Source organism: Ruminococcus flavefaciens AE3010, from assembly GCF_000526795.1.
Lineage (GTDB): Bacteria > Bacillota > Clostridia > Oscillospirales > Ruminococcaceae > Ruminococcus > Ruminococcus flavefaciens_D.
The window spans coordinates 971,716-1,202,401 of record NZ_JAGT01000001.1 but is presented as its reverse complement, the minus strand read 5'-3'; the positions used below and the strand labels follow the sequence as shown (position 1 = coordinate 1,202,401).

General features: G+C 42.4%; 173 protein-coding genes, 1 tRNA gene, 1 other RNA gene, 4 pseudogenes and 1 riboswitch (2 of these 180 running past the window's edge). Of the genes and pseudogenes, 113 read left to right on the top strand and 66 right to left on the bottom strand.

Going from position 1 to position 230,686, the window contains the following annotated elements:
* The 7 genes from N774_RS0105065 to N774_RS0105035 all read right to left on the bottom strand — a co-directional run.
* Positions 1–388, bottom strand: partial view of a hypothetical protein gene (locus tag N774_RS0105065; protein WP_024860198.1) — the 5' portion only. It extends 233 nt beyond the left edge of the window; 388 of the gene's 621 nt are visible here — the first part of the coding sequence; the start codon lies at positions 386–388; its stop codon lies beyond the left edge, outside the window.
* Between the two features lie 238 nt (positions 389–626).
* On the bottom strand, positions 627–1,985 hold the full coding sequence (rlmD, locus tag N774_RS0105060) for a 23S rRNA (uracil(1939)-C(5))-methyltransferase RlmD (RefSeq protein WP_024860197.1): 1,359 nt from the start codon (positions 1,983–1,985) through the stop codon (positions 627–629).
* Positions 1,949–3,406: a coproporphyrinogen dehydrogenase HemZ gene (hemZ, locus tag N774_RS0105055; protein ID WP_024860196.1), complete on the bottom strand. Its 1,458-nt coding sequence runs from the start codon at positions 3,404–3,406 to the stop codon at positions 1,949–1,951. Before hemZ ends, rlmD begins: the two co-directional genes overlap by 37 nt.
* A 10-nt stretch (positions 3,407–3,416) precedes the next feature.
* The gene (locus N774_RS0105050; RefSeq protein WP_024860195.1) at positions 3,417–4,058 is read right to left on the bottom strand and encodes an MBL fold metallo-hydrolase; all 642 of its coding nucleotides are present in this window, start codon (positions 4,056–4,058) and stop codon (positions 3,417–3,419) included.
* 11 nt (positions 4,059–4,069) lie between these two features.
* Positions 4,070–6,367, bottom strand: a complete 2,298-nt coding sequence (locus N774_RS0105045) for a RelA/SpoT family protein (RefSeq protein ID WP_024860194.1) — start codon at positions 6,365–6,367, stop codon at positions 4,070–4,072.
* Between the two features lie 25 nt (positions 6,368–6,392).
* Positions 6,393–8,417, bottom strand: coding sequence for a single-stranded-DNA-specific exonuclease RecJ (gene recJ / locus N774_RS0105040; RefSeq protein WP_024860193.1), 2,025 nt, complete (start codon positions 8,415–8,417; stop codon positions 6,393–6,395).
* A gap of 244 nt (positions 8,418–8,661) precedes the next feature.
* Complete coding sequence (locus N774_RS0105035; protein ID WP_024860192.1) at positions 8,662–10,584, bottom strand: substrate-binding and GGDEF domain-containing protein; 1,923 nt, start codon at positions 10,582–10,584, stop codon at positions 8,662–8,664.
* 394 nt (positions 10,585–10,978) lie between these two features.
* Here N774_RS0105035 and N774_RS0105030 point away from each other — a divergent pair, with 394 nt between their 5' ends.
* From N774_RS0105030 to N774_RS0105020, 3 genes are all read left to right on the top strand, one after another.
* Positions 10,979–11,509 (top strand): inorganic diphosphatase, encoded by a 531-nt coding sequence (locus N774_RS0105030; RefSeq protein ID WP_024860191.1) that lies wholly within the window; start codon positions 10,979–10,981, stop codon positions 11,507–11,509.
* 77 nt (positions 11,510–11,586) lie between these two features.
* Entirely contained in the window at positions 11,587–12,732 is a 1,146-nt protein-coding gene (locus N774_RS0105025) for a ribose-phosphate pyrophosphokinase (RefSeq protein ID WP_024860190.1), read from the top strand.
* 180 nt (positions 12,733–12,912) lie between these two features.
* A complete protein-coding gene (locus tag N774_RS0105020; protein WP_024860189.1) occupies positions 12,913–15,921 on the top strand; it encodes an ABC transporter ATP-binding protein/permease in 3,009 nt (1,002 codons plus the stop codon).
* A gap of 107 nt (positions 15,922–16,028) precedes the next feature.
* Here N774_RS0105020 and N774_RS18045 read toward each other — a convergent pair whose 3' ends face one another.
* Positions 16,029–18,431: a glycoside hydrolase family 11 protein gene (locus N774_RS18045; protein ID WP_024860188.1), complete on the bottom strand. Its 2,403-nt coding sequence runs from the start codon at positions 18,429–18,431 to the stop codon at positions 16,029–16,031.
* A gap of 515 nt (positions 18,432–18,946) precedes the next feature.
* Between N774_RS18045 and N774_RS0105010 the strand changes: the two genes are divergently transcribed.
* From N774_RS0105010 to bglS (N774_RS18715), 6 genes and pseudogenes are all read left to right on the top strand, one after another.
* A complete protein-coding gene (locus N774_RS0105010) occupies positions 18,947–21,928 on the top strand; it encodes a family 43 glycosylhydrolase (protein WP_024860187.1) in 2,982 nt (993 codons plus the stop codon).
* Positions 21,929–22,140: 212 nt separating this feature from the next.
* Positions 22,141–22,893: an AraC family transcriptional regulator gene (locus tag N774_RS0105005; protein ID WP_024860186.1), complete on the top strand. Its 753-nt coding sequence runs from the start codon at positions 22,141–22,143 to the stop codon at positions 22,891–22,893.
* Positions 22,894–23,091: 198 nt separating this feature from the next.
* Entirely contained in the window at positions 23,092–23,883 is a 792-nt protein-coding gene (locus N774_RS0105000) for a helix-turn-helix domain-containing protein (protein ID WP_024860185.1), read from the top strand.
* 79 nt (positions 23,884–23,962) lie between these two features.
* Positions 23,963–25,126: pseudogene (bglS, locus tag N774_RS20060) on the top strand (beta-glucanase); the annotation flags it as partial.
* A gap of 165 nt (positions 25,127–25,291) precedes the next feature.
* A pseudogene (gene bglS, locus N774_RS18720) lies at positions 25,292–25,942 on the top strand (beta-glucanase); the annotation flags it as partial.
* 156 nt (positions 25,943–26,098) lie between these two features.
* Positions 26,099–26,737: pseudogene (gene bglS / locus N774_RS18715) on the top strand (beta-glucanase); the annotation flags it as partial.
* A gap of 128 nt (positions 26,738–26,865) precedes the next feature.
* On the opposite strand, the gene N774_RS0104985 reads toward bglS (N774_RS18715), so the two are convergent.
* On the bottom strand, positions 26,866–27,729 hold the full coding sequence (locus tag N774_RS0104985; protein ID WP_024860184.1) for an AraC family transcriptional regulator: 864 nt from the start codon (positions 27,727–27,729) through the stop codon (positions 26,866–26,868).
* Between the two features lie 224 nt (positions 27,730–27,953).
* Between N774_RS0104985 and N774_RS0104980 the strand changes: the two genes are divergently transcribed.
* The 12 genes from N774_RS0104980 (at position 27,954) to upp (ending at position 40,345) form a co-directional block, all read left to right on the top strand.
* A complete protein-coding gene (locus N774_RS0104980) occupies positions 27,954–28,844 on the top strand; it encodes a hypothetical protein (RefSeq protein WP_024860183.1) in 891 nt (296 codons plus the stop codon).
* Positions 28,845–28,903: 59 nt separating this feature from the next.
* The gene (locus N774_RS0104975; protein ID WP_024860182.1) at positions 28,904–30,982 is read left to right on the top strand and encodes a glycoside hydrolase family 3 C-terminal domain-containing protein; all 2,079 of its coding nucleotides are present in this window, start codon (positions 28,904–28,906) and stop codon (positions 30,980–30,982) included.
* Between the two features lie 19 nt (positions 30,983–31,001).
* Positions 31,002–32,315, top strand: coding sequence for a xylose isomerase (xylA, locus tag N774_RS0104970; protein WP_024860181.1), 1,314 nt, complete (start codon positions 31,002–31,004; stop codon positions 32,313–32,315).
* Positions 32,316–32,370: 55 nt separating this feature from the next.
* Positions 32,371–33,828, top strand: coding sequence for an ABC transporter substrate-binding protein (locus N774_RS0104965; protein ID WP_024860180.1), 1,458 nt, complete (start codon positions 32,371–32,373; stop codon positions 33,826–33,828).
* Positions 33,829–33,899: 71 nt separating this feature from the next.
* On the top strand, positions 33,900–34,889 hold the full coding sequence (locus N774_RS0104960) for a carbohydrate ABC transporter permease (RefSeq protein ID WP_024860179.1): 990 nt from the start codon (positions 33,900–33,902) through the stop codon (positions 34,887–34,889).
* A complete protein-coding gene (locus N774_RS0104955) occupies positions 34,877–35,731 on the top strand; it encodes a carbohydrate ABC transporter permease (protein WP_024860178.1) in 855 nt (284 codons plus the stop codon). Before N774_RS0104960 ends, N774_RS0104955 begins: the two co-directional genes overlap by 13 nt.
* A 159-nt stretch (positions 35,732–35,890) precedes the next feature.
* Positions 35,891–37,564, top strand: coding sequence for a formate--tetrahydrofolate ligase (locus N774_RS0104950; RefSeq protein ID WP_024860177.1), 1,674 nt, complete (start codon positions 35,891–35,893; stop codon positions 37,562–37,564).
* Positions 37,565–37,579: 15 nt separating this feature from the next.
* Positions 37,580–38,020 carry a tRNA (adenosine(37)-N6)-threonylcarbamoyltransferase complex ATPase subunit type 1 TsaE gene (tsaE, locus tag N774_RS0104945; RefSeq protein ID WP_024860176.1) on the top strand — a complete coding sequence of 147 codons (441 nt, stop codon included), beginning with the start codon at positions 37,580–37,582 and terminating at the stop codon, positions 38,018–38,020.
* On the top strand, positions 37,992–38,684 hold the full coding sequence (tsaB, locus tag N774_RS0104940; protein WP_242836562.1) for a tRNA (adenosine(37)-N6)-threonylcarbamoyltransferase complex dimerization subunit type 1 TsaB: 693 nt from the start codon (positions 37,992–37,994) through the stop codon (positions 38,682–38,684). The genes tsaE and tsaB overlap by 29 nt, the downstream gene beginning before the upstream one ends.
* A 19-nt stretch (positions 38,685–38,703) precedes the next feature.
* Positions 38,704–39,138: a ribose 5-phosphate isomerase B gene (gene rpiB, locus N774_RS0104935; protein ID WP_024860174.1), complete on the top strand. Its 435-nt coding sequence runs from the start codon at positions 38,704–38,706 to the stop codon at positions 39,136–39,138.
* Positions 39,138–39,713, top strand: coding sequence for a GNAT family N-acetyltransferase (locus tag N774_RS0104930; protein WP_051463374.1), 576 nt, complete (start codon positions 39,138–39,140; stop codon positions 39,711–39,713). Before rpiB ends, N774_RS0104930 begins: the two co-directional genes overlap by 1 nt.
* Positions 39,714–39,715: 2 nt before the next feature.
* Entirely contained in the window at positions 39,716–40,345 is a 630-nt protein-coding gene (upp, locus tag N774_RS0104925) for a uracil phosphoribosyltransferase (RefSeq protein ID WP_024860172.1), read from the top strand.
* A gap of 44 nt (positions 40,346–40,389) precedes the next feature.
* Here the strand turns inward: upp and N774_RS0104920 are convergent, their stop codons facing one another.
* Genes N774_RS0104920 through N774_RS0104880 form a run of 9 tightly spaced genes read right to left on the bottom strand, consistent with a single transcriptional unit; the run spans position 40,390 to position 46,866 of the window.
* Positions 40,390–41,046: an HAD family hydrolase gene (locus N774_RS0104920; protein WP_051463373.1), complete on the bottom strand. Its 657-nt coding sequence runs from the start codon at positions 41,044–41,046 to the stop codon at positions 40,390–40,392.
* Entirely contained in the window at positions 41,046–41,513 is a 468-nt protein-coding gene (gene ribH / locus N774_RS0104915; RefSeq protein ID WP_024860170.1) for a 6,7-dimethyl-8-ribityllumazine synthase, read from the bottom strand. The genes N774_RS0104920 and ribH overlap by 1 nt, the downstream gene beginning before the upstream one ends.
* Before the next feature lie 19 nt (positions 41,514–41,532).
* Entirely contained in the window at positions 41,533–42,051 is a 519-nt protein-coding gene (locus N774_RS0104910; protein ID WP_024860169.1) for a hypothetical protein, read from the bottom strand.
* Between the two features lie 15 nt (positions 42,052–42,066).
* The gene (locus tag N774_RS0104905) at positions 42,067–42,549 is read right to left on the bottom strand and encodes a hypothetical protein (RefSeq protein ID WP_024860168.1); all 483 of its coding nucleotides are present in this window, start codon (positions 42,547–42,549) and stop codon (positions 42,067–42,069) included.
* Between the two features lie 10 nt (positions 42,550–42,559).
* Entirely contained in the window at positions 42,560–43,759 is a 1,200-nt protein-coding gene (locus tag N774_RS0104900; protein WP_024860167.1) for a bifunctional 3,4-dihydroxy-2-butanone-4-phosphate synthase/GTP cyclohydrolase II, read from the bottom strand.
* Between the two features lie 5 nt (positions 43,760–43,764).
* Positions 43,765–44,679, bottom strand: coding sequence for a hypothetical protein (locus N774_RS0104895; protein WP_024860166.1), 915 nt, complete (start codon positions 44,677–44,679; stop codon positions 43,765–43,767).
* A gap of 14 nt (positions 44,680–44,693) precedes the next feature.
* Positions 44,694–45,338: a riboflavin synthase gene (locus N774_RS0104890; RefSeq protein WP_024860165.1), complete on the bottom strand. Its 645-nt coding sequence runs from the start codon at positions 45,336–45,338 to the stop codon at positions 44,694–44,696.
* The gene (gene ribD, locus N774_RS0104885) at positions 45,319–46,428 is read right to left on the bottom strand and encodes a bifunctional diaminohydroxyphosphoribosylaminopyrimidine deaminase/5-amino-6-(5-phosphoribosylamino)uracil reductase RibD (protein ID WP_024860164.1); all 1,110 of its coding nucleotides are present in this window, start codon (positions 46,426–46,428) and stop codon (positions 45,319–45,321) included. Before ribD ends, N774_RS0104890 begins: the two co-directional genes overlap by 20 nt.
* A 60-nt stretch (positions 46,429–46,488) precedes the next feature.
* Complete coding sequence (locus tag N774_RS0104880; protein ID WP_024860163.1) at positions 46,489–46,866, bottom strand: hypothetical protein; 378 nt, start codon at positions 46,864–46,866, stop codon at positions 46,489–46,491.
* A gap of 69 nt (positions 46,867–46,935) precedes the next feature.
* Positions 46,936–47,050: riboswitch (FMN riboswitch) on the bottom strand.
* 299 nt (positions 47,051–47,349) lie between these two features.
* On the opposite strand from N774_RS0104880, the gene N774_RS0104875 reads away from it, so the two are divergent.
* Positions 47,350–48,180 (top strand): Mrp/NBP35 family ATP-binding protein, encoded by an 831-nt coding sequence (locus N774_RS0104875; RefSeq protein WP_024860162.1) that lies wholly within the window; start codon positions 47,350–47,352, stop codon positions 48,178–48,180.
* A 258-nt stretch (positions 48,181–48,438) separates the two neighbouring features.
* On the opposite strand, the gene N774_RS0104870 is transcribed toward N774_RS0104875, so the two are convergent.
* The 9 genes from N774_RS0104870 to N774_RS0104830 form a co-directional block, all read right to left on the bottom strand.
* Positions 48,439–49,458 (bottom strand): rod shape-determining protein, encoded by a 1,020-nt coding sequence (locus N774_RS0104870; protein WP_024860161.1) that lies wholly within the window; start codon positions 49,456–49,458, stop codon positions 48,439–48,441.
* A 16-nt stretch (positions 49,459–49,474) separates the two neighbouring features.
* Entirely contained in the window at positions 49,475–51,697 is a 2,223-nt protein-coding gene (gene recD2, locus N774_RS0104865) for an SF1B family DNA helicase RecD2 (RefSeq protein WP_024860160.1), read from the bottom strand.
* A gap of 48 nt (positions 51,698–51,745) precedes the next feature.
* A complete protein-coding gene (locus N774_RS0104860) occupies positions 51,746–52,090 on the bottom strand; it encodes a hypothetical protein (protein ID WP_024860159.1) in 345 nt (114 codons plus the stop codon).
* A 78-nt stretch (positions 52,091–52,168) separates the two neighbouring features.
* Positions 52,169–53,215, bottom strand: a complete 1,047-nt coding sequence (locus tag N774_RS0104855; RefSeq protein ID WP_024860158.1) for an acyltransferase — start codon at positions 53,213–53,215, stop codon at positions 52,169–52,171.
* Entirely contained in the window at positions 53,208–54,011 is an 804-nt protein-coding gene (locus N774_RS0104850; RefSeq protein ID WP_024860157.1) for a hypothetical protein, read from the bottom strand. Before N774_RS0104850 ends, N774_RS0104855 begins: the two co-directional genes overlap by 8 nt.
* A 17-nt stretch (positions 54,012–54,028) precedes the next feature.
* On the bottom strand, positions 54,029–55,435 hold the full coding sequence (locus tag N774_RS18035; RefSeq protein WP_024860156.1) for a dockerin type I domain-containing protein: 1,407 nt from the start codon (positions 55,433–55,435) through the stop codon (positions 54,029–54,031).
* A 130-nt stretch (positions 55,436–55,565) separates the two neighbouring features.
* Entirely contained in the window at positions 55,566–56,729 is a 1,164-nt protein-coding gene (locus N774_RS0104840) for a hypothetical protein (protein ID WP_024860155.1), read from the bottom strand.
* The gene (locus tag N774_RS0104835) at positions 56,726–57,187 is read right to left on the bottom strand and encodes an RNA polymerase sigma factor (RefSeq protein ID WP_024860154.1); all 462 of its coding nucleotides are present in this window, start codon (positions 57,185–57,187) and stop codon (positions 56,726–56,728) included. The genes N774_RS0104840 and N774_RS0104835 overlap by 4 nt, the downstream gene beginning before the upstream one ends.
* A gap of 383 nt (positions 57,188–57,570) precedes the next feature.
* Positions 57,571–59,118, bottom strand: a complete 1,548-nt coding sequence (locus N774_RS0104830) for a serpin family protein (protein WP_024860153.1) — start codon at positions 59,116–59,118, stop codon at positions 57,571–57,573.
* A gap of 741 nt (positions 59,119–59,859) precedes the next feature.
* On the opposite strand from N774_RS0104830, the gene abc-f reads away from it, so the two are divergent.
* Both abc-f and N774_RS0104820 read left to right on the top strand, forming a co-directional pair.
* On the top strand, positions 59,860–61,383 hold the full coding sequence (gene abc-f / locus N774_RS0104825; RefSeq protein WP_024860152.1) for a ribosomal protection-like ABC-F family protein: 1,524 nt from the start codon (positions 59,860–59,862) through the stop codon (positions 61,381–61,383).
* 177 nt (positions 61,384–61,560) lie between these two features.
* Positions 61,561–61,632: transfer RNA gene (locus N774_RS0104820), tRNA-Gly, on the top strand.
* A gap of 48 nt (positions 61,633–61,680) precedes the next feature.
* Here the strand turns inward: N774_RS0104820 and N774_RS0104815 are convergent.
* The 4 genes from N774_RS0104815 to N774_RS0104800 all read right to left on the bottom strand — a co-directional run bounded on the left by N774_RS0104815 (position 61,681) and on the right by N774_RS0104800 (position 67,300).
* The gene (locus N774_RS0104815; RefSeq protein WP_196231530.1) at positions 61,681–62,196 is read right to left on the bottom strand and encodes a cysteine hydrolase family protein; all 516 of its coding nucleotides are present in this window, start codon (positions 62,194–62,196) and stop codon (positions 61,681–61,683) included.
* A gap of 11 nt (positions 62,197–62,207) precedes the next feature.
* Positions 62,208–62,780, bottom strand: coding sequence for a TetR/AcrR family transcriptional regulator (locus N774_RS0104810; RefSeq protein WP_024860150.1), 573 nt, complete (start codon positions 62,778–62,780; stop codon positions 62,208–62,210).
* Between the two features lie 222 nt (positions 62,781–63,002).
* Positions 63,003–65,738 carry a CotH kinase family protein gene (locus tag N774_RS0104805; protein WP_024860149.1) on the bottom strand — a complete coding sequence of 912 codons (2,736 nt, stop codon included), beginning with the start codon at positions 65,736–65,738 and terminating at the stop codon, positions 63,003–63,005.
* A gap of 374 nt (positions 65,739–66,112) precedes the next feature.
* Positions 66,113–67,300, bottom strand: coding sequence for an EAL domain-containing protein (locus N774_RS0104800; protein ID WP_024860148.1), 1,188 nt, complete (start codon positions 67,298–67,300; stop codon positions 66,113–66,115).
* Between the two features lie 746 nt (positions 67,301–68,046).
* Here N774_RS0104800 and N774_RS0104795 point away from each other — a divergent pair.
* From N774_RS0104795 to N774_RS0104765, 7 genes are read left to right on the top strand one after another with little or no spacing between them, the layout of a single operon-like run.
* The gene (locus N774_RS0104795) at positions 68,047–68,805 is read left to right on the top strand and encodes an EAL domain-containing protein (protein ID WP_024860147.1); all 759 of its coding nucleotides are present in this window, start codon (positions 68,047–68,049) and stop codon (positions 68,803–68,805) included.
* Positions 68,806–68,835: 30 nt separating this feature from the next.
* Positions 68,836–69,549 carry a hypothetical protein gene (locus N774_RS0104790; protein ID WP_024860146.1) on the top strand — a complete coding sequence of 238 codons (714 nt, stop codon included), beginning with the start codon at positions 68,836–68,838 and terminating at the stop codon, positions 69,547–69,549.
* Positions 69,550–69,569: 20 nt separating this feature from the next.
* Positions 69,570–70,475, top strand: a complete 906-nt coding sequence (locus tag N774_RS16870; protein WP_024860145.1) for a signal peptidase I — start codon at positions 69,570–69,572, stop codon at positions 70,473–70,475.
* Positions 70,476–70,517: 42 nt separating this feature from the next.
* On the top strand, positions 70,518–72,089 hold the full coding sequence (locus N774_RS0104780; RefSeq protein WP_024860144.1) for a hypothetical protein: 1,572 nt from the start codon (positions 70,518–70,520) through the stop codon (positions 72,087–72,089).
* A gap of 26 nt (positions 72,090–72,115) precedes the next feature.
* Positions 72,116–75,070, top strand: a complete 2,955-nt coding sequence (locus tag N774_RS0104775) for a signal peptidase I (protein ID WP_024860143.1) — start codon at positions 72,116–72,118, stop codon at positions 75,068–75,070.
* On the top strand, positions 75,051–75,485 hold the full coding sequence (locus N774_RS0104770; RefSeq protein WP_242836560.1) for a hypothetical protein: 435 nt from the start codon (positions 75,051–75,053) through the stop codon (positions 75,483–75,485). Before N774_RS0104775 ends, N774_RS0104770 begins: the two co-directional genes overlap by 20 nt.
* 18 nt (positions 75,486–75,503) lie before the next feature.
* Positions 75,504–75,731, top strand: a complete 228-nt coding sequence (locus N774_RS0104765; RefSeq protein WP_024860141.1) for a hypothetical protein — start codon at positions 75,504–75,506, stop codon at positions 75,729–75,731.
* A gap of 93 nt (positions 75,732–75,824) precedes the next feature.
* Here N774_RS0104765 and ssrA read toward each other — a convergent pair.
* From ssrA to N774_RS0104725, 9 genes are all read right to left on the bottom strand, one after another.
* Positions 75,825–76,194: a transfer-messenger RNA gene (ssrA, locus tag N774_RS18710) on the bottom strand.
* A 96-nt stretch (positions 76,195–76,290) separates the two neighbouring features.
* Complete coding sequence (locus tag N774_RS0104760) at positions 76,291–77,412, bottom strand: S66 family peptidase (protein WP_024860140.1); 1,122 nt, start codon at positions 77,410–77,412, stop codon at positions 76,291–76,293.
* 15 nt (positions 77,413–77,427) lie between these two features.
* Positions 77,428–77,976, bottom strand: a complete 549-nt coding sequence (locus tag N774_RS0104755) for a hypothetical protein (protein WP_024860139.1) — start codon at positions 77,974–77,976, stop codon at positions 77,428–77,430.
* Between the two features lie 26 nt (positions 77,977–78,002).
* A complete protein-coding gene (smpB, locus tag N774_RS0104750) occupies positions 78,003–78,467 on the bottom strand; it encodes an SsrA-binding protein SmpB (protein ID WP_024860138.1) in 465 nt (154 codons plus the stop codon).
* Positions 78,468–78,586: 119 nt separating this feature from the next.
* Positions 78,587–79,336, bottom strand: coding sequence for an NAD(+) synthase (gene nadE, locus N774_RS0104745; RefSeq protein ID WP_024860137.1), 750 nt, complete (start codon positions 79,334–79,336; stop codon positions 78,587–78,589).
* Between the two features lie 16 nt (positions 79,337–79,352).
* On the bottom strand, positions 79,353–79,880 hold the full coding sequence (locus N774_RS0104740; protein ID WP_024860136.1) for a cysteine hydrolase family protein: 528 nt from the start codon (positions 79,878–79,880) through the stop codon (positions 79,353–79,355).
* Positions 79,881–79,928: 48 nt separating this feature from the next.
* Positions 79,929–80,531, bottom strand: coding sequence for a bifunctional phosphoserine phosphatase/homoserine phosphotransferase ThrH (gene thrH / locus N774_RS0104735; protein WP_024860135.1), 603 nt, complete (start codon positions 80,529–80,531; stop codon positions 79,929–79,931).
* A 247-nt stretch (positions 80,532–80,778) separates the two neighbouring features.
* The gene (locus N774_RS0104730; RefSeq protein ID WP_024860134.1) at positions 80,779–81,255 is read right to left on the bottom strand and encodes a COG2426 family protein; all 477 of its coding nucleotides are present in this window, start codon (positions 81,253–81,255) and stop codon (positions 80,779–80,781) included.
* Positions 81,256–81,321: 66 nt separating this feature from the next.
* Positions 81,322–81,798, bottom strand: a complete 477-nt coding sequence (locus tag N774_RS0104725) for a COG2426 family protein (protein WP_037280136.1) — start codon at positions 81,796–81,798, stop codon at positions 81,322–81,324.
* Positions 81,799–81,967: 169 nt separating this feature from the next.
* On the opposite strand from N774_RS0104725, the gene N774_RS0104720 reads away from it, so the two are divergent.
* The 9 genes from N774_RS0104720 to N774_RS0104680 all read left to right on the top strand — a co-directional run bounded on the left by N774_RS0104720 (position 81,968) and on the right by N774_RS0104680 (position 97,215).
* Positions 81,968–83,422, top strand: coding sequence for a penicillin-binding transpeptidase domain-containing protein (locus N774_RS0104720; RefSeq protein WP_024860132.1), 1,455 nt, complete (start codon positions 81,968–81,970; stop codon positions 83,420–83,422).
* A 223-nt stretch (positions 83,423–83,645) separates the two neighbouring features.
* Positions 83,646–85,091, top strand: a complete 1,446-nt coding sequence (locus N774_RS0104715) for a penicillin-binding transpeptidase domain-containing protein (RefSeq protein WP_024860131.1) — start codon at positions 83,646–83,648, stop codon at positions 85,089–85,091.
* A gap of 68 nt (positions 85,092–85,159) precedes the next feature.
* A complete protein-coding gene (locus N774_RS0104710; RefSeq protein WP_024860130.1) occupies positions 85,160–87,154 on the top strand; it encodes a metallophosphoesterase in 1,995 nt (664 codons plus the stop codon).
* Between the two features lie 127 nt (positions 87,155–87,281).
* Positions 87,282–87,545 (top strand): spore coat associated protein CotJA, encoded by a 264-nt coding sequence (locus tag N774_RS0104705; RefSeq protein ID WP_024860129.1) that lies wholly within the window; start codon positions 87,282–87,284, stop codon positions 87,543–87,545.
* On the top strand, positions 87,542–87,790 hold the full coding sequence (locus N774_RS0104700) for a spore coat protein CotJB (protein ID WP_024860128.1): 249 nt from the start codon (positions 87,542–87,544) through the stop codon (positions 87,788–87,790). Before N774_RS0104705 ends, N774_RS0104700 begins: the two co-directional genes overlap by 4 nt.
* A 169-nt stretch (positions 87,791–87,959) precedes the next feature.
* Positions 87,960–88,523: a sigma-70 family RNA polymerase sigma factor gene (locus tag N774_RS0104695; protein WP_024860127.1), complete on the top strand. Its 564-nt coding sequence runs from the start codon at positions 87,960–87,962 to the stop codon at positions 88,521–88,523.
* 11 nt (positions 88,524–88,534) lie between these two features.
* Positions 88,535–89,884 (top strand): hypothetical protein, encoded by a 1,350-nt coding sequence (locus tag N774_RS0104690; RefSeq protein ID WP_024860126.1) that lies wholly within the window; start codon positions 88,535–88,537, stop codon positions 89,882–89,884.
* Between the two features lie 128 nt (positions 89,885–90,012).
* Entirely contained in the window at positions 90,013–94,980 is a 4,968-nt protein-coding gene (locus N774_RS0104685) for a S8 family serine peptidase (protein ID WP_080770431.1), read from the top strand.
* A 261-nt stretch (positions 94,981–95,241) separates the two neighbouring features.
* Positions 95,242–97,215: a hypothetical protein gene (locus N774_RS0104680; RefSeq protein ID WP_024860124.1), complete on the top strand. Its 1,974-nt coding sequence runs from the start codon at positions 95,242–95,244 to the stop codon at positions 97,213–97,215.
* Positions 97,216–97,391: 176 nt separating this feature from the next.
* Here the strand turns inward: N774_RS0104680 and N774_RS0104675 are convergent, their stop codons facing one another.
* Complete coding sequence (locus N774_RS0104675; RefSeq protein ID WP_024860123.1) at positions 97,392–98,183, bottom strand: NUDIX hydrolase; 792 nt, start codon at positions 98,181–98,183, stop codon at positions 97,392–97,394.
* Positions 98,184–98,453: 270 nt separating this feature from the next.
* On the opposite strand from N774_RS0104675, the gene N774_RS0104670 reads away from it, so the two are divergent.
* Genes N774_RS0104670 through N774_RS0104660 form a run of 3 tightly spaced genes read left to right on the top strand, consistent with a single transcriptional unit; the run spans position 98,454 to position 101,572 of the window.
* Positions 98,454–99,425: a J domain-containing protein gene (locus tag N774_RS0104670; RefSeq protein ID WP_024860122.1), complete on the top strand. Its 972-nt coding sequence runs from the start codon at positions 98,454–98,456 to the stop codon at positions 99,423–99,425.
* Positions 99,426–99,451: 26 nt separating this feature from the next.
* Positions 99,452–100,360, top strand: coding sequence for a hypothetical protein (locus N774_RS0104665; RefSeq protein WP_024860121.1), 909 nt, complete (start codon positions 99,452–99,454; stop codon positions 100,358–100,360).
* Between the two features lie 9 nt (positions 100,361–100,369).
* Positions 100,370–101,572: an adenylosuccinate synthetase gene (locus tag N774_RS0104660; RefSeq protein WP_024860120.1), complete on the top strand. Its 1,203-nt coding sequence runs from the start codon at positions 100,370–100,372 to the stop codon at positions 101,570–101,572.
* A gap of 50 nt (positions 101,573–101,622) precedes the next feature.
* On the opposite strand, the gene N774_RS0104655 is transcribed toward N774_RS0104660, so the two are convergent.
* Positions 101,623–101,880 (bottom strand): hypothetical protein, encoded by a 258-nt coding sequence (locus N774_RS0104655; protein ID WP_024860119.1) that lies wholly within the window; start codon positions 101,878–101,880, stop codon positions 101,623–101,625.
* 117 nt (positions 101,881–101,997) lie between these two features.
* Between N774_RS0104655 and N774_RS0104650 the strand changes: the two genes are divergently transcribed.
* Positions 101,998–103,461: a recombinase family protein gene (locus N774_RS0104650; RefSeq protein ID WP_024860118.1), complete on the top strand. Its 1,464-nt coding sequence runs from the start codon at positions 101,998–102,000 to the stop codon at positions 103,459–103,461.
* A complete protein-coding gene (locus tag N774_RS0104645) occupies positions 103,445–104,014 on the top strand; it encodes a manganese catalase family protein (RefSeq protein WP_024860117.1) in 570 nt (189 codons plus the stop codon). Before N774_RS0104650 ends, N774_RS0104645 begins: the two co-directional genes overlap by 17 nt.
* A 330-nt stretch (positions 104,015–104,344) precedes the next feature.
* On the opposite strand, the gene N774_RS18030 is transcribed toward N774_RS0104645, so the two are convergent.
* The gene (locus tag N774_RS18030; RefSeq protein WP_024860116.1) at positions 104,345–105,826 is read right to left on the bottom strand and encodes a leucine-rich repeat protein; all 1,482 of its coding nucleotides are present in this window, start codon (positions 105,824–105,826) and stop codon (positions 104,345–104,347) included.
* Positions 105,827–106,738: 912 nt separating this feature from the next.
* On the opposite strand from N774_RS18030, the gene N774_RS0104635 reads away from it, so the two are divergent.
* From N774_RS0104635 to N774_RS0104550, 18 genes are all read left to right on the top strand, one after another.
* Positions 106,739–108,382 (top strand): polysaccharide biosynthesis tyrosine autokinase, encoded by a 1,644-nt coding sequence (locus tag N774_RS0104635; protein WP_037280132.1) that lies wholly within the window; start codon positions 106,739–106,741, stop codon positions 108,380–108,382.
* Entirely contained in the window at positions 108,379–109,056 is a 678-nt protein-coding gene (locus N774_RS0104630; protein ID WP_024860114.1) for a CpsB/CapC family capsule biosynthesis tyrosine phosphatase, read from the top strand. Before N774_RS0104635 ends, N774_RS0104630 begins: the two co-directional genes overlap by 4 nt.
* A gap of 253 nt (positions 109,057–109,309) precedes the next feature.
* The gene (locus N774_RS0104625) at positions 109,310–109,954 is read left to right on the top strand and encodes a sugar transferase (protein ID WP_024860113.1); all 645 of its coding nucleotides are present in this window, start codon (positions 109,310–109,312) and stop codon (positions 109,952–109,954) included.
* Between the two features lie 466 nt (positions 109,955–110,420).
* Positions 110,421–111,533 (top strand): glycosyltransferase, encoded by a 1,113-nt coding sequence (locus N774_RS0104620; protein ID WP_024860112.1) that lies wholly within the window; start codon positions 110,421–110,423, stop codon positions 111,531–111,533.
* 14 nt (positions 111,534–111,547) lie between these two features.
* A complete protein-coding gene (locus N774_RS0104615; protein ID WP_024860111.1) occupies positions 111,548–112,675 on the top strand; it encodes a polysaccharide pyruvyl transferase family protein in 1,128 nt (375 codons plus the stop codon).
* A complete protein-coding gene (locus tag N774_RS0104610; protein ID WP_024860110.1) occupies positions 112,668–113,804 on the top strand; it encodes a Coenzyme F420 hydrogenase/dehydrogenase, beta subunit C-terminal domain in 1,137 nt (378 codons plus the stop codon). Before N774_RS0104615 ends, N774_RS0104610 begins: the two co-directional genes overlap by 8 nt.
* Positions 113,805–113,806: 2 nt before the next feature.
* Positions 113,807–115,045: a glycosyltransferase family 4 protein gene (locus N774_RS0104605; RefSeq protein WP_080770430.1), complete on the top strand. Its 1,239-nt coding sequence runs from the start codon at positions 113,807–113,809 to the stop codon at positions 115,043–115,045.
* A gap of 29 nt (positions 115,046–115,074) precedes the next feature.
* The gene (locus tag N774_RS0104600) at positions 115,075–116,175 is read left to right on the top strand and encodes a glycosyltransferase family 1 protein (RefSeq protein ID WP_024860108.1); all 1,101 of its coding nucleotides are present in this window, start codon (positions 115,075–115,077) and stop codon (positions 116,173–116,175) included.
* Positions 116,176–116,557: 382 nt separating this feature from the next.
* A complete protein-coding gene (locus N774_RS0104595; RefSeq protein ID WP_024860107.1) occupies positions 116,558–117,730 on the top strand; it encodes a hypothetical protein in 1,173 nt (390 codons plus the stop codon).
* 29 nt (positions 117,731–117,759) lie between these two features.
* Complete coding sequence (locus N774_RS0104590; protein WP_196231529.1) at positions 117,760–118,887, top strand: CDP-glycerol glycerophosphotransferase family protein; 1,128 nt, start codon at positions 117,760–117,762, stop codon at positions 118,885–118,887.
* A gap of 2 nt (positions 118,888–118,889) precedes the next feature.
* Positions 118,890–120,410, top strand: coding sequence for a lipopolysaccharide biosynthesis protein (locus N774_RS0104585; RefSeq protein WP_024860105.1), 1,521 nt, complete (start codon positions 118,890–118,892; stop codon positions 120,408–120,410).
* Positions 120,411–120,650: 240 nt separating this feature from the next.
* The gene (locus N774_RS0104580) at positions 120,651–121,493 is read left to right on the top strand and encodes a LicD family protein (protein WP_024860104.1); all 843 of its coding nucleotides are present in this window, start codon (positions 120,651–120,653) and stop codon (positions 121,491–121,493) included.
* An 88-nt stretch (positions 121,494–121,581) separates the two neighbouring features.
* A complete protein-coding gene (locus tag N774_RS0104575) occupies positions 121,582–122,655 on the top strand; it encodes a pyridoxal-phosphate-dependent aminotransferase family protein (RefSeq protein WP_024860103.1) in 1,074 nt (357 codons plus the stop codon).
* Positions 122,656–122,685: 30 nt separating this feature from the next.
* Complete coding sequence (locus N774_RS0104570; protein WP_024860102.1) at positions 122,686–124,011, top strand: Gfo/Idh/MocA family oxidoreductase; 1,326 nt, start codon at positions 122,686–122,688, stop codon at positions 124,009–124,011.
* Entirely contained in the window at positions 124,008–124,433 is a 426-nt protein-coding gene (locus N774_RS0104565; RefSeq protein WP_024860101.1) for a GNAT family N-acetyltransferase, read from the top strand. The genes N774_RS0104570 and N774_RS0104565 overlap by 4 nt, the downstream gene beginning before the upstream one ends.
* Before the next feature lie 156 nt (positions 124,434–124,589).
* On the top strand, positions 124,590–129,803 hold the full coding sequence (locus N774_RS18025; protein WP_051463372.1) for a hypothetical protein: 5,214 nt from the start codon (positions 124,590–124,592) through the stop codon (positions 129,801–129,803).
* Between the two features lie 242 nt (positions 129,804–130,045).
* A complete protein-coding gene (locus N774_RS20110; protein WP_024860099.1) occupies positions 130,046–130,513 on the top strand; it encodes a VanZ family protein in 468 nt (155 codons plus the stop codon).
* 354 nt (positions 130,514–130,867) lie between these two features.
* Positions 130,868–131,245, top strand: a complete 378-nt coding sequence (locus N774_RS0104550) for a hypothetical protein (RefSeq protein WP_024860098.1) — start codon at positions 130,868–130,870, stop codon at positions 131,243–131,245.
* Positions 131,246–131,633: 388 nt separating this feature from the next.
* On the opposite strand, the gene N774_RS18705 is transcribed toward N774_RS0104550, so the two are convergent.
* From N774_RS18705 to N774_RS19750, 5 genes and pseudogenes are all read right to left on the bottom strand, one after another.
* Positions 131,634–131,801 (bottom strand): mobility-associated LCxxNW protein, encoded by a 168-nt coding sequence (locus tag N774_RS18705; protein ID WP_155250350.1) that lies wholly within the window; start codon positions 131,799–131,801, stop codon positions 131,634–131,636.
* Positions 131,802–131,942: 141 nt separating this feature from the next.
* Positions 131,943–133,190 (bottom strand): IS4 family transposase, encoded by a 1,248-nt coding sequence (locus N774_RS0104540; protein WP_196231528.1) that lies wholly within the window; start codon positions 133,188–133,190, stop codon positions 131,943–131,945.
* 256 nt (positions 133,191–133,446) lie between these two features.
* Positions 133,447–134,153 (bottom strand): annotated as a pseudogene (locus N774_RS16850) (ATP-binding protein).
* A gap of 25 nt (positions 134,154–134,178) precedes the next feature.
* Positions 134,179–135,429 (bottom strand): IS21 family transposase, encoded by a 1,251-nt coding sequence (gene istA / locus N774_RS18700; RefSeq protein ID WP_242836555.1) that lies wholly within the window; start codon positions 135,427–135,429, stop codon positions 134,179–134,181.
* Complete coding sequence (locus tag N774_RS19750) at positions 135,389–135,739, bottom strand: hypothetical protein (protein WP_242836554.1); 351 nt, start codon at positions 135,737–135,739, stop codon at positions 135,389–135,391. Before N774_RS19750 ends, istA begins: the two co-directional genes overlap by 41 nt.
* A gap of 1,128 nt (positions 135,740–136,867) precedes the next feature.
* Here N774_RS19750 and N774_RS0104520 point away from each other — a divergent pair.
* From N774_RS0104520 to N774_RS19925, 4 genes are all read left to right on the top strand, one after another.
* Positions 136,868–141,478: an InlB B-repeat-containing protein gene (locus N774_RS0104520; protein WP_024860095.1), complete on the top strand. Its 4,611-nt coding sequence runs from the start codon at positions 136,868–136,870 to the stop codon at positions 141,476–141,478.
* A 239-nt stretch (positions 141,479–141,717) separates the two neighbouring features.
* The gene (locus N774_RS0104515; protein ID WP_024860094.1) at positions 141,718–143,949 is read left to right on the top strand and encodes an InlB B-repeat-containing protein; all 2,232 of its coding nucleotides are present in this window, start codon (positions 141,718–141,720) and stop codon (positions 143,947–143,949) included.
* Between the two features lie 479 nt (positions 143,950–144,428).
* Positions 144,429–151,517: a leucine-rich repeat protein gene (locus N774_RS0104510; protein WP_024860093.1), complete on the top strand. Its 7,089-nt coding sequence runs from the start codon at positions 144,429–144,431 to the stop codon at positions 151,515–151,517.
* A gap of 27 nt (positions 151,518–151,544) precedes the next feature.
* Positions 151,545–151,667 (top strand): hypothetical protein, encoded by a 123-nt coding sequence (locus tag N774_RS19925; protein WP_278245150.1) that lies wholly within the window; start codon positions 151,545–151,547, stop codon positions 151,665–151,667.
* Positions 151,668–151,898: 231 nt separating this feature from the next.
* Here N774_RS19925 and N774_RS0104500 read toward each other — a convergent pair whose 3' ends face one another.
* The 3 genes from N774_RS0104500 to N774_RS19420 all read right to left on the bottom strand — a co-directional run bounded on the left by N774_RS0104500 (position 151,899) and on the right by N774_RS19420 (position 154,288).
* Positions 151,899–152,126 (bottom strand): hypothetical protein, encoded by a 228-nt coding sequence (locus N774_RS0104500; RefSeq protein ID WP_024860092.1) that lies wholly within the window; start codon positions 152,124–152,126, stop codon positions 151,899–151,901.
* A gap of 315 nt (positions 152,127–152,441) precedes the next feature.
* Positions 152,442–153,686 carry an IS256 family transposase gene (locus tag N774_RS0104495; RefSeq protein ID WP_024860091.1) on the bottom strand — a complete coding sequence of 415 codons (1,245 nt, stop codon included), beginning with the start codon at positions 153,684–153,686 and terminating at the stop codon, positions 152,442–152,444.
* 77 nt (positions 153,687–153,763) lie between these two features.
* On the bottom strand, positions 153,764–154,288 hold the full coding sequence (locus N774_RS19420) for a transposase (protein ID WP_024860090.1): 525 nt from the start codon (positions 154,286–154,288) through the stop codon (positions 153,764–153,766).
* Positions 154,289–154,917: 629 nt separating this feature from the next.
* On the opposite strand from N774_RS19420, the gene N774_RS0104485 reads away from it, so the two are divergent.
* From N774_RS0104485 to N774_RS18010, 13 genes are all read left to right on the top strand, one after another.
* Positions 154,918–155,235 (top strand): helix-turn-helix domain-containing protein, encoded by a 318-nt coding sequence (locus N774_RS0104485; protein ID WP_024860089.1) that lies wholly within the window; start codon positions 154,918–154,920, stop codon positions 155,233–155,235.
* A 98-nt stretch (positions 155,236–155,333) separates the two neighbouring features.
* On the top strand, positions 155,334–156,509 hold the full coding sequence (locus N774_RS0104480) for a glycosyltransferase (protein WP_024860088.1): 1,176 nt from the start codon (positions 155,334–155,336) through the stop codon (positions 156,507–156,509).
* Positions 156,510–156,808: 299 nt separating this feature from the next.
* Positions 156,809–157,882 carry a hypothetical protein gene (locus N774_RS0104475; protein WP_024860087.1) on the top strand — a complete coding sequence of 358 codons (1,074 nt, stop codon included), beginning with the start codon at positions 156,809–156,811 and terminating at the stop codon, positions 157,880–157,882.
* Positions 157,883–158,005: 123 nt separating this feature from the next.
* Positions 158,006–158,626 carry a CatB-related O-acetyltransferase gene (locus tag N774_RS19920; protein WP_024860086.1) on the top strand — a complete coding sequence of 207 codons (621 nt, stop codon included), beginning with the start codon at positions 158,006–158,008 and terminating at the stop codon, positions 158,624–158,626.
* Between the two features lie 33 nt (positions 158,627–158,659).
* Positions 158,660–159,604, top strand: coding sequence for a glycosyltransferase family 2 protein (locus N774_RS0104465; RefSeq protein WP_024860085.1), 945 nt, complete (start codon positions 158,660–158,662; stop codon positions 159,602–159,604).
* 10 nt (positions 159,605–159,614) lie between these two features.
* Positions 159,615–161,069 (top strand): flippase, encoded by a 1,455-nt coding sequence (locus N774_RS0104460; protein WP_024860084.1) that lies wholly within the window; start codon positions 159,615–159,617, stop codon positions 161,067–161,069.
* A gap of 2 nt (positions 161,070–161,071) precedes the next feature.
* Positions 161,072–161,854, top strand: coding sequence for a glucose-1-phosphate cytidylyltransferase (gene rfbF / locus N774_RS0104455; RefSeq protein WP_024860083.1), 783 nt, complete (start codon positions 161,072–161,074; stop codon positions 161,852–161,854).
* On the top strand, positions 161,854–162,906 hold the full coding sequence (gene rfbG / locus N774_RS0104450; RefSeq protein WP_207640559.1) for a CDP-glucose 4,6-dehydratase: 1,053 nt from the start codon (positions 161,854–161,856) through the stop codon (positions 162,904–162,906). Before rfbF ends, rfbG begins: the two co-directional genes overlap by 1 nt.
* 1 nt (position 162,907) lies before the next feature.
* Positions 162,908–164,251: a lipopolysaccharide biosynthesis protein RfbH gene (gene rfbH, locus N774_RS0104445; RefSeq protein WP_024860081.1), complete on the top strand. Its 1,344-nt coding sequence runs from the start codon at positions 162,908–162,910 to the stop codon at positions 164,249–164,251.
* Positions 164,252–164,268: 17 nt separating this feature from the next.
* Positions 164,269–166,050, top strand: coding sequence for a thiamine pyrophosphate-binding protein (locus N774_RS0104440; protein WP_024860080.1), 1,782 nt, complete (start codon positions 164,269–164,271; stop codon positions 166,048–166,050).
* An 11-nt stretch (positions 166,051–166,061) separates the two neighbouring features.
* Complete coding sequence (locus N774_RS0104435; RefSeq protein ID WP_024860079.1) at positions 166,062–166,973, top strand: NAD-dependent epimerase/dehydratase family protein; 912 nt, start codon at positions 166,062–166,064, stop codon at positions 166,971–166,973.
* 119 nt (positions 166,974–167,092) lie between these two features.
* Positions 167,093–168,349 carry a glycosyltransferase family 4 protein gene (locus N774_RS0104430; RefSeq protein WP_024860078.1) on the top strand — a complete coding sequence of 419 codons (1,257 nt, stop codon included), beginning with the start codon at positions 167,093–167,095 and terminating at the stop codon, positions 168,347–168,349.
* A gap of 239 nt (positions 168,350–168,588) precedes the next feature.
* Positions 168,589–170,028 (top strand): exopolysaccharide biosynthesis polyprenyl glycosylphosphotransferase, encoded by a 1,440-nt coding sequence (locus tag N774_RS18010; protein WP_024860077.1) that lies wholly within the window; start codon positions 168,589–168,591, stop codon positions 170,026–170,028.
* 114 nt (positions 170,029–170,142) lie between these two features.
* Here the strand turns inward: N774_RS18010 and N774_RS0104420 are convergent, their stop codons facing one another.
* From N774_RS0104420 to N774_RS0104410, 3 genes are all read right to left on the bottom strand, one after another.
* On the bottom strand, positions 170,143–170,706 hold the full coding sequence (locus N774_RS0104420) for an NAD(P)H-dependent oxidoreductase (RefSeq protein WP_024860076.1): 564 nt from the start codon (positions 170,704–170,706) through the stop codon (positions 170,143–170,145).
* A gap of 137 nt (positions 170,707–170,843) precedes the next feature.
* Positions 170,844–171,467 carry a GNAT family N-acetyltransferase gene (locus N774_RS18005; protein ID WP_024860075.1) on the bottom strand — a complete coding sequence of 208 codons (624 nt, stop codon included), beginning with the start codon at positions 171,465–171,467 and terminating at the stop codon, positions 170,844–170,846.
* A 241-nt stretch (positions 171,468–171,708) separates the two neighbouring features.
* Positions 171,709–171,993, bottom strand: a complete 285-nt coding sequence (locus tag N774_RS0104410) for a hypothetical protein (RefSeq protein ID WP_024860074.1) — start codon at positions 171,991–171,993, stop codon at positions 171,709–171,711.
* Positions 171,994–172,483: 490 nt separating this feature from the next.
* Between N774_RS0104410 and N774_RS18000 the strand changes: the two genes are divergently transcribed.
* Both N774_RS18000 and N774_RS17995 read left to right on the top strand, forming a co-directional pair.
* Entirely contained in the window at positions 172,484–175,213 is a 2,730-nt protein-coding gene (locus N774_RS18000) for an endo-1,4-beta-xylanase (RefSeq protein WP_155250348.1), read from the top strand.
* 335 nt (positions 175,214–175,548) lie between these two features.
* A complete protein-coding gene (locus N774_RS17995; RefSeq protein WP_024860072.1) occupies positions 175,549–178,896 on the top strand; it encodes an endo-1,4-beta-xylanase in 3,348 nt (1,115 codons plus the stop codon).
* Between the two features lie 262 nt (positions 178,897–179,158).
* Here N774_RS17995 and N774_RS0104395 read toward each other — a convergent pair whose 3' ends face one another.
* The 6 genes from N774_RS0104395 to N774_RS0104375 form a co-directional block, all read right to left on the bottom strand.
* Positions 179,159–180,085: an aldo/keto reductase gene (locus tag N774_RS0104395; RefSeq protein WP_024860071.1), complete on the bottom strand. Its 927-nt coding sequence runs from the start codon at positions 180,083–180,085 to the stop codon at positions 179,159–179,161.
* A gap of 19 nt (positions 180,086–180,104) precedes the next feature.
* Positions 180,105–180,617 carry a nitroreductase family protein gene (locus N774_RS0104390; RefSeq protein WP_024860070.1) on the bottom strand — a complete coding sequence of 171 codons (513 nt, stop codon included), beginning with the start codon at positions 180,615–180,617 and terminating at the stop codon, positions 180,105–180,107.
* Positions 180,618–180,635: 18 nt separating this feature from the next.
* The gene (locus N774_RS0104385; protein ID WP_080770424.1) at positions 180,636–181,217 is read right to left on the bottom strand and encodes a cyclase family protein; all 582 of its coding nucleotides are present in this window, start codon (positions 181,215–181,217) and stop codon (positions 180,636–180,638) included.
* A 26-nt stretch (positions 181,218–181,243) separates the two neighbouring features.
* Positions 181,244–183,394, bottom strand: a complete 2,151-nt coding sequence (locus N774_RS16805; protein ID WP_242836553.1) for a CotH kinase family protein — start codon at positions 183,392–183,394, stop codon at positions 181,244–181,246.
* A gap of 48 nt (positions 183,395–183,442) precedes the next feature.
* Positions 183,443–183,937 carry a lamin tail domain-containing protein gene (locus tag N774_RS19740; protein ID WP_242836552.1) on the bottom strand — a complete coding sequence of 165 codons (495 nt, stop codon included), beginning with the start codon at positions 183,935–183,937 and terminating at the stop codon, positions 183,443–183,445.
* Positions 183,938–184,379: 442 nt separating this feature from the next.
* On the bottom strand, positions 184,380–185,009 hold the full coding sequence (locus N774_RS0104375) for a hypothetical protein (RefSeq protein ID WP_024860068.1): 630 nt from the start codon (positions 185,007–185,009) through the stop codon (positions 184,380–184,382).
* Positions 185,010–185,830: 821 nt separating this feature from the next.
* Here N774_RS0104375 and N774_RS0104370 point away from each other — a divergent pair.
* The 8 genes from N774_RS0104370 (at position 185,831) to N774_RS0104335 (ending at position 194,341) form a co-directional block, all read left to right on the top strand.
* On the top strand, positions 185,831–187,027 hold the full coding sequence (locus N774_RS0104370; protein WP_024860067.1) for an ATP-binding protein: 1,197 nt from the start codon (positions 185,831–185,833) through the stop codon (positions 187,025–187,027).
* 13 nt (positions 187,028–187,040) lie between these two features.
* Positions 187,041–187,586, top strand: coding sequence for a prolyl-tRNA synthetase associated domain-containing protein (locus N774_RS0104365; protein WP_024860066.1), 546 nt, complete (start codon positions 187,041–187,043; stop codon positions 187,584–187,586).
* A 1,045-nt stretch (positions 187,587–188,631) separates the two neighbouring features.
* On the top strand, positions 188,632–188,811 hold the full coding sequence (locus N774_RS0104360; RefSeq protein WP_024860065.1) for a hypothetical protein: 180 nt from the start codon (positions 188,632–188,634) through the stop codon (positions 188,809–188,811).
* A gap of 50 nt (positions 188,812–188,861) precedes the next feature.
* Positions 188,862–189,122 (top strand): helix-turn-helix domain-containing protein, encoded by a 261-nt coding sequence (locus tag N774_RS0104355; protein WP_155250347.1) that lies wholly within the window; start codon positions 188,862–188,864, stop codon positions 189,120–189,122.
* Entirely contained in the window at positions 189,119–189,691 is a 573-nt protein-coding gene (locus N774_RS0104350; protein WP_024860063.1) for an ssDNA-binding protein, read from the top strand. Before N774_RS0104355 ends, N774_RS0104350 begins: the two co-directional genes overlap by 4 nt.
* 63 nt (positions 189,692–189,754) lie before the next feature.
* Complete coding sequence (locus N774_RS0104345; protein WP_024860062.1) at positions 189,755–191,722, top strand: DNA polymerase; 1,968 nt, start codon at positions 189,755–189,757, stop codon at positions 191,720–191,722.
* 11 nt (positions 191,723–191,733) lie between these two features.
* The gene (locus N774_RS0104340) at positions 191,734–191,949 is read left to right on the top strand and encodes a hypothetical protein (protein WP_024860061.1); all 216 of its coding nucleotides are present in this window, start codon (positions 191,734–191,736) and stop codon (positions 191,947–191,949) included.
* A 133-nt stretch (positions 191,950–192,082) separates the two neighbouring features.
* Positions 192,083–194,341, top strand: a complete 2,259-nt coding sequence (locus N774_RS0104335; protein ID WP_024860060.1) for a phage/plasmid primase, P4 family — start codon at positions 192,083–192,085, stop codon at positions 194,339–194,341.
* Positions 194,342–194,694: 353 nt separating this feature from the next.
* On the opposite strand, the gene N774_RS0104330 is transcribed toward N774_RS0104335, so the two are convergent.
* The gene (locus tag N774_RS0104330; RefSeq protein WP_024860059.1) at positions 194,695–194,898 is read right to left on the bottom strand and encodes a hypothetical protein; all 204 of its coding nucleotides are present in this window, start codon (positions 194,896–194,898) and stop codon (positions 194,695–194,697) included.
* A 786-nt stretch (positions 194,899–195,684) separates the two neighbouring features.
* On the opposite strand from N774_RS0104330, the gene N774_RS0104325 reads away from it, so the two are divergent.
* Entirely contained in the window at positions 195,685–198,108 is a 2,424-nt protein-coding gene (locus N774_RS0104325; protein WP_024860058.1) for an extracellular solute-binding protein, read from the top strand.
* A gap of 188 nt (positions 198,109–198,296) precedes the next feature.
* Here the strand turns inward: N774_RS0104325 and N774_RS0104320 are convergent, their stop codons facing one another.
* On the bottom strand, positions 198,297–199,679 hold the full coding sequence (locus N774_RS0104320; RefSeq protein WP_024860057.1) for an MATE family efflux transporter: 1,383 nt from the start codon (positions 199,677–199,679) through the stop codon (positions 198,297–198,299).
* A 633-nt stretch (positions 199,680–200,312) separates the two neighbouring features.
* Here N774_RS0104320 and N774_RS0104315 point away from each other — a divergent pair.
* The 4 genes from N774_RS0104315 (at position 200,313) to N774_RS17990 (ending at position 206,504) form a co-directional block, all read left to right on the top strand.
* Entirely contained in the window at positions 200,313–202,736 is a 2,424-nt protein-coding gene (locus N774_RS0104315) for a CotH kinase family protein (protein WP_207640547.1), read from the top strand.
* A gap of 408 nt (positions 202,737–203,144) precedes the next feature.
* Positions 203,145–203,690, top strand: coding sequence for an RNA polymerase sigma factor (locus N774_RS0104310; protein ID WP_196231527.1), 546 nt, complete (start codon positions 203,145–203,147; stop codon positions 203,688–203,690).
* A 2-nt stretch (positions 203,691–203,692) separates the two neighbouring features.
* Positions 203,693–205,192: a hypothetical protein gene (locus N774_RS0104305; RefSeq protein ID WP_024860054.1), complete on the top strand. Its 1,500-nt coding sequence runs from the start codon at positions 203,693–203,695 to the stop codon at positions 205,190–205,192.
* Positions 205,193–205,325: 133 nt separating this feature from the next.
* Entirely contained in the window at positions 205,326–206,504 is a 1,179-nt protein-coding gene (locus tag N774_RS17990) for an S-layer homology domain-containing protein (RefSeq protein WP_051463370.1), read from the top strand.
* Positions 206,505–206,676: 172 nt separating this feature from the next.
* Here N774_RS17990 and N774_RS19735 read toward each other — a convergent pair whose 3' ends face one another.
* A complete protein-coding gene (locus N774_RS19735; protein ID WP_196231526.1) occupies positions 206,677–209,607 on the bottom strand; it encodes a dockerin type I repeat-containing protein in 2,931 nt (976 codons plus the stop codon).
* A gap of 373 nt (positions 209,608–209,980) precedes the next feature.
* On the opposite strand from N774_RS19735, the gene N774_RS0104290 reads away from it, so the two are divergent.
* The 8 genes from N774_RS0104290 (at position 209,981) to N774_RS0104255 (ending at position 216,074) form a co-directional block, all read left to right on the top strand.
* Positions 209,981–210,610: a flavodoxin family protein gene (locus N774_RS0104290; RefSeq protein ID WP_024860052.1), complete on the top strand. Its 630-nt coding sequence runs from the start codon at positions 209,981–209,983 to the stop codon at positions 210,608–210,610.
* Positions 210,611–210,625: 15 nt separating this feature from the next.
* Entirely contained in the window at positions 210,626–210,922 is a 297-nt protein-coding gene (locus tag N774_RS0104285) for a putative quinol monooxygenase (RefSeq protein WP_024860051.1), read from the top strand.
* A 90-nt stretch (positions 210,923–211,012) separates the two neighbouring features.
* Positions 211,013–211,852, top strand: a complete 840-nt coding sequence (locus N774_RS0104280; protein ID WP_037280128.1) for an aldo/keto reductase — start codon at positions 211,013–211,015, stop codon at positions 211,850–211,852.
* Positions 211,853–212,137: 285 nt separating this feature from the next.
* Positions 212,138–212,515 carry a hypothetical protein gene (locus N774_RS0104275; RefSeq protein WP_024860049.1) on the top strand — a complete coding sequence of 126 codons (378 nt, stop codon included), beginning with the start codon at positions 212,138–212,140 and terminating at the stop codon, positions 212,513–212,515.
* A 16-nt stretch (positions 212,516–212,531) separates the two neighbouring features.
* Positions 212,532–213,008 (top strand): SMI1/KNR4 family protein, encoded by a 477-nt coding sequence (locus N774_RS16790; protein ID WP_051463369.1) that lies wholly within the window; start codon positions 212,532–212,534, stop codon positions 213,006–213,008.
* Between the two features lie 81 nt (positions 213,009–213,089).
* A complete protein-coding gene (locus N774_RS0104265) occupies positions 213,090–213,806 on the top strand; it encodes a hypothetical protein (RefSeq protein ID WP_024860047.1) in 717 nt (238 codons plus the stop codon).
* A 42-nt stretch (positions 213,807–213,848) separates the two neighbouring features.
* Positions 213,849–214,466: a hypothetical protein gene (locus N774_RS0104260; RefSeq protein WP_024860046.1), complete on the top strand. Its 618-nt coding sequence runs from the start codon at positions 213,849–213,851 to the stop codon at positions 214,464–214,466.
* A 360-nt stretch (positions 214,467–214,826) separates the two neighbouring features.
* Positions 214,827–216,074 (top strand): IS4 family transposase, encoded by a 1,248-nt coding sequence (locus N774_RS0104255; protein WP_155250345.1) that lies wholly within the window; start codon positions 214,827–214,829, stop codon positions 216,072–216,074.
* Between the two features lie 152 nt (positions 216,075–216,226).
* On the opposite strand, the gene N774_RS0104250 is transcribed toward N774_RS0104255, so the two are convergent.
* Positions 216,227–216,691 (bottom strand): hypothetical protein, encoded by a 465-nt coding sequence (locus tag N774_RS0104250; RefSeq protein ID WP_024860044.1) that lies wholly within the window; start codon positions 216,689–216,691, stop codon positions 216,227–216,229.
* A gap of 161 nt (positions 216,692–216,852) precedes the next feature.
* Between N774_RS0104250 and N774_RS0104245 the strand changes: the two genes are divergently transcribed.
* From N774_RS0104245 to N774_RS0104230, 4 genes are all read left to right on the top strand, one after another.
* On the top strand, positions 216,853–217,614 hold the full coding sequence (locus N774_RS0104245; protein WP_037280127.1) for an SDR family NAD(P)-dependent oxidoreductase: 762 nt from the start codon (positions 216,853–216,855) through the stop codon (positions 217,612–217,614).
* Positions 217,607–218,809, top strand: coding sequence for a hypothetical protein (locus N774_RS0104240; protein ID WP_024860042.1), 1,203 nt, complete (start codon positions 217,607–217,609; stop codon positions 218,807–218,809). Before N774_RS0104245 ends, N774_RS0104240 begins: the two co-directional genes overlap by 8 nt.
* 43 nt (positions 218,810–218,852) lie before the next feature.
* Positions 218,853–219,407: a hypothetical protein gene (locus tag N774_RS0104235; protein ID WP_024860041.1), complete on the top strand. Its 555-nt coding sequence runs from the start codon at positions 218,853–218,855 to the stop codon at positions 219,405–219,407.
* A 376-nt stretch (positions 219,408–219,783) separates the two neighbouring features.
* The gene (locus N774_RS0104230; RefSeq protein ID WP_024860040.1) at positions 219,784–221,127 is read left to right on the top strand and encodes a leucine-rich repeat domain-containing protein; all 1,344 of its coding nucleotides are present in this window, start codon (positions 219,784–219,786) and stop codon (positions 221,125–221,127) included.
* Positions 221,128–221,337: 210 nt separating this feature from the next.
* On the opposite strand, the gene N774_RS0104225 is transcribed toward N774_RS0104230, so the two are convergent.
* Both N774_RS0104225 and N774_RS0104220 read right to left on the bottom strand, forming a co-directional pair.
* The gene (locus tag N774_RS0104225) at positions 221,338–222,585 is read right to left on the bottom strand and encodes an IS4 family transposase (RefSeq protein WP_155250330.1); all 1,248 of its coding nucleotides are present in this window, start codon (positions 222,583–222,585) and stop codon (positions 221,338–221,340) included.
* Positions 222,586–222,833: 248 nt separating this feature from the next.
* Positions 222,834–224,924, bottom strand: a complete 2,091-nt coding sequence (locus tag N774_RS0104220; protein WP_024860039.1) for a dockerin type I repeat-containing protein — start codon at positions 224,922–224,924, stop codon at positions 222,834–222,836.
* 332 nt (positions 224,925–225,256) lie between these two features.
* On the opposite strand from N774_RS0104220, the gene N774_RS0104215 reads away from it, so the two are divergent.
* The 6 genes from N774_RS0104215 to N774_RS0104190 all read left to right on the top strand — a co-directional run.
* A complete protein-coding gene (locus N774_RS0104215) occupies positions 225,257–226,282 on the top strand; it encodes a serine hydrolase domain-containing protein (protein WP_024860038.1) in 1,026 nt (341 codons plus the stop codon).
* Positions 226,283–226,297: 15 nt separating this feature from the next.
* Complete coding sequence (locus N774_RS0104210) at positions 226,298–226,774, top strand: hypothetical protein (RefSeq protein WP_024860037.1); 477 nt, start codon at positions 226,298–226,300, stop codon at positions 226,772–226,774.
* A 60-nt stretch (positions 226,775–226,834) separates the two neighbouring features.
* Complete coding sequence (locus N774_RS0104205; RefSeq protein ID WP_024860036.1) at positions 226,835–228,400, top strand: hypothetical protein; 1,566 nt, start codon at positions 226,835–226,837, stop codon at positions 228,398–228,400.
* 49 nt (positions 228,401–228,449) lie between these two features.
* Positions 228,450–229,361, top strand: coding sequence for a hypothetical protein (locus N774_RS0104200; RefSeq protein WP_024860035.1), 912 nt, complete (start codon positions 228,450–228,452; stop codon positions 229,359–229,361).
* 239 nt (positions 229,362–229,600) lie between these two features.
* Positions 229,601–229,819, top strand: a complete 219-nt coding sequence (locus tag N774_RS0104195; protein ID WP_155250344.1) for a hypothetical protein — start codon at positions 229,601–229,603, stop codon at positions 229,817–229,819.
* Between the two features lie 530 nt (positions 229,820–230,349).
* A protein-coding gene (locus N774_RS0104190) for a hypothetical protein (protein WP_024860033.1) crosses the window boundary here: on the top strand, positions 230,350–230,686 show its 5' portion. It continues 5 nt past the right edge of the window; 337 of the gene's 342 nt are visible here — the first part of the coding sequence; the start codon lies at positions 230,350–230,352; the stop codon falls past the right edge of the window.

The following is a 230,686-nucleotide window of genomic DNA, read 5'->3' as shown; positions in this document are numbered from 1 at the left end:
AATCTGAAAATTCTTCTTTGCTATATGAATGATTCAGATCAAAATCAGGGTGTTTCCGCAGGAATTCCGGATTCACCATATTAGGATGTTCCCAGAATGGGTAACCGCAGGCTTCAAAATCATTAAAAAGCTGGAAAAGGAACTCATCATTGAATTGCTGAATATGCTCTTGTATATGTGCTTCTGCCGCATTGTAGAATGCCGCTATTTCCGCTGCAAGTTCTTCATCCGAGTATTCAGAGACGTCTTTGCCCTGTAATCCGTCACCGCGGACATCATCCGGATCGCCGTTGAAAATGATTTGATCATCACGGTATAGCCCTGCGTATCCGCAGTCAAAAGTACCGTGAAACTTGAATTTGTTGTTTTCAATTGTTACTGTTACCATAGTATTTTCCTTTCCCTATCACGCGGATTTATTCCCACTTTGTACATTTTGACGAATGACAACCAATCTACGAAGTATCGAACCCTCTGTTATCCAATCTACGCATTAACCTCACTGAGCAGATTGGTTGTCAGGCGATTTCAGTTCGTAGATGTTTTTCCAAATACAGTAAAAAGCCGGTTAGGGTTGACTTCGCAGATTGACTGTATAGCCGAAAACTGCCGTAAAACCGGCACTTTTAAGTCTTATTCCTTGACATCAAAACTACGCACTCAACGTGCCCCGTTCTTGGGAATAGGTCAACGCCGCAGACCTTATCCACGCTGTAGCCCTTTTCGGAGAGAAGCTTAGCGTCACGGGCGGCAGTTGCGGGATTGCAGGATATCATGACTATCTTCCGCGGAGCAGCCTCCGCCATGACTTCAATTGTCTCGGGAGAGCAGCCCTTTCTGGGCGGGTCTACCACGATGATATGGGGCTTGCAGCCCTGCCTGCGGAGCTTCCCGAAAACCTCGCCTGCGTCGCCGCAGTGGAACTCCGCATTGGCTATATTATTGCGGAGCGCGTTTTTCTTGGCGTTTTCAACGGCTTGGGGAACTATCTCCACGCCGACAATCTTTGCAGCCTGCCTTGCCATTGAAAGTCCTATGGTGCCTGCGCCGCAGTAAAGGTCCGCAATGACCTCGTCCTTTTCTGGAGCGGCATATTCCAGCGCTTTTGCGTAGAGCCTTTCCGCCTGCACGGTATTGACCTGATAAAAGGACAGGGGAGATATCTCCACGGTATTTCCGCACATGGTATCGGAGATAACGTCGCTTCCCCACAGGGTAACGCACTCATCGCCCAGTATCACGTTGGTCTTTCGGGAGTTTATATTCATGACGATACTTTTGATATGGCTGTATTTTTCGGTGAGAACTCTGTACAGTGCCGAGAGCTGACGCGATATATCCTTGCGGACAACAAGACAGACCATTATCTCGCCCGAGTGAGCTCCTCTGCGGAGGTAGATATGGCGGATAATGCCTGTGTTTGTTTCCTCGTCGTAAACTGAGAGCTTCTTCTCGTTTATGTAGTCAAGGACAGTTTTCAGTATCTGACTGAATACCTCTGGCTGCAAGGCACAGTCCTCAACGGGTATCACCCTGTGGCTTCGTGGAGCAAAAAAGCCGCACACAGCCCTGCCGTCCTGAACAGCAAGTGGGTACTGAGCCTTATTTCGGTAGCGCTCGGTAGCTTCTGCACCGAGAAATCCGTCAAACTGAGGTGACAGTCCGCCTATGCGCTCAAAGGCGTCGCGGACTATGCCGTTCTTGGTGCGGCACTCAGCCTCATAGGAGATATGTCTCAGCAGACAGCCGCCGCATTTTTTATACACGGGGCAGTTATTCTTGATACGGTCAGGAGAGACTGTAATGAGTTTTTCAACGATGCCGAAAGCATAGCTTTTCAGCACCTTGACTATCCTGACCTTACAGACATCGCCCACAGCGGTCTCAGGCACAAAAACAGCCATGCCGTCAATGCGGCACACGCCGCTGCCCTCGGAGGTGAGCCCTGTTATCTCGGCTGTATGGACTTGATTTTTTTCAAGCATTCCTTGATCTCCTCTTTTTTCTCCATGAGCTTGTCGAAGCTTTTTATGTACTCATATGGGAATTTATAGTTGTGTATGCGTTCTATCCTGTTGCCTGCGTAGAGCAGCTTTGTTGAAGCTGCACAGCCTGCGCCGAGAATGGTCTGGGTCTCGTCCATTATGAAGATGTTGTAGTAGCTCTCAAAGCCCTTCTTTGCGTAGCCCACGTTTTCAAGGTTGTCCACGGTGTTCTTCTGTCGGTACATATAGTAGGGCAGATAGCCGTGGGACATCAGTGTGGGTATGCTGTAGTCCACCATTTCAGCCGCAGGATTTGCATTATTTGCGTTTCCGTCGGCAAAGAGCGTAGCCGAGCGCTTTATGGTCAGGGTATGGACGGTTATGCTCTCTGGGTCAAGCTCTATCATGCGGTCAAGGGTATTGCGGAAGCTCTCCGCAGACTCCGTGGGCAGACCTGCAATGAGGTCGGTATTTATGTTCCTGAAGCCTACCTTGCGGGCAAGCTCAAAGGCTTTTATGGCGTCCTCCCCCGAGTGTTTTCTGCCGATGACCTTGAGCACATCGTCGTTTAGGGTCTGAGGGTTTACGGAGATACGCTCCGCACCAAGCTCCTTTATAACGCGGAGCTTTTCCTCGGTGATAGTATCGGGACGTCCTGCCTCGACGCTGTACTCGCGGACTTTTGTAAGGTCGAAGTTCTTCTCCACGGCTTCCATGATAGTGCGGAGCTCCTGAGCTGAAACAGATGTGGGAGTTCCGCCGCCGAAATAGATAGTATCTATTTTGGTATCGGTCTCTTTCACTATTCTGCCCAGTATCTCAAGCTCTCGGCATAGGGCGCCTATGTACTGGGGCATGAGCTTTATAGCCGAAGCCATTGAATGAGATACAAATGAGCAGTAGCTGCATCTTGTGGGACAAAAGGGGATAGACACGTACAGGCTTGCGGCTGTGCTGTCTATTTTATCAAGTATGGGGAGCTGGTTTATCGCCGTATCATAGGCGAGCTGGAGCTTCTTGTCCGTGACCTCGTACTTGTCCCTCATTCTGCGGAATATCTCCTCCTTGGGGATATCCTCACGTATGAGCTCTACTACTTTTTTTACGGGGCGTATGCCTGTCATAAGTCCCCATGGCGGAACGATGCCCGTTTTATCCGAGAGGATATGGAACAGCACTCTGCAAAGCTCTATCTCCATGCTCTGCGATTCATCAATAACAGCTTCCCGAACTTCGGGAGCGCCGCCGCCAAGCTTTACCTCAACGCGGAGCTTGTCACCATTCGTCTCGGCAATGACGTATTCGTCGCCCGCGGCTTCTTCACGGGAAGTGCCGAAGCTGTACCGAGCCGTACTGAAAAAGAGCTTCATTGTAGCTTCGATTTCGTATTTATAAGAATTGCCGATGAGAATTATCGGCATTTTAGTCTCATTAGTCGTCATTTTTGCCTCTGAATGGTCTCATATATGGGTTGGACTCGCGCTCGTATTGGAGGGTAGTGCTCTCGTTATGACCCGGGTATACCGTATAGTCGCCCTCAAGGTTGTAGAGCTTGTTGAGGGAATAGGTCATGCCTGCGGAGCTGCTGTCTGGGAAGTCGGTCCTGCCCACTGAGCAGCAGAAAAGGGTATCTCCGGAGAATATAACGTCTCCGCAGATATAGCACACGCTGCCCTGTGAGTGCCCTGGGGTGTGCATAACGCGGAATGTGCACTCGCCGTCGTTTATGAAGCTGTCGCCGTAAACGCAGGTCCAGTCCGTAACGGGAGTGAATGTGAAGAATGACATATTTGAAGCCAGTGAATCCACGGCGCTGGTGAGCATATGAGCGTCCAGCTCGTGAATGTATATCTCTGCGCCCGTAGCCTTGCGGACCTCCTCTGCGCCGCCCATGTGGTCGAAATGACCGTGGGTGAGCAGTATCTTTGTAAGGCGGAGCTTCTTCATTTTCAGAAATTCCAGAAGCAGACGGCTGTCGCCGCCGATATCAACTGCCACGCAGCGTCCCGGGGCAGTCTCGATTATATAGCAGTTTGAACGGAGAGGTCCAAGCTGTAAATGATGAATTTTCATGTGTTTACTCCTTAAATAGCGGCTCTCTCCACGGAGATGACGCCCTTTATCTTTCTGAGCTTCTCAAAGAGGTTTTTGAGCTGCTCTGTGCTTGAAATAACGATAGTACCCTCAAAGAGAGCATTGCCGTTTTTCAGGACTCTCGAAGCGGAATGAACGATAGGAACTCTTGCTTCCAGAAGAACGGCGGAAATATCGTAAACAAGACCAACGCGGTCAACTGCTGTTACCTCAAAGCTGGTCTGGAGCTGCGTATCGCTGCTGTCTGTCCACTGTATATCCACCCAGCGGTCAAGCTCCTCGGGATTGTTGCGTGCAAGGGCTGCCTTGTAGTTGGTACAGCTTGTGGTGTGTACCGATACGCCGTAGCCTCTTGTGATAAATCCGATGATGTCGTCGCCGGGGAGGGGATTGCAGCACTGTGCAAACTTTATGAGCATATCGTCTATCTGGTCGAGTATGATACTGCTCCTGCCGTTTGGCTTTGGCTTTATAAGGGGAGTTACCGAGGGCTCATTGCCGTTTTCGTAGAGCTTTTCGTACTTGTCCTTCCAGCGGGGCAGCATCTTTGAGAGAAGTATACCGCCGTAGCCTATTGAAGCGTAGAAGTCGTCGAGAGTCTCGCAGTTATGGCGTTTGAAGTCGTCCTGCAGGAACTCTGTGTACTGCTCCTCCTTGAGGTTTATCCTGTGGCGCTTGAATTCGCGCTCCAGCTGAGCCTTACCCTCGACGATGTTCTCCTCACGGCGCTCTTTCTTGAACCATGAGCGTATCTTTGAGCGAGCCTCGTTGGTCTGGACTATATTCAGCCATGCACGGTTAGGTCCCTTTTCGGGGTCCTTGCTGGTGATTATCTCGCATATCTGTCCTGTCTGGAGCTTGTAATCGAGAGGCACTATCCTGCCGTCTACCTTTGCACCTACTGTCTTATGACCTATTTCCGTATGGATACGGTAGGCGAAGTCGATAACAGTTGAATTTATAGGCAGGCTTACGGACATACCCTTTGGAGTCATGACAACTATGTCCTCGGGGTCAAGGTCTGTCTTGATTATGCGGACAATTTCCTCAACGTCGTCGGAGGTCTGCTGTGCCTCGATGACCTGACGCACCCATGCAAGACGCTGTTCCATTTTGTCCTTGCCCTGTATGCCCTCCTTGTACTTCCAGTGAGCGGCGATACCGTACTCAGCGGTCTCGTGCATATCCCATGTTCGTATCTGCACCTCAAAGGGGATACCTTCCTTACCGAGAACAGTTGTGTGGAGAGACTGGTACATATTATTCTTCGGGGTGGAGATGTAGTCCTTGAAGCGGTTGGGCAGGGGCTTGAACATATCGTGGATAAGACCGAGAACATTGTAGCACTCGGCGATAGTGGTAACTATGATACGGACTGCATATTTATCGTATATTTCGTCGATATCCTTGTGCCCGATGAATATTTTGCGGTATATGCTGTAAATGCTCTTTACACGTCCGTCTATCTGAGGGGGCTGTGTAAATTCCTCGGACTTGAATCGCTGAGCGATACGGCTCTTGATTATCTCGATGAAGGCTTCACGCTCTTCCTTTTTGTTTTCGAGAATGCTCTCGATCTCGGAATAAGCATAGGGATCGAGATAGTGGAATGCGAGGTCCTGAAGCTCCTCTTTCATGGCTCTGATACCGAGGCGGTGAGCGATAGGAGCGTATATATTCATGGTCTCAAGAGCAGTATTGCGCTGCTTTTCAAGAGGACGGTATTTCAGTGTCCGCATATTGTGGAGACGGTCACTGAGCTTGATTATCATTACGCGGATATCCTGAGACATTGCAAGGAGTATCTTTCGGATATTCTCAGCCTGCTGCTCCTCTTTTGTAGAGGTGGGAATTTTACTCAGCTTTGTAACGCCGTCCACCAGCAGGGCAACGTCCTGACCGAAGCGCTTTTTCAGGTCGTCAAGAGTTGCGTCGGTGTCCTCAACTACATCATGGAGCAGGGCAGCACAAATAGTATCCGTGTCCATGCCAAGCTCCAAGAGAGTATAGGCAACTGCAAGGGGGTGGGTGATATAGGGCTGTCCCGAGGAGCGGACCTGTCCCTCATGAGCCTTTGCAGCAAACTCATAAGCCGAGATTATCTTGCTCAGGTCGTACTGCTTATCGTCGGTGAGTATCTTTTGTATTATCTTCTCAATAGTGAAATTATCATTGAAATCGGGAATATTGCTGAGAAGCTCCTTGGGGTCTTCGGGCAGAGCTGACTCGGGTATCGGCACTTCCACCTCGTGATGCATGAGATTTGATACATTCATGTTGTCGGGCATATCTATTCTCCTTTATCTATGGCTGTCAGCCGAGCCTGCTTCTGAGAGACACAAGCACGGGAGCTGAGTCGAGGTCGGCTTTCTGTGTGACCTTGACTCTTTTTATCTTTGATTCAGCGCTTGACACCGTAACGAGCCCCAGCTGTCTGAGAGCTTCGGCGGCAACGCAGAATTTGCAGTAATTGATTTTTGGGTCGTTGAGCTTTATGTACAGGGTATCCGTACATATTCCCTGTTCGGGGATAGCCTTGTATATCTTCACCACGTCGTCCCTTGTGGGATTCATGTGGGAGTAGTAATTTTTGGGCAGCTCCTCGCCGCGGAGAAAGGCTTCAAATGCGGACAGAGCCGCGAAGTACTTGCTCTGCTCGAAGCTGTGGGGGCGCAGGTCGCTGACGATTATGCCCGGGGACACGTTTCCGCGGTATTCGTTTACCTCGGCAGTTACTATCATATCGCAGACATCGCCCTTTGAGACTATGAGCTCATCGGGAGACTTTCTGAATACAAGAGCGTCTGCCTGAGTGAAGCCCACCTTTACCCTGAGCTTTGAGTGCGCTCCGTCTGACAGCGGCATAATATCCGTTACCTGTGCGTTTTCAATATAGAAGAGGGGCTTTTCGTTGTCTGCGCCAAAGGGCTCCAGCAGGTCAAGTCCCTGTATATTCTGTACATTCAGCTCCTGCGGTGTCAGTGGAGCGTCGGCTTTCAGCTCCATAACGGGCATCGTTATGTGGTTTTCAAGGGCGTATTTTTCAAGAAGCTGTCTGAACTTTTCCGCCATGCCCTCCTTTATGGTGAAGCCTCCTGCGGCAGGGTGTCCGCCGAACTTTTCAAGCACCTCGGAGCAGGCAGTAAGTGCGCCGAATACGGAGAACTCGCCGAACGAACGTGCCGAGCCCCGTATCTCGCCATCGGTTTCCGAGGCTATGAAGCAGGGCTTGCCGAAGCGTTCAACTATACGTGAGGCAACGATGCCGATAACGCCGTGGTGCCAGTCCTTACCGCAGAGGAATATTACTCTGCCGCGGACGAGGTCGGGCTTTTCGTCTATCATGGAGAATATATCCGAAACAATGGCGTTTTCCGCGTCCTTGCGCATATTATTGAGCTTGTCCAGCTCACGGGCGGCTGTGAGAGCTTCATCACAGTCCTCACATAGAAAAAGCTCTGCCGCTTTTTTCGGGGAGCCGAAGCGTCCTGCGGCATTTATCCGCGGAGCGATACCAAATCCGATAGACTGGGTATTCACAGCCTTGTCCGTAAGACCGCAGACCTCTTTCAGTGCTATGAGGGCAGGGCGGTCGGTATTGCTTATGAGCTCCATGCCGTAGGCTGCAAGGAAGCGGTTCTCGCCTGTAAGGCTTACTATATCGGCAACAGTAGCTATTGCGGCAAGGTCGCCAAACTGCTCCAGAGCCATGGTGTAGTCGCCGCCGTCAAGAGCAGCCACAAGCTTCAGGGCGATGCCTGCACCGCACATATGCTTGAATGTGGAGAAGCAGTCGTGACGGTGTGGGTCTACTACAGCTTCCGCTTTGGGGAGCTGCTCGCCCTGCTGGTGGTGGTCGGTGACTACAAGCTTCATGCCCATAGCGTAGATGTATTCTGCTTCGGGAATAGCCGATATGCCGTTGTCCACAGTGACTATCAGTGAAACTCCGTCGTCGGAGATCCTGTCAACGGCTTTCATGTTGAGACCGTAGCCCTCCGAGCGCTCGGGGATATAATAAGTAACGTCCGCCCCTGCTTCCATAAGGTATGAGTACAGAATGACTGTGGACATTACGCCGTCGCAGTCGTAATCGCCGTAGATACAGATACGTTCGCCGTTTTCAATGGCGGAGTTTATGGTATCCGCAGCCTTCTGCATATCCTTTATGAGAAATGGGTCGGACAATTCGTCCGTATTAAGGCTCTCCGCCACAGATTCGGGAGAGGAATAGCCCTTTGCTGCCAGTGCGGAGGCTGCAAGGGAGGTAACTCCGCAGCCCAGCATAAGAGCAGAGACCGCTTTTTTGTCGGGAACGCCGACGGTCCATTTTTTCATACAATGACTCCTAAAGATATATTTAAACTATTATATCACAAAATGGACTTTTTTTCAATAGGAGTGCGACAAAAAAATCCAATTTGTTGAAAAGAAGAAATTGTATATAAGGGACGCCCTCTCGTGCGGGGGGGTGCAGCGCCCAAAATACGTCAGGCGCTCCGCAAGATAGGACGTCCCTTATATGCTTATCTGTTCGCCAACGAAAAACAAAAAACCGCAGCCTGAGCTGCGGTTTTAGCCTTTATGCGTAGCGGAGAAGCTTCTTTTTGCGCTTGGCGTCGTACATCTGCTTATCGGCAGCTGTCACGAAGCTGAAAATGTCCTCGCCCTCCTTTGGCGAAGCGATGACATAGCCTGTACTTGCGCTGAGAATAAACGGATTATAGCCTGATTCGTTTACTCCGTTTATGTTCTCCTGAATGATATCGGTGAGCTGCTGTGCTTTTTCAGCGGTATAGTCCGCACCGAAAACTATGAACTCGTCACCGCCGAAACGGCAGAATATCTCGCCGTTCTGACAGGATTCCACAAGCACGTCGGCAATGCTGCAAATGGCTTTGTCTCCCGTGCTGTGACCGTAGGTGTCGTTTATGCCCTTGAGACCGTCAAGGTCGATGAACATGAGCATGATGTCGCGGTGCTTTTCGATGCATTCATTGTATATATCCTCAGTTGCCTGCATGAAGCCGTTCCTGTTGAATATTCCCGAGAACGTGTCCATAGTATAGAGGCTGCCGAGCCGTTTTACAGCATATTCAAGACACATGAGCTTTCTGATATTTTCAAGTGAATTGGAGATATTTATGCAGAAGGTCTCGAACATGATGTTCTGCAGGGGCAGATTGGTGCTCCTTATGACCATATAGCCGAGACAGCGCTCTCCGAAGTGGAGAGGATTTATCAGGTACAGCTTTCCCTCTTTGCTGCTGTCGGCAACAGGCGGGAAAATGTCCTGAGAGCGTATGCGGCAGCACTCGTGGAACTCGCCGTTGTTATACGCGATAGGCACTATAACATAATCGGTATATGCCACGGGGACCGATGTGCGCCTGATATGTCTGCTGGTGGTGCGGTCAACGTCATTTTCCGAGTCCCAGTTCTCACACAGGCAGAAGTAAAACTCGTCGGGGTGTATATCCACGGCTATGCGCTTCAGACAAGCGATATACTCGTCAAAATTATTGCATTCGAGAAGCTGTGTGGACATTCTGTTCAGCACCGACATGTAGGTCTGTATGTTCTCGAAATTTGAGAAATTGCGGTAATTGAGCTCCTTGAGCTCTGTAAGGTCTGAAAGTGCGTTGTGTCCGCAGCCGCAGCTCTCCGTGAATCTCGGGGACATATTGAGGGTAACATCTCTGTCCTGCGGTATATTATTAAAATGATTATACAGCATTTTGCAGGCAAGCTCGCCTGACTGCTCCAGAGGTCTCTCCACTGAGGTGAGCTCCATCTGGTAATTATGGCTGTTGTAGGTGTTATCAAAGCCTGTTACGGCAATGTCCTCGGGAACTCTCAGCCCATGGGACATTAGTGTGGTAATGGCAGAAGCTGCCATTACATCGTTTGCACAAACGATAGCCTCTGGCATTTCGGGCATTTCATCGAGGAACTGTTCAACAGCAGCTTTTCCCGACGGAGCGCGGAAATCTCCCTTAGCCACAGCCTTTTCGTGGAGCGTGAGCCCGTGCTCATTGATGACTTCGAGGAAGGCCTCAAGTCTGTCAGCGCTTTCGGGATTTGAAGCAGGTCCTGATATATAGGCAAATCGCTTGTAATTATGCACGTTTATCATGTGCTCGGTAATGATGCGCATGGCACTTTTGTTGTCGATACCTATGTGGTAGAAGCCTTCGAGGTCGTTGTCGATGCTTACGGCAGGTATCCCCGCTATCTTTATGCGCTCAAGGATATCGTTTACCACAACTTTATGGGAAAGGGTGTTTGTCAGCAGTATAGCTCCGTCAAAGTCGCTGAAGTCGGGGAGGCTGAAAACGTTGAATTCTCCCATGTCATGGCGCGGATTGTTCATGTCGCCGCTGAATGATGTGAATGCGGAAACATTGAGGCCGTACTTTTCTGCACCCGCATATATTCCACTTATGATAGCGCTCTGGTAGCTTTGTCCGATTTCCTGAATGATGACCGCTATCTTGTAGCTCAATTACAATACCCCCTTTATCCTTTTTTTGCTCTACAAACGGTTTATATATTCTGTTTTCTGCTAAAAATAGCATATATATATTTTACAACATTTTATATAAAAAATCAATAGTGTTTTATTATAATTTTTATTGGATATATTCACGATTTATTAATATTCACTTTGATATTGATATATCATAGTTAAATATTCTGACGGTTGAAGTCGAAAAGACGAAAAATCTCCGTGATTTTTGGATAATTTATCAGATTTGCCGAAAATGAATGGTCATATTGACAAATCACAAAAAAAATGGTATACTAATTAGTAGGGGATAACGTCATGTTTAATGGCTTTATCAAATCATTTCCGTTCCGATGCCCGATGCACGGACGGATCGCTGCGGAGGAATCCTATGAATATTTGGCATAAGATCAGTCCAAAAAGAATAAGTCCCGATGATTTCATCGCCGTTATCGAGATCGGTAAGGGAAGTAAGATCAAATACGAGCTGGACAAGGAGACAGGTCTCATAAAAATGGACCGTATCCTCTATACTTCCACTCACTATCCCGCTAACTACGGATTTATCCCAAGAACCTTCTCTGACGACAACGACCCCCTTGACGTTCTCGTACTCTGCTCGGAAAAGCTCATGCCCCTTACACTGGTAAGATGCTATCCTATCGGAGTTATCAGAATGCTTGACAACGGTCACCACGATGAGAAGATCATCGCTATACCATTCGACGATCCGAATTACAATATGTATAAGGACATCGAGGAGCTTCCAAAGCACGTTTTTGATGAAATGACGCATTTTTTCACAGTTTACAAGGAACTTGAAAACAAAACAACAGCCGTTAACGAGGTCGATCATGCGGATATTGCGAAACAGATAATCAGTGAGGATATCGAGCGATATATCGAGAATTTCTGCAAGTGAGCAATGCTCTGACCGAAAGTGACTAAAAAGCGAAAGGAGTATCGTGCGTAACCAAATATACGTGCGAAAAAGTGTTTATGACAGCTTCAAGTGAAATTTTATTCGGCAGCGATTCAAATGTCGCACCTATCGGCATTATCGCTATGAACAGCGTTACCGAGCTCGGTAAGAAGATCGACGACTATCTCGTTGACTGGGCAGGCAAGGGCGGTATCAATGTTGATTCCTTCCTCGTTGAGAGCGAATGCCCCCGTTTTTCTTCCGGTGACGGCAAGGGTCTCATCAAGTCCACTATCCGCGGCAAGGATCTCTTCATTATCATCGATGTAGGAAACTACAGCATAAAGTACGATTACTTCGGCATGCAGAACGCTATGTCCCCTGACGATCATTTCCAGGACCTCAAGAGAATAATACAGGCTGCAAGCGGTAAGGCTCACCGTATAACTGTCATCATGCCTACTCTTTACGGCGGACGTCAGCACAGAAGAAGCTACCGCGAGTCACTTGACTGTGCCTGCGCACTCCAGGAGCTGGAGGCTATGGGCGTTTCAAACATAGTTACATTCGACGCTCACGACCCAAGAGTCCAGAACGCTATCCCGCTTATGGGCTTTGATAACGTTATGCCTACTTATCAGGTGCTCAAGGCTATGCTCAAGGACGTTAAGGATATAAGCTTCAGCAAGGACAAGTTCATGGTTGTCAGCCCCGACGAGGGAGCTCTCAACAGAAATATGTACTATGCTTCCGTTCTCGGCGTAGAAATGGGTATGTTCTACAAGAGAAGGGACTACTCAACTATCGTAAACGGCCGAAATCCTATCGTTGCTCACGAATATCTGGGAAATCCCGTTGAGGGCAAGGACGTTTTCGTTTCCGACGATATCATCTCATCAGGCGAGTCCATGCTGGACGTTGCTTCTGCTCTTAAAGAGAAGAAGGCAGGCAGATTCTTCGCTTATGCTACTTACGCTATCTTCACCAACGGTCTTGAAAAGTTCGACAAGGCTTATGAGGACGGCATAATCGACGGTATATTCGGTACAAACCTTACTTACAGAACTCCTGAGCTCCTCAGCAGACCATGGTTCCACGAGGTAGATGTTTCCAAGTATATCGCATACTTCATTGAAGCTATCAATCACGACGTTTCTATCAGTAAGATAATCGACCCTCACATAAAGATCGACAACCTGCTGAAGAAGTACGGCATGAAGTAATAAATAACACAGGGACACTGTTCACAAACGGTGTCCCTTTATTTTGTGAAATTTGTGTGAAGCACTTGTGAAATAATTACAAGCTGATTGACAATTATTCGTCAAAGTGCTATAATGATGTGTGTAAAATTTAATATGCATATAGGATTAAATGTAAAATGTTTTACAGGAGGGGAATCAATGCTTCAGCTTAAAGACATTGTAAAAAAGTATGGCAGCGGAGACAACATTGTAACGGCTCTTGACGGGGTGAGCGTTACATTCCGCGAAAGTGAATTTGTAGCTATCCTCGGTCATTCGGGCTGCGGAAAGACTACGCTGCTCAACATCATCGGCGGTCTCGACCACTACACCTCGGGAGATCTTATCATCAACGGCACTTCCACAAAGGAGTACAAGGACAGGGACTGGGATGCTTACAGAAACCACTCTATCGGTTTCATCTTCCAGAGCTATAACCTTATCCCGCATCAGACGGTATTATCCAACGTGGAGCTTGCACTTACTATCTCGGGCGTGTCAAAGTCCGAGCGCCGCAAGCGTGCCAAGGAGGCTCTTGAAAAGGTGGGACTGGGAGATCAGCTCCACAAGAAGCCCAACCAGATGTCGGGCGGACAGATGCAGCGTGTTGCTATTGCCCGTGCTCTTATAAACGACCCTGATATACTCCTTGCGGACGAGCCTACGGGAGCTCTCGACTCCGAGACTTCCATACAGGTAATGGAGCTCCTCAAGGATATAGCCAAGGATAAGCTGGTCATTATGGTAACTCATAACCCTGAGCTTGCCGACCAGTACGCTACACGTATCATCAAGATAAAGGACGGAAAGCTCACTGGTGACAGTTCACCTGTTGACGGGGCCAAGTCCAAAAAGGAAAAGAAGAAAAAGGATAAGGAAGTCAAGAAGGATAAGGCTGAAAAGACTGAAAAGAAAAAGCGCGTATCAATGTCATTCGGTACGGCTGTTTCGCTCTCTCTCAATAACCTGCTGACCAAAAAGGGAAGAACCTTACTCACAGCCTTTGCAGGCTCTATCGGTATCATCGGTATCGCACTGATACTCTCCCTTGCGACGGGTATCAACGAGTACATTGACAACGTGCAGGAGGAGACCCTTTCCTCGTATCCGCTGGAGATAATGCGTGAAAATACCGATACCACCGGCATGCTGAATGCTCTTATGGACAACCAGCAGGAGTATGAGAACCGCGTGTTCAAGGACGATACCGTCTATGCAAATACGCAGGTCTATGATATGTTCAACTCCTTCAATGCTTCCGCCAAGCAGATAAACAATATGAAGGACTTCAAGACCTTCCTTGACAATGACAGTGTTATCAAGGAGAAATCTACTGCTATAGGCTACAGATACGACGTTAAAATGCCGATATTTACGGAGTCTCCCTCAGGTGAGATAGTCAAGGTGGACTTCATGGATATGTACAGCAAGGCTGTGGGCATGAGCGACTCTGATATGATGGCGGCTTCTATGAACAATCCAATGGCGGATATGGAAATGCAGGCATTCGGTCTCAATATCATGGAGGAGATGCTGGCAGGTGAGAACGGCGAACCTGTAAGTGATATCGTCAAGGAGCAGTATGAGGTCGTAAACGGCAGATGGCCCGAGAATTACGACGAGGCTGTAGTAGTTCTCACCAGAAACAACGAGCTTCCCGATATCATGGTCTATCCTATGGGCTTGAAGGACAAGGAAGGCTTCAACGAAAAGCTGAAAGCCGTTATGAGCAATCAGGAGATAAAGGACTACGGCAAGACAGAGTGGGGCCTTGACGAGATATTAAACAAGAAGTTCAAGATGATACTTCCCTGTGAGTACTACCAGAAGGATCCCACAGGCAGCGGCTTCAATGATATATCTGCTACTCAGACAGGTCTTGATTACCTGTTTGATTCCAATGATATCGGTACTGATATAAAGATAGTGGGCTTTATCCGTCCCGCAGAGGACGTAAAGGTGCCTATGCTCAAGGGCTATTTGTGCTACACGAGCCTGCTGACGGATTACGTTATAGACAAGACCAACAACAGTGATCTTGTAAAGTCTCAGACTGAGGACAAGGAGCATGACGTGCTGACAGGCACAAAGTTCATGACCGACGATTATGTTGCTCCCACAGCTAAGGAAAAGGCAGACACAGCCAAGGAGTTCATAAAGAATGCGGACACTGACACAAAGGCTGATATCTACAGGCTCGTTGCTCAGCAGCCCGACCCTGCTCAGGCAGACGCTCAGGTGCAGGCGGCTATGAAGGACTTCGACCGCAATAAGTTCATCAGTCAGATAACCGAGATGTACTCTGCAGAGCTTGGTGTTGATGCTTCTCAGATAACATCATTCGTTGCTCAGATGAGTGATGACGAGATAAAGGGCTATGCCGAGGAGGCTATCCGCGCTCAGATCGCCGAGGAATACGCTAAGGCTGTTCAGGAGCAGCTGGGCTCACTTCCAAATGCTGAGCTGGCAAAGATGCTGGATTCAATGACCATAAGCGAAGATGCTTACGGACTTGTATTCGATAAATATACTCCCGAGGAGATATCGGATTCCACATATGACGATAACCTCAAGCTTCTCGGCGTTGCAGACGAGAGCGACCCGTCACTGATACGTATTTTCGTTAAGAGCTTTGAGGACAAGGACGATATTGCTGATGCTATCACGCGCTACAATGACGGCGTAAGCAAGGAAGCAGATGAGATACATTATACTGATATGGTTGCGCTGCTCATGTCGTCTATCACAGGTATCATAAGCGGTATATCCTACCTGCTTATCGCCTTTGTTGGTATCTCACTTGTAGTTTCGTCTATCATGATAGGAATCATCACCTACATCTCAGTCCTTGAAAGAACACGAGAGATAGGTATCCTCAGAGCTATCGGTGCTTCAAAGCACAATGTAAGGACTGTTTTCAATGCGGAGACTCTTCTTGTAGGTCTTGCAGCAGGTCTTATCGGTATCGGAGTTTCAGTGCTCCTGACTATACCTATAAATGGTATTATCCACAGTGTGACCAGCCTTGATACGCTCCGTGCTCATGTTCCTGTTAAGGGAGCAGTGATACTTGTTATAATAAGCATGGTGCTCACTCTTATCGCGGGACTTATCCCGTCGGGAGTTGCTGCGAGAAAAGACCCTGTGGAAGCTCTCAGGACAGAATAAGCTATACTATATATAAGCCATTGCGGTCTCGAAGCTGCAATGGCTTTTGTTATGCCAAAAAGAAAAGCAGTGCATTATGCACTGCCTTTCTTATATGAACTATATCATTACTTGAAAGCGTATCTCATAAATGTGTAGAGATGCGGCTTTACAGAATCTGCGCCGTGTCCTCCGTTAGGAATGGACTGGTAAACGTGGTCAACGCCGTTTCTTGTAAGTATGTCACTGTACTGCTTCGGGAATGTACCAACGACTGAGTCATTAGTACCGCCTGTTATCATGAATACGTTAGGCTCGGGACCTACGTCTCTGAACTTCATTTCGCTCTCCTGCATGCAGCCGGGATGCTCCATGAACATATCCTTGCCCGGTGTGATACCGGGAGCAGGGCAAGCTCCGCCAACGTAAGCGAAGAGGTCGGGACGCATGAGACCAATGTAGATAGCTTCACGTCCGCCCATTGAGAAGCCTGTGATAGCACGGTTCTCTCTGCCTGTCTTAACGGGGTAGTTAGCCTCGATGTAAGGGATAAGGCTGTCGGAGATATCATAGAGGAAGTTATCGTAAGCTGCACATGTCTCCTGATTGATACCGAAGCCGCCGCCCTGTGAACCGTTCTTGCTGGTGTACTGGCTCGGGAGAACGATGATCATTTCCTCAGCCTTGCCGTTGGAGATAAGACCTGCAAGAAGCTCCTGAACGCCCATGCCGCTGACCATTGAGTTCTCGTCACCGCCGATGCCGTGGAGAACGTACATTACGGGGTACTGCTTGCTTGAGTCGTAGTTAGGAGGCAGAACGACGTTGCAGCTCTTCTGACCGCCTGTGAATTTACAGTTGTATGTCTTCTTCTCTACCTTGCAGGCGTTGCTCTTCTCGTTGCCGCCGGGGACTGATGTAGGCATATCCTTGCGGATATCTGCATTGAGGTTTTTGCCTGAGCTTGAAGAAGATGAAGAAGTAGTTGTAGTAACTATCTTCTCTGTAGTTGTAGTAACGGGCTTTGTGGTAGTAGTTGTTACAGGATCGGGGAATTTCTTTTCCGCACCGAGGATATACTTCTGGAGAAGCAGAAGGTCTGCAACATTCACTGAACCGTCGCCGTTAACGTCTGAATTCTCGGGAACTGTACCGCTTCCTGCCATCATCTTGAGGATACCTCTTCTGAGGGGAGCGAGATCGAATGAGTCGATAACGCCGTCGCCGTTGATATCGCCTCTGATGCCCTTTGAGGGCTGAGTGCCTGGAACTACAACGGTATGACTTCCTGTGTCCTCAATAGGAGATGTATTCTTTACAGCTCCGAAAGCGTTGTCGATATAGAAGTCCGTCAGGCTGTCGGGAGCCTCAACGTAGAGGATCATACCCGTAGCGCCTTCGGGGATAGTGTATGATGTGTTGGAAAGGTCTGCCCATTCGCCCTTTGAGACTGTCTGCTCAGCGACCTTGTCGTAGCTTGTTTTGCCGCTTGCGTCGTTATACTGAAGGGTGAGCTTCATTGTTGTTGATGCCTCGGTATCCTGCTTTACAAGCACACCGAAGCTGTATGTATCGCCTGCGGCGAAAGCGCTTTCGTCAAGATCGATAGCTGCGCCGTTCCACTCGGCGGTACGTCCTGTAACGGATATGCATTTGCCTGAGAAGCCGTCTGCTGCTGTATCAACAGCGGCATTTCCGCGTCCTGACCAGCTGCCTGCACCGCTCTCAAACTTCTCGGCGAAATAGTAGCCGTTCTCGTCAGCCTTAACAGGCTCCTGAGTTGTGGGCTGTGTGGTCGGCTCGTCTATCTTGCCGTCGAAAGATATGGACTTTACATTAGCAGAGCCGCTTGATCTGTAGCCCTCGATGTTCAGTGATACCTCGTAAAGAGTACCCGACATATCGAGACCTGCCTGCGACCATGCGTCAAAATGCTTGGATACGCTGATAGTACCCGTCATGTAGTTTGTGGTATTGTTCTTTGAACCGCTTGTCTGGCGCACGCTCCAGTACTGAGGGAATGTCTGGGTACCGTCAAGAGAAGGCTGATTATAGCGCATTGTCTTGCGGATATCGTATTTGTTGCCGTTCAGAGTCACACTGCCCTTGTTCTCGCCGTCATTTCCGGGTGGACGCCAGTCGCCCCAGCCTTCGACGATGTAGTACTCCATGAGCGGATTCCTCGTCCAGCCGTATACGCACATGTAAGAGTTGCCCTTAGGGGTATACTCTACATCGTAGCTGAGGGTGATATCTCCGAAAGCCTTGTAATTCTTTTTCTGGCTGTCGTAGTTCTTGCCCATACGTGCGAGGAAGTTTTCAATGTTGCTCCATGAGCAGGTGAAAGAGCCTGCACCTGGGTTCATTGATACCTGTCCCTGACCGTTCTGGTTCCACATTTCGTAATCGAAACCGCCGATATTTCCGCGTGTCTGCTGATCGGCAGCATTAGTCGGAACAGAAGGCAGGCTTGCAGCCACCATTACAGCTGTAACGGCACTGCTGATGAATTGTCTGACTGTTTTTTTCACTTCAATCACTCCTTTGTTTTTTGAAAAAGCAAACGTCATGATTAAAGTAATCCCCATAAGGAGCCGAGTGCCCCTTTTATTTCTATAGTATTATTATAATTTGTCCTACCTATTAAATGCAAGCTAAAATTTGCGGACTTTGTTAATCTTGACTGAAAATTGCTGGTTCAGCCTGCTGTTATTATGCTGATAGAACGAAAAATGGTATTTTTATGTACAAACTATGGCTCCCGTGTGAAGCTCAGATAATATGCGTAGCAGGTGGATATTTTAAAGAAATGTATTTACTATGACGAGTTTTGAAATGGTAAAAAGTAAAATTTAGGTGATAATTACTAATTGGCATAGAAAAATTACCATTTCAATCAGGATTTTGATATATTGTGCATAAATTATACATTATAATATAGACAATATATAAAGAAATTGTGAACTCAGACCGTTATGAAGTTCACAGCAAACAGAAGGGTAATTATAGGTAAGTATCTAAAAAACTTAATAATGGGGGCGTACTTATGAAAAAATTCATTTCATTCGCTGCAGCTGCTGCAATGTCACTGACATCGCTGACAGCTCTCGCCGACAGCAGTATTGTCAAGGCAGACAATCCTGCTATCCAGACCATCTACAGTACCGATCCTGCACCTATGATGTACAACGACACTGTGTACCTCTACACAGGCCGTGACAAGGATAACTCCGACTTTTACTACATGCCTGACTGGCACTGCTATTCCTCCACGGATATGCAGAACTGGACAGATCACGGCATGATACTGTCGTGGGACTCCTTTACATGGGGCAAGGAAGACTCAGCATGGGCTGCACAGTGCATAGAGCGCAACGGTAAGTTCTATTACTATGTAACTCTTGAGCACAAGAACGGCGGCGGACGCGCTATCGGTGTTGCAGTTGCCGATTCTCCCACAGGACCTTTCAAGGACGCTTTGGGCAAGCCTCTTGTGGGACCTAACTGGGACTACATCGATCCTACTGTATTCATCGACGATGACGGACAGGCGTGGCTCATGTTCGGCAATCCTACCTGCTACTATGTAAGGCTCAATGAGGATATGCTGAGCTATTCGGGTTCCATCGGAAAGTTCGACATGAACGCTCAGACCTTCGGTCCTTCCAGCAAGGCTTCGTCCTACGGCGAGGGTCCGTGGTTCTATAAGCGCAATGATAAATATTATCTTGTATTCGCTGCATTTTACGGCAGCGACGGCGGCGAGAGCTTAGGCTACTCCACCGCACCGTCACCAACAGGTCCCTGGACATACGGCGGACAGGTCATGAAGACGCATAACTGCTTCACAAACCACCCCGGCGTTATCGATTATAAGGGACATTCGTACCTGTTCTATCACGATGCGAGCCTCCCGGGCGGCGGCAGCTTCGACAGAAGCGTCTGCATCGATGAGTTCCAATATGGAGCTGACGGTTCTATCCCGACTATTTCGCCTACAAAGACAGGTCCCAAGCAGCTTGAGACCCTTGATCCCTATCAGAGAGTAGAGGCTGAGACTATCTGCTTCTCAAAGGGCGTCAAGACCGAGACCTGCACCAACGGCGGCATGAATATAGGCAATATCCAGAACGGCAGCTATATCAAGGTCAGCGGCGTTGACTTCGGCAGCGGCACTGACAAGTTCACAGCAAGCGTTTCCTCCGATACTGACGGCGGCAACATCGAGATATATCTCGACAGCCTTACAGGCAAAAAGATCGGTACCTGCAAGGTATCGGGCACAGGCGGCTGGCAGACATGGAAGGAAGTATCCTGCGATATCAGCGGCGCAAGCGGCGAGCACGACCTGTACTTCAAGTTCACAGGCGGCAGCGGCTATCTGCTGAATATGGACTGGTGGAAGTTCGGAAGTGATGAAAGCGCTGCAACGACTAAGCCTGCTGTGACAACTGCGACCACAGCTCCGAAGAAGGATATGACAACAACTGCAACTTCGGCAGTGACTTCTTCGGATTCAGGGGATTATATATTTGATTACTCATTTGAGGACGGCATCGGCGACTGGGAGGGCAGATTCGGTGCCTCAGCCGAGGGCTCCTCAAAGAATGCATTCAAGGGCAGCAAGTCCCTTTACTGCTCGGGCAGAAGCGAAGCCTATCAGGGGGCTGCCATATCGGCAAGCGGCTTGAAAGCGGGGGAGACCTACAGCCTCAGTGCTAACGTAATGTATGACAGCGGCAAGGACAGTGATACCTTCCATTTCACCATGCAGTACGATATCGGCGATGAGACCAATTATGCAAAGATAGCTACCGCACAGCCTATGAAGGGCAAGTGGGTACAGCTGGCAAATACCGGATTCAAGGTTCCCGAGAGAGCTGAAAATATCGTTATATACGTTGAGACTGCAAAGAGCACAGTAAGCTTCTACGTTGACGAAGTTAAGGCTGCCAAGGCGGGTACAGTCATCGAGGGTGCTGTTGGCGGACAGTACATTCTCGGCGATATAAACTCCGACGGAAACGTTGATATCTTTGATATCCTGAGAGCAAGAAAGCTCATCGTAGCAAACGCTTCTTCCGAAACGGAGCTTGCAGACGTTGACAAGAGCACAAAGTTCGAGCTCAACGACATTGTTCTTCTCCAGAACTACGTTCTCGGAAAGATCGCGGAGTTCCCCGATAATTCACCTGAGCCTCCGAAGAGCGACTTCGATTACAATCCTAATCTCCAGTACAGGGCAGCTCCTGACAGCTACTTCCGTCAGCCTGCTAACCACGGTACTGTTGTAAAGGAGAACTACAACGGCATCAACGGCAACAAGAATATGTATGTATATCTGCCTTACGGCTATGACGAGTCCAAGAAGTACAACGTATTCTACCTGATGCACGGCGGCGGAGAGAGCGAGGAGACCTGCTTCAACGATGATAATATCAACATTGATATCATGCTGGACAATATGATCGCAAACGGCGATATCGAGCCCATGATCGTTGTAACTCCTACCTTCAACAAGGCTCCCAGCGCTGACGGTGTATGGGAGGAAATGCGCAAGAGCATCATCCCTTACGTTGAGAGCAAGTATTCCACATACGCTGAGAGCACAACACTTGACGGACTCAGAGAGTCAAGGTTCCATCGTGCATACGGCGGCTTCTCAATGGGCGGCGGCTCAACATGGGCAAACTTCAATAACAACCTTGACATCATAGCATACTTCATGCCGCTGTCAGGCCACTGCTGGGACGGCGCCGGTAAGGTATGCAATGCGGCAAGAAATTCAGGCTTCAAGCAGAATGAGTATTTCGTACTTGCTGCAACAGGTACTGACGACCTTGCATACGGCAACATGGTTCCTATGATAAACGAGCTCAAGAAGAACACAGATGTATTCACATACTCTTCTGACTTCTCGCAGGGCAACCTGTACTTCCTGGAAGCGAGAGGAAATGTACACTGGTGGCCGCAGGTGCGTCACTATATCTACGATGCACTGCCTTACTTCTTCCACGAGAACCAGTAAAGCCGCATAAAATCCAATAATTACAGTTGTTCAAGCTCACCATGCACAAAATGTGTGGTGAGCTTGAATCGGGTACTGCACTTTTTCTTATTCAGGGGATAAAAATATGTAAAATTGCAAGAAAAAGTGGTATGATTCTTACCAAAATACTTGAAAAATTCACAATTTAATGATATAATAGGGGTAGAGTATCAAATTGCGAGGTGACCTACATGAGCGATTACACAGAAAAGTATATTTCTTCACATCTTTTCCTCAAACGTGAAGAAGGATTTGAGCATGCCCCCTTTGACCGTGAAATAGCTTGCTATGAGAGCATTTGCTCGGGTAATATCGAGCTCGTAAAGGTGTTTGCTACTCCGCTTTGCAGTGAGGGATACGGTATTCTCAGCAAGGACCCGTTAAAAAATCTGAAATACCATTTTGCTATCTCTGCGGCACTTATTGCCCGATTCTGCATCAACAGCGGTATGACTCTCGAGGAAGCGTACAACCTCAGCGACATCTACATCATGAAGGCTGATGAGTGCCGCACCGAGGCGGAGGTGCACGCTGTTCATCAGGAGATGATCGAGGGCTACACACGCCACATGAGAAGAGTCAGAAACAGCGGTATCTATTCCAAGCAGATAGTCCGCGCTCTTGACTACATCAGTGAGCATCTTCACGGAAAGATCATGATAGAGGACGCAGCGGCGTATCTGAAAATAAGCCCTGCATATCTGTCAAGACTCTTTAAGGCGGAAACGGGTATTGCGTTCAGCAACTACGTCAGCAAGACCAAGGCTGAGGAAGCTGCCAATCTGCTGACTTTCTCGGAGTTCACCGACTCTGAGATAAGCAATCTTCTTGGCTTCAGTTCTCAGAGCTATTTTATCAAGATATTCAAGAAATATCTTGGGGTTACTCCGAAGGAGTACAAAAAACGATATAAGTTCCCGGACTTCACGAAAGAAAATCAGTAATTTTCAGCTTACCCCCTGCATATGCAGGGGGTAACTTTTTGTGCAAATATCATAATTGTACCAATTTTGACATTATTGTAATATATTTATAGGTTGGAAAGTAGTATAATCTAATCAATAAATGAACGTTTCGTGAATGTTTGAGCGGGAATCTGTCACAAAATCAAATGATAAAACTTAAAGAATGAGGGTTTGACAATGATCATTAACAATGTTGGTTTTGACCACTGCCATGACGCAGACTTTTTTATCGACAGACCTGACGGAAGCGGCGATTATCTCCTGCTTCTGCTTCGGACACCTGCGATATTTGAAGTGGACGGAAAAGAAATACTAACTCCTGCGGGTTCTGTTTTCATCTACCCGAAGGGCAGGGCACAGCGCTATCGCTGCGTGCCCCTTAACGTGTTTGAGAACGACTGGGTGCATTTTGACTTTGACGACATTGGTGAGGAAGAGGAGTTCCTCGGTATGGGCGTACCGATGGAAACTGTTGTGACTATGCCTCTTGAGTTCCTCAGCTACTGCGTTAAGTCCATAGCTTATGAGAGATATTCGGATAATCCGTGCAGGAGCGAATCCGCGGAGCTCTTTATGCGCCTTATGTTCATAAAGATACGCGAAAAGACTCAGGATAAGATCTCGGGCAGACGCAGCAGCCAGTTCGAGCTTATCTCCACAGTGCGCAATAAGATATACAGCAGACCTTATGAGCAGCGCAGTGTTGACAGTACGGCCCATGAGGTTCGTATGAGCCGCTCGGCTTTCCAGCACGCATATAAGAAGCACTTCGGCATGACCTTTATCGAGGACCTTGTCCGCAGCAGGGTCAGCTATGCGAAAATGCTTCTTTCAACTACAAATATGAACATCAATGACATCTCTGTGAGCAGCGGCTACCACAGCTATGTACATTTTGCAAGACAGTTCAAGGAACAGACAGGCTTTACTCCCTCAGAGTACCGAAAAAAGGCACAGAATGCAATGTGACCCCCGATGCTTCGGAGCTGCACTGCATTGATATAAACGAAAAAAATAGTGGCTACGGTCACGGAATGAGAGGCATATTATGAAAGAGCACACATTCAGACGGTGCGCGGCTGCTTTTGCTGCGTTCACAGTCATGGCTACGGCTGCTTCCTTTGGCACAGCATCTGTTTCTGCAGCTGACGTCACATTATGGGGAGATGCCAACTGCGACGGAGTTGTCGATATGAGCGACTGCGTCCTCGTTATGCAGGCGCTGGCTAATCCGAACAAGTACGGTCTTAACGGAAGTGATTCCAATCACATCAAGGAGCAGGGCATTAAAAATGCCGATGTTTTCGAGAACGGCACTCAGCTCACAAGCAGTGACGCTCTGTCTATCCAGAAGTATCTGCTCCGCAGCATTCCAAATCTTCCCGAGTCCTACAAGCAGGGAAATGATCCTGTAAACAATACTACAACAACTTCAACAACAACTTCTACCACCACGACCACAACAACTACTACAACATCTACCACTACGACCACCACAACGACTACTACCACAACTCCTACAACTACTACCACCACAACAACAGCTCCCAAGCTGAATATAGAGGATAAGGGCACACCTATGAATTCTTCTGCTACTATGGTAGAGGACTTCCGCGACGGCAATTCAAGATATTTCATCGCTTCCGACGGCTGGGAGAACGGTGACCCCTTTGACTGCGGCTGGTACAAGAGCCAGACCTCACTTGACAAGGGCTGCCTGACACTTTCCATCGATAAGGACAACAGCGGCAAGTATAACTACGCAGGCGCTGAGTACAGATCTACTGATTTCTATCACTACGGCTACTATGAGACCTCAATGAAGGCTATCAAGAACGACGGCGTTGTTTCATCGTTCTTCACATACACAGGTGAGTCCGACAAGAATCCTTGGGACGAGATCGACATCGAAATTCTCGGCAAGGATACAAGAAAGGTTCAGTTCAACTACTATACCAACGGACAGGGCAAACACGAGTTCATGTATGATCTTGGATTTGATTCCTCTGAGGCTTATCATACATATGGCTTTGACTGGCAGCCCGATCATATCACATGGTATGTAGACGGCAGGGCAGTTTACACAGCTAACCAGAACATTCCTAAGACCGCAGGCAAGATCATGATGAACACATGGCCGGGCAGAGGAGTTGACGGCTGGCTCAACCACTACAACGGAAATACACCTCTTACTGCATATTATCAGTGGGTAACATACGATAAGAACGGTGCTCCGAACGGCAATAACAACAACAATAACAATAATAATCAGCAGCAGAATCCATGGGAGCAGAACAATAACAATAATAACAATAACAATAATAACAATAATAACAACAACCAGCAGAACGGTTCTATCAAGGACTACGGTACCGCTATGGATACCTCTGCTACAATGGTAGAGGACTTCCGCGACGGAAATTCAAGATACTTCATCGCTTCCGACGGCTGGGAGAACGGCGATCCCTTTGACTGCGGCTGGTACAAGAGCCAGACCTCACTTGACAAGGGTTGTCTGACACTCTCTATCGATAAGGACTACAGCGGCAAGTATCACTATGCAGGCGCTGAGTACAGAACCAACGATTTCTACAGCTACGGTTACTATGAGACCTCGATGCAGGCAATAAAGAATAAGGGCGTTGTTTCTTCATTCTTTACATACACAGGCGAGTCCGACAACAATCCTTGGGACGAGATCGATATCGAGATCCTCGGCAAGGATACTACAAAGGTACAGTTCAACTACTATACCAACGGACAGGGCAACCACGAGTATATGTATGACCTGGGCTTCGATTCTTCTCAGGGCTATCATACATACGGCTTCGACTGGCAGCCCGATCACATCACATGGTATGTAGACGGCAAGGCAGTTTACACAGCTAACCAGAACATTCCTAAGACTGCTGGCAAGATCATGATGAACACATGGCCCGGCAGAGGCGTAAACGAGTGGCTCGACCAGTACGACGGCAAGACACCTCTTACTGCATATTATCAGTGGGCTACCTACAACAAGAACGGTAAGTCGGGCAGCAGCAATAATAACAACAATAATAATAACAATAATCAGCAGCAGAATCCTTGGGGACAGAATAACAATAATAACAACAACAACCAGAACAACAATCAGCAGCAGAGCAACAAGACTGCTTCCGGACTTACAGACTACGGCACAGCAATGAACAAGTCGGCAACAATGGCTGACGACTTCAGAAACGGTTCTTCACGTTACTTCATTGCTTCCGACGGCTGGGAGAACGGCGATCCCTTTGACTGCGGCTGGTACAAGTCACAGACTGCTTTCAAGGACGGAGCTCTCCAGCTCAGCATTGACAAGGACTACAGCGGCAAGTACAACTATGCAGGCGCTGAGTACAGAACCAATGATTTCTACGGCTTCGGCTACTATGAGACTTCAATGCAGGCTATAAAGAACAACGGTGTTGTATCATCGTTCTTTACCTACACAGGACCTTCCGACAACAATCCCTGGGACGAGATCGATATCGAGATCCTCGGCAAGGATACTACAAAGGTGCAGCTCAACTACTACACCAACGGACAGGGCAACCATGAGTACATGTACAGCCTTGGCTTCGATGCTTCTCAGGGCTATCACACATACGGCTTTGACTGGCAGCGCGACCACATCACATGGTATGTAGACGGCAAGCCTGTTTACACAGCTAACCAGAACATTCCTCAGACTCCCGGAAAGATCATGATGAACACATGGCCCGGCAGAGGCGTTGACGAGTGGCTCGCACACTATGACGGAAAGACTCCTCTTACAGCTCGTTATCAGTGGGCAACATACAACAAGTAGTAAGCTTACGGGAAGAAAACCTCAAAATTTCATTTATACATGCGCGAAAGCGGCACTTTTCAGTGCCGCTTTCGTGTTATATAAAGAAAGGCTGCGATATCTCTGTCGCAGCCTTGGTTTTATGTATCTGATATTTTGTAGAGAGTCTTGAATTCGGTTGGTGTGCAGTTCTTAGCCTTTTTGAACGCACGGTTGAAGGTGGTGAGACTTGCAAAGCCTGCTCTCATGGCGACCTCCGTAACTGACAGCGACGGGTCGATGAGAAGTCTCTCGGCAGCCTTGATGCGCTTGCCGTTTATGTACTGTATATACGATACATTGTTGTACTTCTTGAAAATACGCGAGAAGTGGTATTTGCTGTAGCCTGCGATATCGGCGATTTTCTCCAGAGGTATCTCAAACATGTAGTTCTGATTGATATACTTCATTACCATATTGAACTTCTTGGAGTCGTCCTTGCCCGGCATTTCGCCTGCAAAAGCGTCGGCAGCCTGAGTGAGCTGGTACTCGCGGACAGCAGTAAGCATTTTTATGAGGCAGAGATATATCTTTACGTCTGCCAGAGTCGATTTTGAATAATACTCGGAATAAATATCAAGTATACTTTTGCGTGAGAGTATATACAGCTCCTTGCTGACATTTGGAGTTATATAGAAAGCTTCGGAAAAAACGGGCAGTATGGCTTCGAGGGCAGGGATATCGCTGATTATGCTGTTATCGCACTGGAAGATTATTCTTCTGCCTTCCTGAGCAGGCATTGAATGGAGCTCTCCGGGAGGGATAATAATGATCTCTTTTTCATTAAGATGGTAATCAGTTCCGCCTACAGTAACTGTGAACCCGTTATGGAGAGGTATTATGACTTCGACGGCGTTGTGCCAGTGAGTCGGATATTCCTCGATCTCATCATTATCATAGAGCATTACGAAACGTTGATTTTCGTATTCGACTGTCTCGTATTCGCCCGACAGATTCTTAATCATGATTAGCCTCCTTAATCAAAAATTGTTGTGAATTTTATGTCAAACTTCGCAGTTTCACCTTTAAACTGGATATATTATACACTATTGCAATAGTATTTGTAAAGTGAATTTGAATAATTTGTGCAATGTTCGCATTTTTTGAATACCAAAGCGCAATAATTGACTGGTATTAATTGCGAAAGTGTAATATAATATCGATAGAGCAAACGAAAGGTGATGTATGAATGTCTGTAAAATGCTATGAGACCGAATATAAGAATTTCGGGAAATGTCAGTGCCTCGAGAACGGCAGCATAAAGCTTATTGCTACTACTGATGTCGGACCGAGGATCGTTTTTTTCGGCTTTATTGACGGGAAGAATGTGCTTTTTGAGGATATTGACAGGAATTTCTACGAGATGAACAACGGCTACGGCGTGTGGTACGCTTACGGCGGACACCGTATCTGGTGCGCTCCCGAGGAGATGCCCGAGACCTATCTTCCTGATAATTCTAAGGTCGAGTCGTTTTTTGACAATGGTACACTTACCCTCAGACCTGCAAGAACAAAATTCGATAAGCAGTTTGAGCTTGTGATAACTATGGGCGACGACAATACTGTGACTATCGACAACAGGATCACAAATTGCTCGGATAAGCCGTCAAGGTTTTCACCGTGGTCCGTTACGGGACTGGCAGCAGGTGGAACGGAGATCGTTCCGCTGTGCAGAGATGACAACGGCTATCTTCCGAACAGAACAATGGCTCTGTGGAGCTACTCTGACATAAAAGATGAGAGATTCACTCTCACTGACAGATACGCCCTGCTGAAACAGGACACCAAGGCAAAAAAGCCTTTCAAGACAGGCTTCAATGTTACGGAAAAACAGATAGTATATGTAAACGGCAGCAATATCCTTAAAGTCAGCTTCGACGGATATGAAAATGTTGAGTATCCTGATTTCTGCTGTAACTTTGAAACCTATACAAACAGCCTTTTCCTTGAGTGCGAGATACTCGGCGAGTTGAGAAGCTACAAGCCGGGAGAGACCGCTTCAATGAAGGAAACATGGGAGCTGTCAGCTTCCGATAAGCCTGCTGAAAAAGCTGTAGAAGAGATTGTAAGTAAATTGTAACAAAAAAATAATTGCATTGTAAACAAAATATAGTATAATTTAAGAAAGGAGAATGCTTAATGGAAAAATATTTGAATGAAGCATTATCCGCACTTGAAAGAGCCGAAGATCTTACGGACAGGCTTTCAGTGGAGGAACAGGCAGAGCAGCTCAAATATGACGCGCCAAAGGTAGACCGTCTTGGGATACCCGCTTACAACTGGTGGAGCGAGGGTCTGCACGGCGTAGCAAGAGCAGGAACAGCTACAATGTTCCCTCAGACAATAGGTATGGCAGCAATGTTCGATGAGGAGGCTGTACATAAGGCAGGAGAGATAACTTCTGTTGAAGCGAGAGCTAAATATAATGAATATTCCGCTCACGGTGACCGCGATATCTACAAGGGACTTACTCTTTGGTCACCAAACGTAAATATATTCCGCGACCCGAGATGGGGAAGAGGTCAGGAGACCTACGGTGAGGACCCGTTCCTTACTGCCAGACTCGGTGTTGCTTATGCCAAGGGCTTACAGGGCGACGGCAAGGTACTGAGAACAGCTGCCTGTGCCAAGCACTTCGCAGTTCACAGCGGTCCCGAGGCTACAAGACATGAGTTTGACGCAAAGGCAACCATGAAGGATATGACCGAGACCTATATGGCGGCTTTCGAGGCTCTCATAAAGGAAGCCAAGGTAGAGAGCGTCATGGGCGCTTACAACCGTGTAAACGGCGAGCCTGCCTGCGCAAGCAAGTTCCTCATGAAAAAGCTTGAGGAATGGGGCTTTGACGGTCACTTCGTTTCAGACTGCTGGGCGCTGAGAGATTTCCACACCAACCACGGTGTTACAAAGACCGCTCCCGAGTCCGCTGCACTGGCACTCAAAACAGGCTGCGACCTCAACTGCGGAAATACATATCTTCATCTTCTTATTGCATACAACGAGGGTCTTATCACCAAGGAAGACCTGAGACGTTCCTGCGTAAAGCTGATGAGAACAAGAATAAGGCTGGGTATGTTCGACAAGTCCACAGAATTTGACGGACTTGATTACGACATCGTAGCCTGCGACGAGCACAAGAAGTTCGCTCTGGAATGCTCGGAGAGAGCGATGGTGCTCCTTAAAAACAACGGTATCCTGCCGCTTGACGGCAAGAAATACAAGACTATCGGAGTTATCGGACCAAATGCCGACAGCGTTCCCGCACTTGAGGGCAACTACAACGGCAGAGCCGACGAGTACGTCACATTCCTTGACGGAATCCGTGAGGCATTTGACGGCAGAGTTCTTTTCTCCGAGGGAAGTCACCTCTACAAGGACAGATGCATGAATCTGGCGCTCCCCGACGACAGACTCGCCGAGGCTGAGATAATTGCAGAGCATTCGGACATCGTAGTGCTTTGTGTAGGTCTTGACGCTACTATCGAGGGCGAAGAGGGCGACACAGGAAACGAGTTCTCGTCAGGTGACAAGAACGACCTGAGACTTCCCGAGTCACAGAGAAAGCTTGTAAAGACGGTAATGGCTAAAGGAAAACCTGTCATCATAGTAACTGCTGCAGGCAGTGCCATAAATGTTGAAGCAGACTGCGATGCACTTATCCAGGCATGGTATCCGGGTCAGCTGGGCGGAAGAGCTCTTGCGAATATACTCTTCGGCAAGACATCTCCATCAGGAAAGCTTCCCGTTACATTCTATGAGGACGCTTCAAAGCTGCCCGATTTCTCGGACTACAGCATGAAGAACCGTACTTACAGATATTCCGAGGGCAATATTCTTTATCCCTTCGGCTTCGGACTTACATATTCCGAGACAGAGTGCTCGGAGCTCACTTTTGAGAACGGCGTTGCTTCAGTGAAGATAACAAACACAGGCAGCCGCGCTACAGAAGATGTAGTCCAGTTCTATATCAAAGGTTATTCGGAGAACGCAGTTCCCAACCACAGTCTCTGCGGCTTCAAGAGAGTCGCACTTGACGCAGGCGAGAGCAGGATCGTACAGATCACTCTTCCTGAAAGAGCCACAATGGCAGTCAACGAAAAGGGCGAGTGGGTCAAGGAAGGCAGTGAGTTCACCCTCTATGCAGGAACTTCACAGCCCGACGAACTCAGCGAAAAGCTGACAGGCAAGAAATGCACTACTCTGAAAATAAATGTATAACAATGGAGGAAAATCATTAATGGAATTTTTCAAGAATATCGGCAAGATCGAGTATAAGGGCAAGGACAGCACAGATCCCCTCTCATTCAAGTACTACAATCCCGATGAAGTGATCAACGGCAAGAAGATGCGCGACCATCTCAAGTTTGCTCTTTCATGGTGGCACACAATGGGCGGCGACGGAACAGATATGTTCGGCTGCGGCACAACAGACAAGTCATGGGGTCAGACTGATCCTGCTGCAAGAGCTAAGGCTAAGGTAGACGCAGCTAAGGAGATCATGGATAAGCTTTCCATCGACTACTACTGCTTCCACGACCGTGACCTTTCTCCCGAGTACGGCAGCTTAAAGGACACAAATGCTCAGCTCGACATCGTTACAGATTACATGAAGACAGCTATGGGCGACAAGAAGTGCCTCTGGGGTACAGCTAAGTGCTTCGATCACCCAAGATTCATGCACGGTGCAGGTACTTCACCTTCCGCAGACGTTTTCGCTTTCTCAGCTGCACAGATCAAGAAGGCTCTTGAGTCTACTGTAAAGCTCGGCGGTAACGGCTACGTATTCTGGGGCGGCCGTGAGGGTTACGAGACTCTCCTCAACACAAACATGGGTCTTGAGCTTGACAATATGGCTCGTCTTATGAAGATGGCTGTTGAGTACGGACGTTCAATCGGCTTCACAGGTGATTTCTACATCGAGCCTAAGCCAAAGGAGCCTACAAAGCACCAGTATGATTTCGATACAGCTACTGTTCTGGGCTTCCTCAGAAAGTACGGTCTCGACAAGGACTTCAAGATGAACATCGAGGCTAACCACGCTACACTTGCTCAGCACACATTCCAGCATGAGCTCCGTGTTGCAAGAGACAACGGTGTATTCGGTTCTATCGACGCTAACCAGGGCGATCCGCTCCTTGGCTGGGATACAGACCAGTTCCCGACAAACATCTATGACACAACAATGTGCATGTACGAGGTTATCAAGGCTGGCGGCTTCACAAACGGCGGTCTCAACTTCGACGCTAAGGCAAGAAGAGGAAGCTTCACTCCCGAAGATATCTTCTACAGCTATATTGCAGGTATGGACGCATTCGCACTCGGCTTCAGAGCTGCTCTCAAGCTCGTTGAGGACGGACGCATCGACAAGTTCACAGAGGACAGATATGCTTCATGGAAGTCAGGCATCGGCGCTGACATCATCGCAGGCAAGGCAGACTTTGCATCTCTCGAAAAGTATGCTCTCGAAAAGGGCGAGGTTACAGCTTCACTCTCAAGCGGCAGACAGGAAATGCTGGAGTCTATCGTAAACAACGTTCTTTTCAGTCTGTAATTTAAGCGGACTGTCAAGATATATATCAATTTTAAATAATTGGAGGTCAAGAAAAATGAAAAAAGCATTATCGTTCATTTCAGCACTTGCACTGCTCGCAACAGCTACAGCTTGCGGCGGTACAAAGTCATCATCCGATCAGGGCAACGGCGATACAGGTACAAGCCAGTCCGAGTCATCTAATGGTGGCGGTGAAAAGAAGGAAGGCAAGCAGACTATCAATCTGTGGTCTTTCACAGACGAAGTTCCAAAGATGGTTGAAAAGTACATCTCACTGCACCCTGAGTTTGCAGAGAAGTACACAGTAAAGACAACTATCGTTCCTACAACAGAAGGTGCTTACCAGCCTGCACTTGACAAGGCTCTTACAGGCGGCGGAAGCGATGCACCTGATATGTACTGTGCAGAGGCTGCATTCGTTCTCAAGTATACACAGGGCGAAATGGCAAGCTATGCTGCTCCTTACAAGGATCTCGGCATCGATGTTGACAACGAGATCAAGGCTGCTGACATCGCTCAGTACACAGTTGATATCGGTTCAAACAACGGCAATGTAGTTGGTCTTGGCTACCAGGCTACAGGTGGTGCATTCATCTACAGACGTTCAGTTGCTAAGGCTGCTTTCGGTTCAGACGATCCTAAGACAGTTGAGGAGAAGATCGGCGGCGGTTCAAACAGCTGGGATAAGTTCTTTGAGTGCGCAGAAGAGCTCAAGGGCAAGGGCTACGGAATCGTATCAGGCGACGGTGATATCTGGCACGCTGTTGAGAACAGCTCACCTACAGGCTGGGTTGTTGACGGCAAGCTCAATATAGATCCTAAGCGTGAGGAATTCCTCGACCTTTCAAAGAAGCTCAAGGACAACGGCTATCACAACGATACAGAGGACTGGGGCGATGCTTGGTTCGCTGATATGAAGGGCGAAGGCTCTAAGGAAGTTCTCGGATTCTTCGGTCCTGCATGGCTCATCAACTACACACTTTCACAGAACTGCGGTTCTTGGAAGGAGACAGGTGAGAAGGACGAAAACGGCGATCCTATCAAGGAGCTCGATACTTCTATCGGTACATACGGCGACTGGGCAGTTTGCCAGCCACCAATCGGCTTCTTCTGGGGCGGTACATGGGTATTGGCTAACAAGGATTCCAAGGTCAAGGAAGGCGTTGGAGAGCTCATCGACTGGATCACTCTCAACTGCACACAGGACGGTCTCCAGTACATGTGGGCTAACGGTACATTCGATACTTCTAACCCAACTAAGGACTGCGTAGCTTCCGGTACTGTTCTTAAGATGTCCAACGGCGAAGTTGACTTCCTCGGCGGTCAGAACATGTTCGACGCTTTCGAGGCCGGTAACAAGCTTGCAAACGGTAAGAACCTCACACCTTACGATGAGACTATCAACCAGAAGTGGCGTGGACAGGTTCGTCAGTACACAGCTGGCAACAAGTCAAGAGACGAAGCTATCAAGGACTTCAAGCAGGAAGTTGCTGACGAGCTCGATATTCACTAATTTTTAAGCATTGCAGAGCTGTACCGCCGATATGCGGTACAGCCCTGTAAAAATAAAGGAGGCTTACGGCTTTGAAGACGAAGCTTAAAGGTATTAGCTATTCCAAATACGGATACCTATTCAGTATTCCTTTTGTTGTTGCTTTCTTGATATTTACGCTGTACCCGACTATTTATACAGCGATCCTCGGCTTTACAGACTGTAGAGGTGTTAACAACGAAAACTTCCACATTCTGGAGCATCCGTTAGAAAACTATAAACTTATATTACAGAATGATTCTTTCCGTGTATCTCTGAAGAATACCGTTCTGATCTGGGTAATGAACTTTATCCCTCAGATCACTATAGCACTTCTTCTTACTGCGTGGTTCACATCACACAGCAATGAGATCAAGGGAAAAGGCTTCTTCAAAGTCGTTTTCTATATGCCGAACATTATTACGGCTGCAACAGTTGCGATCCTGTTCCATTCGCTTTTCAACTATCCTATCGGACCTGTCAATGACCTGCTCACAAGATCAGGCATCAGAGACGAAGCTTACTACTTCTTTACCAGTAAGATGGCTTCACGACTGATAGTTGTATTCATTCAGTTCTGGACATGGTACGGAAATACCATGATAGTTCTTATATCGGGCGTTCTGGGTATAAGCCCTGATATTTACGAAGCAGCAGAGATCGACGGAGCAAATGGTGTTCAGACCTTCTTCCGTATTACAATACCTAACATAAAGACTGTCTTACTTTACACACTCGTAACAAGCCTTGTCGGCGGACTTAATATGTTCGATATCCCGTTCCTCTTCTTAAAGGGCGGTCCTGACAGAGCTACACTTACGACCAGTGTATTCATTTACAATCAGGCTTTCGCAGGAAGCTACTTGTATAACAGAGCATCTGCTGCAAGTATGCTGATGTGGATCATTATCGCTGCACTCTCGGGTGTACTGTTCTTTATAATGCGAGATAAGGAACAGATAAAGATGGATAAGGAGATCAAGAGAGCCAAGAAAGAAGCGCGCAGAGCGTCGAAGGGAGGAGTAAACCAATGGCAGTGGTAAATAAAAAGCCAAGTACATACGGCTTTAAGATCATTGCGTATGCATTTTGTATACTTCTCACTGTTCTGAGTATTTTTCCGTTTATTATCATGATCGTGAACGCCACGAGAAGTACAGGTGAGATCCAGAGCCACGCGGTATCATTCATACCCGGTCTGAACCTCAAAACAAACTGGGGTATACTCATGAAGAGCAAGACCTTTGATCCGTTCCTGGGTTTCAAAAACTCACTGATCGTTTCTGTTGGTTCAACAGCTTGTAATGTTTATTTCTCAACAATGACAGCATTCGCACTCGTTGCGTATGACTGGAAACTCAGAAAACCGTTCTTTACTGTTATCATGGCAGTGCTTATGATCCCTGCTCAGGTAAGCAGTATCGGTTTCTACACATTCATGTATAAGATACACCTGACGAACAGTTTTCTGCCTCTTATACTTCCTGCGATCGCAGCACCTACTACTGTATTCTTTATGAGACAGTACATGATACCCTCGCTTCCTATGGAGATACTCCAGTCTGCGAGAATCGACGGTGCAGGCGAATTCAGAATATTCAACCAGATCGTTCTTCCGATGATGAAGCCCGCTATGGCTACACAGGCTATCTTCTCGTTCGTAACCAGCTGGAACCAGCTGTTTATGCCTCAGATCCTTAACACGGATATGAAGAAGTACACCATGCCGCAGATGGTATCTCTCCTCAACGGAGACGCTTACAAAACCGAGTACGGTTCAGTTTATCTGGGACTGTTACTTACCGTAATACCGATCCTTATTGCATACTTCCTGCTTTCAAAGTACATTATCGCAGGTGTTGCACTGGGCGGTGTCAAGGGCTAAAGTGTTCTTAATGTTATCACATTTTTCTTTCTTAAATCTTAGAGGGCTGCACTTTTTGGGTGCAGCCTTCTCTGTTATATAAATATTCTTTTCAAACCTTGCATTTACTGCCGAAACGTGGTATAATAAAATTATTATGACAGTTCGGAGGATATAACTATGTTATCTGATATTGAAATTGCCCAGAGCGCTGAAATGAAGCGCATTAACGAGATCGCAGCAGGTCTCGGCATAGACGAGACTGATATTGAGCCCTACGGTCACTACAAGGCTAAGCTTTCGGAGGCTCTCTACACAAAGCTTGCAGACAATGAGGACGGCAAGCTGATACTTGTTACAGCTATAAACCCAACACCCGCAGGTGAGGGGAAAACTACCATAAGCGTGGGACTTTCGGACGCCATGCGCAGGATCGGCAAAAAGACCGTTCTTGCTCTCCGTGAGCCCTCTCTCGGACCTGTTTTCGGCATGAAGGGCGGCGCAGCAGGCGGCGGCTATGCTCAGGTAGTGCCTATGGAGGACATCAACCTCCATTTCACGGGAGATATGCACGCTATCACAGCTGCGAACAATCTTCTCTGCGCAATGATAGACAATCATCTCCAGCAGGGAAATACCCTACAGATAGACCAGCGCAGGATAATGTTCAAGCGCTGCATGGATATGAACGACAGAGCCCTGAGAAATATCCTCATCGGTCTCGGCGGCAGAGCCAACGGCGTACCACGTGAGGACGGCTTCAATATCACTGTTGCTTCCGAAGTAATGGCTATACTCTGCCTTGCTTCCGACCTTGATGACTTAAAGGAACGCCTTGGAAATATCCTCATTGCCTATAATCTCAGCGGTGAGCCGATATACGCAAGAGACCTTGGCTGTACAGGTGCTATGACAGCTCTCCTCAAGGACGCTCTCAAGCCCAATCTTGTACAGACACTGGAGAATACCCCCGCATTTATCCACGGCGGACCCTTTGCAAATATTGCTCACGGCTGCAACTCACTTAGAGCTACAAAGCTTGCTCTTAAACTTGGCGATTACGTTGTTACCGAGGCAGGCTTCGGCTCAGACCTTGGCGCTGAGAAGTTCCTTGACATCAAGTGCCGTATCGGCGGACTTGCGCCCTCATGCGTAGTTCTTGTTGCTACTATCAAGGCTCTCAAATACAACGGCGGCGTTCAGAAGCAGGACCTCGGCAAGGAGAATATGTGGGCTCTTGAAAAGGGCATCGAGAACCTGAGAACTCACATTGAGAATATGCACAAGTATCATGTTCCTGTAGTTGTGGCTATCAACAGATTTGCTACAGATACTGACGAGGAAGTAAAATTCGTTGAGAACTTCTGCTCCGAAATGGGCGTTGAGGTGTCCATGTGCGAGGTATTCGCAAAGGGCGGCGAAGGCGGTACTGACCTTGCTAAAAAGGTATGCGAAGCTATCGACCTTTGCGGCGACAATGAGTTCAAGCCCCTTTATGATACTCACGCAACTATCAAGGATAAGGTGGAGAAGATAGCCAAGGAGATCTACCGCGCTGAGGGCGTTACATTTACTGCTCAGGCTGAAAAGGCTATCAAGGAGATCGAGAATATCGGCTTCTGGGATCTGCCTATCTGCGTTGCTAAAACTCAGTATTCACTTTCGGATAACCCAAATCTTCTCGGAAAGCCAAAGAACTTCAAGATAACCGTCCGCGATGCAAAGCTCTCATCGGGCGCAGGCTTCGTAGTTATCTACACAGGCGATATCCTCACAATGCCGGGACTTCCAAAGGCTCCTGCGGCTCTGAATATCGACTGTTTGGGCGACGGAACTATCACAGGACTTTTCTGAGCGGACTGATTAAATATGAAGATAATAACTCATTCTCCTCAGGAGACCATTGCCGCAGCTGAAAAGCTGGGGGGACTTCTGAAAGCAGGAGACATGATAGCATATAAAGGCGGACTGGGCGCTGGAAAGACTACTTTCACCCGCGGTCTTGCCATTGGAATGGGGCTGGGGGACAGCGTTACCTCGCCTACATTTGCCCTTGTCAACGAGTACCGCGGTGAGCACATAACGCTCTATCACTTTGATATGTACCGCATCGACTCCGAGGACGACCTTGAATCCACAGGCTTTTACGATTATCCCTTTGAGGATAATGTTGCCGCAGTGGAATGGTCTGAGAATATTGCGGAGTTCCTGCCAAAGGAAACTATCTATGTGACCATAAACAGTCTCGGTGAGAACGACAGGGAAATAATTATTGAGGACGGTGGAAGATTTGCTGCTGCTTGGGATTGATACCTCGGGAAAGACCGCTTCCGCAGCGCTTTTTGATTCGGACAGCGAGCTGTTTTTAGCTCAGACTACCGTTTATACACAGAAAACTCACTCTCAGGTCATTATGCCCATGGTCAAGGACATTATGGCACAGGCAGGCAAGGAGCTCTCAGACCTTGGGGGCATTGCCGTTGCAAACGGTCCGGGCTCTTATACGGGGCTCCGTATCGGAGTCGCCGCAGTAAAGGCTCTCAGCTTCGGGCTGGGCGTAAATTGCTGCGGAGTATCCACGCTTTTAGGACTTGCCTGCAGCAACCTTGCCTACAAGGGTCATATATGTGCCATTATGAAGGCGAGGGGAGAGCTGGTCTACACCTGTACCTACAAGAGCGACGGCTACTGCGTCGAGCAGGTCACTGAGGAGCAGATAATATCCCGTGACGAGCTTGCGGAGTACCTTGCATTCAACGTTAAGGAAGCTATGCTCTGCGGCGACGGCGCTGCGGAGTTCTATAATACATACAGCTCGCCTGCGTTCATCATCGCGCCCCCACAGGGACGTTTGCAGAGCGCAATGGGCGTGTGCCTTGCAGGAGTTTCAAGAAAGCTCTCGAAGCCCGAAGAACTGGAAGTATCTTACTTACAGAAGGTAAAGGCTGAAAAGGACTTGGAAAATAAAAAGTAATAATATGGAGATGTTTAACATGATAGCAATCGGCTGTGACCACGCTGGCGTGGAAATGAAAAAGGCAGTTAAGGAGTACCTTACAGAAAAGGGCTTTGAGCTCAAGGACTTAGGTACTGACGGTGAGCCCTGCGATTATCCCGATATGGCAGAGAAGCTCTGCGGCGAGATAAACTCGGGCAATTGCGAAAAGGGCATACTTATCTGCGGAACAGGTATCGGCATGTCAATTGCCGCCAACAAGATAAAGGGTATCCGTGCAGCACTCTGCTCGGACTCATTCTCGACTAAGTATACCCGTCTGCACAACGACGCAAACGTTATGTGCATGGGCGCAAGAACTCTCGGTCCCGGACTTGCAAGCGAGCTGGCTGAGATATTCCTCACAACAGAGTTCGAGGGCGGACGTCACCAGAGAAGAGTTGACCTTATAACCGCACTTGAAAACAAGTGATGAAGCACACGGGAACTGTTCCCTTTGAGACAGAGCGGCTCATATGCCGCAGATTCGAGTTTGGCGACCGGCGCGATATGCTGGAGAACTGGGCTTCGCTTCCCGAGATACAGACCGAGTACGGCGAGCCTGTCTACACTGATGAAGTACAGGTGAAGGGGCTGCTGGAAAAGTATATCAGCAGCTATGACCGTGAGGACACCTACCGCTGGGCGATAATTGAGAAGCAGAGCGGCAGGAATATCGGTCAGATAGCCTTCTGCAAGGTCTGGGAGGAACAGCGTACTGCGGAGATAGAGTACTGTATCGGCACTAAATACTGGGGAAAAGGCTATGCGGGAGAAGCACTGTCGGGGCTTATCACTCATTGCTTCCGCACCATGGACTTTGACAGGCTTGAAGCCTACCACAGAGCCGAAAATACAAAGTCGGGACGTGTTCTCGAAAAGTCCGCAATGCATAAAACGGATACTGTTCAGCGCTTCGTGCATGAGGGAGTAAGTCCCGAGGGCGAGGTATGCTACTGTATCGAAAAAGATGTATATTTGAATATTATTAATGAAAGGAGCTGCTAACTATGGGAGAATTACACATCATTGACCACCCACTGGTTCAGCACAAAATTTCACTTTTAAGAGATAAGAACACAGGAACAAAGGAGTTCCGTGAGCTTGTTTCCGAGATAGCAATGTTTATCTGCTACGAGGCTACAAGAGACCTCCCCTTAAAGGAGATAGAGCTTGAAACTCCTCTTGCTGTGGCAAAGACAAAGATAATCTCAGGCAGAAAGCTTGCGTTTATTCCAATACTCCGTGCAGGTCTCGGTATGGTAGATGGTGTTACAACACTTGTACCTGCTGCAAAGATAGGTCATATCGGACTTTTTCGCGACCCTGTCACACATGAGCCTGTGAAGTACTATTCAAAGGTGCCCGATGATATCAGCGAGCGCGACACTATCATCGTTGACCCTATGCTGGCAACAGGCAGATCGGCAGTTGCCGCTATCACAGAGATGAAGGAGCTTGGCGCAAAGCATATCAAGTTCATGTGCATCATATGCTCTCCCGAGGGAGTCAAGGCTGTACAGACAGCTCACCCCGACGTTGAGATATATGCAGGCGTTATGGACGAAAAGCTCAACGAGGACAAGTACATCGTTCCGGGCGTTGGTGATGCAGGCGACAGAATATTCGGCACAAAGTAAGAATACATGAAAAAAGCAGCTGCAATTGCAGCTGCTTTTTATGTTTATAGTTCCAGTAATTGTACCGCCTTGGGGATATCGCAGATATCATATACAATGATGTCTGCCTTCATCAGCTCCTCATGCGAGCCGAATCCGTAGCCGCAGCCTATGGAGGTCAGTCCGTTCTGAGCCGCAGTTTCTATATCGTGGAATCGGTCACCGATGACGATGAAGTCTCCCTTGTGCTCGGGAGCTATCTTGCGGAATATCTCATACTTTGGTATGAAATCAAAGGCTTCGCAGCAGTAGAAATAGTCGAAGAATCGGTCAAGCTTAAAGACTCGCTTGTGGCGTTCAAGGTAGTGAAAGCGGCAGTTGCTGAGGAATATGAGAGTATAGCCCATTCTTTTCAGTTCTGCCAGCGTTTCCTCTGCGCCGTCGTAGAGAGCTCCCTCGCCGTTATCTATGCGCCTTGCCATGTCCTCGCCCAGCATTATGCGGGCTTTTTCGCGTATCTCGGGATCAAGCTCAGGGTGAAACTGTCCCCACATATCGGTAGAATTGAAGCCAAGCCAGTAGCTTATCTCCTTGTCGGTGTACTCCCTGTCCGCGATGTAGCCGTTATCGGAAAGCCATTTCATAGTTCCGCGGAATGCGGGAGCGTAGGTGAGCATTGAGTTGTGGATAGTGCCGTCGTAATCGAATATGAGATTGGTCATTATGCCTCGATCTCTCTGATGAGGTTGATCATTTCGATAGCGCCCTCAGCGCACTCGCTGCCCTTGTTGCCTGCCTTTGAGCCTGCACGCTCGATAGCCTGCTCGATGTTCTCGGTGGTGATAACTCCGAACATTACGGGGATACCTGTCTGGAGAGACACCTGAGCGATGCCCTTAGCAGCCTCATTGCACACAAGGTCGTAGTGTGAGGTGCTGCCTCTGATGATAGCGCCGAGACAGATAACAGCGTCGTACTTGCCTGAGTTAGCCATTTTTGAAGCTATGAGCGGTATCTCGAATGCTCCCGGTACCCATGCGATGTCGATAGCGCCCTCGCTGACGTCATGGCGCTTGAGAGTATCGATCGCTCCGCCGAGAAGCTTTGATGTGATGAACTCGTTGAAACGTGCAACAACGATACCTATTCTTGTGTCCTTTGAGACCAGTTTTCCTTCGTAAGTTTTCATAATTATTCTTCCTTTCAGGTTATGCTGATTTATTGAGCGTGTAATTGTCCTTGAGGAGCTTTACCAGCTCGTCATGCTTTTCGATGACAGTGAATTTTTTCGGCATAATGCCGTTGCTGAACCAGAGATTGAGAGTTTCGCCCGATAGTTTGTACATTATCTTTTTCTTCTGTCTTGCAAGACCGAAGTTGTCGGGGAAATACACTCTCTGTGAGGTTATATAGGCGTACTTGCCGATAAAGAAGTCCAGCAGGAGCAGTATGGTCAGCAGTATCAGCGCAATGAACAGAAGTCCGTAGCATACCATGTGGTAGTTGTCGTTCATACGTCTTGCGCCGTTCCATTCAAGGAAGCCAATGACCAGCCATGCTGCCCAGCAGCAAGCCCACCATGCTGCGCTCTTTTTGAGCTGCCTTTTCAGCTTTATTGCAGTTTTCTTTGTCTTTACGCGGCTGAGGAAGATGAAGTATCCCGCGATACCGAACACGAATACTGCGCTCATGATACTCAGCACGCATATTGCGAAAATTTTTGTCATATGGGGTATGCTCCTTTATCTTGTAAGGGGATTCTCGTAGCCGTGCTTGCCGTACCAGTCAGCCAGCATTTTTACGGCTTTCATGTTTTTTATGCCCAGATTGTAGGAGAGCTTCCTGTTTGTCTTGTCGTTATAGATGTAAAGGTGCTCGATTCCGAAAAGTCCCTTTTTGTATTCGTAGCTGTGTATCTCGACGGGGGAGATGCCCTTGTTCATGAAGATAGGGTATCTCAGTCCCTCGGGGGAAAGGCATTCAAAGCCGTATATTGGTATGAGCAGTACTACCATAACAAGGAACAGTATGGTGATTATGGAGGGGCGTATCTGGAGCGCCAGAGCCAGTATCATAGTTACGGCTATGTTTATCCAGTTGCCCACAAATACCTTTTCCTTTGCCTTTGACCATGAAATGAACTCTGATATATCCAGTATCAAAGCTGTAATGCAGAGTATTACGAGAAGCGCTATAAGAATAATGTCTATTACGTTGTATTCCATATCATTCACCTCAGTAATTAAGGATATGTCCCATCTTGTCGCGTTTTGTTTTAAGATAGAACAGGTCGTATGCGGTAGCGTCCACCTGTATTGGTACACGCTCCTTTATTTCCAGTCCGAAACCGCTGAGGCCGTAGATCTTGTCGGGGTTGTTGGTCAGCAGGCGGAGAGTCTTGCAGCCCAAGTCGCGGAGTATCTGTGCGCCGATGTAGTATTCGCGCATATCTCCGGGGAAGCCCAGAGCAAGATTTGCTTCAAGGGTATCCATGCCCTTGTCCTGCAATTCGTAGGCGCGGAGCTTATTGATAAGACCGATTCCGCGTCCCTCCTGTCTCATATAGAGGAGTATTCCGCGTCCCTCTTTTTCGATCTGAGTCATAGCCGCTGCGAACTGCTGTCCGCAGTCGCATTTCAGCGAGCCGAAGGCGTCTCCCGTAAGGCACTCGGAATGAACTCGGCAGAGTATATCCTGTCCGTCGCCGATGTCGCCCTTTACCAGAGCCACGTGGTGCTCGCCGTTGAGCTTGTTCACATAGCCCAGAGCTCTGAACTCGCCGTACTTTGTGGGAAGCTTGGTATTTGCAACGCACTCCACCAGCACATCATGTACCTTGCGGTATTCTTTCAGCGCCTGTATGGTTATGAACTTCATGCCCCATTCGGCAGCCTTTTCCTGAAGCTCAGCTGTTCTCATCATGGTGCCGTCGTCGCGCATTATCTCACAGCACAGACCGCACTCCTCAAGACCTGCTAAACGCATGAGGTCAACTGTAGCCTCAGTGTGTCCCTCACGTTCGAGAACGCCGTTTTTCTTGGCTGTAAGAGGGAACATGTGTCCCGGGCGGCGGAAGTCCTCGGGCTTTGAGTTCTTATCCACGCACATACGGGCTGTGAAGCCTCGTTCCTCTGCGGATATGCCTGTGGTAGTATCCACATGGTCGATAGACACCGTAAAGGCTGTGCAGTGGTTGTCGGTGTTGTAATCAACCATCTGCGGCAGATGAAGCCTGTCGCAGAGCTCGGCGCTCATGGGCATACATATGAGACCCTTTGCGTGAGCCGCCATGAAGTTGACATTTTCTGTTGTTGCGAACTGAGCGGCGCATATCATGTCGCCCTCATTTTCTCTGCCCTCGTCGTCTGTAACGAGGATTATCTCGCCGTTTCGGAGCGCCTCGCAGGCTTCCTCAACAGTGTTGTACTGGAACATTAAGATTACTCCTTATCAATTTTGATATCGCCTGTATTTACGGCAAAGTCGATATTGCAGTTTTCAACTCCGATGCTCAGACTCTTGGAGGTACCATTTTTGTCCTCGCCCTTTACATCGTAGTTCTTTATGCCTGTCACTTCGATATTGCCTGTGTCAGCCTTGACGCTTATATCAGCTCCGCCCGAGCCGTTAAGGGGCAGACAGAATGTGATATTTCCTGTTTCGGCTGATATATCGGTCTTGCCCTTGTAGGTAATGTTGTCCATGGTGATATTGCCTGTGTCACATTTTATCACTGACGGACCTGTTATCTCGGTATCGGTGAAAGAGATATGACCTACGCCTACGTCAGCAGTAAAGCTTCCCGACATTTCGGCGAAGTCCACATCTCCCGTACCGCATATAGCCTTGAAATCGGTAACGTATGCAGGAACAGTGACATAAGCGTCATAAAAGATAAAGCAGTTGGGATAGGTCTTATTGAACCATGTGTCTATATCCTCGCCTGTTTCTGCTTCAACAAGGGTCATTATCTGCTCATTGCCCTTTATCTCGGACTTAATGTCAATGTGAGTATTTATCTCGTCCAAGACTTCCTGAGTATCGCCGTATACACTGTAGACTATAGAGTAGCCCGACTTGTTGTCGCCTGAGTGCTCGATAACTATATTGCCTGCTGGGATATCCACCGTTGCAGAGGATACCTCCTCGGGAGTATCAAACAGATAGTTGTTCATGTATCTGGCGTGTACGTTATACTTGCTTTCGAGGACGTCTGTATCTAAAGTGATCTCGCCTGAAACACTGCCCGAGCTTTCACTCTCAGGGGCAGAGCTTTCGGTCTGCTTGTCGGCACAGCCCGTGAGCATTGCGGCTGCAATAAGTGATGAAGTCACAAGTGCTTTTATAACCTTCATAGCTTTTCTCCTTTTTAATATCCGTTTTTCGCAAGGAATTCCATGGTGATACCGCCTGTCTTTGGAGGCTCCGCAGGCTTCATGAGCTTCTCCACGTATTTGCCTATGATATCATTTTCAAGGTTCACCGTATCGCCTGCCTTTTTCGTGCCGAGGATAGTCTGCGCTGCAGTGTGGGGGATAATGGACACGCTGAACGATGTATCCGTCACCTTTGCCACCGTAAGGCTTATGCCGTCGATGGCTATGGAGCCCTTTTCCACGATATACCGCAGCAGCTCGGGAGCAGTGCTCACTGTGTACCACACGGCGATACCGTCATTTTTTATGTCGGTTATACTGCCTGTGCCGTCGATATGTCCCGAGACGATGTGTCCGCCAAAGCGTCCGTTTGCAGCCATTGCACGTTCAAGGTTTACTGGACTTCCTGTTGTGAGGCTGCCCAGCGATGAACGGCTGAAGGTCTCGTTCATAACGTCTGCGTGGAATACCGAGCCGTCGAAATGCGTTACCGTCAGGCATACGCCGTTAACGGCGATGCTGTCGCCGAGATGAACGTCCTCCAGTACCTTTTTTGCCTGTATCTCAATGAATGAGGAGCTGCCCGAGCGCTGAACACGCTTTACAGTACCTATCTCCTCAATTATTCCCGTGAACATCTTTCACCCTGCTTTCTATGAGAATATCATCGCCTATACGGACTATACGGCAAGGCTCCAGCATATATGCCTCCGCAGGCAGGGAAACGCCCTGTCCCGCAACGGGAGACTTGCCGCTGCCGCCGAACAGCTTTGGCGCTATATACGCCTGCACCTTGCTGACTATGCCCTCTTTCAGCGCTGACCAGTTCAGCTCGCCGCCGCCCTCAAGGAGAATACTGTCCAGTCTCTCCCTGCCGAGAAGCTTCATAAGGGCGGATAAGTCCACATGACCGTCCTTTGGCTCTGTTTTGATTATACGGCAGCCTGCTCTTTCGTACATGGCAGCCTTTTCGTTATCCTCGGATATGGTAGCGATGACCGTGGGAACTTCTCTTGCTGTTTTCAGTATATTGCAGTCAAGGGGAGTTCTCAGTGAGCTGTCGCAGATAATGCGCAGCGGGTCTCTGCCGTTTTCAAGGCGGCAGGTGAGCAGGGGATCGTCCGCAAGGACTGTACCTATCCCCACCATTATGGCACTGTGGCGCATGCGCTCCTGCTGAACATGAGCGCGGGCGGCTTCGCCTGTTATCCACTTGGATTCGCCTGTATAGCAGGCTATCTTGCCGTCGAGAGTCATGGCGTACTTAATGGTCACAAAGGGCGTACCTGTAGTGATATAGTGGAAGAATATCTCGTTGAGAGCGTCACATTCTTCCCTGAGTATACCCTCGGTGACTTCAATGCCGTGGTCGCGGAGTATCTCTACTCCCTTGCCTGCCACAAGGGGATTGGGGTCTGAGGAGCCTATGAACACCCGCTTTATGCCGTGTTCGATTATAGCTTCCGTGCAGGGCGGCTGCTTGCCGTAATGGCAGCAGGGCTCAAGGGTAACGTACATATCAGCTCCCCTGCAGTCTATGCGGTTTTCGTCGCAGTATGCAAATGCGGAGCGTTCCGCGTGCAGGTCGCCGTATTTCTTATGGTAGCCGCTGCCGATGATCTCGCCCTTTTTGACGATGACAGCTCCCACCATAGGGTTCGGCGATGTGAAGCCCATACCTTTTTTTGCGAGCCCGAGAGCCTCGCGCATAAATTCTTCGTTAGTCATAATAGCTCCTGTGATAAGTTAGTGGTGGTGAGGCAGATGAGATCTGTCCGTGTGGTGTTTTTATTCTTCTGATTTTTTAATGCTTGTGATGTGTCCGAAGTATTTTATGTAAATGAACAATACTATATAGATTGCTATAAAAATTGGTGCTGTAATGATAAGTGTCTTTTTCAGGTTCAGCTCACCGTTTATAAAGAACGAGTATGCGCATCTGATAACGAGGGTCACGGCGAAGCAGACCAGAAAATGGAGTGGTATGCGGAAGACGCTTTTCCAGTTGAGTATGGCAAAGGACAAGCCGTAGATGATAGAAGCTCCAAGCCATATGAGCACAGAGATCATGGTGTCATTAAAGCCGTTGTCAATGATTATCATCGGTGTGAATATAAGAGTGCCAAGACCTATGGTAAGGAAAATATTGCGGAATGTATTTTTCATAGCGAACTCCTTATAATAGAAAAAGCCCCTGTTGCGGGGCGTGAAGTCATATACTGCACTTAATGTGCGGCTTATCTTCTTTCATCCGGACTTTACCGTCGGCTTCGGAATCACACCGAATCAGCCAAAAGGCTCGCAGGCTATAACTGCCGGTCAGGACTTTCACCTAACCCCGAAGATATAATGTGGATATTCAGTTATTTATCGGGAGTATACGACGGGAGCGGAGACACTCCGCCTGCCGGTAGGGAATCACCCCCTGCCCCGAAGACAATTTATTAGTTGAGAATTGAGAGTAAATGTGTTTGCTGCACAGACTATTTTAAATATTATCGCCGTTAGGCGATACAATAACTGTCAGCTTTAAACTGTCAACTCTCAACTGATATTATATCACTGTGTTATACATTTGTCAATATGCTATTGCTATTTTCTGAATAATGTGGTATAATATTATCATTATATCATAAGGAGTGTTTTTTAATGAGCGAATGTACACACGATTGCTCAAGCTGCGGAAGCGACTGCGGCAGCAGACAGGAGCCCCAGAGCCTTCTGGAGCAGCCTAACAAGATGAGTAATATCGGCAAGGTAGTCGGAGTTGTCAGCGGTAAGGGCGGTGTCGGTAAGACCCTCGTTTCTTCTCTGCTTGCTGTTTCTATGCAGCGTCTCGGCAAGAACGTAGGTATCATGGATGCTGATATCACAGGTCCGTCTATACCAAAGGCTTTCGGCATACACGAAAAGGCTGACGCCTGCGAGTTCGGCATTATCCCTGCTAAATCAAAAATGGGACTTGACATCATGTCAATAAATCTTCTCCTCGAGAACGAGTCTGACCCTGTAGTATGGAGAGGTCCTGTTATCGCAGGAGTTGTAAAGCAGTTCTGGACAGACGTTATCTGGAAGGACATAGACTGTCTAGTAGTTGATATGCCTCCGGGAACAGGCGACGTTCCGCTGACTGTTTTCCAGTCACTTCCTGTTGACGGTATCGTTATCGTTACCTCACCTCAGGAGCTTGTTTCCATGATCGTCGAGAAAGCAGTTAAAATGGCTAAGCTCATGAATATACCTATCCTTGGTATCATCGAGAATATGAGCTATTTTGAATGTCCCGACTGCGGCAAGCGCCACAGCATCTACGGCGAGAGCCATATCGAGGAGATAGCTGCACAGTATGATATCCCCGTACTTGCGAAGCTCCCTATTGATCCGCAGCTTGCAAAGCTCTGCGATCAGGGTACCATAGAACTCTTCGAGGGCGAGTGGCTCACAGAAGCTGCCGAGAAGATAGTTTCAATGGATAAGTGATATTATTGTAGGGGCGGATAATTATCCGCCCTTTTTAGTTGAGATTTGAGAATTAAGAGTTGAGAGTGTAGGGGCTTTCTTTGGCAGTCCATACCTATCGAAATAAATAACATGAACCAACTGTAGGGGCGGCGTTTCGCCGCCCGTCGGAAACAATGCAATTAACATGAACGTGCTGTAGGGACGACCAAAGGTCGTCCTTTTTTTGTCATATAATGAAAAAAGGCGGATAGTATCCGCCCTTATAATAATTCCGAATTAACGATATTTATACACCGTAGCAGCCTCGAAACCGTCAAGCAGCGTTGTCATTCTTCCAAATGCCATACCTGTGCCCTTGGCAACGCAGTTTATTGAGTCCTTGGCGATATTGCAGTTTATACCCAGTGTTCTCTTGATGAGCTGAGTAAGTCCGCCCAGGAGTGCGCCGCCGCCTGTGAGCAGGAGACCGTTGTCGTAGATATCTCCCACAAGCTCCGGGGGAGCTTCTTCAAGCACCTTGCGGATAGCCTCCATGATAGAAAAGGTGTCGTCCTCGATAGCCTCAAAGAGCTCAGTTTCGCTGAGAAGCACCTGTGCGGGGAGACCTTTAAGGAGACTTCTGCCCTTGACGATGTAGGTCATTTCGTCGCTTGGATCATAAAGGTTGCATAGTTCTATCTTTACCTTTTCAGCAGTCCTCTCACCGATAAGGAGCTTGTACTTGTTCTGCATATACTTGATGATAGAGCGGTCGATTGCATTGCCTGCCACCTTGACCGTATGGGAGCGCACAACACCGTTCATGGAAACTATAGCAACATCGGTAGTACCGCCGCCGATGTCCACTATCATGTGTCCTTTAGCCTTGGTGATGTTGACGCCTGCGCCTATCATAGCGGCAATTGGCTCCTGTATAAGATAGACTTGTCTCGAACCTGCGCTCTTGGCAGCTTCTACAACTGCACGGCTCTCGATATCAGTGATGAACGAGGGTATGCAGATAACGATACGGGGCTTCATGAGCTGTCTGCCTGTGACCTTGAGTATGAACTCGCGTATCATGCTGTGGGTCAGGTCGTCGTCGGAGATAACGCCCTCGCTGATAGGACGTCTTACTGCAATATAGTCGGGATTTCTGCCTATCATCTCATAGGCTTCCTTGCCCACAGCAAGAACGCGCTCTGTACGTGTGTTGTATGCAATGACAGAGGGCTCGCTGAGCACAACGCCCTTGTTGCCCATAGTCATTACGATATTTGAGGTACCCAGATCGATACCGATATCAGTGTTTGCCATTTTTTATCTTCCTTTCTCACTGCTCAAAGGGGGAGCTGCTTTTCTGTGTCCCTGCGAGCATATGGCGCAGGCAGGTGTAACGCCGCGTGCGCTTGTTGTTGTCTACCATTTTATATATGTTCTCCTCAGTGCCGATAAGTATGAGGAGCTTTTTTGCTCTTGTAACTGCCGTGTACAGGAGATTCCTGTAGCACAGCTTGTCGAAGCCGCCCATGATAGGGAGTATCACCGCTTCAAACTCGCAGCCCTGACTTTTGTGTACTGTAACTGCGTAGGCAAGGTCTACCTGAGACAGCAGGTCAAAGGGATATGTAGCCTTTCTGCCGTCGAAGTCAATGACCGCAAGGGAGCTCCTGTTATCTATGCTGATTATGCGACCTATGTCGCCGTTGAAGATACCTGCGCCCTGTTCGCCGTCCTTGGACCATGTTATGTCGTAGTTGTTCCGCGTCTGCATGACCTTGTCGCCCTCGCGGTAGGTGTAGACATAGCCCTTTTTCTCCTGCTTGTTCTTAGCAGGGGGATTGAGCTCAGCCTGCAAAAGCTTGTTCAGCTCAACAGTTCCCGTAACGCCCTTGCGTGAGGGAGTAAGCACCTGTATATCCTCAGTTGGGGAGTAGTTATAAGCCTTGGGCAGCCTTGTCTTTGCAAGGTCTGTTATGAGCTTCAGCGCCTGCTGATAGTCGCTTCTCTTGAAGAAAAAGAAGTCGGAGTCCTTACGTTCAAGGTCGGGATATTCTCCCGCTACTATCTTGTGAGCGTTGGTAACGATACAGCTCTGCTGCGCCTGTCGGAATATCTCTTTCAGCTCCGTAACGGGAACGATACCGCTGTCGATTATATCGCCCAGAAGATTTCCTGCGCCCACTGATGGGAGCTGGTCGCTGTCGCCCACCATAATGAGCCTGCAGCCCAGACGTACTGCACGGAGGAGCTTCTCAAAGAGTACCACATCTACCATTGACATCTCGTCGATAACAAGGACGTCGCAGTCAAGGGGATTGTTCTCGTTATGTGCAAAGGTCAGCCTGTCTCCTGAGTCGTATACCACTTCAAGGAGGCGGTGTATTGTCTTGGCTTCGCAGCCTGCCAAGTCGGACATACGCTTTGCCGCGCGTCCCGTAGGAGCTGCAAGGAGGACTTTCATACCTCGCTTTTCAAATATGGAGATTATAGCGTTGAGAGTAGTGGTCTTACCTGTACCGGGACCTCCCGTAAGCACCATAAGTCCCCGTGATACAGCGGTGGTTATAGCCTGCCGCTGGAGCTTTTCGTATTTTATGTTATGCTCCTCTTCCTCAATATCTATAAGTGTATCATAGTTGAAGTCCTCGGGAGAGGAGAAGTCTTTCAGTATATGTATCCTGTCCGCAATGAAGCTCTCCGCGTAGAAGTAATCGGGGAGGTACACGAACTCTATCTCGTTCTTGACATACTCAAAGAGGTCGTCGTCATCAAGTGCGGCGTTGTATGCGGCGTAGAAGTCGCTCTCGGAAACGCCGAGAGTGTCCTGAGTTTTCTTTGCAAGGACTTCCAGAGGCAGACATGTATGACCTATGCCGCCGTTGGCGCGGAGTATGTACTGGACTCCTGCGATTATGCGCTTGCTGTCGTTGCGTGCGATATGCATATCGTGAGCTATAGTGTCCGCCTTGCCGAATTCAAGGTCGATATTCTCACTGCACAGCAGATAGGGATTCAGCTTCAATAAGGTCATAGCGTCGGAGCCGTACTTCCTGTAGGTATTCATGGCAAAGCGTGACTTCACCTCGTACTGTGACAGGAAGGACATAAGATTGCGCAGGCAGAAAAGCTTCTGAGCCTCTGCGGCTATCTCGTCGCATTTCTTTGGGGATATGCCCTTTATCTCAGCAAGACGAAAGGGAGCATTCTCCATGATATCGAGAGTGCGGTCACCGAATACCTCAACTATCTTCCTTGCCAGTCCCGGACCTATGCCCTTGACAGCTCCCGAAGCAAGATATTTCTCGATGTTGACTACAGTCTCGGGGAGCTTTCTCTCGCAGTACACTGCGCTGAACTGAGTGCCGAAGCGTGGGTGGGTGATATAGCTGCCCTCAAGGATAAGACCTTCACCCTCCTCGATGTCGCCAAGCTCTCCCACAACGGTAATGAGCTCGCCGCCTGCGTCAAGGTCAAGCACGATATAGCCGTTATTCTCATTTTTGTAAAGGACATTTTCCACAGTGCCCTCAATGTGAAGGACTTCGTGCTCCACCGTTTTCACCTCTGCATACAAACATTCAACTTATATTATACTATATATTCAATGAAAATGCAAATAGTTTTTCATAGATTTTTTGATATCCTCGGGGAGTATCAGCTCCGCGGCATGATAGCAGCTGCAGAACTCCCTGCAAAGCTGAATCTGCTCATCTGAGCCGTCCATGTCAATGAGCAGTACAGTTTCAATGAAGCTGCTTCCGTCCTCCATGAGAGAGGATATGTACTCCAGACGCTGCGGGAGCTCCTTATCCTGTGCAAATATGGGCAGAACAGCGCAGAGGGGGTAGCTTTTGCGTTTCAGCTTTGAGCAGAGAAACAGGCATGTAAGCTCCGCGACGGCGATAACTGTAACGACCACAATGGCGATTATATCAGCTTTTTCCATAAGACCACTCCTTCCGCATCATTATATGCGCAGAAAATGCGGGGTGATACAAAAAAGCTCCCCGCAGGGAGCTTGCAGTCATATTATCCTGTTCACACAGGGAACGAATTTCAGCAGTCTTGTTATGACGTAGGATATCACAAGAGTTATCAGGCATATGCCGATGACTGCTATAGTGCCGCCGTGTTCAAAGGGGTTGAACTTCACAACAGCGAAGATGTATTTCAGTATGACCATGTGTATGAGGTATATGCCAAAGGAGCAGCTGTCCAGCTCTGCTGCGATAGTATCCAGAACGGGAACGGGCTTGTTCTTGGTCCTGCGGAAGTAACCGTAAGCTCCTATGGAAGCCGCAATATACAGCGGGAAAGCGTAAGTTTCAATAAGAGCCTTGACCTTTCCGCTTGATTCGGGAGCTGTTTCAGCTGATGTACAGCTGTACACCGTAAGCATAGCGGTTATTCCGATACAGATAAGGAACATCAGTCCGCAGGCATTCTTCGGTAGCTTTATCACTCCTGTGTGGAGCACATGACCGAGGAACAGATAAAGCGGATAGATAGTGTACACGCATATATAGAATGGCAGCTTTTTGCCCGATATAGTCTCTATAAACGGTATCACCGACAGGAATACGCAGTACACAAGGAGCAGATATTTCAGGTCGTTGGGCTTTGCGTTTGCACTTATCATCTTATAGAATGGGAGAAGGAGATATATCGCCAGCATAAGGTAGATATACCACATATGCGCCCAGCCTGTGCCGAGGAATATATCGCTGAAAATGTCCTTTACAGTATCTCCCGCAGATGAGTGCTTGATAAGTACTGCGTCAAACAGCGAGAACAGCAGTGAGAATACCACAAGAGCAATTGCCATACGGGGAATGTATTTCCCGAAAAGCTTTTTGCCCGACAGTATTCGGTTCCTGTCAAGGAGAAGTGCTCCCGAAGCCATTACGAAGCAGGGAACAGCCCACATCATGGCATTTCTTATGGAGAGCATAGCGCTCTGAGCGCCTGTATCTGCCGCAAAGGCATTGGCTGCGTAGAATGAATGGAGAACCACAACAGCAATGCAGGCAAGTGCTTTCAGACGGCTCAGATAGAGTATGCGATTATTCATTGAAGAGTCCGCCGCCGTTTAAGCAGCCGCCGTTGCCTACACAGCCGCCGTTAGGATCCTGTGCTTCTGTAGGAGCCTCGGTAGGAGCTATATAAACAGTAGTAGGCTCTACGTATACAGGCTCGGTGTATACAGGCTCCTGATAAGCAGGCTGAGTGTATACAGGCTCTTCGTAGTAGGAATTATCTATCTCAGATGCAGCTTCTGCAGGTTCCTCTGTCTTTGCAGTCTCTGCTATCATCTTCTCAGCTTCCTTGGTACTTGTCTTCTTGTCAGTGAGCTTTGAAGTGTACTCGATGTATGCAACGTCCTTGTCCATGAGTATCTCGGCATGGTCGAGATCGCCGAATGGGAACTGGTGGAGCTCAGCTTCCTTATCGTCTGAGAATGTGATCTTTACAGTGTACTCCTGAGTAGCTATCTCGTCTGTATCACCGTAGGTAACGTCGCTTGTCTTAACGGGAACGTAGTAGAGAGTACGTCTTTCGTTCTTTGCGTAAGGGTCAGCCTCGTCGATCATATTGGCAGGGTACTCCTCCTCGGTATCAGCCTTTACAGTGAAGCCCTTGATGTCCTTGCCTGTCTTGTTGTCGATAACGATGATGTAAACAGAATCACCTGTAGCCTTGTCACCGATGAGCTTCATCTTGTCCTCGGATGTGGTAGGCTCTGTGGCTACTGCCTTTGTGGCAGGCTGTGTGGTGGTCTGTGTGTTGTTGGCAGCAGTGGTTACCTTTCCGCAGCCTGCAAGAACGAGAGCTGCGATGAATGCCATTGTACCTAAGATCTTCTTCATGATTTATCCTCCCTTGGTCAGCTCATTACGGTATCTTTCTGATATATCCATGTACCTGACTGACCGTATGTTATCATATAACCGTTTCTCTTTGTTTCTTCTGTGAAGTCGGGGTCACAGACGTAAGTCGTGCCTTCAAATGTTATCTCTACCCATGAGTGAGGACCGTAGCCGCCTGCCTTGAGGGGAACACGTCCTGAGATCTGATGAGCGTCATAGCCGAGAAGCTTTGCCATTTCGCAGAACATAGCAGCCATAACGTAGCAGTTGCCCTTGCCGTTGGTGAAGCCGTAGTCTGCATACCACTGCATTGTGGTCTTGTCGTCCTTGGGGAAATCAGCAGGGCCGTAGTATGGTATAACAGAAGCGTTGAATGCTTTCTGGAGATCCCAGCCTACATTATCGAGCTTTTCCTTAGCCATAGGATAAGGGCATGTAGTGGTGGTAGTTGTTGTTGTGGGCGGCGGAGCAGTAGTGGATACTGTCCACTTTGTCTCGGTGGCGTAATAATCCTTTCTGAGGACTACCGCCTGTGCGATAACAGCTGCCGCAAATCCGATAGGATCTTCCGAATGGAACTCGGAAGCGCTAACTGTTACCTTGCTGTCCTTATAGTTTACTGAATCTATCTTTACATCGGGATAAGCTGTATACTTTGCATCGGGCTCGGCGATCTTTGTGACATACGCCATATTTACATAGCCTGTTACGCCGTTTATATTTACATGACCGTAGGTCCCGTCACTGTAGGTGATAGTGAACTTCTGTCCGGGAAGTATCTTTCCAAGTGATTCGGAATTGAAGTCATGGGCTTTTCTGATATTCATGTACTCTGTAACAGCCTCTGACGGCACATATGTACCTGCGTAAGCTGAAGTACAGCCGCAGGGCGCCTTTACTACAGGAGTCTTGACCTTGTAAGCCTCGGGGTCGAAGTAAACAGGCTTTATCATGAGTACCGAGTCCTTGAAGAAGCTGTCGGTATATTTGTCTGTATAGGTCTTTACAACAGCCTCCGAGAAGTAAGGCGAGAGAGCCTTTTTCAGCTCTTCCTGAGAGCCTACCACAGTACCGCCTGCCTGTGCATCCAGCTTTTTGAGGGCGTCTGTGAAGCCGCTCTGTATACGGTCTGTAACCGCCTTGAATTTCAGGCTTCTCGGTGTGGTGAGAATGAGCTTTCTCAGTGCGGAAACGTCAAAGGAGTTGACAGCTCCGTCACCGTTTATGTCAGCTGCTTCGGACTGTGACTGGTCGAGTTCGGCTTTGCCCAGTACATAATTCTGGAGCAGAGTAAGATCGTCTGCGCTGATAACGTTGTCTTTGTTTAGGTCGCCTTTTGCGATAGCGTAAACAGAAGCGGGCAAAATAGCTGCTGTGGATATGGCAGCTGCCAGCAGTACGCTTATCACCTTCTGATGCTTCATAAGAAAATCTTCCTTTCATATAAATCGTTCCATATAAACATAACGCGCCGGCGAAAGGAAATGTGACAAAAATGGCGCAATTTTTTTCAGAAAAATATGGAACGAATAAATTTACGCGAAATACAGGCGTTTATCTCAGCTCGTCAAACATTTCTTCCGTGAAGTAATAGTTTCCGTTGTCAACAGAGACATAGTTGCCGTGAATTTTTCTGAAAACGGCTATGTTTCCTGCTGCGGCAGAGGTATATGCTCCTTCGGGAATGTCGTTTCCGCCTTTGATGATGAAGAACAGATACTGAGCTCCCTCATTCTGGCTGAACCTGCTCTCACCCTTTTCGTATACAGAGTATTCTTCGGGGTGATCGATATATACGTCGTTGTGTGTTTCCATATATTTTTCGGCAGGGACATATCCGCCGCTGAAAAGCACGGTTATCCTGTCTGTTTCGTTCAGCTCTCCCTTATAGGAGCTTATCACGCTCAGGTCCTCTGCGGTAAATGCTTCTCCGTCAATAGAAGTATACACCATTTCGTCCACATTTGCAAGTATTACGCCGTCGGAAGCATCATACAGGCTTTTCAGCATATCTGAATTGTTTATGGGCTTGCCTACTGTTGGAGCTCCTGCGTTGTCGTCTGTGGGATAGAGCTGGTCCTCTGTGAGAGTTTTATCACGGAGGTAGTATACTGTATCTGGAGTTACAGTCATATCACGTCCCGAGCTGCTGTTTTCATATGCGTTGCTGTCCTTTTGGTTAGAACCGCTGACATCGGGTGCAGCTGTGGTTGTCGTGACGGGCTTCTGAGTGGTATCGTTCTTTGTCTCATGCCCTGCGGTAGTACGTGCGGCTGTAGTCTTAACGGCTGTGCCTGACGTTGAAGCCTTTTCGGTCTGTGCAGCTGCTGTCTTTGATGAGGTCACTGTCTTTGTTGTTGTAACGGCAGAGCCTGTGACCTTTGACGTTGTGGTCTTGACAGCTTTCCCTTCTGCGGCTGTTGTTGTGACAGCTGACGGTGGGGCTGAGCTTTCTGTCACGGAGGCGGTCTCGGTAACTGTAACGATACCGTCATTGCCGTTTCCAAAATCCGTGGTATCCTTTGGCATATGTGTGAGAACGCCGATTATCACCGCTATCATTGCGGCTGCTGCGGCAAACCGCATCACAATAGGCGGTATACGTTTTTTATCATTGTTCCGGGAGAGCTTTGAGAACTCTTCCAGAAACTCCTGTTTTTTGTCGGGCTCGGGGAAGTCAAAGGCTTCCTTGAGAGCTTTTAACTCTTTATCTGTCATATAAGCTCCTCCTTTCCCAGATACTCATGCATCCTGCCGAGGATACTGTTTATCCTGCGGTTCAGGGCAAAACGCGACATGTTATGCAGCTTTGCGATGACGTTCAAAGGGACCTCGTTGACGTAGCGCAGGAGTATTATCTCTCTGTCCTCGTCGGAGAGCTTTGCAAGTGCCTGCTTCAGCTCAAAGTCCGCAAGAACGCTGCTCTCTATATCCTCGTCGGCGGCTTTGTCCTCGGGGAGCTCCGAAGTCTTGGTCCTGCGGAACTCGTCATTGCAGAGGTTGCCTGCGATAGTATAGAGAAGCTGCAGTGTCTTATCGACGCTGTTATAGTGTGGGTGTTCGAGGTAGCGAAGGAAGGTCTCCTGAGTTATATCCTCGGCGGTCTCCTTGTGGCGGACTCTCAGATAGCAGTATCGGTAAACCTTATCATACTGCTCGTCGATGCTTATCGGCATGAGCCCACCCCCTTCGCGCACTTATAAGATACATTATATCATATAATATGTAAGAAATCAACATCAGCAGGGGATAATTCGGCTTAAATGGCTAAAATGGAGGATATATGCGCTGCTTTTTGGTCAAACTGCGTAAAAACAGCGTCTATATACAGGAAAACCGTATCATTCCGATACGGTTTCCGATCTGTCCCCGCGCTGAGCCTCTTATGCGAAACAGGTCAACAAACCCATAATGACCTTTGACGCATATCCCGTTTTCCGAGTGGGACATAATAAAGAGGCTCTTGCAGAATTTGGATTTATGCTTGCCGCTGATGTGCAGATGCGGCTTGTATGATGTTACTATAACAGGCTATGCTTAAAACAATCTTAAAAAGGACTTATTCCAGTGAATTTAATACGCCTATGAATACAGGCAGATAAGTATCTGCATCGAAAATACAGTATACGAAAGGTCTGTCAAATACGACCTCTTTTTCGGGCACCATAGGCATTGCGTTGTCCTTCATTGCGACTATAGTTGCTGCGGCAGCCTTTGTGCCGTTTTCGTCAAGGTCGATAAAGGTCTTGTGCTTTACGTAGCCAATGAATAGGGGGTGTTCCTTTGCTATAGCCGACATGTTGGAGAAGTCTGCTGCACTCTCCGAGAATGCTGTTGGCATACCCATTTCGCAGAGCTCGTCATTGAGCTCGTTCTCGTACTCGTACTTGAACTTCGGCAGCTTTGCGTTCACCATTTCATACTGCTTGTTGTTGTATTCCGAGAGGAGCTTGTGGAGCTTCTCAGGGGTCATATCCTCGATGTATGTGTCTATGGAAGTATTCTCGTCGGGGAGCAGGGCTGCAAAGCCGTATCTTCTGCCCTTGTAGAACTTTACCATGCCCTCGGTATTCTCGTCACTGGTATATATCTCAGTGCTGCAAAGCATCTGTGCTTCCTGCTCGGTGCCGTCAGCAGCAGTGAACTTGCTGTCGCTGATCATGTATTTTTCATAGGGCTCCAGCCACTCAGCCTCGAATGCGACTGCGTTGACGAGATACATAACGTCGTCGGGAGCGATCTCATTGAGTATCTTTGGTATCATTTTGTTGGTCTTTGTGTTTACCCAGTTGTTCACGTCAGCAAGAGTAGTATCATCGAATGGTGCGATGTAGAACTCGGAGTCATAGTAGTCCACGCAGTTCTGGATAAAGCTTGGGAGCACCTGTATGCGGCTGCGGTCATTTCTTGCCCAAATGGAGTTGGCTGTGCTGAACGACCACTTAGCCCATTCGCTGGTATTCTGAGTGCTTTCACGCTGACCGCAGAGGTAGCGGTTGAGGCTCTGGATATCCATGCCGTCGCCAAGTACGTTTTCCATTTCCTTGAGAGTATCTCCCGCAGCGCCGTTGGCAGTCATGCCGAGAGCCTGTACTATGGAGTAGGGGGAGACAAGGTCGTTCTTGCCCTTGTCCTCAGCGTATGTCTTTTTGAAAATGTCAACAGTGAACTTGGTCTGGCTGTCGATGAATGCTCTGTTGTTCTGGTAGTCAAGCATTACATTGCCGATTGCATTTGGAGACCTCTTGATGCCTGTGCAGAGATTCTGTGCTGTTGTATCAACACTGGGCTCGGGAGCTGATGTTATATCGTTTACGATAAGCTTTCTCATGGATATGAGGTCGAAGATATCATAATTTCCGTCCTTGTTCACATCTGCTCCGGGACCGGGTTCGTTGTAGGGAACGAACAGACCCTTGTCGCCTCTGAGGAAGCGCTGGAAAATCACGATATCTGAAAGGTTGAACACATAGTCAAGATTGGCATCGCCTGCAACTATATTCTCACTGTTTAAAGGGGGAGTAGCCCATGCGGTCATGGCTCCCGAAGCAGCAGGTGCTGCAAGGCATAGTGCAGACACAGCTGCGATAAGCTTCCTGAATTTCATATAAAGACCTCCTTAAAATATACTTAGCTGAACGAAAGCACTGTTTGCGTTTTCATAAAGCTTAACGTTTGAGAGGGTTGAAATGTGTGGCTGAAATTGTAAATATTCTGTGAACATTTGCGGGGAACAACATTTACTTCATTAACATTTTTCGTGCGGAGATAACTACGCAGGCAAAATAACATTTTGTTCTTACAAGGGAACGCCTTCACTTGCAAGGCGTTTCCTCTTCCCAAACAGTCCACTGGACTGTTTTGGAATTCACCCTTTGCGAAGCGCCTTTGTATTATTTCGCTGTTCTCTGAAAGTTGTGAACAGCTACCAGAGGCGCTGCCTCTGGACTCTGCCAAAGGAACACAGTCCCTTTGAAATCCCATTCTACGTTGTTTCTTTAAAAAAAGACTTACTCTGCTATCGCTGTTGTCAGTTTCTCTTTTTTTCTTGACATTTCCGAAAAGCTGTGTTATACTGAGAGAAATCAAACTGAAAGAGGTGTGAGGATGAAATTATAATTCACTTTTGAACACATGAATATCAAAGCTGACAGTGTGGCTACAGGCATACTGTCTTATCATGTTGCCAAAAGTGGATTATGTTCTCATAACCTCTTTTTTGTGCTTTTTTGAATATTGCAGACGGGGATAACTGCACAGTTATGCTCTTTTTCTGAGGTTATAGATACGTAATGGAACTTTTTGGCAGCAAAGGGTTCCATTTTTTGTTTCGGAAGGAGAGATGAATATGTCACAGATAAATGTAAACGGACTGACATTTTACTATGAGGGTAGCTTCGATAATATTTTCGAGGACGTTTCCTTCTCCATAGATACCAACTGGAAGCTTGGCTTCATCGGGCGCAACGGCAAGGGCAAAACTACCTTTTTGCAGCTTCTTCTTGGCAGGTATTCCTACCGCGGAAGCATTGACTGCTCCGTAAAGTTCGAGTATTTCCCCTATGTTGTCACTTCGGAGCAGGCAGAGCTCACAGCTTCGGAGTTCATAAGCGATATAAAGCCCGACTGCGAGGAATGGCGGGTAATATGCGAGCTGTCACAGCTCCGCGAGGAAGCAGAGCTGCTGTATCGACCATTTAAGACTCTCAGCCACGGCGAGCGTACAAAGGTGCTGCTGGCAGTGCTGTTTTCGGGTGAGAACGATTTCCTGCTCATCGATGAGCCCACCAATCACCTTGACGCAGAAGCCCGCGAGACTGTCAAGGAGTATCTTGCAGGCAAAAAGGGCTTCATACTGGTGTCCCACGACCGCGACCTGCTGGACGCCTGCACAGACCATGTGCTGGTGCTGAACCGCAGGAGTATAGAGGTGCAGAGCGGCAACTTTTCCAGCTGGTGGGAGAACAAGCAGCGCCGCGACAGCTTCTCCATTGCTGAGAACGAGAAGCACAAAAAGGAGATAAAAAAGCTCCGACAGGCGGCAAAGCGCACCTCGGAGTGGGCTGACAAAAACGAGCGTACCAAGATAGGCTTCGACCCAATAAAGGAGCATGACAGATGTATCAGTACAAGGTCGTTCATCGGCGCCAAGACCAAAAAAATGCAGAGCCGCGTCAAGCAAATGGAAAAGCGCATCGACAGGGAGATAGAGGAAAAAGAGGGGCTTCTCAACGACCTTGAACGCAAAGCCGAGCTGAAGCTCTCGCAGCTTCGGCACCACAAGAATACCCTCATAAACATAAGGGACTACAGCGTGCAGTACCCCGACACTGACAAGCCTGTTTTCACAGGTCTGGACTTAGAGGTGAAAAGGGGAGAGCGCATTGCCCTCCACGGCGGCAACGGCTGCGGAAAATCCACCCTGATACATAGTATACTGGACAAAGCGCGTGGAGCTTCCCGTTCTGACGTTATGGAAAATGGTCTGTGCGAGACAGCTTCGGGGCTTATCATATCCTATGTGGATCAGGATACCTCGGGACTTCGCGGCGGCATTGCGGAGTTTTGCGACAGCCGCGGACTTGACCTCAGTATGTTCTGCACCATACTGAGACAGCTGAACCTTGAACGGTCGCAGCTCGTCAAGAAAATGGAGGAATTCTCCGAGGGACAGAAGAAAAAGGTGCTTCTTGCGGCAAGCCTGCTGACTCCTGCTCATATCTACATCTGGGACGAGCCTCTGAACTATATCGACGTGTTCTCACGCATACAGCTGGAGGAGCTTCTTCTCAGCTATGAGCCAACCATGCTTTTTGTGGAGCACGATGTACGCTTCCGCGAGAAGATAGCAACAAAAGTAAAGGAAATGTGATAATGCTTTGTAGGGGAGCCCGCCCACGAGCTCCCGATTGCTGTGATATTGTATATTTGCGGGAGGGCGTTCTCCCCTACAAATATTATATTTCCAACAATCCGGAATCAATTTATTGTTCCGACATTTTTCTGCCTTGACAATCAGCGGCAGATGTGGTATATTTATACCATAGCCGCAGATATAGTATAGTGGTCATTACTTCAGTTTCCCAAACTGAGGAGGCGGGTTCGATTCCCGTTATCTGCTTACGCATAGCTTTACCAGAAAAGTCCTCAGCATTGCTGAGGACTTTTCTTATATGTATTCAACGCCGTTTTGGGTGAGCTTTGTATGCTGCCTGGCTATTCTTTCGGGCTTGAAGCGGCAGCCCGTACAGCTTTTCAGCAGGGACACCTTGACCTTGGCTTTTGCAGCTCCCAGAGCTGTAGCTCCCACGCAGCCGCACTCGTCCAGACCGCATACCGCCACCTCGTCGTAGTTCTGAGAACTGAAATGCTCGCGGAACTTCTTGGCGGTAAAGGCATCGGGGAGATTCTTGTCGAAGCACAGGTCTGAGACCACATCAAGTCCGCTGTAGAGCTTTGCGCCTTCAGTGCCCTTAATGGAAAAGCCGATGAACCACCTGTTGGTGATGATGTTGGGGAATATCTGCAAGATGTAGATTATGTCCCAGCCCTTGTCCTTGTAGCTGTGTATGGCTTCGTTTACGCTGCCTACCAGTTCTTCCGTGTCATAGCTGAACATGGCCTTTCTTTTATCCCATAGGTAGTCATTCTGCATATCCACAACAAGCAGTGCTTTTTTGCTCATAATTATCCTCCTTATATCAGAAAACGTGAAATATTATCGGTGACGAATCGGCGAAGCTGCTCCTCGTCGGCAAGGTCGGTGTCTGCGTTCTGTTTCAGCTCCGCATATTTGAGTACGGCAAGCTCGTTCAGACTTGTTAGCTGAAATGTGAGCAGGCGGCACTCAGCCTCGGACTTTTGTACGCCGTAATGTGCCATGACAAAGGGCAGACTCTCCATGCCTGTTTGCAGGTCGCGCTCCAGCAGTATATACCGCGTGACAGCTTTTGCAATGCCCATGTTTTTCAGCATGAGTGACATCATAAACACATGAAGCTCTATTAGCTTTTCCTTTGGAGACAGCTGTGAGCCCATGACCTCACCGAAGCGCTTGTCTGCGGCGGCTGCTTTGTTCAGAAGCTGTGAGAACACTTCCGCAAGGAGCTTCTCCCGTGAGCCGAAGCAGTAGTTTATCATGGCAAGGTTCACCCCTGCGGCTTCGGTGATAGCTCTTGAAGTGACCTCCGAGGGATCATCGCAGTCCGTCATCAGTTTTTCGGCAGCTTCAAGAAGCTGCTTTTTAGTTCGCTCAATATCTCGTTTCATGGTCATGTCCTTTCTAATTAAACGCGTTTAATTATATTATACACAAATTTCTGAGTTTGTCAAGTACAAAATGAAAAAGTACCGACCGCGGCGATGATATTTAAATCATCGACCGAAGGTCGATACCTCAATTATTATTTATTCACTATTCTTTATTCATTATTCTTTTAGCGGTGACGCTAAAATCCTGCATTGCAGATTTTTATCGTCACAGCGCTTAGTTTATCTTCCCAGTCTTCCGCCGCCCTGGGGGCCGCCGCCGGGGCCCTGTGGCTGCTGCTCCTGCGGTTTGTCGGTTTCCTGTGGCTTATCCTCAGGCTTTTCCTCGGGTTTATCATTTTCCTGAGGAGTCTCTTCGGGCTCCTCCTCGTCAGATGTTCTCATGCTGCTGAGGAGCTCCCTGCGCATTTCGACCATATCGAATACGTCTAAGATGCCGTCCTCGCAGAGGTCGCCTGCCTTCCAGTTGGCAAGCTCTGTGCTCTTGTCGCCGCCAAGCCATTTCTGCATCATTACGATGTCGGCAACATTGAAGTCACCGTCTGCATTGACGTCGCCGATAACACTGTCTGTTGCGTAGATTGCTTTTACTGTTGCGTTTGAGGTGAGCTTTATTTTTATGCTTTCCGACTTCTCGTCGCCCTCGGTGATAGTTGCACCGCTTATGCTCCAGTGTGAGAACTCCGCGCCCTCATCGGGAGTGATAGAAAGCTCCAGCTCATAATCGCTGTGGTACTTGCCGCTCCACTTTGCAGCATTTCCGAGGTCAAGAGTGTTCAGCTTTATAGTGCCCAGACCTGAGCGGTTTGTAACGGTGAGACTGCGGGCAGCTGAGCTGAGCTTCAGTGCTGACCTTGTGGTGCTCTCGGCATATGTAAATCGCTGAGCGTAGAAGTTGATAATAGTCTGATAAGCGTTGTCAAGTCCGCTGCTGCGAGAGCCGAAACGTTCAAAGGTATCAAGTATCTGCTGCTTGTAGCTGTTCAGGTAGCTCTGAGCCACCGCCTTTGTCTTTTCGGGAGTAAAGTTGTTGTTTGCCATGTCCATGAATGTACGTGCGTACTGCATAGCGAACTCCTCGTTGCTGAGAAGCTTTATGAACATCTGTGCAAACTCTCCGTCCTCGCGGAGCTGTTTCAGACGGCTGTAGCAGTCTGCGTTGGCGGACTTGTCATAGCTGCCGTAAAGCCCCTGTCCCGATTCTGTATCGTAGAGGATAGGTCTCCACTTTCCGTCAGCGTAGGGATTCTCCTCGTCAATAGCGTCGGAGCGCCACATGGAGATATTTCGCTGTGGCCAGTCGGCATTGCACCAGTATATCTGAGCTGCCATATAGTCCATATAGCTTTGGATATCTACCTTTTTGCAGAACTCCTCATAGCTTACCGTGCCGTTTATGACGCCGTTCTGGAGCTGAAGCCAATCCTGTAAGTCCTGCTCTGTGCCTTCGTCAAGCTCGCCGTTCTTGACAATAGCAACGTCGCTCTTTTTGATGCCGTAATGGCTGCTGATGTAGCTGTCGTCTATCTTTTCCATGAGCTGATACAAGCCCCAGTACTCGCCGTCAATGAATACCACACACTCGGTTGCAGCCTGATATGCGAAGCTCCTGTCGGTTATGAGCTCCTGATTTATGCTGTCGCGGAAGAAAGCTGTGCCGTTGTCGTTTCCGCCGTTTCTGAGAACTATGCCCTCATACTTTTTGATAGCCTTGCCGTTCTTTGCCTTGGTAGCCTCGCCGTCAAAGAAGTCGTAATCGAATTCGGGCGTGCCGTAATCCTTGCGAGTGTAGATGTTGAAGCTCTTCTGGGGCAGACTGCGTGAGTAGTTGCCCTTGATACGGATACCCACATTCTGTTCAATGACCTTTTCGCCGTTCTCGAACATGGTGAAGCTTGCGGGACGCTCCCACTCCTTGCCGCGCATGGAGTAATTGGCAATGAGATTCCATGGCTGAACGTTTCTTCCCGCGCCTGTGTTCTCGGTCTCGTAAGCCTTGCCGAGACAGTATATTCCTGTATCATAGTCGAAAAGATTATCGGGGTCTGTGACCAGTGAGATGACTTTCATCTGTGGATAGTAGCCCGAATTTGTCTTGCCGATGAAATATGTCTTTGTAACGGGCTCGCTGATACGACCCTCGCTGTCAACGGAGACAGCACGTATCACAGCAGCCTTGTCTACATTTTCACGGGGCTTCTCAACACCGCTGGGGGCTATATCTGTACGTGCGCTGAGACGGTTTGCTGTATCGGACATGTCCTTAACAGTAATTGGAGATTCGTATTGTTCGGATTCGATAGTTGGATCGCTGCCGTCTGTGGTGTAGTAAACAGTGCAGCCCTCCTCAGCTGTCAGCGTCAGTGTGAAGCTGCTGTCGTAGAATCCGCTGTCCTGTGAGAATACGGGCTGACGAACTGCTGCAGAGCCCTCGGGAGCGGCGTTTTCCTTGTCGGGAGTGGAGCTGAGCTCATAGAACTCTCCGCTGCCGTCTGGGTACTGACCGTAAGAGGTGTCAGTTGCGAGAGCACCGAATGTCATGGTCTGGACTGTGCTGCCCTGCTTGTCAGTGAGGGTGAGGGTCTCGCCTGTAGATGAAAGTCCGAATGACACGATAGAATTGTCGTTTGCACCTGCATCGCTGTCGCAGAATACCATGAGCCTGCCCTTTGCAGGCACCTTTGTACCCTCGGGGAAAGTGTAACGGTAGGGCTCGGCTTCCTTGTCGGAGAATCCCCAGCCCGAGATGTCAGCCTCCTGACTGTCGCTGTTGTAGAGCTCGATCCAGTCGTAGCAGTTGCCGTCTGCTGCCTTGTATGTTGTGTTCTTGGAGCAGACTTCGTTTACAGTCACTTTGCTTGTGTTTTCGGCATTAGCGGGCATAAAGGCTGCCGACTGCATGACAAGCCCAAGGCATAGTATGCCTGCTGCCGCTTTGCGCATAGAAATCTTTTTCATGTTTTCCTCCTGTTTGACTTTATATTTTTTTCAGTGCTTTTTCTCAAAAAATAAATGTGCCTTTTATCTTATGAGCACAGGTAAGGATTTTTATATGTTTTTACTTTTTATATTTATTTATGGTATCTTTTTTTATTATTATAGCACGATAGTAATAGCTTGTCTACTCAAAAATTACGTTTTTTGTTCAAAAAATGCGGAATATTCTTTATTTTATTGCAGTAACGGATTTTTAACATAATATTATCCCTTTATAGTATACGGAGCAGTGAAGTATTTTTCGGGGCTTTATCGCAAAAATTGTCATAGGTACAGCGGGTACCTGAAAAACTGCGAAAAAAAGCCCGCCGAAACGGCGGGCAAAGGGGCTTATATCAATCGGGCAGATTCTCACAGAGAGTTATGGCGATTATGTCCTCGGTGTAACTGCTCTTTACGAAGTAGTCGGTGGTCTCCACCTTGCGGTAGATACCGTCGTCGCCAAGCTGCCTTGTGACAAGGCGTATCTCCTGTGCGCCCTCGTTGTATTTTGCAATGAGGTTCCTTCGGTCAAAGGTGGTGGCGAAGGCTTCACGATCCTTGGGGTGCATGCTGCTCGTACCGTGGACTATGAGCTCGTCGAACACACCAGTTGACGGGCAGGAGGTAGTGGTGAAGTTCTGATACGCCATCATATAGAATGTATTTCTGCTGAGATTTGTGAATATAACAAGGGGATAGCGGCGGAAAACAGCTTCAAGAAGCAGATTTACCGCACTTGCGGGACTCTGGAGCTGGAGTATGTCGGTCGGCTCCTCCACTGCTTTATGTACCATGCATAGGGCGAGGTAGTCCTCCTCGGGCATGGGCTTTGCAAAGAGATAGCCCTGTATCCTGTTGCAGTCGCAGGTCCTGAGAAATCCCAGCTGCTCTTTGGTCTCAACGCCCTCTGCCACAGTTTTCATGTGAAGTCTGTGGGCGAAGCTGAATATACTCTCAAGAACTATGCGCTCTTTTTCGTCCTCGCAGTTGTGGCTGAACAGGGACTTGTCTATTTTCAGCACATCGGCAGGGATATCCTTGACGAACTGGAGTGACGAAAGACCGCTGCCGAAGTCGTCTATAGCCACGGAAAAGCCCGCATTTCTGATAGATACTATCCATTTGAGGATATTATCCTGCTCGCCAACCATAGCGGACTCGGTTATCTCCACCTCGATGAGAGGGTGGGGAAGGTCGTATTTGTCAACAAGAGCGGTGAGCTTCTCGGCGAAATTTTCTTCCTTTATGTGCTTTCGGGAGAAATTGACTGATATAGGGAACTGTGGCATCATGTTCTGCTTTTCCAGTGTTTTGCACACCAGCTCCATAACGTACCAGTCGATCTCCATGATAAGGTCGGATTCCTCAGCTACGGGAATGAAGAAATACGGCGAAATAACAGTGCCGTCGGGCTTTATCCAGCGCACCAGAGCCTCAGCGCATTTCAGCTGAGTGGTCAGCGCGTCGTACTGGGGCTGATAGTAGGCGGTAAGCTCGTTATTTTTTAATGCAGCTCTGATTTCTTCTGCTGAATATGTCATACAGATCTGTCCTTTCATAAAATAGGTGTGACTTCTCATAATACGGAAAACTGTCGCCCCCCTTGATGACAGAGCTCCGTTCCCTTAAAAAACATTTATTGTAATGTATTATATCACAAAAATGCATATATTTCAATAGAGGAGACGCAAAATTTTATGGAAAAGTGCGAAAACATATCAATTATTATTTTTTTACTGCATTCGGAATAAAATTGGTCAGAAAAAAGAAAATAAATATACAATAAGTTATCGTGATTTGCACTTAATCTACAATCACAGTACAATTATTTATGCATAATGCTAAAAAGTTTTTCTGTAATGTGAATAATACAGAAAAATGTTGACATCAAGGGTTAGCTGCGCTATAATGTAATTGTAAACAAAAGGTATAACAGATTTGCAAAGTGTGCTAATGAAAATTCTCATTTTTTTACTCCTCCATTCCAGTTTTTAGAAGCCTTTGGGTATGCTTTATTCCGCTAAGCAGCAGTTTGGCGGGTAAAAATAAGTAGTTTTCATCAATGGCTCATAAAAACCTCTTTAACATGGCGTCCCCCTCTCTTTTCGAGAGGGGGACGTTTTTTCCATTAAATGATTTCGCCGTGAAATTCCCTTATCATACTGCTTTTCGTTAAAAATCACTGCTTTTTTGTTATAATTAATAGTTATTTCATTGACATTGCGCAGTAATTATGGTATAATAAAACAAATATAAAATATATATAATGTAAAAGGAGGGCGGTAATATGGCAGATAAAGGTGTTCAGACCACTGTAGGCGGTTTAAGAGCTGTTGAGCTTAATTACCGCAACATAAGGGAGATAGCAAGCGGTCAGACTGCATTTTACCAGTCCCGTACAATGCTGAATACTCCCAAGCTGGGAGTCCTTTCTCCCGATAAATACCGTGACGTCTGCGAGATGACCAATCAGGCAGACCAGCTTTTCAGGCTTGAACTGGTACAGGCTCTCGAAGCAAACGCCGTTTTCTACGAGCGCGATCTGAATTTCAGCTGGCTTTCGGTCTATCTTCCCGTGCGAATGCTTAGAGAAAAGCGCACCTCGAAGATAGCCACGGAGTACGCGTCACGTCATCAGATACCAACAACACGCATTTGTTTTGAGCTCTCCGAGAAGCTCCTCATGGAGACTGACGAGCAGGTGCCCTCAACGATACAGGTAATGCGCAATCTGGGCTTTCACTTCATGCTTACCAATTTCGGTGCAAGCAACTGTCCGCTCATGCGCCTTTCGGATTTTCCCGTTGATTTCGTAATGCTAAGCCCCGAGGTAACAAATTACATAGGCAGGGGCGAGCGCTCGGACAACGCTGTCAGATCAATAATTTCCTTCGTAAACGATATAGGCTCTGAGCCTGTCGCTGACGGAGTTACAAACAGCCGGCAGGCTGAAACGCTGTATTCATTTGAATGTTCTTACTGCGCAGGAAGCCTTTCGGGAAAGTATATGACGGAACGATATGTCAGAAGGAGATCAGATTCTTGAAAAAATTTATAATGGATTGGAGAGTTCAGTGTGGATAAAAAGGTAGTTGATGTCCTTGAACTCAGAAGAACCGCCAAAGAGGTCAAGCGCCATACGGTATTGATGCGCGTCCTTGGACTGCTTGCGATAATACTTATACTTATTGTCGCCATAGCCTATGGTATATCGTACTTTTACGATAAATTCGGCAGCTTTACGGTCAAGGTCAATAAATACGATATGGTCAAGCAGGGACTTTCGCTTTCGGAAGCTCCCGAGTATGATAAATCTATCGCGGTCCTCAATGCGGATATTGTCTACGATATGACCAATATCAGCGGAGAAGACCTCCCCGAAAATATCGACAAGGTAAACGGAAGCCATAACGGCGATAATTACATCGCCTATACCTTTTATCTGATAAATTCGGGAGACGATACGCTGTCGTATACAGGCGAGATGCTCATTGAAAACGTGACTAAAAACGTTGATGAAGCCGTCAGGGTCGCCGTATATAAAAACGGAGTCAAAACTGTTTACGGCAAGACCAAGTCCAACGGCGGCGGCATGGAGAGCGACTGCGACAGCGAATTCCTGACCTCAAGTGTTGTTATGAGGACTTCTTCGGAGGGATTCAAGGCAAAGGATAAAGACAAATACACAGTCGTGATATGGCTTGAGGGAAATGATCCCGACTGTATCGACGACATTATCGGCGGAACACTAAAGCTGAGTATGAGCTTTAAGATAACTGAATCTACGTAATATAAAGGAGAATTAATAATATGAAAAAGGTACTAAGAGTGACTGCAAACGTACTTGCATGGATCGTGCTTATAATCGCATTCCTTGTCACTATAATAGTTTTCTCATCGGGAAAGAACAACGGCGTTGCCAACATATTCGGATTTATCCCAATGACAGTAGAATCGGACTCAATGAAGCCCACATTCAGCAAGGGCGATCTCATCATCTGTAAGGAGATAGACGACCTGAACAGTCTTAAAGCGGGGGACGTCATCACTTTCTGGACCGTTATTGACGGTAAGAGAGTAAAGAATACCCATAGGATCGTTGAGGTCGAGGATAATGATGGTTCAAGGAACTTCATCACACGAGGCGACAACAACTCCGTAAACGATACATCTCCCGCATATTCGGGCGATCTTATCGGTAAGTGGACAGAGACCAAGATATCGGGAGTTGGAAAGGCGCTCAACTTCATGCGTACAAAGAAGGGCTTCTTCATCTGTATCGTTCTCCCTATGGCACTGTTCTTCCTGTTCGAGCTCTACAAGTTCATCGTTGCTCTTATCGAGGCAAAGCGTCCCGATCCTGCGGAGCAGCTGGACGAGGAGGAGATCAAAAGACGTGCTATCGAGGAGTACCTTGCAAGCAAGGGCGAATCCGCCGAAGCTGCGGCAGCAAAGGCTTCCGAGCCTGTTAGCAGTGCAGCAGGCAAGGCTGCCGAAAACCTTGAAGAGGCTAAAAAAGAGGCAGTTGAAAAGTTTGAAGACGTAAAGGATAAGGCTGAAAAGCTTATTGAAGAAGCAAAGAATGAAACAGCAGAAAAGATAGAAGAGACAGCAGAAAAAACAGCCGATAACGCCAAAAATATTGCAGAAAATGCGGCGGAGACCGCTGAGTCTGTCGCAGAGGCAGCAGAAAAAACAGGTGAAGCTGCTGAGTAATATGCGATATAGGGGAAAGCATTTGACTTTCGGAGTATATCTATGAATGAATTTCTGAAATGGTTTTTTGCTTTTATTTCCGAGATGCTGAAAGGCTATGCGGACATCGTAAAGGGCTTCGGACACGGAATAAAGCAGATATTCAATATCAAAAACTATATAAATATCTTTAAAGAGCATTCCCAGGATTACAGCGCTCTCAGCTGGGTCCTGTCCATACTCGCCATCATCATAGTCATAGCTATCTATGTGCTCATATTTATGATGATATTCCTCGGAATAAGGAAGTATATCCGCTTCCGCCATTCTCTGGTCAGCAACGAGGATCTTCTTGAGGAGATATCGGAGCTCCAGCGAAAGGTGCTGAAGATGACCAAGGAAAAGGACGAGATCATGGCTATGAAGGTGGCTCAGATGGGACTTCCCGCAGGCTCGGGAGCTCTTTCCCTTGCGGACGGCACTATGACTGCCGAGGGGGAGGGCGGAGAAGCAGCTGCTCCTGCTGTTGTTGAGAGCGGTGTTGTGCAGACCACAGAGCACAGATTCTCCAAGCTCATCGAGGTGGATACCTTCTACAAGACCTATACTCCTCCCGAGTATGATAACGAGATAGATCTTCCAAGCATTTGCGAGAACTTCCGCAATTTTGCCTGCTCGAGAATGCATCTTTATTACGAGCCCAAGATCATATGGCTCTTCCTTGCTGGTATGGCTTCCACCAAGCTCATTATCCTGCAGGGTATCTCAGGTACAGGTAAGACCTCGCTTCCATACTCATTCGGTAAGTTCTTACAGGTCGATACCACCATTGCTTCCGTTCAGCCGTCATGGCGTGACAGAACGGAGCTCTTCGGATACTTCAATGAATTTACCAAGAACTTCAACGAGACGGAAGTCCTCAAGAGAATATATGCTTCGGGCTATAACAACGATGTAAACCTCATCCTCCTCGATGAGATGAACATCGCCCGTGTTGAGTACTACTTCGCGGAAATGCTCTCCATTCTCGAAATGCCAAATGCTGACGAGTGGGAGCTTGACATCGTTCCGAATGTATGGAGCACCGACCCTGTGAACCTTGACAAGGGCAAGATACGTATCCCGCAGAATATCTGGTACGTAGGTACTGCTAATAACGACGACTCTACCTTTGCTATTTCCGATAAGGTATACGACCGTGCGCAGCCTATCAACCTTGACAGCAAGGGCGTTGCCTTTGACGCTCCCGATACACCGCCTATGAATCTGGGCTTTGAGCATCTTGACAAGCTGTTCAGAGAGGCATTCGACAAGTATCCTATCTCACAGGAAAATCTCAAGAAGATACAGCAGCTTGACCTCTGGGTAATAGAAAAGCTGAGAGTTGCCTTCGGTAACCGTATCCTCAAGCAGATGAACCTCTTTGTTCCCGTATATGTAGCCTGCGGCGGCGACGAGCTGGACGGCATCGACTACATACTGGCTACAAAGATATTCCGAAAGTTCGAGTCACTCAACCTTGCTATGCTGAGAGAGGAGCTCCGCGAGCTCTGCGCTTACATGACAAAGACCTTCGGTAAAAACAAGATGAACGAATCTATAGCTTATCTCGAAAGACTCCAGAAGCTGTTCTGATTCGGATAAAGAGCAGGTGAGAACAAGTGAACGATTTATACAGGAAATGGTACGATCAGTTTGAGATACTTACCGAAGTATTCGACGGTGATGAGCTATATCAGGCACTTGATTCTCTGCTGAATTCCAGCCGCAATACCTTCGCTTTCAACAGGAAGATAATGGAGAAGGCCATAGACGTATCATGGGTAGAGGCTATCGAAAAGGGTATCCTCCATGTGGACAATTTCCTGAGAAATCCGCGGCGTACCATTGAGGACGTGGAAGAGATTGTGCCCATTGCGCTGTCGAGAAAGACTACGGTAGAATCGGTAAAGCATCTTGCACAGCATACCGACCTTATACAGAGCATTGACAAAAAAACGGGAAAGATAACTCCCTCGAAGATACTCAACGTCCATAAGGAAGAAAGCCTTATGACGTATGAGAATAAATTCGTAAATACACTGGTAGACCGACTTTACATATTCATAAACACAAGATATGAGAAGCTTGCGCAGGTGTCCCGCGACGAAGAGGTGTTCACTCTCGGCTACGACACCGAGGTGGACGACGGCGCAGGCGGAAAAATGAAGATAGACGTAAAGATCGAAACGGTGGACAGCCTCGATTCCTATGACGCCAACGGATATACCGTATGGCAGCGAGTGGAAAAGCTGAAAACAGCCATTGAGGGCTACAAGGGTTCGGAGCTCTGCCGAACTCTCGGCAATACATATATCCGTCCGCCGGTAATGCGAACCAATGCTATCATGAAAAACGTAGACCTTAAAGCCTGTCTTACTCTATGGCAGTACATAGAGAGCTACGACAAGGTGGGCTACGAGATAAACGTGCAGAATACGGCTATGCAGCCTCAGGCGGAGTACGTTGACGACTTCTACAAGCTGGTTGTGCTGAATCTTCTGCTCTTCCGTACTTATAATAACAATGACAGTACGGACAAGATGAAAGAGCTGAAAACAAGTACCTCAAAGCCTCTGGCGCCGAAGTTCATCAAGAAGTTCGACAAGGAGCTGGCTGCGGACTACAGCGTATCCTCCGAGACTACGGCAGGATATATTGCCGCTGAGGGTACGTTCAGATTTGAAAAGCGACTGCCTGTTGACCTTAATGTAATGTTCGAGCAGCTCTCGGAGGTCATAAAGATCGAGACGGCGTATCTTGCCGAGCTTGAACAGACAAGGCAGGAGGAAGAAAAGCGACGGCAGGAGGAAGAAGCAAGACTTGCCGAGCAGAAGCGTATCGAGGAAGCAAGGCTTGCAGAGCTGGAGCGTATCCGTATCGAAAAGGAAGAGGAAGAACGCAGAGTTCAGGAAATGCTGGAGAAAAAACGCGCCGAGCAGGAAGCAGAGGAGCGGGAACGCCAGCGGCTGGAGGAAGAGCGTCTTGCCCGTCTGGAAGAGATGCGGCTGCGTGAAGAAGAAAAGCGCCTGAAACGCGAGGAAGAAGAGCGTATCGCTGCCGAGCGTGAGCGCATCAGGCAGAATAAGGAAATGGCTCGTAACGAGCTGGGCGAGGCTGAGGGCCTTGACGAAGAGGCTCTCCAGACCAAGGAGCCCGACGAGTCAGAGCTTGAAAAGCAGGCTTACAGTGAGGTCACCGAAGAGGAGATCGCTGAGGTCAAGGCTGAAATGGACGAGAACGGCGATGAGGAAGCCTTTGAGGATCCGAGAGCTGTTGCGGCGCGAAAGAAGCTGGAGCAGCAGAGACTGGAAAAGGAAAGAGCCGAGGCAGAACGGGCTCAGCGTCTCAAAGCCGAAAGAAAACGTCTGGAAAGCAAGCCTTTCAAGGAGATATACCGCGAATATTCGTGGAATCCCATATACGTTCTCATAAGACTGATAAAGCACCTGCTGGCAGTTGTATTCGGTATCGTGCCCGAGGATACGGATAATCCAAGGTACAGACAGATACTTGCCGACAGGAAGAAAAAACAGGAGCTCAAGGAGCAGGAAAAGCAGCAGCGTCAGGATATGGAGGTGTACTACAAGAAGTACGCCCGCAGTCCGAAATACGACATAATGCGATTCATCGGCGATATGAAGTTCAAGCGCAAGAAGCGCAAGGCTGACAGGAACAAGCCGAGACCTGCATATACTCCGCCTAAGAGAACTCCCGAGGAGCAGAAGGCTATCGACCTTGAGATGAAGAGACTCTACAGAGAGTACCGCGTAAGCGTCATCAGGAAGATCAGCCGTGCTGTCCAGGAGCGCAAAAATGACAAGCTGGAGATCGAAAAGAGTATCCGCGAAAGCGAAGCAAGCATCAGCAATGAGGATATCAAGGATACTGAAAAGGAGGATAACTCCAATAGGATATCCAATATAATAGTTATTGTCATAACGGCGATCGCTCTTGCATTCGTAATATACGTAATGGCTTGCTCGGCACAGGGCAAGGCAGTAAAGGTATTCGGCAAAAGCGTGCTGAAGGTAGTCACAGGAAGTATGGAGCCTTCGATACACGTGGGCGATTATATAGTCGTGGAAAAGACCGATACCGACGCTCTCTCGGAGGGCGATATAATCTCCTTCTATTCGGAGCAGAGCGATATACGCGGACTTCTCGTTACTCACAGGATAGTGGGTAAGAACGATGACGGAAGCTACATTACAAAGGGCGACGCAAATCCTGTTTCCGATACCGTAAGTGTTCCGCAGGACAAGATAGTCGGAAAATACACAGGCAAGGCGAGGTTCTTCATATGGGTGAACTCCTTTATGGACGTAAAGAAGCTTCTGCTGCTTCTGGTAGTGATACCGATGCTGTTTATCTCAATGTATGAGGCAAAGACAGTGGTGAAGATAGGCAGAGAGGCTGCGGAAAAGGAGAAGCTCACTCCCGAAGAAAAGCGGAATGCTGCAATGCGTGAAGCTATCGAAAAGGAGAAGAAACGTCTTGAAGAGATAGGATACGATCCTGAAAACGAGGTGAAGACGATTGAATCAAGAGAAACTGATGAAAAGGAGAATGATTAGTGCGATCATACTCTTTCTGATAACATTCATAGCTCTTCTTGTATTCATCGCACTTTACATTGACGAGACCAAGAGAATACAGGAAACATACCGCAAGCAGTACAGGACGAATCTTACCAAGGTCATCACGGATATTGATTCCTATACAAACGGCGAGGGCGATCTGGAGCTGAGGTATATGCGTATAGTCAGCGATATGAGCGCTGCCAATTCGTTTAAGTTCCTTATTGATTCTTCCGAGGAAGAAAAAAAGGCAATAAACGAAATAACTACCTGCCTTATGAAGTATCCCGAACAGATGAAGAACAAGCTTGAAGAAATGAAAACGGCTCTCAGCGATGTTATTGACGGTCTGGACAAGGGCTACGATGAGGTATCGGCTGTTGTGGAAGCAGTCGATAAACAGGGAAATTGATGCAGAGGAGGTTTTATCATGGGCGAAAAAAGACGTCTTAAAAAAGAAATAAAGCTCTGCATGAGCACTATAAAAGAGATCGAGCGAAAGCGTTCACGTTCTCAGTCGGCGCTGGTACAGGCAATTCTTTTGCAGGAGCAGCCTGATGAAATGGACGTAGAGTGGTTCAACAAGTATACGGGCGAGATAACCGCCTGCCGTAACCACATGATAGAGCTCCAGAAGAAGCTGAAATCGCTTGGATAAAAAATACGGACGTTCCCAAATACGGGGACGTCCGTTTTGTTTGATAATATTGATAATATTACAGCCCCTTGGCGTGAGCCAAGAGGCAGCTTGGAATGGAGGCGAGGAGAATTGAACTCCTGTCCGAAAGCCCATTCATGCAACTTTCTACGAGCGTATTTTACCTATTATGATTCCCTGCAATTACCGCCGATAAACGGGCTGTTATCACAGGTAGTCCGTATACAACTGACGGACACGGACACTTCCGTCAATCGTTCACCGCTCATCGATGCCCAAGCGAGAGCCGCGGTACTCCCTCGGTGGACAGAAGCTGACTTAAGCAGCTACCAGTTCGCTATTTCTAGAAACTGTAATGTTATTTCTTGCGTTTATATTTAAACGTGGCACAGGTTATGGAGATCATGCCGTTCTCCGCTCGCTTATCACACTTCAAGACCCCCGTCGAAACCTTTACGCCCCCATAATTATGAGGGTAGAGGTTGGAAGCTGAAATGCTTCTTATAGTATTATACACTGTTTGCAGAGGTTTGTCAACTGCAAACAGTGTCGATATCTGTTACAGCAGGGTGATCTCCTGCTTTTCTGCGTCAACATGAGCCATAGCTCCGTAGGGGAGGATAGCTCTCGGTGCTGAGTGACCGAAGTTGACATTATAAAGTATGGGGAGCTTACTGTTATCCACGGCCTCCCGCCATACAGACTTGTATTCATCGTAGTATTTCTCGTTCATGGGCTTTCCTATGATAATACCGTTTATGCTGCCGAAAACTCCCTCTGCTCTGAGTACTTCAAGGTATTCCCTCAGCATTTCGGGTGTGGGCATTACCTCGCTTGTCTCGGCGAAGAGTATCTTGCCCCGCCATTCCTCAGCAGTTGGGAAGATGTTGTATCTTCTTGTGATCTCGCTTTGGTTTGCGAGGTCCTCTTTTAGCCGGGGGCATTTCTCAAATTCTTCCGCAAGCAGCTCACCATAGCGCTCGGCATTGCCTGTCATGAGCATTTCGCCCATGCTGTCTATACAGCCGCCCAACAGCTCGCCCTCGAATACGGGAGCGCCCTGCAAAAGCTCATAGCCGTGTTCTTCCTTATGGGATACAGGTGTAGTTCCCACAGCTGCTGCGGAGAAGTCGGTCCTCTCCTCATACCACACATCTGAGGGAGTTATCCTCCTGCCGTGATATGGCTTGAAACAGCTCTCAAACTGTGCCTTTGAGTAGGGGAGCATATCTCCCGAAAGCTCCGCCAAGTCACACATGAAAGCCTGACCGTAGAAAGTCTGCAAGCCCAGTCGGTGGAACATAAAGTGGTTATTGGTGGTATCGGAAAAGCCGAGGAAGAACTTAGGGTGCTGTCGAACAGCATTTATGAACTCCTCGTCCTCCATAAGATATGGGAATGTGCGGAATGTCTCAATGCCGCCTATGGAAGTGATGATGCCCTTTACGGAGTCATCGAGAAAGGCGGATTTAAGGTCTGCGGCACGGGCTTCGGGGTGGGACATGATGTAGTCCGTACCCATGAGAGCGTGCTCTGTGAAAACGGGTTCAAGACCGAATTCGCGGAGCTTCTTCAAGCCCAGCTCTTTTTCGTGAGCGCAGTAGGGTTCGCCGATAATTCCGCTTGAAAGACATATGACAGCGACCTTATCGCCTTTTTTCAGCGGCTGCGGGTATATCATAGGGAAGCCCCTCCATTAGCAGAAAATCTTGATAGATCTTATTTTGTCACCGTTAAAACTGAATACGACCTGTTTATCTGAGTTTTCGCCGTAAATTAATGTTTCTTCTGTTTGGTCAGTCGGTTCTCCATAGGCTTGAAGAATATCATCTTTGAATGAGTCATAACCGATACCGCAGATACTGAAATCGCTGCTTGGAACATCATTGTCAATGTATAATCCGTGCAGCTCGTTGTTTGCGGAGAGGTCAGCAAAGCCTATATTCTTTTCTTTGTAGTATAGCTTATATAGTGCTATATCAGTTCCTTCATAAGGGATAGGCTCAGCCGCAGTATAATCATCTGAGAACAAGTCGAATGACGAAGGTAATGAGAGCTTTTCACCGTAAAGGATAACATTATCAAGCATTTTGAGAACAATATCCTGTTTATCAGCAGAAGTTGTCCCGATTATTTCAGATGTAGTATCAATATTGCTGTTATTTGCAGACGGCTTTATATCTTGTCCGCAACCGACCGATAATGCAGCAGTTGCGATAAATATTGTTAGAAAAGATTTTCTCATAAAAAATATTGCCTCGCAGAAATTCGTTATTGATTGCGTGATTTGAGATTGCGGTCTATCTCGCGGTTTGCGTCACGCTTTGCGATGTCAGCACGCTTGTCGTAGAGCTTCTTGCCCTTGCAGAGCCCAACCTGCATTTTTACGCGGGAGTCCTTGAAATAAAGGCTCAGGGGAATGAGGGACAGTCCCTCCTGTTTGAGAGTTCCGTATAGTTTATTGATCTCCCGCTTGTGCATGAGGAGCTTTCTCACTCTCAGCGGGTCGCGGTTGAAGATATTGCCTTTCTCATAAGGAGAGATGTGCATACCGCGGACGAAGAGCTCACCCTTGTCAATAGAGCACCATGAGTCCTTGAGGTTCACGCCGCCCTGACGAATGGATTTTACCTCTGTGCCCACAAGCTCGATACCTGCTTCATAGGATTCGAGTACGAAATAATCGTGTCTGGCTTTGCGGTTTTCGGCAATAGTTTTAGTACCTTTTGAGCGCATTTTATCATCTCCTGTTCATGTAAAAATTATACACTATCGCGGAAAAAAAGTCAACAGCAGAAAAAAGGGCAGTGTGTCGAAAAGATAGGGAGTCCGAATGGACTCCCTGTCTGAAATTATTATTTATTCTGCTCGTACTTTGGCATGAGCTGGAGCTTATGGAGATTAGCCCTGTGAAGACGGTCTATCTTTTCCTTTATCTCTGGCACCGAGCTGAGGTCGTCCTCGCCGCGGATATACTTGTCCAGCATAGCATATGTGAAGCCGAGGTTCTCCTCGTCAGTCTTACCGCAGAGACCGTCGATAGGTACTTTGTGAACCAGCTCTTTGGGAAGTCCCAGAAGCTCGCCCACCTGCAATACCTCGGTCACGGTGAGGTCTGAAAGGGGAGAGAAATCTCCTGCTGCGTCACCGAATTTTGTGGAGTAGCCCACCCAGTCCTCGGAGAGGTTGCAGGTGTTCACTACTCTGCCGTTGTGGCAGGCTGCAACTGCATAGAGAGTGGTCATTCTGATACGTGCGGGAGTATTGACAACAGCCTGATTTGAGGGCTCCATGTGCTTTTTCAGCTCACCCATGAATGCAGAGACCGTATCGCCGATGTTGATAGTGTAGCTCTTTATGCCGAGAGTATCCACCAGCAGGTGACTGTAGGAAATATCAGCCTGCTCGCCCTGTGGCATGAGGACGCCGATAACTCTGTCCTTGCCGAGAGCCTTTGCGCATACCGCAGCAGCTACGGAGCTGTCCTTGCCGCCTGATATACCGATAACTGCGTTTGTCTGAGGAGTTGCTGTTCTCTCAAAGAGGTCGCGTACCCACTCTACTACTTCCTTTGTGACTTTTTCAGCGTCGAAACTGTAGCTCATAATTATCCGCTCCTATTTATTCAACTGTCATCTGAACGACTTTCATGGCGTTCAGAGCGTTTTCGTGGCTTTCGGGAGTAACTCCTGCACAGCATTCGGAGATGACCTTAACGGGTATCTCGGGGTAAGCTGCCTTGATTATCATGGCGTTGGATATAACGCATATATCCGTGCATACGCCGATGAACCAGAACTCCTCTATATCCTTGCCGTCGCCTATTATCTCGGGCAGATTTATAGCTCCGAAGGTAGGCTTTTCCACTATGGTGCATTCCTTGCCGAGAGCCTTTTCCACCTCGGGAACAAGCTTCCAGCCCTCAGAGCCGCGGAGACAGTGGGGTACGGGAAGATTCTTTCCCTCCTGAGTATTCATGTAGTCCTCGGTATGAGTGTCCAGAGTAGCTATGATGCGTCCGTCCTTTTCGGACTTTCGGAATTCATTTATCTTCTTCACAACATTTGCCGTAACAGCGGCAGTCTGAGGATTGCCCAGAACTCCTGTGGTGAAGTCATTCTGCATATCAATAACGATAAGCACTTTCATTGGTTAAGCCTCCTTCGGGATAATATTTTGTTTATGTCGGCAATTGGCTTATGCCATTGCTTTCTTTATAGCTGCAAGGAGCTCGTCGTAGGTCTCGAAAGCAGGGAGCTCAGGGTGATCCTTCTTGATCTGCTCTGTGCTTCTGAACAGGAAGCCTGCCTTGCTTGCCTCGATCATGCCAAGGTCGTTGTAGCTGTCACCGCTTGCGATAGTGTCGTAGCCGATAGACTGGAGAGCCTTGACTGTAGTGAGCTTGGACTTCTCGCAGCGCATCTTGAAGCCTGTTATCTCGCCGTTGTCGGCTACTTCAAGGGAGTTGCAGAATATAGTGGGCCAGCCCAGCTTCTTCATAAGAGGAGCTGCGAACTGAGTGAATGTATCGCTGATGATGATCACCTGACCAAGCTCGCGGAGAGCGTCCAGGAACTCCTTAGCGCCTTCCATGGGCTCTATCTTAGCGATAGTGTCCTGAATTTCTTTAAGTCCGAGACCGTGCTCCTTGAGGACGCCGAGACGCCAGTTCATGAGCTTGTCGTAGTCGGGCTCGTCACGGGTAGTCTTTTTGAGTTCGGGAATGCCGCTTGCTTCAGCAAAAGCGATCCAGATCTCAGGAACGAGAACACCTTCAAGGTCGAGACAGGTAATATACATAATAAATTCCTCCGTAAAATTAAGATATGATTATATTATACTACTTTTGCTGTTATTTGTAAAGTAGTTGTGAGAAGTTGAGAGCTGTTTATTAAGTTGAGAGTTGAGAGGACTTAGTTGAGAGTTAATGTGTTCGCTGCGCTCACATTATTTAAATAATGTCGCCGTAGGCGACACCACAACTTTCAACTCTCCACTCTCAACTCTCAACTAAAAAAGCCACAGCATAAGCTGTGACTTTCAGACGTTATTTGATAGCGCTGATAGCGCTGATACCAAGGAGCGAGCCCACTGTCATGATAGCAGCTGCAAGGAGAACTCCCAGAGTTACTGCAAGAATGCTCTTTTTGAAGTCCAGCTCGAGGATACTTGCTGCAAGAGTGCCTGTCCATGCACCTGTTCCCGGGAGCGGTATACCCACGAAGAGAAGCAGAGCCCAGAACATGCCCTTGCCTGCTTTCTGCTGCAGCTTTTCGCCGCCGCTGTGACCCTTTTTGAGACACCATGAGAAGAATTTGCCGATAACGGGCTTGTCTGCGCCCCATTCAAGTATCTTTCTCGCAAAGAAATAGATAAAGGGAACAGGTATCATATTGCCGACCATACACATGAGTACAACGTAATACCACTTTATACCAAAGCCAACTCCTATCGGGATAGCTCCTCTGAGCTCGATGATCGGCACCATAGATACCAGAAAAGTAATAATGCACTTTTTAAGCATAACAAAAATCGCCTTCCTTAAAACTAATAAAACCTTAATGTCTCATAAACAGTCATGTATGGGAGCTCACTTTATTGCGCTGATAGCGCTTATACCGAGGAGCGAACCCACTGTCATTATAGCAGCTGCAAGAACTATCCCCAGTGTTACTGCGAAAATGCTCTTTTTGAAGTCCAGCTCGAGGATACTTGCCGCCAGAGTGCCTGTCCATGCGCCTGTACCGGGGAGCGGTATACCCACGAAGAGGAGCAGCGCCCAGAACATGCCCCTGCCTGCTTTCTCCTGGAGTTTTTCACCGCCGCTGTGTCCCTTTTTGAGACACCATGTGAAGAACCTGCCGATAACGGGCTTGTCTGCGCCCCATTCCAGTATTTTTCTTGCAAAGAAATATATAAAGGGGACGGGTATCATGTTGCCGATCATACACATGAGCACAACGTAATACCACTTTAACCCGAAGCGGACGCCTACAGGTACAGCTACCCTGAGCTCGGCAATAGGCACCATAGATATAAGAAAAGTGATAAGGTACTTTTTTATCATATTGATACTCACTTTCGAATTTTTTCATACCTAAATATTATCTCATATTTTCAGGAAATAGTCAAGCCTTTTCGGGACTTTTTTATTTTTCTGCGGACAGTTGACGAAATCACGCCTATAGTATATAATATTAAAGGCTGAAAAATATACTTACAAAGGAATGTACAATATGATAACAAGAAAAATAACGGCACTTGCCGCTTCAATAACAATGCTTGCAGGCTTTGCTTCCTGCTCGTCAAAATCCGTTGGAAAGATAGAGGGTGCGGACGGCCCTGCCGCTGAAACTACAACAGCTGCCGAGACAACGACTGCCGAAAGCACTACTACAGGTGCTGCCGAAAAGACTACCGAGGCTAAGGTGACAGGTGCAAAGGGCAATATCTACGACGCCAAGGGAAATCTTCTCGTTTCAACTGCCGAGGACGGCAGCCGCAGAGTTTTTGCGGAAAACTATGCGGTATCCTTTGCAAATATCCTGACTACAATGTCAGAGGGCTACGACACAGCCTTTGAGGATATACTTACAACTCCCTCGGCAAGCGGCGCTCCACAGTCTGTAAAGCTTACGCTTGACGGCGATGTACAGAACGAGATATACGGCTACATGGAAAGCAACAATATGGTGGGTGCTGTGGTAGTGCTCCGTACAGACGGCTCCATAATGGCGCAGGTCAGCTATCCGTCCTATGACCCAAATGCTGTTGCAGACCAGAAATACGACGAGGACCTTGCGTGGGGAGATGTGGGCAACAAGGCGTTCAGCAACTATGAGCCGGGCTCATGCTTCAAGATAATGTCCGAGGTCATCTCCGATAAGAACGGAGTTTATTCCGTTCATGATGACGGCACATGGGATTTCGGAAACGACCACCCTATTGTAAACTGGGATCACGAGACCAACAAGGCGAGCTACCCTATGGAGCGCTCACTCAGCTCGGCATTTATCAACTCCAGCAATATCTTCTTCGCCAAGGCTTTCGATTATATAGGCGAGGACACTGTACTCAGCGACTTAAAGACTATTTTCCACTTCGGTGCAGACGATTCCGATGATATAAAGTGCGATTTCGGAGTTCTCAGCAACAATATCGAGATAGAGGACGTGGACGACCTGCGCAGAAGCGCTTTCGGTCAGTCCAAGGTGCTGACCTGTCCCATATTCCTGTCGGCTCTTGGCAGAGAGGCTGTATTCGGCGATATGGTCACTCCCTTTGTGTTAAAGGACATAGTGGACAGCTCAGACCCAAATACTAAAATAGGTGACGGCTCCAAGGCTTACGACGTTATCGCTTCCATACCTGCGGAGTGCCGCGACAATCTTCTCAATGGCATGAGAGGCGTGGGCTCCGATATCGGAGTATATGCTCCGGGCAACTACAGCTTCTATGCTAAGACAGGTACAGCTGAGGGCTGGCGCGGAGATTACCTCTATATCACAGGCTGCGCAAAGAACAACAGCGACAGCGGCTCCCAGAGCTATGAAAGCTACGATAATTACGGCGAGACAGGCTCATATGTAGTAGTCATGGAGATACAGAACCCTGCTGACCACGGCTTTGAATTCGCATCACAGTCCGCAGGGCTCTACAATGGCATAATGAACATCGTTGCAGGCAGATAACAGTTTATATGCGTCGGAGCTCCCATTTTGCAGCTGCGAAAGGGGAGCTCCTTCTGTCCAAAGAAAAAATATTAATTTTTTTAATATTTTTTAAAACGTATTGACGAATTAAGGAATTAAATGTATAATAATAGTAGGCTTTCCAACGCCGCTGTCCGCGGCGCAAAATCGCACATAATTTTTTAGGACGGTAATCAGAATGATAATCGGGGGAAAAAGACTAATGCCGATGCTCATAGCAGCAGCAGCGGCGCTGTCGTTTCCGTCCTGTTCAGCAGAGGTAGGACAGTTTGAAGTCCGCAATGATACAAGCTCACGCTCGGCAAGGCAAGAAACTACAGATGAGACAGCTGCTACAGAAGAAACAACTGTAACTACAACTACAGAGTTCGTATATAGGGGGAACATATACGATACAAACAACAGGCTTCTGACCTATGGCACCTATGCTAACGAAAACGAGGATCAGAGGCTTTACGGCGAGGACTGCGGATATTCCTTCGGAAATATCATCAGCGAGGCTTCGGCGGGACTTGACAATGCACTGAAAGATCTGCTCTGCACTAAGAACCCCACCCCTGTTAATGACAAGAACAATGTGGGCGAGTCGGTAAAACTTACCATTGACGCAGATAAGCAGATCGAGCTTTGTACATATATGGCAAATATGGGCATGGCAGGCTCGGTAGTGGTACTGAGGACTGACGGCTCTATCATGGCGGAGGCTTCATATCCCACATACGATCCCGAGCTGTATTACTCAGATACCGAGTACAGCAGCAACCTGTACAGCGGGACTCTTTCAAACAAGGCGTTCCAGAACGCTTCACCGGGGTCATGCTTCAAGATAATGTCCGAGGTCATTGCAGATAAGAACGGCATACATACCGTCTATGACGACGGCGAGTGGGTAGACAGCGGCGCTACTATCGTGAACTGGGATCACGATTCGGGTATGTACCCCATACCTGAGAGAACTCTCAGCTCCGCATTTGTGGGCTCAAGCAATATATTCTTCGCAAAGGTCTTCGACACTCTCGGCACTGATAAGGTGCTCGAGGAGCTTGAAAGCTTATTCCATTTCTGCGACCCCATAGACTGCGATTTCGGAACTATCAGCAACAATATCGAGATATACTGCCTTGACGACCTGCGCAGGAGCGCATTCGGTCAGGCTTACGTAAAGACCTGCCCCATATACCTTGCGGCTCTTGGCAGAGAGGCTGTTTTCGGAGATATGGTAAAGCCCTTTGTGGTACAGCAGGTGGTGGATACCAACGAACCCACCAAGGAGTGCGCAAAAGGCAGCTCACCCTATGAGGTCATTGCAAGTATCCCTGCGGAGTACAGACAGAATCTCCTTGACGGCATGAGGGGAGTTGCCAATAATCTGGGTATCTACGTTCCCGATAATTACGAGTTCTTCGCAAAGACAGGAACTGCCGAGACAGGTGCGGGAGATTATCTCTACATTACAGGCTGTCTCAGGAACTTTGCTGACAGATCGGCTGAAAAGCCTGTTTACAGCGACTACAGCAATTATGCTCAGGACGGTTCATACATAATCGTAATGCAGCTCCAGAACCCTGCGGATTTCGGCTTTAATTTTGCCAGCGAAACAGGCGGGCTCTATCAGGGCATAGTAAACATCGTGCTTTCAGCATATTAATGTAATACCAAGCCATAGCGCTGAATGTGCTATGGCTTATTTTATAAAAATGATCGGAGTGATCGGACATGGACATATTCAAGAAAGCGGCTGCGGCAGCAGCTGCTGCCGCAGTATTTTCACTGAGCCTGCCTGTTTATGCGTATGGGGCAGGTGAGGCTCACTACACCGTCACTGCTCCAATAAGTGAGAAAAACGGAGTTCTTACTCTTGCCGACGGTCAGAAGTGGTATAAGGTAAACAGCTTTGAGGACGAAAACGACTACATCATCTGCGTAAAGGGCAGCGACGGCAGACAGATGATACTTACTGCCGCTGATGATAATTACCGTGAGTACATCTGGCATTATTACAGAAGAACAATGGTCACCAGCGTTGCTCCAAGGTATACCACACTGTCCAATTCATATCACCTCACTTACCACGACGGACAGCTCTATACTGTTTCAAACTGGTGGAATGACGGCGACAGCGTCTGGGACTACAGCGGCGGTGCTCTCAGCTATAATGAAAACGGAAATATGCACTACCTCAGATATACTGAGGGCAGCGACGAGCCGTTTTCCTGTACCGATAACATGGGGGAGGCAGCTCAGGTCTGCATCTATGCAAAGAGGGATCAGCTCAGCCGATGCATAAGCAGGCACCCTGCCGCAGAGAGCTATGTACTGGAGGGCAGCGGCTATGCTGCGCCTGTTTTTTCGGTGGAGCTGTCAGATAAGGACATCGTAACGGACAGCGTAAAATGGTTCGTGGACGGAAAGGAGCAGGACTGCGCAAAGCTTACATTCACAGCGGATTCGCTGACTGATAAGCCTGCCGGAGTCCATCGTGTGGGCTGTCTTATAGAGGGGCACGACTCCGAGGGAGTACACTACAGGGAGCGTTCTGCGGACGGGGCTTTTGTTATTGCAAAGGGAGTCATGCCAGATTCGTTTATGTCATTCTCCGATATCCATGAGCAGTATGAGTTCATAGACCGCGCTTTAGAAAAGATAATGGAGCGCACAGGCGGCTATATTCCGTCACTGGTGGTATGTACGGGAGACCTTGCCAACGGTCCCACAGTGGATAAGGATACCATGCTGAGCAGGTACTATCCTCAGATAGTCTCACATCTGGGCGGTCTGGACGCTGTATTTGCCTCGGGAAATCACGACTCGGGAGAAGCGGCTTCAATAATGTCTCTCAGGGCAGGGCTTGGCGCCGACTGCAATACGAGGGGAGCAGGGAGACAGATATTCCGCGGTTTATCCGACGGTGTGAAAAACAAGGGCAGAAACAGCCGCTTTGCAAAGGGCATAATTGTCTACGGACTTAACTTCGAGAGCGCCTTGTACTTCAACAACAATGAGTACACATATTCCTACGACAGAACGCTCGGTGAGCTGGAAAGCTTCCTGAAAAAGACTGCCGAGAGCTATAACGGCGAGCTTGTGGTTATATCCGCTCATTCGGGACTTCATGTTCTCGGGCTCCAGCCACAGTCCGTCAATGCAAATGGCACAAGCATAGGAAAATGGATAGGCGAGAACCAGTATAACATCGACCGCTCCGACGAGATGGCGAAGCTCATAAACAGCTATGCAGAGAAGTATGATATGGACATAATGTACCTCTTCGGTCACGACCATTCCCGTTCCGAGACAGAGTTTATCCTCAGCGACGGAGACGAACTCATAAGCACTAAAAAATACAGCGACGGCACCTACGACAGAGAGACACTCAGCTTTACCTACGGCCATTCGGGCTTCCTGTCCACTACCATAGGCAGTGCCAGTGCCCGTTTCAGCTTCATATACCGTGACGGCGACCATTATTCCTACGATATACTGAACCTTAACGGCGATATTATACGCCGCAGGGAAATAGCGGCAAAAAGCACTTTCACCGAGCCTGCTGTTACCTCTGTATCGACTTCTGCGGCAGCAGCGGCGACAACGACAAAAGCAAAGGTATCCGCTGACAGCCCGAATACAGGTGACAGGTCGGCAGCTGTTTTTGCAGCTGTTCCTGCTGCGGTATTTGTACTGCTTCTGAGCATGAAGAAAAAAGAAAAATGATAAAGAGTCCGTATACGTCGGCTGCGTATGCGGACTTTTTTGTAACCTCTGTGCTCTCTTTCACATAGTATGTAATGTGCGGAGAGCATCTGCACTTGTTCTCCGCGCAGGAAAGGAGGACAGATCAATGAAATTGGATCTTTTTGACGATATGGACGGCTTGATACTCCATGAGCGTGAGAACTCTCTCGGCGCAATGGAAATGAAGCTCAACATTACAAATAAAGCGAACGATACCGTATCACGTTTCCCTGCAAGTACTCCTCTTGCGATGGCGTATGTACCCTTTCAGCAGTGGGGCGAGACCTACGGCGATGACGAGGCTCTGAGCAGGGGCACTATCTTTCCCGAGCTTGACCTGCCGTTTTGGGGAGGAGGGGACAGCAGATGAATGAACAGAGAATGCTTCTGAGCAAGATAAAGAAATACGATTTTACTCTCAAGGAGCTGAACCTTTATCTTGATACCCACCCCAACTGTCGGCAGGCGCTGACTATGTTCCGCAAGTACAGACAGCTCCGCGAGAATGCTGTACAGGAATATGCAAGAAAATACGGTCCGCTCACTCCCGAGCAGGCAGACAACGACGAGCGCTGGACATGGACAGACGATCCGTGGCCGTGGGAAAGGAGATAAATTATGTGGCAGTATGAGAAAAAAGTCTCGTATCCATGTTGTACATATCACATCGGAAACCGTAGTTGATTTGATTAAAATAAAAAAATATCTTTATATATGCTACACTTTTATGTTATAATGTAAATATATATAATGAATACTTTTCAGTGAAAGGAGGAAGCAGATATTGAAGCACAGTGAGTATCAGCAGCTTTTGAAAACTGATAAGAACAAAGCTCAGCGCACCATATTTGATGAGTATCTTAACTACGTTTATACTATTGCATTCAACCGCCTGCGAAGCTGCGGCAGCCGCGAGGATATAGACGAATGTGTAAGTGATATTTTTACTGATGTATTCGGTTCATATGAATCCAAGCAAGCCGCAAATGATGATATAAAGGGCTTTATCGCAACTATTGCCCTGAGAAAGTCGGCGGCGTATTACCATAGATTATGCAGAAACACAAACAGCATTTCATTGGACGATGAAAATACTGCTGCTCTTCCGTCAGATGAAAACATTTCCGAATCTGCCGAAAAAAAAGAAACACAACGAACGCTTATGAAGCTCATAGACAGTCTCGGAGAGCCTGATTCCACCATAATAATACAGAAGTATTACTATGGGCGGAGCTCATTTGAGATCTCAGGATTTGTTTCCCTTTCACCTGCAATGATAAGAGTGCGCAGCAGCAGAGCTCTGAAAAAGCTGCGCAGACTGATTTCAGACAATGACATATCTGTTTGAAGGAGATATTTATGAAAAAGAAATTGGATCTTAATATACTCGAAAATGCCGATATGAAAACTCTTGAAGCCCTCTCATATAAATACAGGGCTGTAGATGATGCAGAGGCTGAAAAGATATTCAGACGTATAACAAATGACACCGAGGACTATTATGAGGAAACTCAGGAGCATAAAGTCGAGGTCTACCACCGTCCCATGTGGAGCAAGGCATGGTCAGCTGCTGCGACGCTGGCAATAGCTGCCGTAACTGTAACAGGCGGTGTGTACTTTAATTCTCAGCTGAATGACCGCGGGACTATCGAAGGAAACAATGCTTCCGATGCAGTATCATACGACGATGAAAACACGTATGCTCCCATAACAATAACAGCTGATTACGATGGACCTATTCTCGGGGTAGAGAACTGGCATCTTGACATAGATAAGCATCTGGAATATGACAATACCTGGTCATACTCATTTATAAACGAAGACACGGGCTTTGAATTTGCTTATTCCGAATGCAGTGAAGGCAAGCCTATCGCTTATCTTGCGGATATTGACAATGACGGAGCTGATGAACTCATATGCAACCGCATACTCGCAGTAGTCGGCGGCAAACCCAACGATCATGCCATCGTATTCAAGCTCAGGGACGGTGTGATCGAGGCAGCAAATTTTTATGATCATTATGAAGCTTTTTCTGACGCACATGATCTTGATATATCCTCCTATGTGGATTTTTCAGATGAGTATTCTCCCGACTTGAACAAGCTGCTGCTTAAAAGCAGATACTTTGACAAGGATTACGAACTGGAACTTGAAGATTATACATTCGGACCTGCATACATGTACCCGATATATGCCAATTTTTATTTCGGCTGTATCTTTGGCATTAAAAACTGGCATATCTACACGGAAAGCCTGTCTTCCGATACAGAGAACACCTACTTTATCAATGAGGACACCAACGAGATATTCGTTGAATATACGGGATACAAGGACAAAACCTCTGCTTTTTTCACCGATCTTGAAGACGACAACAGACTTGAACTGATCTGTAATTATCAGTACGGAGAAGCTCAGGAAAACATGAACAATCATGTGAAGATATACAGGTACAATAACGGAGTTATTGAGTGCGGAGACTTTCTCAGTGATTTTGAGGAATTCGGGAAAGCAAACGGCATCGAGCTCACGAGCCTTGATGATTTCAGCGAGGTATACGATGTTGAAAGCAACAGGATAATCCTGAAAAAGCAGGGCGAAGATACCCCGTATGAACTTGGTATTGAATACTTCAATTTCAAGCCTGTTGTATTAAGAACCACTTCCGAAACAGCCGACGGCACGGCTATGAAATTAAAACGCTTAGACTAAACACAGATAATACGCAATAAACAATATACAACTAATTTCAAAGGAGGTCACGCTTATGTAATACTAAAGCTCAATTCAAAAAACGTTATATCAACTACAGCATTATAATCAGAAAGGACCGATGAAAAATGAAGAAATTTACACGCCATTTGCTAAGCATGACAGCTGCGGCAGTGCTCGGAGGGACCTCGGTAATGAACTGCGGACTCTCGGCTGCACTGGCAGCAGCTGAATATGACGCAGCGAAAGCCGAAAATCTGGTTCCCGTCATAATCAGTCTCAGCGGAGAAGCTGTGCTTGCAGGAGAAGAAGCAGCAGAAATGGGAACAGACTATCTCGATACTGCTGAATCAGACGCAAAGGCAGCAGCCCTCAGCCGTATCAGCAGCGAAGCGGAAGCATCACTGCGTACCCTCTATCCCGACCTTGAGATAGGCTATCGCTATAACGTGCTCACAAACGGCTTTTCCTGTGAGCTTCCCGAGGAGCTTCTGGACGAAGCAAGAGCCTGCCGCTGGGTAGAAGGAGTAACAAAGGTACAGACTGTGAATACTGTAAAGCCCGAGCTCTACACAGCACCCGAGCTCAGCGAGGCTGGATATTTCGGAGAGACTACGGGTTATTTCGGAGAGGGCGAGGTCATTGCAGTTCTGGACACTGAATTTGACATCACTCACAGCATGTTCGCTCCCATTGACGATAAGGAAAACAAGCTCACAAAGGACGATATCATAGCAGTATCAGGCGACCTCAACGTAAAGATAGACCCCGACAAGGCGTATATCAGCAGCAAGCTGCCCTATGTTATCGATTATGCCGATGATACTCCCTATGAATACACTGACCCTCAGGAATATCACGGCACTCACGTTGCAGGCATTGCGGCAGGTGATATGATAAGCGATTCCGACGGCAAGGAGCTCTCGGGCATTGCAAGAGACGCTCAGCTCGTAATGATGAAGGTGTTCAGACAGACTGCCATTGACGAAATGAGCGGTATATATGTGAGCTCCGTCGATACGGACGCTCTTCTTGCAGCTCTGGAGGACGCCGCAAAGCTCAAGGCAGACGTTATCAATCTCAGCTTCGGCGGTGCAGGAGGGAATATTGAAAGCGCTCCGTACAAGGATACTATAGCAGCTCTCAACAATGCAGGCGTCGTGGTAGTTGCAGCAGCAGGCAATGACAGCAACAGCCTTATGGGTCAGGGCGAGCACTGCGATATCAGCACATCAGACCCCGATACCCATACCATAGGCGAACCCGCAGGCTTCAAGGAGGCAATGTGCGTTGCTTCTGCCAATAACTCTGTACGCCGTGATCCATGTTTCCTTATTGAGGGACTTGATGACGAGATACCCTACAACAGCGGCGAAAACATTACACTCAGCGATCATCTCGGCGATGACGTATACGAGTATGTATACTGCGGTCTCGGTGCATTCGAGGATTACGAGGGCAAGGACATACAGGGAAAGATAGCTCTTCTTGACAGAGGTGAAATAAGCTTCTGGGAAAAGGCATTCAATGCTCAGCAGGCAGGAGCCATAGCTATGGTGGTATGCGACAACGTTGAAGAGGATGGTCTTGCAACAATGATGATGGACGGAATGGATTTCCCGTCTGTGTTTATCTCATTGAATGACGGAAACAAGATGAAAGAGGCTGAATCTAAGAAGATACGCTTTGACAGTACATTGAGCCTTATCACTCCCCTTGACGGAGGCGTCAACGAATTCAGCTCATACGGACCTGCGGAGGACCTTACCCTCAAGCCCGATATCACAGGCATCGGCGGTTCAGTTTCATCTGCCGCATACGGCAACCAGATAAAGCAGCTGGAGGGTACCTCAATGGCTTCACCCTATGTTGCAGGCTGTGCTGCTGTATTCGATCAGTATCTCAGGAAAAACGGTCTGGAGCTCACAGGTGCTGAAAAGACAGCTTTCATCAAGAATCTTATGATGAACTCAGCCGTACTTTTCTCAGACGGAGATGTATACGAAAGTCCACGCCGTCAGGGCGCTGGACTTGTGAACATGAAAAACGTGCTCAATGACAGAGTTATCCTTACAGGCAGCAGCGGTCTTGCAAAGGTGGAGCTGAAAGACAAGCTCACTTCTCAGCTCAGCTTCGATATTGATATCAGGAACTTCACCGATGAGGACGTTGAATTCAAGGAGGCAAAGCTGGTACTTACAGCCGAGGACGGCGCCGCAGCAGAGGGCGACGGATCGGGAGAGCTGTCCATCAGCGGCGCAAGCAATATCGGCGTCACAGCTGATCTTTCGTCACTGCTGAAAGCAAAGGCACAGGAGACCCGTACAGTAAACGTCAGCGCACAGCTTTCAGCTGCCGACCTTGAAGCTCACAGCTCCGTATTCCCCAACGGTTTCTTTGTTGAGGGATATATCGTTCTCAGCGGTGCGGAAAACTGCTGCGATATCTCTATCCCTGTTATGGGCTTCTACGGAGACTGGGCACAGGTGCCTATCTTCCACAACGGTACAAAGGACCTTGAACCCTACACATTATATGAGCAGTCAGGCGACGGCACTTTCCCTGCTTCAAGCTCCTTTGCAGCTAATGCCGAAGCTTTATACAACCTTATGGGAAGGCTTCCTGCTGAGGCAGCAGAAGAGATAGCAATGTTCCCACAGGCAATTACTCAGTACTTTGACGATGAATACAATGATACACTTGCACAGTGTAAGGAAGACAGCGTATACCTCTCTCCCGACGGAGACGGAATGGCTGAACAGGTCGAAGTGTTTATGACAACAAGGAGAAATGCATACCTTGCAGGCATAAAGATCTACGACAGCGACAACAATCTGGTGGCAGACTCAGAGGGCGACGAGATGTTCCCTGCATATACTCCTGTGTGCTATGTATCGGAACTGAAACCCGGCGATTATCCTGACGGAAAATACAAGGGCGTAATAACAGGACATATCAGCTATGACGGTGCCGACAAGAACCCTCAGACCTATGAGGTCCCCGTCATAATAGATAAAACAGCACCTACACTTGATATCAAAACCAAGGAAGAAAACGGCAGAAAGCTTCTGGAGATCACCTCCGCCGATGAGAATATGGACGGTATCTACATCATGGGTAAGGGCAACGGCGGAATCGCAGGAGAATACACAGCAGAAAGCCCCAAGCTCACAGAGATGAAAAACATCAATGGTACTTTAAGCTCTGTTTATACCCCCGTTTTAGGCATGCCTGAGGAATTAAGAAATCCCGTAAACTCCGACTCTCTCGTTATCAATGCTGTTATGGGTACCGCAGACGCATATGAGCAGAATATCATTGATTCGTATGACTTCTCCGATATCATTCCCGCATACAAGTATGAGAGCGAGAGCGGAAAAATCACCTTAACATACGATGTGACCGACCTTGACGATTATCTTGTAGCAGCTATGGACAAGGCATTCAATATAACAGAGATAATGTCTGAGGGCAATGATATCACACATCTGAAATCAGGATTATGGTGGTCAAAGAACGGCGGAGAAAACGACGTTTACTACAATTTCCTGAACAGCAATGCAGGCAATATCCATTACCAGAGCGGCGCTCACGAAAAGGACTTCACCTTTGAGCAGAGCGGCGATAACGTTACCATGAATATATCCGACGGAACAGCAACTGAGACCAGAACAGGAAAGATATCCTTTACTGATAAGAAAAACGCTGTTATCACATGGAATGACGGCACTTCCGAAAAGCTGTTCTATGCAGGCTCCGACGGACTGGGCGTTTCCGATTATATCACCACCCCTGAAATGAAAGCTATCGTAACTGAGTACCACAATGCCCACAGCGACAGCAAGGCTGCATCAGCCGAGGCAGCATACGACGAAAACGGAATGGGTATCGTGCGCCTCATGGACAAGAACGGAACCAAGATAGCTGAGTATACAGCTTTTGACAGATTCAGGAATGAGGCAGTTGATCCAAGCGGCAAGCCTGTTAGATTTGAGTATATCAGAGAGGGCGTTTACCGTGTATCACAGGGCTTCGACATAAGTTCAAATCATTATTATGTACTCTACAATGCAGACGGCAAGGCTGTTGTATACTCCGCAGAGAACGGCGTTGAATGGGAATGCACAGCAGAATACGGCAGCGGTGTGATAACCTGCAACAAGGGCAGGGACGATGAAAAGACATTAAATGCCGAATTCAATAAGCTCTCAAAATTCTCAGTGACAATGGCTGACGGAAGCAAGTACAGTCTTACATACGTTCCCGATCAGAATGCAGATGATGTCAAGTTCTACACATTATCTCAGCTCCGCGATATGGCAGCAGACTACTGTGAGCGCATAACAGGCGTTCGTCCCGAGCTTATGTTCGGAACATTTGACAGCAGCAACAGATACAGTATGGAGTTCATGGACGGCCACAGCTTTGCAGCTGACCCACTGGGCGGAAAGTGCTTCGATATGCTCGGAAATGAAATTGATCTTATCTCACTTCCAGAGATAAAGGATCTCTTTACCGCAGGTCTCTGGAGCTGCAGGAGCGGTGACAGCCTGAAGTACTACAGCTCGGACGGCAAGGGCAATATCACTGTTATCAATGCCGAGGACGGTTCAAAGGAGACAATGAAGTATAACTGGATCGGAACACAGGCAGTTGAGCTCACCTCGGGCGATAAGACTGAAACAGTTGTGGCAGCAGCCATCTCCGATACAGAGATAGCACTCACAAGAGCTGACGGTCAGATGGATATGCTCACATATGCAGGCGAAAAGACCTTAGAAAAAACAAAATTCTACAGCGATAAGAAGCTTGCGGATATGGCAGCAGCCGACCGCAGCAAAAAGGCAGGCAAGAAAGTAAAGGTCTCCGAGACAGTAAGCTCCGATGACGGCGCAGTCTCTATCAGATTTGATGACGGTTCGGAATACAAGGTAGACCGATTCTCGGGTAAGGGTACCGACGAAAACGGCAAGGCAGTTGATCTCCCGAAGACAGGAATCATCGATCACAGCTTAGCCGCAGCCGCTGCTTTCATCACCATTGGTGCAGCAGCAGTATTCGCTTCCCGCAGATCACGCAGAAAAGAAGAATGCTGATAACATATACGGAAAAGATGTAAGGGTCTTTGACTCTTACATCTTTTTTTATCAGGCATTTAAGCGGAGCGGATTGACAGTAAGTGTTCTGTATCGTGCTGTTTTTTCGTGGGGATTTCTAAAAAACAGCGGCTTCAAAGCTTGTATTTTTATTTGGGATGTGCTATAATATGCCTGTAGACCGATCGGGGAAAATCTGCTTTTCATATAAGCTGAAAAGCAGTATTATGATCAAGAAAGCATGAAAGGAGTCAGATCATTATGAAAAAAATAATATCTCTCGCAGCAGCTGTTATGACTGCAGCATCAGCCATACCTTACTGCTCTATAGCTGCAGAGGAAATGAATGTAAAAAATATCCCGCACCTTACAAGCTACTATCCTCTTGAACTGGAACAGGAAACAGTACAGTATATCAACGACAGAAACCTTGATATCGACTTCAACTCAGACGGTAAGTTTGATCATCTTGACTGCTATCTCCTTAAACGATATGATGATTATCCCGGTAGTAATGACTTCCTGCCTGAGGATATAAGGGAAAAGATAAAAGCCAATTCCGATCTTGACGGTGACGGAGAGACAGATGCAAAAGAAAAAGGGTGCGTATTCTGTCACTTCCTTCTTTACTGTGATATCGATACTTCGTTTTTTGCCGAGTCAACATATGAAGCATACGACGAAGAGCTTGGGATTCCCCATGGACCAAGCTACAACGGTAATAAATTCGGTATGCAGTTTGTTGACAGTCTGAATGACAGATCAATATTTCTTGGGGTGCATTATCTCTTCCTCGAAAAAATGATAGAGGAGGGAAAGGTGGATCCCGATATAAATAATGACGGAAAGTTTGATATGGCCGATGTTGTGGACTTTACAATAGCTTCCACCTATGAGCCGTATATAGGCGAACAGGACCCTGATACAGGCTTGTGGACGTATAAAAGCCGTCCCGATAAGAAGATAGTTCTTGATGAAGAGATAAAAGCAAGAGCAAAGAAGATAACACTGGAGCAGAGCGATTATAAGTTTATACAGGAGTATGATCCTTCGGCGCTCCTTGACTGTCTGTTCCTGAGAGAACCCGTTCTTCCCGAATATTCGGATAATACATATTATGAAAAATTCTATGAGAATGCACCCTATTACTTAATAGGCGATATGGTCAAGGACTACTGCGAATATATCAAACAGGACAGCAATTTTCAGCCAATGGTGGACGAGCTCACAAAGCAGGAGCAGGAAAAGGAAGAAACTAAAAAGAGATTTTATGATGAAATAGGATCAGGTAAGGCAGCTGCTCCCGACCTTAATTTTGATAATATCATAGACGGAAGAGACCTGTATATAGCCGAGCTTTACCATGGTGACAGAGCGTTCGGAAGAACAGCAGAGGAAAGCAGTCTCACAAAGGAAGAGTATGATTTTATATCCCGGAACTGTGACTACGACCATAACGGCATAAGCGGCGATGACGAAGATTTTAGCCTGATATTGGACTATATCTGCAAGGTGGTCGATGAAAGAACGACAGCAATGGCGACCGACAGTACAGGTGAGTTTATTAAGCCCTATGCAGACGCTCTTTTCTTAAAGGAAATGGATCCTGACGGAAAACCGAATTCATCTTACGACCCATTCCATCTCTATGATGATTCAGGCGAAAAATACGAATTCCCGACTCTGGAAGACCATTATGAAAACTATTTAAGAGGACTTGCCATGAAGATGAAAGTTCGTCCCGATATTGACGGAAACGGAACAGTTGACGAGCTTGACAAAAAGTATGCGGAGTCATATGCAGCTTACCTGGAAACAGGCAAAATGGGAGATACCGAGATACCTGACGATGTAATGGAAAGAATAAAAACTGAATGTGACTTTACAGGTGACGGGAAAAGCGGCCTGCTGTATGATATGCAGGTAGCCGCACTCTATATAGACAGAGTAGTGATGAAAAACGGTGCTCAGAGTGAACCTTTATTACAGCCTCAAGGAAAACGTTCAGGTGATGCAAACTGCGACGATGAACTGAGTATGGCTGATTCGGTAATTATCATGCAGTCTCTTGCAAATCCTGACAGATTTGGAATAAACGGCACAGATGAAAATCATATTACCGAGCAGGGCATTGAAAATGCAGATATTGCAGGCGATAACGACGGTATAACAACTACTGACGCACTTGCCGTACAGCTGATCTTACTCGGACTGGATCAAACAAAATACTGTTAATATGATGCTTTTATCTGAACAGCAGTGTATTCCTGTCGATCGATATTGAATATTGAACGAAAAAAGCCGCGTCGACTGACGCGGCTTTTTTAGGCTTGGCAGCTGATGAATGGCGGCATAAAGCAGGGGGCGCCGAGGACGCCATCCCTTACACTTCGGGCGGATAATATCCGCCCCTACAATTTATATGATCTATTCGTGAAGAGCTTCGACGGACGATGTCCCGCACCGCCCTCAATGTCTCCTGTCTCCTCAACGTAGGGAGCTATCTTGCGCCTGAAATTCGCCATTATCAGCTTCTTGTCCAGTATAGCTTCGTAGACCTGCTGGAGGTCGGTGAGGGTGAACTTCTCGGGAAGCAGTCTGAAAGCGGCATAGGGCTTTTCAAGGCTGCTTCTCAGCTTTAGCAGGGCGTTGACGATTATTTCCGCATGGTCGAATGCAAGGCTGTTTTTAGGGATATCAGCCTCTGCGGACTGGTTATACAGCTCGTTGGGATTGTTCAGCATGACCTCTGAGACGTATTCCTTGCCGTTGTCGTCGGTGAGCACAAGAGTGTATCTGCCGTCGGTCTCTTTCAGCGAGACCTCATACCATTCCGCGTTTTTTTCCGTAGTCGCCTTAGTGTACTCGATGACAGTCCAGTAGCAGCAGGAAATTATCCAGCCGCGTGGGTCTCTGCCCAGTCTTGAAAGGTTGCAGAGCAGGGAAAGGGGAGGGCAGTCCACACCTGTTTTCTCTTTCAGCTTGCGGAATGCAGTTTCTTCAATAGTCTCCTCACGGCAGCAGAATCCGCCGGGGAGCGACAGCATATTGTCAAAGGGGGCTTCTGTACGCCTGATAAGGAGCACGGAAAGCACAGGCTTTGAAAGGTGTCTGTAGCTTTCGCTGCTGCTCCTGCGGACGGTAAATACCACAATATCCGCAGCTACAGAGGGCCTGTCGTATTTGGTTATATCGTAATCCATAGTGACCTCCAGCGATAATATCTGATTAATAATAACACATATAAGCTGCCTGTGTCAATACGGCGAGACAGCGATTTGTGGACTATGTACATAGATGATATCAAAATGATAGTATCTGATTGTGATAAACGGAGAAACGTGCTCAAAGCTATTGACAAATCAAACTGATAATGTTATTATGATAGTAACAAAAGGATATTAATTCGGACGTCTTTTATTTTTGGAGTTTGATAATATCATTTTGATTCTAACAAAAAAGGAGGGAGACACATGGATATATCCGAGATATTGAAATGCAAGTGCTGCAGCGATATCTTTCCTGATGATATGGCACTGGCTCAGCCCATATACATGGCGCTGATGGTGAAGTACCACCCCGATAAGTGCAGCGACCCCCGTGCTCCCGAGGCTTCGGCAGTCATCAACGAGCTGTACGGCAAGCTGAAAAAAGCTCATACCGCTAAGGAAAAGCTTTTCCACAGCGGCAGCCACGCCTACGGAGTAAAATATCTCATGGATATCACGCAGGAGTACGGAGCGGAGTACATCGGCGAGAGGAACGTGTATCTGTTCATCGACGGCAATTCAACCGACTGCTTTTACAATTCCGAAGCGCGGTCAGACCTGTTTTTCAGGGAGTATCTTCCACAGCAGATACTGGCGCAGGCAGAGGTTTTTCTTCCCGTAGTATCGCGCATATTCGATACCGATGAGGGACTGCTCATAGAGACCTGCAAGCGTGCAGGGGAGCTTCCTCTGACAAAGGTGCTGGATTTCTACGGCGGCAAGCTGGACGACCGACACGCTGCATGGATAATATCACGTCTGCTTGGGATATGCTGCTACGCGGAGCTGAAAGGGATAGTCTGGAATTGTCTCGCAGAGGAAAATCTCCTCATTGACCCTGAGCAGCATACTCTGAGAGTTGGGGGCGGCTGGTGGTTCGCCGCAAGAGAGGGAAACAAGATGACAGGAGTTCAGTCAACCGTGTACAATTCTCTCTCCGCGGATTCCATGACCGACGGTATAGCTCGTCACATCACCGACCTTGAAAGTGTAAAGGCGCTTGCAAGGAGGATACTGACCGATGAAGCTCCGTCTGCCATAAGGGATTATGCCGAGAGCATATGCAGCACCTCGGCTTCCGAGGAGATGGAAAAGTGGGAAGAAGCTATAATCAAGGGCTACGGTGAAAGAAGATTCACACATATGAACGTCAGACTGCCTGATATTGCAGGCTGAAAATAAAACTTACAGGAGGTACATTTATGGGATACGGTGCATGGAGCTCAGCAGACTGGAAAAAATATTCATCTGCCAAGATCACAGGAAAAAAGGTTAACGATATCTACAGCGCAACAAAGATCGATCCGAAGTACGATCCGCGCCTGATAAAGGTGAGAGAAAGCTTCGATTCGGCAGACCACCCTGTAACAACTCCTATCATTATAGGACTTGACGTTACAGGCTCAATGAGCGACCTGCTCAATGTTACTGCCCAGAAGCTTGGCGAAATGGTCAAGGATATACTTGAACGTCAGCCCGTAGAGGGTCCCCAGATAATGTTCTGCGCAGTGGGCGATTCAAGATGCGACCGTTCACCGCTGCAGGCTACACAGTTCGAGTCCGATATACGCATAGCGAGCCAGCTCACAGACCTGTGGTTTGAAAAGGGCGGCGGCGGAAATGGCTTCGAGAGCTATCCGCTGGTATGGTATTTCGCGGCTAACAAGACAAAGACAGACGCATGGGAAAAGCGTAAGCAAAAGGGCGTTATCTTCACTCTCGGCGATGACGGCTACCCCGAAAAGCTTCTGAAGCAGGAGATAGAAAAGGTATTCGGCGACAACGTGAGAGAGGATATCGACACAGCTGCACTTCTTGCGCAGGTGAGCAGAAAGTACGACGTCTTCCACCTCATGGTAATGGACAGACGCAGCGAACAGGTGGTAAAGCTGCCTAAATGGCGCAGGCTCATGGGCGAAAGAGCCATAGCGGTAACAGACGTTAACGCTATCCCCGAGATAATGGTATCCCTACTTGAAAGCGTCGCAGGACGTGATAAAGAGGACATAATCAACTCATGGGACGGCGATACACAGCTTGCTGTAAGGAACGCTCTCAGCGGACTTCCTGCACGGAAAAGGGGAGTACTCAGCGGAATAATAAGATTCTGAGGTGATAATATGAAAAAAGCATATGCGGTCATAGGAGCGAATTTTGGCGACGAGGGCAAGGGTCTCATGACGGACTATTACTGCCGACTCAGCCATAACGTCATAAATATCCGCAGCAACGGCGGCGCTCAGGCAGGTCATACCGTATGTACTGCCGATGGCAAAAGGCACGTTTTCTCACATATAGGTTCGGGCGGCTTTGCAGGCGCGGACACATATCTTTCCGAATATTTTATCCTTAACCCTATGCTTTTTTCAAAGGAGGCTGCTGTTCTCGGAAAGGATATGGGGAATATCTTCATTGACAGCCGCTGCATAGTGACGCTCCCCTGCGATATGCTCCTTAATCAGTTTGTGGAGACGATGCGGGGCAAGAGCCGTCACGGCAGCTGCGGAGTGGGGATATTCGAGACCATAGTGCGAAACCGTGACAGCAGATATACACTCAGATACGGGGATATGCTGAAAGCAGACAGAAAAATACTGGCTGCGCGGATAAACTCCATTAACATGGAATACTGTCCAAAGAGAGCCGATGACTTCGGCATCACAGGCAGAGCCAAAGATGATCTTATGGATATACTGGGCAGTGAGCTGCTCACGGAAAACTATCTTGACGACCTTTACGCTATGGCAGCACAGTGCCGCGAAGCAGACGAGCAGGTCATCGAGCAGTACGATACGGCAGTATTCGAGGGCGCACAGGGACTAATGCTGGATCAGTACAGGGAGGACTACTTTCCTCATCTTACGCCCTCAAGCACAGGCATGAAGAATATCCGCGCCATACTGGACAGACTTGAAAAGCGTGACACAGAGGTGTGCTACGTGACAAGGTCTTTCTTCACAAGACACGGCGCAGGCAGGTTCGATACGGAATCAAAGGACATCGCAAAGCAGTTCGGGCTGTACGACAAGACTAATGCTCCAAATGAGTTTCAAGGGAATTTCAGGTATGGCTGGTTCGACCTTCCCGAATTCATGGCTTCACTGGCACTGGACAGGAAGCACATGGCAGAGGGTGAAAGGCTGTCCATAGCGGTAACTCATCTTGATATGACGGAGGATACGATAATATGTCCTACAGGCAGGCTCATGCCCGAGGATATAGCCTATATGGCGATCGCAGACAAGCTCTACAAGGTCAGCGGTGAGACAGCGGACGATGTAGTATGTCAGGAAGTTATGGAAAAGGCACTGTCAAGGCGCTGATGCAAACAGCCTCGGGGATATCCCCGAGGCTTGCTTTATGTGTATGTTTTTCAGTCCACAATTACCTCCATGGACTTCATATGACTGATATCATGCCCTGTGTATGCTATCTGCATGAGGGCATATGTTATATCAGCTGACAGCCTTTCTTCTTCCTCCATGGTATGCTTGGGAATATGACAGGTTATTGCTGCACCGCTGTATTTTGTCCGCAGAACAGCTATGAGTTCGGTTTCGGTCTCTGTCTCGGAAATAACATCGTATCCCGAACGCTCCCACAGAGAAAGCCCACCGCGTTTTTTAGCCATATTATCATCTCCTTTACATAAACGTATGCAGTATCGCTTGTACAGCTTGACAGTAAATTTTTCGGGCTTTTTATACTATAATGTAAGGGACTATATTTACTGACAGGGCGTGATGAAATGAAAGAATACTGCATTTATCTGCGAAAGTCGAGAGCTGATGCCGAGGCAGAAGCACGGGGCGAGGGAGAGACACTGAGCCGCCACAGGAATATGCTAATGGAGCTTGCCAAGAAGCAGGAACTGAATATTGTTAGAATTTACAAGGAGATAGTCAGCGGTGACAGTATTGCTGTCCGTCCGCAGATGCAGGCTCTTCTTGCTGACGTTACAGATAAAAAATACGCAGGAGTGCTTGTTGTGGAGATAGAGCGGCTTGCCCGCGGAGATACCATAGATCAGGGCGTAGTCGCGCAGGCTTTTCGGGATTCCTCAACAAAGATAATCACTCCGACCAAGACATACGACCCCGATAATGAATTCGATGAGGAATACTTCGAGTTCTCACTGTTTATGAGCCGCAGGGAGTACAAAACCATAAAGCGGCGTATGCAGGCAGGTAGGCTTGCTTCCGTCAGGGAGGGCAACTATATAGGCACGACCGCTCCATACGGTTATCGGAAGATAAATCCGGAGCCTAAAGTGCATACCCTTGAGATATTTCCCAAAGAAGCGGAGACAGTGCGGCTCATATATAGCATGTACCTTGACGGTCACGGTGCAAAATTCATTGCCAGTGAGCTGAACCGAATGGGCATCAGTCCTCGGAAAAGCCCATACTGGGAGCCGCCCAGCATTAAGAAGATACTTGCTAATCCTGTTTACTGCGGAAAGGTGGGCTGGAAAACCAAGTCAAACGGCGATACGCTTTACAAGGGACTTCACGCGCCCATAATCAGTGAAGAGATATTTGAGTCGGTGCAGAATAAGAAAAAGACCGCTCCTGCTGCTCAGCTCCATACAAACCATGTGCTGCGGAACTATTACAATCACATTTTGTATTGCAGGAACTGCGGACATCAGTTAAAACGAAGATACATCGCTAACAGCGGACATGAGCATATGCTGTGCGTGTACAGAGAGTGCCACGGAAAGACTGTCAGCTCTGATACAGAAGCTGTTGACGAAGCTGTAATGGCGGCTTTGCGCTATAGGCTGAACAGCTTCAAAAGACTGAAATGGAATGGCAGCACCGATGAAAGGGAACAGCCTGACAAAAAGGCGCTGATTGCGGCAGAGCTTGAAAGATCGAAGCATCAGCTGTCAAGGCTCTATGACTTGCTGGAGCAGGAGGTATATGATATAAATACTTTTATTGAGCGTTCAGGGATAGTAAACGAGAGGATAAGCGCCCTTGAAGCTTCCATAAAGGAGCTCGAAAAGGAAGAGAAAACACCGCAGCTGTCAATTGATGAAGCAGCAGTAAGACTTCAATATATTATCGATAAATTCAGGAGCTCTGACGCTGTTGAGAAAAACAGGCTGCTCCATGCAGCCGTCAGGAAGATATGGTACACCAAAACTCAAAGAATGAGCAGAAGCAAATCCGATTCGGACCTTTCGCTGAGTGTGGAGTTCTTATAGTGGTTATGTACAACATGGATATGCCAATAAATTACAGTACCCTGTAAAGATAAAAACGCCCAATGCCAAGCTTGCCAAGGTCATAATTTCGCAGCTCGGAGGTCCTGACGGAGAGCTTGCGGCGTCTCTGCGCTATCTTAACCAGAGATACGCCATGCCATACGGCGAGGTAAAGGGACTTCTTACTGACATTGGAACTGAAGAACTAGCTCACTTCGAGATGATCTCAGCCATACTTTACCAGCTAACAAAAGATCTTTCTATTGAGGAGATAAAGGCAAGCGGCTTTGACACTTATTTTGTCGACCACACCACAGGCATCTATCCTGTGGCAGCTTCGGGAACACCGTTTACTGCGGCCTATTTCCAGTCCAAGGGCGACATTATAACCGATCTCTCCGAGGATATGGCAGCCGAGCAAAAAGCCCGCACCACCTATGACAATATACTCAGACTTGCCGATGACCCCGATGTACGTGATCCCATACGCTTCCTGCGTGAGCGCGAGATAGTTCATTACCAGCGGTTTGGTGAACCGCATCGTACAAGGTAGCACAAAACTGAGCTGCCGAACAAAATATTTAACATGTGAATATCCCTATTTAACGTGATTCAGTGGACAAGTCTGCTGAAATTTTAGGCGCATTAATTATTAATGTTAACTAACTTCTGATTGGCTCTATTGAATAAAAATCATTAGATGAAACTGTACTCATTCACAACGACTTTCAACACTTGCGTGAAGAACGATTGTTTCGTTCAGCTAATATTAGCTAAAAGTAGGTATGATAAACTACAGAATACAAAAAAATCGAGCACTACATATCACCACAAATAATTAAGCGGATAAGCATCTTTACAGCAGCTTATCCGCTTTTAAAACTTACTTATCAGCAGGGAGCGAATCCAGTTTACCAAGGAGGTAAAGCTGAATAGTTGCAGCGTCGTTCATAGTGATACCGTCGCCGCGCATGAATACATCACCGTTTTTAAGACCCTGATCGGTAATATGACTTTCGTGAGTACCTGTAATACCGTATTTATTTGGATTTGCAAAAGCCTGCATAATGAGGACTGCGTCTGAAAGGTCGACTGCCGTGTCGCAGTTTGAATCGCCAAATGTAACATCGGGACTCGCAGACGGAGCAGGAGCAGGTGAGGGCCCCAGCGATTCAAAAGCAAGACCCTTTTCGGAAGCATAAGCCTGTGCTGTGGAGTTGTCATATCCGCGGACCTTGCAATTGATTCCGCAATCTTTGTTTATATCGCATTTCGCACCGAGTATGGTAACGGTCTTGCAGCCGCTGCCGCTGAATGATGAAGCAGCAATGCTTTTTACTGTTTCGGGAACAGTAACAGCAGATACCATCATTCTGTCTTTGAAAGCATTGGCGAGGACTGCTGTAACAGGCACGCCGTTTTTTTCATTGGGGATATTGACCTCTCCCCAGAAGAATCTCTCACACTTTTCAAACTCTGCGTGATCACTGTATATCCTGTATGTAAAGCTTCCGTCCTTGACGGTAGTGAATGTTTCGGGAGCAGGTGGATTTACAGCAGTAGTTGGTTTTGACGAGGTCGTAGTTTTAGAAGTGGTTGAAGTTTTTGTTGCAGTGGTTGTTTTCTTAGCAGTGGAAGTTGTAGTTGCCTTTGTGGTAGTAGTAGTAGTAGTAGTAGTAGTAGTTGTTGTTGTTGTTGTTGTTGTTGTTGGCTTCGGTACATTTCCAAGACTGTTGAAGTTATATCCGCTTTTCTTTGCGAAGCTTTCGGCAGTTGAGCCGCTGTAGCCGCGGATAACACCGCTGTAGCTCGTAGCGCCGCCGTGGCTGTCTGCAACTGTATTTGAGATAGTATCCTTTATGCCGCCGAAATAGCAGTCGGGATTATATACTGTTACGGAACGGAGCTGAGAGCATTTTCTGAAAGCGTCCATTCCAATTGTAGCTACACTTGAAGGAAGCTCCACAGACCCTAATGATGGGCAGGTGTCGAATGCGCCTCTTTCAACTATAGTGACCGTGTCTGGGATAGAAACGGAGCTTAGTGACGGGCAGTCTGCAAAAGCTGCTGCACCGATAGATGTAATGCCCTTTTCAATGACTACAGTCCTTATCTGAGACTTTTGACTTGACCATGGGGTATCGTCTGCCATTTCCCATGAGTTCATTGGACCGCTGCCTTTTACTGTGAATGTGCCGTTGGATAATGACCATGTTGCGCTGGGACCGCAGTAAGATGCGGAATCAGTCTGAGTCGAAGCCGAAATGCTTACTTCAGGTGACAGGCTTGCTGCTGTACCCGAAATTGCCGAAAAAGTTGAGAAACAAAGCGTGAACGAAATAACAGCCGATATTATTCTCTTCATTTTCAATATACCCTCCCGTAAGAGCTTTACGTTCTCTTGCAGTTTTATTATAACATTTAGTACTTAAAATTCAAGTACCGTGAATGAATTTCAGTGTAAAAGCTAATTTCAGCTTCTTCTCACTGTATATTTTGTACAATCAGCAGAAACATATAATGTGCATAACGACGTCTATTGTTATTGAATCGTGAATTGATAAATAAGAAATTCTAAATCATGGTTAAATGAAATTATTTAACTGCGGGAGAAGTGCAATATTTTATGTATCAGGCACAAAATGTAATGTAAAAACATAAAAATAAATGCCATAGAATGGCTATTTGTATCAGATTAATTTATAAGCCTATATGCTTATGATATGGATAGAAATATTTTTAAGATTTAAAGCCTGAAATGGTAAATTAGCGCACAATATATCAGCTTCTGTTCATAGATAATTTACAATCTCTGCTTGGAGACTTTTGACTTGTGTCTGCTTTATGAATAAACAATAACTAAAATGTAAAGAAGCAGCTCTGAGCTCCGAAGCGCTATTTAAGAATAAGTTTTATCATATTATTTCTGACTTAATATTTTAGAAACGAGTAATTCAAAAACTAAATTATACTACTTGTAAATCTTAATATGCTATATACAAAGTATAATGCCCGTATATTCGGTAAATATTTCATGTGTGAATTATTTAATGTGTCGGAAGAGAAAATTAGATAAATTTCACAAAATTTCGATATGGTTCTTGTAATCTTGACCATTTTATGATATAATCACATACATAGTTTAGATTATTCCATTGTATAAATCAACTACTTAAATTACAAATTGTATAAAGAAGATCGAATTTTACTAAATATATAAATATTATACAACAAATATATGAATATTCGGAACAAATATATTTAATACCAAAGTATCATGAAGAGGGAAGGGACCTTTAAAAAAATGAACGAAAGCTACTCTATTAAGGACATTATATCTTTGCTTTTAAGTAAAATCTGGCTTTTGATAATCGTAACAATAATCGGTGGAGCAGCCGCTTTTTGTTTTTCTAAGTTTGTTTTGCCGCTGAAATATTCATCACATATTTCGATGTACGTTCAGAGCTATACAGGTATTTCCGAAAATGCAAATCAGCAGAATAACATTAGTAATTCTAAACAGCTTGTCAATACATATATGCAGGTCCTGAAAGATGATGCAGTAATGAATGCTGTTGGTGATAAATTAAAAGAACAGTTTGATGAATATACTTTAAATTCAACTTTTGGTCTTGTTGATGGCAAGATAAGTCCTTCATCAATTAGAAATAGTCTTTCGATCACCTCTGTTACCGATACATCTGCTATCACAGTTGTTTCCACAACTAAAAACGCTGAGGTATCCGCAGCAGTCTGCAATGACCTTAAGGAAGTTGCTCCCGATTATGTTGAGGAAGCAGTAGGCGTAGGTCAGATCAATACAATTGATACAGCTAAGGTTTACAAAACACCTGTAGCTCCTAATATGAAAAAGAATGCTGCACTTGGTGCATTAGGAGCTCTTGCTTTTGCTTGTATGATAATCTTCCTTATTGATTTCTTTGATAACACTGTCAAGGACACAGATGCTGTCGGTAAGGAATTTAAGAAGCCTATAATTGGCGAGATCGCTTCATTTGGAATTGACAAGAAAAAGAAGAACAACAGTGACAGTGATGATCACGTTAAGCTTACAGATAAGGATGTTCCTTTCAATGTAGTTGAGAGCTACAAGTCAATTCGTACAAATGTGACCTTCGCACTTTCAACAGTAGAGAAGAAGGTATTTGCAGTATCTTCTCCGAATCCAGGTGAGGGAAAGTCAACAACATCTGCCAATATCGCAATTGCTCTTGCGCAGGGCGGCAATAAGGTATTGCTTATAGACGCTGATATGCGTAAGGCTGTTCAGCATAAGATATTTGGTCTTAAAAACAAAAAGGGACTTTCTTCGGCTATCAGTAAAATGGCTAAGCTTGAAGAGTGCGTTCAGAAAAATGTCATGAACAACCTTGACGTAATGACCGCAGGTCCTGTACCGCCTAACCCATCAGAGCTTCTCGCTTCCGAGAACATGGGCGCTATCCTTGAAGAACTCGGCAAGGAGTACTCAATGATACTCATTGATACACCTCCTGTAAACGTCGTTACAGACGGTATGGAGCTTGCTAAGTACATCTCGGGTATCATTGTTGTTCTCAGATACGGTAAAACTACTACCGAGGACGTTGAGGACGCTATCAAGAAGATAGAGTTCGCCAAGATGAATATGCTTGGCTTCATTATGAATGACGTCAAGACAAAGAGAAGCGGGTACTACAGTAAATACAAGTACAAGGACAAGTATTACTACAAGTCGGGCTACGGTTATGGCTATTACGGCGCAAAGCCTGAGACAAGTGAAGAAGAAACAGCAGAGGAAGTAAAGGAAGAGCCTGCTAAGAAGGAGACTCCAAAAAAGGAGACTCCCAAGAATCAGTCACAAAACAAGTCTAACAAAAATAATAAGAACAACAAAGGCAAAAGGAAAGGCAAGAAATGAGAACTGAGTATCATTGCCATATACTTCCCGGTATTGACGACGGCGCCAAGGACGTTGAAATGTCTCTTGCGATGATAGAAATGATGAAGACGCAGGGCGTTGAACGTATAGTTGCTACCTCGCATTTTTACGCTCACCGTGAAAAGTCTGTGGCTGAATTCATGAAAAAAAGGCAGGCTGCCTTTGAAAAAATAAAGGACAAGTCGCCTATCAAGAATATCTATCTTGGAGCAGAGGTCGCCATTGAACATGGTATTTCCGAGCTCAAGGATATAGAAAAGCTTGCTATCGAAGGTACACGACTGATACTTCTGGAGCTGCCGTACAGGGCATATTCAAAGTGGATGTCGGAGGAGATATACAACATCGGCGCAGAGTTCAAGCTTAAAGCAATGCTTGCTCATGTTCACCGTTACCTTGAGTATTACAGTAAGGACGAATTGGAGGGGATACTTTCCACAAAGTCCGTGATGCAGATAAATAACGAAGCTTTTTCAAGCTGGAAAGAAAAAAAGCTGGTCAAGCGTGTGATAGCTGATGAAAAGAGATTTGCTTTCGGCAGCGACGCGCATAATATAAATGACCGCAAGCCTAATTGGGACTTGCTTCAAAAGAAAGCGAAACCTGATGTCATTGCTTTATCTGATGGTATACTTGACAGATATATGCTTTGATGAGCAGGGAAGCATTAAATGGTGTGTAGATACTGATATGAGATAACAGTTATTAAACTGAAAGGATATGAGAGCAATGCAGAAAGAAGATATGCAGCAGTAGCTGAGACAAAAAAATTTCTTTTAGCCTTTGGTGCTAAATCTCAAAAAGTATATTTGATTTTACTTTTTATGAACTATATTTTTAGTTAGGGGGAAAATACAATGGATTTAACTTATGTAAACAATGATGAAAAATCAGTAAAGTTTTCTATTGGTAGCAGAAAAAAAAAATAGTTCAGCTTTTTCAGCAAGTTATGTTCGCAAACCTTTTTACGGAGCAGTTAAGCGTTGTCTGGATATATTATGTTCTCTGATCGCGCTGGTGCTGCTGTCTCCGCTGATGCTGATAACTGCGATAGCGATATTCATCGACGATCCGGGTCCGATACTGTTCAGACAGATACGTATCGGCAAGGATAATAAACCTTTCAAGATACTGAAATTCAGATCTATGAAGAGAAATGCAGAAAAAGTAAAAGCTTCACTTATGAAGCAAAATCAGGATAAGGGTGCAAACTTCAAGATGGACCATGATCCGAGAGTAACAAGGATAGGCAGAATAATTCGTGCGACTTCTATCGACGAGCTGCCTCAGCTGATAAATATCCTTAAAGGTGATATGGCAGTCATTGGTCCGCGTCCTTTCATTGAGGAAGAGCAGAAGCGCTTACCCAGTGACAGGCTTCTCGTTAAGCCGGGGCTTTCATGTTACTGGCAGATCAGCGGGAAAAACAGTTTACCTTTACCTGAGCAGATCAAATTAGATCGTAGATACATAGAAGAGCGTTCAATTATCGTTGATACTAAGATCGTCTTTTTGACGTTCACTAAAGTATTAAGCGGTAAAAATGAATGATGAAATTTGCGATGATAACTTGTTGCAAAATAATGAATAATGCGTCTGCCCTTAAGGTTATTTTTACAGTGGTACGGCGTTCAGAGTGATTCTGAATGCCTGTGTGAATACCATTAAGGGCGGGCGTTTGTTTTTATTCCGTAACAAAGACTACGGTCGGCGGAGATATAGACCTATAAAATTAAAGATGGACTGGAAACGACGTAAAATAGACGTTTTTGAGAGTGCTTTTGTTACATAGTTGAGATATGTACAGTTTTTCAATGTGTAAAAATAATAGATAGGTATAGAACGAGAACAGGTGTTCTTGATTGTTAATGTTATAGAATAGATAGCTTCTGCATAAGGCAGAGGCTGTTTATTGTTAAGGTGATATGAAAGTTCGAATACTATAGTTTTGACTATAATGATGGTTGTATGGAATACGAATGAGTAATGCAAATACCAAAAGGTAGGAGTGACTTGAGTGTCAAAGATTATTCTGCATGTTGTTGAAGCCCACGGAGGGGTAGAAAGATACTTGGTTACACTACTGACCAAGATGAAGAAATATCCAGAGTTTGAACATATTCTTGTATGTTCGGATTCTCTTGATTTGAATAAGTTCAAAAACATTGTGAGAGATATTGCAGTTATTCATACGATGCATAATGCGATTAATCTGAGTAATGATTTCAAAAGCGTTTTAGCTGTACGAAAACAAATTAAGAAGTTCAAGCCAGATGTGGTTTACTGTCATAGTTCTAAAGCAGGCGCAATTGGACGAGTTGCTGATATTGGCTTAAAGAACAAGCTTATCTATAATCCACATGGTTGGGCGTTCAACATTAAAGGTGCAAGCAGGAAGAAATTATTCATCTATGAGATGATTGAGAAAATTCTTGTTCCTATGACAGACAAGATTATTTGTATATCTGAGTATGAGAAAAAGAGTGCTTTAGAGCATAAGATCTGTAAAGCTAAAAAAATGGTGGTTATTAATAATGGCATTGATTTAGATGAGTACAAGGACTTAAAACCTAAGAATAGAAATGAGTTGGATATTCCGAAAGAGGCATTTGTAGTTGGTATGATTGGACGTATCACGCTTCAAAAAGCACCGGATGTGTTTGTTAAGATGGCTGAAATAGTAAAAAAACGGATTCCTGAAGCTTTTTTTATTATTGTTGGTGATGATATAGGTGAAGACAATCATAGGCAAGAAATAGAAAAGCTAGTTGAGGAATTGGGACTGTCTAAATCTTTTCTTATTACAGGATGGGTTGATAATCCACTTGATTATGCTGGATGTCTTGACGTTGCGACTTTACTTAGTAGATGGGAGGGTTTTGGATTAGTGCTTCCTGAGTATATGCTTTTGGGTAAACCAATTGTCGCAAGCAGAGCTGATGCGATTCCGTATGTAGTTGGTGATGCTGGACTTTTAGTAGATATTGATAATTATAAATCAGCCGCAGAGTCAGTAATACGTCTGTATAAAGATAATGAATTAAAAAGTCGTGTTATAGAAAAAGGAAAGCAACGTTTAAAGCTATTTGATGTAAATAGAACAGTAACAGAAAGTGTTAAAGTTTTTTGAGATAGGGTGGTTGTGTGCCGAAAATTGGAATATTAACGTGGCTTCATAATGGTAATTATGGGACGGTACTTCAGGCATATGCTTTGCAACGTTTCTTGAGAAATATGGGATATAACGTGCAAAACATTAATTTTAATGCAAGTACAAAACAAAAAATTAAAAATCTTATAGTACGTAAGAATTCTCCAAAACTGTTTATGGAAAAAATGGAAAACTATTTGACGGAAAAGAAAGCGGATAAGGAAAAACTGTTCCAGAAAAAGAAAAGGTTTTCGAATTTCCTGAATGAGAATTTTAATCTTACAGCACAAATTGATTCTTATATAAAGTTAACTGAGTATTCTGAAACGTTTGATATATACATTTGTGGAAGTGATCAGATTTGGTCTCCTGCGTTGCTAAACACCCCATATTATTTTGATTTTGTATCTTCTAAGAAAAGAAAAATTGCCTATTCATGCAGTTTTGGCGTTAGTAGAGTACCAGTAAACAAAAAAAAGATAATAGCAGAATTACTACAAGACTTTGATTATATTTCTGTAAGAGAGAATTCTGGTAAGAAAATAGTTAAGGAACTAATTCGAAAAGAAGTTCCGGTAATGGTTGACCCGGTTTTCCTTTTAAACACTAATGAGTGGGATGAAATAGCATCTGAAAGATTGGTCGATGGGGAGTATGTGTTTGCTTATTTTCTAACATATAATAAGGAGTATTTCGACTTTGCTCAGCAAGTATCAAAAATGCTTGGCGTAAAATTAGTAGTTGTTCCAGTAACAAAAGAAGAATATCAAATACAAGGAGATATTATTCAAGATGTGGGACCAGCACAATGGATTAGCTTAATTAAATACTCTAAAATGGTATTAACTGATTCGTTTCACGGCAGTGTGTTTTCTTTATTATATCAAAAGAAATTTTTAGTATTTAAACGTTTCAATGATAAAGACAAAAACTCTCAAAACTCGAGAATATATACATTGATCAAACAATATGGGTTGCAAAAGCATTTAGTCGATGAACGATTATTGAGTGATTTTGATTTTGAGAATTTAAGTACAAACAAGAACGATCTTATAAAAAAGAATAGTTCAGTCTCGAAGAAATGGATAGTCACATGTATTCAAGGTGAGTGTAATGAATAATAGTATTAGCGGTGTCTTAGAATCAAACTGTTGTGGGTGTGGTGCTTGTTACCAAAAATGTCCAAAGCGTTGTATTGCAATGGTAAGAAATCAAAGAGGCTTTTTATTACCAAGTGTTGATAAGCAATTATGTATAAATTGCGGAATGTGTTGCAATGTTTGCCCTGAGATTAATGATGTTGAAAAAAATAGTATTAAAAAGTGCTTTATTGCTAAAGCTAAAGATGAGGGGACTGTTTTACAAAGCACATCAGGCGGAGTATTTTCACTGTTAGCGAATAAAACCATTCGAAGTGGTGGAGTGGTATATGGATGCGCTTGGGATAGAGAGTTATTGACACATCATGTTAGAATTGAATCTGAAAATAAAATAGGTTATCTGAGACAGTCAAAATATGTTCAGTCAAATACAGAGCACACGTTTTATGAAGTGAAAAAAGACTTGGCAGATGGCAGAAGAGTATTGTATAGTGGGACAGCATGTCAGCTTGCGGGGATAAAAATGTTTATCGGAAATGATGATGGACTCATTTTGGTAGAATTAGCTTGTCATGGAGTGCCTTCTCCTGGCCTTTTTCAAGAGTATATTAAATGGATAGAGAGTAAAAAAAAGAAGAAAGTTAAAGAGTATTCTTTTAGAAATCGATATAAGCATAAAAAAGGAGAGCATTATCAATTAAGAATAAAATATGAAGATGGAACTGATGAGTATAGGTATTCCAAATTGGATCCTTATTATTCAGCTTTCTTATCTGGAAAGTCATTAAGAGAAACATGTTACAATTGTAAATACAAAGCAAATAAGCGTATAGGTGATCTTCTTTTGGCTGACTTTTGGGGGTGGGAAAAAGAACATTCTAAATTCCATGGGGAGCGAGGTGCTTCTGCTGTTATTTGCGCTTCCGAAAAAGGAACACAATTTTTAGAAGAGATTAAAGGAGATCTTGATATTCAAAAGAGTACTTGGGAAAAGATTATTGCTCATAATGTCAGTTTGATAACTAGTGTAAGTAGAAAGCAGCAGATTAAGAGTTTTGTGATTGAAGAATTAATTCCTAAGGTTACAATAAAAGATATTGCTAGCATATACATGCCAGAGAGGATTAAATACTTCATAAAAAAGATATAAGAATGGAGATTGAGATGAAAGATGTAATCATTATAACGCCAGGGGGCCTTCCTGTTCCTTCTGTAAAAGGTGGTGCAGTGCAAAATTTGATTGAGCATATCATAAAACAAAATCAGATCAAAAATAAAATTCATCTAAGTATCATTTGCCCATATGATGTGGATGCAGTTTCAAAGGCGAATCTTGAGTATAAAAATAATGATTTTATTTGGATAAAGATACCTAAGATAATATCTTTAATCGATAATATGATATATAATATTATAAAGAGGTTGTTTAAAGAGACAAAAGCAATTTCCTTTAGAAATAACATGAAAATATTGTACTATGCATTTCAAACAGGGAAACATATTAAAAATAAAAAGTATGATTGTGTTGTTGTTGAAAACAATGTTAGACTGTTTTGGGGGATTAAACTATTTGGTAATAAAAAAAGATATGATGGAAGAGTATTTTTCCATTTACATAATATTCCTCGTACTGCTGGAGGATGTAAAGCGGAAATTCAAAGTTGTAAGCGAATTTTATGTGTAAGTGAGTTTGTAAAGAATAATATTTGCTCTGTTGACAGCAAAATTGGTAAGTATAGACATAAAGACACAAAGGTTTTATATAACTGCATTGATATTAATAAATTTAATCCATATTCGAAAAAATTGCAATTAAGAAGGCAGTTAGGTTTCAATGAAAACGATATTGTTGTTATTTTTTCTGGAAGGCTTAGTTATGAAAAAGGTGTATTAGAAGTAATTAAGGCGGTATCTGAAATCAGAAACGAAAAAGTTAAGCTTTTGATTGTAGGTGCGGATTTTTATGGTATGAAAACGCATTCTCCATATGAAGACAAACTTTGTAAAGAATCAAAAAGAATGGGAAAACGTATTGTATTTACTGGTTATATTGATTATGACAACATGCCAGATATATACAGAAGTGCAGATATTGCAGTATTGCCGTCCATGTGGGAAGAACCTGCTGGATTGACTATAATAGAGGCTATGGCATGTGGACTCCCTGTGATCACAACCTACTCTGGTGGAATACCTGAATATGTAAAAAACGGTGCTATTTTAATTCATAAGGATGAGCATGTAGTACGTAGTATCAGACTAAATTTGGAAAAGTTAATTGAGAATCATTCACTTAGAGATGAATATGCCTTAAGAGCATCAGAACGAGCTGCGTTTTTCAGTAGTACGATGTACTATGATTCGTTTATTTCGTTGATAGAGAATGAGTAGTTGAGTGTTAGAAAAAAGGAGGTTTTGAAGTGATAAAAGTTCTTGCTGTTGGGATGACGGGGGGAATTGGTGGCGTTGAGACATTCATGACGAATTTGTATAAGCATTTAGACTCTAAAGAAGTACAAATGGATTTCCTGGTTCATGAAAAAATAGCGGATAGTTATTTAAAAACTATCAGAAACTATGGTAACGGAAGAATCTATAAGATTACTGGTATTAAAAAGAACTTTTTAAAATATTTAGTGGACATTATCAGTTTCTTTTCGCATAATAAATATGATATTATACATCTTAATGAATGTGGAGCATCTTATTTCATCTATGTATTTCCGATTCTTTTTGAGAGAAAAACTAAGCTTATTGTTCATAGTCATAATGGAGATTCTGCTCATGTGTTTTCTCATAAATTATTTAGGAAAATCCAAAACTATCGTACTGATGCAATGTGGGCATGTTCAGATGTTGCTGCACAGTGGATGTTTGGAAAAAGTGTTGCTGATAACAGAACATATTCTTTAATACATAATGGAATAGATCTAGATAAATATTCGTTCTCATTAGATATACGAAATAGGAAACGTAAAGAATTTGGCATTTCTTCCCATTCTGTAGTTGTTGGAAGTATTGCTAGATTTGAGCATCAGAAGAATCATTCCAAAATTATAAGTGTATTTAATGAGTATCATAGTGTAAATCCTGATAGTGTTTTACTATTAGTTGGTGAAGGGCATCTAAAGCAATCAATAGAATCTCTTGTTGAAGAATGTAATTTAAAAGAATGCGTAAAATTTTTAGGCATTAGAAATGACGTAAATGAAATACTTCAAGCATTTGATGTATTTTTACTACCTTCGCTGTATGAAGGGTTGCCATTTGTAACTGTGGAAGCTCAGGCAGCATCATTACCATTAGTTGTATCGAACACTGTTTCAAAGCAAATAGATCTTACAGATCTTGTGTATAGAGTAGATCTTGAAGATGATGATAATAAATGGGCACTTGCTATTTCAAGCATTGTTTTAAGTAGCGATAGAAATAGGAATGATTATTTAATTCTTAAAGATAAAGGATATGATATGGGAGATACAGCAAATATTGTATTAAAAAAGTATGAATCGCTACTATAAAAACAACTATAATAATTGGCCCTTAATCGATTCAGCCACAAAATAAACTTCGGTAATATTGTGTCAACTCAAACACATTTGCGCTATAAACGATAGGATATATTCTTATAATGACTCGACATAAAAATCAGAATGGTTTGAATACTTCTGGTGCGTAGACTTGATGAAAATTGAATTCTTTTCTAAGTCGAATAGAATTTTATAAACTCATTTTTCGTATTATTAAATTCAGTTTGAGTGGTTATTGAAGTCTGGTGATAGGTGAACAAAATATTAAATCAATCATAGCCTATACTAATATGATTTAAGAAGAGCTTTTTATGATTATTGCAAAATGTTGTTAACGGTAGTTTCAAAAATTCTATATTGTTAGGTGGAAGCCATGAGAATAAACTTTTCATCTTATTCAGCTTGTTTACTTATTGTAACAGCATTTTTATATGTATTAATGAAAACCAAAACTGCAAAGAATTCCAAAATGTATGTTGCTACTGCTGTTATTTTATTATCGGTAATTGCCTATTTATTTGATCCGATTAAAGCATGGATTGAAAATGGTAATTATACAGATTTATACAGATTTTTTCAGGATATGGAAGCATTCCGAGTATATGGATGGAATGGAGATAGGGAATACTTTAGCACAACATACAATAATCTTCCATTGGTAAAAATGTTTCTGTATTTTATCAGCTTGCTTGGCAATTTTAGATTTTTGTCATTAATTACATGCTTAATAGTATATGGTTTTTTTGGCAAATTATTATGTGATATACAATGCGACGAAATGCGTGATGCAAGATTTGCCTCCACCGGAATGTTTATGTTTATAGCAATGGAAAATTTTAAGGTGGCTATTACGAATATTAGAATGCCTATAGGAATGACATTATTTTGTCTAATACTATATTATGATATGGTAAAAAAGAAAAGCCCTTTAATTTGTTTTGCATGTTACTTTGCATTATTAACAATTCATTCAGTGTTTGCTTTGTTTATCCTAATACGCTTGTTAGCGTATTTGACTAATAAATTTAGTAAAGTATGGATATATATATTAGTATTATTTTCAGGTGTGTTTGTTTCTGCTGCAACAGAATTTCTTCAAAAATTAGGAAATGGTTCTTACATTCTTAGTATCCTTTATAAAATTGATTTTTATACAAAAGGATCAAAATCAGAGTATTATGAGATACCAATAATTGTTATTAGCTTGATAAAAATTTTAACTATTGTATATTTATTTTCTAGACCAGAAGTAAGGCAATCTAATAAAGACAATGAGTATTCCAGGATAATTAATTTTTCAAAAATATATGTTGTTTTTTGTTTAGGTGCAGTTTGGAATTATTATTTGTTTATAAGAATGACTAGTTTTATTCCATATTTAATGATTATATTGTTTAACAAAAATAGTGTTTTTCAATTAGATAATAACTATACTACTAAAACAAATGATAGGGCTGATTATCAACAATATGTATTAGCATTAGTATCTTTAGTTCATGTAGGTTATTATTTTCTTTCTTATCAATATAGAATTATGTGCTTTTGAAAGGTATGAATTGTATGATTATCAAAAAAATGGTAAAAATATTAATCAGATGGATAATGGTATTTTTTAGGATTATTCCTATTAATAGTAATAAGATTGTTTTTTCAGCTTTTTCGGGACGTTTTTATGGCGATAATCCTAAATATATTGCTGAGTATATTGTAAAACACAAATTGCCTTATAATTGCGTATTTGTTTTAGAGAATCCTAAAAGTGAGAGCGTTCCCAAAGAAATAACTGTTGTAAAGTATAATTCAATCAGATATTTATATGAAATGGCAACGGCTAAGGTTTGGATTGATAATACAAGAAAACAACCCCATATTTTAAAACGTAAGGGCCAGTTTTATTTTCAAACGTGGCATGGCACAATTAGTTTAAAGAGAGCTGAAAGAGATGTTGAGAGAAATTTAGCAGAATCTTATGTTAAAACAGCTATAAATGATTCTAAAAATATTGATACCCTTTTAGTTACAAATGATTGGGGAGAAGAGTATTTTAAACAGTTTTTTTGGTATTCAGGTCCAATTTTAAAATGTGGATCTCCAAGGCTAGACTTATTGTTTGATTATGATTTGAAACTTGTAGATATCATTAAACAAAAGATTGGTGTGAAAAAGACTGAGAAGATAGTATTATATTCACCAACGTTTCGGAGAGACAGCAGTTTGAAGGTCTATAATATCGACTATAAACTATTAAAGCGTTCGCTTGAGAAAAGATTTGGCGGAGAATGGAAAGTTATAATAAAGCTGCATCCTAACATTAAACAATTAAAATTAGAGATACCACAGGATGTGATAGATGTTACTCAATACTCCGACATGACGGAGCTATATCTTATTTCTGACTTTATGATTACTGATTATTCATCAACGATGTTTGACTTTTCTGTTTTAGGAAAAGCTGCGGTGCTTTACGCTTCAGATGTTGAAGAATATATGAACGATCGGGATTTTGTCTTTAATATAAACGAATTACCTTACCCTTTAGCTCAAAATAATTCGGAATTAGAGGCTATAATTACTAATTTTGATGAAGAAAGATACAAGATGAATTTAATAAACTTTCAGAGGAGAGTTGGTTTGAGAGAAGATGGTAAAGGTGCTGAAACGATTATGAATTATATAACAGAAAAAATAAGGTCGAGTGTATAAATATGAGTAATTCACGAGTAAAAAAAGCCACATACAGTATTGTGGCACTAGCTTTATATCAAATCACTGTATTTGTTTGTAATTTAATTCTTCCGAGGCTTATCATCTCTAAATATGGATCTGAATACAATGGGATGGTTTCATCTATTACCCAATTCTTAAATTTTGTTGGTTTATTAAGAATTGGCGTTGCAGGAGCAACAAGGGTAGAGCTTTATAAGTCACTTGGAAATAATGACATAAACCAAACAAGTGCTATTATTAAAGCTACTGAATTGTACATGAGGAAGATTGCTGCAATATTCTTAGGCTATATTATTTTACTCTCGATTATATACCCTTTTGTTATAAACAGCCAGTATTCATATCTTGAAGTTGCATCGTTAGTAATTATTATTTCAATTGGTACGTTTGCACAATACTTCTTTGGCTTAACTTATTCAACGCTTCTTCAAGCTGATCAAAAACTCTATATATATAATGTTATTCAAATTGTTGCTACAGTGTTAAACACAATAATTGCTTGTGCTCTTATATATCGTGGTTTTTCAATTCAGATAGTAAAGTTTGGTAGTGCAATGATTTATACATTAAGTCCTATTGTATTGAATATAGTTGTTTCAAAACATTATCATCTTAACAAAAAAGTTACTCCGGATAATACAGCCTTATCCAAAAAAAGAGATGTTGCTGCGCAATCAATAGCGAATATTGTTCATGAGAATACTGATGTTACTGTTTTAACAGTTTTGACTGATATGAAAACTGTATCTGTTTATGCGGTGTATAATCTCGTAATCAATGGTTTAAAGCAGTTGACAAACATTTTTACTTCTGGTTTAGAATCTGCTTTTGGGGATATGATAGTAAAAAAACAGAGAGAGTCATTATATAAAAACCTTAGGCTTTTTGATTTTTTAATGAATTGCTTTGTGATGGTGGCGTTTTCATGCGCATTGGTGCTTGTAATACCATTTGTCAAGATCTATACAAAGGGTGTAACTGATGTTCAATATATTATTCCTTCTTATGCATATATTGCGATATTATCTTTGGCGATATACTGTTTACGTATACCTTTTCTTACTGTGGTTCATGCGGCTGGGCATTATAAGGAAACAAAAAAAGCAGCATATTCGGAAGCAATTATCAACCTGAGTCTTTCAATAGTATTGACTACTTTTTGTGGTATTATCGGTGTTGGAATAGGTACACTTGTAGCGAATATTTTTAGAACAATACATTATCAATGGTATGTGGCTATGAATATGTTAAAAGAAATTAAAAATATAAATTTGTTAAAGAGGTTTTTATGGTTAATAGGTACCTTTTCTGTAATAGTGGTAGTAAATACAATTATTTTAAAAAATGTTGAATTTGACAAGTGGTTAGTTTGGGCAGAAATGGCAGGACTAGTGTTTTTGATTTCTTTAGTTGTGTGCATTATTAGCGGAGGAATTTTTTATAAATCAGATTTGATGAATGCATTAAAATTAGTAAAAAGAATGGTTTCAAAAGGCTAAGAAATAGCATATTTTTAACATTTGAAAAGCAATTTGCTTAAGATTATAAGCAAGATAAATTATCTAAGATCTATTTGCAAATATGTACTTATATTTGTGATTAATTAAATGTTGACTTAAAGATTACTCCGGAAAGTAAATATCGATAAAGCTTCTTGTTGTTTTTGTCAATAAAAATGATTTGAGGATTATAGATAATTTATCGCTAATTAACAAATAAACATGAATGGATGATTGTATATGTATAATAAAAATAAAGAAATATCTCTTGAAGATCAAAAAATAATTAGCTTAAAAGGGTTATCTGAATTTCAAAAACTATGCGAATCAAGTAATTATAGGTTTTGGTTAGCTTATGGATCGCTCATTGGAGCTGTTCGTCATAAAGGGTTTATACCGTGGGATGATGATATTGATTTATGGATGCCTAGAAATGATTATGAAAAAATGCTTTCCGATTGGAGTAATAAGTTGATTGGTGATGGTTGGAAATTAGTTTCCTATAAAAACTCATCTGAATATCTATTTCCATGGACCAAACTTTGTTTTACTCCAACTATTGTTTGGCCATCACGATTTAATAATGGATTTATTTATGGATGTTCAATTGATATTTTCCCGTTAGATATTATTCATTCAAATTCAATTGAAGAGGCTGATTCAAAACTTAAACAAATAAATTTAGAGTATAAAAAACAACTGCGTCGAATTAGACCATATACTGGTGGCTATAAAGGAATTGATTCTTTTTGGAAGAAACAAATAAAGAAAGCCTATTTTAATTTAGCATCACTTGTGTTTGGCTCAGTTCGTTCTATCATTGAAAAATATGACGATATGTGTAAATTTAATAATACATCTTGTAATAAGAGCTTTTTCTCTACTAGTCCATGTGCATCTATTCCATGGGTTTTCGAAGTTGATGATTTTAATAGTACAATTGAATTGGAATTTGAATCGAAGCTATATCCAGTCCCTTCAGGATATGACCGTATTCTTCGTCGAATTTATGGCGATTATTTAAAATTACCTCCTGAAGATCAGCGCGTATCTGACCATTCATATACAGCTTTTTATAAGTAGACATTTTAAGGGAAATACTTAAATGGCATTTGATAAATGTAAATACATTGTTATTAACTGTTATAAACGAAAACTAGGAGGAATAGTTATGCTTAATTTTACAGTTGGTCCTGTTATGGCAAGCGAGGAAGTTTGTTCCGTCGGTGCAGAGCAGGTACCATATTTCAGAACGCCGGAGTTTTCTGCGCTGATGCTTGAAAATGAAAAGCTGATGCTGGAGTTTTCCAAAGCGCCTGCTGGTTCGAGAGTTGCGTTTATGACCAATTCTTCAACGGGTTCTATGGAAGCGACTGTAATGAATTGTTTTACAGCATCCGATAAGGTGCTGGTCATCAACGGCGGCAGCTTCGGTCAGAGGTTTGTTGAGCTTTGCGAGATCCATGATGTACCGCACGATGTTCTAAAGCTGAATCATGGACAGAAGCTCACCAAGGAAAGACTGTACGAGTATGACAGCAAGGGATATACCGGTCTGCTGGTCAATATTGATGAAACCTCAACCGGTGTCCTCTATGATTCTGAAATGCTTGGTGAATTCTGTCAAAAGAATGACATATTCTTTGTCTGCGACTGCGTTTCAGCATTCCTTGCAGATCCTTTTGATATGTCGCACTGCGGTGCTGATGTGATGATTACCGGTTCTCAGAAGGTACTGGCGTGCCCGCCCGGTGTGTCTATGATCGTTCTTGCTCCGAGAGCAGTGGAGCGTGTCACAAGCGCGAAGGTCAAGTCCATGTACTTCAATCTCGCAGATGTGCTAAGAAATATGGAGCGTGGACAGACTCCGTTTACGCCTGCTGTTGGCATTCTTCGGCAGATTAACACCAGGTTGAAGGAAATTGAAACCGCAGGCGGTGCAGATGTTGAAATTGCTCGTGTTGCTGCACAGGCTCAGGATTTCAGAAACAAGATACAGGAGTTGCCGTTTGAATTCGTTTCTGAATCTCCGGCAAATGGTGTGACACCCGTTCATCCGCTGAATGCAGATGCGTATGAGATCTTTATGGAACTAAAAGATCATTATGGAATTTGGATTTGTCCGAACGGCGGCGATATGAAGAGTACGATTTTTCGTGTCGGTCATATCGGGCATCTGAATCATGATGATAATACAACACTGATTAATGCATTGAAAGATATGCAGAGCAGAGGAATGCTATAAAGTTATAATCTTATTATTAGGAGATTACGTATGATTAAAGTTATTACATATGGTACATACGATTTATTGCATCATGGTCATATTAGACTTTTGGAAAGAGCTAAAGCACTGGGAGATTATTTGATAGTTGGAGTAACAGCTGATGATTTTGATAAAACTCGTGGAAAGATAAATGTCCAGCAGAGTTTAGAAGAAAGAATTGCGGCTGTACAAGCTACTGGAATTGCAGACAGAGTAATTGTCGAAGAATATGAGGGGCAGAAAATAGATGATGTTCGAAAATACGGTGTTGATATATTTACAGTTGGATCGGATTGGATTGGATATTTTGATTATTTGAATGAATATTGCAAAGTTGTTTATCTTCCTAGAACTGAGGGGGTTTCAAGCTCTGAAATTCGTGCTGAGAGGTCTTCTCTTAAATTAGGAATGGTTGGTTATTCTCCTTTTTTGGAGAAGTTTTATAATGAATCTAAATATGTAAATGCTGTGGATGTAATCGGTATTTGTGTTCCTTATGATGGTGTATTGCATGACTTGAAAGATGATCTGATAGTGTATAATACGGATTATGACAAGTTATTGGATGCTGTTGATGCTGTATATATTCATTCTCACCCCAAACAACATTTTGAACAGTGTAAATATGCTCTTGAAAAGGGAAAGCATGTATTGTGTGAAAGCCCACTTGCTATGTCAAAGTTAGAGTGTGAGAAACTATTTGAATTGGCAAGGATAAATGGGGTTACAGTAATGGAAGCAAATCGTACTGCTTATATTACTGCTTATGAGCGTATGCTTTTGCTTTTGAAAAGTGGAAAAATAGGTAAGGTAGTTTCTGTTGATGCAACCTGTACAAGTCTTAGTTTATCTACAAATACTAATTGGGGATCTTTAGAATCGTGGGGACCAACAACAATGCTTCCAGTTTTTCAGATATTGGGAACAGAGTATCAGGATTTAAGAATATTCTCGATGATGAGTGATGATGATAAACAAGATTTGTTTACGAAAATAGATTTGACATTTTCTTCTGCCACAGCATCAATAAAAGTTGGTACTGGCGTTAAGTCTGAAGGTGAATTAATAATTTCAGGTACAAAAGGATATGTATTTGTTCCAGCGCCTTGGTGGAAAACAGATTATTTTGAACTTAGATATGAAAATCCATCTGATAATAAGCGTTTTTTTTACCAGGTTAATGGAGAAGGTATTCGATATGAACTTGTTGCTCTTGCAAATGCAATTAGAGAAGGAAATGCTGATTTTTACATTAGCAGGGAAATAACCGCTAGTATTGCAGGTGTAATGAATGAATTCGAAACATTTAAGGATAGAAAGAGAGAACTTTTATGAAAATAACAGTAAGGGATTATTGCTCGTCTGACTATATTGAATTAATATCATTATTAAACAAAGTATACGGTTCCAAAACAGATCAAAAGACACTTGAAGAAAAGTATTTGACAAGTGAAAGAAGAATACATGTTGCTGTGACTGAAGATAATGATTTGGTTGGATGTATATTTACTGAAATTCAAGAGGATTATATAAGGCCTAGTCGTATAATTTATGTTACATATGTGGTTGTAAATGAAGATTATCGTCAATGTGGAATTGGTAGAAAAATGTTTGAATATGTAGAAGATATGTGTTGTAAAAAGCATTGTTCTGCAATTGAATTTACTAGTGCAGATTTTAGAATTGGTGCTCATATTTTTTATGATAAATTAGGATATACAAAGAAAAAAACTACCCATTTTATTAAAGAAATATAAGTAATAAATAACAGTCGTTCAATAAAATCACCGCAAACGTTAAAACATTTATATGGAAAATTAATCTTTTGTATGTTTGATAGGGGGCGTTTCCGATGATAATTTGAATTTACTTTATTAGTTTGGTTATTTAATATTATAATAAGGAGATTGATTATGAAAGAAGCTAATAAAAAAATCATTGCTTTCCTTACTGCTTTAACAACAATAAGTGCTAATGTGCCCATGTTTTTAGCTGGAGACTCAATGAATTTGTTGAATGCTTATGCCATTGAACGGAATTCGTATAGCTTGACTCAGGATCTTGAAGATGTTAAAGCTGCAGTAGGCGATTCAGTTGTAATGACAGTAGCAGCTGAAGGAACAACAAGTTATCAGTGGCAGTGGAGTTCAGATGGAATCTCATGGAACAGTATTGGTAATAATAATAAAAATACTTTCAGCTTTACAATGGCAGAGCGGTTTGCCGGAAGAAAGTATCGCTGCATTCTGAATAATGGAACTGATACTATTGAATCAAGAGTTGCTACATTATCATTGAAGTCTGGCTATGAGCTTTCACAAGATCTTGAAGATGTAAATGCTGCAGTTGGAGATTCAGTGGTAATGACAGTAGCAGCTGAAGGAACAACAAGCTATCAGTGGCAGTGGAGTTCAGATGGAATCTCATGGAACAGTATTGGTAATAATAATAAAAATACTTTCAGCTTTACAATGGCAGAGCGGTTTGCCGGAAGAAAATATCGCTGCATTCTGAATAATGGAACTGATACTATTGAATCAAGAGTTGCTACATTATCATTGAAGTCTGGCTATGAGCTTTCACAAGATCTTGAAGATGTAAATGCTGCAGTAGGCGATTCAGTTGTAATGACAGTAGCAGCTGAAGGAACAACAAGCTATCAGTGGCAGTGGAGTTCAGATGGAATCTCATGGAACAGTATTGGTAATAATAATAAAAATACTTTCAGCTTTAAGATGGCAGAGCGGTTTGCCGGAAGAAAATATCGCTGTATTCTGAATAATGGAACTGATACTATTGAATCAAAAGTTGCTACATTATCATTGAAGTCTGGCTATGAGCTTTCACAAGATCTTGAAGATGTTAAAGCTGCAGTAGGCGATTCAGTTGTAATGACAGTAGCAGCTGAAGGAACAACAAGCTATCAGTGGCAGTGGAGTTCAGATGGAATCTCATGGAACAGTATTGGTAATAATAATAAAAATACTTTCAGCTTTAAGATGGCAGAGCGGTTTGCCGGAAGAAAATATCGCTGTATTCTGAGTAATGGAACTGATACTATTGAATCAAAAGTTGCTACATTATCATTGAAGTCTGGCTATGAGCTTTCACAAGATCTTGAAGATGTAAATGCTGCAGTAGGCGATTCAGTTGTAATGACAGTAGCAGCTGAAGGAACAACAAGCTATCAGTGGCAGTGGAGTTCAGATGGAATCTCATGGAACAGTATTGGTAATAATAATAAAAATACTTTCAGCTTTAAGATGGCAGAGCGGTTTGCCGGAAGAAAGTATCGCTGCATTCTGAGTAATGGAACTGATACTATTGAATCAAGAGTTGCTACATTATCATTAAAGGCTACTCTTTCAATAACTTCACCAAACTCCGCCATAATCACCACTAACCAATCCGCTACATTTACCGTATCTTCCGAGACCAACATAAAATCATACGCATGGGAGTACAAGCTTCCTAACTCAAATAATTGGCTTGCTTATACAGGAACAGGTGCTAACACAGCATCTATTACCGTGGCTGGTTCTGAGGCTACTTCAGGCACTCAGTATCGTTGCACAGTAACAGATAACTATGGGCAGACCAAGACATCTGATGCTGCAACCCTGACAGTCAGAACACCGATAACTATTTCTGATCTCCCGTCAACTACTGTTGTCGAGGGCAAGAATGTGTCGTTCTCTATTACTGCTACAGGTGAGAATCTGACCTATCAGTGGCAGACTGGCGTTGTAACCGATGACGATACACCGATTGATTGGGTTAATATTGAAGGTGCCACATCTTCTACATACACCTTTAAAACTAAGTACACCGATGACAGACGTCTTTATCGCTGCATCGTTACTGATCCTTACGAGTCTGTCAACTCCTCTGTTGCAACTCTGACAGTTACTCCTGCATACACTGTTATTTCCAACGTTACTAAGGAAATAACGATCAACATGGGTGATGCATATCAGTTAGATGTTACAGGCACAAAGCTGCGCTATTACTCCAATACAAGCAATGCTACTGTTGACAAGAACGGTGTTGTTACTGCAAAGGAAACAGGTACAGCATATATCTTTGTACTTGACAACTATGGCAATAAGACTTTCTACAAGATCCATGTAGTTGATATGTATGAAGCTCTCGCATTTGACGAGCCTGTAGTATCAGTTCTTCCTGAAGAGTCTATCCGACTCTATACCAACAAGGCGGCTTATCAGATGGTTTCCGATGGAGATAAGACCTCAGTATACTGGGATTATTATTGGAATTATTATAGTTATGGAGAGTATGCAGATTTCACCGGATATATTCCTGGTACTTACAATATTCTTGCTTACACAGATGACGGCGAGATCGCAACCTGTGAGGTTAATGTTGAAGGTGATGTAACTGATGCAGCACTGAATACTCCATACACAGGTACACTCACTATAGACAATCAGGATAATGTTGGTGAGTTAGATGCAATGGCTGCTTCAAACAAGTGGTACAGATATGTCAACGACACTGAAGACGAGGTTATGGTGACATTTGATGTTATTAAGACTGAAGGTAATAACATCGCAAATGCTGATTATGCTGTATACTACAAGGGGCGCTTTGAAAAGTCTGATTGGTTCAATGTTGAAGATTATGCTAACCAGCAGATCTATCTTGCTCCAGGTGAAGAAGTCTATGTCAGACCGTATATCAATGGTGACGAAAGTGTCTATAACTTCTGCTTTAATGCAACAGCATATAATCCTATGAATTACACACTCGGAACAACAGTAGACAATGTGGTTCTTGACCGCAAGGATTATACTGAATATGAATTCACAACAAATGCAGCCGGTGGTTATGTGCTTAATTCTTCTTCTTTGACTTCGTTCTATTGGCAGATCGAGGACGTTGAAAACAACTATGAGACTGTTCAGCATGATAGGGTAGATAGTGCAACAATGATTCCGTTCAATCTCAAGCCAAATCATAAGTATGCAATCAGATTTACTCCTCAGAATATGACAGAGGAGGGAACACTTAGCTTCACACTTTCAAAGGCTACAGATAATATTGTTAATGCTACCGTAAATACTCAGTATGACAGCGATATTCTCAAGGCTGGCAAGACAACATACTACAAGTATGATCTTGGTGATGCAAGCTATAATGCTATCCTTGATGTCTATGAGTTTGACCAGAATTATGTTGATGATGTATCTTACGAAGTACTTGGTTCCGATATGGTTACGCCGATTGAAATGTTCAGCAGCACGAACGGTTACAAATTTTATACCGAAGAGCCTACAACGGTCTATATCAAGGTTACGAATACCAGTTCTTCACAAAGAGTGCCTGAGTTCATTCTCAGAAAGTATGATCGAACCATGACTCAGATCAGCGGTGTGGATTCAGGTTCAAATGAGCTTCCTATCAACACTGCACAGTGGTATGAATTCACAGCTCCGCAGAACGGTGTGTATCACTTTGATTTCTTATCATCTCAGCATGATATTTCTGTGAACTATGAGATATACTTCGGTGATGAGCTGAATTATAGCAGTGATTATTCCAGATATAACGATTATACTAACTGGTATTATTACTATGATGAAGACAATAATTATCATGAGGAATATGGTCTCCCGAACCAGCTTGATTTGTACTATACACTCCTCGAAGGCGAAAAGGTATATATCAAGGTAACAGGCGACTTTAACGCAAATAATGCAAGCACTATTATTCCGTATAGGTGGTCTGTAAGCTGTCAAGAGGCATATCCTGTAATTGATCTCGCACTTGATACACCTACAGCAGGTGCTACAGTTGACGGACAGAAGCAGTACTTTAAGTTTACAGCGCCTAAGAGTGGTGTTTACTACTTCTGGTCACAGACAATAGCATATATGTATGGTGATCTGTATGATAACCTTGGCGGTAATTATTTGGCAGGCGACAGTGGCTATGGTGAGTATGGCAACTTCTGCTTACAGTATCATCTTAAAGCCGGTCAGACAGTTTACCTCTGCCCAAGACAGTATGATAACGAAGATGTAAAGTATGAGGTAGTTGTTTCTAGAACAAACAACAGCGCACAGTGGACACCTGAATTCAGCCATACAGCTCTGACACTTGATAGTGAGGTACATGGAACATATAACGATTACTATGATTATGATACCTTCTTATTCACAGCACCTGAGGCAGGCACATACATCTTTAACGCTTACAATAATGATACCTATTATGACCTCGATGGTGAACTCTATAGCGATGCAGCATTAAAGAACGAAGTAGCTTACTATTCTGATAGCAATAACGTAAAAATCCAGTATGAACTCGCAGCAGGACAGACTGTATACTTCAAGCCACGTAATTACTATTCTTCTGATTATGCTGAGTATACCGTAAAGGTTACGAAGCGTACAAGAGTTGAAAAGGATCTCCTTCTTGGCTATACCTATAATGAGGCTCTTGCTTCCGAAAGCGAAGCATGGTATGAGTTCACAGCTCCATTCGACGGAAGATATTACTACGCCTTTGATTCTGATAGTTACATATCAGGTCGAGCTTATTATGTGAATGCTGATAATTCATTGACAGAACCTAATGTTTGGGGTCATGATATCTCTCAGACAACTAATGGTACTATTATGCTTGATATGGAAGCAGGTCAGAAGGCTGTTATCCGCATAGTGCCTGATGATTCAGATGCAGCTGCTAATTATTCGTTGTCTCTCAGATGTGATATTGATGATTATGAGGTTCAAGTATTAGATATTGATGCAGATATGCAGTATTCTTCAGGCGATTATTATTTCGGTAGATTTACCGGTTGGATTCAGATCAATTCACCTACTCTTTGTGAGGGCGTTTTGACGGTTGAAACACAGGAATTCGAGAGAGCGCTTACTGTAGAACTCTATAATGCTAATGGTGTTTTGATCACATCAGGAAGCATAAACAATGACACTGATACTATTACAAGTGTTGACTTTGAAGATGCATTCTTAGATGATGATACTATAGGTTATTCTGTATTCTTCCTTAAGATCGGCAGCAATAACGGATATGATATTGAGGACGTAGCAGTTGTTTTCGAGAATGCGAGTGTTCAAGACGGCGGCTTAGATGACTGATCTCAACCGAGTCTGAAAACACAAAATGACATAATAAAGTGACATGATCAATAATGTGACTAACGCCCTCTCTGCGGCAGGATTCTGTTGCGGAGGGGGCAGAAGTCCGATAATTGTTATTCTGATTCAGATGCTTGTGTGTTTATCACAAGCACCTGCATGAGGGTGATTGATTTAAAATAATATGAATATTAATATGTAATAAAAGACCTTATATTGATCTAAAGAAAAGGAGAAACTAAGTGAGGAGAGCATTAGAATTACAGCGAAAACAAGTCCATATAATTCTCTTGATCTCTACTGTCGTTCTAATCCTGTTCTTTACATTTATCGTAAGAGAAACTCTGGAGATAAGACATGTTGGTTCAAGGGGAGTGTGTTTGACTCCGTTCAGAGAGTTGAAGGGGTTATTTACAGCTACGAATCATTGGTTTTATTTCTGGCAAATATTCCTGAATATTCTTCTTTTCATCCCTTTCGGATTCATGTTAAGCTGTAACCTATATATTCAGCGCCGACCAAATAAACTGTGGCTGCCAATCCTTCTTTCAGGTCTATTGGTATCCATCAGCGTCGAATTTCTCCAGTATCTATCCTCCAGAGGTTACACAGAAATCGATGATGTGATAAATAATAGCTTAGGAGCTATGTTTGGATGGTTTCTGTATGATAGAATGCTGAAGGCAGCGAGAAGTAAAAAGAAGATATAGATTCATTATAGTTATTGAATATAATTCGCTTCGGTTGAATTTCTGGGGAACAATGAGCGGTTAGATTTCTGTTTAGAATTATTGACAAAAACTAAGTTATCATATAATATGGAACAAGGTATTTGAATTAGTATTTTAAAGTCGTTATATCACATATTGAAAAATGGTTTTGCACGTTATAATAATACTATGCAAAAAGCCGTATACATAGTCTCTGGAATCAGCGTGATCACAGCGAAAACGCCGGTTCCGGGGACTTTTTGTGTTTTTTATGCGTCGTTTATTCTCTGAGTATCTCGACGCATTTGAAAAAGTCAAGAATGAAGCCTAATATCAGAAAGGTAGGGAAGTCTTATGAAAAAGCGTATTATTAGTTCCGTTTGTTCCACGGCAGTATTTCTGTCCTGCATTGTTCCGACGCTTCCATCATTGTCAGTCGCGGCAGTTGAGTCAATTCTTACCGCTGACGTTTTAATTTCTGCGCCGTCCGATGAGGAAGTAATGCTGAAAACATCTTTGACTGATGATGATCTGCTATACAATTATATGCTCAAGCAATCAGGTGTGAATCCGAAATCTGACGGTATGAGATATGGCATAGACATCTCATATGAATCCGGTATTACCACAGGTGCTAAACTAATAGGGAATAACGCTGCCGATTATGCGTATGTGAAAACACAGGTCGAAGCTATTGCCGCAGGCACAAGAACTTCAACAGCCATTGAGTGATTATTCCGCGCTCCGGAAAGCATCAATCCGAAACAAGGAAAACGGTAATCCGCATCAAGGAAAGCACCAATCCGCAACGAGGAAAGCATCAATCCGCGCAAGGACAGCACTAGCAAATGAAATCAAGAGCTGTTCTTAGATTTCGAACCGTAGGAAAACCCAGCCACCGCCGCAGGCGGCTAGCCCTTGACGGGTTCTGAAAGAAATGCTACAATGGCTGACCGACTGTGAATCAACTGAGCTGTTCCTGAGTTCGTCACCGTCGGCACCGACCGTAAAGCATTTCTTTCAGGTCATGTCAAGGGTGGCGGACGTCTTGCAGGATCTTGTTCTGACTGGCATTGAGCCTGCTATAAATCCTCAGCAGGCTCCTGCCAGATGCTATAGATTACCACGCCTTCGGGTAATCAATATTGTTTTTATCCAGGATAGCTCTGAGTTCGTCAATGTACGCATACAGCTTCTGAATCTCGATCCAGTTGCCATGGCACAGCCTGTCAGCCTCTTCCAGTTCATGGCGGGTCAGCTCATAATCCTCCCATTTCAGTAATGTCATTAAGCTAATCGAATAATGAAAAGGAATCAGGAGTATGTTTGAAAATAAACGAGCATACTCCTGATAGTATTTATTGAAAAAAGGCAGCACGAAAAGACAGATCAGAGATCTGCCAGAAAAAATATTGACACAAGAAAAGAATTATGATAACCTGTAATTGAAGGGGATAGCAGAATGGTAACGAGTTTTTCTATCAGCAAAACGATCAGGTCTGACAGGGCACTTGTTTCTTGCTATCAACTCTTCCAAAAGTGAAGGATATGCGTGAGTAGAGCGAAAGAACCTGATGCAGGCGTGTATAGCAATTGCATAATTAATTTTGTAGTGATAATTATTATGCCTATCATCATATATGAGGATATTTTCGGTGATCAACATAGAAAAGTTATACATGATAAGACTTGCATAAATTTCCTGTATCACGCAGTCCTTTTTCTTAGAATGAAAGGCAATAAGGCCAACATGGTACTTCAGCTCTCTGAATGAAGTCTCGATTCCCCAGCGCATTTTGTAGATCATCTTGATATCATAAGCAGAGAACTCATCATCACAGAGATTGGTAACAATGGTCTCATAATTATCTTCAGATATCCTAAGCCTTATTATCCTGAATTTAAGAGGATATGTATCTTTTGAACCTTTCGGAAGGAAGTCAAAATTTGAGAATGCAGGAATATGGCGATAAAGTCCAGGATTAGCCTTAACTTCATTAGTCTGTCTTCTTGTAATAATAATATCTGCAGTAAAATCAGTTTCCTCATTATGAGGAATATTGAATTTCTGAGCAATTCCTCCACTTGTCTTGATGCGTATCACATATTTCAAACCGTTATTTTCAAGGTGAGCGATCGTGTTATAGGATTCGTAACCTCTGTCCGCAACGACAATGGAGTCATGTCCGATATTTTCAATCATACTTATGAGAGCAGAATGCTCATTTTCACTACGCCTGTCCTGCAAAACAGCTTCTATATACCTACGGTTCATAAGGCCATACAAAGCGTTCAGATGCATAAGATTGAAGCTTTTTGAATCAGCGTTAGATGAGAAATTAGTACTGTGATCATCAGGAATAGTTGGAATATGTATATCAGAACCGTCCACAGCGTAAAGTCTGTATCCGTGAAAAAAACTGGTCTGAGAAAAAATCTCATTAAATTTATGAAACAGATACTGAAAAGCAGCAGGAAGAATCTTTGATCTTCGCTGAACAATAGCTGATACTGATACCATTTTCGGATCAAAATCGTAAAAATCCATAAGTTCTTTGCCAAGGGTCTGACTTCCCATTCCGAGAATAAATCTCATTGTTTTTGAGAAAGAAAGCTCACTTTTTCGAACGAAGTCTCTCTTAGGATTGACAACAAAAGCTGATGCATTTTTCTCCATGCTGCGAATAAGAGTATTAAGCTTGCTTTTGACGATATTACAGTATTTTTGCACGGTAAAACCTCCAATCAGATGTGTATATCTGATTAGCTGCGCCGCACATTTTGAACTATTTGTCAATACCTTTTTATGAAAATTTACATTATATACATAAAAAAGATGTAAGAGTTTTGGTCTCTTACATCTTTTTCTTAGCTTAATGACATTACCCATTTCAGGCATTTGTGATCTTTGCTGAAGGCGCAGTAATCTTCCATCATGACTCTGCCTCCTTTGCCTGCAGTTCGCGCATATTGATGTCACCGGAGTACACCCATGCAGCAGTATGTATGATTCTGTCCATAATCGCATCAGCGTGGATACCGCCGCCCAAACGGCTGTGCCAGTCCTCACGCTTGTACTGCGTACAAAAGATTGTAGATGTGCAGTCATAGCGGCGCTCGATCAGCTCAAAGATGAAATGCTGCTCACTCTCCGTCATGTCATTGAGCAGCCATTCGTCATGGATCAGCAGCCGGTATCCGCTGAACTTTTTGAGGAGCTTGGCTCTGCTGTGTACATCCAGTGAAGTCTCGCTGAGAAGCTGCATAAGATCAGGCATGCGAATATATCGTGTGCGGAACCCCTGCATGCAAGCCTGCCGATTGCACATGCAAGATAGCTTTTTCCGGAACCGGTAAACCCGTTAAATACGACCGGCTTGTTCTTCTCGATGAAACCGCAGGTTCCGAGTGTCAGGATCAGATCCTTATCCAGCCCTCGTTTTTCATAATGCACATTCACAAGTGTTGCATCGGCAATCCTGAACTTTGCAGCGTTAATCAGGCGATGTACCTTGGCGTTATACTTGGCTGAATAGGTATAGTCAACAGCAAGATTCATACGGTCATCAAACGATAGAGCCATATATTCCGGCTGCTTCTCCTGAAGATCAAGTGCTTCAACCAGCTCACTGAGATTCATTTCACGCAGCTTGCGTCTTGTCTCTTCATTCAGCATGATCGTCACCTCCGTAATATGCAGCACCGCGTACAAATCCGGCGGGCGACGATTCGTTCTCCAGCTTCTTATTCACACTGTATTCCTTATCCTGACCGGAAGCCAGGATTGCTTTGAGATGCGAATACCGCGGCACGCTGACATGTTCAAGTGCCAGCCCGCAAGCCGCTTCCAGACGTTCAGAAGAGTACTTTTTGCTCAGCTTCAGCACTGACATAGCCGGATTGATGGCCTGTTCGGAAGTGCTGTAGCTCTTGAAGATACGGTCAATGACAGTCAATGTCTGCTTTCCAACGGATGCCGCCCACTGTCTGATCGTCAGCTCATTCCATTCCGTTTTCTGGAAGCGTTCAGGAATATCTTCCGGATAGGTGTCATACCTGTTGCGAACATAACTCGGGAAACGCTTGTGGGAGGAGATGCGCTCATGGCCGCAGTAGATCTCGATCATACTATCGGTGATCTTCAGGTCAACTGTCTTGCCTACAAAGCGATACGGCACGGAGTACTTGCAGGTCTGGTAGGTCACATGGAAGTCTGAACCGATCATGCGCCCGTATTCCCACACGGCATATTCATACGGAAAGGCAGGCAGAGGACGCAGTGTAATGCGCTCATTCGCTTCAAACACCTTACGGCGGCTGCCTTCACGCTTCTGGAAGGGTGTGTTGTTGAAATCCTCCAGCGCCGCTGCAACATCCGTTCTCAGATCATGGATAGAGGTATACTTGTTGTTGCGCAGACGTGCGATGATGGCAGTAGCGATTTTTCCGACAGTACCTTCTACAGACGCCTTCTGCTTTGGCTTCTTCACGCCTGCAGGCATGATTGCCGTGCAGTAGTGGTTTGAGAAGTCCTCATAGCACTGATTCAGAACGATGTCGCCCTCGCGGGGATGCGTGATTACACCGGTCTTGAGATTGTCGCAGACGATACGAAGCGTAACACCGCCGAAATACTCAAACATATGGACATTGCAGTTGATCCATGTCTGCTCGTTCATATTCAAGCAAGGCTCAACATACGCAAGCTGGCTGTACGGAAGTACGGCGACAAATAGATAGACGGGATACACCTTACCCTCTTCCGGATCGGTAAGCCGCATCGTTTTACCGCTCCAATCTACTTCGCATACAACACCGGGCTTGTGGGTGATGTGATTGGTGAGGTTGTTCTGCTCGACATACTTGGCATAATCATCACAGAACTTGGAGTATCCGACAGAAACGCCCTCTTTCACACCGTCCTTGTACTCTTGCCACAGCAGCTTGAGCGTGACGCCCGTCTTTTTTCAGCTCACCGTGGACATACTCATAGTTGATAGGTGCGTATACAGTTTCCTTCTGGAACTTATCCGGAAAGAAGAGCAGATAGACCTCGTCATCACTCTTGTCCGCCAGATCCGCATAGCTGACACCCAATTCAGCAGCGCGGCGGCATACTGCCGTGATCGACTTGGAGGAGATGTGCCGCGTTTCTTCAATCTGCCGCTGCGACATCGGGGGTTGGAGAAGCTCAAGAATGAGTTTCACATTGATTTTGTTTGCCATATACATGGCCTCCTTCGTGTATATTTGAGGCTACGCCTCTAATTCTATTATACACGAAGTGCTTTCCATCAGCGGATTACTGCTTTCCTTATGCGGATTGGTGTTTTTCTTGCCGTGGAACGATGTTTTCCTTTCGGCGGATTGATGCTTTCCGGAGCGCGGAATAATCAGTCATTTCAATGACCTCCTTCAATAGTATTCACGCTTCTGTCATTAAATTAGTGACAAATGTCATCTTGCAAAAATGTGCGATATATTGTATAATAATAATTAACAGTTATAAAAAACTGATTAAAACTTGGTTAGTGGATATGGTAATCTAATTGGAATTATAAGAATACCTGGACAGTTTTTCCTCTGATCTTTGCTATCGTCTTTGTTAATGAGGAGGATCATCTATGAACAGAATAAGCAGAGGACAAGAAAAAGCATTTCTGGCATAGAGCACATCCTTATTATTAAATTTGACGCTTGGCATCCATTATGGGATGTCGGGCGTATTTGTTTTTTGGGGGACGGGCATAAGCTCGTAAACAGGTCGAAACCGCTTAGCGGTCGACATATATTATTTTATTTTTATAAGGAGGTCTATTTATGAGAATCCAACCACGAACACAAACCCGAACGCCTATAAAACAGGTGTTCAGCCTTATCTTGTCGCTGATGATGGCGATAATGATAATGCCAGACATATCGCCCCTAAAGGCAAAAGCGGCGAATATTTACGATGATATCTCCGTATTAGGAACTTATGTCACCAGTAGTAATAAAGACGATATCGTTCCCACAAGCCCTCTGTTGTTTTCTTTTGATACTTCAGATAATAAGCTTCACATTGCCAAAAGGCCTAATTCAAATGTAAACACACTAACGAACTCACAAGGTAGTATTATTAAGTTTTACAATAGCAGTAGTTATAATGTTAATAGTTATAAAATCAGCGTCGATGACGACATAGTTTTAAAACAGAACGCTGCTGAGCCTTGTATTTCTAATTATAATTGTAGTAGTGGTTTTGGTAACATTACAGTATCAGGTTACGGAAAGCTTACTATCGAATCACAGGGGTATTGTTTTCAAAATAGTTATTATGGGCAAACAATTACTTTTAAAGGTACAAGAGCTTCTTTGCAATCATCATATATTTTTGATAACTCTTATACTTCTTCAGGTGATTATTGGCACACACTGTATGTAACATTTGATAATTCGACTGTTAATGTATACGCTACAATTGCATTATTTACCTCAGATACTAATAAAAACTATAATCCTATTACAGTTACAAACAGCGTTATAACAACTCCTACAAACGGACGTGTTGACGGAAAGAATATCGTTAATTCCAGCGGAAGCGTTGCTAAATCCTTTACTATCACAGCAAATCAGCTTCCTACTCCCCCAGAGCCCGAGATAACAGTCTATGAAGGTCTCAAGGTCATGGGTACACAGGTAACAAGCGCCAATAAGGACGATATCACAGGGAACGGCGTATTTAAGTATAATCCTTCAACAAAGACGCTTTCGACCGAAAGTTACTTCTGGCAAAATTGTTATACTGCTCCTATAATCGAAAATACAGGCGTAGACGGTCTGAAGATTCAGAATAATTCATCACAGACCGTAAGAATAGACAATTCAAGCTCTATGTACCCAGCAGTAGTAATAAGTAAAAATACTACTTTTTATGGTTCTAAGCAGCAATATATAAGTGCTGCTGTCACAGCTATACAGGTATTAGGCAATGCTAAATTAACTATTAACTCGCCAATACAGGTAAATAATGCTGCATATGGTATATTTGGTTCAAATGATGCCTCTCTCGATTTTTCATATAATGGTGTAAAAATCGATAGCTCTGTTTCGGCGGTAAGAGGCTTCAAGAGTATTACCACTTACTCTACAGTTATATTCTCTTCACCTCAGCCCTCAACCATTAGCAGCGGAATCAAAGAAAAGTCAGGCTCATATGCTAAGCTTGTAACAACAGCAGCAAAGACAACTTACGATCTTTATCTGAACGATACACAGGTTACAAGCGGAAACTGCAACGATATTCTTGGTGACGGCAAAGCTTCATTCTCTTATAATAAGCTTACCCTGAAGGGCGATCCGAGCCAAGATGTTAAGATCACCAACAATATAAGCGGTCTTACTATCTATGTTGAAAATGATACCTATCTCTCTGATGATGCTCAGGGTGATGTAATGACTCTCAATGCAAATACTACCATAACAGGTCCCGGAACACTTACTGTCCCCAGAATAGATGTAAAGAATAATTCAACTCTTACTATTCAGGACGGAAATGTCCAAATAAACGATCAGGATATTATTTATGCATACGGTAGTTCAAATATCAAGATCGTAAGATCAAATGTTGAGGTAGATAGCGGTATCTTCTCAGCTGACGGCAATATCACCCTTGACGGCTGTTATATAACAGGTCCTGAAAACGGTGCAATCGAGAAATATTCAACATATAATAGCTGCATACGCGGTAATGCTCAGATATCAAAGGAATACGACGGTATTATTATCGGCGGCCGCAAGATCGGTACACTCAATCGTCAGGGCGATAATTATTCATACGATCCTGAAACTCAGACTCTTACATTAAAGGGAAAGGTGGGTTCAACAAGCGACCGCAGTATCGAAAGCTATGTTGGCGGTCTTACTATCAATGTTACTGCTGATACTGATCTCACAGATGTTTACGGATATAATCAGACAACTCTTACACTTGGCGGATATACTACAATTAAGGGCGACGGAAAGCTTACAGTTTCACGCCTTAACTGTAACGGCGATCTTACTTTGGATAACGCTAATATCAAGGTAGATCACCCGAGCTTCTCTAATCTCGATGCTGAGCATTTAAAAGTATCAGGCGATCTCACTATTATCAATTCAGATGTATATACAAGCGGTCCGCTGTATGTAACTGAGGGATTTGCCATCAATCAGCTTGAAAACTGCCATATTGCTGCTCCAAGCGGTGCAAAGTTAGATGAGTATTATGGCGGCTGGGGCATTAAGAACGGTAATAGCTTAGCTAACGGCGTTCAAATCAAAAAGGGCTATGGTTTCAAGATCGCAGGTACTGAGGTAACTGCGGAAAGTAATCTCTATAAGCTTGGACCTAACGGTGCTTTTGAGTATGTTCCTTCTATTAATACTCTTATTCTGAATAAGGATATTGACTTGAGAAGTGAGCCTATAAGTTTAAGTCTTATCGAAAATGTTAGCAATACTGGTCTTACTATTAACGGTAACGGACATACTATGGGTATTGCAACTGATAACATTTTAAATACCGATACTATCTTTACAGGTAAATTAAATGTTAATACAAACGCTGTTATTGCTTTTAGTTGTAAAAACAAAACAAATGTAATAATAAAGGATGCAGACCTTACAGTTAATTCAAATATAAGATGCTTCAATGCTTCAACATCAGATACTTGTTCAATGAAAATAGACAACTCAAAAATAGCTATGTCTGTGACAAATTCAAACGCTTTGACAAGAGTTATCTCTGGATTTAAAAACGGCATAACTATTGATGGCTGCCTGATAAGAATTCCTGAAAACACCAATCTTTTAGAAGGTGCAACACAGATCGATACAAAAAAGCTTATTATTTCTCCAGTTGAGTACTATCCGCTTTATGTTTGCGGTGAACAGGTAAATGAGATTAATCGCCATGATCTCTGCGGCGGCAATGCAGAGTACGATGCAAATAACAATACTCTTCACATCTTAAACAATATTGACGGTGGAAGCAACTGGTGTATTGACAATCAGGGCATTGAAGGACTTAATATCTGGGCTGATGTCGACTATATTCTTACAAGTGATAAAGGTGTTATCAGAATAGCCGATGGTCTTGAAACAACTATTTTCGGCGACGATTATGATATCACGTTTAATGTTCCGGCAAGCGGTACTGCTATAAGCTGCGGCAAAAATTCGTTGCTCAGCATAGAAAATGCTGATATCACATCAAATAGCGCAGGCAAGGGTATTTTCTGCGAAAGCAACAATGCTTCACTTGAAGTACGTGATTCTGTGATCAATATCAAGAATGCAACAAGTGGTGCACTCTATGGTTTTAATAACGGAGTTACTATGAGAGGTTGCGAGCTTAAGACGGTTGGATGTGTTATCGAGAATGGTTCTGCTGTTTCTTCTGTAAATAATACAGTTAAATCGGCAATTGTTGAGATAGGGGCTAAGGAAAAGATAGATATCGCAGAAGCTGAAATGTACCTTGACTCCTTCAATTATCGCTACGATGGAGCTATGCATCGTCCTACAGCTACTATTTATTATAACGGAAATATTCTGACAGAGGGCAAGGATTATGTATATAACTGCTCAAGTCAGAACAAAGCAGGTGCATATACAGCAAATGCTAGTGGTATTGGTGACTATAAAGGTACAATTTACGCTGATTGGAATATTTCTGAGATGTTCAGCGTAAAATCCAAGATCAATGGTAAGTCCACTAAGAAGATGTACGCTGCAAATACTAACGTAACCGTTACTGCTCCCGAAGTCGAGGGTAAGGTGTTCTCGCACTGGACAGCCAACGGCACAAACGTAAGTACAGCTAATCCGTATACATTTGCCGTAACGGAAAATGTTACTATTGAGTCAGTTTATAAAGATGCGATTACATATGAGCTTACAGAGGATCTGGAAGATGTAGAAGCATCAGTAGGAGATGCAGTGGTAATGAGAGTCGAAGCTGCAGGAACCACAAACTATAGATGGCAGTGGAGTTCAGATGGAATCTCATGGAACAGTATTGGTAATAATAATAAAAATACTTTCAGCTTTACAATGGCAGAGCGGTTTGCCGGAAGAAAATATCGCTGCATTCTGAATAATGGAACTGATACTATTGAATCAAGAGTTGCTACATTATCATTGAAGTCTGGCTATGAGCTTTCACAAGATCTTGAAGATGTAAATGCTGCAGTAGGCGATTCAGTTGTAATGACAGTAGCAGCTGAAGGAACAACAAGCTATCAGTGGCAGTGGAGTTCAGATGGAATCTCATGGAACAGTATTGGTAATAATAATAAAAATACTTTCAGCTTTAAGATGGCAGAGCGGTTTGCCGGAAGAAAATATCGCTGTATTCTGAATAATGGAACTGATACTATTGAATCAAAAGTTGCTACATTATCATTGAAGTCTGGCTATGAGCTTTCACAAGATCTTGAAGATGTAAATGCTGCAGTAGGCGATTCAGTTGTAATGACAGTAGCAGCTGAAGGAACAACAAGCTATCAGTGGCAGTGGAGTTCAGATGGAATCTCATGGAACAGTATTGGTAATAATAATAAAAATACTTTCAGCTTTAAGATGGCAGAGCGGTTTGCCGGAAGAAAATATCGCTGTATTCTGAGTAATGGAACTGATACTATTGAATCAAAAGTTGCTACATTATCATTGAAGTCTGGCTATGAGCTTTCACAAGATCTTGAAGATGTAAATGCTGCAGTAGGCGATTCAGTTGTAATGACAGTAGCAGCTGAAGGAACAACAAGCTATCAGTGGCAGTGGAGTACTAATGGTACATCTTGGACAGATATTCCAAATAATAATAAGAATACGTTCAGCTTTACAATGGCAGAGAGGTTTGCCGGAAGAAAGTATCGTTGTATTCTTAGCAATGGAACAAATACTGTTGAAACAAGAATAGCTACGCTATCTTTAGTAAACTAATATAATCATTTTGGTGTTTATTATATCTCCCTCGTAAGGTGTGAAAACACCAGCGGGGGAGGTTTTTGTTATCAAACTTTTTAGATATTAAAAAACATATGTTGAAGTATAGAATAAAATATGTTAAAATACAGTTAGTACATTTATAATTTCTGCAAGTTTCTTCTATAGCGATGCAGCAATAGATTTACCACTTGTTTCAATGACAAAAATGTTCAATTATGAAGGGTGGTATTAAAATGAGAAAAACAATGAAGTCAATCGTGAGTTCAGTTGCTGCATTTGCAGTTGCGCTATCTTATGCAGTAATTCCTTTTAGGGAAGTATTTGCAGCTGATGAAGCGCCGAGTATTGAAGCAGTGTGTAATCAGGAGGAAAAGTTTTCTGTTAACAGCATTTCTGCTGATGAACTTCTCTACAATTATATGCTGACTCAGTCCGGAGTAACTCCGAAGCCTGACGAAACCCGAAACGGTAAAATAGTTTGCTATGAAAGTAGCATTACAGCTGGTTCAAAGCTTGGCGGCAGGGAAGCTATAGCCTATAATGTATTGAAAAGAGAAGTAGCGAGGATAGCTTCGGGACAGCGAACCTCCACCGAGATAGATTTAACTGCTGAGGAGCTTGGAATTGAAGGGGCATCCTGGTCTGCAGCGGATCTTGGAGTTAATGCGGTTGTATCTAATAATCATATCACCGATGAAGGGATGGCAGCTCTTAGTAATGAAATATGTGATTTCCGTGCAGTTATCAATGCATTGCTTGCAGATTGCCCCTATGAAATGTATTGGTGTGACAAAACGTCATATCAGACGTCTATGGGTTCTATTGGTGCAAAGAAGCAAAACGGTGAATGGAAGCTTTACCTTGGAAGTAATCCGAAGGTTATATTTAAGGTATCAGCTGACTATTCAGTTAATGGAGCTACAGGTACTACCAATCTACCGGATAACAGAGTGTCAGTAGTTGCTTCAGCAATTAGTAATGCTCAACAGATAGTAAACGACAACAGCGATAAAAGCGGCAAAGAACTTCTTGCGGCATACCGTGATGCAATTTGCGGCTTGACAGATTATAATTATGCTGCGGCAGGCGGCGGTGCAGCCTACGGTGATCCGTGGCAGCTTATCTATGTATTTGACAGCGACAACAGTACAAAGGTAGTTTGCGAGGGATATGCAAAGGCTTTCAAGTATCTCTGTGATTTATCGTCTGAACGCCTTGAAGGAATAAGCTGTTTAATAGCAACAGGAACATTTTCAGGACCTCATATGTGGAATGTCGTTAATATGGACGATAACCGCAGCTATCTTGTGGATATAACACAGTGTGACAGTATAGACCGGCCTGTGGAAGAATATATAAATACGTTCTTCCTTGCAACTCCGTCTGACGGAACATATAATACTAACTATGAATTCTATTTCCCAGGTACTTCATACACCGAGGGTGCATATATTTATTCATATCCTTCTAATACATATACCTATGTCTATGATACTGACACATTAGAAACTTATAATAGCTCATATCTTATGCTTTCCACAGATCCATATGTCGAAGTGGAGCATGTTAAGACGGAGGTCAATATTGAATATACTGACATCAATAGCCTAAAAACATCTTCAACAGTATATGCCGAAACATTCAGTAATGAGGATTATCCTCTGACTGCAATCTATCTGGACGGTTATGATTTCAGTGGCTGGAATATTAACGGCACATTGTACACAGATGTTTCAGACGCTCAGGCTACTTTAGCAGCGGCAGTTGCTGAAAAGCCAAGTGAGCCAATCAAAATAAAAGAAGTCTATACAAAGAAGCCTCAGACATACAACGTTAGCATTACTGGCGGAAAGCTTACTGACGGCAGTACTAACTATACAGCTCAGGTATCTACTCTTCTGACTGTAAGAGCTGATACGGCGGAACATGGAAAGAAGTTTTCACATTGGTTGAGAAATGGAGTTAAGGTTTCGTCTAACAGCTGTTATTCATTCCGTATGCCTTCATATGCAGTTACACTCAAGGCTGTTTATGTTGCTGATACGACTGCTGTAAATCAGGCAGGTACTGCGATTATTGAAAGCGTAACACCTAATACTTCAGCAGGAAAGGTCTCATTTGTATCTGTTTGCAATATTCCAACATCCTGTAAATTTGTTAAAGGCGGACTTGTAGCGACAAATGACGGTAATATAGGAATAAATGTTACTGCCGATAATGCTGTATATGTCAAGCTTTCATCCAAGGTTACTGAGAATACAAAGAATTTGAAATATACATGGACTAAAAGCAACGTTACTGCTGATACTGTATGGTATGTGCGAGGATATCTTGTTTATAAGGATAGTTCAGGTGTAGAGCATACAGTTTACAGTGATGCTGTAAAAGCCAATATCAATGGTATAATAAAAGATAATTCGTTTAACGGTGATGAAGGCGGCAGTACCATTATTATTGATCCTTAAAAAATAGTAGTTAACAGGATGAAGAATTGCAGATATTGATCTCTGATAAACACTACATCAGGTGTATTTTCTTATGAAGGCCATTGATAAAGAGAAGTTTACATTTACCTGATATGATATTCAAAATAGCGGTATTTTAAGGATCTTTAGTTGATCCATAAAATGCCGCTTTTTTTTTAATATAGGAGAATGTTTTATATGCGATATACGAAGTGTATATTAGTACGTAAATATAACGATATATAGCCTTTCTCTGACCGCAAAATCAACAATCAGCATCATTCTTTGTTATTCGTTTCTACAAAAATATGTTATCAGTATACATTATTCACTTATTATACTTGAATTGTTGGATCAAAAATGTTACAATTTGTATAGAAATATATGATTGGATGATTATACATAAGATATAATTTTCTGATGTATATATGAAATGAGTCATTGTATTAAATATATGTAATTATTGTGGGGGCGATAATATGATGAAAAAATACAAAAGAACGATAGCTGCTATTACAGCAGTAATGATGTTTTATGGTAATTTCCCAATTTCAGAACATGCTGTAATTATAGAATCATTCAGAGCCTTTGCAGAAGATTTACAAGATCTGGAGTATACGGTTGACGAAGCCACATTTATTTATTCAAAGCATGACGATAGCATCATTATAGAAGGATATTTGGGAAATGATAGTTTTGTAACAATTCCTGAATCAATTGAAGGATTACCTGTAAAAGAAATTAATTTTGGAAGAAGGCCAAATGGAGAAAAAGACGATTCTGATATTATCTTGTCATTGACTTTGCCGGATACTGTTGAACGAATGTACAACCGCGTCAATAATTTCAATAATCTTTTAGAGATACGCGGAAGTATAGCAGGTCATGCTATGGATATTGCTAAAGAGTATGGTATTTCATTCGTAGATATTAATGCCGATGAACCGTATGAATACTTAAAATATACAGAAAATGAAGATAATATCATTATTACAGGTATAGATTTTTCTCCTTGTGTTTCTGATTATACTATTCCTTGGATGATAAATGGTAAACAGGTTACAGAATTATGCATACCAAGCGGATATTATTATGATAACCCTAATGCTTATATTCCAAGCCAATTCACACTGAAAATATTTAACCCTGATATTTTGATTACAGATTCAAGATTCTTGGATATGTGGAGCCATTGTTCTGTTTTATATGCTATCCCGGGAAGTACAATGCAGTCGGTGGCATATAATTTAGGAATTAATTATGTTCCGATTGAAGAAACTCAAATGGATGCTGAATCAAGCTATACTTTTTCATATAATGTAGTTACTGGTGATGAATATAATAATTATGAGGATTATGTAGAAATCCATGGAATAACCGGTGATTACGCAAGTAATGTTGTAATTCCTGAGACAATAAATGGTCATCCGGTAAAATATTTGCGTATTGACAATATGTCGATAAAAAATATAACAATTCCTGACAGTGTTCAATACATAGACGCATATGATGCAAGCCGTGATATATGTTTTTATGTGAATAATGGAAGTTATGCATATAATTATGCTGTAGAAAGAAATATCTCATATAAATTAAATAGTATTCCATTTGAATATGAGACTTTCACTTATGAAAACGGAGAGCTTCATACCTTAGTTCACGTAAACAATCATGAAGATCTGGATGAAGTTATTATTCCGGAAAATAAGGATAATATACCTGTAACAGCTTTATTGATTGAGGATCATTCTTGTAAAAATATCGTTATTCCGGATACTATTAATTATATAAGTTGTTATGATTCTGATGTTTGTTTCTACGTAAACTATGGCAGCTATGCGTGGGAATATGCCAAGGCTAATAATATTCCTTACAAGTATATTGAACTGAATGATGAGGCATATTTCAGGTATTCTTATCGGGATGGAAAGGTTTCTGTTGTTGATTATATGGGTACAGAGACTTCTATTACTATTCCTGATAAAATGTATGGTTCAAATATAACAGGAGTAATTTTCAATCATAATAATGAAGCTACTGGCCTGAATAATATAAGGACCATTACTGTACCAGAAAATGTAGATACATTTGAACTAGGATATTTAGCGTCTTTAGAAAAAATTCGCGGTTATAAAGGAAGTGCTGCGGAACGTTATGTGAAAGAACACTATCCTATAAAGTTTGAAGTTATCAGTGACCAAGGATATGTTCTGAAGAGACTCAGATATGCTGAATATGATGACCATGTTGAAATAATTTCCTGTGAACCAGATCATGTTAATAAGACATATGATATACCTTCAAGAATCAATGATAAACCTGTTACCAGAATCCTTTCAGGTGCTTTTAATTACGTTAACGATACAGATTATTATATTAACATACCTAAAAATGTAGAGTATATTTCTGATGATGCTTTTGTTGATAAGTCTCATAAAATTATCAAGTCTGATAACGGAAGTTATTCAATCAATTATGCAAAATCAAATAGTATTAAATATGAAGAAACAGGAGACCCTTATGATAGTTTAGATTATTGTTACAGCGTTGAAACAGATGAATCTGGAAATGAGTATGCAGTTGTGGGTTATATTCATCCTTCTTTTATTGATGCTGGCATTATAAGAATACCTGAACAAATAGACGGTATAACAGTCGAGAAGATCAATTTGAGTTTTTGTTATGATAGGAGTCCTTATTTCAAATCAATAGTTATTCCATCTTCGGTTAAAGACATTAATATAAGATGTTATAGGGAATCAAATTCAAATGATTATTCTTATGATGGTGCGTATTCAGCGACCGTTGAGATACCTGTTGCAGAATTAATTTCTGAAATAAGAGGTGCTCCTAATAGTTATGCTGAAGAATATGCTTATTATAATAACATCAAGTTTGTAGTTGATGAAGAGTATAAATATAATACAACATATCTTTACAGTGGTAATTACGATTATAATTATAACGGCAACACGATCAGTGTAAGCTGCGATAGAAATGTAGTTCATGCTACAATACCTGAAAGAATAGGTAATACTACAGTACGAAAAGCATATTTCAATGGCAAAAATCTGAAATCGGTAACGTATTTGAATTCAAGTATTAGTATTAGCGAATCTGATTTCCATGATTGCAATAATCTTGAAGTAATAAGAGGATATAGTAATAGTACAGCGGAAGCATATGCTTATAATCATGGAATTAAATTTGTCAGGATTTATAATCATCATAGGTATTATGATGATTGCCCACCGGAGTTAACATTTAATGACAGCAGACTTCAAAAGTGTGATATCAGTGCAGTAGATGTTATGATTCCGAATTATTGTTATTCCCAAAAAGATGAGTATGTAGAGACTTATGGTCAAACAAGCAGTTCTGTTTATACAAATATAAACAGCGATGCTTTCAGGGGATGCACTGCTTTAAGATCAATTACTATTCCTGATAGTATATCTTACATACCTGACACCATGTTTACTGATTGTATCAATCTCAAGGAGATACACGGAAGCAGCGGAAGTGCTGCTGAAGCTTATGCAATCAGCCATAATATCAACTTTATTGCAAATCAAGAAACACCGAGGTATATTGGCATTGAACGTTACAATGAGCATTATTCAGGTAACAATTCAGATCAAAATTATGCTTATAATGCACCGACTTATGATATTTCAATAATTGGTTATGATCCTGAGACCTCAAAATTAGTTATCCCAGAGGTAATTAATGGTGACAGTATAAAGAAAATACGTGAATATGCATTTTGTGATTATTATGGAGCAGAAACTGTTGAGATTCCTGAGTATATTGAAGTTGTAGAAAGAGGAGCATTTTGTAACTCAGGTGTAAAAAATGTCGTTCTGCCTAAGAATATGGAATATGTCAATAATGTTTACAGTTATAATAATGATTATTCATATTATAATTCACAGCAAAATCAATGCATTACAGTTCTTAATCCAAATGCTGTAATAGCAGATGATGTCAATTGTAAGCTTAAAGGATATTTTGGAAGTACTTCATATGAGTATGCAAAAGAGAAAAACTATCCTTTTGAGGTAATTCTTGATGAAAATGATCCCGCACCTGAGTATCTTGAATATGAAATAATATATAAAGACGAAAATTCGGATTATTATTATTCTGAAGACAATTTAGCTTACATGAATAGTTTTGCTGAGCCATATATCAGGATAACGAATTGCGGCAATGTAGAAGAAGTCGAAATACCTGCTGCTATCGGTGGAATTCCAGTTAAGGAGTGTACAGAAAATGCATTCGATAGTTGTGCGTCCATGACAAAAATCACTGTCAAAGCAGATATTAACTTGAATATACCGAACCAGATAATCAGAAATTTGAAATCGATAAGCGGTTATTTAGGTTCTTCTGCAATGAATATAGCACGGGATAATGAAATAGTATTCAACGACCTTAATAATCCTATAGAGTTCCCTGAAGGTATTAAATTCTATGTATCAGATGGTACTGTAGGTATAAGATCAGTTACATACGATGGATATGCATCTGAAAATACATGGACTACATGGAATGTTCCTTATACTATGTATGGCTTACCAATAACAAGTGTGGACTTCCCGTTCTATACACTGACTGAGATCATACTTCCTGAGAGTGTAACATCTATCAATTTGAAAAACTGTCCGAATGTAGAAACGATAAAAATTCAAAACAGTGACTGTAAATTCGAAGGAAATGAAGCGTTAAAGGATATATATGCTCCTGCAGATAACAGTTTTGCATTACAGTATGCTGCTGACAAGGGAATAACCTTCCATGATATAAACAGTGATACAGTTTATTCTAAACCATCTGATTTGAAGATTAATATCAAGGATGGTACTGTAATAATTATGGGATATTCCAATAAGGATTACAATGATGAACTTATTATTCCGGAGAGTATTTACGGAATGCCTGTAGTTGAAATTGCTGATATGGCATTTTATGGGTATGAGCATATTAAAAAAGTAGAGATTCCTGAGAGTGTATTAAGAATTGGATATGATGCTTTCAGTTCATGCAAGTATCTTGAAAAAATAGTCATCAAAGGAGACCCAGAATTTAACGTGAATCCATATTATCCTTATCCCAATCCTGAGGATGTTAGAATATGTGATTCTAATGTAATAATTCAATCTGATTTGAATGAAAATATCGTTTTATATGCTCTGAAATACGGTAATCATTTATGTGACATGAATGGTGATCTATATGAATATCCTGAATACTTAAAGTACTATTATTATGAAGATCACGTAATGATTATCGGTATAACTGATGAGGCTGAGGAATATGTTATTCCTGAAAGCATATATGGTATACCAGTTACGGAAATATGCAATTATGCATTCTATAATGACAATGTCAAATTAGTCGTGATCCCTCAAAGTGTTAATAAGATAGGAGAAAGCGCTTTCGCAGATAATACTGTAATCTGGGGTTACTCAGAAAGTGTTGCCGAAACATATGCTGCAGACCATGAACTTGAATTTGTAAATATCGATATAACTGAGCAGAATTGGGATCATATAGAGTGGCACTGGGAAAACTTTGATAAGGACGGAACGGTTACAGCTGAATTAAAATCTTATGATGAAGAGACGTTTTCAAAGATGCTTAATGCATTTGTGAGAATTGAATCATCAGTAGATGCAACTTGTACTGACGATGGTTTAGTAAATTATGTTGCAGAAGTATTGATCGATGGAAATTTATATACAGATGAACTTACAGAGATACTTAATTCAACAGGTCATAGCTATTATGTTGATGAATGGATCTGGTCTGACGATCACTCGGAATGCAGTGCTGTATTTAAATGTTCTGCTTGCGATGCAGCAACTTCACCTCAGACAGCAAATGTAAGACTTGAAAAAGTTGTTGATCCGACATGTACTGAAGATGGATTCAATACCTTTATTGCGGACATAATCTATGAAGGAAGGGATTATAGCGATACTGTTACTGTTAGTACAAATGCAACTGGTCATCATTATGTAATAGATAACTGGAACTGGTCAAGCGAAAGAACGACCTGTGAAGTAATACTGAAATGTTCTGAGTGTAGTGATATTCAGAAAAAAACAGCTGATATAAGTCATGAAGAACTTGGACCAACTTGTACAACTGATGGTTATGATAATTACATAGCTGAAATTGAATTAGATGGAATGATTTATAATCAGAGAAATGATAAGGTTATTCCTGCTACCGGACATAGTAATGTTGTAGATAAGTGGATCTGGTCTGACGATCATACAAGCTGCAAGGCTGAACTTAAGTGTAATGTATGTAACGAGATTACAGGCAGAATCGATGCAACAGTAACTCATGACTATCTTGCTCCAACATGTACTGAATCAGGTTACGATAATTATATTGCTAATGTTACAATTGATGATAATGAATATAGTGACAGCAAAAATAATACTATACCTGCAAACGGACATGATTTGTATGCTGATTCTTGGACGTGGTCTGATGATCATACACAGTGTAACGTGGCTATAAAGTGCCATAACTGTGATATGGTGATAAATGATGATAAAGTCAATATCTCATCAGAAACTACCAAAGAGCCTACTTATGACGAGATAGGTTCGATTGTGTACACTGGAATATATGTTTATGAGGATATTACATTTACTACAACTGAAATAGTTGAAATACCGGAAAAGGAACGAACAGATATTTCAACTGCAAAAGTTTTGATATCTGCTACATCTTTCAATTATGATGGAAATGAAAAGAGAGTAAATGTAAATTCAGTAAAACTGAATGGAGTTCTGCTGACAGAAGGCGTCGACTATGAAGTTACAGGAAATACTGCAACTGAATCAGGCGATTATATGCTTACTATTACTGGTATAGGTGCATATAAGGGTTCGATTGCAAAATACTGGAAAATTGTTAAACGCTTCACAGTTTCATATATTCAGAATGGTGTAAGGCGGTCATATATTTATACAGAAAACGCTTTTTGTAATGTTGAAGCAATCCCGGTTGATGGAAAGCTCTTCTCTCATTGGAAATTGTCAAACAGCGATACGATTCTGAGTTATAGCGAATCATATACTTTTAGAGTTGTTTCGGATATTAGTGTAGAGTCTGTGTATGTTAATGCTGATGAACCAGTAAATAGAGCTCCTGTTGTAGCAATTACAAACGTAAGAGCATTCAACAATAGGATCTATTATGAGATCACAAGAGATATTCCAGAGAATTACACAGTTATTTCTAACGGTATTCTCTATGGTACAAGCGTGTCCGTTTTTGTAGAGTCAGATGATGAAAGCCGAGATAATAATTTGAGGTTTACTGATGATGTTGGTTCTACAGAAGTAAAAGAAAAAGTTCATGCTGGTACATCCGGAGTAAATACAAATAAAGGATATTATTCATATTATCTGAACATAGGTGAAAACACCGACAAAACAGTATATCTGAGAGGATATGTTATGGTTAAGGACAGCGAAGAGAATATAATGACTTATTATACAGATATTGTTGGTAAATCATATGATCAGATAATTAATAATTGAAATAGTTTTAGAAGGAGAAATAATAAAATGACAGAATATATAAAGCCTGAAATCGAAATAGTAATCTTTGAAACAGAAGATGTTATAACAACAAGTGTTAATAATTTTAGCGGAGATGAAAAAGGTGAAAACGCTCATTTCGATCCGTAAATATGCGTTTTAGGAAATATGGGCATCATGAGTGCTTGTATCATAAATGCTTGAAAACATCACACTTATAAGCAAAACATCCCCGAGCTTCGACTCGGGGATTGCTAATTTATAGTAAGCGCCAACCATGCATAGCTCTTCACACCAAAATGAAAAGGCAGTATAATAGTTCCGAGGTGAAAATAGCCGGAAGGAGCTGATGGAATGGCTCATCGAGGATCTCATTTTGTACTATTTGCTAAGCTCTTTAATTGCAGTTTCTACTGAGCTAATAAGCATAGGTCTTCGCATTTCTCCGACCATGATATCGAATTCGTTTCCAGAGGGGGCTCCATACAAGAGATTATCGGCATCAACAGATTTTAGCCATTTGAGAGCTTCATACAAACCATCGATGGTATATACGTCAAAGCCTTTTGATTCAATAAACGTAAGGTTAATATCTCTCTGTGTGTTCATATAAAGTTCACTCCCATGGTTATTAATATATGTTTATTATAGCACATTGACAGAGAATAATTCACTGTGATAATAGATGAAATAATTATGATTAATTATGACAATATCTACGATATATTTCAAAGAAATGTGGATTTACATCATTCCATAAGATGCTGCTAATTTAGGAAGTTCTTCAGTAGGAGTGAGTCAATCCCAAATTCTGTGTAAACGAGAAATAGTGCAATAAAAGAGTATATGATGAGACCGATTGTGAAAGCAGTCGGTCTTATCTGCATATTAGCACATGATTATTTGATTGTCAAGATGAAATTGTTATTCGGGTATCCTGTCGCCGTAGTAGATTACGAGCTGAGCGTAAATTCGACTCCAATCCTGACGGCGACCTGTCCACTTTTTCGTGATATCCTTCATAGCCAGATACAGCATCTTGAAAAGGCTGTCATCGGTTGGAAATACGGACTTTGCTTTAGTTACTTTCTTCAGTTGACGATTAAAGCCCTCTATGGTATTTGTGGTATAGATCAGCTTCCTAAGCTCCTGTGGGAACTTGAAGTAAGTGCTGAGATTAGGCCAGTTTTCGTACCACGACTTTGAGATCTTGGGATATTTGCTGTCCCAGGCAGCAGCAAAGGAGTCAAGAGCGTCCAGAGCAGCTTCCTCTGTTGCGGCAGTATAGACCTTCTTAAGATCAGCCATAAGTGCCTTGATATCCTTGTAGGAGACGTATTTGCTGGAATTTCTGAGTTGATGTATGATGCAGTTCTGGATATCGGTTTTCGGGAATACTGCCTCTATCGCCTGAGAGAAGCCAGTGAGGTTATCAGTGCAGGCAATGAGAATATCATCTACTCCTCTGTTACGAAGGCTGTTAAGTACGCCTGCCCAGAACTTAGCGCTTTCATTTTCTCCTACCCACATACCGAGAACGTTCTTCCTGCCGTCCAAATTAACTCCTATGGCTATGTATACAGCCTTCTTGATGATCTGTCCCTCGCTGCGGACGTGATAGTGGATGGCGTCAAGAAATACGACTGCATAGACGCTCTCAAGCGGTCTTTGCTGCCATTCTTTTGCTACAGGGAGAACCTTGTCTGTAATACGACTGACGGTAGTATCGGATATTTCCAGACCGTAAATATCACGGATATGATCCTCAATATCGGACGTAGACATACCTTTTGCGTACATGGAGATGATCTTGTTCTCCATATCCTGAGATATGCTTGTCTGATTCTTGGGCAGTATCTTAGGCGCAAATTCACCGTTTCTGTCCCGAGGCACTTCGATATCCACCTTACCCATACTGGTACGCAAAGTTTTCTTGCTGTGACCGTTGCGGCTGTTAGCGGTTTCTTTGTTCTTAACGTCATACGGCTCGTATCCGAGTTCAGAATCAAGCTCTGATTTAAGGCTTCCTTCCATAAACCCGGCAAGCGCTTCTTTGAATAATTCCTGAATATCATCCATGCTCTGAATATTTGCTGCCGAAAGAAAATCGCTTATCAGCTCTCTTCTTGCACGCTGTTCTTCTGTTTCATTTCTTCGCCTTCTGCTCATAATTAAAACCTCCGAAGTAATGTCTCTTCTATTATACACTACTTCAGAGGTTTACACAAATTTTAGGATAGACTTCATTATTCATTCAGACCAATGTTCTGCAATCCTGCACAGGGGCATGCTTTGTATTCATCACCGGTTACAGAGTCATAGTATGGGATAGTTCCACCAGCCCAGTCCACCTGCATAGCATCTCCCGGCTTATGAGTAACACGCATAGCCGCCTTTGTCACACGAGCCCAGCGGCGGTACTTGTCAGCGAACTGAGTACTCATATATGGTATTTCACCGTTTGCATATGCACGCTCACAGTATTCATTCCATAGCAAAGTTAGAGTAACACCTTTCTTGGAAAGCTCTTTGTGGATGTAGGCGTAGTCGATAGCAGCATAATTGTTAATGCCTTTGTTACGTGTGCCATAAAACAACTCGTCCAGCATTTCATTTGTCACACCGTCATCGAGTGGCCAAGAAATGTTCAGTTCCTCCGCACGGTCAAGAGCCGCTTTAACGGTTTGATGTGAACTGTGGACGTTTGTTTCAATGCTCCTCTGGCTGAAGCCCTTAGAGTACATCTCCAATATTTTTCGATAGTTCGTCATATCCGAACCTCCTATATTCAAGTCACACATTGCTGTGTGCTATGAACATTATATAGGTTCAGGATAAGTGCGGTCAATGCTCCGGCAAGGTGCGGTTCTATGTGCGGCATAATGCGGTTCTAAGTCCGTGCAGCTGCGGTTTTGGTGTCGGCATATACAGGGCTTTTTTGTGCTTTACGTACAAAATGGTTCGGTTCAATAACGCCAGTCGCTTCTGTTGATAGTTGGTATATAACAGAAATTTAGTTACCCATGTATAAGCTTTCGATATTCTTAAATTTCCAGTTCGTTGTTAGCATGTCTAGTTCGCAGCTCGATAGCATACTCACTCTACTCAGAAAACTCAGCTTTTCATAACGATAACTGTGTGTCTCATAAATATACTTCCACCGGAAACAATTCCTGTGTAACGTTAAAAGATGTCAATGACTTTCTGATTTGACGTATAACTATTGTGGTTACGACTTTTTTATTGAAATTGTTTATCAGGCTAATTTCAGATTCGCAGACTTATAACACATTTATACTCAACTCAAATAATGTTGGAAAATCGAACATTTTTGTTGACAAATCCAACTCTAAGGTGTATAATATACATAATTGTAGACATACCGAGAGGAGGGAAAGGTATGAAAAATTTAAATGAAAGATTAAGAGAAGTTAGGAAAAAATTGCATTTATCGCAGGAAAATGTCTCAAAAGCTATAGGTATTAACCGTACTGCAATAGTAGAAATCGAGAATGGCAGGCGTAAGGTGTCCGTTGATGAGCTTGCAAAGTTCAGCGAACTGTTTCGGATCCCTGTTGATGAACTAATGAACGGCAGAGCTAATGAATTGCCTGCTCAGATGTTCGCACGCAGCTTTGGAGAGCTTGATGAAGCAGACCAAAGAGAAATCCTTAATTTGATTGAATTCAAAAAGAGAATGAAGGAACATACAGTTTGATTAACGATTATGAAGTTTAAGCAAGGGTGCGAATATATAAAAGAAGAATGAACTTAGTATGTTCTGAAACAACTTCTTGTATCTTTGTCGGAGGAAATATGAATATTATTTGGATAACGTTAGAATCGCTATTACCTGCTAATACTGGTGGAAGACTCGGTGTATATAAAAGATTAGAACAGATTGCGAAAACTGAAAACGTTTTTCTATTTTACCCTTATGATGATCAGGAAGAATTGAAAAATGCTAAGGAATTAAGAAAACTTTGCAAAGAAGTACATCCATATTACAGAGGAGCGAATAGGTTGACCGCTTTAAAAAAAATATGGAGATATCCATTTACAGTAGGTTCAAGAATGATTTCGGAAATGCAGAAAGATATAAATGCGTGTCTTGAAAAAAATGCAATAGATGTAATTAATGTTGACTTTCCACATATGTGCGCTAATCTATTTAACATTAATGTACCTTGTCCTATTGTGTTAAACGAGCACAACATCGAGTGGAAGGTTTATAAAAGCATTTCACACAGCCAGAAAAATCCACTGAAGAAGGTTGCTTATTTTATCGATTCATATAGATTAAAAAGATATGAGAGGAATCTTTTTCAAAAGATTAGGTTTTCTAAAATTACATTTGTATCATCAGATGATATGGAATATATGATCAGAAAAAACATGTGTACAAATGAACAGGCTGAGTTAATTCCGGTTGGAGCCGACATTAATAGAATAGATGCTATAAAAAAACATATCACTAAAAATATTATTTTTGTAGGGAAAATGTCTTATGGTCCTAATATTGAAGCAGTGACTTGGTTCAATGAGGAGATATTTCCAAAGATATTAAAAAATGAGCCATCATGTAAGTTTTATATAGTTGGGAAAGAACCAACAGATGAAGTTAAGGCTTTAGCTGGTGACAGCATTATTGTCACGGGGACGGTGGATTCTGTTGAAAAATATTATGATTTGGCGGATTTAGTTGTATTGCCATTAAAAAATGGCGGCGGTGTAAAAGTTAAATTACTGGAAGCAATCGGGCATGATCTTCCGATTGTATCAACGAGCGTTGGAGTTCAAGGAACTATTTACAAAGATAAGAAATCAGTGCCTGTACATGATGATGCTTTAGAATTTGCTGATGCATGTGTTAAATCTATTAATGGAAATTATAAAGAACGATTTAAAAAGATGTTTGCTATTTTTGAAGAGAATTATACATGGGAACAAATAGGTGAGAGATATTTGGAGCTATTTAATGAAGTAATATGAAAATATCAAAAAGGCGAGAGAGCCTGTTTAAATTGTTGCGATAAGTGTATTTTTCAGGCATACTGTAAAACGTATGTTGGGGGCTATCCGATTACTCTTTTATTTAGAGCGTGATTAATATTGTTGCATGGATAGAAGGAGAAAGATAATTATGAATAATTGTGCGTTTACAATATGTACATGGAGCTATTTGGGCTTAGCTAAGAATCTAAAGGATAGTTTTTTTACATTATCATTCAGATTATGATTTTAAGATTGTAATTATTGATGAAGTAAAAGAGAATGACGTAGATTGTATTTTGGCAGATGATATTTTATTAAAGTATATTTCCAAAAATCGTGTTGAATCGATGAAGTTTCAGTATGATGTCACGGAATATAGTACCAGTATTAAACCTTTTGCGTTTAAAAATTACATGGATAAATATTCAAAAGTGATATACTTTGATCCTGATATTATGTGCTTTTCTCATTTAAATGAATTAGATGATGATGCAATTGCTTTTGTTACCCCACATGTTTCAAGAATGGAGAATACTGATAATGTTTTGGAAGAGGCCAATATATTAAATCATGGAGTGTTTAATTGTGGGTTTATTGCTTTCAGATCGTGCAGTAAATCTATGACGTTCATTGATTGGTGGGCAAACAGATTAATTGATTATTGCTATGACGATTTAACTTTAGGAATATATACCGATCAAAAATGGGTTGATTATATTCCTGTGTTTTTAGGTAATCAGCTTAAGATTATTTCTAATTGTGGTTATAATTATGCTCCGTGGAATTATTGTTCTAATGAGGTGATAATAAAGAATAATAATTATTTCTTAAAACCTCGCCAAAAAGAAGGCGAACTTGTAAAATTATGCTTTGCGCATTTTAGTGGATTTAACTATCAAAAACTAATACAAGGTGAAACTGAGCACAGTTTTCGTAATATTTATTCTTATCATGATATTGAACCGCTTCTGCTATGCTATGGTAAAAATCTAAAAGAGCATAATTCTTTAAGTTTTATTAACAATCCATATAAATATAATTTTTATTCGAATGGAAAACTAATATCTAAGCTTAATAGAAGACTATACAGAACAATTAAAGAAAAAAAAAGGATCAAGGAGCCATTTAATTCGAAGAAGATGTTTTATGGAATTATGTCAAAGAACAAGCTATTATCAGATATTCCTGATGCAAAAAAGAAGAATACGGCTGGAGTTAACAATAAAGAAAGATTTATATACTTGTTTTTTAAATGTATAAAGAAAATATTAGGAATAAAAAAATATACTGAATTTTTACGCGCGATGCAAATATATTCTACGTACGGAAAACAAGATTTTCTTATTTCTAATAATTATAAAAAGAAGTAATTAGATTAATTGATATTTTTTCTCGTATTAGTATTGGTTATGGTGTTCTTTAAGTCTTTATCATTTCAGCTGATTTGTTTTGTCGTTGTTTTTGGTTTCATTAAAAAAGAGGTAATAGTAAGAATGAATATTAAACAGTCTGTTTTGTTATTGTTGTTGAAAATGCGTTTTAAATATAAAAAATCAGGCTTGAAGCCTAAAATATTGTTTCCAAAAGAATGTATAATCAATGGAACAAAGTCATATGGTGACTTGCGAATAACTACTTTCAACAATAATTCTAAAATTATTATTGGTGAATACTGTTCTATTGCTCAAGAAGTGAATTTTTTACTTGATGTGGAGCATAGAATGGATACTATTTCAACATATCCTTTTAAGGTTAAAATCCTTGGCGAAAAAGCTGAGGCAACGAGTAAAGGTAATATATTAATTGAAGATGATGTTTGGATAGGTTTTGGTGCTACTGTTCTTTCTGGTGTGCATATCGGTCAAGGAGCTGTAATTGCAGCTGGTGCTGTAGTAACTAAAGATGTTCCTCCATATGCAATTGTCGGAGGAGTTCCTGCAAAAATTATAAAATATAGATTTGATGCTGAAACCATTAAATTTATGAATACTTTGGATTATAAGTCTCTTGACGAAGCACTAATAAAGGAACATGTTGAAGATTTATATCTTTCACTTGAAAAAAAGAATATTGAAGAAATAAAAAGAATATTTGAATGGTTTCCAAAGAAATGAAGAACAACTTTTTATGTATTTAGGTGGTTAATTATGACTAATCCAATTATTAGCATTTGTATACCAACTTTAAATCGTTGTGAACAATTAAAAGCAACGATTTTGTCAATTGTCGATCAACCTGAATTTAAGAATGGTAAAGTTGAAATTGTTATATCAGACAATGCGTCAACCGATAAAACAAAGGATACCATTTTATCTTTAAAGGAAAAATATCCAGCAATCATATATCATAGAAATGAAAAAAATATTGGTAATGAAAATTTTCCACTGGTTTTATCTTTGGGGAATGGAATACTAAGAAAACTAAATAATGATACGCTTCTTTTAAAAAAAGATTCGTTAGGTAAATTATGTGAGTTTGTTGAAAAATATATAGATAGTAAGCCGGTCCTATTATTTCCTAATGGTGAGTTGCAAGACGTTTCGGATGAAGTTTTGTCATTCAGAGAATTTGTCTTATCTGCATCACATTGGGTTACTTGGATTGGTGCGTTTTCAATTTGGGAAAATGATTGTATTGATTTACATGATGATACATATGGCTGTAATGAAAAATTATGGCAGGTTAGAAAAGTATATGAACTTGCGAGTAAAAAGAAGCAGTCTGTTATTATTAATTATGAATATGGTATTATTCAAAGTGTACCTCACAAAAACCTTAGCTATGGGTTATATAATATCTTCTATAAAAATTTTTTATTTTTCTTAAAGCCATATGTAAGCAAAGGCGAAATTGATGTTACCGATTATGAAGTTGTTGAAAAGGACTTATTGTTTAACTTTTTTTGCGATTGGATGATTAAATGGGAATTACATAACTCTGATTTTAAATATTCAGAAAGCGAGAATTTAATAGAATTAATTAGGAATCAATATATTAACAAATCATATTGGAGTCAGTTTGAAAAACATTATAAAATACAGAAATGCAAATACAAGGCTAAAAGTCTAATAAAAAAGATTGCTGGGAGATGATAAAAATATAATGGAAAATGTAAGTAATATTAAGAAAAATACTATTTTTAATACACTTAAAACAGTTTTCGGTATTATTTATCCACTAATAACATTCCCTTATATTTCAAGAGTTTTATTGACCGACAATGTAGGTAAGATTAACTTTGGAAATTCGATAGTGAGCTATGTTACTCTTGTAGCTTCTTTGGGAGTAAATACATATGCAATACGTGAATGTTCAAAAGTGAAATATGACAAAAATGAATTAAGTAAAATTTCAAGTCAAATATTATCAATTAATATAATATCATCGTTAGTAGCTTATGTTGCCTTAGCAATCGTTTTGATTTTTGCGAGACCGCTTGAGAATTACCGATTGTTAATTATTATTCAGAGCACATCAGTATTGTTTACCACTCTTGGAGCTGATTGGTTAAACACGGCGATGGAGGATTTCAAGTTTATTGCTGTTAGAACGATTTGTATGCAAATTGCTGCGCTGCTTTTAATGTTCATATTTATTCATAAACCGGAAGACTATATGATTTATGCCGTGATTTCTGTTGTTGCTTCAAGTGGTGCTAATGTAGTAAATATTTTTTATCGAAAAAAGTATTGCAAAACCGGGTTTACATTAAAGATGAATGCGAAAAAACATCTTCCTCGAATCCTATTGCTCTTTTCATTGATCTTATCGCAAACAATTTATGTGAATTCTGATATAACTATTCTTGGATTGATCAAGGGCGACCATGAAGTTGGACTTTATAGTACATCTGTTAAGATGTATACAATAATTAATACAACAATTGCATCAATTGCCTGGGTTGTAATGCCAAAACTTTCTCTGCATTTTCAACAAAAGAATTATAGTGAGATTAATAGACTTTTAAAATATGCTTTAAACTATATTTTGGTTTTGGGAATTCCTTGTGTATGTGGTTTAGAAGTAATAGCGCCTCATCTTATCATATTAATTGCTGGTGAAGCGTATGTTGATGCAACTATTTCTTTAAGAATACTGGGCGTTGCTATGATGTGTTCATTTATTGCTGGCTGGATTGGAAACATGACTAGAATACCAGCGGGGCGAGAGAATGTATCTCTTAGAATATCTGTAATAAGTGCTTGTATTAATATTATACTTAACTTGATTTTGATTCCAAAATTTGGATTGAACGCAGCGGCTTTAACTACTGCAGTATCTGAGTGTTTTGGAATGATATGTGGTTTAATTTTGATTGATCGAAAGATAAAAATCGACGAGCTTAGTAATATGCTTATAGGTCCTATTAGCGGTGGAGTTGGCATAGTATTAATTGGTATTGCTTCACAGTTACTATTTTCAAAGACTTGGATAATTACAATTGTAACTGTATTTGTCAGTGTGATCTGGTATTTTGCTGTTATGCTTATCACTAAAAATGAATTTTTTGCTAGTTTTATTAAACCAATTATATTCAAAATTATAAGGAGGGAATAGAAATGAAAGTCGTTTTGTTAGCAGGCGGTTTTGGTACAAGAATATCTGAAGAATCTGCTTTTAAACCGAAGCCGTTGGTCGAGATATGCGAAATGCCGATTTTATGGCACATAATGAAAGAGTATAGTTATTTTGGCCATAATGAGTTTATTATTTGTGCTGGATATAAACAGCAGGCTATAAAAGAGTGGTTTTCTGAGTATTTTCTTAACAGCAGCGATATAACATTCGATTATCGTAATAAAGAAGAGGAACGTATTATTCATGAATGCCGCGCTGAACCTTGGAAAGTTACAGTTGTTGACACCGGGCTTCATACCATGACAGGCGGACGAATCAAGCGCATCCAGAAATATATCGGTAATGAACCTTTTTTGATGACATATGGTGACGGAGTATGTGATGTTGATATCAATGAACTTATAAAGTATCATATGTCGCATGGAAAGATTGCTACTCTGACTGCAGTATTGCAGGATCAGTCAAAGGGGGTTCTCGATATCGGAGGCGATAATGCTGTAAAATCGTTTAGAGAGAAAAAGATTTCTGATGGTGCCCCGATCAATGCAGGTTATATGGTGTTGAATCCAGAAATATTCGATTACATCGAAGGAGATCAGACTGTGTTTGAACGTGATCCACTTGAGAGACTTGCAATTGAAGGACAGCTTATGTCATATATGCACAAAGGCTTTTGGCAGTGCATGGATAATATTCGTGAGAAGAAATTGCTTGAAAAACTTCTTGAAGGCGGACAGGCACCGTGGAAGAGATGGGAAGAATAATGTTTGATTTAAGTTTTTATAAAGGAAAAAAAGTACTTCTTACAGGGCACACGGGGTTCAAAGGTTCTTGGATGACAGTTATGCTTGTGAATGTCGGAGCAGAAGTTATTGGATATTCAAGTTGTTCTAAAACTGAAACGAGACTTTTTGATCTGTGTGGTATTAAAGACCAAATCACACATATCAAGGGTGATGTGAGAGATTTGCATCACCTGCTTGCTGTTTTTCACGAATATCAGCCAGAAATTGTCATTCACATGGCTGCCCAGCCTATTGTTCGTGACAGCTATAAGGATCCTGTAGGAACATACGAAACAAATGTTATAGGTACTGTAAATATCTGTGAAGCAGTTCGTCAGACACCAAGTGTAAAGTCATTTCTTAATGTTACCACAGATAAAGTATATGAAAATAAGGAATGGGAATGGGGATATCGTGAAAACGAACCACTTGACGGATATGATCCCTACAGTAATTCAAAATCATGTTCTGAACTTGTTACACACAGTTATAAATCCTCATTTCTTGATGGAAAAGTAGCTGTATCGACTGCAAGAGCTGGTAATGTTATTGGTGGCGGTGATTTTGCTAATGACAGAATAATTCCTGACTGCGTAAGATCAGCTATCAATGGACAAGATATCATTGTAAGAAACCCTTTTTCCACTCGTCCATATCAGCATGTACTTGATCCTGTGTACGCTTACCTGATGATTGCGGCTATACAGTATCAAGACAGTAAATATGCTTCATGGTACAATGTTGGACCAAACGATCATGATTGTTTCCAGACAGGTGCTTTAGTTGATTTGTTTGTAAAGTATTGGGGGACTGGATTGAAATGGGTAAATCAGCATGACGATGGTCCGCATGAAGCTAATTTTCTAAAACTCGACTGTTCAAAGCTAAAAACAGTGTTCGGCTGGAAACCACACTGGAATATCGAAACAGCAATAGAAAAAGTTGTTGAATGGAGCAAAGCATGGGTAGCAGGTAAAGATGTACGTGTCGTAATGGATAAACAGATAAAAGAGTTTTTGGAGGCAAAATAATATGGCAAACTGGAAGAATGAAGAAGAAGCAAGAGAACAGATAAAGAAATTAGTGGCTGATTACTATCATGATTTTAAGGAGAAGAAAGAGCCTTATAAAGACGGCGATCGTATCACTTATGCATCTCGTGTATTTGATGAAAAGGAGATGCAGGCACTGACTGATGCCACACTTGATTTCTGGCTTACAACCGGTCGTTTCTCTGATCAATTTGAGAAAGAGTTTGCTCAGTGGATCGGTGTGAAGTATGCGCATCTTGTTAATTCCGGTTCTTCCGCTAACTTGATTGCATTCATGGCATTGACTGCTCCGGAACTTGGAGACAGACAGATTCGTCCCGGTGATGAAGTAATCACTGTAGCGTGTGGATTCCCGACAACAGTAACTCCTGTTTTGAATTATGGCGCTGTTCCTGTTTTCGTTGATGTGACGGTTCCTCAGTATAATATTGATGTTAAAAAACTTGAAGGCGCATTAAGCTCTAAGACAAAAGCAGTTATGATTGCTCATACTCTTGGTAATCCTTTTGATCTGAAGGCAGTTAAGGCATTCTGTGCTAAGCATAATCTTTGGATTGTTGAAGATAACTGTGATGCTCTTGGTACAAAGTATACCATTGATGGAGAAACTAAATTCAGCGGTACATGGGGCGATATTGGCACATCAAGTTTCTATCCGCCTCATCATATGACAATGGGTGAAGGTGGATGTGTATATACAAACAACCCTCTTCTTCATCGTTTGATTCTTTCTTTCCGTGATTGGGGACGTGACTGTATCTGTCCGTCTGGTCGTGATAACTTCTGCGGACATCGTTTTGACGGTCAGTTCGGTGAGCTTCCTGTTGGATATGATCATAAATATGTTTACAGCCACTTTGGTTATAATCTGAAAGTAACTGATATGCAGGCAGCTATTGGCTGTGAGCAGTTAAAGAAGTTCCCAAGTTTCATTGAAAGAAGAAGACACAATTGGGATAGACTCCATAAGGCGCTTGAGCCCGTAGCTGGTAAGCTGATTTTGCCGGAGCCTGCTGAAAACAGTGAGCCTTCTTGGTTCGGTTTCCTGATTTCTGTTCGCCCAGACAGCGGTCTTGACAGAAACAAGGTTACTCGCTATATTGAAGAACATAATGTTCAGACTCGTCTGCTTTTCAGCGGAAACCTCATCAAGCATCCTTGCTTCAATCAGATTCGCGGTACTGAAGCATATCGTGTTGCAGGTGATCTCACTACCACTGATTTTGTTATGAACAATACATTTTGGGTTGGTGTGTATCCTGGTATGACTGATGAGATGATAGACTATATGGCAAAAACTATTATTGAAGCTGTAAATAACTGAAAGAAGGAATATGGATTATGAAGCAAAGGGTATCAGATTATATTGCTGACTTTCTTGTTAGTCATGATATCAGAGATGTGTTTACAGTTACTGGCGGAGGAGCAATGTATTTAAATGATTCCTTTGGTCATCATCCGCATCTTCATTGTACTTATAATCATAATGAACAGGCTTCATCAATGGCTGCAGAGGCATATGCGCGAATCGATAATCGAATCGCGGCTGTTTGCGTTACTACTGGTCCTGGAGCAACAAATGCTATTACTGGCGTTGCGGGTGGATGGATGGATTCTATTCCAATGCTGGTATTCTCAGGACAAGCGCGTTATGCTACAACGGTTTATGCTTCTGGGTTGAAACTTAGAACACGCGGTGTTCAAGAATTTGACATTATCGGCAGTGTGCAGAACATGACAAAATACTGTGAACTGGTCAAGAATGCTTCCGACATTCGATATGTTCTTGAGAAAGCATATCATATTGCGACTACAGGCAGACCTGGTCCGTGCTGGCTGGATATTCCTATGGATGTTCAGGGAGCAATTATTGAAACTGACGAGCTGCAAGGATATACTCCTGATGATAATGCTGATATGATTTCAGCAGATACAGTCTCAGAGATTATTAGAAGGATAAAGTCTGCTGAAAGACCTGTTCTATTCGTAGGAAACGGCGTCCGTCTAGCAGGTGCACACGAAGAATTCTTGAAGTTGGTTGAAAAGCTGAATATTCCTGTAGTGACTGGCATGAGCAGTATTGACGCTATTGGTTCCGCGCACAGACTATACGTCGGACGTTCTGGCGGTACGGGTGACCGTGCAGGTAATTTTGCTGTTCAGAATTCTGATCTTTTGCTTTCTCTTGGAAGCAGACTGAGTTTTTTCCAGACGGGTTTCAATTACAAAACATGGGCGAGAGCCGCTTATAAGATTATAAATGACATTGATGATCAGGAACTTGAAAAAGACAGCATCAATGCTGATATGAAGGTATGCTACGATGTGAAGAGCCTTATTGAGGCTCTTATCGAGGCTCTTCCTGAATCGCTTGAAGAAAAGTCTGTATGGACAAAACAGTGTGCTGTTTGGCGTGAGAAATATCCTGTCGTGCTTGACAAGCACAGAAATGACATTAAACCTAATATATATGCGTTTTACGATGCTTTCACGAGAAAACTTGGTTCGGATGATAAACTAGTAGTAAGTGTCGGAACATCGAGAGTGGCAGGAAGTCAGGCAAGCTTTATTACAGAAGGAATGCGCTTCATTACAAATCCTTCTATCGCTGCAATGGGATACTGTTTGCCTGCTGCAATAGGGGTGTGTGTTGCAAATAACAATAAGAAAACATACCTTGTAACAGGCGACGGCAGTTTTCAGATGAATATTCAGGAACTTCAGACAATTGTCCAGAATAAAATGCCAATCACAGTATTTCTCATGAATAATCAAGGCTATCATTCTATCAGAATGACACAGCATAATTATTTTGGCGATCCGCTTGTTGGCGTTGGTCCTGAAAGCCATGACCTGAGTTTCCCTGATCTTGAAAAACTTGCTCCTGCATACGAATTCGCTTTTCTCAGATGTGAGAAAATGGAAGATATGGTGTTTGCGATAGACTGGGCAATTGCTCAGAATGTTCCGTGTATCTGCGAAATGATGCTTTCAACTGAGCAGATCACTGAACCAAAGGCAGCAAGCAAACGCCTCGAAGATGGTTCTATGGTATCAGCACCGCTTGAAGACATGGCTCCTTTCCTTTCAAAGGAAGAACTCGAAAGTAATATGTATATCTGAGGATGTGAACGATGAATAAAACAATAATCGTTACAGGTGCTACAAGTATGATTGGCACAGCTATTATAAGAGAGTATCTTAGAAATGATGTAAAAAGAATCTATGCTGTTGTAAGACCTGATAGCCAAAATATTTCAAGGCTTCCGCATGACGAGAGAATTACTATAGTTGAGAGTGAAGTGTCCGGCTACGGCAAGCTTACTGACCTTATCAATGATAAGTGCGATGTTTTTTTTCATATTGCATGGGACGGAACAGGTGCGACACGCGAAAAAAGTACAGTTGGGCAGGCAAACAACATTATTTACACATTGAATGCTCTAGCAGCCGCAAAGACTCTTGGCTGTGTAAAATTCGTAGGTGCTGGTTCACAGGCTGAATACGGCAGACTTGATGTTCCTGAAATCAGTGAGGAAAGTCCCACTAAGCCGGTTATACCTTATGGCATCGCCAAGTTTGCAGCTGGACAGCTTGCACTTGCTGAAGCAAGAAAGATAGATATATCATGTTTCTGGGTAAGAATTTTCAGTGTTTTTGGATTGTATGACAAAAACACTTCAATGATCAGCAACGCTGTTCAGAAAATGAAGGCAGGCGAACGAATGTCATTCACACCTGCACTTCAAAGATGGGAATATCTGCATTGTGACGACGCGGCAAGAGCATTTTACCTTATAGGAGAAAAGTCAGTAGGTCAGAAGGTATACTGTCTCGGAAGTGGGCAGCCAAGGCAACTCAAGGAATTTATATATGCGATAAGGGATATCGTGAATCCTTATGCTGAACTTGGAATAGGTGATATTCCTTATAAAGGCACAGAAGTTATGAATCTATGTGCCGATATTACTTTACTTAATCATGATACGGGGTGGAAACCGGAAATAGATTTTGATGAGGGAATAAAACGGTTAGTTTTGGGGTAACAGGTTGTTAAACACTCTTAGTTCATTCAATATATTTCGAAGCGCGTTACCATCTATACAAAACAGTTCCAATACATAGCTTCAATTAACCGCTGATTATGAAGATAGGGGAATGATTTATGAAGAAATTATTATTTATCACTACAAGGATCTTTTGGCCGGCAAACAGTGGAAGAAAGGTTTCTCTTTATTATTATTGCAAAGGGCTTCATGAAAAATACGGCTATGACATATATTTGTATTCTTTTTTGGAAGCCGATCAAGATAAAGAAGAATGTATTAAGAACAAACCGAACTTTATTAAAGAAATAAAATTTGCTAAAAAATTAAAAAAGACTGAAATTATAACTAACTTGTTTTTTAAATCATTTTTAGGAGATACGATGCCCTTACAATGCTCATTAATGCTGAGTAAATCTAACGAAAAACGAATAAAAGAATACTATAAAAAGCATAAATTCAGGGTAATAATAACGGATATGATCAGGACTGCTCCGTATATCAAGGCGTTTAGTAATGAAGATTGCGTTAAAATCCTGGATATGGATGACTTGTTATCAAAAAGGTATCGCCGAACTCTTAAAAATGATAATTCCGGTGAGAATTTTTTGGGACAATTCAGTAAGTTTTTACCTGGATTCGTAAATAAGTATGTTGTTCCTAAAGTAAAAAAAATAGTGTTAAAGTCTGAGATTAAACGATTGGATTCTGCAGAGGCTTCCTATTCTAAACAGTATGACCATGTTATATTTGTATCGGAGAACGAAACAAAGGAATTGAATAAAAGGCTTGGTTTTTTTAAATGTGTCACAGTAACCCTTGGAGTAGATTATGATTATTTTTCTGAAGAAATACAAGTAGACAAGAATAATAATTATATTGCTTTTGTTGGTAATTTTGGGTATACACCGAATATCGATTCATTAAAAATAATTATAAATAATATTCTTCCTGGGCTACCTTCAGAAGTAAAACTGTTAGCTGTAGGAAAAGCACCAAAAGAATTAATAGAGTCTTTACAAAGTAATAATGTTGAATTTACAGGCATGGTAGAGGATATTCGTCTTTACGTAAAGCAATGTTCAGTGTTCCTATCGCCTATATCATATGGAAGCGGAATTAAAACAAAGATACTTGAAGCAATGGCGATGGGATTGCCTGTTGTAACGAATAGTATTGGAGCTGAGGGAATTTCAGCAGAGAATGGATATGAAATAGTTGTTGTTGATAATTATAAAGAAATGATAAAGGCTGTTAATAAACTGTTATCCGATAAAGAATATGCAAGAAAAGTTGGTGAAGCTGGTCAGAGATATGTAAGGACTCATCATTTATGGGATAGTGTATTGCAGGGATTTGATGAACTTGTTCCATAGATAAAATGATATATAGAAATTGAGAATTGAATTTGTTGCTGATTTTGCAAGACGTATAATCGAGAGCTCCTGATTCATTTGTCATAACCAATCGTTATATTAGCATTTACAGTTGACATTTTGCGCATTTTGTGATAAAATATTATTTGTATTATTTAATATTTTGGTTATTATATATTATGGGAATATATGTGGTTATTAATAATAACGCATTTTTAATAAAGATAGGTGGTGTATAAATGCACACACAAAGTAAGTATCCATGGCTCAGACATATTGATTTTTTGATAGTTGATTTGTTTGCTTTGCTTATTTCGTTTACTGTAGCTTTTCTGATCAAATTTCATGGCTTTTGGTTCGTAAAAAGTGAAATTTGGTCTAATGTAGTTTGGACACGTCTCGTATTTTTGATAACTGCTGCAGATGTATTATTTACTTTTGTTATGAATTCATATGGCAAAATATTTAAGCGGAGATACTATATGGAAATAATCCAGGCATTTCGGTTGACCATATATAATTCAATCTCAGTAGCTATGATCCTGTACATCTTTAAACGCGGAGAAGATTATTCAAGAACAGTATTTATTCTAACATATGTTTTTTATTTTATGTTTTCACTTAACATGAAGTATATGTGGAAAAAACTCATAGTATCCGGAAAAATCAAAATCAAACCCAAAAAACCGAGTACTTTATTTGTCATAGCCGAAAAAAACAATATAGATGCGATTCTTGCCAATATCAATTCTGAAGCTTCTGACTCTTTTGAAGTTAGAGGTATGTATCTGACTGATAATACTGAATTAACTGAATACAGGGAGATTCCGATTACCAATTCTGATTTTGCTGACCATATTATAAAGAATAATATAACCGATGTATTGCTTGCAGTTCCTCCTTCATCGATTAAAACGGAAGATTATCGTAAGCTTATAGAAAATGCCGTGGGTGTTCATATAAGTGTTGAATCAACGGTCGGAATGCAGACAGAAGACCAGTTTGTAAGCAATGTTGGCATTTATAAGACATTGAGTGTTGGAGCTTTCACATTCAGTCTTAGTCAGCTCATGTATCTTGTAATTAAACGAATGCTGGACATTTTGTTCGGTCTCATAGTTCTTGTGCTTCTTATACCAATTATCTTTTTTATAAAGATCAGTTATCTGCTTTCAGGAGACAAGGCAGATATTTTTTATACGCAAAAAAGAGTCGGTAAAAACGGGAAAAACATTAAGATACTAAAGTTCAGAACGATGGTTCCTAACGCTGATAAAAAGCTTGCGGAGTTACTTAAAGATGAAAAATATCGAACCGAATGGGAACTGAACCAGAAACTCACAAATGATCCGCGAATAACTAAAGTAGGAGCCTTCCTCAGAAAAACATCTATTGATGAACTGCCACAAGCTATAAATCTGATAAAAGGGGATATGAGCCTTGTAGGGCCTCGACCACTGATTGAAGGTGAACTTGAGGCGCACAACGGACTTAAGCTTTATCAGAGAGTAAAACCAGGAATAACAGGTTGGTGGGCATGTAACGGAAGGTCAAATATCGATTATCGTCAAAGATTGGAATTGGAGTATTACTATATCAAACATTTTTCAATCTATATAGACATTCTATGCGTTATCAGAACGGTATTTGCAGTAATATTTGGTTACGGAGCGGAGTAATATACCTATAAGACCCCCCCGATGAAAAATAACATCCATCGGGGGGGTTCTTATACGGTCGCACTTTAATGATTAAAGCCGTAACGGTTTAGCTTGTGAAACCTTTCTGCTTATTTAAATGCTTTCACGAATTTGCTTTTCACATTCGAGTAGTATCTGCTCTTCGTCAGCACCTTCGATATCAAGACCTAAAGCCTTGAACATAATACAGTCTTTTATACCATAGAAGTTTTCTGCCAGTGCACGAATGTATCCGAATCCGTATTCTTCGGGGAAGAACATACCTCCGGCAGTTGTTACATAATACAGTTTCTTTGCTTTGCATAGGCCGACTGGATAGCCTTCTGCAGAATACTTAAAAGTGATACCGATTGCATTTATCTGTTCAAAATACTGCTTCAGCATTGCAGGAAACGACAGATCCCAGAAGGGAGCAGCGATCACGATTGTATCTGCTGCTGCGAACTGTCTGGCAAGCTCAAACATAGGATGTATATAATTGCCTTCTGACAGCAATAAGTCACGTGTCTGTATATATGAATAATCCACAGGCTGAAAAGCAATATCAGACAGAACAAGCTCGGTGAAAGGCTCATTTAATTGTCTGAGCAATACATCAGCTAGTCTTAGTGTTCTGGAATGATCAGCACGGACACAGGCGTTTACAAATAAAACCATATGTTTTTAGTCCCCCTGTTCTTAGAATAAAAGTAATTGCTTATATTAAAAAAATGTTTGGCGTTTACAATAGAGCTAATAAGCATTAGCCTGCGCATTTCGCCTATATTGGCAAGCACCAGCGATGATATATAACATTATTTTATATCAATACAATAACTCCAGCTGCCAAGTTTTTTCCCTTTATAAGTGAACTCTCTTGCATCAAATTCATGAAAACCATTTTTGATGTAGAATTTTCGGTTGATTTCTGAGTTGGTAAATAGGCAGAGTTTATCTCCGCCTCTGGATTTTACAGTAGGAATAATGCATTCTTGTATGAATCTGCTGCCGATTCCGTTCCCTTGATTTGCTGGATCTACAGTAAGCATACTCAGATACCAAGCCTTTTCAGATTGTTCATGACAAGGGGCGCATGCTTTATCGTTCATCGCAGTCCATGAACATACATTGTGGAATCCACCGTATAGAAAAGCTTTCCAGAATCCTGCTTTGAGATAAGTTATATCAGAGGGGCGACGAACTCCCGGTGGGCATAGCATTGCCACTGCTGCCAAAGAGCGGTCATTATTAGCTGTCAGAAAAACTGCGTTTCCTTCATTGACATGAAATTCAATTTTCAGAGCACATTCTAAAAATTTGCGCCGTCGCTGATCATCGAAAATATAATTCGTTAGATAAACATAGTCCTTTTGTGCTCGTACAGCCAGTGATATGCATTCTTCACGCTGTTCAAGATGCATTTTTTCAAATGTCAGCATACACAATTCCCTCTTCCTGTTTCTTTTTCTATTTCAATGAAATGAGTTATAATAATAGTGTAATATAATGACTTAGGTGTAGCGGGGGATAATTCTAAGACTGAATGAAGTTGCTTGAGAAGAAAGTAGTTATTGCCTTATAAGAAAAATAACATACTAAACGGCATAGTCGTAAAAAACAAGACTCTGTGATTAAGAAAGGTTTGACACTCTTAACACAGAGCTTTTCTTATCTTTAGTGTTATAAATCTGAAATACCAAGGTGTTTCACAACAAGGTTCATAATCTCCTCAGCACGTTTCTCGCCTACGCCTTTTATTGCTTTTATGTCTTTCTCAAGTTCGTGAAGATCGATAGCGCTATTATCAATATTGGAGCCACCTTCTTCATTGCCTTTCTTTCGGCCGTTTTCAAAAACGTCATTGAGAAGTCCTTCCATAGACGCTCTGTCCATTTTCTTGATAGAACGGTAGAGATTACGGTCGAGTTCAAGCTTGTAATTAGAATTAGTATCTTTTCTATTCATGATTATTCCTTCCTTATTTTTCTAGAATTATTGTATCATATTTCTGGGGCAGGTTCATTAATATTTTGTGACTTTTTGTTTAAATGTTAAAGATAAATAGGCTCAGCAGAGATAAATATCACAATGACTCAAATGATACCTGGTGATTATTAAAATTAGGAATGTATAAATGAAAACTGTAAGATAGAAATCTCTATATGCTTCAGGAAGGACTGGAGATAAGTGGGCCAGTTGAAAAAAGAATTTTCTCAAATAAATGACTAGTCGTTTTTTGCTCTGTTGTGGACAAAAATTGCTCTTTTTACTGTATAATATTTACAAATCTATACAAATAATGTATATTATGAGTAAAATCAATAGTTTGAAACGGGAATTCGGGGATTCTTTATCCCACATCAACTAAAGGAGGGTAGAAAGAAAAAGCATTAGCCTAAAAGAAAAAGAGAAAAATAACAACACATATTTTATAACGAGGAGTGATTTTTTGAATTTGAGAAACTTTAAAAGAGTAGCCAGCGGTACAATATCTGCAATGATGATCGCAGCAAGTATGCCTGCAACTGTAGTAGTAAACGCTGCTGACCAGCAGACAAGAGGCAACATAGGCGGCTACGACTACGAGATGTGGAATCAGAACGGTCAGGGACAGGTTTCAATGAATCCTGGAGCAGGTTCATTCTCCTGCTCATGGAGCAACATTGAGAACTTCCTTGCACGTATGGGTAAGAACTACGACAGCCAGAAAAAGAATTACAAAGCTTTCGGAGACATCACTCTCACATACGACGTTGAATACACACCAAGAGGAAACTCGTACATGTGCGTTTACGGTTGGACGAGAAATCCGCTCATGGAGTACTACATCGTTGAAGGTTGGGGCGACTGGCGTCCACCCGGAGACGGAGCTGAGAGAAAGGGTACAGTAACTCTCGACGGTCACACCTACGACATCGCAAAGACAATGCGTTATAATCAGCCGTCTCTCGACGGTACAGCAACCTTCCCGCAGTACTGGAGCATTCGTCAGCAGAGTGGCTCAGCTAATAACCAGACCAACTACATGAAGGGCACTATCAGCGTATCCAAGCACTTTGACGCATGGTCACAGGCTGGTCTCGACATGAGCGGTACACTCTATGAGGTATCCCTTAACATCGAGGGTTACAGATCAAACGGTTCTGCTAATGTAAAGAGCATTTCCTTTGACGGTTCTCCAAGTCCTGAAACGGGTAATACCGTAAATACCAACACTAATGTTGGTGACAACGGCGGCCAGCAAGGCGGCTTTGACATGAACAACTTTGATTGGAGTCAGTTCGGTGGAGGCCAGCAGGGCGGCTTTGATATGAGTCAATTCGGCGGCGGACAGAAGGGCGGCTTTGATATGAGTCAATTCGGCGGCGGCCAGCAGGGCGGCTTTGATATGAGTCAATTCGGCGGTGGTCAGCAGGGCGGCTTTGATATGAGTCAATTCGGCGGCGGCCAGCAGGGCGGCTTCGACTGGAGTCAGTTCGGCGGCGGCCAGCAGGGCGGCTTCGATATGAGTCAGTTTGGCGGCGGTCAGCAGGGCGGCTTTGATATGAGTCAATTCGGCGGCGGACAGCAGGGCGGCTTCGACTGGAGTCAGTTCGGCGGCGGTCAGCAGGGCGGCTTTGATATGAGCCAGTTTGGCGGTCAGCAGGGCGGCTTCGATATGAGCCAGTTCGGCGGACAGCAGGGTGACAACGGCGGCAATGCAGGCGGCGGTAACAGCGGTAATCAGACTACATATTCAGGCGCAGGCAGCACTGAAGGCGTAGCAGCTCACCAGAACCTTAACTACAAGTATGAATCGGGCGGCAGTGGCTTCAAGGATGTTATGGGTCCTTACTTCCGTCTTGGTACTTCTGTAAGCGGAATGGAGATCGGTAACTCGAACGCTCAGCAGTTTATCAAGAAAAACTACAATTCCATTACATGTGAAAATGAAATGAAGCCTGATTCTATCGTTAAGGGCGTAAACGGTGATGAAGTCAATATAAGCCTTAGCTCGGCAAGCAGTATCCTTAAATTCGCAGAGCAGAACGGCATCGGTGTTCGTGGACATACCTTCGTATGGTACAGCCAGACACCTCAGTCTCTCTTCCAGGACGGCGGCGGATTCGTTTCCAAGGATCGCATGAACAAGCGTCTTGAGAGCATGATCAAGAATACTTTCTCACAGCTCAAGAGCCAGTTCCCGAATCTTCAGGTTCATTCCTACGACGTATGTAACGAGCTCTTTGTAAACGACGGCGGCGGAATGAGACCTGCCAGCAACTCCAACTGGGTAAGAGTTTACGGCGAAGGCAATTCAGAGTTCGTTGTAAATGCATTCAAGTATGCAAGACAGTATGCTCCTGAGGATTGCAAGCTTTACCTCAATGATTATAACGAGTACATGAGCGCTAAGACAAATGACCTTGTAAATATGGCAAAGACGATCATGAAGGAGGGCGACTATATCGATGGTATCGGTATGCAGGCTCACCTTGATTCAAAATATCCTTCAGCAAGTGAGTTTGAAACTGCTCTCAAGAAGTTTGCATCTCTTGGTCTCGACGTTCAGATAACAGAGCTTGATATCACAAACAGCACAGGTTCCAATGGAACTCTCTATCCGCAGATCTTCGAGGTTGCTATGAAGAACGCAGCTAACATCTCAACTGTAACTCTCTGGGGTACAACAGATGAGAGAAGCTGGAGAGCTAATCAGAACGGCGGTTCGCCGCTTCCTTTCAGCAACTATCAGCCAAAGTCATTCTATAACAATATCTTAGCTCTTGCTGATAAGATCACACCTCCTACACCTGTTGGAGCAGTAACTACTACTACAACGACCACTACAACAACAACAACTACTACAAAGGCAACAACTACTACAACTGCTAAGCCTACAACAACTCCTGTAATAACAGCCGATGATCAGGGCAGCGCACAGGATCTCAAGGCAGAACTCAATGGAAAGGTTTCCAAGTGGGGTGACGCTAATGGCGACGGCGGTATCGACATGAGCGATGCAGTAGCTATAATGCAGTCACTGGCTAATCCCGATAAATATAAGCTTTCAGATCAGGGCAGAGCCAATGCAGACGTTTATGATGCAGGCGACGGTGTTACAGCAAATGACGCCAATACTATCCAGAAGTACCTCTTAGGTCTTATCAAGTCACTTCCTGAGAGCTATTCTTCTAAATCCTGAACCTGATTTAGATTTCTCCAAATCAGAATATTTCTTTCAAAGGCAGTCGGTGCAGAGCGGCTGCCTTTGTATTTTGCTTTCGGGAATGGTCTGGAGATAAGCGGTTCGATTGAAAAGCAAATGGGAGATGTTAAAATAAAGGAATAGCCGTTTTTTGCTGTTTTTTGAACATTAATTGCTTATTTTACCGTATTGTCTTTACAAATCTTTGCAAATATTGTATATTATGAGTAATATAGAACGGCATTTGTGGGATATTTTATCCCGCATCAATTAGAAGAGGAAGAAAAAAACATAAGACAAAAATGAAAAATATGTAATGAGGGGTGATTTAATTGAATTTTAAAAGCATTAAAAGAGTATTCAGCTGTACAATATCTGCAATAGTGATTGCGGCAAGTATGCCTGCGGCTACAGTTGTTAAGGCTGCTGATCAACAGATGCGCGGAAACATAGGCGGATACGATTACGAAATGTGGAATCAGGACGGTAAGGGTCAGGTTTCAATGACACCGGGCGCAGGCTCTTTTTCTTGCTCATGGAGTAATATTGATAACTTCCTTGCTCGTATGGGTAAGAACTTTGACAGCCAGAAGAAAAATTACAAGGATTTAGGTGGTATCACACTTTCATACGACGTTGAATACGCACCAAGAGGCGATTCGTATATGTGTGTATATGGCTGGACAAGGAATCCTACTGTACAATACTACATAGTTGAAGGCTGGGGCGATTGGCGTCCACCGGGAGACGGTGCTGAAAAAAAGGGGACTGTAAAGCTTAACGGAAATACATACGATATTTATAAGACGATTCGCTACAACCAGCCTGATTTAGACGGTACGTCAACGTTCCCTCAGTACTGGAGCGTACGCCAGACAAGCGGTTCAAGGAACAATAACACAAACTATATGACGGGGACTGTCAGTGTATCAAAGCATTTCGATGCATGGTCAAAGGCTGGTCTTGATATGTCAGGTACACTATATGAAGTCTCCCTTAACATTGAGGGTTACAAATCAGAAGGTTCTGCTAACGTTAAGAGAATTTCTTTTGACACAGTTTTCGGGCCTAAGCCTGAAGACAATAATGTCAACGGGGATCAGCAAGACGGATTTGACTCAGACGACTTTGGCGGAGTTAATGGAGACGGTGAAAACGACACAAATTATGAGGACGCAGGCTGCATTGAGTGCGTACCAGTCCGCAGGAACCTTGACTATACGTACGAAAAGGGCGGCGACGGATTCAAGGATTACATGGGACCGTACTTCCGCCTCGGGGTTGCTGTACAGGGCAATGAAATTAACAACTCAGTGGCTCAGGAGTTCATCAAGAAAAATTATAACTCGATCACCTGTATGAACGAAATGAAGCCTGATTCTATCGTTAAGAGCGTAAACGGTGATGAAGTAGAGATCAGCCTTTACGGCGCAAATAATATCCTTAAGTTCGCAGAGGAGAACGGTATCGGTGTTCGCGGACACACCTTCGTATGGTACGGCCAGACACCTAATTACCTCTTTAAAGACAATTACGAATATGTTTCCAAGGATCGTATGAACAAGCGTCTTGAGAGCATGATAAAGAACACTTTCGCTCAGATAAAGTCCGATTATCCTGACTTACAGCTCCATTCCTATGACGTCTGCAACGAGCTCTTCGTTAACGACGGCGGCGAAATGAGACCTTCAAGCAACTCTAACTGGGCAAAAGTATACGGTGAAGGAAACACAGAGTTCGTTGTAAATGCATTCAAGTATGCAAGACAGTATGCTCCTAAGGATTGTAAGCTTTACCTAAGCGACTATAACGAGTATATGAGTGCAAAGACGGATGACCTTATAACTATGGCAAAGACGATCATGAAGGAAGGGGACTACATCGACGGTATCGGAATGCAGGCTCACCTTGATTCAAGCTATCCTTCGGCAAGTGAGTTTGAAGCAGCTATAGAGCAGTTTGAGTCACTGGGACTTGACATTCAGATAACCGAGCTGGATATCACCAACAGCACAGGTTCGTATGACAAGCTTTATCCTCAGATCTTTGCGGTAGCTATGAAGCACGCTAAGAACATCTCCTGCGTAACCCTCTCGAGAACAACAGACGAGAGCCTCTGGAGATATGACGAGAGGAGGTCACAGCTTCCGTTCAGCAACTATCAGCCTAAACCATTCTACAATGACATTATAGCTCTTGCTGACAATATAGCTCCTCCTGTAACTGCGACTGCAAATACAACTACTGCAACTTCAACTACCACGACAACTACCACTACAACAACAGCTCCTGCTGCAACAGCAACAGTTCCTTTGGAGCTTAAAGAACTTCTTGATTCAAAGGTTGAGAAGTGGGGAGACGCTAACTGCGACGACGGTATTGATATGGGTGATGCTGTAATTATAATGCAGTCTCTTGCTAACCCAAACAAATATCAGCTCTCAGATAAGGGAAGATACAATGCAGACGTTTATGAAGCAGGCGGCGGTATAACAACAAATGATGCAGCTGCTATCCAGAAGTACCTATTAGGTCTTATCAAGTCTCTTCCCGAGAGCTATTCATCAAGCATTAATACAGTTCAGACTGCAACTACTACTAAGGATACAACAACCACAACTAATACAGAGATTACTACAACAACCAGTTATATTAACTTAAGAGCTCACCAGAACCTTGACTATAGATACGAAAAGGGCGGCGACGGCTTCAAGGATTACATGGGACCGTACTTCCGTCTCGGTACTTTTGTAGGCAGATACGAAATCGGCAAGGCACAGGCTCAGGAGTTCATAAAGAAAAATTATAACTCTATCACCTGTGAACACGAAATGCTGCCTGATTCTATCGTTGCAGGCGTAAACGGTGATGAAGTAGAAATAAGCCTTAATAATGCAAGCGCAATACTCAAGTTCGCAGAGCAGAACGGCATCGGTGTTCGTGGAAATACGTTTGTATATTACAGCATGACACCGCAGTCACTGTTCACGGACAATGACGAATTTGTTTCCAAAGAGCGTATGGACAAGCGTCTTGAGAGCATGATAAAGAATACATTCTCACAGATCAAGACCAATTATCCTAATCTCAAGCTCCATTCTTATGACGTCTGCAACGAGCTCTTCGTTAACGACGGCGGTGGAATGAGACCTGCAAGCAACTCCAGGTGGGTAAAAGTGTATGGCGAAGGTAACTCAGAGTTTGTTGTAAATGCATTCAAGTATGCAAGGCGGTATGCTCCCGCAGATTGTAAGCTTTACCTCAACGACTATAACGAGTATATGAGCGCTAAGACAGATGATCTTATAAATATGGCCAAGACGATCATGAAGGAGGGAGACTACATCGACGGTATCGGAATGCAGGCTCACCTTGATTCAAGCTATCCTTCGGCAAGTGAGTTTGAAGCAGCTATAGAGCAGTTTGAGTCACTGGGACTTGACATTCAGATAACCGAGCTGGATATCACCAACAGCACAGGTACTAACGGTAAGCTTTATCCTCAGATCTTTACGGCAGCTATGAAGCATGCTGAGAACATCTCCTGCGTGACTCTCTCGGGAACATGCGACGAGAGTAGCATGGGATACCACCGCGGTTCAGCACTTCCGTTCAGCAACTATCAGCCTAAGTCATTCTACAATGACATTATAACTCTTGCTGAAAAGATAGGTCCATGAGGTATAACTACGACTGCGCCTGCAACAGCTCCTGTTGAACACGCTTCCTGAGAGCTATTCTTCTAAATAATATATTTACGACCGGAGATAAGACGAGGCTCTGTGTTTAAGAAAGTTTTGACACTTACTTAACACAGAGCCTTTTTATATTTAAGCGTATAAATCAAGTATATAATTCCTTCAGAAATTCTTCTATCGACTTTACACTAATATATGCAAAGGATATTCTGTTTTGTTATACTACAAAAATATTTAACGCAAATTATGGAAGAAACTTTCCTGACGCAAGATAAAGCCTGTACCAGTCATTATGAGACAGCTTTACATTTGCAGCCTCACAGATCTCACTGATATGCACAGGATTCATAGTGCCTATCACTGTTTGCATTTTTGCAGGGTGTCGAAGTATCCACGTAACAGCAACAGCTGCCTTTGATACGTTTTCGCGCTCTGCTATTTCAGAAAGTACCTTGTTAAGCTCGGGATAATCTGAATTATCTATAAATGTTCCGCCGAACATTCCAATCTGAAGCGGAGACCATGCCTGTACAGTGATATCATGCAGACGACAGTAATCAAGTACACTTCCGTCACGGTTCACCGACATATCCGTAGTTTTGTTGTTAAGATACAATGCCTGGTCGATGAGTTGTGACTGTTCCAAGGATAACTGGAGCTGATTGATAACAAGAGGTTGACGTACATATTTATTCAGAAGTTCTGTCTGCATAGGCATAAGGTTGCTTACACCGAACCAACGAACCTTTCCTGCTTTTTCAAGGCAGTCGAAGGCTTCTGCAACTTCTTCGGGATCAAAAAGGAGATCGGGGCGGTGCAGCAGCAGGGTATCAAGGTAGTTAATATGCAGTCTGCTGAGAATACCGTCAACACTTGCAAGAATACTCTCTTTTGTCCAGTCAAATTCTTCTTTTTCGGGATAAATGCCGCACTTGCTCTGGATGAATATATCCTCGCGTTTTATTCCCGTAAGCGGAAGTGCTTCAGCGAAACGCACCTCAGCTTCACCGTTTCCGTAACAGGTAGCATGGTCGAAGAAGTTCACGCCTGCATCGTATGCGGTACGAATCGACTTTGCTGCCTCTTCCTTTGTAAGCGCAGGCATTCTCATACAGCCTTGTACTATTACTGAAGCATTCTGAGGTCCATTGAAAATGTTAATTATCTTCATAATGTCATATCTCCCGTTATCACAGATAGGTAACTGTATCAGCAATTGGCTTTCTGCTGTCATGGTTGGGCAGGGGACCAGCTCCGTCGGCAGCATATCCGAGATCAAGAAGCATCAGAACTTCTTCATTATCAGGCAACCCGAGAGCTTTTGCCATCTTATCGGGATCAAAGTAATTCAGCCAGCAGCTGTCTACGCCCTCGTTTGCAGCTGCAAGCATGAGATGCGTTGCAACGATCGTTGCATCTTCCACACCTGAATCACGCTTTCCGCCAGGATATGTAAATACCTCGTTCTTATTAAATGCAACAACAAGTACTGTTGGGGCACCATAACGGCATGGTGTCAGCTCGTCTATTTTTGCAAGGTTATCAGCGGATTGAGCCACGTATATATGCTGCTCCTGCAGATTTTTAGCTGTAGGAGCAAGACGTCCTGCCTCGAGAATTGCTGTAAGCTTCTCACTTTCAACTTGTTTATCACTGTATTTTTTGCATGAATAACGATTTTTTACTACTTCCTTAAATTCCATTTGTATTTCCTCCGTTTTTTACTTAATAAGATATGCTCTGCAAGGTGCTCCATCGCAGCCGCCTAGATTAAGGGGAGCAGCATTCAGAAAATAACGCCCCTCATCAACATTTTTCAGAACAATTCCTTCAAGAAGTACCACTTCTGCACCAAGAAGAATAAGATGAACTTCTTTTGGATAATTTTCAGGCCCGACAGTCTGGCTTTCGTTACCGAGCAGAAGTATCCCTTTGTCAGCAAATACTTGTGCCGCCTCTGCAGTTACTGTTGCTTTTCCTGCAATTAGTATACGCTGTGAAGCACCTGATGTTTCAGCTTTTTCAAGTATCATAGATGCGTCACTTGCTGTAACATCGCCGTTGTGATATGCTACAAAGCAGTCTCCCACAAAAGGCTCAAGTCCTGCTTCGTCAATAGTTTTTCCGCCATTTATAAAATGGTACGGCGCATCGACGTGAGTTCCGTTGTGTGCACACATTGAAAACTCCGTAAGATTACATAAGTCGCCTTTTTCAATGCTGAGATGCCGTACCATATGAGGACACGGATCTTCCGGATAAACCTTGGATGAAAAGATCTCCTGTGAAATGTCGATGATCATTATTATTCCCCCTTGTTATGAAAATACTATTTCAGCAACTCCTTGCGCAAACGTACAAGATCGAATATATCAGCTGTTTTGTCATTGTTCATATCAGATAATCTGAATTGCTCCTTGGTGAAGTCTTCGGTTCCGAGGAGATATTTGCTCATAAGAACCAGATCTGCTGCATTTATTGTTCCGTCCATGTTTATATCTCCCTGTTCATACTCTGTTTTTTTGAATGTACAGATCAGTGAGACTGCCTTGTCAGCGGTAACTGTTATTGTTGCGGAATCAGAGCTTACATTTCCAGACCAGCCTGAAAAAACATATCCATCGGCAGGCTTTGCTGTGATAGTTACCTTTTTCCCGCTCTCAAAGGAACCCGTCCAGACATTGCCCGAAAAAGCAGTATCCGCATTTTCAACGGAGAGCTCTCCCATTCCTTGTTTTGTAACGGTAATAGTTGCGCTGTTCTTTGAGACACCAAGATAATTCTGCATATCCTCAATAGCATACTCTGCTCGTTTGTTGAAGAAAGTACGCATTTTCTCCATTTCATTGTGATAGTAGCTTTTCTGCTCAGAAAGATAGCTGTTGTAGTCCGAGCGTGGTCTGCCGCTGTTCCAGCGCCATGCTGTCAAGGTCATATAGTCCATATATCTGTCTTCCTCGTCGTTAAGCTCTGCGATCATTTTTGAGGGTTCAAATACAGAATACGCATAGGAATAGAATCTGTCTGCAAACTGTTGTTTGAACTCAGGATTAGCCAGCATAGCAATGAATATGGAGGTCGGCATATCCTTTTTTGCGTTATCCATTTTGCGGAAGCTGTCATATTGATAGCCCTCAACTCCTCCGAAGCTTTGATAGGTAAGTCCTACAGAATAATCAAAGTCAAATGAGCCGAAACGCCATTTCCCGTCGCTGTAGGGATTGCCTTCTATTACTTCACCGCGGTTTCTCCACATGAGATAGTTGTAATTCGGCCAGTCCCATGTACCGAGATACAGACCTGCACAGTAGCAGTCAATAAAGCTTTCAGCGTCTATTTTGGATATTACGTAGTTATAGTTGTCGGCAGCGGAAAGGTCATGGGTCTTGCAGAACTCTTCGATGGTTTCGAGCTCCTCAAGGTCGCTTTCTGTGCCTTCTTCGACCTCTCCGTTTTTTATCATAACAACATTTTCGGCAGGTATACCGTAATTAGACTGTATGTAATAATCAGAAGCTCTTTCAGTTATCTCGTACATTCCCCATAGTTCGCCGTCAATGAACAGCATACACCTGTCGCTGTCATAGGTGGCAAGTGTAGGAATATCGCGGAGAGATGAATGTACCACACGTTCTCTCATTCTGTCCACCCATGCAACAGCTCTGAGACTGAATGAATCATATCTCTTTACAGTTTTGCCGTCTATGACTGAATAATTATCATCTATCAGTTTGTAGTCAAGCTTTGAATCACCGTATTCGCTCCTTGTATAAACATTGAAGCTCTTGGTCTGACTATTCCTGGTAGAAGCTCCTTTTATGCGTATGCCCATTTTCTGTGTGAAGCCAAGATCTCCGTTTTTAAAATATGTAATATCAGCTTCTCGCTCCCATCCTTTTCCCTTTGAAAAGAAATTCGCAACATTATCCGTATCCCATTCGCTTTTTCGTGAATCGTACTTAGAACTGTTTTTCCAGTCGAGGTACTGCTGACCTGCAATATAGATACCTTTATCTTTGTCGAAAAGGTTGTCGGGATCTGTAACCAGGGACACTACAGGAATATTTGAGTAGTATGCCAGCTTTTCATCACTCATGACAAAGTACGTTTTTGTCGTAACGCGGCTGAAAGTACCGTCAGCCGACTTTGAGACTGCTCTTACTATTGTTGCCTTGTCGAACTTCTCGGGATTGGCGTCATATCTTTGCTTCAGTGTCACAGAATATGGACTGTTTTCCTCATGCTGATATTTGCTGTACACGTTATCCTCAGCACTCCTGTCGTACATAGGTATCGTACCACTGTACAGCTTTGCAGTAGAAGAAGTCGTAGGATCTGAGCCGTCAAGAGTGTAGTATACTGCATCAGACGAAGTTATAGATAGTTCCTTTACATCGTTTACACTGTAAAAGCCCGATTCCAGTGAAAAAACAGGTTCAGCAGGCGAAGAGCTATTAGCGGAGGCAGGAGTCGGAGCCATAACCGAATAGCTTTCACTTCCATCGGGTGAACATCCATATGTTTCATCCTATGCAAGAGCTGGCACATCAAGCTTTTGAACCATGTTTCCATCAGGAGCTGAAAGCATAAGTGTTTCACCTGACTTGCTGAGTCCGAAGCCGGTATTCAGTTCAGTCATACCATCTGCATTTTTATTTGCAACAATAAGCAGATGAGCACCTTTTTTTATCACAGTTCCTGATGGAAAGACATATTTCATCGGCGTATCTACACTATCTGAAAATCCAAATCCGGTCAGATCAATGTCAGAATTGCTACCGTTAAAAAGCTCTATCCAGTCTGAGGCTCTTCCGAGACTGTCGGTGAAGCTGTTCTTGTTTTGAGTACAGACCTCGTTTATGCACAATCCGTCCGCATTCTGTGCTGCTGTTGCAGGAGCGGTTGCACACGGGAGTGCTGTTACCAGAAGCAAAGCAGAAGCCAGTCCTCCTAATTTTTTAAAATATTTCATAAAAATACCCCTCTCTGTATTTAATGATAAACTTATTATAGCGTAGTTCACATTAGAATTCAATGTATTTTGTGTATTTTTACTAGCTGAAAATTTAAGGTTTTTTTTGTTAATGCTGTATAATTGGGTTGTTTATTCGGGCAATAATAATTAGTCAAAAACATATTTTTTGTAAATAAGTATTCTGTTTTATGTATCAAGTGTTTTTTCTGCCTTTGAACTTATCTGTCCTAACATTATTCTGATAAATATCTAGGTCATGATTTTTCAATTTTAGAGTAACAGCTTAGTAGCGAGTACTTAAATGTTACTAAGAACAAGACAGAATAAAGGGAGCAGCATTTACTACCCCTTTTATTTTTCTTGAATGATATTATTTAACGTCACGTATCACGACGGTATCTGATAACCACCGCCTTGAATCAGGTTACAGATAAAATAAAAGCGGCTGACAGTTATAGTCAAGCCACTTGTTATTTATTGAGTTTATTGATTAAATATTTTTTATGCTATCAATCATATCATAGCCATATGTTGTGCCTAATTCCCAACCAAATCTCAAATCAATATCTAAACTCTTTAAAAGGAAAAGCATATCATGTAAGCCTCCTTCTTCAGAAATTTGTTCACAACTAAATATATGCGTGCAGATTTCGAGTATATCATTTAAGTTTGATATTTTTGAAGATAGGTCTGTTAGTAAACAATACATAACGGCTTCGTGATAGTATATTGGTAATGTCATTAGTACGCTTTCATGAAGATGTATCATTTCATGAAGAATTACACTATCCTCTTCTAAACATTCTGGACTTATAAACATCTTTTGCTCCCAAATATCATACTTGCCGTTACATCCCTCTAATGGCTCAACAGCAAAACGAAACATACAATACATAAAATAATTAAGTTCATTAGGAAGATCAATTACATTGTCAATGCCATTAATTTGGCACCTAATCATCTTTTCAGTTAAACTTCCTTGCTGAAAGATCATATCGAAAAAAATATCTTCGAAATTACCAACTTTTTCATATAATTTTCTAGTGTCTGCGGAGCTTTCCCATAGTTCTTTAGTTTTATCACTTTTGTCTAATTCAAAGATACCGTTCTCACATTTCATAAAATTGCACCTCAAACTTTCTTGAACTGTAGGTTTGTTATAATAATTAAGTACAGTTTAGCATCTAAGATTATATTTGTCAATAGTATTTGTTGATTTTATCACAAATAATTTGTGACAAAATTATGTAAGCTTTATCATACCCTTTCGGACAGTGCTTCACTTGATATTGACAGAGTGTTCGAGCCATTTTACCATATTGACGCACGAATTGCAGCCGTAGCAAATTCGGGCTGTACGTGTTGAAACTGTTATGTGACAGGCTTGGTTGGACGGTCAGTGCAGAGCTGAATGATATTATCTTTACTGTTTCGATAATGATATGAGTACTTGACTCAGTAATATGATGGATTACTCTTTTTTATACCGAAAAATCATCAAATTATATTAGGTATTTCTATTATACAAGAAAAAACTCTTGACTACTACAACTATTTTGGGTATAATAGTATAACAGAGGGTGCGCCAGTTCGGTGCAGATAATATAGTTTGGTGAAAATCTGAACCCGGTAAAGCATAGCAAGCAGCCGGTACACAGCCTTGGAGGCAAACTTTTGGAAATATCTAAAGCGCGGAACTTATCGAATGCTGAACAGAAGAGACCAAAAGGGGAAATTCAGATACGAAAAGTATCTAAGAGTGTGGAACTACTACATTTCTGAACCTAATTTGATTACCGATATTTGGAACTGGAATCCAATGACTGTTTGAAGAGCCGTATGCAGGAAAACTGCACGTACGGTTCCGTGAGGGGCAGTAGGCAAGCCTTTCACTTGAAATATTTTGAAAGGAGTGTCGAGACTGTCTACTCGACTGATATTATGATTCTTAGATTTGATTACATTAATGCAATAGAGCCATTTATAGATTCTCCTGTTGTAAAGATACTCGCCGGAGTACGTCGCTGCGGCAAATCCACTATACTTGAAATGGTAGCTGATGAACTAACAAAGCGTGGAGTTTCAAAAGAAAACATCATTGAGCGCAGATATAACGAGATCATGTACGAGGACTTCTCTGCTAAGGAGATGTACGCAGATATAAAAACTGTAATTTCTGATAAAGGACGCTGTTACCTGCTCCTTGATGAATTACAGGAAATAAAAGGCTGGGAGAAGGTCATTAATGACCTTCTTGAAAACAGCGACGTTGATATATATGTCACCGGTTCGAACAGCAAGCTGATGTCGAGTGAAATATCCACATACCTAACGGGTAGATATGTGACTATCCCCGTTTATACGCTTTCGCTTCGTGAGTACCTGATATTTAAAAATAAAGATGTGTCTCAGGCAAGGGATATGTTCGATGAATATGTACAGTATGGAGGATTCCCCCTTGTTGGTATCAGTAACTTTGATACTAAGTCTGCATATCAAATTGTTGATGGCATATATGCTTCTGTCATTACCAGAGATATCTCTAAACGTCACAAGATACGCAATAAGGAACTCTTTGACAGAGTTGTTCGTTATGTGATTGAAAACGTTGGTATGACCTTTTCGGCTAATACGATAGTGAAGTTCCTAAAAAGCGAGAATCGCAGTCTTTCTGTCGAAACTATCTACAACTACCTGAAATGGCTCGTTGAAGCGTTTATCATTTATCCCTGTCAGCGCTACGACCTTCAGGGCAAAGCTGTACTCAAAACTCAGGAAAAATATTATCTTTCCGATATTTCTATCAAGTACAGTCAGATGGGCTTCGATACAAAAATGCTTTCAGCTGTATTTGAGAACATAGTGTACCTCGAAATGAAGCGCAGGGGGTATGATGTCTATATTGGAAAGAACAATACCAAGGAGATCGATTTTGTTGCAGTTCGCAGAGATGAAAGGATATACGTTCAGGTCTGCGTTCATCTTCCCGACGGCTCTGACCGTGAAACTGCTAACCTTATGGATATAAAGGATCACTACCATAAATATGTAGTTTGCCGCGACCCACTCGCTTTAGGCAACGATAACGGTATCGAGATAGTGCATATAGCCGATTTCCTTATGCGTGAAAAATGGTGAAAGGAGCATTGAAATGAATATAGATAACACTCTTTACAGCGGACGACCAACAGATGAGCGTTCCGAAGCTGAAATGGCTATATATGATAAGCTTGACTCTCTTGGTATTGAATACAAGAGAGCCGACCATGACCATGCAGATACTATGGAGGACTGCCTGCTGATAGAATCTGTTCTTGGGGCTAAGATCTGCAAGAATCTCTTCCTCTGCAACCGTCAGAAAACCAGCTTCTATATGCTGCTTATGCCAGGTGACAAGCCATTCAAGACCAAGTTTCTGACCTCTCAGCTCAACTGTGCCCGTCTATCCTTTGCGGAAGCTGATAAGATGCAGGAATACTTGCATACAGTTCCGGGCTCAGTTTCGGCCCTTGAACTGATATTTGATACTGATAACAATATCCAGCTCGTTATTGATAATGATCTTATGAACGATGAGTACATCTGTGGACACCCTGGCATAAATACTTCAACATTACGCCTGCTCCGAGAGGATATGCTTAAATATGTTCGTGCTGCTAAGCATGAGCCAACATTCATTGACCTTCCCGTGGAGTGATATTATGCGTATATTTGCAAAAGAATAGTAATTGCATATGAGAGTGATGAATGTTCGAATCACGCTCTGTCCGCCAGAATTAAAAGCCTGTATTTAGTAGAAAACGCTACATACAGGCTTTTCTGTTATCTTGCAAATGTAGTAAGAACTGTGCGTGTGAAATTGAAAGTGCATATGATGCTGATAGCGCTATGAACTAAATGGCAATAGTAGGATGAAAAAAGTGATAAGAAATCCCCGAGCTACTGCTCGGGGATACTTCATTTATGGGTGGTATGTTATTGGGCGGTTTCCATAAAAGAACAAGCGGCTTATTAAAAAAGGTAAAGCTATATTTTATTCAACATAGAAATTATAACCATTACAATCTATTTGAAAATTCTTCGTAGCACTTGAAAGCTCTAAGAGTATCTTAGCTTCTTATGGAGTCTCCGGCTCGTTCTATCCAACTACACCACTAAAATTAGAGATTATTCTAAGTAAGTCGCAGATTCCACGAAATTTGAGGTATCTAATATATTATGTTGGATGTCAGGTGGATTTTACATAGTGTACCGGAAAGTACATTAGTTGATGTAAGAGGTCGGCGGCTCAATGACGCTTCCTACTCGAGCGTAATATTGGTAATTGTGCTTATATGAACCTGCTCGGTCGAAGTGCGATAATTCCTACTTGATAGGAACAAAAATGTATAATATGCGAACAAGCTTCAAAATGTGAGGCGAGATGGATATCTCGAGTAATAGTAACGAAATATCCCAACATATAGCGCCGCAAAATATGCAAATTACTGCAATAAGGTGCGTTTTTTATATATCGATGCACAATAAGCTATATAATTGCATTAAAGTATATAAAATCTGGGCATTTCAGGCGTGTCGAGTAAACCTTTAATAGAAATGTAGCATCCAGAACGCGGTCGTCATCGTAGGATGAAGTGTTTTAGTGCTACAAGTCTATTATGAGGAGGTTGATATCTATGTTATATCTTAGGGAATAGTTAGCTGTTTTGTAGGTAGGCGAGAATGTAAAAGGAGGTGAAAAAATGGCAAATCGTGATGTGAAGACATATGCACGTAAATACGGCATCAGATTATGGCAGATTGCAGATGCCCTCCATATTTCAGAGTCAACAATGACTCGTTTGATGCGTAAAGAACTGCCGGCAAACGATAAAGCTGCGATGTTTCTTATAATCGATCAGCTCTTCAAACAAGAAGCTTGATTATTTAACCACTATGATATTGCATAAAAATAGAAAGCGAGGGCGTTTTTATGTTAGAAAATTCTAGTTTACAGGAGATTCCTTTTATGTTAAGCGTAAAACAAGCCTTTGAGGCGGTTGGGGTCTCAGCATATGCTGTCCGAAAATGGGCTAAGAGTGGAACAATTTCAGCAGTACGTGCCGGAGTTAAAATATTTGTCAATATGAAGTCTTTGATGGACTTTTTGAACAATAGCTATCTTACTAAGCAGCATAATAAACCAGAGGGGATTTCCCCGATTTCTATCGATTTACAGGAGGAATATAAATGAAAATGAACGATAATACTTCTATTATTACGGGCAAGAGCGTGTGCTTTTGCTATTTAAATGTTTTCGAACCAAAGAGCTATAAAAAAGGTGAAAAGCCTAAATATAGTTTAATGGCTCTTATCTCAAAAGATGATACATTCACTCTTACGAAAGTTGAGGCGGCTATAGAAGCTGCCTATTTTGCAGGTCAGAATAAGCTTATGGGGAATGATGGTGTAATTCCTTCGCTTGGAGCAATCCCAACTCCATTGAAAGATGGTGAAAGGGAACATCCTGGTGACCCAATATATGCAGGGCGTTATTTTATAAATGCCTCAAGTTATTATAAGCCTGAGGTAGTTGATAGTGAATGCAAGCCTATTATTGATGCCAGCGAGATTTATGGCGGTATTTTTGGAAGAGTTTCTTTAAACTTTTATGCCTATAATCATGAAGGCAAATGCGGTATTGGCTGCCAGTTACAGAATCTGCAGAAGAATAGAGACGGTGAGCGCATTACTCACAGGTCAAGTGCAAAGGATGACTTTGCCAACTTAAGTGGTGATGAGGAAGATGATTTCTTTGCTTAAACACCATATTAAGATGAGTGACGGTTATAGTGTTCAATCTGGAGAAACTAAGGAAGTGATACAATGAAAATGATTTACATTAATATCAAGGCGTTTTCTGATGTTGATGTAATTAATGCAGGTGTTTATCGATATGTGGAGTCGCAGGAATTTGAGTTGCTATTGTTAAGTTATTCGATTGATGGCGGGGAAGTGCAGGTTGTTAATGTTGCTGGTGGTGAGATTATACCTGAGGCCATTTTAAGAGCTTTAACTGATAATAGTATTCTGAAATATGCCTATAATGCTACATTTGTAAGGATTTGCTTGTCTAAGTATCTACGCAGGAACTATCATCATTATTTCAAATCATACAATATTTCCGAGGATAATAGTGGTGGATATCTTGATCCGTCAGCATGGCGCTGCATTATGATATCGGCTGCATATAATGGTTTGCCTTTTTCATTCAAAAGCGTATGTGAGATAATGAATTTAGAAATACGCAAAATGAATGATGTATCGGCGCTTGAGCGTTATTTCTGCGTACCGGACTATAATAGTGTTAGACATTATCCGGCGGAATCATCTGGAAAATGGGAAGAGTTTAAGCGGCATACAATGCGCGAGCTTGAGCTAGTGATTGATTTACATAAGAAGCTTTTACGCTTCCCTGTCCCCGAAACTGTTTGGGATGAATATCACCTTGGTGAGAAAATCAATGATCGTGGTATCTTGATTGACTTAACAATGGTGGAGCAGGCAATTCGTTTCGGAGAGTTTGCTAGGGCATCGATTTTGGAGAAACTACAGCAACTTACAAATCTGGAAAATCCCAAATCCGTGCAGCAGATGAAACAATGGCTTTCAGAGCATGGTGTAAATACCAGTTTACTCGACAGGAGTACCGTACAGCATCTTATAAAATCTGTTCCAGTAGAAATACAGAAAGTATTACTATTGTATCAACAGATTTCAAAAAGCTCCCTATCTAAATATGAAACAATGAAAAATGTTGCCTGTTTTGATAGCCGTGCACGAGGGATGTTTCAATTTTATGGAGCAAGTAGGAGCGGTCGTTTTTCCAGTAGACATTTACAATTCCATAATTTACCGCAAAATCATATTTCGAACCTATCGGAAGCACGTGATTTGCTCAAAAAAGGGGATTATAATGCTTTGAAGTGCATTTATAATGATACTATCCAAGATATTCTGGCGCAGCTTATACGTACGGCGTTTATTCCACGTGAAGGTTATCGTTTTATTGTTGCTGATTTCAACGCGATCGAGGCAAGAGTTATAGCATGGCTTGCAGGGGAGCAGTGGCGTATGGACGCCTTTGCAAACGGGGAGGACATATACTGTGCGTCGGCATCGAAGATGTTCGGCGTTCCTGTTGAAAAGCATGGTATAAACGGCCATCTGCGCCAGAAAGGCAAGATCGCGGAATTAGCCTGCGGTTATGGCGGCTCTGTCGGCGCTATGAAAGCTATGGGCGGAGATGAGCTGAACCTTTCTGACGAGGAACTGAAGCGTATCGTGGACGACTGGCGTAAATCCTCTCCGTATATAACGACGCTGTGGTGGGCAGTAGATGATGCGGTAAAGAGCGCAATAAAGTATAAGACAACAACAGAAACACATGGTTTGCGCTTTATATACCAGAGCAGGATTCTGTTTATAGAGCTACCCTCAAAACGGCGTTTAGCTTATGCTCAACCTGCAATAGTTAAGAACCGGTTCGGCGGTGAATCTGTAACGTATATGGGAACAGGCAAAAACCAGAAATGGGAATGCATTGAGAGCTATGGTTCGAAACTTGTTGAGAACATTGTGCAGGGGATAGCTCGAGATCTGCTTTGCAATAGTATTAGAATGTTGTCAGACTGTTTTATCGTCGCACATGTGCATGATGAAGTAATAATTGAAGCAGACAGTAGAGTATCATTGCAGACAGTACGTAAGAAGATGTCAAGATCACCACCGTGGGCAAAAGGTCTGCTGTTGCAGGCAGAAGCTTATGAGTGTGAGTATTATCAAAAAGAATAGAGGTGTTAATTATGTTTTATGTTAAAGAAAGGTTAGAAGGTTTGTCTGTTGAAGTTGAATTAACTGATAAAAATGTATTTACCAATTGCTTTTACTGTGGCAAAGAGATGAAATTTGATCTTTCAAGAGCTTTTTCGAATGGCAATGGTGATCTGTTTGGTTCATATTACATTTGTGATACATGTGCATATAGAGAAAATATCTTAAATGGCTCATTAGAAGAGTGAGACCTGTTGCCGTACAATTAGAATTATGTACGAAGATATATGAGTGGCGTGAGGCAGTGGTAAATACTGCTGCCTTACATCTCATATCTTGTGAATATTATCCGTTATATTATACGGAGGAAAGGAAGCATTTATGCATGTAACTGTTTTTTATGCTGATTATCTTCATAAAGAGGATAATTGCTTATATCCGAATAAAGTTGTTGTTGCTTCAGTGGCAGATATGACGAAGGTGCAGAACTATGATCATGTCTGTGCTGAGTATAAAAACAACTATCGAAATATAGGAAACTATGTCATATCGGATAATGTTATGATGGATTGTGACAATGCCAATAGTGACGATCCAGATGACTGGATTACTCCGGTGGATATAGATAATATGCTGCCGGATGTGGCATATATCCTTGTTTTTAGCCGAAATCATATGAAGCAGAAGGATGGCAAAGCTGCTCGTCCTAAATTTCATGTGTATTTTCCAATTCATCCACTCGATGATAGTGTTGCTTATGCTGGCCTTAAGGCTAAGATATATAATGAATTTCCGTTTTTTGATGCTGGGGCTATCGATGCGGCACGTTTTGTATATGGTTCACCTGGAGCTGAAATATTATGGCATGAAGGTGAGCTGAATATTGATGACTATCTTGCTTTAAGCGCAAAGTCGTCAATTACAAAGTCATCAATTCCCAAAGGGACACGCAATACAACTCTACATAGGTATTCTGTGATAATTCTAAAGAGATTTGGTCTCACAGAGGATACATATCAGAAATATCTGAAAAAGTCTAAGGAGTGTGAACCACCGCTTTCTCAGAAAGAACTTGACAACATTTGGAAGAGTGCTTGTAAGTTTTATAAAGTGATTTCATCTTCTCCGGATTATATTCCGCCTGATAAATACAACGGTGGTTCATTAAAGCCAGACGACTTTTCTCATATTGGTGAAGCCAGGACTTTTACAGCTGCGTATAACAATGAAGTTTGTTATACAGAGGCAACTGGTTTTTTGAGGTATAACGGAATCAACTGGGAAGAATCTTATCAGCGTTCTAAGAAAGCGGTCATGGAGCACACTGATTTGCAACTCAAAGAGGCTAATATCATGATCAATGCAGCTTTTGAGAAGATGGAAACTCTTGGAACTACACGTGCTGAGACTATGATGCTCAGAAAGAATCAGCTCGCAATTATGTCTATTGATAAGACAGCGGCTTATCAGGAGTTAATTAGTGCCAAGGATTACCATGCTTTTGTAATGAGGTGTCGTAACATTAATGGGGTTAAATCTATACTGGAAGCATCAATGCCATTAATGGAAAAGCAGCCTGATGAGTTGGACAATAATCCATTTCTGCTTAATACACCTACATTCACCTATAATTTGAAAAAAGGGTTGAATGGTATGCAGGAACATAACTATAATGATTATATCACAAAAGTTACGATGGTATCGCCAGATACTAAGGGTGATAATTTATGGAATGATGCGCTTGACGTTTTCTTCTGCGGAGACAAAGAACTTATCAATTATGTGCAGCGTATTGTAGGATTGGCTGCAATTGGTAATGTATATCTTGAAGCAATGATTATTGCTTACGGTAGCGGAAGAAATGGCAAGTCAACATTCTGGAATACAATTGCTCGTGTACTAGGAAACTATGCGGGTAATATGTCTGCTGATACATTGACAGTTGGCTGTAAGCGAAATGTTAAACCGGAAATGGCAGAGTTGAAAGGAAAACGTCTTGTTATTGCATCGGAGCTGGAAGAAGGTATGCATTTGAATTCCAGCATGATTAAGCAGTTATGTTCTACTGATGCAATTTACGCTGAGAAAAAGTATAAGGCTCCATTTAGCTTTACTCCAAGTCATACACTGGTACTATACACTAATCATCTTCCGAAAGTAAGTGCTTATGATTTAGGAACATGGCGCAGACTGATAGTTATTCCGTTCAATGCAACAATAGATGGTAGCAGTGATATCAAGAACTATACAGAATATCTTGCTAAGCATGCGGGAGGCGCGATTTTGTCTTGGATTATTGAAGGCTCACGTAAGGCAATTGCAGAGAACTACAATATCAAACCACCGAATGTTGTATGTGAGGCTATTGCAGCCTACCGTGAAAAGAACGATTGGCTATCTGTGTTCCTTAATGAGAAGTGTGCAATAGATCCATCATATAAGCAAAAGTCGGGCGAACTGTATGATGCTTACTTGGATTATTGTGTCAATACAAAGGAGCATAAACACAGTACAAAAGATTTCTATGCAGCTTTGGAGCAGGCGGGGTATCATAAGATGAGGAATAATAAAGGAAGCTTCGTTTATGGTCTAATGATTAAAAGTGATTACCACACCAATGAGATGGATTTTGGTGCTTGAAAGGTGCAGGTGGTGATACTCTATTAGACAAATTATACATAAGAAAAAGAAAAGTATCAGTTAATATAATATGGCTGTTGAGTTACACAACCTGCACAGGTATAGGTATTATTGTTATCAATACGGTTCAAGTCGAACTTCATGATAATAACGTACGTTTTGATAATTATACCTTTGTTCATTAATTACTTTTCGCTTGTTTGTCATGCACTTCTTGATAATTCATAAGAGTGCATGACATTTTTTTTTACTAACAAGCAGAAGTATAATTAAATGAGTTTTATGCATCTAAAATATGGAGAAACATTTGTTGTAATAGTTCTTTGATATATATCAGACAAAATAGGTAATAATTATGTTGTTTCATAAGTAACATCATCAACAGTGATGACAAGGTGGCCATTTTTATTTAGAACAACATTAATATCGTGAGAATTAAGTGGTTCAATCTCACAAAGGATCTCTTTAACTTGTTCAAGCGAAACCATTTCATCTAATTCCTCATTAGTATTATCAATGGATGATGCCTTGATGCTGTTATGCCTTAATCTGTACATATCGAGACCTCCTCTCTATTATTATTAAAAGAGAATGAATATTCAAGTCGAATATTTATGAAAGCAAATTATAAGCTCAAGGTTTGAGTTTGGATTTGACGGTTTCAAATTTTGCCTTCGCATATATATAAGGTTTTTTTATGATGAAATTTTTTGTGGAAAAATAATTAGATTGTTGAAAACTTGTTTTAGCAGCCATGAAATATGATACATATAATATTTTGAGGGGTTACGGACAAAATGAAAAAAACCATCATTTTCTGCCGAAAAATCGAAACATGCTTCCTGTGGGACTTATAGTGACTTTACATGACAAAATCCATGTGTAAACACGTTGTACTTTTAACTGATTTGATGCAGTTGACAGATCTTTTGTATACATGATCGTGGATAAGAACAATGTTCCGTTATTTATAGGTGCGGCTACTATGCTCGAAGAGAAATAAGAATGCCAAGAAAAGTAACTGGTAAAAAACGTTGTTTAGAGAAGTAACCGTACGTATTAACACTGCGTTGGATATGTATTAATGATAGTTCTGAAAAAGATCAAATTCTATTACTAAATAAACAGATTATAAAGTTTGGACAGCCACTTGTTTAGCTGCCTTTTGTATGCCACAGTTTCTCATAGATAATGCTATTTGATTATTGAAGCTAAAAGCTAATGAAAAAATAGAAATAATATGTCACATTTTATTTCGTCAAGTCGTTTATAGTATTAGAAAGACAAATACCGAGCGTGACATAAGCTTATAATTCAGATTAAAAACAGAAAGGAACATCAGAATGAACAACAAATTTATGCGCGCAGCAGCCTTTGCAGCAGCGGCCTGCCTTTCAATGAGCTCCTGTGCAGAAAAAACAAAAACAGCATCAAAGCTTTTTGCTGCTGATACTATCTCGGCAAACAGCGACAACATGAACGCCGCAGAGCTCCTTGAAGGCTCATACAAGCTCACGGAATATAAAACAATTACGGAGTTTCAAGGCATAAGAAATCTTGTTTATCAGAAAGACGGAGGCTTCATAGGAGAATGTACCATACCAGACAGTTATAACAGCAAAATATTTTATATGAACAGTGATTTTTCTGAAGTAAAAGAGATAGAGCTGACCATTCCGGATGATGTAAAAAAGGCAGACGATTACTATACAGAATATTCGATAACTCACAGCGGTTATCTTGCGGCGATGTATACCATGTACGACAACGGCGGAAGGGAACTTCCTGATGATTATGATGAGGACTTTGACTATGATGAGTTCTATGAGAAACAGAAGACCACCTACGGTATATGCTTTTATAACACAGACGGCTCGATGAAAAGCTTTTTAAACATGGGTGAGCTTGAGGAACTAAGGGATACCGACGAAGAGTATTTCTACATAAACTCTTTTAAACAGGTCAGTGACAGCTCTGTTCTCCTTGCATTGTCAAACGGTATCGAGGTGGTTTACGAAAGCGACGGCAAGTTTGAAAAGTTCCCTGATTTCAAAGAAGATATCGAGGAAGCAACAGTATATTATCTGCTGGGCAATGATGACACGGTATATATGTCCTATTCCTACTATGAGAACGGTGACTACAATAAGAATATGCGTTATATAGTGCCTGTTGATGTGGAGAACAGGTCATACGGAGACCCATTGGTGACTATTGATTACAATGATACATCTACATACGATCAGTTCCTCAATGGCTTTGGAGACTACTGCCTGTTGAGATCCACCGATGCTGATCTCTATGGCGTCAAGGCTGACGGTTCAAGTGAAAAGCTCCTTAACTGGGCTGACGCAGACGCTTCGTCAATGGACGTTGTAAGCGCGGGGAACGACGAGTACTACTGCTGGGAATACGGCGGTGGTATGAATTGTAAGATATACAAGCTTGTACGTCGTCCGGCAGGGGAGGCTGATAATACTCAGATGATCACACTGGGTGTATTGTACGGCGGCGTTGGTCCGATGGTAAACAGCTTCAACAGAAGCCAGAGCAAGTACAGGATAAAGACAGTGGATTACAGTGAAAAATACCGTAAGCAGAACGGAAACAGCTCAAAAGAGTATGAGAGCAGGGAAGAGTACCTGAAAGTGCAGAATGAAATGCTCAATCTCATGCAGATGGATATAATCTCGGGAAATGCTCCCGATCTCATTCTCTGTTACGACCATAACAGTATAAAGTCTCTTGGCAGCAAGGGATTATTCACAGACCTTTATTCATTTATGGCTAACGATCCCGATATAAACCGTGATAATATAGTTCCTAATCTGCTTAAAGCTATGGAGAGCAAGGACGGTCATCTCTACAGTATCGTTCCTTCGTTCTCAATAGAAACATTGGCAGTCAAGTCTAAATTCGTAGATCATGAAAACTGGACAATACAGGAAATGATAGACCTGTATGATAAGGTTCAGGCAGAGCAGCGCTACAACAACTCCACAAAGGAAAGAATGCTGCGTACTCTTCTGAATGGTCAGAGTGACCTTGTAGATATCGAGAAAGGCAAATGCAGATTCGATAGTCCTGATTTCATCGAAATGCTCAAATTCTGTAACCGCTTCGTAGAAGTGGAGGATGTGCCTGATGAAGATGAGGGGGATGAAGAAATAGATAAGTATTTCGATGAAAGAGCTAAATGGATAGCACAGGACAAGGCACTTGTTTCGGAGTGCAGCGGTTATAACTCATATACCAAGTATGATACTTTTGGCGGAGATGAATATACCCTTGTTGGCTTCCCTTCGTCAGACGGCAAGGGCGGAAAGCTTGTTGTATCAGGAGAGTTAGCTGTCTGTGAATCGAGTTCCAAGAAAGAGGGAGCATGGGAATTCATTAAGACCTTCTTTGACTATGAAAATGAAAACAATTTCTATGCTTACGGATATCCTGCACTTAAATCGGACTTTGAAAAAAATCTTGACGAGACTACGAAGTACTACGACTGGGACAAATACGGCAATAAGATCGAGATCACATCTTTAGATCCCAAAATGGACAAGACCTTGTATCCGTTGACTCAGGATGAGCGAAATGAGCTTGAGCGCTATATCCTCAGCTGTGATACCCTGATGTATTCCATGAACTATGATGTGGAAAACATATGCTTTGAAGAAGCGGATGCTTTCTTCCACGGTGAGAAAACTGCTGAGGAAGCCGCTGAAATGATACAGAATCGTACATCTATCCTCGTCAGTGAGAGAAACTGACATTGATCGCGCTTTTTTCATAATATGATCTCTATATAAGCAACAGGCAGCCCATAGCGGCTGCCTGTTTGCTTTTTATGAAGTTGAAAAATGTTCCTCTACCATAAATAAGAATGAGCTTAATGTATATTAATGATGACGGCATAGTTTTCAACCGCCTTATAAAGGTAGAAGTTAAGCGATAAAAATCAAGAATAGTTTTTTTGTGGCATTTTTTTGAATTCATCTGTAAGGAATACGATTGCAAGTGTGAATGAAAGTAGGTCAGTTATCACTTGTGCGTACATGACACCATTTAATCCAAGGAATACAGGCATAATAAGCAAAAGCGGAACGCGAAAGACTAGTTGTTTTGCAAATGATAGTATAGTTCCTTTTGGAACATTTCCGATTGCAGTAAAAAAAGTTGCAGAGCATATCGGCACACCGTTGATAAATACAAAGAATAGGTATATTCTCATGAACTTTATCGCAAATTCGAGGTACAACGGATCGTCTTCGGAACTGCTGAAAAGACATATAAGTGCTTGGGGAAATAATTCGAAAATAAACCATATTACTGTTGATATGATAATAGCTGCCTTTATGACCAACTTTACAGTATCGCGTACTCTTCTGTAGTTTTGGGCACCGTAATTATAACTACAGATTGGTTGAGCACCATTTATCAATCCATTGATCAGTGCAAAGAAAATAACACTTACCTTCATGATGATACCTGCAGCAGCAATAGGAGTATCCGGACCATAGATGCTTTTTGCTCCATATGTGCGAAGAACATTGTTCATCACTATCTGTACCAACAGATTTGAAAACTGAAATACGAAAAAATTGAAACCAAGTTTACATATATAGCTTGCCTCTTTAAGTTTAGGAATAAAGTTGTTTAATTCGAATTTAACAGATTTGAAACGTGTGAAATAAAAGGCATGCAGTAATGCTGAAAGTATCTGAATGATTACTGTTGCCCATGCAGCGCCTTTGATTCCCCAATCACATACAAATATGAATATTGGATCAAGTATTGTATTAAGCATTGCTCCAAAGGCGATAGCATTCATAGCGTATCGTGGGCTTTTATCGGCTCGAATCAGCGGATTTATACCAGTTGAGAACAATAGGAATGGTATGCCTAATGATGTTATTCCTGCATAATCTGTTGCGAATGGCATTATATTTTCGGTTGCTCCGAATAATATAAGCATTGAATGAAGGAATATCTGAACAGTAATACTGATGATGGCACCACTGATGAGTAGTAGTATTGCTGCTGTACCTGCAATGCTTTTACCTCTGTTTACATTCTTTTTTCCAAGTTCCAGATTGAAACCAGAGGCTGAACCAAGGCCAACCATAAGTCCTATTGCCATACATATGGTTGTTAGTGGAAATGAAACATTGGTAGAGGCATTTCCAAGTTTACCTACACCATGACCTATGAATATCTGATCAACAATGTTATAAAGAGCGTTAATGACATTCGAAATTATTGAAGGAACAGCAAGGGAACACAGTAATGATTTAAGAGGTCTTGTACCAAGAGAATTATCTGGTATAATCAATGTTGACATAGTATCACTTCCGTTATTCGCTATGATATCTATTTTTTTTAGCTAAGTTAAAAGTTATTTCTTCAATAGATCAAAGTTGTCTATCCGAGAACATTTTTTATTGTACCATATTTTACCAAAATAATCAATGATTTAATGTTTAAAATATTTTGTAATAATAAAACTATCTTTTGAATGACTAAATATTATATGTTTTATGCACGAACTTATAGCATTAAAGACGTTTTTAATAAGTGTGAATGCAATTTTATCAACTTAGAATTAGAAGATAGATACAACCGTACTATTAGATATTAAGAAATATAGTACGGTGTTTTAGTTCATAGCAATGTGTGGACTAAAATAAAAAAGTATCAATTACAAATTTGTAATTATCTGCTTTTTTTATAAAAAATATGCTACAATGACTTTGTCATAAGAAATTGTAACAAAAATGTTTCTAAAAACGACGTATAATAGAAACAAATATATCAGCAATAGGGGGGAATAATATGTTATAGCAAAACTATTTTCAAGGTATACACAAATAAATGAATGGCTTAAATGTAAAAGGAGGAATTGAAATTGTCTAATCGAAAAATATTCAAAAAAATGCTTAGCTTTACAGCAGCAGCTCTGACTTGTACTAATCTGATGCTTACAAATAATTGCAGCCAGATATTTACACAGAAAACACTTACAGCATTTGCAGGGGAAACAGAAAATACAGAAGTAAGTATTGATAAAACATACTTAAAAACCGGTAATACTCTGAAGATAAATAATCCTTCAGGAAGCTTGATCAAGTGCTTTGCAGACGATAATGAGGTTGATCCAGAGAACTTTATCCTTACAAATGAGCTTTATGAGAAATGGATAATCGTTCAGGAATTTGATGGAGAGGAATACAAAACAGTCGATAAGGTTTACTTCAGTAAGCTTCCCGTTATTTACATCAATACCGATGACGGTCAGGTCCCGGCATTCAAAAAAGATGCCAAAGATGGCGATATGTTTATTCAGAACAATGATGAGACAGAAGCTCCTGTATACAATGGAAGAATGACTATGCAAGGCCGCGGAAATACTACATGGGGCTGGGAAAAGAAACCGTATAAGATAAAGCTTGATAAAAAGACTGATTTGTATGGTATGGGCAAGAGTAAGAAATGGTGCTTGCTTGCCAATTATCAGGACGAAAGCCTTCTGAGAAACACTACTGCTTCCCGACTTTCCAAAGAACTCGGTCTGACTACCATGGAAACAGTATGGGCGGACGTAGTTATAAACGGTGAATACGTTGGTAACTATCAGTTATGTGAACAGGTTGGCATAGAAGAAGCAAGAGTGGATATATTTGACTGGGAGAACGAAGCAAAGGAAGCTGCCTCAGCTATCGCAAAAGCAGAAAAAATCAAAGGCGACAAAAAAGATGAGCTTACCGATATGATGACAGAGGATATGTCATGGATAAGAGAAGGCGGTACGGTCAGCTTTGACGGTAAAGAATATGTTGTAGCAGACTATTATGACTTTGAGACCGATCTTTCCGGAGGTTATCTCTTTGAATCCTCTGAAGAATATGATGAGGAATCAAAATTCATGACAGACTCAGGTCTTAAAGTAATGTTAAAATCGCCTGAATTTCTTAATACAAACGACGAGATGATGAGTTATGTACAGAATTACTGGCAGAATTTTGAAAACGCATATCGCTCAGAAGATGGATATACAATAATAGATGGTAAAATGACTCATTACACTGAGCTTGCTGATTTTGATTCAATGGTATCTTATTGGCTGCTTATGGAGATAATGGGAAATGATGATTCACGCTACAAAAGCAGATATATCTATAAGAATCACGATTCTCTGCTGAAGTTCGGCCCTCCATGGGATTTCGATACCGGAGCAGGCTCTATAATCGTTAGTCAGGATATAAGCGGTGAAGCAACAGGCTGGAAAGTATCACAATTTGAAGACCCGCAGAACTTCTACAGAGAATTTCTTGATGATCCTTTGTTCATTTCGGCTGCAACCGAAAGATACTGGCAGATCAGACCTTATCTTGAAGATGTTATAAAGGAGAACGGTGCACTGGAAAAAGACAGTGAGTATCTTTATGAATCTGGTATGGCAGACAGTGCACTCTGGGACAGAAATAATCAGTGGCCAGGCTACGGAAGAGGCTATATTGCTGACAGAGATATATTCATATCATACATGCGTGAACGTATTGCCTGGCTTGATGAACAGTTTAAGTCAGATAATTCATTGCTTGCAAGCACCTACAACGAGAACAGTGCATCACCTTATATCAGATCTGAAAGCATAAAGATTTCTACACCAAATGCAATGAAAGATATGATATCTGCTAGTGCACCTGCCGAGGCTGCAATCAAGCCCGATAAAGCCCTTATAATGCAGGTATCTGTAGATGATCCTCAGACATTCAGCCTTAAAGCATATGTTAACGGATCATATTATGATACTTTTGAAGTATCCAATGGTTCTGTAAGATTTGAGCTGCCTGCGGATAAGTTCTGTGGAATATCAGGAAAGAAAAACGTAATATCCTTTATTGGAAAAGACAAGAACAATAATACTATTGCAAGAAACTTTACTACTGTAATTCAGGACGAATCAGCAGAAGAGCCTGTTCCAGAATTCAAGGCACAGAGCATTGTGCTGAGTAAACAGATAAGCTTAAATTTCTATCTTGATCTTTCTTCACTAACAGAGGAAGAAAAGAACGACAGCTTCATGGAATTCAGTATCAATGGAAAAACATACACTGATACTTTTGATGCTGATTGCATGAGTTGCGACGGAAAGTATTATGGCTTTACCTGCACTCCTGATTACTTTGCCATATCAAATAGGATAACTGCGATTTATCATTACGGAGATAATAAAACCATAATAAATACGTTTTCTGTGCCGGATTATATCAACACTATAATCAGGAACACATATAACAGGTATAATTCGAGAATTACTGAGTTGATACGTTCATTACTCAATTTAAAGAATTATTTCTGCCAATCACCTCCGAACAATAGTTTTTTTAAACACTGATCAGAATATTTTTAATTGTATTATTCAAAAAAGAAGCCAGCTTGCTCGAGAGCTGGCTTCTTGAATTACATTATATATAGTTGTCTGAGACATTCTGGAATGCGCTACAAGTGCTATGTGAGCTCTTAGGCATGATTAGCGGAAATGCAAAAATGTGCTTGAAATGCATTATGAGCTATTGACAAAGGAATAGGAACACGGTATAATGTAAGCGTAATTTATGTCACGCTCATAAAAAATGCCAGAAGAACTTGCTATCATGGCGAGTTCTTTTTTTGTTGCTATTTCAATGCTGCAATTTTTTTTGAAAATAATTGTCCACTTATCATTTGGAAGAGCGATTGTAGTAAATGAAGATGCCTAAAGGGGTGAAAAAGGAATATGACAGATAGTCAACTAAAAAAACTTATGAAGGAACCTAAAGATGTGTGGCAACGAGCAATATATGATGAGTACTGCGCTTATGTTTATACTATAGCTGCAAATAAACTCAGTAATTGCGGAACTGTCGAGGATATTGAAGAATGTGTCGCAGATATATTTATTGACATTTTCCGTTCGCTGCAATCAGAAAAAGTTTTTAGCGGTGACCTTAAATGCATCATATCCACTATTGCCAAAAGAAGTTCTATTGATCTTTTTAGGAGAATTTCATTGAAAAATAAGAGAATAGTACCAATTGATGAACTTGAACCTAACCTTACACCATTCCACGACGAGCTTGAGAACTCTTCGGATCGCAAGGAACTTAAGGGTATACTTATTGACTGTGTGAATAAGCTTGGTGATCCTGATTCATCTATAATAATCAATCATTATTACTATGGCAGATCATCAGGTGAGATTGCTTCAGATCTTAAAATGACAACAAGCTCTGTACAAAAGAGGATCCAGCGTGCAAGAAAAAAACTAAAAAGCCTGCTGTTCAAAGCAGGTGTTGATGCGGAGTGGTGAGAGTGAGAATAGAAGAATTGTTTAAAGATAATATTTCTGAGAAATCAGAAAAAAACGCTGATAATATCCCTGCTTTTTCAGATGAAATGAAAGAAAGGATATATTCCCGTATACAGCATAAGCAGGCTTTTCAGCAATGTGAATGTTCATACAATGAAAGCATCTCGAGAGTAGAAACAAACAGAAAAACTATTTTCGGGAAGGGCTTCGATATTGCTGATTCAGTTGCCGAAGCAGTGCATAAAACTGTATCTTGTATACCTAAAAAGACTGCAAAGATGTTCAGACGTGCAGCAAATATTACAAAAGTCTACCTTGAAGAAGTACAGGTGGATAGTGTTGAGATATACCATATTCCTTTGTGGAGAAAGCTATGCTCTGCTGCTTTGACAATGGTTATAGCTGTTGGAACTGTGGTAGGCGGAAAATGTTATTATTCTCAGCTTAAAAGCATTAGAATTACTGAAACCAGCGAAGTATCTTATACAGAATCAAGCTGCGTTGAAAATATATTTACACCGGAAACAGTTATTGATGATTATAAAGGAGAATTGCTCGGGATAAAGAACTGGCATATTGAAAAAGTAATTGCTAATTCATATATTACGATTACTTATTTTATAAACGATGATACAGGGAATATATTTGCTTTTTCTGAAGGTAAAAAAGATGAGCCATCCGCTTATCTTTCAGATCTTGATAATGACGGAAATGCTGAATTGATATGTAATAATGTATATGGAATAGTTGGCGGAAATAATAACGATCATGCGCTTATATTCAGGCTCAGAAACGGGGAGATCGAGGTTGGAGATTTTGTTAATTATTACAAGGATTTTGCCGATGAACATGATCTTGATATTTCCTTAATTACAGATTTTTCGGATGTATATGATCCTAAAAGGAACAAGATAGTATTGACAGGCAAAAATATCAATAACGAGTTTGAACTGGAATTAGATGATTTTAGATTCAAGCCTGAGAGTTCTTATCCGATACTTGTTAATTATTATTTTGGACGTTTACTTGGATTTGATAATTGGCATTTCAAAAAAGAAAATATAAACTCAAATATGGAAAATACATGCCTGATAGATGAAAAAACAGGAGTAAAGTTCGTTGAATTTATGGGATATATAGGGAAGACCGATATTTATTATGCGGATTCTGACAATGATCAGAACCGTGAATTGGTTTGTAATTGTCAGTGCGGAGATACTCAGGATGTTTTGTATGATCATGTAAAGATATACAGACAAAACAACGGAGTATTGGAGTGCGGAGAGTTCATTGATGATTTTGAAGAATTTGAAAAGGCAAACAACATTGAACTCACAGGTATAGATGATTTTACATCAAAATATGATCCCGATAAAAACAAGATAATCCTGAAAAAGCAAAGCGAAGATACTGAATACGAACTTGAAATGAAATACTTCCATTTTAAACAGGTTGACTTAAACAGCGCAAAAAAAACATCCCCTGTTTTTTGTGACAGATAAAATATCAGATTTTTTACATGGTGCACCATTAAATATAATACAATTCAGGAAGAGGTGATATCGAGAATAATATTGTCAAAACATTCGATCTAACTATGATATATATAAATACATTGAAAAGGAAGTAATTATAATGAAAGACGTAATCAAAAAAATATCAGCATTCACAATGGCATTTACACTTCTCGGCACAGGTACAGCAATAACAAGCAGCATAGCTCCTCAGTTAAACTGTGTTATTACAGCAAGTGCAGCTGAATCAGTAACAAGCAAGTTCAGCGATGTCAATCCAGGCGATTGGTTTGCAGAGGCTGTTCAATTTGTATATGACAGATATATTATGAATGGTACTTCTGATAATACTTTTAGCCCTCAAGCTGAAGTGACAAGAGAACAGTTTGTCACGGCACTTTTTAACATGGCAGATGATCCGCAAAAGTATGATAATACTTATGATAACTGCTTTACTGATGTCGGAAAAGATAAATGGTATACAACACCTATAATGTGGGCTTATCATTGGGGAATCACAAGTGGATACGGAAGCAAGTTTGGCGTCGGTGATAAAATTTCAAGGGAACAGCTTGTAACTATGCTGTATAACTATGAGACAAAATTTAAGAAGCGTCCCTGCAATGCACCAAGCAATGCTTTGGGTAAATTCGATGACAGAAAAGATGTAAGCGGTTTTGCTCTGACTCCCATGAGATGGGCGGTTTCACAGAAAATAATATCAGGTAAGGGCGATAATAAGCTTGCTCCAAATGATACAGCAACCCGTGCAGAATGTGCTCAGGTAATAAAAAACTACTTAGTAAAAGGGAATATGCCTGTTGACCGTTTGATGGCGGTAGTGAGATCTGAGATCGGATATAAGGAAGGAGCTAACAATTACAATAAATATGCTGAAGAATTTGACAGTAAGTACCCTAACTGGTATAATGGAAAAAAGAACAATAATCCATGGTGTGATATATTTGTGGACTGGTGCTTCTTGAAAGCTTTTGGCTATAATAAGGCACAGAGCCTGCTTTGTCAGACAGATAATTCCACAGGCGCAGGCTGTTTAAACTCCATGAATTTCTACAAGAATAACGGTCAGTTCATACCAAGAGGTAATGGTGTACCCAAACCCGGAGATCAGATATTCTTTTACTATCCTTCGGATAAACAATATCACACCGGTATTGTAGAATCTGTGGATTCTTCCAAGGTATATACTATTGAGGGTAACGCAGGTAATCAGGTAGCTCGGAGGAGTTATTCACTTAAAAATTCAAGTATTGTAGGCTATGGCCGTCCTGCTTATTAATTCGGATAAAAGATTTCCGCAAGATGCTTGTAACAGACGGTCTTATTCAGAGTTTTAGTGACATAGTTCACTGCTATGGTATAATAATAAGTTCTACTTCATTTTATTAATATTAACCAACAAGGCGGTAAGTCAATATGACCTACCGCCTGATTTTATGAAATGATTTGCTTTATGATCTGATCTCACTGCCGCCCCATTCAACAACTGTGAAGCCTTTTCTCTCAAAGGTCTCAAGCTGCTGAGGCTCAATATCCACTTTCTCTTCAAGCGGAACATAAGCCATGAATACGCGGAGCAGGCTGTCAGGTGTGGGAGTAATGCTCAGCTTGGCTGAATTTGTATAGGCATCACCCTGGAAAGTAATGAGGTTATACTTGTTATGCTCCATAAGAGGCAGCCAGTATACAATAAACTCGTTCATTTCCTCTTCGGTCAGGCCAATGTATGTGAGCTTCTCTTTGAGAAAGCTCTCGGTATCTTTTCCAGCAACGCAGAAGCCTTTTGAAAAGTCAAATCTTGTGCGGCAGTTCGCAGCGTCCCAGAACAGGTATTTATGATGTGTGCCGTCAGCCTTGTTAAGAAGAGAGCCATCGGGTGAAGCTGTAACGTCCCAGCCGTTGTTATACTTTGGATATGTTGTAGAGAGTTCGGCTTCTGTGAGCTCCAGCTCTACATGAACATCGGTCTCCTGCTCAGGATAGAGATAGATGACGGGCTTATCAGCATATACCTCGTAACGGATAGTAGGAGTTCTGTTATCATCTTGGACGGTTTTGATCCAGCCGTAATTTCCACCGCATGATGTAAACAGCCAAGTGTCGTTGTTGTTATTATACCCGAGTTCATGAAGCCGCTCGCCCTTATAGAGAATAGCTAATGGCGCATAGCTTTCATCGGGACCGGCATACAGTCTCAGACCGCCTTCCAGAACAGTAAATGGTAAACCATAACTACTTATATTATTGGGCTCGACAAAATTGAATTTATTTTCCTTCAGAGTTTTCAGTTTTATCAGAACATCAGGCATATTTGATGAAACTGCTTTTTTCTTGGAACCGCCCGGATAGCCGAGTTCGAGAGTATATGCGCATGCATCAATTGCAGAGTCAGCGAGACCATTCATGTTCTGTATCATGCTATCGTAATCCTGAGACATTATTTCACGATATTCCGATTCCGTGAGCTCGCAGGTAAACGGTTCAGCATACGGATCTGTTGTCTGATTCTGATAACTAAACCAGTATGTGTTGTCAGTGCTGTATACTTTATATAAGTAAATTGCGCCTGTAACTCCGCCTGCTTCTTCCTTTACGCTGACCTCAACAGGCTGACTTAAGCAGCTGAGAAGTGCTTTTCTCATAAGAACGAGATCAAAGATCGTAAGCTTGCTGTCAAGGTCAAAGTCAGCTTCTGCCCAGTTGGAAAGCTCAATATCCTGTGCATTGAGCAGCCATCTCTGTAATGCTACAATATCAGCGATATTGAATTTATTGTCCCCGTTTATATTTCCTGATATTTTTATCTTGGTTCTGATCACCAGATCCATTGAGCCATTGTCGTATAGGGTGACCTCAGGCTGATCGTCACACAGAAATGCAAAGTAATCTGCGGATCTGTACAGATTTGCGAGATCGGTCTGATAGACCTGAGGATTGGATTCAACAGCATATATAGGTCCCGTGTACATCCAGCCGTTCGGGGACATATTTGACCTGAATCTTATATCCGTACCGAATCCGACATTATGATGCTTTACCAGCTCACTCGAGAGAAGCTCTCCTGTATCCTTGTCGTAAACCGTGATCCTTGTTTCTCCCTTTTTTAGGTCGGTCAGTTCAGCAGATTTTTCCTCAGGGAGCACCCTTTTGGATACTTTTTTCAGCCTGAACACAACGTCAGCGGTGCCATTATCGTATTTTTTTACGGTCATATGGTCATCGGGGACGATAGTACCGTTATAGTAACCTGCGGATTTATCTTCTGTCTCGGGCAGAGAATAGCCGAGCGGCAGATTATCTCCCACTAAGCCGAAGGAGAAATTGTAGCCATCAAAGAGGTCGCCTAAACGTACAGTCCCGGGGTTATTTATTAATCCTGAGGGCTGCATATTGCAGACAATCTCGCCATCGGGAGTGCTTTGACGTACATCCGTCCATATTCTTGGAATAGTGCCCTCAGGAATCGTGAGCTGTTCGCCCGTGTCATAGTCCACAAGTGTAACACGCATATCTCCCGAAAGCAGTACGGTCTGGGCATCATCAAGAACGACGCAATCCGCGGTCAGGGAGTTCTGCATATCTTCCTCGGAAAAAGGCGGATCAAGCTCCCATGTCATGCTCGGGATATATTCCCATTCAATCTTTGCGTAACCGTCCCTGACTGCCTGATATGCAGCGATTTGATGCATTTCGCCGCCGTCAACAGGCTCTGTTGTTTCGGTATTGCAGAACAAAAACGCTATACGTTCAAAGTTCGCGGAATAGTTCTCCGATTTTTCCTGCCATATCAAGGGAGTGCCTGCATTTGAGTTCATACAGAACACAACTATATTATCCCTGACAGACAGCGCTCCGTTTTTCCTGACATACGCCTCATATTCTTTTTCACAGTCAGGAAGCCAACTGTATATGTCGGTCTCTGCGACTTGAGTTCCGAAGCTTGTAAAGGAGTATTCCTTCTGCAATTCAGAATCACAAGTGAACTGAACCTTGAAATCGAGCTTTGATGTAGCTGCGTTTTTGTACGTCATTACTTCATAAGCGGTATCGTTACCTTCGTCCACAAATACATCATGGTAGAATACTGTAACAAGTCCCGCTGTGTTCTTAATGTCATATTTCTTTTTACTGTAATTCGGCTCCTGAAATACGACACAAAGCAGATCACTTTCATTCTGATCTCCTATGTGCGTAGATCCATAGGTATTGCGGAAGTTTATAGCTTCGTCAAAGCTCTGTGGTATCCAGTCAGGAATTGAATAAGTATAAGCTGTGTCATCTGCATTTACATTCATAGGTGTAAAAACATTCACAGCATCTGTGGAAAACGGTATAATTGCTGTTGCTGCCGCTATTACAGCAGCAGTCAGTTTCTTTAACATTATAATGTCACCTGCCCTCTCTAAATTTGCAGCATCAGCTGCTGTTTTCATTATATAACATTATTCTCATGAATTCAAGAGATAATCATGTTTTTATGTCTATATTTGAATTAACGTATGAGAAAGGCGGAATGTGCGGCTGAAATCGTAAACTTTCTATGAACATATATACTTAAAATGGATTGGCAGCCCATTGGACTGACATTAATGTTTATACGATTTCAATGTTGTTTCCCATTTACTGCTAATAGATATTGTAAATGCTTTTGAGGTGTGTTATAATTGAAATATCAAGATGACAGCACAGATTATAACTGATATTAAAGCAAACACTAATGCTGATAATTCAGCAAAAATTAAGGAGATGTATCCAATGAAAGTACTGATCATCAACGGAAGTCCACGAATCAACGGTAACACATCTGTCGCGGTGAATGAACTTGTCAGAACATTTGAAGCCGAAGGCGTTGAAGCTGAGGTATGTCAGATTGGCGGCAAAGATATACGAGGCTGTATTGCTTGTGGAAAGTGTTCAGAGCTCGGTCGCTGTGTATTTAACGACGAAGTAAATGAAATCGCTGTAAAGTTTGAACAGGCAGACGGGCTTGTCTTAGCTTCTCCAGTCTATTATGCTTCGGCAAATGCTACTCTCATTGCCTGCCTTGACAGACTGTTTTACAGTTCTCACTTCGATAAAACCATGAAAGTCGGAGCAAGTGTTGTCGTTGCAAGACGAGGAGGATGTTCATCGACATTTGACGAACTGAACAAGTATTTTACAATTTGCGGTATGCCTGTCGCTTCAAGCACCTACTGGAATAGTGTTCATGGAAGGTTACAAGGCGAGGCGAAATATGATTCTGAAGGCTTGAGTACAATGTGTAATCTTGCTCATAATATGAGTTTCCTGATGAAATCTATCGCTCTTGGTAAAGAGAAATATGGTATGCCTGAAAGAGAATATGGTGAGCCGACACATTTTGTTCGCGATGACCTAAAATAAGAAAGGAACATAACTATGAAACGATTTGTTGAAGTTCATTATTATATCAAGGATGGAAAACGTGACGAATTCTATAATGCGATACTAGAACGTGGAATAGCTGATGCTTCACGCGCTGAGGAAGGCAACGAGAAGTATGAATACTATTTCAGCCCTGAGAATGAAAATGAATTGCTGCTCATTGAACTGTGGAGTTCAGCCGAAGCAGTGGAGCTTCATATGTGTTCTTCACACTATAAGGAGCTTGGAGAGCTGAAAAAGGAATATGTGAGAGATACAGTTTTTACACGGTATGAGATCCCGGAAGACTAAGAAGATTTGAATAGCGACAGAACTACATTATTACAGGATGTTGAATGAATTACAGAAATCCACTATTATTCTATTGGAGGAGGTATTATCATGAAACAGTATATACTTGCAAATGGCGTTCAGATCCCAGTAATCGGACTCGGTACATGGCAGACGCCTGATGACGAAATCGGCTATCAGGCTGTGCTTTCTGCGTTACAGATAGGCTATCGGCATATTGACACAGCACAGGGCTATCGTAACGAAGACATTGTTGGCAGAGCGGTCAAGGACAGCGGAATTATCCGTGAAGAAATATTCATCACTTCAAAATTGGATAATCCAAATCACGGATATGACAATACAATGCGTTCTTTTGAAAGAACACTTGAACAGTTGGGAACGGATTATGTCGATCTCTTTCTCATTCACTGGCCGAATCCTCTGCAATACCGTAAAACATGGCAGCAGACAAATGCAGAAACATGGAGGGCGTTTGAAGAACTCTATAATGCAGGAAAAATAAGAGCAATCGGTGTGAGCAATTTCAGACAGCATCATATTGATGAACTGATGAAAACAGCTAAAATTTCACCGATGGTGAATCAGATACGCCTTTGTCCAGGGGAGACGCAGGACGAACTTGTTACATATTGTAAAGAACGTAATATTCTGCTGGAAGCATACAGCCCCCTTGGAACAGGGCAGATATTCAAAGTTCCTGAAATGCAAGCGCTTGCAGTAAAATATCAGAAAAGCATCGCTCAGATCTGTATCCGTTGGAGTCTGCAAAACAGCTTTCTGCCGCTTCCGAAGTCTGTTACGGCAGAGAGAATTCGCGAAAACATGGATGTATTCGGTTTTGAGCTATCTGATGATGATGTCAGACTGATTGCTGATCTGACAGGATGTATCGGACTTTCCAAAGATCCTGATACGATCAACTGGTAAGTACTGGTACGAAGGAGAATGTAAACATAGGCCTTCTGCTGTAAATCTGTATTTAGGATTTGGAGTGTGAATCATATGAGAGAAAAATATATGATACATTTGCAAAACATTATCAATCACTATGATAAATACAAGGAAATAGCCGTTCCGTTAAAATGGGTGGAAACACAAACAGATTATTGCGATGTATCATATTACAGACGCGAACAATAATTCATATTGTTTTCATTCCGTTTTAGAGAAGGATATCTTAAAACGCATTTCCCGGAGGCTTTTGTTCAGACGATGCTCACGATGATGTCATATTCTGAAGAATGGGAACCGGATTGTTGGGCGCATATCTCACCCGAAGAAAGAATGCACAAACTTGTGAAGGGGGAGGAATTCTATCGAGGATATCTCTGCTTTGAAAAGCTGCGCTTGCAGCCAATCGCCGCAGATAAATTTGGAGATACTGTTTGTTCATGGCTCCCATGTAAAACTCCGGAGGAAGCAGAAGATCCGAACGCATTTATCAAAGCCATAAAGATGATTTCAGATTTTTCAAAATCCGAAGCAGTATGGATCGGCGGATATGTTGGCGACGGATGTACTCCTGATGAAAACTGGCTTGCTATACAGGATGACTCTATTTTATTCATTGCTTTTCATTGCAGTTTCTGAAATGAGGTGAAAGGATATGGAAACATACACAGGGAAGATGATATTCTCTGAATTTTTTGCTTTTCTTAATTCACAAAATCCATCTCGTCAATTCCATGAGATTGCACCGGAAAAGATTCAGAATTTTCTGGCACAGTTTCCGAATATCAAGCTGCCGTCTGCATATGTGGAATTTATGCGATATGCTGGAAACGGGTTGTTCTGGGTAGGATCGGACTACGGTTTTAATGAAGTTCCGGAATTAAAAGAATGGGCTGATGAATTATTAAAAGAAAACTGTTTTCCACATAAGATGAAGGAAGACTATTTTGTATTCTGGATGCATCAAGGTTATATGTTCTATTTTTTCAAATTGTCAGAAGGCGATGATCCTCCTGTATATTACTATTCGGAATGTGCTCAAATATCAGACTTTGTAAAATGCAGTGACAGCTTTACTCATTTTATTATGAAGCAATTTGGCTTTTATCGTCATGCATCTGAAATGAACTGAAATAAACGAAGACACGCTAAGCACTGGAATTGTAGAGACGTCGGGCATCTGTTTTAAATAGAGGATAAATTGGTGAATAACATGATAAAAGAGTTTTATAATGATTTTTCAATAAGAATTGATACGTCAGCTTGCAAATCAATAATTGCTGGTCATGATATAAACTTAAATGACACTTGGTACTATAGCGATCAAGTATTTGAGAGCGGAAAAATATATGGAATAGTAAGTGAATATGGTCAAGGCTGTGAGTATCTATCATATTTACTTGGTGGCAGAGTCCAGTTTGAGAATGTTAAGGTTTACTGTAATGGCAGCTTGATTTGCCAGAATGACCTTAATGACGTTGCATTGAATTTAGAACCATCTTGTGAGCCCTATGGGAAAAAGCAAGTGAAAAAGTCAATAGAAAGTGCTCTTTTAAAAAACTCGGATAAAGGTGATTTTTCATTAATCGCTGAAAAATTCCTTTTGACACCCGAAAGATATGATAGGAAGTTCAGCAATCTAAGTGGTGAACGATGGAGGGCTGCCGCTGCATTTGGCTATGCTCAGAATAAAAGGATCTATTTTGCCCCGTATAAAACAAGCAGCTTTTACTACAAGATGTGTCAATCCTGCTTATTGAAGGCTTTGAGGGAGCTTACAAAAAGTGGTGCACTTGTTATCATTCCTGTCGGAAGCGATGAATTTATAAAGCATATTGCAGATGAAGTAATATATCTGAACCGTAATTATGACATAGATGATCTGCGACAGTTTTATGATAAACAGTTCGGTGAAAACTGGATTCATTAAAGCTGCTTTTCTATTTATTTGAATAGCACGGAGGTGTGATCAATGAGCTTTGATTTCGATATAGGAGGAAAAATGAAAAACAAACTGTTACCTTTTCTTTTGCTGTTGTTCTGCTCAGTCAATGCAGTAAGTGGATGCGGGCGTGATAAAACATCGAAAAATGATGTTTCTGCAAGCAGTAGTATCCCTATACAGCAAAATACTACCGACACTAATGAAGTTGGAAACGAAAAAGCTGATATCACAAATATAAGTATTTGTGGAAATACACTTGTTTTCCCCTTTAAATTCGGTGAGCTCGGCAGCGATTATAAGCTCGAAAACGGCGTTTATGATCCTGATGACGATTATACGCTTTATGATATGTATAACAGTAAAGACTACATTTGTACAATAGCTATCGAAGGAGATAAAACTGATAATAATTCAGAGAAAAAAGTAGTTTTAGTTGATGTCAAATCGCCCGAAAATGATCATATCAGGATCAACGGTTTAGATTACAAAACTTCAATTGAAGACTTTGTATCAAGCTTTGGTGAAACGAGTATCAAAACGGAATCTTACCTCGAATATAAAAAAGGTAATATTATTTTAAGTCTGATATTTGATAATACAAAAAGTGAATTATCAAATATCATGTTAATCGAAGAAAAGAAATAAGAATTCGTGATACTCTCATAGTTTTTTACCTCCTTTAGATGTTATGGATCCTGCTCATTTTGTTGATAATATCCTGTCATAAAACGAGTGTAACGATAATCAAAACTGCAAATATGTATAAAGATATCCGCCCGCAGGCGTAATGTCATTAAGCTAAGGAAAAGTAAAATAATCACAGGAATCAAAAAGAACCTGTGATTATTTTTTTATGTATATAATGTAAATTTTTGCAAAAAGGTATTGACAAATAGCCAAAAATGTGAGGCGCAGCTAATCAGATATACACATCTGATTGGAGGTTTTACCGTGCAAAAATACTGTAATATCGTCAAAAACAAGCTTAATACTCTTATCAGCAACATGGAGAAAAATAACTCTTATTTCGTAGTTGATCCTAAGAGAGATTTTGTTCGTAAAAGTGAGCTGTCTTTCTCAAAAACATTGAGATTCATTCTCGGAATGGGCAGCCAGACACTTGGCAAGGAGCTTGTAGAATTCTATGATTATGATTCAAAAATGGTATCTGTGTCTGCTATCGTTCAGAGAAGAGCTAAAATACTTCCTGCTGCTTTTCAGTATCTGTTCCATAAATTCAATGAAACATTTTCTCAAACCAGTTTCTTTCACGGCTACAGGCTTTATGCTGTGGACGGTTCTGATATACATATTCCTACTGATCCTGATGATAAGGATACTTTTTATCGTGCAAATAATGATGTAAAAGGCTATAACCTCATGCATCTGAATGCTTTGTATGACATTATGAACCGTAGATATATCAATGCTGTATTACAGGACAGTCGTTGTGAAAATGAGCATTCTGCTCTCATAAGTATGCTTGAAAATATCGGACATGAGTCCATTATCGTTGCGGATAGAGGATATGAATCCTACAACACGATCGCTCATCTTGAAAATAACGGCTTGAAATATGTGATGCGCATCAAGACAAGCGGTGGAATTGCTCATAAATTCAACATTCCCCATAATGAGGAAGCTGATTTTGCTGCAAATATTATTATTACAAGAAGACAAACTAATGAAGTTAAGGCTAATCCTGAACTTTATCGTTATCTTCCGCACTCTTCAAATTTCGACTTCCTTCCGAAAGAATCGAAAGATACATATCCTCTTAAATTCAGGATAATAAGGCTCAAGATATCTGAAGATAACTATGAAACCATTGTTACCAATCTCTGTGATGATGAGTTCTCTGACGAAGATATAAAGATGATATACAAAATGCGCTGGGGTATCGAGACTACATTCAGAGAACTGAAGTACCAGGTTGGTCTTATTGCTTTCCATTCAAAGAAAAAGGACTGCGTGATACAGGAAATCTTTGCAAGTCTTATCATGTATAACTTCTCTATGCTGATCACCGAAAATATCACCATAGATGACGATAAGCATAATGATTACCGCTATAAAATCAATTATGCTTTTGCTATACATATCTGCATCAAATTCTTTCGCTCTGCACACGCAAATCCTTTTCTTTTGGAAGAGCTGATAGCAAGAAACAAGTGCCCTGTCAGACCTGATCGTATTGCTGATAGGAAAACTCGATATCATTCTGCTATTCCCTTCAACTACAGACTATCATAATTCTTCGATTATGTCAATCTTTTTTCAGGCAGATCTCGGATCTGTCTTTTCGTCATGCATTTTTTGCGAATGTAACAGCAGGAGTATGTCTGGTCATATTCCAAACATACTCCTGTTCTTTTTCGTATTTGATTAGCTTAATGACATTAACATCATGGCCCACCTATTCCCTTGGCAAATGCTATAAGATATCCAAAGATATAGGCAATACTTATCATACCGCAAAGGCAGAATGAGGTCAGGAGAATCTGAAAAAGATTTCCTGCAAAGGATACACTGCATAGTATCACAGCGATGATGCTCAGAATAACGGCAGCAATTCCTGCGACCTTTACAGGAAAATGATCGTGGCTTTTACTGTCTGCCCAAAAGAACCACACAGCAGCGCCTGTTGCAGCACAGCAGAGTATGGCAATGATGATAGCAGGTATCACGTGTTCTTTATTAAAACACCAAAGTCCCAATACAGCGATGAGATCGGGAATGGCTGCATATACAGCTGATTCTAAGCAACATACTGGATTTATCGCATGAATGTCGATCACAGTATAAGCGATAACTGCCAGCACAAGCGAAAGCGGATACAGCAGCCATAGATGTGAAACAAGATAAATCATATTATACACCTACCGTTTTGAATTGCTTTCATTATATCATATAACAGCAGTTTCTTCAAGGTGAAAACGGAAATATGGTCTTGTAAACACTTTTGTTGTATGATATAATAAATAAAACAGATGTAGTTTCACAACTCTGAAAGCGAAAGGATATGTGGGATATGGCATCAATTGCGATAATTACAGGAGCTACGGGAGGTCTCGGGCAGGAATTTGTCAGAGAAGTTTTGAAAGAACAGGTAGACGAGATATGGACAGTTGCAAGAAATACGGAGAAACTGGACAAGCTGAAAAAGCAGTTTGAGGATAAGGTTCGGGCAGTTAAATGCGATCTGAGCAAGGCTGACGATCTGGCGGCATTAAAAGATCTTATCATTGCGGAGAAGCCTGATATAAAGCTCCTTATCAACAATGCAGGTATGGGAGATATGGGCGAAAGTTCTGAGTTTTCAGATGAATATATTTCTAAGACCGTAGACCTGAATTGCAAAGCTGTATGTCTGCTGTGTAATTATGCGATTCCTTTTATGTCAAAGGGAGCACGGATACTGAATATATCATCAGCTTCATCATTCCAGCCTGTTCCGTACATAAACCTTTATGCTGCAAGCAAGGTATTTGTTCGGTCATATACACGCTCACTGAATGTGGAGCTTAAAAGCAAAGGTATAATCTGTACAGCAGTGTGTCCGGGCTGGATAGATACTGATATGCTGAGTAAGGAATACAATGGCAAACCTGTGAAGTTCCCGGGACTTGTTTCTCCTAACAGAGTGGCAGTTCAGGCGCTTCGTGATTCTGTAAAGGGGAAGGATATGTCAGTATGCACGCTTTTTGTCAAGTACGAGCACTTACTCAGCAAAATCCTTCCGCAGAAGGTTCTTATGAAAATATGGATGTATGGGATAAGAGATTATGTATAAGATAGAGACAGAGCGCGGCGACCTCTTTGATGTGAATATGATGATTGCTATGCAGGTAAAAGTGTGCGGCAAAGCCAGTGAAGCTGAACTGACAGAAGCCTTCAGAGCTGCTGCCAGAGCCTTTGAGATACTTAACTGCAAGGTGGTCATAGACCAGAATGGCGATGCTTTTTATGATGATTGCAGGGAGCCGATGAACCGCATAATTTTTCGCGATTTTGAGCTTGAGGAGCTGATACAGGAGCAGGAACGCATAAGGTTCAGATTAGAGGACGGGGAGTTCCTGCGCTGTTTTGTTTCTTATGAAAATGCCAGTGAAATGAAGCTTTGTTTCCTTATGCATCATCTTGGCGGCGACGGAAAGTCCCTCTGTTACTTCATAGAAGCGTTTATGAAAAGCCTCAGCGGCGAAAAATGCGAGTATCGCAAAATAAAACTGCTGAACAACGAGACACTGCCGAACACATCAAAGCTGTCTTTTCTTGCTTCATTAGTTACGAAGGTCTACAACAGAAAATGGCAGAAGCAGCGCAGGATCTTCGGTTTTGATGATATGGAAGCGGCATATAAAAGTTTCTGGAAGTCGCATAAAACAACGGTGAAAAACGTTTTGACAGAGAGCAGAGAGCTCAGTCAAAAGCTAAAAGAATGCAAAGCGAACAAGATAGGCTTTACTTCATATACTATAGCAGAAATGATACAGGATATACCGCAGATGCAGGAGATAGGTCTTGCAGTAGATGGCAGACAGGACGGTAACAGAACAATGAGCAATCAGGCAACGGGTATAGCGGTCAGATACAGGTATGCCAAGGGAAAGACGCTTACTGAGAATGCTGTCGTTATCGACAGAGTCATGAAGAAAAAGCTGAGCGATGAAAATTATAAATACCTTGTGCTGCGTTTTATGAGTGCATTTGAACCTACACTCGTTGATGCTGTAAATCTGGAATTTGCAGGATATTTTCATAGTAAAAGCACGGGAAAACTTGCGAAAATACTGGGCTACGGGCAGAATACCAAAGATATAAGCATAACAAATCTGACAAGGATCGATATACCCACTGATTACGGGGAGTATAGGCTTACCGACCTTATTTTTGTGCCTCCCGTTGTGTCCTACGGTAAAAATATAATCGGCATGGTCACAGTCGGTGACCATCTGAACACAACATATCATCATTATTTGAAGTGATGATCAGTATTTTGAAACTATATTGCAAAATGGGGTGTGATCAATGAGCTTTGATTTCGATATAAGTGTACGCATCAAGGATAAGCAAACTTGTGATATCATTTCTGGTCCGAAGGTGATTGCTGCATCTGAAAATCCCTCTATATACAGTGGTTTTGAAGAAGTCAGCTGGTGGAACAGCAGCATATTCATGGATCTTCCACCGGCTATTTTCAGAATATGCGGTAAATATATGGAAAAGCAGTATCCGCTTGAAGAAGGCATGGAAGGAAATCTCGATATCATTGTGCCGAGAGCTGCCATGCGTGAAATTTGTTCCTATATATACAGCAGATGCTGTGTACTTGATTCAGATCTTAATACAGAGGAAAGAGATTGGTGCTGGCGGGATAGTTATGAAGTAACCAACATAGCTCGTGTCGAAAAACTGCGTGATCTTTTGTCATCGCTTGATTATGTTGATCATCGTAATCAGGAGTGTGGAATTGCAGAGAATTATATCGGCGATCTACGGAAAAGAGAAGAATTCAAAAATAATCCGCAAGGGTATGAATTTGAGTTTCGGATCTGCTATCATTACTGCCGTCCACGGAAATAATTGAATTGTATGAAAACTTAATAAACATGTCGCACTTGTCCCAAAAAGACAGGTGCTTTTTTATGTTTCTGAAATGACAGTATTTCACAGTGTGTCCAATTGTGTGTATTTACTAAAAAAGAAAATACAACCATGAAAAGGAGCATTACCACATGAAAAATACAACTTACATTCATTTTTTTACATCTTACATCCTTATTTTTGCAGCTTACCAATATTCTGTTGATTTTTGATACAGCAGTAATGTATAATATGCATATATTCCTGATATAGAGCATCAAACATGATATGCTCATGTAAAATGAAAGTCGGTTTGTAGAGGTGCAAACTGCTTAATGGCTAAAAAGAATTAAGATTTATTTAGGAGGAAAATGGTATGAAAACAAGAATAAAACGCAGTATGGCAGCTATATGCGCTGTAACAGCTATATGTACTTCGTTTGGTGTAAATGGATTCACAGGTATTGGCATCAATCCTTTAACAGTATCTGCAGTATATACAGGGCAGGGAACTGTTTCCGGAGAATGTTCAGATGATTATATATATGATGAAGTCGAAAATGTTCGGATATACTATAAAAATCAGGATAGAGGAGTAGTTATTACTGGCTGTGAGACTAAAAATACCTATACGCATATAAGTATACCTAAGCATATCAATGGCAGAGATGTGGTAGCAGTAGCAGACAATGCTTTCAAAGGTCAGGAAGGTATTCTGGATATATTCTTCTATGGAAAGGATAAATTATATGAAACAAAGTATCATCCGGGCGGTTCGAGTATTGGCAGAACTCTTTTTCCGGGAGGAAGCTCGATCTCTGAGATTGGTAAAAGTGCATTTGAAGGCTGTATAAACCTTAAATTTGTACGCGTAGGTGACAGAAAACTGACCGTCGGAGATTCGGCATTCAGAGGATGTTCTAATCTTAGTTCTGTTACCTTCTACAATTCTTCAAATTGCAGAATCAAAGAAGTATACAGCGATATCGGTTCATTTGCTTTTGCAGGCACAGCTTTTACATCTTTTGAATGTGCTGAATGTAATAATATCGGTTACAGAGCATTTTATCAGTGTGAAAAGCTTAAAAAGATAGATGTAACTGCAAAAGAGTTGGGAAACAATTGCTTTGGCGACTGCGTATCGATGACTGATGTAAAAGTCAAAGCAGATACCATCGGTTACCGCAGTTTCGATTACGTGGTCAATGCTGATATCGATGCAAAAACTATTGGTCAGGATGCTTTTTCGTTCTGTTATGATCTTAAAAGTGTGAGATTAAAAAATACAAAGAGTATCGGCAGATATGCTTTTGCGTGCTGTACAGGACTGGAGAAGATTAATTTCCCTGATACACTGGAATATATCGGAGATTATGCATTTATTGATGACGCAAAACTCAGAGGTTCTTTAGTATTTATAAGGGACAACGATGAGAAGCTTAATATAGGTTGGGATGCATTTGATTCTACTTCATATGAATATGTTTTGTTGAGTGGAGATATAAACGTTGAAGCCTATGCTTTCTTCGGCAATAAACTAAAAAGTGCATTTGTTGATGAAAAGGTGAAAATAAACAAATATTCATTAGGATATGATAATTATGTTCTTATCGCCGGATTTACTATGTATGGAAATGCTGAAACAAATACATATGCCTCAAAAAATGGTATTCCATATGTAAGGATCGACAGAAATGAATATTGTAATAACCTCGTTTAACAAAGAGGATATAAGCGCTAACCATTCTATGCCCATTAATCCAGAAAGCTCCGCATATGCGTAATGTCATTAAGCTAATCAAATACGAAAAAGAACAGGAGTATGTTTGGAATATGACCAGACATACTCCTGCTGTTACATTCGCAAAAAATGCATGACGAAAAGACAGATCCGAGATCTGCCTGAAAAAAGATTGACATAATCGAAGAATTATGATAGTCTGTAGTTGAAGGGAATAGCAGAATGATATCGAGTTTTCCTATCAGCAATACGATCAGGTCTGACAGGGCACTTGTTTCTTGCTATCAGCTCTTCCAAAAGAAAAGGATTTGCGTGTGCAGAGCGAAAGAATTTGATGCAGATATGTATAGCAAAAGCATAATTGATTTTATAGCGGTAATCATTATGCTTATCGTCATCTATGGTGATATTTTCGGTAATCAGCATAGATAAGTTATACATGATAAGACTTGCAAAGATTTCCTGTATCACGCAGTCCTTTTTCTTTGAATGGAAAGCAATAAGACCAACCTGGTACTTCAGTTCTCTGAATGAAGTCTCGATCCCCCAGCGCATTTTGTATATCATCTTTATATCTTCGGCAGAGAACTCATCATCACAGAGATTGGTAACAATGGTTTCATAGTTATCTTCAGATATCTTGAGCCTTATTATCCTGAATTTAAGAGGATATGTATCTTTCGATTCTTTCGGAAGGAAGTCGAAATTTGAAGAGTGCGGAAGATAACGATAAAGTTCAGGATTAGCCTTAACTTCATTAGTTTGTCTTCTTGTAATAATAATATTTGCAGCAAAATCAGCTTCCTCATTATGGGGAATGTTGAATTTATGAGCAATTCCACCGCTTGTCTTGATGCGCATCACATATTTCAAGCCGTTATTTTCAAGATGAGCGATCGTGTTGTAGGATTCATATCCTCTATCCGCAACGATAATGGACTCATGTCCGATATTTTCAAGCATACTTATGAGAGCAGAATGCTCATTTTCATTGCGACTGTCCTGTAATACAGCATCGATATATCTACGGTTCATAATGTCATACAAAGCATTCAGATGCATGAGGTTATAGCCTTTTACATCATTATTTGCACGATAAAAAGTATCCTTATCATCAGGATCAGTAGGAATATGTATATCAGAACCGTCCACAGCATAAAGCCTGTAGCCGTGAAAGAAATTGGTTTGAGAAAATGTTTCATTGAATTTATGGAACAGATACTGAAAAGCAGCAGGAAGTATTTTAGCTCTTCTCTGAACGATAGCAGACACAGATACCATTTTTGAATCATAATCATAGAATTCTACAAGCTCCTTGCCAAGTGTCTGGCTGCCCATTCCGAGAATGAATCTCAATGTTTTTGAGAAAGATAGCTCACTTTTACGAACAAAATCTCTCTTAGGATCAACTACGAAATCAGAGTTATTTTTCTCCATGTTGCTGATAAGAGTATTAAGCTTGTTTTTGACGATATTACAGTATTTTTGCACGGTAAAACCTCCAATCAGATGTGTATATCTGATTAGCTGCGCCGCACATTTTTGGCTTTTTGTCAATACCTTTTTGCAAAAATTTACATTATATACATAAAAAATAATCACAGGATCTTTGATTCCTGTGATTATTTTACTTTTCCTTAGCTTAATGACATTACGCATATGCGGAGCTTTCTTTGACTGTCGAATTATTCAAGTATTTCTTTCATGATCATATCGGGATCGATGTTGTTGTCCTTGATGAATTTATCCATCTTTTCATTATAGTCTTCATGGCGGAAATCGTACACAAGTCTGATCTTATCCTTGTATTTGTATACTCCGCCGGAGATACCATTTTCAAGAGCAAAGAGGTAAAGCTTTTCGCAAAGCTTATTCAGTTCGGAATCATCGTCGATATCGTAAGGTATATTTCTTATATTTGACTGGTCTATGTAATTCTTACTCAGAAATTCATCGTAAGATGAGCCTCCGCCGTGTGTTGAGTTTTGACTTACAAAAACGTACTTGTCCGCGAACTGCTCGGGCATTTTCTCCTTTGGAACTACTGTTATGTGCAGCATCTGATCCGCAGCATAGTCTGAAAGCATAGTCCTTATGGTGTCAAGGTCTGTGATGTAGTCTATTATGCCGAGAAGCCGCTTCTGTATGCTCTGAGCGTCACCTACGGTCACACCGTCACCGTCAATGTCCGCATTGGCTTTGCCCTCTTCGGAGAGTACATATTTATCGGGATTTGCAAGGCACTGCATGATGAATACAACATCAGACATATCCACCTGATCGTCGTTGTTGGCGTCGCCTTTGAGCTTTCCCGTGTCCTCTGTGCCGTAGCGCGGTATCCTGCCCTCATATTCAAAGCCTGCAAACTGAGGACTGAACTGGATATAGTTCAGAGCGCCTGCAAGCAGCTGATTCTCTGTATCTCTTGCCCAGGAGCCATATACATTAAAGATTATGTATCTTCTGTAGACCTTTGTGCCGTCGTTGTCTTCGCTGCGGTAAACAAAGTGACTTGACAGAGAGATCTGATTATTGATATTTACCTTAAAGTTCCCTAAAAAACTGCTGAGCTGTTCCCCGAAGCTGTTATCGTTTGCCATTTTGGACAGGTCATTTTTATCGGTTGTCTCGTTGATGATCGTATTGCCGCTTTTATCGGTAAAGCTTGCAGGCAGCGCTACAAGGAATGTAAGAAAGTAGTTGTCGAGAGCCTTCAGAGCTGTTTCCTTTGTCCATACTCTGTAGCCCTTTTCTTCAGTCATGCCTTTTTCGTTGAAGAATGCCTTCAGTTCCTCTTCGGACATATTTTGCAGTTCTTTATAGAACTGCTCGTCGATGAATTTTTCAACGCTATGATAGCGGAGGTCTATGAAGTTGGGATCGTCCTTGTGATAAAGCCTGATAATTTCGGGAGCTTCGGGAGGATTGCCCTCAACCAGGAGATAATACCCGTCCTCCAGCTCAAATCTGCACATTTGAGTATATGTATCTGTGGCATTCCATTCCCCATTGAAATCAGCGAAGTCCGACCATGTAATGTTCTTCTTTTTCTTTGCTATTTCCTTTACGTCATCAAGAGACATTTCCTTTGTACCTTTAAGCATTGTCGGATCGTTTTTAACAGGCTTTGTACTTGGTGAGGCTGTTGTATCACTAGTTGCAGCGTTATCAACTACCTTCACCTCAAAGCTTACGTTATCCAAGCCCAAAGCCTGAACTCTATAAGTACCTGCCTTATCACTGCGGAAATCAGTGGATAGAAGAATCGTCGCAGGTTTAGGTATGTTGGACTGATAGTCAAAAGCTACATCTGGATATGAATAAACAACAGCTTTTTCATTCCACTTTGCTGCTTCTATTCTTATGCCAGTCAAGTCTATTTGTTCACCAATATTGTATTCAAGCTTGTCAGGAAGTGATACAATTTTACCTGATAATTCCGAAACTAATGTATCATTATGATTTTGTGAATAAAGAATTATGTTTTCATCAATGCCTAAGTCTGCGATATAAGCTTTTATCTTTTCTAAGTCACTGTCATAAGTAATAAGCAGTTTTTCAGTGGCATCAAAATCCTGAATATATGCATAGCCTAAAACGCTGTTTGAACGTAGATATTCATTTATGGAGTCTGCATAATCTTTAAGAGAACTTTCATCTTCTACTGATTGTTCTAAAGCTTTCTCAGCCATACTTGTAAGCGAAATACTTGAAACAGGAATTGTTCCTACACAGCTCATAACAGCAATAAAAGTTGCTAAAACTTTCTTTTTCATAATATCAACTCCTCGTTTTTATGGAAGCAAGGTCGTTTTTAGTCTCTTAAATAAATGAAGGGGTTAATATATAGCTTCATCTCACCTTTTTCATAAATATTTACACGTACACTTTGTCACTTTAATAATACTATATATTTATTGGAAAATCAATAAGTTTGCATTAAAATTCTGATTTATGAATTACATGATAATTATTTAATGAAAGACTTTGGGGATGCCATATTTCTTTAGAAAAAAGTATTGACATTAAAAATTTATCTTGATACAATAAAGATAATGTATGAAACTTCGATCGAATATACAGAACTCTAACTATTCGGAGGTATATTATGACAAAGGACGAACTTCATAGGTATATTGAGGAAAGTAAAGGCAGTGAAAGTAATATATGCCAGATCTGCGCTTACAAAGACGGAGAAAAGGCCTACAGTGACACATGGCACAATTACAGAAAAGACGATTGCGTACACATAATGTCTGCTACCAAAAGCATTATGGCATTGCTCATAGGAATTGCTCTGGATAAAGGGCAGATAGGGAGTATAGATGATAAAGTCCTTGACTATTTTCCTGATTATAAAGTCAAACGCGGTGAAAAGACCATATACGATGTTACTATCAGACATCTGCTGACTATGAGAGCACCATATAAAAGCAAGGGTGATCCGTGGTCGAAGGTGTGCTCAAGCGATAACTGGACTTATGCTTCTCTTGATTTCCTTGGTGGAAGGAACGGTTTGACAGGTGAATTCAACTATAAAACGGTTTGTCTGCATATACTGACGGGAATACTATACAAGGCAACAAAAATGAAGACCGTTGATTACGCAAACAAATACCTTTTTGGACCGCTGAGTATCAGACCTTACTCGGTCTATATAGCAAAATCAGCCGAGGAGCACAAGAAGTTTACCATAGAGAAAACTCCGAAAGAGAATGTATGGTTCTGCGATACCGAGGACTTGGGCACTCCCGGATATGGACTTTGTATGTCGGCGGAGGATATGGCTAAGATAGGTCTGTTATGTCTGAATAAAGGCGTTTATAACGGAAGGCGTATCATTTCTTCAAGCTGGATAGAAGAAATGACACGTCCCAGAGTTATAGAAAATCAGAACTGGCAGGGCATGGAATACGGCTATCTGTGGTGGATATTAGACCGTGAAAAGAAAATATACGCTGCTCTTGGAAACAGTGGTAACGTTATTTATATCAATCCTGATAAAAATATCGTTATTGCTGTAGCGTCCTATTTCAAACCAACTGTTATTGACAGAGTGGATTTCATAAGAGAACACATTGAACCGTTTGTGAGTGAGCTGATTTTAGACAATTACTGTATAAACGATAGTTAATTATAGGTGGTAAATATGGAATATAAAATAAAGCACGAAAATAAAATCATAATTATCATTGAGCTTATTGCATTGCTGATATTGCTCATTATGATCTTCTTTCTCTCATCATTGCCTTTATGGAACTTTTTTATTGTCATTGGAGTAATGATCGCATATCCGTTTATATACCTTTTTGAAAGAGCTGTAGGCACTTCGGTTATCATTAGAGAGAATGATATGATAATAAAATATCTCATTAGAAAGAAAACTATTGCTTTTGATGAGATCGATGATGTTCAGATCAAAAGATATAAGAGACGTAGACATCATCATGAAGAATACCGTATGCGGATGACGATAAACCTAAAATGTGGCAAAAAAACAACACTTAGCGATACGGCAGGAGCAATCAAAAGCGTGACAGGATTTTTGCTCAGTACTCCTGAAGAACTACCAGATGAAGAAGTCAAGCTTTATAAAATATATCAGGAAATTAAATCAAGATTATAATTTCACAGATTGCGAACAATTTAAAGAGGTTTATATGATTTAAAGAGGGTGACAAGAATTATGGTCGAGTTCGTTTTACTATTGGCGGCTTGTATCGGATTCAGTTATGCAGGAGCAGCTATAAAGGAAATGTACAAGCCTTCAAAAAAACTTGAAGATCTTCTTTTGACAGCGTTTTTATTGCTCACATTGACCACACAGCTGGCAACGATATATTTTACCGCCAAAAAATCGCCTTTTTTCTCTATGATAGAAATTATTGCCTTTGACTATTACTGGTTTATTTTTGCACCATATTATCCGCACAGCGATCCTGCCGGAAACGGTATGGCGCTGGGGTTCCGGAGCATTTTTAATACGGTAGCGTCTTTTCTTTTCGGATTGATATCTTTTTTTCTTATAAAGTTTTGGGCGTACGACAGTCGGCAGACCGGTTTGCATATAGTTTTGTTTTTGGCAGCGTGCATCGGTCTTAAAAACCTTTTTAATAACAGGAATTCATTTCTGTCAGGTGATTCTTTTGAAGAATCTGCAAGATGGGCAAAAATGAGCAAAGAAGAATATAGAAAATCTCTGTTCAGAGCAGGTATGCTTGAAAAGATCGACTTATGGGAAGCAAAGGAACTTGATGCAAGCCCAGAAGAACTAAAGCATTGGGATGTCTACGGATGTAAGAGTATTAAGGTCAGAACGCATAAAAAACTAAACTGTTTATTACTGGAGGGCAGCTGTGAATTTCCTAACGAAACAGCCGATTTAAACCCGTCTGGATTATTGTGCGGTTGCCTCGGATATACAGATGATGGAGATGTAATTGATACCTCCTCCTTTGTGCCAAAATATGTGAAACTGGCGTGGCATGATATTTCTGACGGAAAGACTTATCGGGTATATACTTCATTACCCAAGGAACTTGACCACTATTTCGATGATACTGAACGTTTTGGGCTTGATGATATTGAATTCCGCATCATGCCAAGAGGGAAGGTATTGATGTTTCATAATATGCGTAATCAGATACATAATATCATGATTGATTACCCTTTGCAGGGCGAAGTGACAAACGATTACGAGCAGGAGTTTTCAAATCTTATATCAGAATACAAAATCGATGTAAATGAGTACAGAGCAACAAAAGTACCATCTCTTGATACGATTAATGATTATATGAAGCGTTTCAAATATCAACTAGTATTCTGCATTGAAAAAGACAGCTTGAAAATCACAAAGACTATCTGTAATTTCTTCAACGGAGAAAAGATCTTGTCCGATGGCGTATGGAAAGAGAATATGGAACCTGCGAGAATAAAAGATGTTTTCATAAGATATGAGAGTGAACAGCACAGATACGCAGCTTTTATTTACTTTAACGAGAATGAAGTTTTAGAGACTTTTTATGAGGCTTATAATAAATGTGATGAATCTTTACAAGGAGAATTTATTATTCAAGTGGGAACGTTAGAAAAGGATTTTTCATTTGCTTTAAAGCTTGGCGATAAACGCTATCATCTGAAAAGAACTGAGATAAGGCTTTATAAGATTAATTCAGACGACGCAGGAAAACTTGTATTAAAAAACTATAAAAGAAATCATAAAAACATATTAGCGGGTCTTGAAGTGCAGTGAATATATGCGGGTTGATGGCCTAAAATTAAAAGAAATGGTATGATAACATATGGAAAACACTTCAAAAAATAAAGCTTATTTTCATCTCCCGGGTCTGTTTGAGTTCCATGACCTGTACAGTGTGTTTCTGCCGCTGTACCGTGAGCACCGAGAATATTTCTACGACTGGTGCGAAATAGCATCTGTCTATGGTGCTCCTGCCGACTGTATCTGGAGCGGCGGGCGTGTCGGATTCGGCGAATGTGAAGCTGAAGATGTTCTAAATCTAATGAATGAATACGGTATTTCTTCAAGGCTCACTTTCAGCAATTCGCTTTTAAAACCCGAACATCTCATCGACAGAAAATGCAATGCCCTGTGTGAGCTTTTCGCCGAAAGCAAAGGTGCTCAGAACGGAGTTATAATCTACTCGGATCTTTTGCTTGATCATATTAAAAATAATTATCCCAGTCTTTATTTTGTTTCCTCGACTACAAAGGTTCAGACTGATTTTGATCAGTTTTTAAAGGAAACTGATCGGTGTGATTTTAAATATGTTGTTCCTGATTTTAGGCTGAATAAGTTGTACAATAAACTAGAAACGCTCTCGCAGAAGCAAAAGGACAAGGTCGAATTTCTGTGTAATGAATGCTGCTCGTTTTACTGTAAAGACAGAAAAGCCTGCTATGAAAACGTAAGCCGAAAAAATCTCGGAGAAGACTGTCCTGAGCACATCTGTACCGCACCTGATGGAAAAGACGGATACCGTTTTTCAAAGGCAATGAAAAATCCCGGATTTATCAGTATCGACGCCATCATCAGCAACTATCTGCCTCTAGGTTTTTCTAATTTCAAAATAGAAGGCAGAGGACTCGGAAGTGCTATCAATCTCGAATTTCTTCTTTATTATCTTATAAAGCCGGAATACCAGCTAACTGTCCGTGAAGAGATCTATCTTGACAGCATGCTTGATCTTTTCTGAATACCATACCGGAACGGCGATTATACATAGCATATGGCGCTGATCTTTGTATATTGCAGCAAATCCGTATATTGACATAACGGCGGCTGTGCAGTATGATCACAAGAGTAAATGCAACATTTCAAATATGTAATGTTCTGTAAGCTTAAACACAGGACAAAAGTTTTTTTATGATATATAATAAGATCATGGAAAGGGAAAAAGGCTCCCAAAAAATGACACCGAAAGGAAATGATCTTATGAAAAAGCTTACTTTTAACACATTACAGAAACTCACAGGACTCAGCAAGACACTCTGTGTTATATTCAGTATTGCAGAATTATACGATATATTCAGAGTAAAAACAATCGATCATCCAAGAAGCGACCTGCTTCTTCTCATCTGGACAGCTTCACTTCTTATTGACTATGTACTTAGCAGATATATGAACAGCCGCTATCCAAACCACAATTTCTGATTAACATATAACCCCATTAAATAATACAAACATCTTGAATATGAAATGAAGGTAAATATAATGAATAAGCTCAGAAAAATGTTTGAAAGTAATCATGATACAAAAACACCTGACAAGTTTTTAAATTCAAAAATATATTTGGCATTATCTATTATAGGATGCATTTTCTGCTTAATATCATTTATACTGACATTGATCAGTCAACAAACTTTTAGCTGTGTGATTTTCCTTATTGCATTATTATTATGCATGAACTGCGTAATTGCGTATTTTAAACGCAAAAAGAATCGTTAAAGTAATAATATATCGGGGAAAAACTATGAACTGTACAAGAATGGGAACCTGCCGAAAATCTGAATGAACCAATACCCAAAGATATAATAAGATTTCTGTTATCCGGATTATTGTTATTTTGAACCAGAATAAGCTATGCAATATATGCAAAATGCTGAAAATACATCTCGGAAGCAACGATTAAAGCTTTTTCAGACACATAATTACCAGAAACACCTTTTGAAAGGATGGTCATTATGAAAAAAGTTCTAATCAGATCTCTGATAACAGCTCTTGTTATTAATACAACCGGAGCAATAATAAATCTTGTCTCATATTTTGTCAATGGTAAGTTCTTACTTTCTCAGGCTTTAAACGGTGGAGAATGTATTCAATCTTATGGATTCGGCCTGATTCTTACAAAGATAATTCCCATTGATCCAGTGCACAATCCGGATGCGTACAGAACAGCGATTTCGCTTCATCCTTCAAGTTTCATATTTACAATAGTTGTATGCTTCATACCTTCGTTCGTAATATTCTCTATTGTATATCTTTTTGGCAGAAAAAAACTGATAGGTGGGGGGAGAATAC

Coding starts and splice junctions, on each gene's coding strand:
- rlmD (WP_024860197.1), bottom strand. CDS start 1,985: ATGCTTGAAAAAAATCAAGTCCATACAGCCGAGATAACAGGGCTCACC.
- hemZ (WP_024860196.1), bottom strand. CDS start 3,406: ATGCCGATAATTCTCATCGGCAATTCTTATAAATACGAAATCGAAGCT.
- N774_RS0105050 (WP_024860195.1), bottom strand. CDS start 4,058: ATGAAAATTCATCATTTACAGCTTGGACCTCTCCGTTCAAACTGCTAT.
- N774_RS0105045 (WP_024860194.1), bottom strand. CDS start 6,367: ATGCCCGACAACATGAATGTATCAAATCTCATGCATCACGAGGTGGAA.
- recJ (WP_024860193.1), bottom strand. CDS start 8,417: ATGAAAAAATGGACCGTCGGCGTTCCCGACAAAAAAGCGGTCTCTGCT.
- N774_RS0105030 (WP_024860191.1), top strand. CDS start 10,979: ATGAATATTTGGCATAAGATCAGTCCAAAAAGAATAAGTCCCGATGAT.
- N774_RS0105025 (WP_024860190.1), top strand. CDS start 11,587: ATGACAGCTTCAAGTGAAATTTTATTCGGCAGCGATTCAAATGTCGCA.
- N774_RS0105020 (WP_024860189.1), top strand. CDS start 12,913: ATGCTTCAGCTTAAAGACATTGTAAAAAAGTATGGCAGCGGAGACAAC.
- N774_RS0105010 (WP_024860187.1), top strand. CDS start 18,947: ATGAAAAAATTCATTTCATTCGCTGCAGCTGCTGCAATGTCACTGACA.
- N774_RS0105005 (WP_024860186.1), top strand. CDS start 22,141: ATGAGCGATTACACAGAAAAGTATATTTCTTCACATCTTTTCCTCAAA.
- N774_RS0105000 (WP_024860185.1), top strand. CDS start 23,092: ATGATCATTAACAATGTTGGTTTTGACCACTGCCATGACGCAGACTTT.
- N774_RS0104985 (WP_024860184.1), bottom strand. CDS start 27,729: ATGATTAAGAATCTGTCGGGCGAATACGAGACAGTCGAATACGAAAAT.
- N774_RS0104980 (WP_024860183.1), top strand. CDS start 27,954: ATGTCTGTAAAATGCTATGAGACCGAATATAAGAATTTCGGGAAATGT.
- N774_RS0104975 (WP_024860182.1), top strand. CDS start 28,904: ATGGAAAAATATTTGAATGAAGCATTATCCGCACTTGAAAGAGCCGAA.
- xylA (WP_024860181.1), top strand. CDS start 31,002: ATGGAATTTTTCAAGAATATCGGCAAGATCGAGTATAAGGGCAAGGAC.
- N774_RS0104965 (WP_024860180.1), top strand. CDS start 32,371: ATGAAAAAAGCATTATCGTTCATTTCAGCACTTGCACTGCTCGCAACA.
- N774_RS0104955 (WP_024860178.1), top strand. CDS start 34,877: ATGGCAGTGGTAAATAAAAAGCCAAGTACATACGGCTTTAAGATCATT.
- N774_RS0104950 (WP_024860177.1), top strand. CDS start 35,891: ATGTTATCTGATATTGAAATTGCCCAGAGCGCTGAAATGAAGCGCATT.
- tsaE (WP_024860176.1), top strand. CDS start 37,580: ATGAAGATAATAACTCATTCTCCTCAGGAGACCATTGCCGCAGCTGAA.
- rpiB (WP_024860174.1), top strand. CDS start 38,704: ATGATAGCAATCGGCTGTGACCACGCTGGCGTGGAAATGAAAAAGGCA.
- N774_RS0104930 (WP_051463374.1), top strand. CDS start 39,138: ATGAAGCACACGGGAACTGTTCCCTTTGAGACAGAGCGGCTCATATGC.
- upp (WP_024860172.1), top strand. CDS start 39,716: ATGGGAGAATTACACATCATTGACCACCCACTGGTTCAGCACAAAATT.
- N774_RS0104920 (WP_051463373.1), bottom strand. CDS start 41,046: ATGACCAATCTCATATTCGATTACGACGGCACTATCCACAACTCAATG.
- ribH (WP_024860170.1), bottom strand. CDS start 41,513: ATGAAAACTTACGAAGGAAAACTGGTCTCAAAGGACACAAGAATAGGT.
- N774_RS0104910 (WP_024860169.1), bottom strand. CDS start 42,051: ATGACAAAAATTTTCGCAATATGCGTGCTGAGTATCATGAGCGCAGTA.
- N774_RS0104905 (WP_024860168.1), bottom strand. CDS start 42,549: ATGGAATACAACGTAATAGACATTATTCTTATAGCGCTTCTCGTAATA.
- N774_RS0104900 (WP_024860167.1), bottom strand. CDS start 43,759: ATGTTCCAGTACAACACTGTTGAGGAAGCCTGCGAGGCGCTCCGAAAC.
- N774_RS0104895 (WP_024860166.1), bottom strand. CDS start 44,679: ATGAAGGTTATAAAAGCACTTGTGACTTCATCACTTATTGCAGCCGCA.
- N774_RS0104890 (WP_024860165.1), bottom strand. CDS start 45,338: ATGTTCACGGGAATAATTGAGGAGATAGGTACTGTAAAGCGTGTTCAG.
- ribD (WP_024860164.1), bottom strand. CDS start 46,428: ATGACTAACGAAGAATTTATGCGCGAGGCTCTCGGGCTCGCAAAAAAA.
- N774_RS0104880 (WP_024860163.1), bottom strand. CDS start 46,866: ATGAAAAATACATTCCGCAATATTTTCCTTACCATAGGTCTTGGCACT.
- N774_RS0104875 (WP_024860162.1), top strand. CDS start 47,350: ATGAGCGAATGTACACACGATTGCTCAAGCTGCGGAAGCGACTGCGGC.
- N774_RS0104870 (WP_024860161.1), bottom strand. CDS start 49,458: ATGGCAAACACTGATATCGGTATCGATCTGGGTACCTCAAATATCGTA.
- N774_RS0104860 (WP_024860159.1), bottom strand. CDS start 52,090: ATGGAAAAAGCTGATATAATCGCCATTGTGGTCGTTACAGTTATCGCC.
- N774_RS0104855 (WP_024860158.1), bottom strand. CDS start 53,215: ATGAATAATCGCATACTCTATCTGAGCCGTCTGAAAGCACTTGCCTGC.
- N774_RS0104850 (WP_024860157.1), bottom strand. CDS start 54,011: ATGAAGAAGATCTTAGGTACAATGGCATTCATCGCAGCTCTCGTTCTT.
- N774_RS18035 (WP_024860156.1), bottom strand. CDS start 55,435: ATGAAGCATCAGAAGGTGATAAGCGTACTGCTGGCAGCTGCCATATCC.
- N774_RS0104840 (WP_024860155.1), bottom strand. CDS start 56,729: ATGACAGATAAAGAGTTAAAAGCTCTCAAGGAAGCCTTTGACTTCCCC.
- N774_RS0104835 (WP_024860154.1), bottom strand. CDS start 57,187: ATGCCGATAAGCATCGACGAGCAGTATGATAAGGTTTACCGATACTGC.
- N774_RS0104830 (WP_024860153.1), bottom strand. CDS start 59,118: ATGAAATTCAGGAAGCTTATCGCAGCTGTGTCTGCACTATGCCTTGCA.
- abc-f (WP_024860152.1), top strand. CDS start 59,860: ATGTCACAGATAAATGTAAACGGACTGACATTTTACTATGAGGGTAGC.
- N774_RS0104815 (WP_196231530.1), bottom strand. CDS start 62,196: ATGAGCAAAAAAGCACTGCTTGTTGTGGATATGCAGAATGACTACCTA.
- N774_RS0104810 (WP_024860150.1), bottom strand. CDS start 62,780: ATGAAACGAGATATTGAGCGAACTAAAAAGCAGCTTCTTGAAGCTGCC.
- N774_RS0104805 (WP_024860149.1), bottom strand. CDS start 65,738: ATGAAAAAGATTTCTATGCGCAAAGCGGCAGCAGGCATACTATGCCTT.
- N774_RS0104800 (WP_024860148.1), bottom strand. CDS start 67,300: ATGACATATTCAGCAGAAGAAATCAGAGCTGCATTAAAAAATAACGAG.
- N774_RS0104795 (WP_024860147.1), top strand. CDS start 68,047: ATGGCAGATAAAGGTGTTCAGACCACTGTAGGCGGTTTAAGAGCTGTT.
- N774_RS16870 (WP_024860145.1), top strand. CDS start 69,570: ATGAAAAAGGTACTAAGAGTGACTGCAAACGTACTTGCATGGATCGTG.
- N774_RS0104780 (WP_024860144.1), top strand. CDS start 70,518: ATGAATGAATTTCTGAAATGGTTTTTTGCTTTTATTTCCGAGATGCTG.
- N774_RS0104770 (WP_242836560.1), top strand. CDS start 75,051: ATGAAAAGGAGAATGATTAGTGCGATCATACTCTTTCTGATAACATTC.
- N774_RS0104765 (WP_024860141.1), top strand. CDS start 75,504: ATGGGCGAAAAAAGACGTCTTAAAAAAGAAATAAAGCTCTGCATGAGC.
- N774_RS0104760 (WP_024860140.1), bottom strand. CDS start 77,412: ATGATATACCCGCAGCCGCTGAAAAAAGGCGATAAGGTCGCTGTCATA.
- N774_RS0104755 (WP_024860139.1), bottom strand. CDS start 77,976: ATGAGAAAATCTTTTCTAACAATATTTATCGCAACTGCTGCATTATCG.
- smpB (WP_024860138.1), bottom strand. CDS start 78,467: ATGCGCTCAAAAGGTACTAAAACTATTGCCGAAAACCGCAAAGCCAGA.
- nadE (WP_024860137.1), bottom strand. CDS start 79,336: ATGAGCTACAGTTTCGACGCTGAAAAAGTCACAAAGGAAGTAGTAGAG.
- N774_RS0104740 (WP_024860136.1), bottom strand. CDS start 79,880: ATGAAAGTGCTTATCGTTATTGATATGCAGAATGACTTCACCACAGGA.
- thrH (WP_024860135.1), bottom strand. CDS start 80,531: ATGTATATTACCTGTCTCGACCTTGAAGGTGTTCTCGTTCCTGAGATC.
- N774_RS0104730 (WP_024860134.1), bottom strand. CDS start 81,255: ATGCTTAAAAAGTGCATTATTACTTTTCTGGTATCTATGGTGCCGATC.
- N774_RS0104725 (WP_037280136.1), bottom strand. CDS start 81,798: ATGATAAAAAAGTACCTTATCACTTTTCTTATATCTATGGTGCCTATT.
- N774_RS0104720 (WP_024860132.1), top strand. CDS start 81,968: ATGATAACAAGAAAAATAACGGCACTTGCCGCTTCAATAACAATGCTT.
- N774_RS0104715 (WP_024860131.1), top strand. CDS start 83,646: ATGCCGATGCTCATAGCAGCAGCAGCGGCGCTGTCGTTTCCGTCCTGT.
- N774_RS0104710 (WP_024860130.1), top strand. CDS start 85,160: ATGGACATATTCAAGAAAGCGGCTGCGGCAGCAGCTGCTGCCGCAGTA.
- N774_RS0104705 (WP_024860129.1), top strand. CDS start 87,282: ATGAAATTGGATCTTTTTGACGATATGGACGGCTTGATACTCCATGAG.
- N774_RS0104700 (WP_024860128.1), top strand. CDS start 87,542: ATGAATGAACAGAGAATGCTTCTGAGCAAGATAAAGAAATACGATTTT.
- N774_RS0104690 (WP_024860126.1), top strand. CDS start 88,535: ATGAAAAAGAAATTGGATCTTAATATACTCGAAAATGCCGATATGAAA.
- N774_RS0104685 (WP_080770431.1), top strand. CDS start 90,013: ATGAAGAAATTTACACGCCATTTGCTAAGCATGACAGCTGCGGCAGTG.
- N774_RS0104680 (WP_024860124.1), top strand. CDS start 95,242: ATGAAAAAAATAATATCTCTCGCAGCAGCTGTTATGACTGCAGCATCA.
- N774_RS0104675 (WP_024860123.1), bottom strand. CDS start 98,183: ATGGATTACGATATAACCAAATACGACAGGCCCTCTGTAGCTGCGGAT.
- N774_RS0104670 (WP_024860122.1), top strand. CDS start 98,454: ATGGATATATCCGAGATATTGAAATGCAAGTGCTGCAGCGATATCTTT.
- N774_RS0104665 (WP_024860121.1), top strand. CDS start 99,452: ATGGGATACGGTGCATGGAGCTCAGCAGACTGGAAAAAATATTCATCT.
- N774_RS0104660 (WP_024860120.1), top strand. CDS start 100,370: ATGAAAAAAGCATATGCGGTCATAGGAGCGAATTTTGGCGACGAGGGC.
- N774_RS0104655 (WP_024860119.1), bottom strand. CDS start 101,880: ATGGCTAAAAAACGCGGTGGGCTTTCTCTGTGGGAGCGTTCGGGATAC.
- N774_RS0104650 (WP_024860118.1), top strand. CDS start 101,998: ATGAAAGAATACTGCATTTATCTGCGAAAGTCGAGAGCTGATGCCGAG.
- N774_RS18030 (WP_024860116.1), bottom strand. CDS start 105,826: ATGAAGAGAATAATATCGGCTGTTATTTCGTTCACGCTTTGTTTCTCA.
- N774_RS0104635 (WP_037280132.1), top strand. CDS start 106,739: ATGAAGAGGGAAGGGACCTTTAAAAAAATGAACGAAAGCTACTCTATT.
- N774_RS0104630 (WP_024860114.1), top strand. CDS start 108,379: ATGAGAACTGAGTATCATTGCCATATACTTCCCGGTATTGACGACGGC.
- N774_RS0104610 (WP_024860110.1), top strand. CDS start 112,668: ATGAATAATAGTATTAGCGGTGTCTTAGAATCAAACTGTTGTGGGTGT.
- N774_RS0104605 (WP_080770430.1), top strand. CDS start 113,807: ATGGAGATTGAGATGAAAGATGTAATCATTATAACGCCAGGGGGCCTT.
- N774_RS0104595 (WP_024860107.1), top strand. CDS start 116,558: ATGAGAATAAACTTTTCATCTTATTCAGCTTGTTTACTTATTGTAACA.
- N774_RS0104590 (WP_196231529.1), top strand. CDS start 117,760: ATGGTAAAAATATTAATCAGATGGATAATGGTATTTTTTAGGATTATT.
- N774_RS0104585 (WP_024860105.1), top strand. CDS start 118,890: ATGAGTAATTCACGAGTAAAAAAAGCCACATACAGTATTGTGGCACTA.
- N774_RS0104580 (WP_024860104.1), top strand. CDS start 120,651: ATGTATAATAAAAATAAAGAAATATCTCTTGAAGATCAAAAAATAATT.
- N774_RS0104575 (WP_024860103.1), top strand. CDS start 121,582: ATGCTTAATTTTACAGTTGGTCCTGTTATGGCAAGCGAGGAAGTTTGT.
- N774_RS0104570 (WP_024860102.1), top strand. CDS start 122,686: ATGATTAAAGTTATTACATATGGTACATACGATTTATTGCATCATGGT.
- N774_RS0104565 (WP_024860101.1), top strand. CDS start 124,008: ATGAAAATAACAGTAAGGGATTATTGCTCGTCTGACTATATTGAATTA.
- N774_RS18025 (WP_051463372.1), top strand. CDS start 124,590: ATGAAAGAAGCTAATAAAAAAATCATTGCTTTCCTTACTGCTTTAACA.
- N774_RS0104550 (WP_024860098.1), top strand. CDS start 130,868: ATGAAAAAGCGTATTATTAGTTCCGTTTGTTCCACGGCAGTATTTCTG.
- N774_RS18705 (WP_155250350.1), bottom strand. CDS start 131,801: ATGACATTACTGAAATGGGAGGATTATGAGCTGACCCGCCATGAACTG.
- N774_RS0104540 (WP_196231528.1), bottom strand. CDS start 133,190: ATGGAGAAAAATGCATCAGCTTTTGTTGTCAATCCTAAGAGAGACTTC.
- N774_RS19750 (WP_242836554.1), bottom strand. CDS start 135,739: ATGGCAAACAAAATCAATGTGAAACTCATTCTTGAGCTTCTCCAACCC.
- N774_RS0104515 (WP_024860094.1), top strand. CDS start 141,718: ATGAGAAAAACAATGAAGTCAATCGTGAGTTCAGTTGCTGCATTTGCA.
- N774_RS0104510 (WP_024860093.1), top strand. CDS start 144,429: ATGATGAAAAAATACAAAAGAACGATAGCTGCTATTACAGCAGTAATG.
- N774_RS19925 (WP_278245150.1), top strand. CDS start 151,545: ATGACAGAATATATAAAGCCTGAAATCGAAATAGTAATCTTTGAAACA.
- N774_RS0104500 (WP_024860092.1), bottom strand. CDS start 152,126: ATGAACACACAGAGAGATATTAACCTTACGTTTATTGAATCAAAAGGC.
- N774_RS0104495 (WP_024860091.1), bottom strand. CDS start 153,686: ATGAGCAGAAGGCGAAGAAATGAAACAGAAGAACAGCGTGCAAGAAGA.
- N774_RS19420 (WP_024860090.1), bottom strand. CDS start 154,288: ATGACGAACTATCGAAAAATATTGGAGATGTACTCTAAGGGCTTCAGC.
- N774_RS0104485 (WP_024860089.1), top strand. CDS start 154,918: ATGAAAAATTTAAATGAAAGATTAAGAGAAGTTAGGAAAAAATTGCAT.
- N774_RS0104480 (WP_024860088.1), top strand. CDS start 155,334: ATGAATATTATTTGGATAACGTTAGAATCGCTATTACCTGCTAATACT.
- N774_RS19920 (WP_024860086.1), top strand. CDS start 158,006: ATGAATATTAAACAGTCTGTTTTGTTATTGTTGTTGAAAATGCGTTTT.
- N774_RS0104465 (WP_024860085.1), top strand. CDS start 158,660: ATGACTAATCCAATTATTAGCATTTGTATACCAACTTTAAATCGTTGT.
- N774_RS0104460 (WP_024860084.1), top strand. CDS start 159,615: ATGGAAAATGTAAGTAATATTAAGAAAAATACTATTTTTAATACACTT.
- rfbF (WP_024860083.1), top strand. CDS start 161,072: ATGAAAGTCGTTTTGTTAGCAGGCGGTTTTGGTACAAGAATATCTGAA.
- rfbG (WP_207640559.1), top strand. CDS start 161,854: ATGTTTGATTTAAGTTTTTATAAAGGAAAAAAAGTACTTCTTACAGGG.
- rfbH (WP_024860081.1), top strand. CDS start 162,908: ATGGCAAACTGGAAGAATGAAGAAGAAGCAAGAGAACAGATAAAGAAA.
- N774_RS0104440 (WP_024860080.1), top strand. CDS start 164,269: ATGAAGCAAAGGGTATCAGATTATATTGCTGACTTTCTTGTTAGTCAT.
- N774_RS0104435 (WP_024860079.1), top strand. CDS start 166,062: ATGAATAAAACAATAATCGTTACAGGTGCTACAAGTATGATTGGCACA.
- N774_RS0104430 (WP_024860078.1), top strand. CDS start 167,093: ATGAAGAAATTATTATTTATCACTACAAGGATCTTTTGGCCGGCAAAC.
- N774_RS18010 (WP_024860077.1), top strand. CDS start 168,589: ATGCACACACAAAGTAAGTATCCATGGCTCAGACATATTGATTTTTTG.
- N774_RS0104420 (WP_024860076.1), bottom strand. CDS start 170,706: ATGGTTTTATTTGTAAACGCCTGTGTCCGTGCTGATCATTCCAGAACA.
- N774_RS18005 (WP_024860075.1), bottom strand. CDS start 171,467: ATGCTGACATTTGAAAAAATGCATCTTGAACAGCGTGAAGAATGCATA.
- N774_RS0104410 (WP_024860074.1), bottom strand. CDS start 171,993: ATGAATAGAAAAGATACTAATTCTAATTACAAGCTTGAACTCGACCGT.
- N774_RS0104395 (WP_024860071.1), bottom strand. CDS start 180,085: ATGAAGATAATTAACATTTTCAATGGACCTCAGAATGCTTCAGTAATA.
- N774_RS0104390 (WP_024860070.1), bottom strand. CDS start 180,617: ATGGAATTTAAGGAAGTAGTAAAAAATCGTTATTCATGCAAAAAATAC.
- N774_RS0104385 (WP_080770424.1), bottom strand. CDS start 181,217: ATGATCATCGACATTTCACAGGAGATCTTTTCATCCAAGGTTTATCCG.
- N774_RS16805 (WP_242836553.1), bottom strand. CDS start 183,394: ATGGCTCCGACTCCTGCCTCCGCTAATAGCTCTTCGCCTGCTGAACCT.
- N774_RS0104375 (WP_024860068.1), bottom strand. CDS start 185,009: ATGAAATGTGAGAACGGTATCTTTGAATTAGACAAAAGTGATAAAACT.
- N774_RS0104370 (WP_024860067.1), top strand. CDS start 185,831: ATGATTCTTAGATTTGATTACATTAATGCAATAGAGCCATTTATAGAT.
- N774_RS0104365 (WP_024860066.1), top strand. CDS start 187,041: ATGAATATAGATAACACTCTTTACAGCGGACGACCAACAGATGAGCGT.
- N774_RS0104360 (WP_024860065.1), top strand. CDS start 188,632: ATGGCAAATCGTGATGTGAAGACATATGCACGTAAATACGGCATCAGA.
- N774_RS0104355 (WP_155250347.1), top strand. CDS start 188,862: ATGTTAGAAAATTCTAGTTTACAGGAGATTCCTTTTATGTTAAGCGTA.
- N774_RS0104350 (WP_024860063.1), top strand. CDS start 189,119: ATGAAAATGAACGATAATACTTCTATTATTACGGGCAAGAGCGTGTGC.
- N774_RS0104345 (WP_024860062.1), top strand. CDS start 189,755: ATGAAAATGATTTACATTAATATCAAGGCGTTTTCTGATGTTGATGTA.
- N774_RS0104340 (WP_024860061.1), top strand. CDS start 191,734: ATGTTTTATGTTAAAGAAAGGTTAGAAGGTTTGTCTGTTGAAGTTGAA.
- N774_RS0104335 (WP_024860060.1), top strand. CDS start 192,083: ATGCATGTAACTGTTTTTTATGCTGATTATCTTCATAAAGAGGATAAT.
- N774_RS0104330 (WP_024860059.1), bottom strand. CDS start 194,898: ATGTACAGATTAAGGCATAACAGCATCAAGGCATCATCCATTGATAAT.
- N774_RS0104325 (WP_024860058.1), top strand. CDS start 195,685: ATGAACAACAAATTTATGCGCGCAGCAGCCTTTGCAGCAGCGGCCTGC.
- N774_RS0104320 (WP_024860057.1), bottom strand. CDS start 199,679: ATGTCAACATTGATTATACCAGATAATTCTCTTGGTACAAGACCTCTT.
- N774_RS0104315 (WP_207640547.1), top strand. CDS start 200,313: ATGCTTACAAATAATTGCAGCCAGATATTTACACAGAAAACACTTACA.
- N774_RS0104310 (WP_196231527.1), top strand. CDS start 203,145: ATGAAGGAACCTAAAGATGTGTGGCAACGAGCAATATATGATGAGTAC.
- N774_RS17990 (WP_051463370.1), top strand. CDS start 205,326: ATGAAAGACGTAATCAAAAAAATATCAGCATTCACAATGGCATTTACA.
- N774_RS19735 (WP_196231526.1), bottom strand. CDS start 209,607: ATGTTAAAGAAACTGACTGCTGCTGTAATAGCGGCAGCAACAGCAATT.
- N774_RS0104290 (WP_024860052.1), top strand. CDS start 209,981: ATGAAAGTACTGATCATCAACGGAAGTCCACGAATCAACGGTAACACA.
- N774_RS0104285 (WP_024860051.1), top strand. CDS start 210,626: ATGAAACGATTTGTTGAAGTTCATTATTATATCAAGGATGGAAAACGT.
- N774_RS0104280 (WP_037280128.1), top strand. CDS start 211,013: ATGAAACAGTATATACTTGCAAATGGCGTTCAGATCCCAGTAATCGGA.
- N774_RS0104275 (WP_024860049.1), top strand. CDS start 212,138: ATGCTCACGATGATGTCATATTCTGAAGAATGGGAACCGGATTGTTGG.
- N774_RS16790 (WP_051463369.1), top strand. CDS start 212,532: ATGGAAACATACACAGGGAAGATGATATTCTCTGAATTTTTTGCTTTT.
- N774_RS0104265 (WP_024860047.1), top strand. CDS start 213,090: ATGATAAAAGAGTTTTATAATGATTTTTCAATAAGAATTGATACGTCA.
- N774_RS0104260 (WP_024860046.1), top strand. CDS start 213,849: ATGAGCTTTGATTTCGATATAGGAGGAAAAATGAAAAACAAACTGTTA.
- N774_RS0104255 (WP_155250345.1), top strand. CDS start 214,827: ATGGAGAAAAATAACTCTTATTTCGTAGTTGATCCTAAGAGAGATTTT.
- N774_RS0104250 (WP_024860044.1), bottom strand. CDS start 216,691: ATGATTTATCTTGTTTCACATCTATGGCTGCTGTATCCGCTTTCGCTT.
- N774_RS0104245 (WP_037280127.1), top strand. CDS start 216,853: ATGGCATCAATTGCGATAATTACAGGAGCTACGGGAGGTCTCGGGCAG.
- N774_RS0104240 (WP_024860042.1), top strand. CDS start 217,607: ATGTATAAGATAGAGACAGAGCGCGGCGACCTCTTTGATGTGAATATG.
- N774_RS0104235 (WP_024860041.1), top strand. CDS start 218,853: ATGAGCTTTGATTTCGATATAAGTGTACGCATCAAGGATAAGCAAACT.
- N774_RS0104230 (WP_024860040.1), top strand. CDS start 219,784: ATGAAAACAAGAATAAAACGCAGTATGGCAGCTATATGCGCTGTAACA.
- N774_RS0104225 (WP_155250330.1), bottom strand. CDS start 222,585: ATGGAGAAAAATAACTCTGATTTCGTAGTTGATCCTAAGAGAGATTTT.
- N774_RS0104220 (WP_024860039.1), bottom strand. CDS start 224,924: ATGAAAAAGAAAGTTTTAGCAACTTTTATTGCTGTTATGAGCTGTGTA.
- N774_RS0104215 (WP_024860038.1), top strand. CDS start 225,257: ATGACAAAGGACGAACTTCATAGGTATATTGAGGAAAGTAAAGGCAGT.
- N774_RS0104210 (WP_024860037.1), top strand. CDS start 226,298: ATGGAATATAAAATAAAGCACGAAAATAAAATCATAATTATCATTGAG.
- N774_RS0104205 (WP_024860036.1), top strand. CDS start 226,835: ATGGTCGAGTTCGTTTTACTATTGGCGGCTTGTATCGGATTCAGTTAT.
- N774_RS0104200 (WP_024860035.1), top strand. CDS start 228,450: ATGGAAAACACTTCAAAAAATAAAGCTTATTTTCATCTCCCGGGTCTG.
- N774_RS0104195 (WP_155250344.1), top strand. CDS start 229,601: ATGAAAAAGCTTACTTTTAACACATTACAGAAACTCACAGGACTCAGC.